This window comes from Streptomyces sp. MA5143a (genome assembly GCF_900290235.1).
Lineage (GTDB): Bacteria > Actinomycetota > Actinomycetes > Streptomycetales > Streptomycetaceae > Streptomyces.
The window spans coordinates 56,426-224,645 of record NZ_OLMK01000014.1; the positions used below are offsets into that span (position 1 = coordinate 56,426).

Sequence of the window (168,220 nt, forward strand, 5' to 3'; positions counted from 1 at the left end):
GGACTCCTGGACAACATCGGCGACTTGGCGCCGGGCCCCGCGCGGGACGTGCTCCGGGACGCCGTCGTACAGCTGAGCGACAGCGGCGGAGGCACCGGTGGGGTGCTGGCCGTCGTCGGCCTGCTGACGGCGGTGTGGTCGTCGTCCGGTTACGTGGCCGCGTTCATCCGTGCCTCCAACGCGGTGTACGACCTGCCTGAGGGGCGGCCGGTGTGGAAGCTGACGCCGCTGCGGATCGCGCTGACCCTCGTGCTGATGCTGATGATCGCCGTGAGCGCGGTGATCGTGGTGTTCACGGGGCCGCTGGCCGAGCGGGCGGGCACGATGGTGGGGCTCGGCGACGCCGCCATCGCGGTGTGGGGCGTCGCCAAGTGGCCGGTGTTGCTGGTGCTGGTGACCCTGATGATCGCGCTGCTGTACTGGGCGGCGCCCAACGTCCGCGGCCGGGGCCTGCGCTGGGTCAGTCCCGGCGGGGTGGTCGCCACCCTGATCTGGCTCGTCGTGTCGGCCGGGTTCGCCGTCTACGCGGCCAACTTCGGCTCGTACAACAAGACGTACGGCACCCTGGCCGGCGCCGTCGTCTTCCTGGTCTGGCTCTGGCTGACCAACATGGCGATCCTCCTCGGCCTGGAGTTCGACGCCGAGCTGTCCCGCGAACGCGGCATCGTCCAGGGCCGTCCGCCCTCGGAGGAGCCGTACGTCGAGCCCCGCGACACACGCGCCTGGCCGCCGCGGCTACGTGCCCTGCGGGAGGCGAGGGCCCGAACGACGACCTCGCGGGACGTCGAGCCGATCAACTGAGGGCGGTGCGGTGGGGTTCCCCCGGCTCAGGAAGCGGTGAAGTCCTGCGGCTCGAAGCGACCGACCTCGGCGCGAAGCCGGTCGGTGGACCAAGGCCAGCTGAAGCTGTTGCGGCCATTGGCGTCGAGGTAGTAGCTCCTGCACCCACCGGCGTTGTAGACGGTGCCGGCCAGCGCGGTCTGCAGCCGGGCGTTGTACGCGGCCTGCACGTCGTCGCGTACCTCCAGCACCGACCAACTCCGCTCCCGTGCGGCCTTGATGGCGCCCAGGACGAGGCCGAGCTGTGCCTCCAGAATGGCGAACGCCGACGAGTGCCCGGTGCCCAGGCCGGGGCCGAGGAGCAGGAAGGCGTTGGGGAAGCCCGCGACGACGGTGCCGAGGTACGCCTCGGGGGAGCCCTGCCAGCGGTCGGCGAGCGACTGGCCGGCGCCGTCTCGGACGAGGCCCGCGAGCGGCATGTCGAGGATGTGGAAGCCGGTGCCGAGGATGATCGCGTCCACCTCGGCGGCGCTGCCGTCGGCGCCGTGCACGGTGTTGCCCTTGACGGCGTGCACCTCGGCGGCGTGCACGTCGACATTCGGTCGCCGCAGCGCGGGGTAGTAGTGGTTGGAGAACAGGATGCGCTTGCAGCCGATGGTGTAGTCGGGGGTCAGCTTGCGGCGCAGTTCGGCGTCGCGGACCGTGGCCCGCAGGTGGGCCCGTGCGACGGCCTGGACGCCACGCATCAGCCCGGGGCGCCGGAATCCACGTCCGAGCGTCTCCATGGCCCGGTACTCCAGCCCCGCCACCGCGGCTCGCGCGCCCGGCAGGTGGCGCATCGCCCACCGTTCGGCCTTCGGTATGTGATGGTCCAGCTTGGGCAGCACCCACTGGGCGGTGCGCTGGAACAGATGCAGGCGGGCGACGTCGGGGGCGATCGCCGGGACGAACTGCACGGCCGAGGCGCCGGTGCCGATCACCGCGACGCGCTTGCCGCGCAGGTCGTAGTCGTGGTTCCAGCGCGCGGAGTGGAACACCTCGCCGGGGAAACCGTCGAGGCCGGGGACGTCCGGGACGTAAGGCTCGTTCCAGGGGCCGGCCCCGGCGATCAGGAACCGGGCGGTGAACTCACCGGCGTCGGTACGGACGAGCCAGCGGGCCTGGCCGGGCTGCCATCGCGCTTCGGTCATACGCACCCCGAACCGGGTGTGCTCGCGCAGCCGGTACGTGTCGGCGACCCGCCGCACGTACGTGAGGATCTCCGACTGGTGCGCGTACACCCGCGTCCAGTCCGGGTTCGGAGCGAAGGAGTAGCTGTAGAGGCGGGACGGTACGTCGCACTGGCAGCCGGGATAGGTGTTCGCCCGCCAGGTGCCGCCGAAGTCGTCGGCCGCCTCGATGATCAGGAAGTCCCGGACACCGGCGCCGCGGAGCCTGGCGCCGGCGCCGACCCCGGAGATACCGGCGCCGACGACGAGGACCTCTACGTGTGTGCTCATGCCGCGATGCTCCTGTCGATGGCTCGCTTGAGGCGGTCGGGCGCGGTGCGCAGGGAGACGTCGAGCGTGGCCGCGCGCCGTCGTGGGTCCATGAAGTTGGCCCCCATCACGGCCAGTTCCTCCACCCCGGGCTCGATCCGGACGACGCGGCATCCCGCCGCACGCAAGAGGCGTTCCTCGGCGTCGACGGTCCGGGTCATCCAGCGGCGCAGGAGCCGTTCGAGACGGCTCAGGCCGGTGGCGGGTGCGCCCCCGGAGGTCGACATGGGAGCGACGATCACCACCTCGTCCAGCCCCAGGGGTACGAGGAGGTCCGCCGAGGTCGGGGACACGGCGCCGCCGTCGAGGTAGGTCCGCCCGTCGATCCGCACCGGCGGGAACCAGCCCGGGATCGCCCAGGACGCGGCGATCGCGCTGCCCAGGTCCGTGGCCGGAGCTCCCGGCGCGCCGAACGCGACCCGCCGGCCCGAGCGCGCGTCGGCCGCGACCAGCCAGGTGCGCGTGGAATCCGGCCACGGGCGGCCCTCCGCCAGCGCGGCACCGAATCGGTGCAGCCAACGCGCATCACCACGGCCGCGCGGCAGCAGCCCCACCAGCCCCGACCCCGGCGAGACCCGGCCGCGTACGGCAGCGGTCGCCAGCCCCGACCCCGGCAGCCCGGGCCACGGGACGGGAGGCAGCGCACCCGGGTGGGCGTGGACGTGTGCGAGTAGCACCGGGTCCGCGCCGGTCTCTCCCCGTACCGCCGCGAGCAGGTCGGACACGGACCGCCCGGAGCCGAGAGCGGACACGACTTCCGCCCCGGCGGACGTCCCCACCGACACCTCGGCGGTCCGCACGTCCCAGTCCAGCTCCGCTTCCACGGCGGTGAGCGCGGCGACCGTCCAGGCGAAGCCGAGCGTGCCGCCGCACCCGACCACCAGTGCACGCCGTGGAGCCACAGATCCCCCTGGAATTCAGATATCAACGGTATCTGGAAGCTAGCGGTATTCTGCAGGCGTGGCAAGACTGACCCGGACCGAGAGCCAGGCCCGCACCCGCGAACACGTCCTCGACACCGCGCACGACCTCTTCCTGCGCGACGGCTTCACGAAGACGTCCATCGAGCGGGTCGCGGAGGCCGCCGGCTACTCGAAGGGCGCGGTGTACTCCAACTTCGCGACCAAGAACGAGCTTTGCCTGGCCGTCCTGGACCGCATCGCCCTGCAACAAGTGGCGTACATCGCCGCCGAGATGGGAGACGCGCCCCGCCTGGAGGACAGGCTCGCGGGATTCGCCCGGTGGGCCGAGCGGCACATAGGCGACAGCTCGTGGACCGCGCTGGAAGTCGAGTTCGCCACCGCCAACCGCCGCGACGCACACGTCTGCGAACAGCTCGCCCACCGACGGCGCGCCGTCACCGGGGCCCTCGCGGACCTCATCCGGGCTCAGATGCAGGAACTGGGCGTCACGCCCCACATGCCCGCGGACACCGCCGCCTTCGTCCTTCTCAGTCTCGGGATCGGCATCGGCGTCCAGCGCGCGTTCGACCCCACCGTCCCCGTACAGCCGCTCGTGGACCTGCTCCGTCAGGTCATGACCGGCTGACCCCGCCCCGGATCACGACGCCGAGCCCCACGGCGGCCGGCACCGGTTCCGTCGCCTCTCCGACCGGACCCGGGCGCCGCTCGTGATCAATGGTAGTAATGCCGCCACACGAAGACGCCGGTGGCGACGACGGCCACCCCCGCCCCGCCCACGATGACCGCTTCCCGGGGCACCCGCTCCCTCACGGAGTCCATGCGCGCGCGGGCGCGCGCCTTCACATCGGCCTTGGCGGCGAGTTCCTCGACCGTGTCGCCGAGCCGGGACCGGGTCAGCTCGATCTGCCGGCGGAGTTCGTCGGGGCCCTTCGCCCCGATGCTCTCCTTGGCTTCCGACCACCCCTTCGCACCACCGGACGCACCCATGGCCATCATCATCGCCGTGCCCTTCCCTTGATCTCGTCGACGTCCGCCTTGACGCTGTCGAGCGCCTGTTCGGGCTTGGGCGGGGTCGCCCGCCTGAGCTGGGCGCGTCCGACGGCGGCCAGGACGGCCGCGATCACGAACAGCACGCCCATCACGATGAGCGCGGCGGCCCACACGTCCACGATCAGGGAGAACGCCGCGACGGCGGCGCCGGCCATCGTCATGAACCCGACGTAGGCGACGGCTCCGGCCGCACCCAGCAGCCCGCCGCCGCGCCCCGCGCGCCGCCCCTTCTCGGCCAGCTCCTCCTTGGCGAGGGCCATCTCCTGGCGCACGAGCAGGGAGAGCTGTTCGGTGGCCTGTCCCACCAGCTCCCCCACGGAGTGGTGATCCTGCGCGCGTGCCCCGGAACGCGCGGCTCGGTCCGGCCTGGTTTCGAGGGTCCCGGTCACAGTTCCGCCTCCTCACCTCTCGGGAGACCCCGAGTACCCGGACGGACCCACGCTAGGCAGCCGACCTCCACGGCAATTCCTCGTAGCAGAGCTTCCGCATACCACGTAGAAGAATTAAGTGGAGCTTCACAATGCGCACGTCGAGACTACCCCCCATGACCACCACCTCGCACCGCCACCGCCCCGCCCCCTTCGGCCGCGCCCTCTGCGCGATGATCACCCCGTTCACCCCGAGCGGGGCGCTCGACCTCGACGGGGCCGAGCGGCTCGCCGACCGGCTGGTGGCGGAGGGCTGCGAGGGACTGGTCCTGTCCGGTACGACGGGTGAGGCGCCGACGACGACGGACGCGGAGAAGGCGGAGCTGATCCGCGCGGTCCGGGCGGCGGTCGGGGACCGGGCCACGATCGTGGCGGGCGTCGGCACCTATGACACCCGGCACACCGTGGAGCTGGCCCTGGCGGCCGAGAAGGCGGGCGCGGACGGCCTGTTGGCGGTCACTCCGTACTACAGCAGGCCCCCGCAGGACGCAGTCGAGGCCCACTTCCGTGAACTCGCCGACCGCTGCGGCCTCCCGCTCGCCCTGTATGACATCCCCGGCCGCACCGGCACCCGGATCGAACCGCCGACCATGATCCGTCTCGCGGCCCACCCCCGGATCGTGGCCGTGAAGGACTGCGCGTACGACCTCCTCGGGACCCAGAAGGTGCTGGCGGAGACGGACCTGGCGTACTACACGGGCTGCGACGAGTACGTCCTGGCGCTGTACGCGCTCGGCGGCGCGGGCTACATCGGCACCGTCGCCAACGCCGCGCCCCGTCACTTCCGGTCGATCGTGGACGCGTTCGACCGGGGCGACACCGCGGAGGCCGCACGGTTGCAGCGGGCGGCGGTCCCGCTCACGGAGGCGATGATGGCCTCCGGCCTGCCCGGCACCGTCACGGCGAAGGCCCTGCTCGGGCGGCTCGGCCTGCCCGCGGGCCCGGTCCGGGCACCGCTGCGGCCCGCCGGCCGAGAGGTGACCGACGGGCTGCTTCGGGCGTACGAAGCCCTGGTCGCCGCCTGAGGAGGCACGCCCCCGCGGTCGGCGGGGGCGGCGCACGTCCCGGCAGTCGGCGGAGGCGGCGCGGCCCCGCTGGTCAGCGGGTGGCGAAGACCGGGCTCCAGCGGCCGGCGGCGCCGTCGTTGCCCTTGCGGGCGCCGCTGAGCGGGAGCGTCGTGTCGCTGCCGATGGTGACGAGCACCAGGGCGTTGTGGAACTCGTTGTCCCCGGGAGTGATGTCCCAGGCGATGAGCCGCTTGTTGTCGACCCAGGAGAGCAGTCGCTGCCCGGGCACCTTGTGGAGGGGCTTGCCGGTGCGGGGGTCGAGGATCCAGGAGGCGGTCGTTTTGGCGCCGCCCGCGAAGCCGCCGGCCGCGAGCCTGCCGTCCGGGGAGAGCCGTGCGTCGACCATCCAGTGCAGATACATCTCGTCCGGCGGCGCGGGGACCCTGTTGCCCTTGAGGTCGTAGTACTGCTGATGCGGCTCCTCGGTCAGCCCGGTGTACACCGAAGTGGCCTCGCCGCTGAAGGAGAAGTCCTGGCGAGCGTTGAGGAGCCCCTCCCGGTCCTCGGTGACCTTGCTCCAGTCGGCCTTCCCGGAGTCGACGTCCACGACGTAGAACCCGGTCCGGTGGGACGCGTGGTCCGGTTCGTAGTCGTTGTTCTTGCCGTCGCCGTCGGAGTCGTAGTCCACCCTGGTGAGGAGGTCGGGGTTCTGGCTGTACGTGGTGGCGACGAGCTTGCCGCCGTCGGACGAGAACTCGACGCCCGCGACGCCCCGGTCGACCGGGATCCAGCGGTCCACCTCGCCGGTGAGGAGGTCGAGCAGGCCGATCCGCTTGACCGGCAGGTCCCGCTCCAGGACGGCGGCGGTCCGCATTCCGGGGGCGACCGAGACCACGGACCAGCGGTCGTCCTTCATGTACTTGTCGGTCCGCTGGTCGAGGATCCGATACGTACGCTGTCTGACCGCGGTGTCCTCGGACGCCTTGACCGTGGAGTACGTGTAGTACGCGGCCAGCGCCACGTCCCCGGCGGCGATCAGGTCGCGCGGAGGCGACTGGTCGGGGTGGGCGATGATGTCACTCTTGTTCATCTCGCTGGCGAGCCGCACCTCGTCCTTGCCGGACTCCAGCAGCGGCACGGCGACCGCGACGGCGACCACGGCGGCGGTCGCCGCGGCGACGGTGGCGATCCTGCGGGTACGGCGTCGGCGCCGCACGTTCAGCACGCGGTCGGCGAAGCCGGGCTCCAGCGGCGGTTGTTCGGCGGCCTGCTCCCGCAGGGAGTCGCGCACCAGTTCGTCGACGTTCATGGACGCACCTCCACGGGCGAGAAGTCACGGGAAGGCCGCTGCTCGACCGCGGCCCGGCCGAGACCGGCCAGTTCGGGCGCGAGTTCCCGCAGCCGGGCGAGGGAGCGGTGGGTGGTGGACCGGACGGTCCCGACGGAGCAGCCGAGGATGCGGGCCACGTCCGCCTCGGGCAGGTCCTCGAAGTAGCGCAGCACGAGCATGGTCCTCTGCCGTGCGGTCAGCCGGGCGAGCGCGCCGCGCATCACCAGGCGCAGTTCCACCCCGGCCACGCCGTCGGCGGCGCCGCTCTCGGGCAGCTCGGCGACGGTGACCTCCCTGCGACGCCATTTCAGCCGCCAGCGGCTGATCTGCTGCCGGTACAGGATCTGCCGTACGTACGCCTCGGGCTCGTCGATCCGCTGCCAGCGGCCGGCGGCCTTGATGAGCGCGTTCTGCAGCAGGTCCTCGGCGGCGTGCCGGTCGCCGCCGCTGAGCAGTACGGCGGTCTTCAGCAGCGCCGACGACCGCCCGGCCACGAACTCACGGAAACTCTCCTGACCTGCGGCATCCATCGTCACCTTCTCTTCCCCCGCGGGACTTGTGTCCCGCCCCTGTGCTCTGTGTGACGCGCGGATCCGCCCCCCGCTATGCCGGTACGCCGAAAAAAGTTCCCGGACAGGGGCCGGGGCCCGCACGACGCGCGAACGCGGTGCGGGCCCCGGCCCCTGCGCGGCTGGACTGGCTCAGCCCCAGCGGTACCCGTCACCGAACAGCAGGGTGTGCTCCAGCACGTCCTCCATCGGGTCGTCGACCTGGCCGACATTGACGAGCCCGATCCGGGGGCCGTTGTGCGAGCCCCGGTTGGTCTCGTCGGCATGCGCGACACCGGCGGGCAACCCACACACCACGGCCGCGCCCACCACCCCGCTCACCACTCGTGCCACGGTCCTCACCCGATCGCTCCTCATCCTGTCCGGCCCCTCATCTCGTCGGCTCGCCCTCTGATAGGACTGTGCGTCCCACGGGTTCATCTGCCGCCCCCACCGGAAGGTCACGCGGATCAACCCGTACGGGATCGCCGGGGGCTTCGACGAAGGACGATCAGCGCGGTGCACACCCGCCGCCCACACGCGCAGCGCCCTCCCCCGGCCCTGCTCGGGCCGTGGAAGGGCGCTCCGTGATACCGGCTCGCCGGTCGTCAGTTGTGGCTGTGCAGGATCTCGTTCAGGCCGCCCCAGACCGCGTTGTTCGGGCGGGCCTCGACCGTGCCGGTGACGGAATTGCGGCGGAAGAGGATGTTCGAGGCGCCGGAGAGCTCGCGGGCCTTGACGACCTGGCCGTCGGGCATCGTGACGCGGGTGCCCGCGGTGACGTACAGGCCCGCCTCCACCACGCACTCGTCGCCGAGGGCGATGCCGACGCCCGCCTCGGCGCCGACCAGGCAGCGCTCGCCGATGGAGATGATGACGTTGCCGCCACCGGACAGCGTGCCCATCGTGGAGGCGCCGCCGCCGATGTCGGAGCCGTCGCCGACGACGACACCGGCGGAGATACGACCCTCCACCATCGACGTGCCGAGGGTGCCCGCGTTGAAGTTGACGAAGCCCTCGTGCATGACCGTGGTGCCCTCGGCGAGGTGCGCGCCCAGCCGGACCCGGTCCGCGTCGGCGATACGGACGCCCTTGGGGGCCACGTAGTCCGTCATCCGCGGGAACTTGTCGACGGACGTCACCTGGAGGTGCAGCCCCTCGGCGCGCGCGTTGAGCCGGACCTTCTCCAGGTCGTCGACGGCGACCGGGCCGAGCGAGGTCCAGGCGACGTTGGCCAGGAGGCCGAAGATGCCGTCCAGGCTCTGGCCGTGCGGCTTCACCAGGCGGTGGGAGAGCAGGTGGAGGCGCAGGTAGGCGTCGTGCGTGTCGACCGGCTTCTCGTCGAGCGAGGAGATGACCGTGCGGACCGCGACGACCTCGACGCCCCGGCGGGTGTCCTGACCGATCGCCGCCGTCGCGCCGCCGCCCAGCAGCTGGGCCGCCCGCTCGGCGTCGAGCCGCTCGGTGCCGGACGGGCCCGGCTCGGCGGCGAGCTCGGGCGCGGGGTACCAGGTGTCGAGAACAGTGCCGTCGGCGGCGATCGTGGCGAGGCCGGCGGCCACGGCGCCGGTGGTGCGAGGAGCAGTCGTGTCGGTCATGAGGGAAACCTAACCGCCCGGAGGCGGCCCAGGCCAACCCACACCACGGCCGTCTCAGGAGCCGGGCATCCGGGGCGGCGCCCCTCCCGTCGCCGCCCCGCCGGGACCGGGCGAGCGCCCTCTCAGCCGATCACCCGCGCCAGCACCTCCCGCGCGTACCCCTCGTCGTACGGCGCCCCCGTCAGCAGCACCTGGAGGCAGATCCCGTCGATCAGGGCGACCAGGGCCCGCGCGGTCACCGGATCCGTGCGCAGGGCGAGGCAGTCGGCGAAGCCCTCCGCCCACTCCGCGGCGACCGGGCGGAGAGCCGGGCGGCGCAGGGCGGCCAGGTAGAGCTCGTACTCGACCTCCAGACCCGTTCGGTCACCGGCGAACCATTCGCTGCCGAGCGCGGCGAGTTCGGCGGCCAGGTCGGACTCCGGGTCCTGGAGGGCGCCGCGGGCCAGGACCGTGCGCGCGTACCCCTCGTTGGCCTGCCGCAGCGCCGCCACCATGAGGTCGTCGAGGGTCTTGAAGTGGTACGTCGTCGAGCCGAGCGGTACGTCCGCCTCGGCGGCCACGCTCCGGTGACTCAGCCCGGCGATACCCTTCTCCCCGACGACACGGATCGCCGCGTCGATGATCCGCTGCCGCCGCTCGGGGTCGTAACGCCGGGCCATCAGTGGGCGCCTCCCAGGTTGAGGACGACGACTCCCGCCACGATCAGCCCGATTCCGGCGGCCTTGGCGGGGCTCAGCCCCTCACCGAACAGTACGAGGCCGAGCGCGGCGACGCTGGCGGTGCCGACGCCGGACCAGATGGCGTAGGCCGTGCCGATCGACATCGACTTGAGCGCCTGGGCGAGCAGCCCGAAGGAGATCAGGTAGCCGATCCCGGTGATCAGCGACGGTCCCACCTTGCTGAAGCCCTCGCTGTACTTCATCGCGGTGGTGGCGACGACCTCGGCGGCTATGGCGAAGCCGAGCAGCAGATATCCCATGTGTACTAGCGTACACATGGATACGTACGGTCGTACACATCGAGGGCGGGAGTCGTATACGTCGAGGGCGGGACAAGAGGCGACGGCTCTCGCGGGTGCCCCCGTCCGTCCCCGATCGGGCGCACCCGCACGGAAATGTCTCCCCAAGAGGCCGCCGTTTCGGGGCCGTTCCGTTATGGAAGCGCTCTCGAAAGGGCTCCCCGCACACCCCTTGGTCCACTACTGTTTCAACGGTCAATCTCCCGATTGTGTGACGACCGCAAGGGTTCGCACACACCGGTGACACGTACCACCTCCCCTGACCCGCATGACGAATTCGCGTCCGCCTGTGCGACGCCGAGGGAACCGCGCATGCCGCCAACGAAGCCCGGACCTGATCCGGACCAGAACACCCCCAACCTCCCGGTGCTGCAATCCGCGAAGGTGTGGGAGACCGGTGTCGCCCCCGACGACACCCGAATACCGGGCACCCGCCGCCTCTGGCTGGCCGGAGCGCTCGCCCTGGCCGTCGTGTCGTCGTGCGTGACCGCGATCGTCCTTCAGGACTCCGGTGCTGACGGCACGTCACAGACCCGCACGGACCGCACCACGCTGGCCGACGACCCGATCGCCCCGCTCTCCCTTCCCCCGGCGTCGCCGACCACGGCCCCCGACGGGAAGAGCGGGCTGTCCGAGCCGCAGGACGCCAAGGGCGGCTCCAAGGGCGGGGGCAAGGAGAAGGACAAGGACAAGGGTTCCTCCGGCTCCGAGGACTCCGGCTCGGACGACAAGCAGCAGGGCGGCGCGAAGCCGGCCCCCAAGCCGTCCAAGTCGTCGTCGCCCGGGAAGAAGCCGTCGGCGTCCGTGAACCGGAAGTCCGTACAGGCCGTCAACTACCCCGACCGGTACTGGCACGAGAGCGGCGGTGTCGTCCGCCTCGACCCGGTGGGCACCTACAGCGGAAGCGAGACCCGCGAGGACTCCACCTTCAAGGTGGTCTCCGGCCTCGCCAGGTCCGACTGCTACTCCTTCCGCACGGCGGACGGACGGTACGTCAGGCACCAGAACTTCCGGCTCCGCGTCAGCGGCAACGACGGCTCGAACCTCTTCAAGCAGGACGCGACGTTCTGCGCGGTGCGGTCGCCGTACTCGGACGCGATGATGCTCCAGTCGGTGAACTACCCCGACCGCGTGGTGCGTCACCGGAACTTCGAGCTGGTCCTGGACCCGTACGGCTACAACACCAGCAACCGGCAGGACTTCTTCTTCCGCCTGGTGAAGGGCCTCGACTGACGGCACGGCACCCGGACATGACCCGGACATGACCCGGACATGAGTGTGGCCCCCGGCGACTTCCGCCGGGGGCCACACTCGTGTGGTCGGTCTCAGACGTTGAACCCGAGCGCCCGAAGCTGCTCGCGACCGTCGTCCGTGATCTTGTCCGGGCCCCACGGGGGCATCCAGACCCAGTTGATGCGCAGCTCGTTGACGAGGCCGTCCGTGGCGGACTTGGCCTGGTCCTCGATGACATCGGTCAGCGGACAGGCCGCCGAGGTCAGGGTCATGTCGATCGTCGCGATGTTCGCGTCGTCGATGTGGATGCCGTAGATCAGCCCCAGGTTGACGACGTCGATGCCCAGCTCGGGGTCGACGACGTCGTACAGGGCCTCGCGGATCTCCTCCTCGGAGGCCGGCTTCATCTCCACGGTGTCGCTCATGCCGTCTTCCTTTCGGCGTCGGCGCCCAGCGCCTGGGCCGTCGCGTCCTTCCACGCCATCCAGCTGAGGAGGGCGCACTTGACCCGGGCCGGGTACTTGGAGACCCCGGCGAACGCGACCGCGTCCTCCAGGACCTCCTCCATCGCGTCGTCCGGCTCGATCTTCCCCTTGGACTGCATCAGCTCCAGGAAGGTCTCCTGGATCCGCCGCGCGTCCGTCAGCTCCTTGCCGACGAGCAGTTCGTTCAGCACGGAGGCGCTGGCCTGGCTGATCGAGCAGCCCTGGCCCTCGTACGAGACGTCCTCGATGGTCGTACCGTCGTACTTCACGCGCAGGGTGATCTCGTCGCCGCACGTGGGGTTCACGTGGTGCACCTCGGCGTCGCCATCCCGCAAGCCCCGCCCGTGCGGGTTCTTGTAGTGGTCCAGGATGACTTCCTGGTACATCGAGTCCAGCTTCATGCGATCGCTCGTCCCATCAGCCGAAGAAGTTCCGTACGTGCTCCAGGCCGTCGACCAGCGCGTCGATCTCGGCCGGCGTGGAGTACAGGTAGAACGACGCTCGGGTGGTCGCGGGAATTCCGTACCGCAGGCAGACGGGGCGGGCGCAGTGGTGGCCGACCCGGACCGCGATGCCCTGCTCGTCGAGGACCTGGCCCACGTCGTGCGGGTGGATGTCGCCGAGCGTGAAGGAGATCGCCGCGCCCCGGTCCTCGGCCGTGGTCGGGCCGATGATGCGCAGGTCGGGGACCTCCGTGAGCCGCTTCACCGCGTACTCGGTGAGGGCGTGCTCATGGGCGAGGATCTTGTCCATGCCGATCGAGTCGAGGTAGTCGATCGCCGCGCCCAGACCGACCGCCTGCGCGATCGGCGGGGTGCCCGCCTCGAACTTGTGCGGGGCGGGGGCGTACGTCGACGAGTGCATCGACACCGTCTCGATCATCTCGCCGCCACCGAGGAACGGGGGCAGGTCCTCCAGGAGCTCCTGGCGGCCCCAGAGCACGCCGATACCGGTCGGGCCGCACATCTTGTGACCGGTGAAGGCCACGAAGTCGGCCTGGAGGGCCTGGACGTCCAGCGGCATGTGCGGAGCGGCCTGCGAGGCGTCGACGCAGACCAGGGCGCCGACCTCCTGCGCCCGGCGCACTATCGCCTCGACCGGGTTGACCGTGCCCAGGATGTTGGACACCAGCACGAAGGAGACGATCTTCGTCTTCTCCGTGATGATCTGGTCGATGTTCGACAGGTCGAGCCGGCCGTCGTCGGTGAGGCCGAACCACTTCAGCTTCGCGCCCGTGCGCTGCGCGAGCAGCTGCCACGGCACGATGTTGGAGTGGTGCTCCATCTCCGTGATGACGATCTCGGTCTCGGAGTCCACCCGGTAGGGCTCGTCGGCCCAGCCGAGCATGTTCGCCACGAGGTTCAGCGACTCGGAGGCGTTCTTGGTGAAGATCACCTCGTCGCGGCTGGGCGCGTTGATGAACGCGGCGACCTTGTCACGCGCACCCTCGTACAGCGCCGTGGCCTCCTCGGCGAGCACATGCACACCGCGGTGGACGTTGGCGTTGTAGCGCTCGTAGTACTCGCTCAGGGCGTCCAGGACCTGGCGCGGCTTCTGGGAGGTCGCCGCGTTGTCCAGGTACACGAGCTTCCGCTCGTCGTGGACCTGACGGTCCAGGATGGGGAAGTCCTTGCGGATCGCCTCTGTGTCGAGGAGGCCCGGCAGCTGTGTCACGCGGATGCGCCACCCTTCGTGTATGCCTCGTAGCCCTCGTTCTCCAGCTTGTCGGCGAGCTCGGGGCCACCGGACTCGACGATCCGGCCGCCCGCGAAGACGTGGACGTGGTCGGGCTTGATGTAGCGCAGGATGCGCGTGTAGTGCGTGATCAGCAGGGTGCCGACCTCGCCGGTCTCACGGACGCGGTTGACGCCCTCGGAGACGACCCGGAGCGCGTCGACGTCCAGACCGGAGTCCGTCTCGTCGAGGATCGCGACCTTCGGCCTGAGCAGTTCGAGCTGGAGGATCTCGTGGCGCTTCTTCTCACCGCCGGAGAAGCCCTCGTTGACGTTGCGCTCGGCGAAGGAGGGGTCCATGTTGAGGCGCTGCATGGCCTCCTTGACCTCCTTGACCCAGGTGCGCAGCTTGGGGGCCTCGCCGCGGATGGCGGTGGCGGAGGTCCGCAGGAAGTTGGAGACCGAGACGCCGGGGACCTCGACGGGGTACTGCATCGCCAGGAACAGGCCCGCGCGGGCGCGCTCGTCGACGGACATCTCCAGGACGTCCTCGCCGTCGAGCAGCACGGTGCCGCCGGTGATCGTGTACTTCGGGTGACCCGCGAGCGAGTAGGCGAGGGTCGACTTGCCGGAGCCGTTGGGGCCCATGATGGCGTGCGTCTCGCCCTGCTTCACGGTGAGGTCGACGCCCTTGAGGATCTCCTTCGTGGCGTTGTCGGCCTCGACGGTGACGTGCAGGTCTCGGATTTCAAGCGTTGCCATGGGTGCCTCAGGACTCCTGGGTGAGGGAGACGAGCACGTCGTCCCCTTCGATCTTTACGGGGTATACGGGGACGGGGCGCGTCGCGGGCAGGCCGGACGGCTTACCGGTGCGGAGGTCGAACGCGGAGCCGTGCAGCCAGCACTCGATCTGGCAGTCCTCCACCTCGCCCTCGGAGAGCGAGACGTTCGCGTGGGAGCAGATGTCGTGGATGGCGAACACCTCTCCCTCGGTCCGCACGACCGAGACCGGCGTGCCGTCGAGTTCCACCCGCTTCGGGGTGTCCTCCTCCAGCTCGCTCAGCCCGCAGGCGCGTACGAAGGTGGTCATCGGCCCGATCCAGTCACGGTCTCCAGCTCCTCGTCGAGCTTCTCCAGCAGGCGCTGCTCGATGTCGTCGACGCCGATCTGCTGGACCAGCTCGGCGAAGAAGCCGCGCACGACGAGGCGGCGGGCCTCCTCGGCGGGGATACCGCGGGCCATCAGGTAGAAGAGCTGCTCGTCGTCGAAGCGGCCGGTCGCCGAGGCGTGGCCGGCGCCGACGATCTCGCCGGTCTCGATCTCCAGGTTCGGCACGGAGTCGACGCGGGCGCCGTCCGTGAGGACGAGGTTCCGGTTCATCTCGTAGGTGTCGGTGCCCTCGGCCGCGGCCTCGATGAGGACGTCGCCGATCCACACCGCGTGGGCTCCGTCGCCCTGGAGGGCGCCCTTGTAGACCACGTTGGACTTGCAGTGCGGCACGTTGTGCGTGACCAGCAGGCGGTGCTCCTGGTGCTGGCCGGCGTCGGTGAAGTACAGACCGAACAGCTCGGCCTCGCCGCCGGGGCCGGCGTAGGTGACGCGCGGGTGAAGGCGGACGACGTCGCCGCCGAAGGTGACGACGACCGACTTGAAGGAGGCGTCCCGGCCGACGAGGGCGTTGTGCTGGGCGATGTGCACGGCCTTGTCGTCCCAGTCCTGCACGGAGACGACGGTCAGCTTGGCGCCGTCACCGAGGAGGTAGTCGACGTTGGCGGCGAGCACGGCGTCACCGGTGTGGTCGATGACGACGACGGCCTCGGCGAAGGCACCCAGTTCGATGACCTGGTGGGCGAAAGCGGTGCCGCCCTCGCCGTGCACGGCGATGCGGATCGGCTCGGTGAGGACCGTCTCCTTGGGGACGGTGATCACACCGGCCTTCTCGAACGCCGAGTAGGCCTGGGCGGCGACGCGGTCCACCGGGGTGCCGGCCCTGCCGAGGCGGGCGTCGTCACGGCCGACGGCCTCGACGATGACGCCCTCGGGGGCCTGCACGTCGACCTTCAGGCCGTCGCCGGTGCCGACGGCGGTGCCGTCGTGCAGCCCGCGCAGCCGCTCCAGCGGGGTGAACCGCCACTCCTCCTCGCGGCCGTGCGGCACGGGGAAGTCCGCCACGTCGAAGGACGGGGGCGCGCTCATGCGCGAGACGACGGTCGACTCGGCGGCCACCGCGATCGAGCCGGCGGTGGTGGAGCCCACCGGGATGTTCTGAGCCTCAGCCATGGCTGTCGGTCTGCTCTCTTCCTACGTTTACGATCTTCGGCCCGCCCCGGAGAGGCGGGCCGCCTGCTGCTGGACCGGAAGGTCTGGGGTCAGCCGACCGCGCCTTCCATCTGCAGCTCGATCAGCCGGTTGAGCTCCAGCGCGTACTCCATGGGCAGCTCCTTGGCGATCGGCTCGACGAAGCCGCGCACGATCATCGCCATGGCCTCGTCCTCCGACAGACCGCGGCTCATCAGGTAGAAGAGCTGGTCCTCGGAGACCTTGGAGACGGTCGCCTCGTGGCCCATGGACACGTCGTCCTCACGGACGTCGACGTACGGGTAGGTGTCCGAGCGGGAGATGGTGTCGACGAGCAGGGCGTCGCACAGCACGTTCGACTTGGAGCCGGGGGCGCCCTCGCCGATCTCGATCAGACCGCGGTAGGAGGTGCGGCCACCGCCGCGCGCCACGGACTTCGAGACGATGTTCGAGGACGTGTTCGGGGCCATGTGGACCATCTTGGCGCCGGCGTCCTGGTGCTGGCCCTCGCCCGCGAAGGCGATGGAGAGGGTCTCGCCCTTGGCGTGCTCGCCCATCAGGTAGACGGCCGGGTACTTCATCGTCACCTTGGAGCCGATGTTGCCGTCGATCCACTCCATGGTGGCGCCCTCGTAGGCGACGGCGCGCTTGGTGACCAGGTTGTAGACGTTGTTCGACCAGTTCTGGATGGTCGTGTAGCGGCAGCGGGCGTTCTTCTTGACGATGATCTCGACGACCGCGGAGTGCAGCGAGTCCGACTTGTAGATCGGGGCCGTACAACCCTCGACGTAGTGCACGTAGGCGCCCTCGTCGACGATGATCAGGGTCCGCTCGAACTGGCCCATGTTCTCCGTGTTGATGCGGAAGTAGGCCTGGAGCGGGATCTCGACGTGCACGCCCTTCGGCACGTAGATGAAGGAGCCGCCGGACCACACGGCGGTGTTCAGCGCGGCGAACTTGTTGTCGCCGGCCGGGATGACGGTGCCGAAGTACTCCTTGAAGAGCTCCGGGTGCTCCTTCAGCGCGGTGTCGGTGTCGAGGAAGATGACGCCCTGCTCCTCCAGGTCCTCGCGGATCTGGTGGTAGACGACCTCCGACTCGTACTGGGCGGCGACACCGGCGACGAGGCGCTGCTTCTCCGCCTCGGGGATGCCCAGCTTGTCGTAGGTGTTCTTGATGTCCTCGGGCAGGTCCTCCCAGGACTCCGCCTGCTTCTCCGTGGAGCGCACGAAGTACTTGATGTTGTCGAAGTCGATGCCCGAGAGGTCGGAGCCCCAGTTCGGCATGGGCTTCTTCTCGAACAGCTTCAGGCCCTTGAGACGCAGCTTCGTCATCCACTCCGGCTCGGACTTCTTGCCGGAGATGTCGAGGACGACGTCCTCGTTCAGACCGCGCTTCGCTGCGGCACCGGCCTCGTCGGAGTCCGCCCAGCCGTATTCGTACTTACCCAGGCCCTCGAGCTCAGGGTGGGCGGTCTCCTCGATGGGGAGAGTCATGCGGGGTTCCTCCCGGCCGTGCTTGCGGATGCGTTGGTGGCTGACTTGGAAACTCTGGGGATGAACGTCGTGCAGACGCCGTCGCCGTGGGCGATGGTGGCCAGCCGCTGGACGTGCGTACCGAGCAGTTCGGCGAAGAGCTCGGTCTCGGCCTCGCAGAGCTGCGGGAACTGCTCGGCCACATGGGCCACCGGGCAGTGGTGCTGACAGAGCTGCTCACCCTGGTGGGGGTGGGGGGCACTGCGTGCCGTAGCAGCGTACCCGTCCGCGCTCAAGGCCTTGGCCAGGGCTTCGGCCCTGTCCTCGGGGGCGGCCGCCTCGACCGCCTCGCGGTACTCGCCGGCCTGCGCGGCGACCCGGGCGCGGGCGAAGGCGGCGACTGCCTGCTCCCCGCCCTCCTGGTCCGCGATCCAGCGGAGCGCGTCCACGGCCAGCTTGTCGTACGACTGGTCGAAGGCGTCGCGGCCGCAGTCCGTCAGGGCGAACACCTTGGCCGGGCGCCCGCGCGTGCGCGCGCCGTAGACACGCTGCTCACGGGGCTGCACGACATCGTCGGCGACCAGGGCGTCCAGGTGTCGGCGGACGGCGGCCTGGGTCAGGCCGAGACGGCCTGCCAGGTCGGCCACGGTGGACGGCCCGTGATCCAGGATGGACCGCGCGACCCGGTTGCGAGTGGATCGCTCACCGGTCGCGAGTTCCTCCTGCGGAGCCGCGCCAACGTTTTTCACAACGCCATTGTTGCGTAATTCCGCGGAGGGGGGCAAGCCGCGCCCGGACGGCCCGGCGGTGCCGTGCGTCACTTAGGTAAGCCTCATCTGACCTGCGGGAATGATCTTTGATCGATCGAGGGAGCGGGGCGGCAGGGGGCGCGACGGGGTGCCTTCCCGGGGCGTGGGGCCCCGCGCGGGCGAGCCGCGGTCGCCCTCGGACGCCACCCCCCGAGCTCTCCGGCGCCCACCCGCCCTCCCTAGACTCGGGGCCATGCGAAGCGACCCCGTGGTGCAGGTCCGGGACCTGGTGAAGAGGTACGGCGAGAAGACCGCGGTGGACGGCCTCGACCTGGAGGCGTCGCCCGGCGTCACCGCGGTGCTCGGCCCGAACGGCGCCGGCAAGACCACCACCGTGGAGAGCTGCGAGGGCTACCGGAAGCCGGACTCCGGCACCGTGCGCGTCCTCGGTCTCGACCCGGTCCGCGAGGCCGCCGCGCTGCGCCCCCGCATCGGGGTGATGCTCCAGTCCGGCGGCGTCTACTCGGGCGCCCGTGCCGACGAGATGCTGCGCCATGTGGCGAAGCTGCACGCGCACCCGCTCGACGTGGACGCCCTCATCGAGCGTCTCGGCCTCGGCGGCTGCGGCCGTACGACGTACCGCCGTCTGTCCGGGGGACAGCAGCAGCGGCTCGCCCTGGCGATGGCCGTGGTCGGCCGCCCCGAGCTGGTCTTCCTCGACGAGCCGACCGCGGGCCTCGACCCGCAGGCCCGCCGCGCCACCTGGGACCTCGTCCGGGACCTGCGCGCCGACGGGGTCTCGGTCATCCTGACCACGCACTACATGGACGAGGCCGAGCAGCTCGCCGACGACGTCGCGATCATCGACGCCGGCCGGGTCATAGCCCAGGGCACCCCCGAGGAGCTGTGCCGCGGCGGCGCCGAGAACACCCTCCGCTTCACCGGGCGCCCCGCCCTCGACGTCGGCTCCCTGCTGAAGGCGCTGCCCGCCGACTCCACGGCCGTCGAGCTGACCCCGGGCGTCTACCGGGTCACCGGGAAGGTCGACCCGCAGCTCCTCGCGACCGTCACGTCCTGGTGCGCCCAGCACGGCGTGATGCCGGACGGGATCTCGGTGGAGCGCCACACCCTCGAAGACGTCTTTTTGGAACTGACCGGCAAGGAGCTGCGTTCGTGACGACCAGCGGTACCTACGCGCCCCGGCCCGGCGCCGCCCCGCTGCCCCGCATGATCGCGGCGCAGGCGGCCCTGGAGACGAAGATGCTGCTGCGCAACGGCGAGCAGCTGCTGCTGACGGTCGTGATCCCCACCCTGATGCTGGTGCTGTTCGGGTCGGTGGACATCGTCGACACCGGTGAGGGCAAGGCCGTCGACTTCCTGGCACCCGGTGTCCTCGCGCTCGCCGTGATGTCGACGGCGTTCACCGGGCAGGCCATCGCCACCGGCTTCGAACGCCGCTACGGCGTCCTCAAGCGGCTGGCGGTCTCCCCGCTCCCCCGCTGGGGCCTGATGACCGCGAAGACGCTGTCGGTGCTGGTCACCGAGGTCCTCCAGGTCGTCCTGCTCACAGTGATCGCCTTCGCGATGGGCTGGTCCCCGCACGGCAACCCGTTCGCCGTCCTGCTGCTCCTGGTCCTCGGCACGGCGGCCTTCTCGGGCCTCGGTCTGCTGATGGCGGGCACGCTGAAGGCGGAGGCGACGCTCGCCGCCGCGAACCTCGTCTTCCTGCTGCTGCTCGTGGGCGGCGGCGTCGTGGTGCCGCTCGACAAGTTCCCGGACGCGGCGCAGAGCGTGCTCGGGCTGCTGCCGATCGCGGCGCTCTCCGACGGGCTGCGCGACGTCCTCCAGCACGGCGCCGGGATGCCGTGGGCGGACCTCGGCATCCTCGCGGTGTGGGCGGTGCTCGGGCTCGGCGCGGCCGCCCGGTTCTTCCGCTGGGAGTAAGGGCAGGTCACAGCGGTGGTCCGGGAGCGGTGCGCCCCCTCGTGAACGCGTGCACAAGCGGCGGCCTACCATGGTGCGCGTGCCGAACGTGACCCGCGACGACCTCGTCTCCGCAGCGCGCAACCCGCTCGCCTTCATCGCCGAACGCTGGACCCCCGATCCCCGGACGGTCCGGCGCGCGGCCCTGGCCGCCCTCGTCATGGCGGTGGTCATCGTGGTGACCGGCGGCGCCGTGCGACTGACCGGGTCGGGCCTCGGCTGCCCGACCTGGCCCAAGTGCACCGACGACTCACTCACCGCGACGCGCGAGATGGGCGTCCACGGTGTCATCGAGTTCGGCAATCGCATGCTGACGTACGTGCTGTGCGCGGCGGTCGGCTGGGCGATCATCGCCGCCCGCTCCCAAAGGCCGTACCGGCGCGATCTGACCCGGCTGGGCTGGACGCAGTTCTGGGTGGTCATGGGCAACGCGGTCCTCGGCGGCATCGTCGTGCTGGTCGGCCTCAACCCGTACACGGTGGCCGCGCACTTCCTGCTGTCGACCGCGCTCATCGCCGTCGCCGCCGTGATGTGGCACCGCACCCGGGAGGGTGAGGGGGCCCCGCGTCCGCTGGTCGGCACGGCGGTGCGGCAGCTGGTGTGGATCCTGGTGGGAGTCACCGTGCTGCTGATCGCGGTCGGCACGGTCGTCACCGGCGCGGGGCCGCACGCCGGTGACTCCAGCGAGGTCGAGCGCATCCCGCTGAACTGGGAGACGGTCACCAAGCTGCACGCCGTGCTCGCCTGGATCGTGGTGACGCTGACCTTCGCCCTGTGGTTCGTCCTCAAGGCGGTCGACGCGCCCCGCGACCCGCTGCGCCGGACCCGGGACCTGTTCCTGGTCCTGCTCGCGCAGGGCGTCATCGGCTACGTCCAGTACTTCACCGACCTCCCCGAGGTCCTGGTGGGCGCCCATATGCTCGGCTCCTGCCTCGTGTGGATCGCCACCCTGAGGGTCCTGCTGTCCCTGCGGGAGCGCCCGGCGGACGAGACGGACGTGCCGCTGCTGGCCCAGGCGGAGCGCCCGGTCGCGGCCCACGGCTGAGTCAGCCGTACGTCCGGACCAGGTCGTCGATCGCCGGGCCGAGGAACGCCCTGGTCAGCTCGCCGCGACGCGGCACCACGGGGGCGGGCTCCCGGTAGCGGCGCCGCCTGACGTCCTCGACCACCTCGCCGGGCGCGCCCAGCTCCGGCAGCAGCTCCAGCGCCTCCCGCTTGGAGATCAGCCGGCCGTCCCGCAGGGTGGCGGTGGCCCGGGCGTGGGTGAGCAGACCCAGGTCGACCCAGACGTCCCGCCGCCACAGGTGGGCCTTGTCGACCGCCGGCCGCCAGAAGTCCCGCTGGTCTCGTACGACGAAGGCGGCCAGGTCGACGTCCTGGACCGGGGGGAGCAGGGCCTCGGGCGGCTCTCCGTGCAGGACCACACCGAAGGTGCGCAGTTCACGACGGGTGACCGGGGTGACCGTCCGCCGGAACAGCTGCCCGTGCGCCCAGGTGAGGTGTCTGCGGCCGGGGTCGGACACGGTGTCGGGGGTCAGATAGGTGCAGTGGAGCAGATCGGCGAGCGGCTCGTGGCGCAGCCGCGCGTGCGACCGGGCCAGCCGCCATACCGTCCCGGCGGTGATCGGCCCGTCCAGGACGGCGATCAGGTCCAGATCGCTGCGGCCCTCTTGGTAGTCGCCCCCGCCGAGCGAACCGTGGGCCCACACGGCGAGCGGGTCCGGGCCGCCGCGCAGCCCGTCGACGAAGCGGCGGAGGAGGGCGGCGGTCGCGCCGGCGGAGTCCGGCAGCGCGCGTAAGGCGGCGGTGGGGGTCGGGTCGCTGCGTGTCATACGGGCCAGTCTGTCCGGTCCGGGTCCGGCTCACTCCAGTCCGTACACCCGCCGCGCGTTGTCCGCCGCGATCAGTGCGGCCACGCGTTGGGCGTCCGTCAGGGACCAGGCGCCCTCCGCGACCCAGGTGCCCAGGACCCGGGCTAGGGCCTCGCGGAAGAGGCGGGCGCCGACGACGTGCAGCTCGGGCAGGCCGTGGGCGCCGCTGGAGAACAGGAGCTTGCCGAAGGGGGCGAGTTCGAGGACCTCGGCGAGCACGGCGGGGGCCCGCGCCCCGGTGCGGACGAGCTCGGCGCCGAGGTCGGCGTAGACGTGCGGGAAGACACCGGCGAGGTGGGCGGCGTGGCGGTGGTACGGGTAGCCGTGCAGCAGGACCAGGTCGGTGCCGAGGCCGGCCGTGGCGCGGACGAAGTCGGTGAGCAGGACGGGATCCGTGCGGTCGATGCGCAGGCCGGGCTCGCCGAGGCCGGCGTGGAGCTGGACGGGACGCCCGGAGGCGATGGCGATCCACAGCAGATGGCGCAGGAGCACCTGGTCGGTGAGGGTCCCGCCGACGGACCGGTGCCCGAGCCAGCGTCCGGCGGCTCCCCGCACCTCCCCGGGGCCGGGCGGCTCGGGTGCGAGCGCCAGACCGTGCCGTACGCCCGCCACCGACGCGAAGGCCACGGCGTGCGCGGCGGCCCCGTGCACCGACTCGGCGAGATTGGCGAGGAACGACTCCACGGTGCCGGAGGTGTCGGCCACCTGTTCGGCGAGGAGTTCGAGCCGGACGATCTCGTGTGCGTCCGCGTCGCCCGTGGTGGCCATCTCGCCGGGCCCGGTGAGGTCGCCGGGCAGCCCCGTGTCGACGAGGTAGGTGGTGATGCCGCTGCCCCGCAGCAGTCGGCGGCCCGCCTCCAGGACGCCCAGTTCACGGCGGCGGGCGAGATAGCGGGCCGGTGGGCAGTGCGGTTCGAGGCCCAGCAGGGGCGGGCACCAGCGGCGCACGGCGAAGCCGGTCTGGGTGTCGAAGTAGGTGGTGCCGGGCGCCGGTGGTCCCTCACCGCGGGAGAGGTGGGCCTCGAACGTGCCGAGGCCCAGCTCCGTTCTCAGTACGCCGTGGCAGTACTGGTCCACGAGGGACGGCGTTTCGATCATCCGGACTCCCCGTCGCTGGACCGGTGTGCTCCCACAGGTCCTAACGGGTGAGTCGGGCTCAGGTGTTGCTGTTGGCCGGTCCCCCGACCTGGATTCCGGCCATCCGTGACCACTCGTACGGGCCGGTGCGCACCTTGGCGGCGAACTCGCCGTCGAAGTCCTCGTGCACGGTGACGCCGGCCTTGCGCACGGCCTCCTCGGCGATGGCGTGGGTGGGGGCGACGAGGTCGCCCCAGCCGCCGTCCTCGCCCACGAGGACGATGCGGGAGCCGCGCTCGCCGATGTAGGCGACCTGGGCCTCGGCGCCGCGGTGCGCTGCCGCGAAGGAGCGGATCTGCTTGGCGAGCCGGGTCGCCTGGCGCTCGGCCTTGGCGGCCCGCTTGGCTTCCTTGGCCTCGTCTGCCTGCTTGGTGTCTGCCATGGACAGGATGTTACCGAGGGGTAGACCGGGCTGCGATGGTGGGGCCAGTGGGGTTGGCCACCCTCAGCGGAGGAAGGGGTCCACCGCCACGGCCACGAAGAGGAGGGAGACGTAGGTGATCGACCAGTGGAAGAGGCGCATCTCCTTGAGCTTGGCGCCGGTGACGCCGCTCTTCGCGCGGTTCTGGAGGGCGTGGGCCTCCCAGAGCCACCAGCCGCCGGTCACCAGGGCGACCGTCGTGTAGAACCAGCCGGTGTAGCCGAGGGGGGTCAGCAGGAGGGAGACGGCGACCATCACCCAGCTGTAGAGGACGATCTGGCGGGCGACGACCCTGTTGGAGGCGATCACCGGCAGCATGGGCACGCCGACGCGGGCGTAGTCGTCCTTCACCTTCATGGACAGCGGCCAGTAGTGCGGCGGGGTCCAGAAGAAGATGACCAGGAAGAGGATCATCGCGGCCCAGGACATCGAGTCGGTCACCGCGGACCAGCCGATGAGGACCGGCATGCAGCCGGCGATGCCGCCCCACACGATGTTCTGCGCCGTACGCCGTTTGAGGATCATCGTGTAGACGACGACGTAGAAGAGGAGCGCTCCGAGCGACAGCCAGGCGGACAGCCAGTTGACGAGGACGCCGAACCAGGCGGTGGAGACGACGGCGAGGGTGATGCCGAAGACCAGGCCCTCACGCGGGGTGACCATGCCGGTGACGAGGGGGCGCTGCGAGGTGCGCTCCATGAGGGCGTCGATGTCACGGTCGATGTACATGTTGAGCGCGTTGGCGCCGCCCGCGGAGAGGTAGCCGCCGATACAGGTGGCGAGCACCAGCCAGAGGTCGGGCACGCCCTGCTCCGCGAGGAACATCACCGGAACGGTGGTGATCAGCAGCAGTTCGATGATCCTCGGCTTGGTGAGGGCCACGAACGCCTTGACGCGGGCCCCGAACGGCCGCTGACCCCGGATGCTGCTCGTGCTGTTCGCGCCCAGCTCCCCCATGGCCTTAAGGGCATGGGCGGTGCCCCCACCCGGTGGACGGGATTCGACGGCCGTCACGCACACCCCTGACAGAGACTCCCAGCGAGCACCACGGATGTGAACTCCCCGTAACGGCTCGCGCGTACCACGCCACTGTAGACGTTGCCCAGAGCCAGCCTTTCAACGGGGTCGGGTCGTGTTGGACGGCGTGCCCGGACGAGCCGAACACACTTCGGTTGAGCAGTCGGATGAGCGGCTGCGTATTCAGATGTCGAGCGATCGAACCGGCTGGTCTCACCATGCGGAACGACCGGTCGGGAGGCGGATCCGGGACGGTCCCGGCAGTCTGGAATGACTCGAAAAAATGCGCGTTGTCACAGGGGTAGGCTCGACTGCGGCCGGCGCCCCGAGAACGCCGGCACCGGACATGTGAGAGGAGCCCTGACCCAGGGTGAGCACCAAGCCGACCACTACAGACCTCGCGTGGACCGAGTTGGACCAGCGGGCCGTCGACACCGCACGCGTCCTGGCCGCCGACGCCGTACAGAAGGTCGGCAACGGCCATCCCGGTACGGCCATGAGCCTCGCGCCCGCCGCGTACACCCTCTTCCAGAAGGTGATGCGCCACGACCCCGCCGACCCGGACTGGGTGGGCCGTGACCGGTTCGTCCTGTCCGCCGGCCACTCCTCCCTGACGCTGTACATCCAGCTGTACCTGGGCGGCTTCGGTCTGGAGCTGGAGGACCTGGAGTCCTTCCGCACCTGGGGCTCGAAGACGCCGGGCCACCCCGAGTACGGGCACACCAAGGGTGTGGAGACGACGACCGGGCCGCTCGGCCAGGGTGTCGCCAACGCCGTCGGCATGGCCATGGCCGCCCGCTACGAGCGCGGTCTGTTCGACCCGGAGGCCGCCACCGGCGAGTCGCCGTTCGACCACCACATCTTCGTGATCGCCGGTGACGGGTGCCTCCAGGAGGGCATCTCCGCCGAGGCGTCGTCGCTGGCCGGGCACCAGAAGCTCGGCAACCTGATCATGCTGTGGGACGACAACCACATCTCGATCGAGGGCGACACCGAGACTGCCGTCTCCGAGGACACCGCCAAGCGGTACGAGGCGTACGGCTGGCATGTGCAGCGGGTGGAGCCCAAGGAGGACGGCGACCTCGACCCGGCCGCGCTGTTCGAGGCGATCGAGACCGCGAAGGCCGTCACCGACAGGCCGTCGTTCATCGCGATGCGCTCCATCATCGCCTGGCCCGCCCCGAACGCGCAGAACACCGAGGCCGCGCACGGCTCGGCACTCGGCGAGGACGAGGTCGCGGCCACCAAGCGGGTCCTGGGCTTCGACCCGGAGAAGCACTTCGAGGTCACCGACGAGGTCATCGCGCACACGCGTGGCCTGGGCGACCGCGGCCAGGCGGCCCGCGCCGTGTGGGAGAAGTCGTACCAGCAGTGGCGGGACAACAACCCCGAGCGCGCCGCCGAGTACGAGCGCGTCGCGGCCGGTGAGCTGCCCGAGGGCTGGGAGTCGCACCTGCCGGTGTTCGAGGAGGGCAAGGGTGTCGCCACCCGTGCCGCGTCCGGCAAGGTGCTCCAGGCGCTCGGCGCGGTCATCCCCGAGCTGTGGGGCGGCTCCGCCGACCTCGCCGGCTCGAACAACACCACGATCGACAAGACGTCGTCGTTCCTCCCGGCGGACAACCCGCTGCCCGAGGCCAACCCCTACGGCCGCACCATCCACTTCGGCATCCGCGAGCACGCCATGGCCGCCGAGATGAACGGCATCGCGCTGCACGGCAACACCCGTATCTTCGGCGGCACCTTCCTGGTGTTCTCCGACTACATGCGCAACGCCGTCCGGCTCTCCGCGCTGATGCACCTGCCGGTGACGTACGTGTGGACGCACGACTCCATCGGTCTCGGCGAGGACGGCCCCACCCACCAGCCGGTCGAACACCTGGCCTCGCTGCGCGCCATCCCCGGTCTGAACGTCGTCCGTCCGGCCGACGCCAACGAGACGGCGATCGCCTGGCGCGAGATCCTCAAGCGCTGGACGAAGGAGTGGGGCAAGGGCGCTCCGCACGGCCTCGCGCTGACCCGTCAGGGCGTACCGACGTACGAGCCCAACGAGGGCGCGGCCAAGGGCGGTTACGTGCTCTTCGAGGCCGACGGCGGCGACGCCCAGGTCATTCTGATCGCGACCGGCTCCGAGGTGCACGTGGCCGTGGAGGCCCGCGAGCAGCTCCAGGCGCAGGGCGTGCCGACCCGTGTGGTGTCGATGCCCTCCGTCGAGTGGTTCGAGGAGCAGGACCAGGGGTACCGGGACAGCGTCCTGCCGCCGTCCGTCAAGGCACGTGTCGCCGTCGAGGCCGGGATCGGACTGACCTGGCACCGGTACGTCGGTGACGCCGGCCGCATCGTCTCGCTGGAGCACTTCGGCGCTTCGGCCGACGGCAAGGTGCTCTTCAAGGAGTTCGGCTTCACCGCGGAGAACGTGGCCGCCGCCGCGCGGGAATCGCTCGCGGCCGCCCAGCGCTGACGCTCACATACGACACGTAGGAGATGTAATTCCATGACAGACGCACTCAAGCGCCTCTCCGAGGAAGGCGTGGCGATCTGGCTGGACGACCTGTCGCGCAAGCGCATCACGTCCGGCAACCTCGCCGAGCTGATCGACCAGCAGCACGTCGTGGGCGTCACCACCAACCCTTCGATCTTCCAGAAGGCGATCTCCCAGGGTGACGGCTACGACCAGCAGCTGTCGGACCTCGCGGCCCGCAAGGTGACCGTCGAGGAGGCCATCCGCATGATCACGACGGCGGACGTCCGTGACGCCGCCGACATCCTGCGCCCCGTCTTCGACGCGACCGACGGCCAGGACGGCCGGGTCTCCATCGAGGTCGACCCCCGGCTGGCCCACAACACCAAGGCGACGGTCGCCGAGGCCAAGCAGCTCGCCTGGCTGGTGGACCGCCCCAACACCCTGATCAAGATCCCGGCGACGATGGGCGGCCTGCCGGCCATCACCGAGGTCATCGGCCTCGGCATCAGCGTCAACGTCACGCTGATCTTCTCGCTGGAGCGCTACCGCCAGGTGATGGACGCCTACCTGGCCGGACTGGAGAAGGCCAAGGAGCGCGGCCTCGACCTGTCGAAGATCCACTCGGTGGCGTCGTTCTTCGTGTCCCGCGTGGACACCGAGATCGACAAGCGCCTCGACGCGCAGGGCACGCCCGAGGCCAAGGCCGCGCGCGGCAAGGCCGGCGTCGCCAACGCGCGCCTCGCCTACCAGGCGTACGAGGAGGTCTTCAGCGGCGAGCGCTGGGCGGCCCTGGAGAGCGCGGGCGCGAACAAGCAGCGTCCGCTGTGGGCCTCGACCGGCGTCAAGGACCCGGCGTACAAGCCCACCCTGTACGTCGACGAGCTGGTGGCTCCGAACACGGTGAACACCATGCCGGAGGCCACCCTGGAGGCCACCGCGGACAGCGGTGAGATCCGCGGCGACGCGGTCGCCGGGACGTACGAGCAGGCCCGTGCCGAGCTGGACGCGGTCGAGAAGCTCGGCATCTCGTACGACGAGGTCGTCCAGCTGCTGGAGGACGAGGGCGTCGAGAAGTTCGAGGCGTCCTGGAACGACCTGCTCAAGTCGACCGAGGCGGAGCTGAAGCGCCTCGCACCCTCGGAGGGCTGAACACCTTGTCGAGCAGCAATCCGCTGCGTGACGCCGCGGACCGACGGCTCCCGCGTATCGCGGGGCCGTCGGGCCTGGTCATCTTCGGCGTCACAGGCGACTTGTCACGCAAGAAGCTGATGCCTGCCGTGTACGACCTCGCCAACCGCGGACTGCTGCCGCCGGGCTTCTCGCTCGTCGGTTTCGCGCGCCGTGAATGGGCGCACGAGGACTTCGCGCAGGAGGTCCACGACGCGGTCAAGGAGCATGCCCGCACCCCCTTCCGCGAGGAGGTCTGGCAGCAGCTCATCCAGGGCATGCGGTTCGTCCAGGGCACCTTCGACGACGACGTGTCGTTCGAGCGGCTGCGCGACACGATCCAGGAGCTGGACAAGGCGCAGGGCACCGGTGGCAACTTCGCCTTCTACCTCTCCGTACCGCCGTCCGCGTTCCCGGTCGTGATCCAGCAGCTGAAGAAGCACGGGCTGGCCGACCAGTCGAGCGGTTCCTGGCGGCGCGCGGTCATCGAGAAGCCCTTCGGCCACGACCTGAAGTCGGCCGAGGAGCTCAACGCGATCGTCCACGAGGTCTTCGCCCCGGACCAGGTCTTCCGCATCGACCACTACCTGGGCAAGGAGACGGTCCAGAACATCCTGGCGCTCCGGTTCGCCAACACGATGTTCGAGCCGATCTGGAACCGGTCCTTCGTGGACCATGTGCAGATCACCATGGCCGAGGACATCGGCATCGGTGGCCGCGCCGGCTACTACGACGGCATCGGCGCCGCCCGTGACGTCATCCAGAACCACCTGCTCCAGCTGATGGCGCTGACCGCGATGGAGGAGCCGGCCTCCTTCGACGCGGACGCGCTCGCGGCGGAGAAGACCAAGGTCCTCGGCGCGGTACGGCTGCCGCGGGACCTCGGCCGGGACACCGTGTTCGCGCAGTACGCGGCCGGCTGGCAGGGCGGCGAGAAGGTCATCGGCTACCTCGAAGAGGACGGCATCGACCGCAAGTCGAAGACCGACACGTACGCCGCGATCAAGGTGGAGGTCGACAACCGCCGCTGGGCGGGTGTGCCGTTCTATCTGCGGACCGGCAAGCGCCTCGGCCGCCGGGTGACCGAGATCGCCGTGGTCTTCCAGCGGGCGCCCCACTCCCCCTTCGACTCCACCGCCACCGAGGAACTCGGCCAGAACGCGATCGTCATCCGCGTCCAGCCCGACGAGGGCGTCACCGTCCGCTTCGGCTCCAAGGTGCCCGGCACCTCGATGGAGATCCGGGACGTGTCGATGGACTTCGCGTACGGCGAGTCGTTCACGGAGTCCAGCCCCGAGGCGTACGAGCGGCTGATCCTCGACGTCCTGCTCGGTGACTCGAACCTCTTCCCGCGCACAGAGGAGGTCGAGCTGTCCTGGAAGATCCTCGACCCGATCGAGGAGTACTGGGACAAGCACGGCAGGCCCGCCCAGTACCAGGCCGGTACCTGGGGCCCCGTCGAGGCGGACGAGATGCTCGAACGAGACGGACGGAGCTGGCGCCGGCCATGAAGACAGACCTCACGGACACCACCGCCAGCAAGATCAACAAGGCGCTCGTCAAGGCGCGCCGCGCGATCGGCACGCCGGCCGTGGGCATGGTGCTCACGCTGGTCATCGTCACGGACGAGGAGAACGCGTACGACGCGCTGAAGGCCGCGAACGACGCGTCCCGCGAGCATCCCTCGCGCACGCTCGTGGTCATCAAGCGGGTCTCGCGCGGTCCCCGGGACCGGACGAAGTCCCGCCTCGACGCCGAGGTGCGGGTGGGCGCCGACGCGGGCGCCGGCGAGACGGTCGTCCTCCGGCTGTACGGCGAGGTCGCGGACCACGCCCAGTCGGTGGTGCTGCCGCTGCTGCTGCCGGACGCGCCGGTCGTGGTGTGGTGGCCGGTCACCGCGCCGCTCGACCCGGCCCGTGATCCGCTGGGCGCGCTCGCCCAGCGGCGGGTCACCGACAGCTACTCCGCCGAGAAGCCGATCGACGAGCTGCGGGCCCGCGCCGACAACTACGAGCCCGGCGACACGGATCTCGCCTGGACGCGGATCACCCCGTGGCGTTCCATGCTGGCGGCCGCGCTCGACCAGGTGGACTGCGAGGTCATCTCCGCGGAGGTGCACGGCGAGCAGTACAACCCGAGCGTGGAGCTGCTGGCGATGTGGCTCGCGGACCGGCTGCACGTCCATGTGCGGCGCGGGGTGTCGGCGGGCCCCGGCCTGAACGAGGTGCGGATGCTGACCAGCACCGGCCCCATCCGGCTGTACCGGCCCTCCGGCGGTCTCGCCCTCCTCACGCTGGAGGACCAGCCGGACCGGGCGGTGGCGCTCAAGCGCCGCGAGACGTCCGAGCTGCTGGCGGAGGAACTGCGCCGACTGGACCCGGACGACACGTACGCCTCGGCGCTGCGGTTCGGGGTGGACCGGCTGGGCGGCTCCACGGGGAGCGCGCTGCCGGGCGGGACGACGTCCGAGACGACGCCTGCTTCGGCGTCGGCGTCGGCTTCGGCGTCGGCGTCGGCGTCGGCCGGGGGCGTGGCTTCTTCGGGAGGCGCAGGGTCGGCCCTGTCCTTGGGAGGCGGGTCGTCCTCGGTGGCGGACACCTCGCGTGCGGACACGGCTTCGACGGCCGCTTCCGGTTCGGCTTCTGCGTCCGCTTCGGCTTCTACGTCCGCTTCGGCTTCTGCGTCCGCTTCGCTGGCTCTGCCGGCGTTGGCGGCCGGTGGTGACGGCGACGGCGACGGCGAGCGGCCCACGCCGGCGCAGATGCCGCCCGTGAAGAAGGCGGCCTCGAGTTGAGTACTCCTCAGCTGGTCGTGCACCGCGACAAGGAGCTGATGGCGCAGGCGGCGGCCGCCCGGTTGATCACCAAGGTCGTGGACGCGCAGGCCTCGCGCGGCTACGCCTCGGTGGTCCTCACCGGTGGCCGCAACGGCAACGGTCTGCTCGCCGCGCTGGCGGCGGCGCCCGCGCGGGACGCCGTCGACTGGGGCCGGCTGGACCTGTGGTGGGGTGACGAGCGGTTCCTGCCCGAGGGCGACCCCGAGCGGAACGTCACCCAGGCGAGGGAGGCGCTGCTGGACTCGGTGCCGCTGGACCCGAAGCGGGTGCACGCGATGCCCGCGTCGGACGGGCCATGGGGCACCGATGTGGACTCGGCGGCCGCCGCGTACGCGGAGGAGCTCGCGCGGGCGGCCGGGCCGGAGAACCACGGCTCGGTGCCGACGTTCGACGTGCTGATGCTGGGCGTCGGCCCCGACACGCATGTGGCGTCGCTGTTCCCGGAACTGCCGGCCGTACGGGAGACCGAGCGGACGGTGGTCGGGGTGCGGGGAGCGCCGAAGCCCCCGCCCACCCGGGTCACCCTGACGTTGCCGGCGATCCGCTCGGCGCGCGAGGTGTGGCTGCTGGCGGCCGGCGAGGACAAGGCGAGGGCGGCTGCCATCGGTCTGTCCGGCGCCGGTGAGATCCAGGCGCCGGTCGCGGGCGCGTACGGAAGGTCCCGCACGCTGTGGCTCCTGGACGCGGCGGCGGCGTCCCAGCTTCCCCGCTCGCTGTACCCGCCGGCGTCTCCCTGAGGGACACGGTTCCCCGCGCCCCTGAAGGCGCACAGCACGGGGCGCGGCCCCTGCTGTGCGAGGGGCGCGGGGAACCGCGCGATCGACCACGAACCACCGTCAGACGGCGAAGTCCCCCTCCCGCGTCTCCGGCAGGGCCGCCACGCACGCCGAACTGACCAGGCACAACCCACCCGAGTAGAAGCCCAGCACCAGTGGCGACGACCACTGGCTGTTCAGCCACGTCGCGACGAGCGGCGCGAACCCGCCCCCGAGTGTGTTGGCGAGGATGAACGCCGCGGACGCCCCGGTGTACCGCAGCCGTGCCGGGAACAGCTCCGCGAGGAACGCCGCCATCGGCGAGAACATCAGCGCGAGCAGCATCAGCCCCACCCCGTACGCCCCGGTGATGAGCAGCGCGTTCCGTGAGCTGAGCGACGCGTACATCGGTACCGCCCACAGCACGGACCCGGTCGCGCCCGTGAGCATGAGGGGCCGCCGTCCGATCCGGTCGGCGAGGCGGGCGACGGGCAGGGTGATCGCGATTCCGGCCGCCGCCCCGACGCTCGCGGCCGTCAGCATCGTGTTCTGCGGGATGCCGAGCGTCCTGGGTCCGTAGGACAGGCTGTAGACGATCGTGAGGTAGTAGACGGCCGAGCCGCCGATCGCCGCGCCGGTGCCGAGCAGCAGCCGGCCGGGGTGCCGGGCGAGGAGCGTGCCGAGCGGGAAACGGGACGCCGGGGACGGGGCCGGCTGGGCGGGCCGGTCCGTGTACGCCCACGCCGGTGTGCGTGTGCCCCCGCCGGTCTCCTCCTTGAACACGGGTGACTCGGCGACCGTCGTACGCACCCACAGGCCCACCATGACGAGAACGGCGCTGAGCAGGAACGGGATCCGCCAGGCCCAGTCGGTGAAACCGTCCCGGCCGACGAGGTCGAGGGTGGGGACGATGACGGCGCTGGAGAGCAGGAAGCCGAGCGACGGCCCGATGTTGGGGACGGCCGCGTACAGCGCGCGGCGGCCGGGCGGGGCTTGCTCGGCGGCCAGCAGGACCGCTCCGCCCCATTCGCCGCCCATGCTGACGCCCTGCGACAGACGGAGCGTCACCAGGAGGACCGGGGCGAGGAGTCCGGCGGTCCCGTAGGTGGGCAGCAGGCCCACGCCGACCGTCGCGACGCCCATCAGCAGCAGGGAGGCGACCAGGGCGCGGCGCCTGCCGAGCCGGTCCCCGATCGTGCCGAAGAGGACGACGCCGAGGGGGCGGGAGACGAAGGCCGCGGCGAAGGTGAGGAACGCGGCGAGGGTGGAGACCGTGGCGTTGCCCGAGGGGAAGAAGGCCGGGCCGAGGACGAGCGCGGAGGCGGTGCCGTACACGGCGAAGTCGTAGTACTCGATCGTCGTGCCGATGAGGCTCGCGACGGCGACCTTCGGCGCCGTGGACCGCTGCGAGTCGGACGGTAAGGCGACTTGTTCACCACCCCCGGCCTCGGTGACGGGCTTTGCGGGGGATTCGGGCATGGGGGGCTCACTTCCGGTACGCCCGGACATGAATGGTCCGAGTCCATGGGGGACGGCCACGCATGTAACACGAATCGGAGTGCGACTGTCACCCTAGGTCGGGAAAATCGATTTCCACAAATGAGCGTCCTACTACTCAGCCAAAACCACCCAGAGCGTACGTCACCGACCAGCTCACCACTTGCCGCATAACAACGCACGAACACCACTCGATGGAGGCGTCAACCCAGGGGCTACTGTCGATTCCCTGTCAATACTCATACAAACATCCACATAAAAATTTGCCGACCGTCACGCCTTGCCAATGGCCGATCACGCGCGAAATGCTGACGCGGGCAGAACTTTAAAGTTCTACGACCATCGTTTTTCGGACATGGAGAAAGGCTCTACACCCATGCTGAAAACTGGCAAGCCATTACGTCTCAGAAGACTTTCCCTCGTCGGCGACGATCGACACTTGCTCATACCGCTCGACCACAGTGTTTCGGACGGCCCGGTCGCCCCTCCGGGGCAATGGGAAGATCTCTTGCGCGCACTTGTGGCCGGCGGGGCCGATGGAATCATCGTCCACAAAGGGCGGGTTCGAAATCTTTCATCGGACATCCTCAAGAGCTGCGCGCTGGTGGTGCATCTGAGCGCCAGTACGGCGTGTTCCGCCGATGTCGACGCGAAGGTGCTGGTCGGCGATGTCGAGGAGGCGGTGGCCCTCGGCGCGGACGCGGTCAGCGTCCATGTGAACGTCGGCTCCGACACCGAAGGACGGCAGCTGGCCGACCTGGGAGCGGTGGCGCGTTCCTGCGACACCTGGGGCATGCCGCTGATCGCCATGGTCTATCCGCGCGGGCCCCGGATCGACAACCCGCACGACCCGGCCCTCCTCGCGCACATCGTCAATGTGGCCGCCGACCTGGGCGCCGACCTGGTGAAGACGTCCGTCGCCCTGCCGCTCGACCGGATGGCCGAGGTGGTGGCCCACAGCCCCATCCCCGTCCTCGCGGCCGGCGGCCCCCCGGACGGCTCCGATCTGATCGCGTACGGCACCGCCCTGATGGCCGCCGGCTGCCGTGGGCTCGCCGTCGGCCGACGCGTCTTCTCCTCCCCCTCCCCCACCGCCCTGGTGTCCCGGCTGGCCGCCGTCGTGCACGCGCAGACCAGCCCACCGGGTGGCATGAGCATGACTGATTCCCATCCCACCCACTACTCGACGATCGTGGCAGGTGTCGCATGAGATTCGCGTGGATCGATCTCCGTGAAGTCCCCCGTCCTCAGCTCCAGGCGGTGGTGGACGCGGCCGTCCACGCCCGGATGGCCGGAGTGGTCTCCTCGGACGCCGAACTGCTCGCCACGCTGCCCCCCACCGTCACCCGGGTCCTGGCCGCCGCGGACGACGCCCCGGCCGCCGTGCGGAAGCCGGGCGACAGGACCTCCGACAAGGCCGCCGAGAAGGGCGGCAAGGACGCGAAGGACGCCGGGAGCAAGTCGTCCGGGGCCACCGCGACCGGGCCCACCGCTACCGGGGCCACCGCGTCCGCGACCGACGCGGACACCGGGATCGACGTCCTGCTGCGGAAGTTCACCACCCAGGAGGAGCTGGACGCCCTCGCCGCGGCCCACCGTGCCGCCGCCGGCGCGTCCGGCGCTCCCGTCGCCGGATTCGTCGACGTCCGCGACGACCGCACCCTGCGGCTGTCCTGCGCGGGCGCGATGGCCCTGCCGTACACCGTGATCCACTTCGCCGACCCCACGAAGATCCCGCTGGAGATCGTGCTCGCGGCGGCCGAGTCCGCCGAGGGCAAACTGGTGACCGTGGTCGGCGACCTGGAGGAGGCCGCCATCGTCTTCGACGTCCTCGAACGCGGCTCCGACGGCATCCTCTACGCACCGCGCTCCGCCGACGAGGTCTTCGCGCTGGCCCGGCTGCTCCAGGCGTCCACCCCGCAGCTGGAGCTGTCGACGCTGACCGTGGAGAGCATCCGGCACGTCGGCCTCGGCGACCGGGTCTGCGTGGACACCTGCTCGCACTTCGAGGAGGACGAGGGCATCCTCGTCGGCTCCTACTCCTCCGGGTTCGTGCTCTGCTGCAGCGAGACCCACCCGCTGCCCTACATGCCGACCAGGCCGTTCCGGGTCAACGCCGGCGCCCTGCACTCGTACACGCTGGGCCCCGACAACCGCACCAGCTACCTCAGCGAGGTCGGCTCCGGCAGCACCCTGCTGGCGGTCGGCGCCGACGGCCGCACCCGGCGGGTCGTGGTGGGCCGCGCCAAGCTGGAGTCCCGGCCCCTGCTGGAGATCCGCACCCACGCCGAGGACGGACGGCTGGTCAGCCTGACCGTGCAGGACGACTGGCACGTGCGGGTGCTCGGCCCCGGCGGCAAGGTCCTCAACGTCACCGAACTCCGGGCGGGCGACGAACTGCTCGGCTACCTCGCGCAGGACAAGCGCCATGTGGGCCTGCCCATCGGCGAGTTCTGCAAGGAGGTCTGAGCCCCCATGGGCGAGCTCGTCGACGACGAGGGGATGGGCGCCCTGGTCCAGCGGCTGTTCGACGCGCGGGACGACACCCTCCCCTATCTGACGCACCAGCGGGAGACCCTCCTCCGGGGCGAATTACGGGAACGGGTGGCCAAGCAGGCCGCCGTGTTCGCCGGGCACGGCATCGGACCGGGCAGCACCGTGGGCCTCCAGACCCCGCCCAGCTTCACCCAGGTCGAGGTGCTGCTCGCGCTGTGGCGGCTGGGCGCGCAGGTGCTGCTGTTCGACTTCCGGCTGAAGCCCGCCGAGGTGAGCGCGCTCGGCGAGGTCTGCCGCCCGCAGTTCATGGTCGGCGCCGGGTCGAACGTCCGGGCGACCTTCGGGTTCCGGCCCGAGTACGAGGTCACCACCGAGATCCGCAGGGGCGGGCGCCCCGCCGCCACCGCGCACCGGCTGGTCCAGTTCAGCTCGGGCTCCACCGGGCAGCCCAAGGTGATCGGCCGGACCGTGCGGTCGCTGGCCGCCGAGGTCGCGGCGTTCGGTGAGGTCCCCGGCATGCCCGGCCAGGGCGACCGGCTGCTGCTGCTCAGTTCGACCGCGCACAGCTTCGGCCTGATCGGCGGGCTGCTGCACGCCCTGGCCACCGGCGTCTCCGTGGTGTTCACCCCGCGTGTCTCGGCCCGTGACATCCTCCGGACCGCCGCGGAGCACCGCGTCACCACCCTGTTCGGGGTGCCGATGCACTACGAGCTGCTGGCCGCCGCCCTCGACGCCCCCGCCCTGCCCGACCTGCGGACCGCCGTGTCCGGCGGGGAGCTGATGCCGCCCGAGGTCGCCGCGGGGTTCGCCGAGCGGTACGGCGTGGAGGTCGGCGAGGCGTACGGCACGACCGAGACCGGGATCGTCGCCATCGACGTCGCCGGCCGGCTGCGGCCCTCCGTCGGGCGACCCGCGCCGGGCGTGGCGGTCCGCGTGCACAAGGGCGAACTGGACGTGGCGCTCGACGAGTCCCCGTACCTGTACGACACGGGCGGCACCCAGTACGCGGACGGCTGGCTGCACACCCGGGACCGGGCCACCGTCGCCGCCGACGGGACGGTCACCGTGGGCGGCCGCGCCGACTCCCTGGTCGTGATCGGCGGCCTCAAGGTCGACCTCACCGAGGTCGAGCACGTCCTGCGCCGCCACCCGGCGGTCGAACAGGCCGTCATCGTCCACGAGGACGTCACCGAGGCGTACGTGGCCCTCGCCGACGGGGCGGACAGCCCGTCGCCGGAGGAGCTGCTGCGCTGGTGCCGGGAACGGCTGGCCGACTACAAGCTGCCCCGCGTGATCCGGCTGCTCGACGACCTGCCCCGCACCTCCAACGGAAAGCTCGTCCGCCGGGCGGCCACGCTCCGCTCCGCGGGGTGAGCGGGCCACCGCGGTCGTCCGTTGTCCCTGCCATCGGTCACTGAAATCAGTCACTGGAGACCCTGATCATGACTACGTCCACTTTGGAAGACGAGATCCGCGAGTTCGTCCTGACCTCGGTCATCGACGAGATGAACATCCTGACGAGCCGCGACGGCATCACGGACGACAGCCCGGTGACGGTCGGCGGGCTGGAGGTGGACTCGCTGAGCCTGATCGAGTTGACGCTGCGGCTGGAGTCGCGGTTCGGCGTGGAGATCCCGGACACCGACATCGAACCGCTGGCCTCGCTGACCCTCGGCGGGCTCGTCGCCGAGGTCGTCCGACGCGGTGCCACGGCATGAGCGCGGAGACCTCCGCGCCGGCCGCCCTCACCACCGACACCGTCCGGGCCCTGCTCGCGGACCGGAAGATCTTCCCCGGTGTGCCCGAGGACCTCGACGAGGACGCCGAACTCGTCCTCGACTCCCTGGGGCTGGTGTGGCTGCTGCATGTGGTGGAGGAGCGGTACGGCCTGGTCGTGGAACCCGGCGACGACGACATCTCCCAGCTGACCTCGCTCCGCCGGCTCACCGAGTTCCTGCGGACGGCGGAACGCGCGGCGGAGCGGACGGCGGCGGACGGGGGTGAGCACCGTGACCGGTGAGGTGACGGTGACCGGGTTCGGTGTCCGTACGGCGTTCGGCACGGGCGCGGACGCGCTGCGGCGCGGGGTGTTCGCGGGCGTCCCCTCCTTCGCGCCGACCACCCGGTTCGACACCGGCCCGTACCGCACGCCGATGGCCGGCGCCGCCCCGGACGGACCCGACGCCGTCGAGGGCTGGGCCCTGCGCCACGCCCTCGCCCGCTGCGGGACCAAGGCCCTCGACATGGCGGGCCTGCCCCGGGGCACCGAGGCGGCGGTCCTGCTGGGCATCGCGGGTGACTGCACGAGCATCACCCGGCACTGGCGGGACGCGGCACGCCCGGGGGCCGGCTCCGACGGGCCCGACGGCTCCGAGGGCCTGGTGGACCCCCTCCGCGCACGGCTCGCCGACGCCGTCCCGGCGCTCCTCGCCGAGTCACTGGCCGGCGAGCTGGGCCTGACCGGGCCCCGGTTGACCTTCACCAACGCCTGTGTGGCGTCGGCGGCCGCGATCATCCACGGCTGCCGGCTGATCTCGTCCGGCCGGATCGACGCGGCGGTCTGCGCCGGCGGCTATCTGGTGGAGGAGGAGACGTTCGGGAAGTTCGACTCGGGCCGGGCGCTGTCCCGTGACGGCATGGTGCGCCCGTTCAGCGCGGACCGCACGGGCCTGCTGCTCGGCGACGGGGTCGCGGCCGTCGTACTGGAGTCGGCCGAGCACGCCCGGCGGCGCGGCGCCCGGCCGCTGGCGGGCGTGGTCGGCTGGGGCGCGGCCACCGACGCCCACCACATCGCGCAGCCGCACCCGGAGGGCGTGGGTCTCGCCCTCGCCGCCCGGCAGGCGCTGCGGCTGGCCGGCGACCCGGACGGCGCGGACCTCGGCTACGTCAACGCGCACGGCACCGGCACCAAGTACAACGACGGCGCCGAGACCCGGGGCCTGCGGGCCGCCCTGCCGAAGCGGGCCGAGTCGGTGCCGGTCAGCTCCACCAAGAGCACCACCGGGCATCTGCTGGAGGCCGCTGGGGTCGTGGAGTTCGTCATCACGATGCTGGCCCTGACGGACGGGATCATCCCGCCGACCGCGGGGTTCACCGCGCCGGACCCGGAGTGCGACCTCGACTACGTGCCGAACGAGCCCCGACCCGCCGACCTCCGCCGCGCCCTCACCATCAACGCCGCGTTCGGCGGCGCCAACACCGCGCTCGTCCTGGAGCGGCCGTGACGACCACAGAGAAGACGACGCTCCGCTCACCCCTCGCCGTGCTCACCACCGCCACCGCGACCCACGGCACCGGCCGTGACGGCGACATCGCGCTGCCGCGACTGCCCGGCTTCGTGGAGTCGGCGTTCAGTCCGCTGGCGTACGAGGTGGCGGCGCGCTGCCTGACCACGTGCCCGGGCGACGGTTCCCGTACGGCGGTGGCGCTGGCGAGTCTGATGGGGGACACCACCACCGCGGACCTAGCCAGTACCCGGATGGTGTCCGGGCGGGTGCACAACCCGCTGCTGTTCATGCAGGCCACGCCCAACTCCGTGCTGGGGCACCTGAGCCGGGAGTTCGGGATCACCGGGCAGATGTTCAGCCTCTCCACCCTGGACGACCCGGTCACCGAGCTGCTGGCCATGGCGGACCTGCTGCTGGAGGACCCGGAGCTGGACCGGGTCCTGGTACTGGGCGTGGAGCTGGGCGGCGGTGAACGGGTGGCCGCCGTGCACCGCGAGCTGACCGGCGACGACGGCCGCCCGGCCTGGGACCTGCCCGGGTCGGCCGGTCTGGCGGCGGCGCTGCTGCTGACCCGGCCCGGCCCCGAGGCCCCGGTGACGGTCCGCGCGACGGAGACGGACGACGCCGGGCCTGCCCTGGCGGTCCCGCATCACGGCAGCGTCCAGGGCCTGTTCGACCTGGCCGACGCCCACCGGCGGCTGCTGCGCGACGGCGGCAGCCAGGTCCTGGCGGCGGCGGGTCCGGCGGCAGCGGCGTTCCTCCTCAGTTCCGAACGGCTCCCGGAGAGAAACGAGACGGACACCCATGCTCATCAGTAGGCAGGAGCGGGCGCGGATCTGCTCCGACAGCGAACTCGGCGCCGGCAACGTCCTGTACCGGCTGAAGGAGTACGACCGCGCCCTCGACGAGCCCGTCCTACGGTTCGACGGCACCTGGCGGGCCCCCGACGGCAGCCACCCGGAGGTCCTGACGCTCGGGCAGTTGTACGAGGTGGTCGAGGCGTACGCGGGCTGGTACGCGGCCCGGGGGGTGCGGCCCCGTGACCCGGTGGCGATCCACTCGTACACGGCGGCCGAGTTCGCGGTGAACTTCCTGGCGCTCACGGCGCTCGGCGCGATCCCCTCGTTCGTCAACGGCAATCTGTCGCCGGAGATCGCCCGCGAGTACGTCCGCCGGCAGGGTGTGGTGGGCGCCTTCACCGACGAGGCGCACCACGAGGTGCTGGCGGGGGCGCCCGGCCTCGGCTTCTGTGCGACCGCCGCCGGGATCCGGCCGGAGGACCGGGAGTCGCTCCCGGCGTCGTACCCCTACCGGCACGACCCCGGCGACCCGGTGCTGATCTCCCACTCGTCGGGCACCACGGGCCTGCCCAAGGGGGTGCCGCACACGCACCGGACCCTGATGTACGCGCAGCTGCACCGGCTGCGCTACTCCACCGGCACCGACATGGAGCGCACGCTGGTCGGGCTGCCGGGCGCGCACAACGCGATGGTGGCGACGCTGATGTACTGCCTGCTGCTGCGCACCGACATCAAGCTGCTGTCCAGTCAGCGCGGCACGGACGTGCTGGACGCCATCGAGGAGTTCCGTCCGACGACGGTACTGGCGTTCGCCGGGACGTTCGGCGAGATGGCCGCCCAGGATCTGTCGGCGCGTGATCTGTCGAGCGTGCAGGTGTGGTTCAACACCGGGGACGCGGCGCACGAGGCGCACATCCGGGCGCTCGTGCGGCACGGCAGCCATGTCGAGATCCGCCGGGATCTCAGCCGTACGCGCGTCGACGGATCGGTGTTCGTGGACGGGCTCGGTTCGTCGGAGGCCGGCTACTCGGTCTTCCACAACCGGCACACCAAGGACACCTCGGCATACGCGCGCTGTGTGGGCAAGCCGATCAGCTTCGCGGAGGCCGCCGTGCTCGCCGAGGACGGCACCCCGCTGCCGCCCGGACAGATCGGCCGGCTGGGTCTCAAGTCGCCGACGCTGACGCCGGGTTACTGGAACGACTCGCTGACCTGGAACCGGATGCGGCTCGGCGGCTACTGGCTCACCGGCGACCTCGCCCACCAGGACGAGGAGGGCAACTTCTACCACCTGGACCGGTCCCCGGACGCCATCCGCACCGCCGCCGGCATCGTCTTCAGCACCCGCACCGAGGAGGTGCTGCTGGCGGAGGTCCCCGGGCTCGCCGACTGCACGGTGGTCGGGGTCGCCCCCGACGGCGTACGGGCGGACTGGGACGGCGACGGGGAGGCCGAGGCGTACGCGCTGCTCCAGCTCGCCGACGAGGGCGCGACCGGGGACGGCGGCGCGGGCGGCACGGGTGACGAGGAGTGGACCGCGCGCGTCAATTCGGTGCTGACGGCGGCGGGTCTTCCGCCGGTGACGCGGGCCCTGCGGATGAGGCCGGACGACGTGGCCAAGGGCGCCACCGGCAAGGTTCTGAAACGAGTGATGCGCGACAGGTTCGCCGCCGGTCCGGCCGACGCGGCCGGCGCCCCGGCCGACACCGTCGCCGAGGAGCACGCATGAGCACGCGTACGGATGACGGCACCGTCAACCACCGGGCCGCGACCGTGGAGGCGTACCGCCTGTGGTGGCAGCACGACGCCCACTGGTACCAGGGGGTGGCCGCCAGATTCGGTCAGGAGGCGGCGAACGAGATCAACGCCGAGGCGCTGCGCAAGGTCGCCCTGCACGTCGGACAGCGCGTCGCCCGCCTCGCCGGGCCGCTCCCCGACTCCGGTGACGTCCGCAAGGACCTGGAGGAGCTGCGCCGCCGCTACGACGACTGCGGCGACCGGATGTTCCCGCCCGAGCTGCGCAACGCCTCCACCGAGGTCGAGGACGACGATCTGATCGTCCTCACGCTGAGGCGGAACTTCGCGATCACCATGGTCCGCATGGCGGGTTCCCTGGAGGGATACCGCTGCCCCTGCACCGCCGTCCACGCGGGCTGGTCCGAGGGGCTCGGCGTGACCCTGGCCGAGAACCGCGCCGAGAGCTGTCTGCGCGAGGGCGACAAGGCGTGCCGACTGCTGATGCGGGTCTCCGCGCCCGCCCCGGCCGGAACGGAGGGCTGAGGCATGCGGATCCTTGTCGCAGGGGCCACCGGAGTGGTCGGGCATCCCCTGGTGGGCGCGCTGCGGGAGCGCGGCCACGAGGTGAGCGCACTCGTCCGGAAGGGGGCCCGCGACCGGGCTCCCGACGCGGACGAAATGGTGGTCGCCGACGCCCTCGACGGTGCGGCGCTGCTGTCGGCGGTGTCGGCCGCCCGGCCCGAGGTGATCGTCCATCAGATGTCGGCCCTGCGGCTGCTGCCCGACGACCCTCCGGCGGCGTTCGCGCAGACGGCGCGGCTGCGCATCGAGGGCACCGCGAACCTGATCGCGGCGGCCCGCGCCGCCGGTGCGCGCCGGCTGGTCGCCCAGTCCATCGCCTTCGCCGCCGCGCCCGCCGGGGAGCCGGTCCTCGACGAGGACGCCCCGCTGTACGTGGACGCCCCCGATCCCGGCTGGGCGGCGACCGTAGGTGCGGTCGCCGAGCTGGAACGGCAGGTGCTGGGCGCCGGCCTGGAGGGGGTGGTGCTGCGGTACGGCACCCTGTACGGCCCCCGCACCGCGTACGCCCGTACCGGCGGCGCCGCGCAGGCCGTGCTGGCCGGGCAGCTGCCGTTGCCCGGCGGTGGCTCCGGGATCATGTCGTTCCTGCATGTGGAGGACGCGGTGGGCGCGGCCGTGGCGGCCGTCGAGGCGGACGCGACCGGCGTGTTCCATGTGACGGACGACGACCCGGCCCCGGCCGCGCAGTGGCTCCCCCACTTCGCGCGGGCGCTCGCCGCGCCCTCCCCCCGTACGGTTCCCGCGGCCCTCGCGCCCCGGCTGCTCGGCTGGTTCATGGCGCACCAGCTGACCTCCGCCCACGGCGCGGCCAACGCCCGGGCGCGGGCCCGGCTGGGCTGGAAGCCGGCGCGGCCGAGCTGGCGCGACGCGCTGGGCCGGGAATGACCGGTCCCGACCGTGCCGTCACCGTCCGCGTGATCGGCGCCGCACCCGACGACAGCGTGGTCCGTACGACGACCGTGTGGCGCTGTCCGACGACGATCGGAACCAGCGAGCAGAGAGGGAGTGCACGATGACAGGGACGGCGGCCCGTTCGGTCCTCGTCACCGGGGGGAACCGGGGCATCGGTCTGGCCATAGCCCGGCGTTTCGTCACGGCCGGCGACCGGGTCACGGTCACCTACCGGGGCGAGGAGCCCCCCGCCGGTGAGAACGTCCTCGCCGTCCGGTGCGACGTCACGGACGGCGAGCAGGTCGATCAGGCGTTCAAGGAGGCGGAGGCGGCCCACGGTGAGGTGTCGGTGCTGGTCGCCAACGCGGGCTTCACCCTGGACCGGCTGCTGCTGCGGATGACCGAGGACGACTTCACCTCGGTCGTCGACACCAACCTCACGGGGGCCTTCCGGGTCGCCCGGCGGGCGGTGCGCGGGATGCTCCGCGCGGGCCACGGCCGTATCGTCCTGATCTCCTCCACAGCCGCCCTGCACGGCGCCCCCGGCCAGACCAACTACGCGGCGGCCAAGGCGGGCCTCGTCGGCTTCGCCCGCGCCCTCACCCAGGAGCTGGGCGCCCGCGACATCACCTGCAACGTCGTCGCCCCCGGCCTCACCGAGACCGACATGAGCCGCGCCCTCACCCCGGAGCAGCGCCGTGAGCTGCTGCGCACCACCCCGGCGGGCCGGCTGGGCCGGCCCGAGGAGGTCGCCGACGCGGTGGCGTTCCTGGCCGGCGCCGGCTATGTGCGCGGCGCCGTGATCCCGGTCGACGGAGGCGCCGGCCTCGGGCACTGAGACAGGGTGGGGAGGGGCTTGGAGTGCCTCCCCCCTCCCCACCCGATCCACTACCGGCGGCCGCGCAGCTCCCGGTACTTGGCGACCAGGGCCCGCGTGGACGCGTCCAGACCCGGCACCTCGGCGCCCTCGGTCAGGGCGGGTTCGACCCGCTTGGCGAGGACCTTGCCCAGCTCGACGCCCCACTGGTCGAAGGAGTCGATGTTCCAGACGGCGCCCTGGACGAACACCTTGTGCTCGTACAGCGCGATCAGCTGGCCGAGGACCGACGGGGTCAGTTCCTTCGCCAGGATCGTGGTCGTGGGGTGGTTGCCCTTGAACGTCTTGTGCGGCACCAGGTCCTCGGCCACGCCCTCGGCCCGCACCTCGTCCGGTGTCTTGCCGAAGGCCAGCGCCTGCGTCTGGGCGAAGAAGTTCGCCATCAGCAGGTCGTGCTGGGCCCTGAACCGCTCACCGAGATCGGCGACCGGCTCGGCGAAGCCGATGAAGTCCGCCGGGATCAGCTTCGTGCCCTGGTGGATCAGCTGGTAGTAGGCGTGCTGCCCGTTCGTGCCCGGCGTGCCCCAGACCACCGGCCCGGTCTGCCACTCGACCTCCTGGCCGTCACGTCCCACGTACTTGCCGTTGGACTCCATGTCGAGCTGCTGGAGGTACGCCGTGAACTTGGACAGGTAGTGGCTGTACGGCAGGACGGCGTGGGACTGGGCGTCGTGGAAGTTGCCGTACCAGATGCCGAGCAGGCCCAGCAGCAGCGGCACATTGGACTCGGCGGGCGCGGTGCGGAAGTGTTCGTCGACGATCCGAAAGCCGTCGAGCATCTCCCGGAAGCGGTCCGGGCCGATCGCGATCATCAGCGACAGACCGATCGCCGAGTCGTACGAGTAGCGGCCGCCGACCCAGTCCCAGAACTCGAACATGTTGGCGGTGTCGATACCGAAGTCCGACACCTTCCCGGCGTTCGTCGAGAGCGCCACGAAGTGCTTGGCGACGGCCTCGGGGCCCGCCTTCAGCTCGGTCAGCAGCCAGTCGCGGGCGGAGGTCGCGTTGGTGATCGTCTCGATCGTGGTGAACGTCTTCGAGGCGATGACGAACAGCGTCTCCGCCGCGTCCAGGTCCCGGACGGCCTCGTGCAGGTCGGCTCCGTCGACGTTCGACACGAAGCGGACGACCAGGTCGCGGTCGGTGTAGGAGCGCAGCACCTCGTACGCCATGGCCGGGCCCAGGTCCGAGCCGCCGATGCCGACGTTGACGATGTTCTTGATGCGCCTGCCGGTGTGTCCGGTCCACTCGCCGGAGCGGATCCGCTCGGCGAAGCCGGCCATCCTGTCGAGGACGGCGTGCACGGCCGGCACCACGTTCTCGCCGTCGACCTCGATCACCGCGTCACGCGGGGCGCGCAGCGCCGTGTGCAGGACGGCGCGGTCCTCGGTGGTGTTGATCTTCTCGCCGCGGAACATGGCGTCCCGCAGTCCGAACACATCGGTCGCGGCGGCCAGCTCCCGCAGCAGCCGCAGTGTCTCGTCGGTGACCAGGTGCTTGGAGTAGTCGACGTGCAGATCGCCGACCTCCAGCGTGTACCCGGTGCCGCGCCCGGGGTCGGCCGCGAACAACTCCCGCAGCTCCACGTCGCCCAGCTGCTCCCGGTGCTCGGCCAGCGCCGTCCACTCGGGCGTCTGGTTGAGCCTGGTACGGCTTTCTGCGTTCATCTCGGACTTCAGCCTTCTTTCCTACTGGTCCTGCGTACCTTGCCCCGCTGCCGGTCCCAACCTAATTGATCACGGGACGACACGAGCGGTCGTCCCTCCGTGGTCCGGCTCGACAACAGATACGTCGGCCGTGCGCACCGGTGTCAGCGTGTCGAGGGACAGGAGACGAACAGGAGGGAAAGCGGCGCCCGGCGAACGACTACGGCCGGACACCCCGAGGTGCCCGGCCGGCCGCACTTCCTAGATCTCGCCCCGCAGTTTGGCGAGCGCCTCGGCGAGGATCGCCTCGCCGTCCGCGTCGCTGCGTCGCTCCCGCACATAGGCGAGGTGCGTCTTGTAGGGCTCGGTGCGCGGTGGGTCCGGCGGGTTGTCCCGGTCCTGTCCGGCCGGGAAGCCGCAGCGCGGGCAGTCCCAGGTGTCGGGGACCTGCGCGTCGCTTGCGAAGCTCGGCTGGGTCTCGTGTCCGTTGGAGCACCAGAAGGAGATGCGAAGCCGGGGTGCGGACTCGCCGCGCTCGGCTTCGCCCATCGGCCCCGCCCCGACCCGGCTTCCTCGGATCGCGTTGCCACTTGCCACGGTCGTAACTCCCTGCGTGATGGTGCGGCGAAGCGAGTCGGCGTTTCGCTTCGCTGCGAGCGCCTCAGTCTACGTAAGGCCCAACGCGCGTCCAGTGGTTGGAGTTACCTCCCATCCCAGACGCGAGCCCCATGATAGGCCGCGCTCGAAGTCGCGTACCCAGCATGGGGCTTTACGTGCGGATTGGTGCGTCCGTGACGCGTTGTCCTACGCGGACCCGAGGGTCAGTTGTTGACCTTCATGAGGATGCCGAGTACGACAATGCACGCGAACCACAGCAGACCGACCACCACGGTGATCCGGTCGAGGTTGCGCTCGGCGACCGAGGAGCCGCCGACGGACGACTGCATGCCGCCACCGAACATGTCGGAGAGGCCGCCGCCCTTGCCCTTGTGCATCAGCACCAGCAGCATCAGCAACCCGCTGAAGACGATCAGGGCGATCGAGAACCCCATAACCACGGCTGGACCAACTTCCTCGGATCTGGATGGACGACAGGGGCATGGCGGCTGAGCCATGCCCCCGCAAGACTACGACGTTACGCCGCTACCGCCTACTCACCTTTTCCTGATCGCCGTCGGGACGCTCTGATCCGGTGTCGGGAGGCCGACGGCTCACTGGTCACGGAAGCGCACGATCTTGACGAACTCGTCCGCGTCCAGGGAGGCGCCGCCGACGAGGGCGCCGTCGATGTCGGCCTGGGCCATGATCTCGGCGACGTTGCCGGCCTTGACGGAGCCGCCGTACTGGATGCGGACCTGGTCGGCCAGCTCCTGGCTGTACAGCTCGGTCAGCTTGGCACGGATGGCCGCGCAGACCTCCTGGGCGTCGTCGGCGCCGCAGACCTTGCCGGTGCCGATGGCCCACACGGGCTCGTAGGCGATGACGACGGTCTCGGCGTGCTCGGCGGGGACGTCCTTCAGGCCGCCCTCGACCTGGGCGAGGGTGTGGGAGACGTGGTTGCCCGCCTCGCGGACCTCCAGCTCCTCACCGACGCAGAGGATCGGGGTGAGGCCGTGCTTGAAGGCGGCCTTGACCTTGGCGTTGACGATCTCGTCGGTCTCGTCGTGGTACTGGCGGCGCTCGGAGTGGCCGACCGCCACGAAGGTGCACTTGAGCTTGGCCAGCATCGGGCCGGAGATCTCGCCGGTGTAGGCGCCGGAGTCGTGGGCCGACAGGTCCTGGGCACCGTACTTGATCTTGAGCTTGTCGCCGTCGACGAGGGTCTGCACGGACCGCAGGTCGGTGAAGGGGGGCAGGACCGCGACCTCGCAGGCCTCGTAGTCCTTGTCGGCCAGGGCGAAGGCGAGCTTCTGGACGTGGGCGATGGCCTCGAGGTGGTTGAGGTTCATCTTCCAGTTGCCCGCCATCAGGGGCAGGCGGCCGTTTTCAACAGCAGTCATCGAGGGTCAGTCCTCCAGTGCGGCGAGTCCGGGGAGCGTCTTGCCCTCGAGGTATTCGAGGGAGGCGCCGCCACCGGTCGAGATGTGGCCGAATGCGTTCTCGTCGAAGCCCAGGATGCGCACGGCCGCGGCGGAGTCTCCGCCGCCGACGACCGTGAACGCCTCGGAGTCGAGGAGAGCCTGGGCGACCGCCTTGGTGCCCTCGGCGAAATCGGGGTGCTCGAAGACGCCCATCGGCCCGTTCCAGAAGACGGTGGCCGCGTCGGCGATCTTCGAGGCGTACAGCTTGCGGGATTCCGGACCGATGTCCAGACCCATCTGGTCGGCCGGGATGGCGTCCGCGGCGACGGCGGTGGGGTCGGCCGGGGCCTTGGCCTTCAGGTCCGGGAACGCGGACGCAACCAGGGCGTCGACGGGCAGGACCAGTTCGACACCGGTCTTCTCGGCGCGCTCCAGGTACTCCTCGACGGCCGGGAGCTGGTCCTCCTGGAGGAGGGAGCTGCCGATCTCGTACCCCTTGGCCTTGAGGAAGGTGTACGCCATGCCGCCGCCGATGAGGATGCGGTCGGCCTTGCCGAGCAGTTGGTCGATGACCGCGAGCTTGTCGGAGACCTTGGCGCCGCCGAGCGCGACCACATAGGGACGCTTGACGTCCTCGGTGAGCTTCTTGAGGACGCCGACCTCGGTGGCGATGAGGTGGCCGGCGTAGTGCGGCAGCCGGGCCGGAAGGTCGAAGACGGACGCGTGCCGCCGGTGAACCGCCCCGAAGCCGTCGCCCACGTAGACGTCGGCGAGGCCGGCGAGCCGGTCCGCGAAGGCGGCGCGCTCGGCGTCGTCCTTGGACGTCTCGCCGGCGTTGAAGCGCAGGTTCTCCAGCACGGCGACCTGGCCGTCGGCGAGGCCCGTGACGGTGGCCTCGGCGGACTCGCCGACCGTGTCCGTCGCGAACGCCACGTCGGCGCCGAGGAGTTCACCGAGGCGGGCGGCGGCCGGGGCGAGCGAGAAGGCGGGGTCCGGGGCGCCCTTGGGGCGGCCCAGGTGTGAGGCGACGACCACGCGGGCGCCCGCGTCGGCGAGGGCCTTCACGGTGGGCAGGACGGCGCGGATACGGCCGTCGTCGGTGATCGTGGTGCCGGAGAGCGGCACGTTCAGGTCGGCGCGGACGAAGACCCGCTTTCCGGCGACTCCGTCGGCGAGGAGTTCGTCGATCGTCTTCATTGAGGGGACTCCCGGAGAGGACTTGTGGTGCTCGTGATCGTAAGAGGGCCGTTTCGCACGTGAGTCAGGGCCCGGGCGGCGCGTCACTGCGCCGCCCGAGCCCTGCCGTCACCTCACGTGCCTGTTTCCGTCGATCAGAGCTGGTTGCCGACGAAGACCGTCAGGTCGACGAGGCGGTTGGAGTAGCCCCACTCGTTGTCGTACCAGCCGAGGATCTTCACCGACGTGCCTTCCTGGACCATGGTCAGGGAGGCGTCGAAGGTGCAGGAGGCCGGGTCGCTGACGATGTCCGAGGACACGATCTGGTCCTCGGTGTAGAACAGGATGCCCTTGAGGTCGCCGTCCTCGGAGGCCTTCTTGAAGGCGGCGTTGACCTCGTCCTTGGTGACCTCGCGCTGCAGCTGCACGACCAGGTCGGTGGCCGAGCCGGTCGGGACCGGGACGCGCATCGCGATGCCGTCGAGCTTGCCCTTGAGCTGCGGCAGGACCAGCGCGGTCGCCTTCGCGGCACCGGTGGTGGTCGGGATGATGTTCTCGGCGGCGGCGCGGGCGCGACGCAGGTCCGAGTGCGGGAAGTCCAGGATGCGCTGGTCGTTGGTGTACGCGTGGACCGTCGTCATCAGACCCTTGACGATGCCGAAGTTCTCGTCGAGGACCTTCGCCATCGGCGCCACACAGTTGGTGGTGCAGGAGGCGTTGGAGATGACGTGGTGGTTCGCCGGGTCGTACTTGTCCTGGTTGACGCCCATCACCACGGTGATGTCCTCGTCCTTGGCCGGAGCCGAGATGAGGACCTTCTTGGCGCCGCCGGCGAGGTGCTTCTCGGCGTCGGCCTTCTTCGTGAAGATGCCGGTGGACTCGATGACGATGTCGACGCCCAGCTCGCCCCACGGGATGTCGGCGGGGTTGCGCTCGGAGAGGACCTTGATGGTGTGGCCGTCCACGGTGATCGTGTCGGCGGTGTGCGACACCTCGGCCTTGAGACGGCCCAGGATGGTGTCGTACTTCAGCAGGTGAGCGGTGGTCGCGGTGTCACCCAGGTCGTTGACAGCCACGATCTCGATGTCCGCACCCTGCTCCAGCAGCGCGCGGAAGTAGTTACGACCGATGCGGCCAAAGCCGTTGATGCCTACGCGGATCGTCACGAACCGATCTCCTCGTTGGTACGCCGGCTCAGTGCCGGCGAGCTGTATGGGATGTCCCCGACCGCCTACGACCCTACCTCCCCGACACCCGTCGAGTGACATCGAGATGCCCTATACATGCCGGTGCGGTCCGTACTCGCCAGTAGGGGTACGGACCGCCCGGGTTTTGCAAGCTGATTACCTTTTGAGCGGCCCCCCGATCATCTGATTTCAGACGTTCGGGGTGGCCTCTCCAGGGCCTGCCATCAGCCCTTCGGCGCAGTCGGCGCTCACTTCCTGAGCGCCGCCAGCGCCTTGCCGAGCAGGGCCGTGCGGTCGGCCGCCGCGGGCACCTGCTCCAGGCCGAAGCCCAGCAGCACGGTGTCGTTCGTGGTGACCGCGCCGAACGTCTTGAACAGTTCGCCGGACAGGCCCCAGTCCCGGACGACCGCCGGGCTGCCCGCGGGCGGGCCGGGGGTCTTCCACGCGCCGAGCGACGTCTCGAAGCCCTCGGTCGCGCCGGCGGTGCCGCCGGTGACCACCGTGGTGTTGTCGAGCAGCACGCCACGGCCGCCGGAACCGGGGTCGGTGATGTAGCTGAAGGACACCTCGACCGACTTGCCGGCGTAGGCGGACAGATCGAACTCGACCTGCTTCCAGCCGTCGGAGGCCCCGGTGAAGCTGTTCCAGGCACCGCTGGTGCCGGTCGGCGTGCAGCCACCGGAGCCCAGGGTCAGGTACCGCTTCAGCGCCGGGTGGGCCTGGATGAAGTACCCGGCCTCGCACTCGGCGGGCACGGCGGTGGAGGTGGCGCCGCCCGCCTCGGGCAGCGTCGTCCAGTCGTCCGCCCCGGCGGTGTGCGCCTCCAGGACCGCGTGGTCGTAGCCCTCCTCGGTGTTCCACAGGATCCGGGTGCGCAGCGTGGGCTTGTCGGCCGCGGTCACCGAGGTGAGGTCGATGGTGCGGGTGAGCCGGTTCCAGGCGTAGTCGGAGTGCGTGACCGCCGCCATCGACGCGCCCTCGTACGGGCCGTAGGGGTTGACGGTGCCGGGGTACTGGCCGGCCCCGGAGCTCGCGAACTGCGGGAAGGCGCTCGCGGGCAGGGCGTCGGAGGTGAGGCCGAACGACCCGGCCGTGTTGAGCGGGTTGCCGGGCGCGTCACCGAGCGTTCCCGTGAAGCCCGCCAGCCTGCCGCCGCCCGCGAAGGACTTGGCGTCGGGCAGGGAGGTCCGGCTGTAGGCGCCCAGGTAGTACTGGCTGAAGTCGTTGGACAGGGTGCCGCCGCCGAGGTCGACGGAGCCGCCGGCGCTCTCGCCCGCCTCGATCAGCTTGCCGCCCTCGTTGAGGTAGGCGCGCAGGGCGAGCTGGGTGGCGACACCGGGGCGCACGGCGCCCGTGTAGTGGACGACCTGCTTGAAGTGCTTCAGTACGCCCAGCGCGTCGGGAGCACCCTGGGTGGCGACGTCCCAGACGAGCGCCTTCTTGCCGTTGGCCTTCAGCGCGTCGACATAGGTCTGGGTCTGGGTCGCGGTCGCGCCCTCCTCGGCGACGACGAGGGTGTCGGCCTTGGGCCGCTCGGCGATCGTGTAGGTGAAGCGCTCGCTGCGGGTGGGCTTGCCGCTCTTGGTCTCGCCGGTGAACCAGACCTCGACCTTGTCGCCGGGTTCGCCGTCCTGGACCTTCGCCCGGTACTCGTCGAACCAGAGGTTGTCCTCACCACCGAACGTCTCGCCGCCCTTCCAGGGCCTGAGCGTCTGGTCGTAGGTCCGGCCCCGGCCGTTGATCCGGTACTTCAGCTCCTTGTCGCGCACGGACTTGCGGGCGACGACGGAGATCTCCTGGTCGGCGCCGCGCGAGTACGACGTGGTGAAGGACGCCGGGGTGAAGTCGGGGGCGTCGAGGCCGACCGAGGACTTCGGCTGGTCGGGCTTGGCCGCGGACTCGGCGACGGAGAGCGCGAACGGGATGTTCTTCTCGAACTCCTGCTTGATCAGCTTCTCGTCGTCCGGGAACGTGAAGACGGAGGCGCAGTCCTCCGGCTTCCAGGCGTCGGCCGGGTCGATGTTCGACGCGGTCTGGCACGTCGACATCTCGGGGGTGAACATCGCCGTGCCGTTGACGTTGGCCGCGTGGCCGTCCGCCTCGCCGTTGGTGGTGTACAGCTCCGAGGAGAGCTGGGGGTGGTAGCCGGGGACCGCCGGGTTCTCCGGGGTGCCGGCCAGCGCCTTGTAGAGCACGTCGTCCGGGGTGGGGGTGGCCACCTGCCAGCCGACGCCGTAGAGGATCAGTTCGGCGGCGGAGTGGTAGTTGATGCCGTACTCGAAGCCGATGCGCTTCTCGAAGGCGTCCAGGGCCTTGGTCTCGGGCTCGGAGCCCGGGCTCGCGCCGCGATAGGTCTCGCTGGTGGGGAACGGGGACGAACCCTCGTTGTCGTAGCCCCACTTGTAGGCGAAGTTGCGGTTGAGGTCGACGCCGTCGCCGACGGTGATGGCCTTGTCGCCGTTGATGTCACGCAGATTCTTGCGCCACTGACGGTTGCCGTCGGCCTTGTGGGTGAAGTCGTAGCCGTCCGGGTTGGCGGAGATCAGGAACCACAGCTCGGTGGTGTCGACGATCTTCTTGATCCGCTTGTCCGTCTTGTAGTTGTCCAGGTAGTGGTGCATCAGCCGCCGGGTCATCTCCGGGGTGATCCACTCACGGGCGTGCTGGTTGGACATGTACAGGACGGAGGGCTTGGCGCCGTCCTTGGTCTTCTTCGCGTTCTTGGTCAGCTTGAGCGCGAGGATGTCCTGTCCCTGGAGGGACTTGCCTATGGAGACCACCTTGGTCAGGGACGGGTTCTCCTGACCGGTCCGGAGGATCTCCTCCTTGATGTTGCCGGCGCCGCTGTAGGGGCGGTAGACCCCGTCGCCCGCGGCGTCCACCCGGGCCTCCGCCTTGCGGGTGAGTCTGTGCTCCTTGAGGTCGACACCCTGTTCCTCCAGGGCCTTCGCCTGCTTGTCGGTGAGGTAGACCTCGACCGACGCGGTGCCCTTCTCCGGTGCCTGCTCGCTGAGTTCGTGACCGTCCTGCCCGGCCGCCAGAAGCAGGGGTATCTGCTTCTTCGTGACCTCGGCGCGGAAGACCTTGACCTCTTCCGTATCGCCGGAACCGTCGTTCTCGGCCGCCTGGGCGAACGGCGCGAGCCCCGCCCCGCCGCCCAGCAGGAGCACGCCGGCAGCGAGGATCGATCTCGCTCTTCGTCTCATGAGCCCCCCTTGCGTGGGTTCGCCACAGTGGCGAACAGACGACAGGCTCATGTCAGATCAGGGTCACGTCAAGGGTGCCGCACAAGCCACACAAGGCTTTCACCCCGTCGCCGAAAAGCCGGCGCCGACAGCCCAACAGGGCGCCGGCACCGGCGAGTTCATCGACACGGCGTTCGGGTGACGGATGGTCACCCGACGAGGTTTTCGGCCATCTCCTCGGTGAGGCTCGACTCGGTCCCCGGGATGCCCAGGTCCTGAGCGCGCTTGTCCGCCATGGCCAGCAGCCGACGGATACGGCCCGCGACGGCGTCCTTGGTGAGCGGCGGGTCGGCGAGCGCGCCCAGCTCCTCCAGCGAGGCCTGCTTGTGCTCCATGCGCAGCCGTCCGGCGGCAGCGAGGTGCTCGGGCACGTCGTCGCCGAGGATCTCCAGGGCACGGCCCACCCGGGCACCGGCGGCGACGGCGGCCCGGGCCGAGCGGCGCAGGTTGGCGTCGTCGAAGTTGGCGAGCCGGTTGGCCGTGGCCCGGACCTCGCGGCGCATCCGCCGCTCCTCCCAGGCCAGCACGGACTCATGGGCGCCGAGCCGGGTCAGCAGCGCGCCGATCGCGTCGCCGTCCCGTACGACGACCCGGTCGACGCTGCGCACCTCGCGGGCCTTCGCCGCGATCGACAGCCGGCGGGCCGCGCCGACCAGCGCGAGGGCGGCCTCCGGACCCGGGCAGGTCACCTCCAGGGAGGACGAACGGCCGGGCTCGGTGAGCGAGCCGTGCGCCAGGAACGCCCCGCGCCAGGCGGCCTCGGCATCGCAGGTGGCCCCCGAGACCACCTGCGGGGGCAGCCCCCGGATGGGCCGGCCGCGACCGTCGACCAGCCCCGTCTGACGGGCCAGCTGGTCGCCGCCCGCGACGACCCGCACCACATAGCGCGAGCCGCGGCGCAGTCCGCCGGGCGCCATCACGATCAGTTCGGAGCTGTGGCCGAAGATCTCCAGGATGTCCCGCTTGAGGCGGCGCGCCGCCATCGCGGTGTCCAGCTCCGCCTCGATCACGATGCGGCCGCTCACCAGGTGCAGCCCGCCCGCGAACCGCAGGATCGCCGAGACCTCCGCCTTTCTGCAGCAGGTCCGGGTGACGGGTAGCCGGGAGATCTCGTCCTTCACCGCTGCCGTCATCGCCATGGGCCGATCCTTCCATGCATCCGAAAAATACGGTCGTACGCGGCGGCCAGCAGCTCCGGATCATGCCGCGGAGATCCATCGGGCCGGGCCACCGGCGCCAGCTCGACCGCGGCGCCGAACCGCTTCGCGGCCTCGGTGAGCAAATCACGGTCGGGCACGGCGGCCTCGTCGGCCAGCACCACGTCCAGGGCGAGTTTAGGGGCGTGTCGTGCCAAAACCTCCAAATGACGCTGCGGGGAGAAGCCATCGGTTTCTCCCGGCTGCGGGGCGAGGTTCAGCGACAGCACGAGCCGGGCCTTGGTCTCGGTGAGGGCGTCGAGCAGCTCGGGCACGAGCAGGTGCGGGATGACCGACGAGAACCAGGAGCCGGGGCCGAGCACCACCCAGTCGGCGTCGAGGACGGCCTCCACCGCCTCGGGCACGGCGGGCGGGTCGTGCGGCACGACGTGCACCGACTGCACCTCACCGGGGGTGAGCGCGACGGTCGCCTGACCGCGGACGGTGTCGACGTCGTCGGGGCGCGCCGGGTCGTGCCCCTTGACCAGGGCCTGGAGCTCCAGGGGCACCGCGGACATGGGCAGCACGCGGCCCTGCGCGCCGAGCAGCCTGCCGACCAGGTCCAGCGCCTGGACGTGGTCGCCGAGCTGCTCCCACAGGGCGACGATCAGCAGGTTGCCGACGGCGTGGTCGTGCAGGTCGCCCTGGGAGGTGAAGCGGTGCTGGATGACACGGGCCCAGGTCTGGCCCCAGTCGTCGTCACCGCACAGCGCGGCCAGCGCCTTGCGCAGGTCGCCGGGCGGGAGCACGCCCAGCTCGTCGCGCAGGCGTCCGCTGGAGCCGCCGTCGTCGGCCACGGTGACGACGGCGGTGAGGTCGCCGGTGATCCGGCGCAGTGCGGCGAGCGAGGCGGACAGGCCCATGCCGCCGCCGAGCGCGACGACCTTGGGCTGGGCGCCACGACGGCGCGGCCGGCCGCCGCGGGCCTCGGCGGGGCCTGCGTTGCGTCCTTCCGGGGTGGTCCGGCGCAGTCTGCTCAGCCGCAGAGCAGCACGTCCGGTCATTCGCGGCCCATGTCGCGGTGCACGACGACGGTCTCGACGCCCTGGGAGGCGAGGCGGGCGGCGAGCTTCTCGGAGGTGGCGACCGAGCGGTGCTTGCCGCCGGTGCAGCCGACCGCGATGGTCACGTACCGCTTGCCCTCGCGGCGGTACCCGGCGGCGATCAGCTGGAGCAGCTCGGCGTAGCGGTCGAGGAACTCCTTGGCGCCGGGCTGGTTGAAGACGTACGCGGAGACCTCCTCGTTGAGGCCGGTGTACGGGCGCAGCTCCGGGACCCAGTGCGGGTTGGGCAGGAAGCGCATGTCCACGACGAGGTCGGCGTCGACGGGGAGGCCGTACTTGAAGCCGAAGGACATGACGGTGGCCCGCAGCTCGGGCTCCTCCTCGCCGGCGAACTGGGCGTCCATCTTGGCGCGCAGCTCGTGCACGTTCAGGCTGGAGGTGTCGATCACCAGGTCGGCGTCGCCGCGCAGCTCGCGCAGCAGCTCCCGCTCGGCGGCGATGCCGTCGACGATGCGGCCGTCGCCCTGGAGGGGGTGCGGGCGGCGCACCGACTCGAAGCGGCGCACCAGGGCGTCGTCGGAGGACTCCAGGAAGACGATCCTGCGGGTGACGTTCTTCGTCTCCAGGTCGGCGAGGGAGTCGCGGAGGTTGTCGAAGAAGCGGCGGCCGCGGACGTCGACGACGACCGCGATCCGCGCCACGTTGCCCTGGGAGCGGGCGCCGAGCTCCACCATGGTGGGGATCAGCGCGGGCGGCAGGTTGTCCACGACGAACCAGCCGAGGTCCTCCAGGCACTTGGCGGCCGTGGACCGGCCGGCGCCGGACATGCCGGAGATGATGACCAGTTCGGGGATGGCCGCCTCGGGGACCCCGGCTGTTTCGATGCCCGTACTCACGTGTGCTCCGTCTTCCTGTGGCGCTGGGTGCTGGGAGGCGTGGTCGCCCACCGCGCTGGGGGCCTGCCCGCGCTCCGCTGTGTGCTCTGGGTGCTGTTCTTCTGGACGCTCGGGGCGCTCGTGGGGTTCTGGGCGCTGCTGGTGCTCGGTCATGTCTCCTGCCCTCGTCGCCGGTCCGGTGGACCCGCGGTGAAAGCCGCCACGGGCTCCACGGAGGTGTCCGCCGTCGTGCCGGGCTCCTCGTCCTCCATGATCTCTCCCGTGGCGGTGTTCACGGCGGGTGCCGCCGGAGCGGCCTCCGCGAGGGCCACGGCGATGGTCTCGGCCGTCTTGCGGCCTATGCCGGGGACCTCGCAGATCTGGTCGATCGTCGCGGCGCGCAGTTTCTTCAGCGAGCCGAAGTGCTTGAGCAGGGCCTGCTTGCGGGTGTCGCCGAGGCCGGGCACGTCGTCCAGGGGGCTCGCCCGGAACCGCTTGGCCCGCTTGGTGCGCTGGTAGGTGATGGCGAAGCGGTGGGCCTCGTCGCGGACCCGCTGGAGGAGGTACAGGCCCTCGCTGGTGCGGGGCAGGACCACCGGGTCGTCCTCGCCGGGCAGCCAGACCTCCTCCAGGCGCTTGGCGAGGCCGCACACGGCGATGTCGTCGATGCCCAGCTCGTCCAGGGCGCGGCGGGCGGCGGCGACCTGCGGCTGTCCGCCGTCGACGACGACGAGCTGCGGCGGGTAGGCGAAGCGCTTGGGGCGGCCGTCCTCCTCGGTGAAGGCGTCCTCGCCCTCGGCCCACTCCCCGGTCTTCTCCTTCTCCGCGAGGTAGCGCCGGAAGCGGCGGGCGATGACCTCGTGCATGGACCGGACGTCGTCCTGGCCCTCGCCGTGCCAGACCTGGGTGTCCCCGACACGGCCCTTGATCTGGAAGCGGCGGTACTCGCTCTTGCGGGCCAGCCCGTCCTCGAAGACGACCATGGAGGCCACGACGTCGTCGCCCTGGAGGTGGGAGATGTCGTAGCACTCGATCCTGAGCGGGGCGCTGTCGAGGTCGAGGGCCTCGGCGATCTCCTCCAGGGCCCGGGAGCGGGTGGTGAGGTCGGAGGCCCGCTTGGTCTTGTGCAGCACCAGCGACTGCTGGGCGTTGCGCTGCACGGTCTCCATGAGGGCCTTCTTGTCGCCCCGCTGCGGGATGCGCAGGGAGACGTTCGAGCCGCGGCGCCCGGTGAGCCACTCCTGGACGGGCTCGACGGGGTCGGGCAGCGCCGGGACGAGGACCTCCTTGGGCACCGAGTCGCCGGTCTCCTCGCCGTAGAGCTGCTGGAGGGCGTGCTCGACGAGGTCACCGGTGGTGACGGCCTCGACCTTGTCGGTGACCCAGCCGCGCTGGCCGCGTACCCGTCCGCCGCGGACGTGGAAGATCTGGACGGCGGCCTCCAGCTCGTCCTCGGCGACCGCGATCAGGTCGGCGTCGGTCGCGTCGGCGAGCACGACCGCGTTCTTCTCCATGGCCTTCTTCAGGGCCTCGATGTCGTCGCGCAGCCGGGCGGCCCGCTCGTACTCCATCTCCTCGGCCGCGTCCATCATCTGCCGCTCCAGGCGGCGGAGGTAGGTGCCGGTGCGGCCGGCCATGAAGTCGCTGAACTCCTCGGCCAGTTCCCGGTGCTCCTCGGCGGTGACGCGTTCGACGCAGGGGGCGGAGCACTTGCCGATGTAGCCGAGCAGACAGGGGCGGCCGGTGCGGGCCGCGTTCTTGAAGACGCCGGCCGAGCAGGTGCGGACGGGGAAGACGCGCAGCAGCAGGTCCACGGTGTCGCGGATCGCCCACGCGTGCGCGTACGGGCCGAAGTACTTGACGCCCTTCTTCTTGTGACCGCGCATCACCTGCACGCGGGGGTACTGCTCGTTCATCGTGACCGCGAGGTACGGGTAGCTCTTGTCGTCGCGGTACTTGACGTTGAACCGGGGGTCGAACTCCTTGATCCAGGAGTACTCCAGCTGGAGCGCCTCCACCTCCGTGGACACCACCGTCCACTCCACGGAGGCGGCCGTGGTGACCATGGAGCGGGTGCGCGGGTGGAGGCCGGCCAGGTCCTGGAAGTAGTTGGCCAGGCGCTGGCGCAGGCTCTTCGCCTTCCCGACGTAGATCACCCGGAGGTGCTCGTCACGGAACTTGTACACCCCGGGTGAGTCCGGGATCTGTCCCGGACTGGGGCGGTAGCTGGAGGGATCGGCCATGCTCCACACCCTACTGGCGGGGAGTGACAGCGAGGGGCGCCCGGGCAGCCGTGGGAGGGCGGCCGCCCGGCCTGTCGTCAAGGACCCTAACGGGTCTCCAGGAACGTCAGGACGGCCAGGACCCGGCGGTGGTCGTCCGGTTCCTCCGGCAGCCTCAGCTTGCCCAGGATGCTCCGTACATGCTTCTCGACGGTGCCCTCGGTGACCCACAGTCGCTTGCCGATGCCCGCGTTGGAGCGCCCCTCGGCCATGAGGCCGAGCACCTCGCGCTCACGGTTGCTGAGCATGGCCAGCGGATCGTCGCGGCGCTGTGCGGCGACCAGCTCCTGCACGAGTGAGGGATCCACCACACAGCCGCCCCGGTGGATGCGGTCGAGCGTCTCCAGGAACTCGTCGACGGCGGTGATCCGGCTCTTGAGCAGGTAGCCGATGCTGCGCCCGCCGGCCAGCAGCTCCAGCGCGTCCTCGACCTCCACGAACGCCGACAGGACGAGGATCCCGACCGAGGGGTACCGCTCACGGATGGCCCGGGCCGCCTTCAGGCCCTCGGTGGACTGGGTCGGCGGCATCCTGATGTCGATGATCGCGATGTCCGGCACCTGCGACTCGACGAGGTCCATGAGCCCGCTGCCGTCGCCGGCCTGGCCCACCACCTCGTATCCGACGCGCTCGCACAGACTGGCCACTCCCTCGCGCAGGAGCACGTCGTCGTCCGCGAGCACCACCCGTCCCAGCGCCGGATGCTGATCGGCGTGCATTGGTCTCGGCCTCCCCCTGCCCGACCTGTTCTCTTCTCCACGGCAGCCTGCCTGATCGCGGTCTTACGGCTAGCTGGAAGCCTAGTTGGGGGAGAGCCGGGGCGACACCGTGAGGGCGGCACGTCATGCTCGAAAGAGTGCAGTCGCGGGTGGCCGGTTGTCTCGGCGGAGACGGATCGGCCGTTCTCCCGCGTGCTGGGCCGGACGGCCGTCTTCACCGTCCGGCACGGCCGCCCGAACGTACGCCCGACCGAGTCCCGCACTCCCCCCTTGAGGGTCTCGCCGCGTACGCTTCGGGCGGTCATGAACGTGGCACGACGGCGTCCCCCGTCTCCGGGGGCGGTGTCAGCGGCAGGCGGACGCCCAGCGTCGTCCCGCTGCCCGGCGGGCTGGTCACGGTCAGCCGGCCGCCGATCGCCTCCACCCGGTCGATGAGCCCGATCAGCCCCGAGCCCCTGCCCGGCTCCGCTCCCCCGGCGCCGTCGTCGTGGATGACCACCTCCAGGAGGCCGCCGGTGTCCTCGGCCGTGACGGTCACCACGCTCGCGCGCGCGTGCTTGACGGCGTTGGTCAGGCACTCCGACGTCACGTAGTACGCGGCCACCTCGACCGGCTCGGGGAAGCGGGGCGTGGAGAGCCGCAGGTCGAGTTCGACGGGGATCGCGGAGCGGCGGGCGAGGGAGCGCAGGGCGGGGCCGAGGCCGCCCTTGGAGAGGATGGCCGGGTGGATGCCGCGGGCCACCTGGATCAGGTCCTGGAACGTGTCGTCGAGGCCCCTGCCGAGGTGGTCGAGTTGCCTGCCGAGTTCCGAGCCGCGCCGCTCGACGAGGGTCTGCGCCATCCGCAGCTCCAGCTGGAGGGAGATCAGGCGCTGCTGCACGCCGTCGTGCAGGTCGCGTTCGATACGGCGCCGGGAGGCGTCGCCCGCGGCGACGACACGCGCGCGTGAGGCGGTCAGCTGGGCGCGGCTGTCGGCGTTGGCGATCGCGGTGGCGATCAGTTCGGTGAAGTCGGCGAGCCGGGACTCGGTGCCCTCGGGCAGCGGGTCGATCAGCGAGGCCGCGACGACGACACCCCACAGCCGGCCCTCGACGACGATGGGGGCGCCCGCCGCGGTGCCCGACCGGGCGGCGCCGCGAGTGCGGGCCACCTCCCGCATCACCGTGCGCGCGGCCTGTCGCCGGGTCAGGCGCGGCGTTCCGACGTCGTCGTCGGCGTGTTCGCGCGCGATGCCGAGGACCGTGGCGTCGCCGTCGCTCTCGTAGCGCAGGACGGCCGCGGCCGTGCTCAGCAGGGCGCCCACCTCCTCCGCCACCTTCGCGAACACGTCGGACGGCGGCACCCCGCGGGCCACCTCGGTGGCGACGCGGCGCAGCGCGGCCTGTTCCCGGGCGGCGCGGCGGCTCTCGGTGACGTCGCGGGCGGCGGCGTAGATCATGCCCTCCTCGGGGACGGGCCGGGCGCTCCACTGGAGCCAGCACTCGGTGCCGTCCGCGCGGACGTAGCGGTTCTCGAACTCGGCGACGTCGGCGCCGCTCGCCAGCAGCGCGATCGCCTCGCGGGTGCTGTCGCGGTCCTCCTCGTGGACGAACTCGACGAGCGGCCTGGCGGTCAGGGTCTCGACGGGATAGCCGAGGGTGCGTTCGAAGGCCGGGTTGACGCGTTTGAAGTAGCCGTCGACTCCGCTGATGCAGAGCAGGTCGAGGGAGAGGTTGAAGATGCCTTCCAGTTCCTGTTCGGCGCGCCTGCGGCGGCCGTGCGCGGCGGCGAAGGACGCCATGGTGTCGTTCATGCCGCCCAGCAGCTGGGCCCAGGTGCCGTCGAAGCCGTCGACGTCGGCCCGGTGTTCGAGGCGGCCGGCGTCGATCGCCTTGTTCATGGCCCGGATCTGTCCGGCCAGCCGCTCCGTGGTCACCCGCAGCTCCCGGAACGTGTCCGCGACGTCGCCGAGTTCGTCGCGGCCCGCGTAGCGGATGTCGTACGACAGGTCGCCCTCCGACAGGGCCCGCGCGCCCGCGGCGACCTGGCCGAGGGGGCGGGTGATGGAGCGGCGCAGGGCCAGCGCGAGGACGGTGACGGCGCACAGGACGGCCAGGAAGAGGGCCAGTTCGCTGTAGGCGCGGGCGCGGGTGGCCCGCAGTTCGTCGTCGGCGGTGTCGGCGAGGTCCCGCCTGGCCCGGTCCTGGATGTCCCGGAGGCCGTCGACGTACTCCCCGGAGTCGGCGAGCCAGGCGTCGTACGAGGGCCAGTCGGCGGGCCGGGTGTCGGAGTCGTCGAGCATGTCGCGGACCTTGCGGACGGCTCGGCCGGGGGCCTGGAACATGGTGCTGTGCAGCTGGGCCCAGAGCTCCGCGGAGGTGTTCTGCTCGAAGGTGCGGAGCTGGGCCTTCTCCAGTTCGGTCCAGCGACCGGCGGCGGTGGGGCGTTGGCCGACGGGGACGCCGAACAGGATGGCGAGCTCGGCCCGTTCCCGTCCGGCGGCGGCGATGGCCTTCCGCAGCGCCACGTGGGCGTCGGCGGCGCGGCCCGCGGCCCGCGTGGGGCGGCCGGACTCCAGGGTGGCGACGGTGTCGAGCAGCACGTCCTCGATGGCGTCGTACCGCTGGGCGACGGTCTGCGCGTCCAGGGAGGTCGTGCCCGTCTCCACGCGCAGCGCGTGCAGTTGCCGGTGCACGGCGTCGAGGACACCGGCGACGTCGGGCACCGGCCGGCCGGTGGCCTGCCGGACGGCACGGCGCAGCGCGGCGTCGGTGGCCCGCTGGGCGGCGGCGCGCTCGCGGGCGGTGCCCGGCTCGACGTGCAGCCGGGCCTGCACGGCGGCCATCCGCTCCCGTGCGACGGCGTCGGAGACGTCGCCGGTCGCGAACGACACCGTGATCGCCGTGTCGAAGTCGCGCAGCGTCCGCGCCTTCTCCCAGTGCGACATGGCGGCGAACACGGTGAACACCAGCAGCACGGTCACCGGCAGCAGCACGAGCAGCATCAGCTTGGCGCCGACCCGCAGCCGGGCGAGGAAAGGCACCCCCGGCACGCCCCGGCCCCACCGCCGGCCCTCCCGGACGTGCCGGGACACCGACGTCCCGTCCCGGCCACCGGCGCCCTCCGGCGCCGGGTGGGGCGCGGGATCGGCCGGGCGCGCGGGCCGACGTGGACTGGGCACGCGCCCCTCGGGACGCCCGACCGAGGCACGCCCTGCTGGGGCAGGCCCCACCGAGGCAGACCCCACGGAGGCAGGCCCCGCCGAGGCAGACCCCACGGTGGCAGGCCCCACGGAGGCACGGGCCGTCGAGGGAAGGTCCGCCGGGGATCGGTCCGCCGGGGAGGTGGAGCGCGCGGCCGGTACGTGCGCCGCGAGGGACGCGCTGGGTGCGTCCGGTGCGCGGTCCGTGGACGGCGAGGTCGGCGAGGTCGGCCCGGGGGTGTCGGGGGACCGGTTCGGGGAGGGGGTGCGGCGCATGGTGGGGCTCACGGGTGCTGGGGGGTGGGGACGCTGTCCGGGTGGGCCGGCGCGGAGTCGTCGGTCGCGTGCATGTGGTCCGCCTTTGCCGGCTCGGCGGCGTCGTCCGTGCTTCGGGCCGCCCGCGACCAGGCGCGCCCCCGTCGGCCGCTCGACGGAGAAACGTTCGATCAGGTCGCCGCCCGCCACCGCGCGGCCCCCGGGAGGGGGCACGCGGTGTCCTCAGCATCCCGCTGATCCGGGCGACGGTCCAGGCACCCTCGGCGCCCCGGCGGTCACGGCTCGCTCTGCGGGTAACCGTCGTGCGCGGCCAGGTCCTTGTTGATGTCCTCGACCGCCGCGTCCAGCGTCTTCTCGACCGGGGCCCCCGCGAAGACGCTGTCGGCGACCGCGCCGGAGAACGCCCTGGTGATCGCCGGGTACGCGGGCGTCTGCGGCCTGGGCCGGGCCACACCGCCGCGCAGCTGCTCGATGAACAGCCGCTCCGGACCGTTCTCGTCGAACTTCTTGGAGAGGCCGACCGCCCGTTCCGTCCCCGGGATCGCCCCGTTGGCCTCGCTCATCCGCAACACCTGCTCCGGCCGCAGCAGATACTCCAGGAACCGCCACACCGCGTCGCCGTCCGCGCCGCCGGAGGGGATGCCCCACTGCCAGGAGCCCATCCCGGTGGCGGCGCCGGCGCCGAAGTCGGGCAGCGGCACGATCGCCACGTCCCCGGGGTGCGCCGCGCTGAACTCGCCGTACTTCCAGTGCCCCATCCAGGAGAGGGGGGTGCGTCCCTCCACGAACGCGTTCTTGTTCCTGTCCCGGTCGACGTATCCCTCCTTCACCCACTTCTGCAGGGTGGTGAGCGCCTTCACCGACTCGGGGCCGTTGAGGAAGCCGTCCGCCGTGCGGAACCCCGTGGGGTCGATGAGATCGCCGCCGGCCGACCACACGGCCGGCGCGAAGGCGTAGGTGTTCCACTCGTCGGGGCTCGACGAGTCGACGAAGTTGAGGTCGAGGGGCGCCTCGTACCCCTCGGCCCGCAGCGTGCGCAGGATTCCCGTCAGCTCGTCGGCGGTCCAGGCGTCCCCGGTGCCCTTCGGGATCCGGATCCCGGCCTTGCGGAGCACCGAGGGCCGTACGTACAGACCGAGCCCGGAGTCGAAGGTTCCGACCCCCCACAACCGGCCGTCGTAGGTGCCCTGCTGCCGGACCGAGGGCAGCAGGTCCTCGCGGACCCCGGCGGGCACACAGGAGTCGATCGGCTTCAGCTTGCCGGACCAGGCGTAGCTGTAGAGGTTCGGGCCGTCGAAGTCGAGGAGGTCCGGGAGGTCCCCGCTGGCCGCCGCGGAGAGGACGAGTTCGGTGTACGGGCGCTGTTCGGGCAGGGTCACCAGTTCGACCCGTACCTGCCGTTGGGCCTTGTTGAACTCCTTGACCTGGCTGCGCAGGGTGCTCTGCTCACCGCTCTGCCCGGCATGGAACCACAGGGTGATGTGAGCGGTGCCGTCGATCCTGCCGTCACAGGTCGTGTCACCCGCCGCCTTGCCGTCCGCGCCCTGCCGGTCCTCCTCGTCACCGGCGCTGCATCCGGCCAGCAGCAGTGCCACCGCCGACATTCCCGCCACCAGGGCACGACGGATCTGACGTCTCCCGACGCCGTAGTGCGACGCGTTCATCGCGTATTACTCCCATTCGACCGGGCCACTCGGCCCCAGGGCAGCGACATGCTACTCCCCGTGGCTTGTTCGAATCCCTCGGTGAGTGGGAACGGATCGAATCGGCAAGGGACATCAGCACATTCCACGTCACGGGGCACGTGCCGGGAGGACACTTTCCGGCTGACCGGGATGTGGTTCCGTCACCGGCCCGGGGAGGCTGTCAGCATGCCCACGCGCTGTCTCATCGTCGACGACAGTGCCCGATTCCTGGAGGCCGCCCGGACCCTCCTCGAACACGACGGCATCCTGGTCGTCGGGGTGGCGTCCACCGGCGCGCAGGCTCTGGCACGGACCGCGGAACTGGCGCCGGACGTCGTCCTGCTGGACCTCGACCTCGCCGGCGAGAGCGGACTGGACCTCGCGCCGGCGCTCGCGCGCACCTCCCCGTCGGCCGTGATCGTCCTGACGTCCGCGCATCCCCTGGAGGACGTCCGGGAACTGGTCGCGGCCGCTCCGGCGCGCGGATTCCTTCACAAGTCGAGGCTCTCGGGACAGGCGCTGCGCGACCTGCTGGGGCGCGGCCCGGGGTCACCGGAGCACTGAGGATCTTGCCGTCGGTGTCCGGCCATGTCCCGTCCCGGGTGTTGTCGGAGCTTTGTCAACACGCTTCAATGCGGGGGAACTCAGGGCGGGAACGCCGTCGTACGGATGTGAAGACGGACGGTCGCCGAGAGCCCCGCGCGTCCGCGGGGCGCCCCGACCGGCCCACGCGTGGTCCGACCAGCCGACGCGCACCTCACGGAAAGGCTCCTCCATGCGGCACGCCACAGAGCACGCCGACGTCGCGGCGATCGCGAACGCCGCCACCGCGGAGTTGGAGTCGGCCCTGCGGGGTGGTCCCTTCCATGTGGCGCTGCGCGCCGCGATCGCCGCGCGCGGACTGCCGTTGCAGCGGGTGCAGCACCATCTGTCGCGCCACGGTGTCAAGGTCGGGGTGACCAGCCTGAGTTACTGGCAGCAGGGCGCCCGGCGCCCGCAGCGCCCCGAGTCGCTGCGGGCGGTGCGGGCCCTGGAGGAGATCTTGCAGCTGCCGGACGAGTCGCTGATCCGTCTGCTGGCCCCGTCCGAGGAGCCCTCCGGGCCGGGCCGCGGCGCCGGCCGTTCCTATCGCTCCCTCGTCGAGGCGTCGGGTGTCCTGGAGCGGCTCCTCGGCGAGCTGGGATCGCCGCTCGACAGCGGGGTGCACACCGTCGGCCACCACGAGCGGGTGCGCGTCGGCGCGCACCGGGAGCTGCTGGGACGCGAGTCGCAGCACATCGTGCGGGCGCACCGGGACGGCGTGGACCGCTATGTGGCCGTCCACCACGGCGACCCGGGCTGCGCCCCGGAGCGGATGGCGGTCCGCGCCCTGGAGAACTGCCGCCGGGGCCGGGTGCGCTGGGACGACGACACGGGGGTGCTGGTCGCCGAGTTCCTCTTCGACACCCGGCTGCGCAGCGGCGACACGTTCCTGTTCCGCTACGGAGTCGACGACGGCACGGCCGGGGTGTGCACCGAGTACGTCCGCGGTTTCCGGTCGGGGGGCGGGCAGTACGCCCTCCAGGTGCGCTTCGACGAGCGGGCGCTGCCGGTGCGCTGCCACCGGTTCAGCCAGCACTCGGCGTCCTCCCCGCGCGGAGGACGACAGGCCCTCCCCCTGAGTGGACGGCACCGCTCGGTGCACCTGGTGGAGCCGCGGGTACGCACGGGCGTCCTCGGGATCGGCTGGGACTGGGAGTGAGGGGGGCGGGGCCGGGGCCTTCCGCCCCGGGGTGCCGTCCTCCGGGCCCCGGTCGGGGTCGCCCGTCGCGGGGCGAAAACCTCTGAGGTACCTTCCGGCGGAGACTTCCCAGAAAGGACCCCTTCGTGATCGTCGTCGCCGGTGAAGCCCTGATCGACCTGGTCCCCAGGGGTTCGGGTCCGCTCGCGGATCTGCGGCCGGCGCGCGGCGGTGGGCCGTACAACACGGCGGTCGCCCTCGGCCGTCTCGGCTCCCCCACGGCGTTCTGCTCCCGTGTGTCGTACGACGTCTACGGCGAGGCCCTGCTGACCGGGTTGCGCGAGGCCGGTGTGGACGTGACGTCGGTGCAGCGCGGCCCGGAGCCGACGACGCTGGCGCTCGCCTCGATCGGCGAGGACGGCTCCGCCCGCTACTCCTTCTACGTGGAGGGCAGCGCCGACCGAATGTTCGAGGCTCCCGAGCAGCTCCCCGCGGGCACCCGTGCCGTCTCCTTCGGTACCTGCTCACTGGTCCTGGAGCCGGGGGCGAGCGCGTACGAGGAGCTGCTGCACGGCGTGGCCGCGCGCGGGGTCTTCACCGCCCTCGACCCCAACATCCGGCCGGGTCTCGTCGCCGACCCGGCCGCCCATCGCGCCCGCTTCAAGAGCTGGCTGCCCTCGGTGGCGCTGCTGAAGCTGTCCGAGGAGGACGCCGAGTGGCTGGGTGGCACCCCGGAGCAGTGGCTGGCCTCCGGCCCGTCGGCCGTCGTGGTGACCCGGGGCGGGGAGGGAATGACCGCCTACACCCGCGACGGGGCCGTGCACCGTGTGCCGGGTGAGAAGGTCGATGTCGTCGACACCATCGGCGCCGGTGACACGGTGAACGCGGCCCTCCTGCACGGCCTGTCCGCGCGGGAGGCCCTGTCCGCGGCCTCGCTCGCGGCCCTGACCGCCGAGGACTGGGGCGGCCTGCTCCGCTTCGCCGCCCGCGCGGCCGCGGTCACCTGCTCCCGAGCGGGCGCGGAACCGCCGTACGCGTCCGAGGTGGACGGGGACTGATCCGCCCCGGTAGCGGTGGAACGAGCGGTGCCCCGCGGGGAGGTTCCCGCGGGGCACGCCGTTCTTCCGGGTCGAACAGGGTCAGGCCTTGCGGGCCCGCGTGGTCTTCTTCGCGGGAGCCGCCTTCTTCGTCGTGGCCGAGGCCGTCTTCTTCGTGGCCGAGGCCGTCTTCTTGGCCGCCGTGGCGCCGGTGGTCGTCGTGCGGGCGGTGGCGGTCTTCTTGGCCGTCGACCCGGCGGCGACCGCCTTCTTGGCCGAGGAACCGCGCGGCGCCTTCACCGGGGAGGCGTCGCTGATGCGGTCGGCGCCGAGGATCTCGCGCAGGAACTTGCCGGTGTGGCTGGCCGGGACCCCGGCGATCTGCTCGGGCGTGCCCTCGGCGACGACGAGACCACCGCCGGCGCCGCCCTCGGGACCCATGTCGACGACCCAGTCGGCGGTCTTGATCACGTCGAGGTTGTGCTCGATGACGATGACCGTGTTGCCCTTGTCGACCAGACCGGACAGCACCTTGAGGAGCTTGCTGATGTCCTCGAAGTGGAGACCGGTGGTCGGCTCGTCCAGGACGTAGACCGTGCGGCCGGTGGAGCGCTTCTGGAGCTCGCTGGCGAGCTTCACGCGCTGCGCCTCACCACCGGACAGGGTGGTCGCCGCCTGGCCGAGGCGGACGTAGCCGAGGCCGACGTCCTTCAGGGTGTTGAGGTGGCGGGCGATCGCGGGGACGGCCTCGAAGAAGTCCGTCGCCTCCTCGATCGGCATGTTCAGCACCTCGGCGATGGACTTGCCCTTGTAGTGGACCTCCAGGGTCTCCCGGTTGTACCGGGCGCCGTGGCAGACCTCGCACGGGACGTAGACGTCCGGGAGGAAGTTCATCTCGATCTTGATGGTGCCGTCGCCCGCGCAGTTCTCGCAGCGGCCGCCCTTGACGTTGAAGGAGAAGCGGCCGGGCAGATAGCCGCGGACCTTCGCCTCGGTGGTCTCGGCGAACAGCTTGCGGACGTGGTCGAAGACGCCGGTGTAGGTCGCCGGGTTGGAGCGGGGGGTGCGGCCGATGGGCGACTGGTCGACGTGGACGACCTTGTCGACGAGGTCGTCGCCGTCCACGCGCGTGTGCCGTCCCGGTACGTTCCTCGCGCCGTTCAGCTCGCGGGCGAGGTGGGTGTACAGGATGTCGTTGACCAGCGTGGACTTGCCGGAGCCCGAGACGCCCGTGACGGCCGTGAAGACCCCGAGCGGGAAGGACACGTCGATGTCCTGGAGGTTGTTCTCCCGGGCGCCGTGCACGGTGAGCCGGCGGGTCGGGTCGAGCGGGCGGCGGATGTCGGGCAGCGGGATGGCCTTCCGGCCCGAGAGGTACTGCCCGGTCTGCGACTCGGTGTTGGCCAGCAGCTCCTTCAGGGAGCCGCTGTGCACGACCTTGCCGCCGTGCTCACCGGCGCCGGGGCCGATGTCGACGACCCAGTCGGCCATCTTGATGGTGTCCTCGTCGTGCTCGACGACGATGAGCGTGTTGCCCATGTCGCGGAGCCGGACCAGGGTCTCGATGAGCCGGTGGTTGTCCCGCTGGTGCAGACCGATGGAGGGCTCGTCGAGGACGTAGAGCACGCCGACGAGTCCCGAGCCGATCTGGGTCGCGAGGCGGATGCGCTGGGCCTCACCGCCGGAGAGCGTGCCGGCCGCGCGGTTCAGCGAGAGGTAGTCCAGGCCGACGTCGACCAGGAACCGCAGCCGTTCGTTGACCTCCTTCAGCACGCGCTCGGCGATCTTCTTGTCGCGGGCGGTGAGCTTCAGCTCGCCCAGGAAGTCCGCGCAGTCGCTGATGGACATCGCGGAGACCTCCGCGATCGACTTCTCCATGATCGTGACCGCCAGGACGATCGGCTTCAGACGGGTGCCCTCACAGGTGGGGCAGGGCACCTCGCGCATATAGCCCTCGAAGCGCTCCCGGCTGGCGTCGCTCTCGGCCTCGCTGTGCCGCCGCTTCACGAAGGGGACGGCGCCCTCGAAGGCCGTGGTGTACACCCGCTCGCGGCCGTAGCGGTTGCGGTAGCGGACCTCGATCTGCGTCTTGTGGCCGTACAGCAGGGCCTTCTTCGCGCGCTGCGGGAGGCCGGCGAAGGGGATGTCGGTCCGGAAGCCCAGCGCGTCGGCGAGGGCGCCGATGAGGCGGCCGAAGTAGTCCTTGGTGTGGCCGTGCGACCAGGGGTGGATGGCTCCCTCGTCGAGCGACTTGTCCTCGTCCGGGACGATCAGCTCGGGGTCGACCTCCATGCGCGTACCGATGCCAGAGCAGTCGGGGCAGGCGCCGAACGGCGAGTTGAAGGAGAAGGAGCGGGGCTCCAGCTCCTCGAAGGACAGGTCGTCGTACGGGCAGTACAGGTGCTCCGAGAACATGCGCTCGCGCTCGGGGTCGTCCTCGGGGAGGTCGACGAAGTCGAGCACGACCATGCCGCCGGACAGGCCCAGGGCGGTCTCCACGGAGTCGGTGAGCCGGCGCTTGGCGGAGTCCTTCACCGTGAGGCGGTCCACGACCACCTCGATGGTGTGCTTCTCCTGCTTCTTCAGGGTGGGCGGGCTGGAGAGCTGGACGGTCTCGCCGTCCACCCGCGCGCGGCTGTAGCCCTTGGTCTGGAGGTCCGCGAAGAGGTCGACGAACTCGCCCTTGCGCTCCCGCACCAGCGGGGACAGCACCTGGAAGCGGCTGCCCTCGGGCAGCTCCAGCACCCGGTCGACGATGGCCTGCGGCGACTGGCGGGAGATCGGGCGGCGGCACTGGGGGCAGTGCGGCTTGCCGATGCGCGCGAAGAGCAGCCGGAGGTAGTCGTAGACCTCGGTGATCGTGCCGACCGTCGAGCGCGGGTTGCGCGAGGTCGACTTCTGGTCGATGGAGACCGCCGGGGACAGACCCTCGATGAAGTCGACGTCCGGCTTGTCCATCTGCCCGAGGAACTGCCGGGCGTAGGAGGACAGCGACTCGACATACCGGCGCTGGCCCTCCGCGAAGATCGTGTCGAAGGCCAGCGAGGACTTGCCCGACCCCGACAGGCCCGTGAAGACGATGAGCGAGTCGCGTGGGAGGTCGAGCGAGACGTTCTTCAGGTTGTGCTCGCGCGCGCCACGGACGATGAGACGGTCGGCCACGCCGGTCCGCACCTTTCTTGAGTGAAGTGACAGGAGCGGAGCCCCCGTCCTTCTCAGACTAGGGGGAGCCACTGACAGCGCCGGTCCTGTTTCCCCGTTCCACAACAATCCCGGGCCTTCCAGCATGCCCGACGCAGGACTCGACCATATAGCACGTGCATTCGATTTTGGCCCGGGGTCCACCGCCTTCACCCGAAGGAGTGGCGGGGCTAGGGTCGGCGTCATGACGTTTCACGCGCGTGACCTGGACTCTGTACGGGAAGCGACCGAGCGGCTCCTCACCGCAGTCGCCAAGATGGACAACGCGGCTGTGACCCAGCCGTCACGGCTGCCCGGCTGGACCCGCGGCCATGTCCTCGCCCACCTCGCCCGCAACGCCGACGCGATCGTGAACGTCCTGGAGGGACGTCCCATGTACGGGTCCGGCGAGGCCCGGGACGCCGACATCGAGCGGGACGCTCCCCGGCCCCTGGAAGACCAGCTCACGGACCTGCGGGAGAGCGCGAACCGCTTCGAGGAGGCCGCCTCCGTCCCCGCGGACTGGTCGCGCACGGTCGAGCTGCGCAACGGCGTCACGGACTCGGCGTCGCGGGTGCCGTTCCGGCGCTGGATCGAGGTGGAGCTGCACCACGTGGACCTCGGCATCGGGTACGAGCTGGAGGACCTGCCGGAGCAATTCACGCAACGCGAGATCGACTTCCTGACCGAGCGGTTCCGCGACCATCCCGCCGTCCCCGCGGTGACGATCAAGCAGGACGACGGGCGGCTGCTGTTCACCGGAGCCGTGCAGGGCCTCACCCCGGAGCAGCTGGAGAGCGGCAGCCACTCGATCATGGTCACCGGCCGCCGGGCCGACCTCCTCGGCTGGCTCGCCGGACGGCGCGACGGCACCGCCCTGCGCGCCGAGGGGGGCGCCCTGCCGTCCCTGCCGACGCTGTAGTGGGCGCGCCCGCGCCCCAGGGCGCGCCCTAGACTGACGGCCATGACGTACAGCGGAGCGGTGAAGGTCGGCGGCCCTGCGGATGTGCACGAGCTGCCGGACCTGATGATCTCCAAGGTCGCGGTGGGCCCGATGGACAACAACGCGTACCTGTTGCGCTGCCGGGCCACCGACGAGCAGTTGCTGATCGACGCCGCGAACGACGCCGGCACCCTGCTCACGCTGATCGGTGACGACGGCATCGCGTCCGTCGTCACCACGCATCAGCACGGCGACCACTGGCAGGCGCTCGCCGAGGTGGTGGCGGCCACGGGCGCCCGTACGTACGCGGGGCGGAACGACGCCGAGGGCATCCCGGTGCCGACCGATGTACTCGTCGACGACGGCGACACCATCCGGGTGGGGCGCGTGGAGCTGACCGCGCGCCACCTGGTGGGCCACACGCCGGGTTCGATCGCCCTGGTCTACGACGACCCGCACGGGCATCCCCATGTGTTCACCGGGGACTGCCTCTTCCCGGGCGGCCCCGGTCGGACAACTCGTCCCGAGGACTTCGAGTCGTTGATGTCGGGCCTGGAGGCGAAGGTCTTCGTCCTCCCGGACGAGACCTGGATCTACCCGGGCCACGGCAACGACACCACGCTCGGCGCCGAGCGTCCTCACCTCGGCGCGTGGCACGAGCGGGGCTGGTAGGTCTTCGCGACGGGGCCGGCAGGCCGGCGCGCCGACGCGACGACGTTGCCCACGCGACCTGTCGGCGCCGAGCGGGGGTCGGACTCAGGTGTGGGGGACGACAGCCACCGGGCAGCGTCCGTGGTGGAGGGCGGCGTGGGCGACATGGCTCAGCAGCGGTCCCGTGTGCGCGTGCCGGTGCACACGCCGGCCGACGACCAGCAGCCCGGCGTCCGAGGTGGCCTGCACGACGGCCTTGGCGGGGCTCGTGAGACGGACACTGTCGGACACGTCCACCCCCGGGTACTTCTCCTGCCAGGGTCGGAGCGCCGTGTCCAGTTCCTTCCGGCCCTTCCTCGTCATCTCCTCGGTGGCGTCGTGGTCCACTCCCCAGGGGGTGCGCGCGTGAAGCGGCACGCTGCGGCCGAGGACGGCCAGCAGGGGAGCCCCCCGCGCGGCGGCGGTGTGGAAGGCGAAGTCGAGCACCTCGTCACTGGACCCGCGCGGTTCCACGGCCACGACCACGCGTGTCGCGCTCGCCGGAGAGGGGTGCTCCTGCTCCGGGACCGTGCGGACCACGACGACGGGCCGGTCGGCGCGCGCCACCACCGGGAGGCTGACGTCGCCCAGGAGGTAGCTCGAGAAGGTCTCCAGCCTCCGGGAGCCGAGCACGAGCATCTCGGAATCCGATGCCGCCCGCAGCAGGGCCTCCCGGGCGTCCTCGGCGACCAGGCTGCCCACGACCGTCAGGCCAGGATGGCGGGTCTGAAGCTCCGACTGCGCGGTGTGGACCAGACGCTTCGCCCAGTAGTTCTGGTCGACTTCGGAGGGCCCGCGGGTCGGCTCCGGCACCAGCATCGGCCACGCGTGCAGCAGCCTCAGGGTGAGCTTGCGCTTCTCGGCCTCGTCGGCGGCCCAGCGGGCGGCGGTGAGGCTCTCCGGTGAGCCGTCGAGGCCCACGGTGACGACTGGTTGCATGGCGGCGGCCTCCGTCTCGTACGAAGCTGGACATGACGGTGAACGAGTCCGGGGGCGAGCCGTCCGGACGTCGCCGGCGGGCCGTTTCTCTCCCTTCGAGGAGTACACCAATCCCCTGCGGCGCGCATGTGGACCTAGTGCTGTGACCGGAAAGGTTCACGGGGGCGTGAGGCGCGCTCTCACGCGCCCCGTGTGAATCGAACACACACGCCGGTGTCACGCGCGCGCTCCCGGCGCACGCCTTGGCGTAGTCCACTGGAGGACAGGTCCGCACGGGATGACGGCTCCCGCGCGGATGGGCCGCCGGCCTCCCAATCCCCGCCCTCGGCCGGCGGCCCCGCCCGTATCCCGCGACGCACCGTCCGCACGCGCCCCGCGCAAGCGCTCTCCACCGTCCGGGCGCACACGCCGCCCCGGTCCCCTCGCGAGGGTTCACAGAATCGCAACACCCGTTCCCACTATGCGGACATTTGTCGGCGTGACCTCGACAAACGGGACGTGGCGCTGTCAGTCTCCCGCCATGCGTCCTGCCCTTCGAGCCCCGCGCCCGTCCCGTCGTGCCGTCTCCGCCGCCACCGTCGCCCTGTTCGCCGCGGTCGCCGTCGGGTGTGCCCCGCAGCCGGAGGAGGACCCGTCCGGCAGAGCCTCCGCCTCGGCGACGGGGGCGGCCTGCGCCAAGGGCGAGTTGCGCACCGAGGCGTCCGGGAAGCTGACCGTCGCCACCGACTCCCCCGCGTACGAGCCCTGGTTCAGGGACGACGACCCGAAGAACGGCGAGGGCTTCGAGTCGGCGGTCGCGTACGCCGTGGCGAAGCAGCTCGGCTACGACAAGGCGGACGTCGTCTGGCAGTCCGTTCCCTTCAACAAGGCGTTCGCGCCGGGTGAGAAGACCTTCGACTTCGACATCAACCAGGTGTCCGTCAGCGACGAGCGCAAGAAGGCCGTGGACTTCTCGTCCGGGTACTACGACGTGCGCCAGGCCGTCATCGCCCTCAAGGGCTCCAAGGCCGCGAAGGCGAAGAGCATCGCCGACCTCAAGGGCCTCCACCTGGGCGCCCAGGTCGGCACGACCAGCCTCGACTACATCGACGACGTGGTGAAGCCCGGCCGGGCCCCCGCCGCCTACGCCAAGAACGACCAGGCCAAGTCCGCGCTGAAGAACGGCCAGATCGACGCGATCGTCGTCGACCTGCCCACCGCCTTCTACATCACCGCGGCCGAGGTGACGGACGCGACGATCGTCGGCCAGTTCGAGAACAAGGGCGGCACCCCCGAGCAGTTCGGCCTGGTCCTCGACAAGGGCAGCGCCCTGACGCCGTGCGTCACGGCGGCCGTGGACGCCCTGCGCGAGGACGGCACCCTGGCGGGCATCGAGCAGAAGTGGCTCTCCGACGCCGTCGACGCCCCGGTGCTCAAGTGACCGTCGTGAAGGAGGAGTCGGGCCGGGACGGCGCGGACGACGACGGCGGCATGCCCGGCGGGGACGACGGCTACGTCCCCTCCGCGCGACGGCTCGACCGGGAGCGGTACAAGCGTGCCCGGTCCCGGCGCGCCACGGGCATCGCCGCCCTGTCGACCCTCGTCACGGCCGTCGTCCTCTATGTGGTCGTCGTCAACGCGCCCGGCTGGCCGCGCACCAAGGAGACGTTCTTCAGCGCCGAGTACGCGCGCGAGGCGCTGCCCAAGGTGCTCGAAGGACTCTGGCTCAACGTGCGGCTGCTGCTGGTGTGCGGTGCCGCCGTGCTCGTCCTCGGCATGCTCATCGCCGTCGCGCGGACCCTGCGCGGCCCGGTGTTCTTCCCGGTGCGGGCGCTGGCCGCCGCGTACACCGACTTCTTCCGCGGTCTCCCGCTGATCATCAACCTGATGATCGTCGTCCTGGGGGTCCCGGCGCTCCGCCTCCAGGGCGTGACCGTCGACCCGGTCCTGCTCGGCGGCACCGCGCTGACGCTGACGTACTCGGCGTACGTCGCCGAGGTGTTCCGCGCCGGCATCGAGTCCGTGCACCCCTCGCAGCGCGCGGCCGCACGCTCGCTGGGCCTCACCAACCGGCAGGCGCTGCGGCACGTCGTCCTGCCCCAGGCGGTGCGCCGTCAGGTTCCGCCGCTCCTCAACGACCTGGTGTCGCTCCAGAAGGACACCGGTCTGGTCTCGATCGGCGGCGCGATCGACGCGGTGCGCGCCGCCGACATCATCGTGGGCCGCAGCCTCAACTACACGCCGTACATCGTCGCGGGACTGGTCTTCGTCGCCCTGACCATCCCGATGACCCGCCTCACCGACTGGGTCACGGCCCGGATGGACCGGCGGCGGGCCCAGGGAGGGACGATATGAGCGACGCTCCGAAGGCGGCCGAGGTGTCGGAGGTGTCCGAGGCGTCGGACGCCCCCGTGCTGCGGATGGAGTCCGTCCGCAAGACCTTCGGCGGTTCGCCCGTCCTGCGCGACGTCGACCTGGAGGTCGCCCCGCACACCGTGACGGCGCTGATCGGCGCCTCCGGATCCGGCAAGTCGACGCTGCTGCGCTGCGCCAACCTGCTGGAGGAGATCGACGACGGGGCGATCTGGCTGGACGGCGAGGAGATCACCGACCCTCGGGTGGACCAGGACGCGGTACGGCGCCGTATCGGTGTGGTCTTCCAGTCGTACAACCTGTTCCCGCACCTGACCGTCCTGGAGAACATCACCCTCGCGCCGCGCCGGGTGCACGGCGTGGGCCGGGCGGAGGCGGAGGAGCGGGCCCGTGAACTGCTCGACCGGCTGGGGCTCGGCGCCAGGGCGGGCGAGTACCCCGACCGGCTGAGCGGCGGGCAGCAGCAACGGGTGGCGATCGTCCGCGCGTTGGCCGTACGGCCCCGGCTGCTGCTCCTCGACGAGATCACCGCGGCCCTCGACCCGGAACTCGTGGGCGAGGTGCTCACCGTCGTCCGGGATCTGAAGGACGAGGGCATGACCATGGTCCTCGCCACGCACGAGATGGGCTTCGCCCGCGATGTCGCCGACCAGGTCTGCTTCCTGGACGGCGGGGTGGTGCTGGAGCGCGGGACCGCCGAGGAGATCTTCGGCGACCCGCGGCAGGAGCGCACCCGGCGCTTCCTGCGACGGATCGTGGAGTCCGGCCGTCTGTGAGGCGGCGGATGCTGGTGTCGGGCCGCCGGTGAGGCGACCGACCGTGAAGTCGGGCCGCCGGTGGGCGACGGACCGTGGAGTCGGGCCGCCGGTGAGCGGCGGTCACTGTCCTCGACGGTCGCGCGGTCGTCAGGCGTCGGCCGTGCCCGCGCCCACCAGCGCGGCCACCCGCTCCACGCCGAACACATAGCCCTGCACCCCGCAGCCGGCGATGACACCGTCGGCGCGCAGCGAGACGTACGAGTGGTGCCGGAACGTCTCCCGCTGGTGGATGTTGGAGATGTGCACCTCCAGCACGGGCAGGCCGTCACAGGTGTTGAGGGCGTCCAGGATCGCCACGGAGGTGTGCGAGTAGGCGCCGGGGTTGATGACGATCCCGCAGTGGTTCAGCCGTGCCTCGTGGATCCAGTCGACCAGCTCGCCCTCGTGGTTGGACTGCCTGAGGTCGACCGTGCCGCCGTGCGCGGCCGCGGCCTTGGCGCACAGGGCCTCCACGTCGGCGAGCGTGTCGGAACCGTAGATCTCGGGCTGCCGCTGGCCCAGCAGGTTCAGGTTGGGCCCGTTGAGGATCATGATCGGGGCGTTGGCGAGGCTGCGGGGCACGGTTCCTCCGGTCCGTTCGGGTGGGCGGCCCACCGGGGCCGCTGCTCGGACCCGGTTTATCACGATGCGAGGCCCTGGTGAGAGGCCCTAACCTCCCGTCATGACCATGCCCATGTATCCCCCCAAGCCGTCGCCCGGCGACCGCGTGGCCGTCGTCTCACCCGGCGCCGGTCTGCCCGGACTGTTCCCCCGTCCCTTCGAACTCGGCCTGGAGCGGCTGCGCAAGGAGTACGGGCTCGAGCCGGTCGAGTACCCGGCGACGCGAACCATGGGTTCGACACCCCGGGAACGGGCCGACGACATCCACGCGGCCTTCGCCGACCCGGAGGTGAAGGCGGTGTTCACCTCCATCGGCGGCGACGACCAGATCACCGTCCTGCCGCTGCTGGACCGGGAGTTGATCCGGGCCAACCCCAAGCCGTTCTTCGGGGTCAGCGACAACACCAATCTGCTGGCCTTCCTGTACAACGCCGGGATCGTCGGTTACCACGGCGGGACCGTGATGACCTCGCTGGGCAGGCCCGGCGCCCTGAACCCGGTGACCGCCGAGTCGCTGCGCGCCGCGCTGTTCACCTCGGGGCCGTACGAACTGCGGCCCGCCGAGCGCTTCAACGACATCGAGCGCGACTGGGCGGACCCGGCGACCTTCGACGCGGAGCCGGAGAGCCGGCCCGGCGCCGGGTGGACCTGGGTGAACGCGGACCGCGTGGTGGACGGCCGCGCCTGGGGCGGCTGTCTGGAGATCCTGGGCTGGCTGCTGATGGCCGACCGCGAGGTGCCGCGCGACCTGTCCGCCTTCGACGGGGGCGTGCTCTTCCTGGAGACCTCGGAGGAACTGCCGAGCGGCGAGGAGGTCTTCCGGACGCTGCGGAACATGGGTGAGCGCGGGCTGCTCGGACGCTTCTCCGCGCTCCTGATGGGCCGCCCCAAGACCTGGTCCTTCGAGATGCCCAACAGCCCCGAGGACGCGGAGCGTTACGCCGCCGGTCAGCGGGAGGCGGTGCTGCGCGCGATGCGGGCGTACGCGCCGGACGCCACGATCGTCTTCGACGTGGACCTCGGGCACACCGATCCGCAGGTCGTCATGCCCTACGGCGGTGCGGTCAGGATCGACGGTCCCGCCCGGCGTATCACCGTGACCTACTGACCACGGTTGACGCCGCCCGGGACACAGCACGTGGAGCGGGCCTCCGCGCGCCCCCGTAACCAGCTGTCCCGGTGGGTGGTTGACGCTGTATGCATCGTGCACGCAACGGAGAACCACCCTCCATGCCTCGGCTCGCGGCCGCCTCGCTCGCCGGGACGGCCATCGAGTTCTACGACTTCTTCGTCTACGGGACGGCGGCGGCCCTCGTCCTGGGGCCGCTGTTCTTCCCGACGTTCTCGCCGCTGGCGGGCACCCTCGCGGCCTTCGCGACCTTCGGGGTCGGGTTCGTGGCCCGGCCGCTGGGCTCGGTGCTCTTCGGGCACGTCGGGGACCGGCACGGGCGGCGCCCGGTCCTCGTCGCGTCCCTACTGCTGACCGGCGGCGCGACCGTCGCCGTCGGCTGCGTCCCCACCTTCGACTCGATCGGTGTCACCGCCCCCTTCCTCCTGCTCGTCCTGCGCTTCCTGCAAGGGCTCGGGCTGGGCGGGGAGTGGGGCGGGGCCGTACTGCTGACGGCGGAGCACGCGCCGGCCGAGCGGCGCGGGCTGTGGTCGAGCTTCCCGCAGGTCGGCCCCGCAGTGGGCTTCCTGCTGGCCAACGGGGTGATGCTGGCACTGGCGGCGACACTGACAGACGCCCAGTTCGCCTCCTGGGGGTGGCGGGTGCCGTTCTGGGCGGCGGGCGTCCTGGCCGTGGCCGGGCTGTGGCTGCGGGCGTCGCTCGTGGAGAGCCCGCGGTTCCTGGAGATCGACGACCACGCGCGCGTGCCGCTCGCCGAGGTGGTGCGCGACCACTGGCGGCTCGTCCTGCTGACGGCCGGGGCGCTCTCCGTCGGGTACGCGGTGTTCTACACGGTGACGACGTGGTCCCTCGCCTACGGGACCGAGCGGCTCGGGGTGAGCCGTACCGTCATGCTGACGTGCGTCATGGGCGCCGTGGTCGTGAAGGGCGCCCTCACCCCGCTGGTCGCCGTGCTCGGCGACCGGTACGGTCGGCGCCCCCTGTGCCTGGCCGGGTGCACCGCCACCGCGCTGTGGATGTTCCCCCTGGTCGCGCTGCTGTCGACCGGCGAGCCCCTGCTCATGTTCCTCGGCTTCCTGGTGGCGATGCTCGCGTTCGTCACGATGTTCGCCGTCATCGCCGCGTATCTGCCGGAGCTGTACGAGCCCCGGGTGCGCTGCACGGGAGCCGCCGTGGGCTACAACCTCGGCGGGGTCGTCGGCGGTGCCCTCACCCCGATCGTGGCCACCGCCGTGTCCCAGGGCGGCCGGGTGCCCTGGGGGGTCGGCGCCTATCTGACGGGGATCGCCCTGCTGAGCCTCGGCTGCTTCGCGCTGCTGCCGGAGACCCGACCGGTCCCGAGGAGCACGACAGAGGCGGCGGAGGCCGCCACGGGGTGAGCGGGCGGGGGAGCTCCGCCACGGGCCGGGTGCGCCGCCGCTACGGGGTCACCGCGAGCTCCAGGTAGGCCGCGAATATCACGAGGTGCACCCCGCCCTGGAGCGGCGTCGCCCGCCCCGGCACCACCGTCAGCGAGGCCACCACGACAGTCAGGGCGAGCAGCACCATATGGGTCGCGCCGAGGCCGAGGACGAGGGGACCGGAGAGCCAGAGCGAGGCCAGGGCCACCGCCGGGATGGTGAGGCCGATGCTCGCCATCGCGGACCCGAGGGCGAGGTTCAGGCTGGTCTGGACGCGGTCGCGGCGGGCGGCGCGCAGAGCGGCGATGGTCTCGGGGAGCAGCACGAGCAGGGCGATGACCACACCGACGACGGCGTGCGGCAGTCCCGCGGCCTGCACACCGGACTCGATGGTCGGCGAGACACCCTTGGCGAGGCCCACCACACCGACGAGCGCCAGGGCGAGGAGTCCGAGGCTGACGGCGGCGGTGCGGGAGGTCGGCGCCTCGGCGTGGTCGTCGGCGGTGATCACCTCGCCCTGCCGGGTGATCGGCAGGAAGTAGTCCCGGTGGCGCATGGTCTGCGTCGTCACGAAGAGGCCGTAGAGCAGCAGTGACGCCAGTGCCGCGAAGGTGAGCTGGGCCGTGGAGAACTCCGGGCCCGGCTTGCTCGTGGTGAAGGTGGGCAGCACCAGGCTGAGCGTGGCCAGGGTCGCGACCGTGGCGAGGGCCGCGCCGGTGCCCTCCGGGTTGAAGACGGCGAGTCCATGACGCAGTGAGCCGACGAGCAGACACAGGCCCAGGATGCCGTTACAGGTGATCATCACCGCCGCGAAGACGGTGTCCCGGGCGAGGGTGGAACTCTTGGCGCCGCCGTCGGCCATGAGCGTGACGATCAGCGCGACCTCGATGATCGTCACCGCGACCGCGAGGACGAGCGATCCGAACGGTTCGCCGACCCGGTGGGCGACGACCTCGGCGTGGTGGACGGCCGAGAGGACCGCCCCCGCGAGCACCAGCGTGACCAGGGCGACGAGCAGCCCGGGCAGATCACGCCCCCAGGTGAGAACGAGCAGGACGACCGCGGCCACCGGGACGGCGGCGGTCCATCGCGCCGTGAGCGACCGGAGTCGAGCGAGCATGCGGTGATCCTTTCAGACGTGAAGGGGCCCCGCACTCCGGTCGACGCCGTGGATGCGCGTCTTCGGCGGGCGGGGCCCCTTCGATCGTTGCTGTGCTGTGCGGCGGCCGCGTCAGGCCTCGACGCTGTCCTTCTCGGCGCCTTCGGTCCTCTGCTGCTCCGCCTCGGCCGCCGCCTGCTTCTTGGAGGCACGGAGGCTGGTGATCGTGGTGACGATCAGGACCGAGCAGATCACCCCGAGGGAGACCGGGATGGAGATCTCGGGCACATGGACGCCGGACTCGTGCAGCGCGTGCAGGACCAGCTTCACGCCGATGAAGCCGAGGATGACCGACAGACCGTAGGACAGGTGGACCAGCTTCTTCAGCAGCCCGCCGATGAGGAAGTACAGCTGCCTCAGGCCCATCAGCGCGAACGCGTTGGCCGTGAAGACGATGTACGGGTCCTGGGTCAGGCCGAAGATGGCCGGGATCGAGTCCAGGGCGAACAGGACGTCGGTGGTGCCGATCGCGAGCATCACGACGAGCATCGGCGTCATGACGCGCTTGCCGTTCTGCTCGATCCACAGCTTGGTGCCGTGGTAGCGGTCGGCGACGCCGAAGCGCTTCTCGGCCGCCTTGAGGAGCTTGTTCTCCTCCCAGTCCTCGTCCTCCTCGTCGGCCCTGGCCTCCTGGATCAGCTTCCAGGCGGTGTAGATCAGGAACGCGCCGAAGATGTAGAAGACCCAGGCGAAGCTGGCGAGGATCGCCGCACCCGCGGCGATGAATATCGCGCGGAGCACCAGGGCGATCAGTACACCGATCAGGAGCACCCGCTGCTGGTACTGCGAGGGCACCGCGAACTTCGCCATGATCAGGACGAAGACGAAGAGGTTGTCGACGCTCAGCGACTTCTCGGTGATGAAGCCGGCGAAGAACTCTCCGGCCGGCTGGCCGCCGGCGAAGACGAACAGTCCGAGTCCGAAGAGGGCGGCCAGGACGATCCAGACGACCGTCCAGATTCCGGCTTCCTTGATGGACACGTCATGGGGCTTGCGGCCGATGAAGAAGTCGACCGCGATGAGGGCGGCAAGGCCCACCACTGTCAGGACCCACAGGGTCGTGGAAACATCCACTGCGCCTCCGGCAGTACGTAACGGCAAATTGCAGCGTCATCGCTACCGGAGGTCTCTTCCACCCGGTCCTCCAGGGCGTTCCACAACGCCTGGTGCCGCCGGGCCGACGCCCCGGGATCTGTCTGATCCGTATTGACGGGTACGCCGCAGCAAGTAGGGAGTACTCCCCTCCGCTCATAAGAGCATACCCAATCACCAAGAATAGGTAAAGGGGCAGGCAAAGGAAGTATCAAGAGCGCAGGTCAGAGCGGCTTTACTAGGTCTTGATGCAGGTGGGTGGCGGGTCGGTGCTCACCGGTTCCAGGAGCGGCGGGCGTCCGCGACCCGGGTGAGCACCTGGTGGAGGATCCCGCTGCCCGGCGGGACGAGCGACGGCTCGTACGTCCACGCGTGCCCGACCCAGGGGTCGGCCAGATGGTCGTCCGGAGTGGGTGTGAGTCGCAGCAGCGAACGCCACAGCGGGTCGAGCAACGGCCCGTAGGCGGCGGCGTCCTGACGGTCGGCGACCATCATCAGATGGACGCCGACGGCGGGGCCCTCGTCCGCGAGGTAGCGCAGCTGGGTCACGGCACGGTCGTCGAAGCCGTGCGGGAAGTCGTTGACGATCAGGAGCTGCTCGGCCGTGTCGAAGCCGGGCGGCAGCGCGTCGGGGGCTCCGCCGCGCACGGCCATCTGCACGAGGTCCACCCGCTGGGTGAGCCGCCCCAGAACGTCCGAGACGCCGGCGGCGCCGACGGCGGGCGGTCCGGCGAGGACGCCCGGCTGGGTCAGCGGTGCCAGCGTGTGCGCTCCGGCGCCGGCCGGGTCGACGACATGGACGCCGAACTCCCCCGGCGGGTACACCGCGAGGAGCCGCGCGGCGAGCGCCACGGCGGTGTCCAGGGCGAGACGGCGCAGTTCGTCGAAGTCCGCGAAGGAGTCACCGGAGCCGGAACGGCCGCTGTCGATCCACAGGCCCCGCTCCAGCGGCAGCCGGACCAGCATGGGGATGCGCAGTCCGTCGCTCTCCGGCAGACGCAGGTCGCCCAGGCGCACGGCCATGGGGACCTCCATCGGCACCCGGTAGCCGTGCCACACCGGGTTGTCCCAGCGGGCGTACGCCATGGGCAGCGCGGGCTCCACGACGTCGGCCTCGGCCCGCAGCTGGGCGAGGTCGCGGTCGAGGGCGGCGCGGGCCTGGTCGACGAGCTGGGCGTGCTTGGCGCGGGCGGCCTCGCGCGCGGCGTCGCCCTGCCCGCTGATGCGGCTGCGCGGGTCGGACAGGACCCGGTCCAGCTCCTGCTCCATGCGCGACTCGGCGAAGTCGACGGCGCTGCGGTACGCGGCGGTCGTGCGGGCCAGGTCCTCGAACATGCCCCACACCTGGTTGTAGAGCCGCTCGTCCATGGACCAGCCGGTCGCGTCCCCGGCGACGGGCTGCGCGGGCTGACCGGGCTGTGCCGGGGGCGCGGTCGGCGCCGGCGGTGGCGGTGCGGTGGTCTGCCGGCCGGGGTGGGTGTAGTTGACGGGCCCGCCGGCCATGGGGGCGGTGGGCTGGGTGTCGGCGGACGGGTCGTGGGGCGCGGTGCCGCCGTGCGAGCCGCCGACGGTCGGGGTCGGGGTTCCCTGGGGTGCCGTGCCGGGGCCGCCCTGGGTCTGGTCCGGGCCCAGCGCCGGGGCGGGGGTCTGCCGGGGGCGGTCGGCGTCCGGCACCCGGGGCGGGGGTGCCGCCACCGAGCGGGCGAGGCCACGGGCGACCGCCTCGTGGATACCGGCCGCGAGCTGCCGGGCCTCGGCCAGGTCCTGGTCGGCGAGCAGTTCCGCGAGGCCGCCCGCGTAGCCCTGTCCGACCGCGCGGACCTTCCAGGCGCCCTGCCTGCGGTAGAGCTCCAGGGCGACGACGGCGGTCTCCGTCTCCAGGCCGATGACGGTGTACGTGGCCACCTCGGTGCCGTCGAGGCCGGTGACCGCGAGGAACGGGGCGGCGACCGCGCCGAAGCGGGCCGGGCCGCCGGTTCCCGTCGGCAGGGCGAGCAGCACGGTCACCCGGTGCACGGACGGCGACAAGGCGTCGAGGTCCACCGCGAGGCGGTGGTCGGCCGCCGCCTGCTTGGAGACCTCCAGGCCGGGCAGGGTGGGCGCGCCCGGGTGGGCCACCCACTCCACGCCGTGCACCTTGCCGTGCTCGTCGCCGAGGGTGGCCCCGGCGACGATCGGCGTGCCGGCCGAGACGCGGATCTCCAGTCGGGCCTCGGGCAGTGGGTGGTTCTGCCCCCGGACCAGCTCGGCCGTCATCGACTTCGTCCCCCTGTGTCGCTTGCTGCGTGATGCGTCGGGCTGCCTACAGGACCGGCAGGATCGCCGGCATCAGGTCCTGGAAGGTGCGGCCGTTGGCGGGCGAGCCGATGGCCGTCATCTGCCAGCCGGCACCCGAACGGTGCACCTTGGCCATGATCTGGGCCGTGTACTGGCCGCCGCCCGCGAGCGTGTAGCGGGCCAGCTCCTGGCCGTTGGTCTCGTCCACCAGCCGGCAGAACGCGTTCTGCACTTCCTGGAAGGTCTGGCCGGTGAACGAGTTGACGGTGAAGACGATCTGGTCGATGTGGACCGGGACCCTGGCCAGGTCGACGAGGATCGCCTCGTCGTCGCCGCCCGCGCCGACACCGCCGACGAGGTTGTCACCGGTGTGACGGACGGAGCCGTCGTCGCTCACCAGGTGGCGGAAGAAGACGACGTCGACGGGCTGCTTGTCCGCGAACAGCACGGCGGAGGCGTCGAGGTCGATCTCACGGGTACGGGACCCGAACAGGCCGCGCCGGGGGGCAGCCTGCCAGCCGAGACCCATGCGGACCGCGGTCAGGCTGCCTCCGTCGTTCTTCTGCAGACTGATGGCCTGACCCTTGGTCATGTTGACGGTCACGCGCCGATTCCCCTCTCGAACTGTCCCCTGTTGCCGCGGGCTCCGCGGATGTGCAGCACCTTACGCAGCGGCGCTGACATTGCCGCAGCCCGTGTCGCACTTTGTGTCGGTCTTGCAACACAGTGCGCCGCGCCGGGGTCACCGCCTCTCCCCCGGCGCCCCTCGGGCCCGTCAGGCCAGCCCCGCCTCCTTCATCTGCCGGAGTTCCTTCTTCATCTCGGACACCTCGTCACGCAGCCGGGCGGCGATCTCGAACTGCAGGTCGGCGGCTGCCGCGCGCATCCGCTCCGTCATGTCCTCGATCTGCTGGGCGAGGTCGGCCGCCGGGCGGTCGGTCGGGACGGTCTCCTTGGCCTTGCCCTTGCTCTTGCTCGTGGTGGACTTGGCCGCCTTGCCGCCGAGGGACGGCACCGGGGCCTTGGCACCCTTGCCGTCCTTCCCGCCCTTGCGGTAGCCCGTGCCGAGCAGTTGTTCGGTGTCGACGTCCTCGCGGGCGATCTGCGCGACGATGTCGTTGATCTTCTTGCGGAGCGGCTGCGGGTCGATGCCGTTGGCCTTGTTGTACGCGACCTGCTTCTCCCGGCGGCGGTTGGTCTCGTCGATGGCCTTCTCCATCGCCGGGGTGATCTTGTCGGCGTACATATGGACCTGGCCGGACACGTTGCGCGCCGCGCGGCCGATGGTCTGGATGAGGGAGGTCCCCGACCGGAGGAAGCCCTCCTTGTCGGCGTCGAGGATCGCGACCAGGGAGACCTCGGGCAGGTCGAGGCCCTCCCGGAGGAGGTTGATGCCGACCAGGACGTCGTACTCGCCGGCGCGCAGTTCGCGCAGCAGCTCGACCCGGCGCAGGGTGTCGACGTCGCTGTGCAGGTAGCGGACCTGGATACCGAGTTCCAGGAAGTAGTCGGTGAGGTCCTCGGCCATCTTCTTGGTGAGCGTGGTGACGAGGACCCGCTCGTCCTTCTCGGTGCGCACCCGGATCTCGTGCACCAGGTCGTCGATCTGGCCCTCGGTGGGCTTGACGACCACCTCGGGGTCGACGAGGCCGGTGGGGCGGATGATCTGCTCGACCTGGCCGTCGGAGCGGGACAGCTCGTACTGGCCGGGGGTGGCCGAGAGGTAGACGGTCTGGCCGATGCGCTCCTGGAACTCCTCCCACTTCAGCGGGCGGTTGTCCAGGGCGGACGGCAGCCGGAAGCCGTGGTCGACGAGGGTGCGCTTGCGGGAGGCGTCGCCCTCGTACATCGCGCCGATCTGCGGGACGGTCACATGGGACTCGTCGATGACGAGGAGGAAGTCGTCCGGGAAGTAGTCGAGCAGGGTGTTCGGCGGGGAGCCGGGCTCGCGGCCGTCGAAGTGCATCGAGTAGTTCTCCACGCCGGAGCAGGAGCCGATCTGGCGGAGCATCTCGATGTCGTACGTGGTGCGCATGCGCAGGCGCTGGGCTTCCAGGAGCTTGCCCTGCTTCTCCAGCTCCGCGAGGCGCTCCCCCAGCTCCTTCTCGATGTCGTTGACGGCCCGCTCCATGCGTTCGGGTCCGGCGACGTAGTGGGAGGCGGGGAAGACGTACAGCTGCTCGTCGTCGCTGATGATCTCCCCGGTCAGGGGGTGCAGGGTGGAGAGGGCCTCGATCTCGTCGCCGAACATCTCGATGCGGACCGCGAGCTCCTCGTAGACCGGGAAGATCTCGATGGTGTCGCCCCGGACGCGGAAGGTGCCACGGGTGAACGCCAGGTCGTTGCGGGTGTACTGGATGTCGACGAAGCGGCGCAGCAGCTCGTCCCGGTCGATCTCCTCGCCGACCTTGAGGGGGACCATGCGGTCCACGTACTCCTGGGGGGTGCCGAGGCCGTAGATGCAGGAGACGGAGGCGACCACGACGACATCGCGGCGGGTGAGCAGCGAGTTGGTCGCGGAGTGACGAAGCCGCTCCACCTCCTCGTTGATCGAGGAGTCCTTCTCGATGTAGGTGTCCGACTGGGGGACGTACGCCTCGGGCTGGTAGTAGTCGTAGTACGAGACGAAGTACTCGACCGCGTTGTTCGGCAGGAGCTCACGGAACTCGTTGGCCAGCTGGGCGGCCAGCGTCTTGTTCGGCGCCATCACCAGGGTGGGGCGCTGGAGCTTCTCGATCATCCACGCGGTGGTGGCGGACTTGCCGGTGCCGGTCGCGCCGAGCAGGACGACGTCCTTCTCACCCGCTCCGACGCGCCGGGCCAGGTCGGCGATGGCCGTGGGCTGGTCGCCGCTCGGCTGGTAGGGGCTGACGACCTCGAAGGGCGCCACCGTGCGTTCGATCTTGGAAACGGGCCGCATGGAATCCACCGTACGACCCCGCACTGACAACGGGGTCGGGTCAGCGGTTCTGCGGGGTGCGGGAGCGGGGCACGCGGTGTTCGTGCTCGGCGCGGCGCAGGGGGCGGCCGGCGCCGGCGAGCGGTCGCCGGTCGGTGTGCGCGCAGGCGTGGGTGGGGACTCCGGGCCGCCGTTCGGCGGGGGTGCCGTGGAACTTGCCCATGATCATGAAGGGGTCGAACATCACCACGACGCCCGCCAGGAGCAGGAAGACCAGCGGGCCGATCATCAGCGGGGCGAGGAGGGCCGCGGACGACGAGCCGTCGGCCGGGGCGGCCCCGGCCGCGCCGTGCAGATGGACGCTGAGGGCGGCCATGCCCGTGTAGTGCATGCCGCTGACCGCGATGCCCATGACGAGGCTCGCGCCGACGCTCCACAGGAAGCCGCGGATCTGTCCGGCGGCCCACAGGGCGGCGATCGCGGCCACCACGGCGATGACGACGGAGGCGGCGACGGTCACGGTGTTGTACTCGAGTGTGCCGTTGAGGCGCATTCCGGCCATGCCGAGGTAGTGCATGGAGGCGATGCCGAGGCCGGTGATCGTGCCGCCGGTGAAGAGCGCGGCCCCGGTCGCTCCTTTGGAGCCCACCATGAAGATGCCGATGCCGACCATGACGATCGCGACGGCGAGGCTCGCGAACGTCATCAGCGGGTCGTAGTGGACCGGGGTGTGCAGGACCTTGAACCCCATCATGGCGACGAAGTGCATGGTCCATATGCCGGAGCCGATGGCGGCCGAGCCCAGCGCCAGCCAGCCGATCCGCAGGCGGCCGTCGACCAGCATCGATCTGGTGGTGCAGCGCAGGCCGAGCGCGCCACCCAGGCAGGCCATGAGGTAGGCCGCCACCGGTGTGACGAGTCCGTAGCTGAAGCCGTCGACGGTGCCCTGCATCCGCGGCTGCCTTTCCCGCCCTGTCGCGTCCCTGGATTCCCTGTACTGCCCCCGCCCCCGGGTCCGCCACGACGGTCAGGGTTGTCGCAGAGAGTATGACCCCCACCGGAATGGTCGAACGACTTTCCGGCAAAGAAACACGGCCTTGCCCCACTTGTGCGGCGCCCGTGTGCGGACTTGGGCAACTCCATTCAATTCATGGCCATCCTGTACCCCCTCTCCCGTTGACTCGCTGCTGTCACGCTTGAGCTCACCGTGACCGATCGACGCGAGGAGTACGCATGCATGTGCGCGCAGTTGCCGCCGCGGCCGCCGCGTTCATGGGGGCCGCCGGCCTCCTGCTCCCCACTTCGGCCGCCGAGGCGGCCTCGTACGCCGACAATCTGATGGTCGTGGCGCATCGCGGGGCTTCCGCCTATGCGCCCGAGAACACCTTGGCCGCCGTCGACAGGGCCGACGAGATGGGCTTCAGCTGGGTCGAGAACGACGTCCAGCGCACCAAGGACGGCGCGCTCGTCGTCGTCCACGACGCGACGCTGGCCCGTACGACCGATGTGGAGCAGGTCTTCCCGGACCGCGCGCCGTGGAACGTGCGCGACTTCACCGTCGCCGAGATCGCCCGTCTGGACGCGGGCAGCTGGTTCGACACGCGCTACGCGGGCGCGCGCGTGCCGACCTTGGAGCAGTACGTGAGGCGGCTGTCCCGCAATCATCAGAAGCTCGTCCTGGAGATCAAGAATCCCCAGCTCTACCCGGGCATCGAACAGCAGACCCTGAACGTGCTGGCCGACGAGGGCTGGCTGACGCCTCCGCACCTGCGGGACCGGCTGGTGGTGCAGAGCTTCAGCCCCGACACGGTGCGGCGGGTGCACGAGCTGAGCCCCGGCGTGAAGACCGGCTTCCTCGGCACCCCGGACATCGCCGACCTGCCCGAGTACGCGGCCTTCGCCGACCAGATCAACTCCTCGTACACGACGATCTCCCCCTCCTACGTCGCCACGATCCACGCCTTCGAGGGTCCGCACGGCAAGCCTTTGGAGATGCTCACCTGGACCGTCAATGACGCGGAGAACGCGCGCAAGGTCGTCCAGTACGGCGTGGACGGCATCATCACGAACAAGCCGGACGTGGTCGAGGAGGCCACACGGGACTGATCGCCGCGACCGCTCGCGACCGGGCGGGGTGACCTTCACATGGGCGTGCGTCCGGTGGCCCGGCGCCGGTCGGGCCGCGGTCGGCGTGGCGCACGCCGCGAGCGTTGTCAGTGGCGGGTCGTACGGTGGTCGCATGAACAGCAACGGGCAGTACGAGCGTCAGGTCGTGTGGGCCGTCGTGGGCACGGACATCGGCCCGCTGCTGCTGGCCGCGACGGACGACGGCCTGGTGAACGTCGTGTTCCACGCGACGGACTCGGTCCGCGACAAGGCGCTCGACCGCCTCGCGTCCCGGCTCGGCATCCAGCCCGTCGAGGCGCCCGGTGCTCCGCGGCTGGCCGAGGCGATACGCCAGGTCGACGCGTACTTCACGGGTGACCGACAGGTGTTCGAGCTGCCCCTGGACTGGTCGCTGATCTCCGGTTTCAACCGCCAGGTGCTGCGGGAGCTGGCGGTCGGTGTCCCCTTCGGCTCGGTCGTGGGGTACGGCGACCTGGCCCGCCGGGTCGGGCAGCCGGGCGCGGCCCAGGCGGTGGGCATGGCGATGGGGGCGAATCCGCTGCCGGTGGTCGTGCCGTGCCATCGGGTGGTGGAGAGCGACGGCGGCATCGGCGGGTTCGGCGGCGGGCTGGAGACCAAGCGGAAGCTGCTGGCCCTGGAAGGAGTGCTGCCCGAGCCGCTGTTCTGAGCCGCCGCTCCCCTCCCTGATCCGGGCGCCGACCCTGCGAGCGGCCGCCCGCGCTACTCGTAGTGCCGGGCCTCGACGATGTTGCCGTCCGGGTCCCGGAAGTAGAAGCTGCGCCGGGCCGCGCCTCGGGCACCGAAGGAGTCGTACGACAGGTCGGAGACCGGGACCGCTTGTTCCCGCAGCCGGGATCGCAGTCCCTCGAAGCGGTCACCGGGCAGGGCCAGGCACACATGGTTGACGGGGTGGCCGGCGCTGTCCTCGGCGCCGGGCAGCATCCTCATGCGCTCCGCCGAGCTGAGCGGCATGAGGTCGAGGATGGTCTCGTCATTGACGCGTACGGAGGGAAAGGGCACCGTTCCCTCGGAGTACTCGGCAAGGCGTACGGGTGCCAGGCCCACGGCCGTCTCGTAGAAGTCGGCCGCGGCGACAGGCTCCCGCACCCAGAGGACGACGTGGTCGAGACGTGTGGTGTTCTCCGTCATGCTCCCCAGGCTGGTGTCCCTCACCACAGGTCGCAAGGGTTTGACCGGGCGCGTCGGCCGCCAGTGATGAGGGAGGAACGACTGACAGGAGGCAAGCGCGTGCTGGTGGTGTCGGAAGAGGTGCGGGACGCGGTTGACGCGCGTCGACCCGTGGTGGCGCTCGAGTCCACGATCATCGCGCACGGCCTGCCCCGGCCGCGCAATCTCCAGGTGGCCCGGGAGCTGGAGGACGTCGTACGGCAGGAGGGCGCCGTACCGGCGACCATCGCCGTGCTCGACGGGCGGCCGCACATCGGCCTCGACAAGGACCAGTTGGAGCGGGTCGCGAACGAGGACGGCATCCGCAAGCTCGGCCATCGGGACCTGCCGCTCGCGGTGGCCTCCGGGGCGAGCGGCGCGACGACCGTGTCGGCGACCGCCCAGCTGGCGTCCCTGGCGGGCGTAAGGGTGTTCGCGACGGGCGGTCTCGGCGGGGTGCACCGGGAGTGGACGACGACGCAGGACGAGTCGGCCGATCTGGGGCTGCTGGCGCGCACCCGGATCACGGTGGTGTGCGCGGGCGTGAAGTCGATCCTGGATGTGCCGGCGACGTTGCAGCGCCTGGAGACGCTGGGGGTCGCGGTCGCCGGGTACGGCACGGACCGCTTCCCCGGCTTCTATCTCTCCGACTCCGGGCACCCCGTGGAGTGGACGCTCCGGTCGGCCGGCGAGGTCGCCGAGGTCATGCGGGCCCAGGACGCGCTCGACGGGCCGGAGTCGGCTTTGATCGTCGCGAACCCGGTGCCCGAGGAGGAGCAGCTCGATCCCGGTCTCCACGCGCGTGTGCTCGCCGAGGCGCTGCGGGCGGCCGAGGAGGAGGGGATCACGGGGCAGGCGGTCACACCGTTCCTGCTGAGCCATCTCGTACGGCACACGGACGGCGCCTCCCTGAGTGCCAATCTGGCGGCGGTCCGGGGCAACGTACGGCTCGCCGCGCGGATCGCGGCGGCCTGGACCGGGGCGTGAGATGACCGGTCGGGGCGGGCAGGGGCCCGGCGGTGCGACGACCCCGCCGGGCACCGACCGAACGGGCGCCGACCAGAAGACGGGTGGTGGGGCGCTGCTCGTCGTGGGTGACGTCGTCACGGATGTCGTCGCCCGGCATCGCGGGCCGCTCGCGTCGGGCACCGACACGGCGTCCGCGATCCGTACGCTGCCCGGCGGCGCGGGCGCCAATGTGGCCTGCTGGGCGGCCCATCAGGGCTGTGCGGACGTGCGGCTGCTCGGGCGCGTGGGCACGGACGCGGCGGGGTGGCACGAGCGGGAGCTGCGCGCCTCGGGGGTACGGCCCCACCTCGTCGTCGACCCGGAGGCCGCGACGGGCACGGTGATCTGCCTGGTGGACACGGGCGCCGCCGCCGAACGCACGTTCCTCACGGACAGCGGTGCCTCCCTGCGGCTGGACCCGGACGACTGGTCACCGGGTCTGCTCGACGGGGTGGCCCGGCTGCATCTGTCGGGCTACCTGTTCTTCTCGGAGCCGAGCCGGGCGCTGGTGTCGGTGGCCCTCGCGTCGGCACGCGCGCGTGGGGTGCCGGTGAGTGTGGATCCGGCCTCGGCGGGGTTCCTGACGGGGCTGGGCGTGGACCGTTTCCTCGCACTCGTCGAGGGGGTGGATGTGCTGCTGCCCAGCAGGGACGAGGCGTGTCTGCTCACCGGGCTGCCCGATCCGGCCGACGCGGCGGCCAAGTTGAGCCGTCTCTTCCCGCTGGTGGTGGCCAAGCAGGGGGCCGAGGGCGCCCTGGTCGCCCAGGGGGGCGGCGTGCGGTCCCGGGTTCCGGCGGCCCCCGCCGTGCCCCGGGACACGACCGGCGCGGGCGACGCGTTCACCGGGGCGTTCCTCGCCGCCCTGCTCGCGGGCGCGGAGCCACAGGACGCGGCGGCACAGGGGTGCCGGGCGGGCGCGCTGGCCGTGGGGAAGGTGGGCGGGCGGCCCCCGGTGGGCTGAGAGGGCGCGGGGCGCGTCGCGGCCCCGTACCCGTTCCGCGTGACGTCGGCCTCGTGGTGGCTGTCGCGCGCCACGCTACGGCCTCCTCCCCCACGCCGAGACGAGCGGTGTGGCGGCGATGTCCATCGCACCGGAGGACAGGTTGGCCAGGTGGCGGTCGATCTCCTCGTCCGTGGCGAGATGGGCGGTGACGAGGGCCGTGCGGAGCCGTTGGATCGTGGAGGACTCCAGAGCGGCGCAGGCGGGCAAGGCGATGGGGAAGTACACATCGGCCTCCACGCCGCGCAGTCCGGCCCCGCGCAGCAGACGCGGGAGCCTGCGGCCGTGTGCCGGGTCCACCCCGCGCTCGTCGAGGAGAGCGCGGATGGCCTGCCGCAGCCGGTTGGCCAGCTGCTGGTCGGGACCGGTCTCCTCGAGGCAGGCCAGGGGCTGGAGCGCGGGGTCGGCGTCCTCGATCAACAGGCGCCCGCCGGGCCGCAGGGCCTTGATCATCGACACCACGGCCCGCTCGCGGTCCGGGGCGTGGACCAGGGCCAGACGGGCGTGGACGAGGTCGAATCCGTCGCCCGGCGGCTGGTCGACGCCCACGTGGTGGACGAGGACCTCGACCGGTGGGCGGGTGACCGAGGGGACCGCCCAGGAGAGGTCGATTCCGGTGGCGATGACCTTCCCCGTGGGCCCGACCCTCTTGGCCAGCCAGGAGACGACCGAGGCCCCGCTCGCGCCGACCTCCCAGCAGCGCCAGCCGGATCCGAGGCCGAAGCCCTCCATGTGCCGGAACGTCGTGCGGTCGAAGAGGGTGGCGAAGGCGTCGGAGGGCTGCCCCGTCTCGCCCTGCCGGTGGTCGAGGAGATGTCCGTCGGTTCGCATCATGCCGAGATCATTCCATTTGCCTGACTTATCACTCTTCACGACGCTCCAACAGTCCCCCAGGACCGCTCCGGCGGCGGCCGAGGCGGCGCCGAGCGTCACCCCCGGACCACCCGGCACTGTCCGCACCGAGGTGTCTGGAGAGATCACAAACGAAGTGGAACGTTCCGTTCCCACAGCCTTACCCGCAGCTCAAAGTCGCCTGGCACACTGGCGCGACAAGGCACGAAGTGCGGTGCGAGAGGATCCACGCAAGGAGATCCAGATGTCCATGGCAGGGAATCTGCGGAAGGTCACCGGCCTCGACAGGGTCGGCGGCCTGCGCAAGGTGGCACGGCTGGCACGGCGTCGCGCCCGCGTCGACCTCAGCCACCCGGCCCGCTCCCCCCTGGGCACCTCCGTGGTGAACTGCGTGACGTACCACAAGGGAGTGCGTGCCCCCGGCGGCCGCGATGTCGTCGAGGCCCTCAGGCAGGTGCGCAGGGCCGACCACGGCTTCGTCTGGCTCGGGCTGCACGAGCCGACGGAGCGGGAGTTCGCCGGCATCGCCGAGCTCTTCGACCTGCACCCCCTGGCGGTCGAGGACGCGGTCGAGGCCCATCAGCGCCCGAAGCTGGAGCGGTACGGCGACACACTGTTCGCGGTGTTCAAGACCGTCTGCTACGTCGAGCACACGGAACTGACCGCGACGAGCGAGGTGGTGAACACCGGCGAGATCATGGTCTTCGTCGGCCCCGACTTCGTGATCTCCGTCAGGCACGGACGCCACGGCTCTCTCGGGCCGCTGCGCGAGGAACTGGAGGCGAGCCCGGAGCAGCTCGCCAAGGGCCCGGCCGCCGTCCTGCACGCGATCGCCGACCATGTCGTCGACGACTATCTGACGGTCACGGACTCGGTGCAGGCGGACATCGACCAGGTGGAGACGGATGTGTTCGCGGCGAACGGCGCGCGCGTGGACCCCGGTCGGATCTACCAGCTCAAGCGGGAACTGCTCGAACTGAAGCGAGCGGTGGCCCCGCTCGCCCGGCCGCTGCTGGAGCTCACCACACGGCCCATCCGGGTGGTGGAGCCGGAGATACAGGCCTACTTCCGTGATGTCTCCGACCACCTGCTGAGGGCGACCGAGCAGATCGCCGCGTTCGACGAACTGCTCAACTCGATCCTTCAGGCGCACCTGGCGCAGGTCAGCGTCGCGCAGAACGAGGACATGCGGAAGATCACCGCCTGGGCGGCGCTGATCGCCGTGCCGACCATGGTCTGCGGGGTGTACGGCATGAACTTCACATACATGCCGGAGCTGACCTGGAGATTCGGCTACCCCATGGTCCTGGGCGTCATAGCCGTGGCCTGCGTCGTCCTCTACCGGGGCTTCAAGCGCAACGGCTGGCTCTGAATCCGACGCCGGTCACCGGCACCGGCGGGGAAAGGGGCGGGAAGGAGGAGAGGGCTCGGCGGGGTCAGCGTGCCGTGGTCCGGGCGTAGACGCTCTCGGCCCAGTCGGCGATCTGGTCCTCCGGGAGATGCCGGGCGATGTCGGCCTCGCTGATCATGCCGACGAGGCGCTTGTTGTGGATCACCGGAAGCCGGCGGATCTGGTGTTCCTTCATCTCTTCGAGCACCTCGCTGATGTCGGCGTCGGCGTCGATCCAGCGCGGTGTGCCCTTCGCCAGGTCGCCGGCCGTGACGCGGGACGGGTCGTGTCCCATGGCGACACAGCCCACGACGATGTCGCGGTCGGTGAGGATGCCGCAGAGGCGTTCGTTCTCGTCGCTGATGGGGAGCGCCCCCACGTTCAGCTGGCGCATCAGCTGGGCGGCACGGTCCAGGGTCTCGTGCGCGGGGATCCACTGGGCGCCCCGGTGCATGATGTCTCCGGCGGTGGTCATGCGGTACCTCCTGAAGCCGGGCGGCCGGCGCGACGCGGGAGGCGCCGCTGGTACCGACGCGGCGCGGACGGCACCGCTGGTCCCGGCGCTGCTCATTCTCACCGCGCCCGGCGGCGGTCGCACCCGGAGGAAGACTCCGCAGGGGGGCAGTCGGCCCCCGGTTGACCGCTCTCCCAGTACCGCCTCGACGGAGAGGTGGGGCGGTCGGTCGAGCAGGCGGTCGGTCGAGCAGGCGGTCCGCCGTCAGCCGCCCCAGGCCGGATGCCGTGGGTCGTCGGCTCGGACCAGGATGTCGGCCGTCGTGGCCGGATCCACCTCGGTCTCGTAGCGCTGGTAGGCGGGCAGCGTCCAGTGCTCGCTCTGCGGGGTGCGGCGGCGCAGGGCGCCCGGGGAGAGGAGTACGTGGACGCTGAGGTCGAAGGGGAACCAGTCCTTCAGGAGGAGGGGACCGTGCAGCAACAGCGGGGCGTCGGACGGGAGTTGTACGTAGGGGCTGCGGGTCGCGCGGTCCGTGTCGGGGTCCCAGAGGTCGGGCAGGACACGACCCGTGCCGCCGGGTTCGAGCGGACCGAAGACTTCACGCCACAAGGCAGCCGTGTCGAACCAGCCGTTGTAGTACGCCTCCACGTCCTGGTGCCCGTACTCGAAGCGGAGCGACGCCGGCCGGAGGAAGCCCTCGGTTCCCACGACGAGCGAGGACCGGCCGCGTACGCGCAGCGCGTCCGACACCCGTGCCGCGAGATCGCCCGGGCGGGCGGCGGGGGCGCCGTCGAAGGCGATGCGCGGCCAGGGGGAACCGTCGTCCGGCTTCAGGTCGAGGAGACGGTCGGCGAGGAGATCGCCGAGCCGCTCCCAGGTGATCGCTTCGAGTCGCACACGCTCCATGATGCCGCGCCCCGCGCACCAGGCCCGAGCCGGCCGCGGGACCGGCGCACCCGTCACGTGACCATGCGGTCGGCAGGGGGAATGAACCGCGTATGGCAGCGCTCGCTACTCCCCCGCCCCGTACCGGACTTGTCGTCGTGCAGGCACTCAGGAAGAAGCGCTGCGCCGAGTGCCGGGGCGGGCCGGTGGCGCTGCTGGCGCCGGAGAACGGGGCGCCGCGCTGCCTCGACTGCGCTGACCTGGGGCATCTGGTGTTCCTGCCGCGTGGCGACACCGCGCTCACCCGACGGGCCAGGGAGGAGAGTTCGCTGTCGGCGGTGGTCGTGCGGTTCAACCGGCGCAGGAGCCGGTACGAGCGACAGGGCGTCCTCGTCGAGGAGGCGGCGCTCGCCCGCGCCGAGGAGCGGTGCCTGGCCGACGCCGAGGCACGAAGGCGCCGCCGGGCACGGGACGCACGGCGGCGGGCCGCGGAGGACGTACGGTTCACGGACGCGTTCGCGGCGGAGATACGGCGGCTGTTCCCCGCGTGTCCGGCCGAGCGGGCACGGGAGATCGCCGCCCACGCCTCCGTGCGCGGCAGCGGGCGCGTCGGTCGCAGCGCGGCGGGGCGGGCCCTGTCGGAGATGGCGGTGACCTCGGCGGTCATCGCGTCCGTACGACACGTGGACACGCCGTACGACCGCTTCCTGATGAGCGGGGTCGCACGCCACGAGGCCCGGCGCCGCATCGCGGGAGCCGTCGAGACGAGACTGCGGGAGTGGCGGGGTACGGGGTGAATGTCCCGTGCGGCCCCACCTTGGCGTTCGCTGATGGGAGTGCGCTTCTCGGCCATGGTGACGCTGTCCGTGCGGGCGTTCACTTGTGGTGACGGCGAGGGTCGGGGCAGGCTCTTCGCATTCGGGGGAACGAGGTGGGAGCGCAGATGATCGACGGGCCGTACTTCGTGTTGGTGGTGCTGGGGCTGCTCGGTACCGCGGTCGTGGCGGGCGTGTTCTGCGGCTTCTCCACCTTTGTGATGAAGGCACTGGCCTCGTTGCCGCCGGCGCAGGGGGCCGCCGCGATGCAGGCGATCAACATCAGTGCCGTGACACCGGCGTTCATGCTCGTCTTCGTCGGGACGGCGGTGCTGTGCGCCGTGCTGGCGGTGGTGACGTTCGTGCTGTGGCCGGACGAGGGCACGGTCGCGTTGCTGCTGGGCAGCGCGCTGTATCTGGTCGGCTGCTTCGGAGTGACGATGGTGGCGAACGTGCCGCGCAACGACACCCTGGCCACGCTGGACCCGGGCACGCGGGAGGCGGCCGCCTACTGGCAGCGGTATGTGAGCGAGTGGACGATGTGGAACCACGTGAGGACGGCCGCCTCGGTCGGCGCGGCGCTCTGCTATCTGCTCGCGCTCGCCTGAGGCGTACGCGCCGGGCGCGTCGTATCGTGGCGGGTGACGAGTGCCGCCCGAGGATGGACGACCTCACAACGCCCCGAGTCCGCCGCGCGTACGGCCGCGCCCGTACGCGCATGCGATACGTGAGGGAGACGGCGATGGCCGATCCCAAGGGTTTTCTGACCACCCCGCGCGAGGAGTGGCCCCGTCGGCCCGTGCCGGAACGGGTGCGGGACTGGAACGAGGTCTACGTTCCGGGTGCGCTGCTGCCGATCATCAGCAAGCAGGCCGACCGCTGTATGGACTGCGGGATCCCGTTCTGCCACGACGCCTGTCCGCTGGGGAATCTCATCCCGGAGTGGAACGACCTCGTCTCGCGGGAGGACTGGCGGGCGGCCGGCGACCGACTGCACGCGACGAACAACTTCCCCGAGTTCACGGGGCGGTTGTGCCCCGCCCCCTGTGAGGCGGGCTGCGTGCTGGCGATCAACCAGCCCGCGGTGACCATCAAGAACGTCGAGGTGGCGATCGCCGACCGCGCCTGGGAGGACGGTTTCACCCCGCCGCGGCCGCCGGACCGGCTGACCGGGAAGACGGTGGCCGTCATCGGGTCCGGGCCCACGGGTCTGGCGGCCGCTCAGCAACTGACCCGGGCGGGGCACACGGTCGCCGTGTACGAACGGGCGGACCGCGTCGGGGGTCTGCTGCGGTACGGGATCCCGGCGTTCAAGATGGAGAAACGGCATCTGGACCGGCGGCTGGACCAGATGCGGGCGGAGGGCACGAAGTTCCGGACGTCGACGAGCGTCGGCGAGGACATCGGGGCCGCCGAGCTGCGGGCCAGGTACGACGCCGTGGTGATCGCGACGGGTGCCACGGCCTGGCGTGAACTGGACGTACCGGGGCGCGAGTTGGCCGGCATCCATCAGGCGATGGAGTATCTGCCGTTGGCCGACCGGGTCTGCGAGGGGGATCTGGAGGTCTCGCCGCTGTCGGCGGCGGGCAAGCATGTGGTGATCGTCGGGGGCGGCGACACAGGGGCGGACTGTCTGGGGACGGCGGTGCGGGAGGGGGCCGCGTCGGTGACCCAGCTGGACATCTATCCGCTGCCGGAGGCGGAGCGGGACGAGGACGTCGAGCCATGGCCGACGTATCCGAAGATCTACCGGCTCTCGGCGGCGCACGAGGAGGCGCGCGATCTGCGCACCGCGCCGGCGGCGGACGCGGACGCGCGCCTGTTCGCGGCGTCCACGCTCCGCTTCACGGGGGACGAGGCAGGTCATGTGCGCGGGCTGCACCTGGTCGAGGTGGACGAGCGGCGCCGGCCACGGCCGGGCACCGGGCGGACCCTCCCCGCCGACCTCGTCCTGCTCGCCCTGGGCTTCTCCGGGCCCGACCGCCACGACGGGTTGATCGACCAGTTGGGGCTGGCGGTCGAACCGCGGGGCACGATCGCCCGCGGGCCGGACTTCGAGACCAACGTGCCCGGCGTGTACGCCGCCGGGGACGCCGCCCGGGGGCAGTCCCTCATCGTCTGGGCGATCGCCGAGGGCCGGGCCGTGGCCGCCGCGGTGGACCGCCGGCTCACCGGCACGGAGCGACTGCCGACGCCGATAGGCCCGTACGACCGCCCGATGACGGCGTGACGCGGGCGGCTCCGCACGGTCGCCGCCGGCTCCAGGCGTTGGTCGGTGCCCGCCGGCTCCAGGCGTTGGTCGGTGCCCGCCGGCTCCAGGCGTTGGTCGGTGCCCGCCGACTCTGGTGCTGGTCGGTGTCCGCCGGCTCTAGCGTTCGTCCGTGCCCGCCACCTTTCCCGTCGCCAGGGCGATCCGGTTCCACGTGTTGATGGTGAGGATCAGGGCCAGGACGCGGGCCAGTTCGGTCTCGTCGAAATGGGCGGCGGCCTCGGCGTAGACGTCGTCGGGGACGCCTCGGTCGGCGACGAGGGTGACCGCCTCGGTGAGGGCGAGGGCCGCTTGCTCGCGCGGGGTGAAGAAGTGCCGGGCCTCTCGCCACACCGGGACCATGTGGAGGCGGTCCTCGCTCTCGCCGGCCTTGCGGGCGTCGTTGGTGTGCATGTGCAGGCAGTAGGCGCAGTGGTTCAGGTGGGAGGCGCGGATCTGGATCAGTTCGACGAGGGCGGGGTCGAGGCCCTCGCGGGCCGCCGCGTCGAGGCCGATGAGCGCGCGGAATGCGGGCCGGGCCGCCTTGGCGAAGTCGACGCGGCGGGGCCGGGGCGCGGTGGTCGCCGTCGCGCCCGTGATGGCGTTCGGGTTCGTGTTCGTCGTCATGACCATGAATCTATGGGGCGGAAAGACCTGCCGTAGGGTGCATTTCCATGGAGGAATCATGGGTCAATTCCGCGGAGCGGATCGGTGCCGATCTGCATCTGGAGCTGTCCCCCGCCGGGGGCCGGCGCGCCGCGCTCATCCGGGCCCTGCGGGACGCGATGCGCGGCGGACGGCTGGCGCCCGGCACCCGGCTGCCGCCGTACCGCTCGCTCGCGGCGGATCTCGGGGTCGCGCGGAACACGGTCGCCGACGCGTACGCGGAGCTCGTCGCCGAGGGGTGGCTGACGGCGCGGCAGGGCTCGGGCACCCGGGTCGCGGAGCGGGCGGCACCGCTGGACGCGTCCGCGCGCGTCCCGAAGAAGGTGCCCGCACGCGCGCGTGGGCCACGGCACGATCTGCGGCAGGGCACTCCGGACGCGTCGTCGTTCCCGCGGGCGGCCTGGGCGGCGTCGTACCGCAGGGCGCTGGGGCGGGCACCCAACGACGCGTTCGGGCCCGGTGACCCGGCGGGCCGGATCGAGCTGCGCGAGGCGCTCGCCGAGTATCTGGCACGCGCGCGTGGCGTGCGCACCGAGCCCGCACGGATCGTGGTCTGTTCGGGCTTCGCCCACGCCCTGCGGCTGCTCTTCCACAGTGACCTCGGCGGCCCGGGTCACGGGCGGGTGCTGCGGGGCCCGCTGGCCGTCGAGTCGTACGGCCTCGGTTTCCACCGGGAACTGCTGACCGCGGCGTCCGTACGCACCGTTCCGCTGCCGCTGGACGAGGACGGGGCGCGGGTCGACGGACTGGACCGGGAGCGGGCGGTGCTGCTCACGCCCGCGCACCAGTTCCCGACCGGCGGGCCGCTGCATCCGTCCCGCAGGGCCGCCGTCGTCGACTGGGCACGCGCGCGTGGCGGGGTGGTGCTGGAGGACGACTACGACGGGGAGTTCCGCTACGACCGCAAGCCCGTCGGCGCCGTGCAGGGGCTGGATCCCGAGCGGGTCGTGCACATCGGTTCGGTCAGCAAGAGCCTGTCGCCGGCGTTGCGGCTGGGCTGGATGGTGCTGCCGGAGCGGTACGTCGTCGCCGTGCTGGAGGCGAAGGGCGAGCGGGAGGCGTGGGCGAGCGCCCCGGACCAGCTGGCACTGGCGGACTTCATCGTCTCGGGGTCGTACGACCGTCATGTGCGGCGGATGCGGCAGCGGTACCGGGCGCGGCGGGACCGGCTGGTGGCCGCCCTCGCCGCGCAGGCGCCGCACATCGAGGTCACCGGGATCGCGGCCGGGCTGCACGCGGTGCTGAGGCTGCCGCCGGGCACCGAGCGGTCCGTGGTGCGGGCGGCGACCTGGCAGGGCATCGCGCTCGACGGGCTGGCCGAGTTCCGGCATCCGCGGGCGACCGGCGGGGACGCGCCGGACGGCCTGGTCGTGGGGTACGCGACGCCCCCGGAGCATGCGTACGCGGCGGCGGTGGAGGCGCTGTGCGGGGTACTGCCACCGGAGTGAACGCTCCGGCCGCGCGCCCCGTAGCCCCCGCACCCGGCCCCTCTCAGACCTTGCGTGCCACCGCCCCGTACCCGGGAATGACCCCGTCGTCCTGGCCGGGTACCGGGTCGCCCAGTTCGGGGTGCCACTGGTGGGGGACCTCGACGCCTGGGTCGACCAGGTCGAAGCCGTCGAAGAAGCGGGTGAACTCCTCTCGGGAGCGCAGGGCGAGGGTGACGCCCGCGGCCCTGAGCTTCTCCGTGGCCGCCTTCGACTCCTCCGGGGTGAAGTCGGCGGTCGCGTGCGTGAGAACCAGGTAGCTGCCGGAGGACAGCTCGGCCGTCAGCCGCCGGACCAGATCGTGCGCGCCGTCCTCGTCGGGGACGAAGTGCAGCAGCGCGATCAGGGAGAGCGCGACGGGCCGGCCGAGGTCCAGCACCTTCCTGGCGCCCTCCATGACGGCGTCCGGGTCCCGCACATCGGCCTGGAGGTACTCGGTCCGCCCCTCGGGTGTGCCGCGCAGCAGGGCCGCCGCGTGGGCCAGCACGATGGGATCGTTGTCGCAGTAGACGACCCTCGCGTCGGGGGCGACCTCCTGGGCGATCTGGTGGAGGTTCGGCTCGGTGGGGATCCCGGTGCCGATGTCGAGGAACTGCCGTACTCCGTTCCGGGCCAGCCATCGCGTGGAACGGTGCATGAAGGCGCGGTTGACGCGTGCCATCACCGGCACACGCGGGTCGAGGGCCAGCATCTGCCGGCCCATCGCCTCGTCCACCGGGTAGTTGTCCTTGCCGCCGAGGTACCAGTCGTACATCCGCGCGGGGTGGGGTCTGCTCGTGTCGATCTCGACGGGGGGCCGCCCGCTCATGACGAACTCCATAAGGTTCCGCAGCAGTCAATGATCAATTCAGGGCCAACATAGGGGGATCGGCTGAACAACAGGGAGTGCGCAACAAGTCAGGAGAGCAGGAAGTCGGCCACCCCCGCCTTGGCCCCCTGGATGAAGGCGTTCATCTCGTCGGGCGTGTAGATGAGGGCCGGTCCGTCGGGGTCGGTGGACTGCCGTACGGCGATACGGCCGTCGGCGAGCTTCATCGCCTCCAGGCAGTTGCCGCCGTTGCCGCCGCTCCAGGGCTTGTGCCAGCCTTCGCTGCCCAGCTCCCGGGCGGGCATTCCGTTGTAGACGCGGATGTGCGACTGCGAGTGCGTGCGCGACTGCGGCTTGATGCGATCCATTCGGTGTCTTCAGAGCTCCTTGCGGAGATCCCGGAGGATCTCCTTCGTGCGTTGTGCCGTGGCGGCCTGCGCCGCCATGCGGTCCATGACCTCGAGGTGGGTCGCCACCTCGGAGCGGTCGTCCAGGTAGACGGCGCCGGTCAGGTACTCGCTGTAGACCATGTCCGGGAGTTCGGGCATGGCGAAACGGAACAGGACGAACGGCCCGTACGTACCGGGATGGGGTCCTGTGTCGAAGGTGGTGACCTGCACCGTCACATGGGACAGCTCCGCGACCTCCAGCAGTCGGTCGAGTTGGGCGCGCATGACGTCCGGTCCGCCGACGGGACGGCGCAGGGCGGTCTCGTCCATGACGAACCAGAGCCGGGGGGCGTCCTTGCGGGTGAGCAGTTCCTGCCGCTGCATGCGCAGGGCCACATGCCGTTCGATGTCGTCGGGTCTGGTCTGGCCGATGGCGCCCGAGACCATCACCGCGCGCGCGTAGCCCTCGGTCTGCAGCAGGCCGGGGACGAAGTGCGGGTCGTAGCCGCGAATGAGGGCGGCCGCGCCCTCCAGGCTGACGTACATGGAGAACCAGTTCGGCAGGATGTCGTGGAACCGCTGCCACCAGCCGGGTTTGTTGGCCTCCTCCGCGAGCCGGACGAAGGTCTCCGCCTCCTCGTCGCCGACGCCGTACGCCTTCAGCAGGAGCTGGAGGTAGGGGATCTTGAGGGCGACCTCGGCGGTCTCCATACGGCGGACCGTGGCCGGCGCGACATGCAGGATGCGCGCGGCGTCCTCCCGCCGGATGCCCGCGCGCTCGCGCAGATCCAGCAGACGCCGACCGAGCACCACCTGGCCGACCGTCGGCGCGGACCGCGGCTCGCTCATCTCGCAACTCCATCCGACCGTGAAAAGCCCGACACGAACCCGTACACCTGGTCCCCACAGCCCGGCGGCGCCATACGGAAGTCCGCGGGCTCACATGCGTTTCCGCATACATACGGACACTGTGCGTACATGTGAACGTTGTGCGAGGGATTTCCAACTGGCGCCGCTACACGTGCTGTTGCGTGCAGTGTGCCATGACCGTTCAGAGAGTCATACGGCACTCTGCAATTTTCAGAGTGACACTTGCCAAGTGTTCATGGCGCGGCGATAGTGGCAAGCGTGATTCCGCCCCCTGCGCCGTTAGGAACAGACGCCGCCGGTGACCGCCTCGGTCCCGGTCCGGCCGCCGGGGCGCGCCCCGATACCACCGCCGACCGCCGGTTCCGCTTCGAGCTGGCCGCGCACCCGGGTGCCGTGGCACAGGCCCGGCGCGTGACACGTACCCAGCTCACCGGCTGGGCCCTGTGCGAGGACACCTGCGACACGGCGGCCCTGGTCGTGTCCGAGCTGGTGACCAACGCGATCGTGCACACCGCGAGCGCCCAGATCGTCTGCGAGCTTCAGGACGGCGACGACCTGGTGCGGATAGCGGTACGCGACGAGGGCTGCGCTCCCGGCGAGCCGCACCCCTCGCCGCAACGGCCCGAGGAGGAACACGGCCGGGGACTGCTGCTCATAGAGTCCCTCTGCCGCTCCTGGGGCGCCCAGCCCGTCGGCATGGGCCTGCTGGTCTGGGCCGACGTCCCCCGTGGCGTGCTGGACGTGGCCACCGTGGCCCGCTCCGACCTGGGCTGGGGCGCGAAGAAGGCGCCGAACGACGACCGCGGCGGCGAGGCGGACGCCTGCCACCGTGCGGCGCCGCGGATCGAAGACCGTTCGATGATCGAAGACCGTTCGATGCCCGACCGGGGCGGTTCGATGCCCGAACGGGGCAGGACGGGGGCCGAATGGGTGTGAGCGCGTCGATCGGCCCCACCGGTGCCGCCGGTGGGGGCAGAGTGGCCCGCGTGGTGAGCCTCGACACCCTGACCCGCCTGCGCCGCGCCCAGCGGCCCGTCGCGACGCCCCGCCCCATCCCGTTGCCCGAGGGCATGACCACCCCCATGGGCTGCGACGCCGTCGCCGTCCCGGCGGACATCGGTCCTCTGGTGCTGCCCCGGCTGCCTCGTGTCGGCTGCGTCTACGCCGACCGGGACCACTGGTGGTGGCTCGTTCCGGCCGACTCCGACTACGCGCTGGAGTGGCCGGAGCCGGCGCGGTACACCACCGGAGCGTTGGTCTCCGACGGTTCGGCCGCGCTGATCCACCGGCCGGAGGGGACGATTCCCTATACGCCGCCGATACCGCTGTACCTGGCGGTGTGCCGGGTGACGGGGACGACACCGGCGTGGTCGCGGACCATGACGGCTTGAGGGCACCGCTTGCCAGGTGCGCCTTCCGGGTGGGGGTGTGCCGGCTCGTGGGCGGGTGCGGGTGCGGTGGGGCTGGACGCGCAGTTCCCCGCGCCCCCGGAGGGCCTCCGGCCCTCCTCGCGGCCTACCCCCTACCGTTCAAGCCGCCGTGGCGGCGCACTCTCCTCTGACTCCGAGCGCCCTGCGTGCTCCGGGGGGCGAGGGGGCGCTCCCGTGCGCCCTGGTTCGGGGCGGGGGCTGGAGGTCATAGTGGCCGTCGGCGACGACTCCGGGGAGGGCGCGGGTGCGGAAGGCGCGGGACAGGGTGAAACCGGAGACCTCGGAGTCGGAGCAGCTGCTGTTCGGGGGGCCGCTGCGCTACGACATGGGCTGGTCCCAGCACGCGGACGCGTTCCTGGAGCTGAACTTCCGCGGGATGGTGCGCCGGCTGCCGTCGCTGCTGGCGTCGAGTTTCCGGCTGGCCTGGCGCGCGGACCGACGCGCGGCCCGTATCGTGCTGGCCGCCGAGACGGGCCGCGGCCTCGCCCAGGCGGTGAGCCTCCTCGCCGTGAACACGATCCTCGCCCGGCTGATGGCGGACGGCACCGTCGAGGAGCGGTTACGGGGAGCCGCTCCCGCACTGGTCACCATCGCCGCCGTGACCCTCCTGGCCACGCTGCTGCGGGCCGCCTCGACGTATGCCACGGGCCGTCTGGAACCCAAGGTGGAGCGGGTCGCGACGGAGCTGTACCTGGAGCGGGCGGCGGCCGTGGAGCTGTCGGCGATCGAGGACGACGGCTTCCACAAACTGCTCGACACCGCCAAGTACGGCGCCCAGTCGGCCCGCCGCATGATCAGCTACTCCGCGCGCGTGGTGAACGCGCTGATCTCCCTGATCGCCGCGGCCGGTGTGCTGACCGTGCTGCATCCGGCCCTGCTGCCGCTGCTCGTGACGATGACGCTGCCGAGCGCGTGGAGCGCCCTGACGATCGCCCGCCGCCGCTACGCGTCGTTCCACGCCTGGGTGCAGCACGCGCGCGCGGGCTATCTGATCGGCTCCCTGCTGATCGAGCCGGAGGCCGCCCCGGAGATCCGGGTGCACGGAGTGGGCCCGTTCCTGCTGCGCCACTTCCGTTCCATGTCGGAGACCGCGGAGGCCGAGCAGGCGCGCCTGGCCCGGCTCGCGGCCCGGACGGGGCTGTTCGCGGCCGTGTGGACCGGGCTGGCCACCGTGGCGACGTACGCGACGCTGGGCGGTCTGCTGCTCGGCGGGGCGATGGCGCTGTCCGTGGCCGGTACGGCGGTCATCGCGATCCGCACCGGTTCCGCCAGCCTCGACACGCTCGTCCTTGAGGTGAACTCCCTGCACGAGGAGGCCCTCTTCGTCGGCGACATGGAACGCCTGTACGTCGAGGCCGCCAAGCGCGCGATCCCGGTGGGGGGCGACCCGCTGCCCGAGGACCCGCACGAGATCCGCGTGGAGAACGTGACGTTCACCTATCCGGGGAAGTCCACCCGGCCCGCGCTCGACGACGTGACGCTGACCGTGCCGCTCGGCAAGATCGTGGCGCTCGTCGGCGAGAACGGTTCGGGCAAGACGACGCTGGTCAAGCTGCTGGCCGGGCTGTACACCCCCGACCGGGGCAAGATCCTGTGGGACGGAGTGGACGCGGCGGCCGCCGACCGGCACCAGCTCGCCGAGCGCATCGCGATGGTCGCGCAGGACTTCAAACGGTGGCCGTTCACCGCCCGCGTCAACATGGCGATCGGCCGCCCCTCCGCACCACTCACCGAGGAACGGCTCGCCGCGTCGGTCGCCGAGGCGGGGGCACAGGACGTGGTGGAGGACCTCCCCCGCGGCCTCGACACCCTGCTGGCGCGCGGGTTCAGCGGCGGGCACGAGCTGTCGGGCGGCCAGTGGCAGCGCCTCGGGATCGCGCGGGCCGCGTACCGGCGGGGGCGCATCCTCATCGTGGACGAACCGACCGCCGCTCTGGACGCGCGGGCCGAGCTGGAGGTCTTCGAGAAGATCCGCGCCCTGGCCGGGACCGGGCAGACCGTCGTCCTCATCACGCACCGGCTGGCGTCCGTCCGCCACGCCGACCTGGTGCACGTCCTCGACCAGGGCCGACTCGTGGAGTCCGGCACGCCGCAGGAGCTGCTCGCCAGGGGCGGGGTGTACGCGGAGCTGTACGCCCTCCAGGCGGAGCAGTTCGCGGTCGAGGTCCCGGCGCCGCCGGCGGCGGCGAAGGTGCCCGCTCCGAAGGCGGGGTGACGCGGGCGGTACGACTCGGCCAGTACGTCTCAGGCGGTACGACTCAGGCGGGGGCGGCCGCGGCGGTGTCGGCGCCGCGCACGATGACCAGGAACATGTCCGTCGCTATGTCCATCACGACTTCCGCCTGCTGCCCCTCCTGACGGGCAGCGTGCGCCAACTCCTCCGCCGGCCACGAGCCGCGCGGCCCACCGGCGGGAAAGCGTCCCAGCACCGTTCGCACGTCCACCTTGCACCTCCGTGTAGCGCTGTCCTCGTAGAGTTAAACGCCAACCATGGCCTGAACGACTCTTCCAGTGACGCTACTGAGACGTAGTTGACACGCGGTCAACGCCGGAGCGAGAGATACCTCGCAGAAACCACACCTTCCGGTGACTTTCCGTGCCATCTCCCGTACTCCTGGTCAGCGCGTACGTCGGGTACCGGAACCGGCCCACCTCATGCGGCCTTTTCCGGGGGATTCGTGCGGGCGCTCACGCGGGAGGCGTGTCGTAGTCCTGGATGCGTCCGCCGTGGCTGCGGTCGGTGAGGGCGACCAGCCGGTCCTCCAGTTCGCGCACGGTCGCCGCCACGTCCACGGTGAGCAGCTCACGGTCCCGCATCAGGACGCGGCCGTCGACGACGGTGGTGCGGACGTCGGCGGAGCGGGCGCTGTGCACGAGGGTGGCGGCGAGGTCGTGCACGGGCTGGGTGTGCGGGCCGGTGAGGTCGACGAGGACGATGTCGGCGCGTCGGCCGGGCGCCAGGCTGCCGATCCGCTCCCCCAGTCCGACGGCCCGCGCGCTCTGCAGTGTGGCGTGGTGCAGCGCCTGCCGGGCGGTCAGCCAGCGAGGATCGCCCTCCGTCGACTTCTGCACGAGCGCGGTGAGCGCCATGGACTCCCACACGTCGAGGGAGTTGTTGGAGGCGGCGCCGTCCGTGGCGAGCCCGACGGGGACACCGATGCGCCGCAGCTCCCGCACCGGGGTGGTGGGCCAGGCGAACTTGAGGTATCCGCGGGGCGCGGTCGCGACGGCCACCGGCCCGGTCGCCCGCTCCAGTACCGGCAGGTCCCGCGCGACGATGCCGGTGCCGTGCGCGATCAGCACGCCCGCGTCGAGGCCGAGGAGCCCGGTGCGCTCCAGGACCTCGATGGGGGTGACGCCGTGCCGGGCGAGGCTGTTGTCGGTCTGGTCACGGCTCTCGGCGGCGTGCAGATGGACCGGGAGGCCGTGCGCGCGGGCCAGCTCGGCGGTGGCGGCGAGGTCGGCGTCGTCGACGGTGTAGGGGGCGTGCGGGGCGAGTGCGGTGGTGATACGGCCACCGGCCGCGCCCCGGTGCCGTAGCGCGAACTCCAGCGACCGCTCCCGCCCTTCGACGCCGAGCGAGGAGAAGAACGCCTCACCCAGATGGGCGCGCAGACCGGTCTCGGCGACGACACCGGCGACCGTGTCCATCGAGAAGTAGTGGTCGGCGAAGCAGGTCACGCCGCCCCGGATCATCTCCGCGCAGGCCAGCCGCGCCCCCAGTTCCACGTCCCGGGCCGTCAGATTGGACTCGACGGGCCAGATGACGTCGTTGAACCACTCCTCGGCCGGCATGTCCTCGGCGATGCCGCGCAACGCGACCATCGGTGTGTGCGTATGACAGTTGATCAGTCCGGACATCGCGACCTGACCCCGGGCGTCGATGCGTTCGGCCGTGGCGACGACGGCCGTCTCGGACTGCGGCCCGACGCTCTCGATCACCCCGTCCCGCACGACGATCGCGGCGTCCTCGACGAAGGCGACGCCCTCGTGCTCGTCGTGGACGAGGGCGGTGCAGCCGGTGATGACGAGATCGGCGGGCGAGGAGGACGGCGAGGGAGCAGGTGAGGGAGAGGGAGAGGGTGAGGGAGGTGACGGGGGCGGAGGCGGCGTCATGCGGTCACGGTACGACGGGGGCGGGTCCGGAAGGGCGGTATCCGGGCGGGCGAGGGCGGGCCCCGAAGGGGTGGTGTCCGGGCGGGCGGCAGCACCGGCTCAAGCCGTGAGCCGAGGCCCTGCTCCCGTTACTCCCCCTACGCCCCTGCACCCTTCCGCTCCCCCGTCCCCAGCCCCACCTGCGCCGGCTGCCGCCCCACCGACACACTTGCCCCACCCGGCGTCTCCAGCTCGTCCGGCGCGTCCAGCGTGTCCGGTGCATCCGGGAGGCTGATGCCGGTGTGCCGCTGATGGCGGGCGAGCTGGTCCAGGAGGGTGGTGAGCTGCTCGGTGTGGTGGCGGCCGAGTCGTCCGGTGTCGTCGAGGTGGACCGCGCAGGCGGTGGTGGTGTCGACGAGCTGTTCGAGGACGGCGGCGATCTCGTCTGTGCCCTCGCTGTGCCGGGCGAGGGCGGGGTGTTCGGCTCCGGCGAGGGCGATCGCGGTACGGGCCCCGGCGAGGGTGCGGTAGGCCTCGCGGCGCAGGGTCCAGCGGGCGGCGCGGTCGTCGGACTCCAGCACATGGGCGAGGTAGAGGTGGGCGGCCGCGGCGGCTTCGTCGAGGCGGGCGCGGACGCCTCCGCCGCGCTGGCCCTTCGGTATCGGCAGATGGCCGACGATCAGGACGATGGCGCAGGCCAGCAACGTCTCGCCGATCCGGCTCCAGGAGGCCTGGGGTTCGCCGCCGACCATGACGAGGGCGAGGACGAGCACGGTGACGACGGCGGTCTGGGCGGCGAAGTGCCGGGTGGCGACGGGGATGAGCGCGCCACTGACCGCGACGAGGGCGACGAGGCCCTCCGGGCTGGGCAGTACGGCGGCGCAGCCGGCGAAGAGCACGGCGCCCAGCACGGTGCCCGCGGCCCGGCACAGCACACGGGACACGAGCGGCCCGAGGTCGGGCTTGACCAGGAACACGGCGGTCGCGGGCAGCCAGTACCAGTGCTCGTGGTGCAGTGCCTGCGCCACGGCCGCGCTGGCGCCGAAGGAGAGGGCGACGCGGAGCCCGTACTCGCGGCCGCCGGTCCCGAGCGCGAGGCGGAGGAGTGATCCGACGGTGCGGCGCCGGGTGGGGAGGGTGCGCGCGTCGCCCCGGTCGAAGGCCTCGGCGGCGTGCAGGAGGGCGTCGTCGAGGGCGCGCAGCGCGGGCGCGGAGCGGGCGGGCGCGGGCAGCGGCCCGGTGGCGGTGTTGCCGCGGACGGCCTCGGCGAGGCGCCGGGGTCCCGCGGAGGCCCGGCCGTCGATGTCGTCGCCGGTCCAGGCGAGCGCGGTCGCGGCCTCGGCGAGCGGCAGGGCGGCCGTGTACTGGGCGTGCAGCCGCCGTTCGGTCGAGGAGCTGGCGTACCGCCGCAGCCGGGGTCCGGTGAGCGCGTCCTGGGCGTGGTCGAGGGCGGCGGTGAGCGCCGCGCGGCGGGCGGTCGCGTCCGGGGTGCCGACGGCGTCGAGCAGCGCGGCGATCGCGTCGTACACGGCGGCGACGGCGTCCCGTTCCCCGTCGAACCGGTAGTCGCCGCCGGTCAGCGCGCTCGGCGTGGGCAGGACGAGGCGCAGGGCGAGCAGCCATCCGGCCCCGGCGAGATAGCCGAGCGCCCGTTCCCACCCCGGCTCCGGCAACGGCATGCCGGCCCCGATGGCGGCGGCGACGAGCAGTTGGGTGCCGGCACCGGAGGCGACGGGTCCGACCGCGCTCATGCCCCCGGCGAGCAGTCCGAGCGAGGTGAGCAGCAGGGTGAGTGCCACGGCACCGGCGTACTGTCCGGGGCCGCCGGGGGCGTGGCGGTCCGCGTAGGCGGAGGCGTACTGCCCGGCGTACGTCCCGATGAGCAGCCCCAGGGCACCGGCGAGGGCGGGCACGCCGAGGCGCCGCACCGAGACACGGCGGCTGCCGGGCCGGTCGTTGATCCCGGCGAGCATGGCGCCGAGTGCGGCGACCACGCCGAGGGAGGGGTGTCCGGCGAGCAGGGCGAGGGTGAGCAGCGGTCCTCCGGCGAGCGCTCCGCGCACCACCGCGTTCCAGGGCACCGGCCCTCTTTGCGCACGCAGGGCATGAGCGAGCCAGGGCGGCAGGACGGTGCGGAGTGCGGGGCGGGACACGGGGCTCCTGTCGTCGGGGGAGGCGGAGGTGTGCCTTCGGGCGACGGTGGCCGGGGCGCGGGTGGGGCGTGGTACCGGTGGGCCGATCGACGGGGTGGTGCCGTTCGGCCGTGGTGTCCACGGTAGGTCCCGGATCAGGAGGTTGTGGAACGCTCGTATTACCGCGATGTGACGATACTTGGAAAGGCCATGTTCTTTATGAACGCAATTGCCGGCGGAACTCGTGTGGCCCGTGCATGGATCCGCGCCGAATGCGAGCGGGAACCTGTGGGAAAGGAAGCGGGCCCGGGGGCGTAGCCGGCCCCCGGGCCCTGTGATGCCGCCCGTTCGGCACGCCGCGACGGTTGAGAACCCAGGTCAGTCGTCATGTCGTCGCGTCCTGCCTTTGGACCACCGCACATCGAGCTGTGCGGGCCGGACTTGAACCGGCATTTCGACGTCCCGGGGCCTGGGTCCGGTCGTTGCGGCGATCGGCGGCGAATACTGAGTCTGGAGCAATAGTCTGAGATTGAGCGCGGCCCGTCCCTGAAATCTTCGGCGGGTACGGTCCGCTCCGTCACGACAAGCCTCAGCTTCAGCTTTGCGCTCCTCGCGCACCCCGCCCGAAACATCGGGCGGGGAGTCTGTGAGGCTACCCGAACAGGTAGCCGAACACCGCGTCACCGACGCGCTGGTCGACGACGTCCACGCCGTTCGCCTCCTCGCGCGCGAACTTCACGGCCTGCTGCAACTTCTCGACGCGGTCGAGGATCTCCCGGACCCGGCGGGCGGGCAGCGCACCGGAGAACTTCACGGTGGTCCAGTACCCGACGGGTATGTCCTCGTAGTACACCTCGACCTGTGCGGGGTGTTTGTCGGTCGCCTCGGCCTTCACATGGTTGCGGGGCACCTTCTTGGTCCGCACCGTCCGCACGTGCTCGGTCTTCCAGGCGTCGGTGGAGGGGTCCTGCACCCATGCCTCGGAGGCGTCGAGCACGGGCAGCTTCCGCACGAGCGCGTTGATCTCGCCGAGCTGCTTCTCCAGGAAGAGCAGATAGGCCACCGGCACCTCGGCGACGAGCACCCGCCCGTCGACCGTCACGTCCGCCCGCGCCGTGCAGTTGGCCCAGTCCTTCGTGGCGGTCACGTCGAACAGCCGCGTGAGGATCCCCGCCGTCTCCCGCAGCACGTCCTCCGCCCGCACCTGCACCCGGGTCGACTCGGGCGGCAACTGCTCGCCCTCCTCGTCCTTCGGCTGATACGTACGCGCGATTCCGGCCAGCAGGGCAGGCTTCTGCAGCCCATGATGAGCGGCCGTCAGGTCCTGCTGCGACTTGGCCTTGACGCCCTTCTCGACTGCGATGATCTGATTGAGTTTCGCCACGCCTGGAAGGTAGCAGCCGGGTACGGGCTTCTTCGAAGGGATATTTCCCCCGGGCTATCGCCTCTCCTGCCTCACGCTTCCCAGAGGTTGCGGTGGCGGTGGCGGGTCGGGGGATGGTCGAGGGTTTCGGCCGCGGTGACGAGGTCGCCGGGCGGGGCTGCGCGCAGGTGTGTGCGGGCGGTGGTGCGGAAGGTGCGCAGGGCGGCCCGCGCCCGGGATTCGTAGGGGTTCCAGAACCTCTGGTTCACGGCCCGGGGGTACCGGTACGACGTGAACGTACGGACGATTCGGGTCGGCCGGGGGCGACGGCCCTCCCGGCGGGCGCGACTCAGTTCGGCCCCGCTGTAGCGGAGTTCGATGAGGGTGTGCGCGGTCCAGGGGCCCGGCAGCCCGGCCGCCCAGTACGCCGGGATTCTCCGGTGCCGACTGCGGGTGTGGTGCACGGTGCGTGACATGGCTGACCTCCGGGGGCTCGCCGGAATCTCCGGCTCGGCCGCTGGAAGTCAGCCGCCGTGAAGCGGCCCAAGGTCTTCGCGCGCAGGCGTACGGACATGGACGGAGCATGGGGTGCCGGGCGCCGAGATGTCGAGCGATTATCGACAGGGGCTCGGTACTCGGCGGCAGACCGGGGGAGGCGGCGCGGCGACGGCCGGGAATTCGGATGCGTTCGCGTCCCGTACTTCGCATCATCGACAGGTTGCCCCAGCACTCCCGCCAACGCACCGGAGCCCTTCATGATCGAACGCGTCACCGTCCCCGGCCTCTTCCAGCCGCCGGTCTACTCGCACGCCTCGGTCGTCGAAGCCGGTGCGCGGCTCGCGTTCCTCGCCGGCTCCGTTCCGCTGGACGCCGACGGGAAGCTGGTGGGTGAGGGGGATCCGGTACGGCAGGCGCGGCAGGTGCTGGCGAATCTCGGGGAGCAACTGCGTGCGGTGGGCAGTGACTTCGCCCATGTGGTGGCGACCGATGTCTATGTGGTGAGCAGTGAGCCCCGGGTCCTCTCCTCGGTCTGGGACGTCGTCGAGGCCTCCGGTCTCAGCACCGGCCCCCACTCGTCGACCCTCCTCGGCGTGGCCTGCCTGGGCTACACCGGCCAGTTGGTGGAGATCACGGCGACCGCGGTGGTGCCGGAGTCGTAGCGGATCCGGGGCGGCGACGGCAGGGAGCCGGGACGACGGCCCGGTCCGCGGCAGGGCCAAAAGGACGGCCCGGTCCGCGGCAGGGCCAGGAGAACAGCCCGGCGTACGGCGGGGCAGCCGCGGAAACGGCGTCCGCCGGGCAGCCGCGGGGAAACCGCGTCCGCCGGGTCGGCCCCGGGGACCGGCGGCGCGCCCCTCACAGCGCTCCCCCGCCGCCCTTCCCCCACACCCGCCGCTTGGCCAGTGGCTTCGCGTACGTTCCCGCCCGGCTGGTCTCCAACCCCAGCCCCACCAACGCCTCCGCCAGCTTCACGGCCGCCCCCACCCCGTCCACCACGGGGACGCCCACCTTCTCCGCCACCACCTGCTGCAACCCGGTCATCCCGGCGCACCCGAGGACCAGCACCTCCGCACCGGCGTCCCGGACCCGCCGGGCCGCGTCGACGAAGGCCCGCACCGTGCGGTCGGTGTCGTGCAGGTCGAGGACGCCCAGCCCGGTGCCGACCACGCCCGCGCAGTTGCGCCCCACCCCGGCCGTCTCCAGGCTGTCCTCGATCTGCCCGCACGACCGTTCCAGCGTGGTGACCACCCCGTACCGCCGCCCGAGCAGACACGCGAGGTGCGCGGCGGCCTCGGTGATGTCGACGACGGGCACGTCCAGCAGTTCCCGTGCCCCCTCCCGTCCGTGTTCACCGAACCCGGCCATGACCACGGCGTCGTAGGGCTCGTCGTAGGCGCGCAGGGTGTCGAGCACCGCCGCGGCCGACAGATAGCTGTCGAGCCAGCCCTCCGCGGACTCGGGCCCCCACGCCGGGGTCAGCCCGGTCACGGTGGTGCCCGGGCCGGCCGCGGCCCGGGCACCTCGCACGATCTCCTCGGTCATCTCCTGCGTGGTGTTGCAGTTGGTGACGACGATCCGCACGTTTCTCAGACCTCCACGGTGACGGTCGGCTCGGCCTCGGCGGCCCCCTTCGCGGCCCGCTCGTCGCGGCACAGCACCGCGTACAGCCCGGCGGCCAGCGCCGTTCCGATGAACCACGAGTACGGCGCGACCGCGCCGAAGTCCTTCACCAGGGCGAGGACGGCGGAGACGGCGGCCGCGGGGAGGAACGCCCAGAGGGCCTTGGGGTTGACGCCCCTGCGGTAGTAGTACCGGGAGCCGGGCTGTGCGTTGAACAGTTCGTCGACGCAGATGCGTCCCCGCTTGACCCAGAAGTAGTCGAGCATGATCACACCGAACAGCGGGCCGAGGAACGCGCCGAGACCGCCGAGGAAGTAGTTGACGACGGTCGGGTTGGAGAAGAGGTTCCACGGGGTCACGACGAGCGCCGCGACCGTGCTGATCATGCCGCCGACCTTGAAGCTGATCTTCTGCGGCCAGACGTTGGCGAGGTCGTACGCGGGAGAGACGAAGTTGGCGACGATGTTGACGCCCATGGTGGCGATGGCGAACGTCAGGGCGCCCAGTACGAGGATCCAGGTGTTGCCGATCTCCGCGACGAGGTACGCCGGGTCGGTGATCGCCTTGCCGAACACCTCGATGGAACCGGCGGTGACGATGACCGACACCACCACGAACGCGGTGGAGTTGATCGGCAGTCCCCAGAAGTTGCCGCGCTTGACGGTCCGGTAGTCGGGGGCGAAGCGGGAGAAGTCGCAGAAGTTGAGCATCAGCGTGCCGTAGGTGGCGAGGACCAGGCCGATCGCGCCGAACCACTGCCGCCACTGCTCACCGACGGAGACCGGGTGCGGGGTGGAGGTGAGGGAGATGGTCCAGCCGGCCTTGGCGAGGATCCACACGGCGAGCGCGATCATGACCAGCCAGATCGCCGGCCCGCAGAAGTCCTGGAACTTCCGCACCGACTCCATGCCCTGGCTGATGATCACCGCCTGGATGAGCCAGAGGGCGACGAAGGTGACCCAGCCGAGCTGGTGCAGACCGAGGAACGAGCCATGGGTCCAGGACTCCAGGCCCGGCCAGGCGGCCAGCAGCATGATGTTGACGGCGACGGACGCGAGATAGGTCTGGATGCCGTACCACATGATGGCGATCACGGCCCGGATGATGGCGGGGATGTTGGCGCCCCAGACACCGAAGCTGATGCGGCTGACGACGGGGAACGGCACACCGTGGCGCTGACCGATCCTCCCCATCCAGTTCATGCCGATGTAGATGATCACGAAGCCGACGAGCAGCGACGTGAAGACCTGCCAGACGTTCATGCCGAGGACGAGCAGTCCGGCGGCGAAGGTGTAGTTGCCGAGGTTGTGGACGTCGGACATCCACAGGGCGAAGAGGTCGAAGACCTTCCAGGTGCGCTTGTCGGCGGGGGCCAGGTCTTCGTTGGTGAGGCGGGGGTCGGGCACGAACGCGGTGGTGCCGGTTGCTTCGGCGGGATCGACGAGGGACACGGGGCCTCCGGGAGCGAGAGGAGGAGACGGGGAGGGAGCGGACCGCGCGTGGGGGCTTTGGTATACCAAACTCCCGTCATAGTCCTCCCGTCAACCGTTCTGACCGATGTCGCTGTCGTTAACGACACGTAAAACACCTCCCGTGTCGGCGAGGATGGCCTCATGAGCTCCCTGGCTCCTGACGGAGCGAAGATCGAAACCCTCGGTCCCCTCGGCGCGGTGCGCGAGCGTGTGCTGGGGACCCTGCGGCAGGACATCATCGCGGGGCGGCTCCGTCCGGGCGACCGGCTGGTCGAGCGCGAACTGGCCGATCGCTTCGGGGTCTCACGGGTCCCGGTCCGCGAGGCGATCCGCGCGCTGGTCGCCGAGGGCTTCGTCCTCTTCGAGACCCCGCGCCGCACGGTGGTCCGCCGTCTCACCAGGGCGGATGTCGCGGAACTCTTCGAACTCCGCGAGGCGTTGGAGGTGTACGCCGCCGGGCTCGCCGCCACCCGCGCCACGCCGGAGAGCCTCACCGAGCTGTCGGCCCTGCTCGACCAGGCGGCGGCCGCCACCCGCGCCGGGGACGCCGAGGCGATCACCGACATCAACACCCGCTTCCACGACCGTGTCCTCGCCATGGCCGGCAACAGCCTGCTCATCTCCGTCATGGAGCCGGTCGACGGCCGTCTGCGCTGGCTGACCCGCCAGAACACGGAGTGGCCGCAGCTCCTCACCGAGCACCGCGAGCTGTACGAGGCGATCGCCTCCGGCGACCCCGACCGCGCCCGAACCCACGCCCTCGCCCACGTACGGACCAACTACCGCTCCACCGTGCGGCACCTCTTCGAGGAGGACGAGACGGGGGGCGAGGGCGGGGGCTGATGCGGGCCCCACGTGGTGGCAGAAGGCGGAATCACCCCTTGGCGTACTTGTCCGTGGCGTCCACCAGGGCCTGTGCCATGTCCGGCGCGCCCGCGTTGTGGCCCACGTCGTCGATGAGGACCAACTCGCTGCCGGGCCAGGCGTGGTGAAGGCGCCAGACGATGCCGAGGAGGTTGCCGGGGTCGAGGCTGCCCTGTACCAGGGTGCCGGGGACGCCCTTGAGCAGTCGCACGTCCCGCAGCACGACTCCGTCGTCGCCCGCACCGCCTTCGCCCACCGCGCCACCCCCGCTGCCCCCGCTGCCCCCGCTGCCCTCGTCGAGGAAGTGGCCGTTTCCCCAGAAGTGGGTGACGGTACGGGCGAAGCCGTAGCGGAACGCGGCGTCCTCGTAGCGCGGCACGGAGCGGGGCGGCTGTGCCGCGATGGCCGTCTCCCAGTCGGTCCAGGCCCTCGCCGCCCGCGCCCGTACCTCCGCGTCGGGCGATTCGAGCAGCCGGTTGTAGGCGGCGGCGAGGTTGCCGTCCCGCTCGCCCTCGGGAAGCTCCGCGAGGAACCGCTCGAACGCCTCCGGGAAGTACTGGCCGAGCCCCCGGGTCAGCAGGGCGACCTCGGCGTCGGAGCCCGACGCGACCCCCGTGAGCACCAGCTCGGACACGGCGCCCGGATGCTTCTGCGCGTACCGCAGCCCGAGCACCGAGCCCCACGACACACCCCACACCAGCCAGCGATCGATCCCGAGGTGCCGTCGCAGCAGCTCCAGATCGGCGAGGAGACGCGGCGTCGTGTTGACGCTCATGTCCGTCTCGTACGCGCTCGCCGGCGGCGTCGAACGCCCGCAGCCACGCTGGTCCAGCAGCACGATCCGATACGCGTCGGGGTCGAACAGGCGCCGGAACCAGGGGCCTGCCTGGGATCCGGGCCCGCCGTGCAGGACCAGCGCGGGCTTGCCCCGCGGGTTCCCGCAGACCTCCCAGTACACGTGGTTGCCGTCACCGACGTCGAGCATGCCGTGGTCGTACGGTTCGATCTCGGGATAGAGAGACATTGCGCGACCCTAGACGGCGGACGACACCCTCGGCAGCCGCTTTTCCGCCGCCCCGGAGAGTGGGCCGGTCGAGCCCGGTGGACCTTTCGCGCCCTTACGGGCGGACGCTCAGCCCGGCTGCTCCGGCAGCCGTGCGCAGGACGTCCCGGAGCATGTCCGGGGTCAGCCGGCCGGTGAACGTGTTGCGCTGGCTGACATGGAAGCAGCCGAAGAGATCGAGCCCGTCGAGCGGTACGCGGGCGCCGTGGCCGAAGACCGGTCGGGGCCGGGGCACCCGCCAGCCCGCCTCGGCGAGCGCGGGCAACGCGGCCTGCCAGCCGAACGCACCGAGGACGAGCACGGCACGCAGTGACGGCCGCAGCAGCTCCAGCTCACTGACCAGCCACGGTCGGCAGGTGTCGCGTTCCTCGGGGGTCGGCTTGTTGGCGGGCGGCGCGCAGTGCACGGGTGAGGTGATCCGTACGCCGTGGAGTTCGAGGCCGTCATCGACGCCGACCGCGGTGCGGCGCGAGGCGAGGCCCACGTCGTGCAGCGCCGCGTAGAGCACGTCGCCCGAGCGGTCGCCGGTGAACATCCGCCCCGTACGGTTCGCGCCGTGCGCGGCGGGAGCGAGCCCGACGATCAGCAGCGCCGCGTCGGACGATCCGAAACCGGGCACCGGACGGCCCCAGTACTCCTGATCGGCGAACGCGGCCCGCCTGGTCCGCGCCACCTCTTCCCGCCAGGCGACCAGCCGGGGGCAGGCCCGGCATCCGGTGATCCGGGCGTCGAGCGCGTCCAGCCCGCTCCCAGCGTCGAACCCGGAGCGCCCTCCGCCCACACCGCCGCCATCCCGGCCAACGCCGCCGCCGTCATCCCGGCCGCCGTCACCACCGCCGTCACCGCTGCGCATGTCTCCACGGTACGGCCGGTGATCTCCTCCCTCGTCGGCACCGGGGAGCTAAGGTCGATTCATGGCTTCTGAAGGTACGGGCGAGCGGACGGACGGCCCTGGCACCACGCACCGGGATCCCGGTGCCGCGGCGGCCGCCGCCGAGGCCGCGCGGCCCCCGAGCGGCGAGACCGTGCGCATCGACAGCTGGATCTGGTCCGTCCGCCTGGTCAAGACCCGCTCCATGGGGGCGACGGCCTGCCGGGGTGGGCACGTCCGCGTCAACGGCGAGCGGGTCAAGCCGGCGTACGCGGTGCGCGTCGGCGACGAGGTACGCCTCCGGCAGGCCGGTGGGCATGAGCGGATCGTCGTGGTCAAGCGTCTGATCCGTAAACGGGTCGGCGCGCCTGTCGCCGCCGAGTGCTACGTCGACAACTCCCCGCCGCCCCCGCCTCGCGAGGCCATCGCCCCCGCCGGTATCCGCGACCGGGGAGCGGGTCGCCCCACCAAGCGCGACCGCCGTGACCTCGAACGCCTCCGCGGCCTCACCGACTCCGCGAACGCCGCCCGCGCCCGCCGCGACGACTGACGGCGGCCGAGCGGCACCCGGCCCGACCGCAGCGCGCCGCGCCCCGTGCCTCCTGCCCCTGCCCCGTGCGCCGTTCCCGGTGCCCCGTGCCCCGTGCCCCGTCGATCAAGCCGTCCGTCCCAGCAGCCGCTTCAGTCCGGCCACGTCCTCCCGTCGTGCCCAGGCGATGACGAGCAGCGGCACCATCAGGATCAGCGGGGTCGCCGCGTACTCCCCGTCGAAGACGGCGACCTGGGTGATGAAGGCACCCACCATCAGCGCACTCAACGACACCCCCGCGACCGAGGCCAGCGCGGGGATCACCAGCCCGATCCCGCCCGCCAGTTCGAGCGCGCCGATGGTGTACATGCCCGCGCTGCCCCAGCCGAGCGTCTCGAAGGACTCGGCGGCCGACGGGTGCGCGATCAGCTTGGGCAGCGCGCTCGCGACCGCGAAGATCAGCGCGAGCACGATCTGCAGCGCGCCCAGCGAGATCCGGGCCCGCCGACCGCGCACCCCGCCCTTCGGGCCGGCGCCGGAAGCCGGGGCCGTGACCGCGGCAGTGGGGGTGGAGGTGGTGGCTCGGGAGGCGGGAGCGGTGGTCTCGGACATGAGGTCTCCTGTGGGAAGCGGTGCGTCGTGCCTGTCACGGAGACAGACCGGCGCCCTCCCCCGAACTCATCGGCCCCGAGCGGACTTTCGAGCGAAACCACGCGGACCCCACATGCCCTCTCTTCCGACGCGCCCTCTCACCCCACCGGCACCGCCCGCACCCACGTCCGGTCCTCCGTCAGATACCGGTCCACCCTCAGCCCCGACTCTCCCAGCGCCTCCTCGAACTCCTCCTTCGTCATCGGCCGCACCCGGAACGTCTGGGTCCACTCGCCGTCCGGGAAGTGGTACTCCGCGTGCACGGAGCGGACCCCGTCCCCCACCGGCTCGCTCGACGCGATACGGACCGTGAAGCCACGGGGGTCGACCCGCTCCCGGGGCACATCCGTGTGGTAGTTCTCCCCCTCGCGCTGGATCAGCACGATGCCGTCGTCCGCGACATGCCGCAGGCATGTGGCGAGCAGTCCGCGCCGCAGCTCGGGATCCCCGGTGTGGACGAGGAACGACGCGAGCAGCACCACGTCGAACCTCTCGCCCAGGTCCAGCTCCTCGATGGGGCTGCATATCGTCCGCGCCCCACGCACCCGATCCAGCATCTCCGCCGACTCGTCCACGGCCGTGACCGTGAAGCCCCGTTCGATCAGTGGGTGGGTCATACGCCCCACGCCGCTGCCCAGTTCGAGAATGCTCGCGCCCGCGGGCGCGGCGGCGGCGATCACCTGCGGCTCGTCCCCCACCGGCAGTCGTGTGTACACCTCGACCGCGCAGCCGTCCGGGGTGATCGCCCCCGGCCCCGTCCCCTGAAATCCCTCACGCGTCTGGATGCTCATATCCGTTCAACGGCCGCGCGGACGCGGGCCGTTCCGCTCACCCCTCACCCGATGGGGTGAACCTGAACCAGCCGTGCCCGCTGTACCAGTGCCCTCCGGCCCGCAGATGGTCTGCGACGGCTCGTTCGAGACGTGTCCGGCGCGGGAGTGTCTCCACCGGCAGGTCCGGGTCGCCGAACACGAAGCGGAGGGGCAGATCGTCCCCCGGTTCGCTGTTCCCGCAGGTGATGTGGAACCGCTCCTGGAAGCGGACGATGTTGGAGTCCGCCGGCAGATACCGCTTCAGCTGCGGGTCGAGCAGCCACGAGTGGCAGCAGGCGGCGGTGTGGCGCTCCGCCGGGAAGTGCCGCGGGAAGAACTCACGGGCGAGCGCGAGCGACCGGTCGCACGCCTCCGGGGTCAGAGGGCCGGCGTAGTCGGGTATGTGCAGGTCGAGGCAGTGCTCCCCGGGCCGCAGCGCCAGGCCGGCCGCCGCGAGCGCGACGCCCTCCCGGCCGCCCAGCCGGGTCCGCTGGAACTGCAGGCGCCCGAGCTGGAACAGCTCCCCGTGGAAGTGGAGCGAGAACCAGCCGGGCGCCACGAGCCCGCCCACCCCGAACCTCCGGCGGTGCAGCACGAGGCCCCGGCCCACGTCCGCGAGGGTGCGCCGGGAGACGTCCTCGGGGATGCCCCGCTCCCGGTGGTACGCGCGCACATACGGCAGGGCCGCGACCAGGACGTACACCGGGAAATAGCGGCCCAGCGGACCGGACTCCAGGGGCAACGGCCGCAGTCTCAGCCCTTTGCCGATCTTCCCCATGTCCCGGACGAGACCCCGTACGCACCGTCCGAGGAGCGCGGTCGCCTCCTCGTCTTCCGTCAGCGTCCGGCGCAGCGCGACCAGGTCGTTGACGTCCTCGTACGGGACGGCCAGCTCCTGCAGGACGTCCGGGAGCTCCTCGGCGTCCGGCAGCCGCGCCCGGGGCGCGTCCGGCGCCTCCTCGTCGCCCTCCTCCAGCTCCTTGAGCCACTCGGCGAGCCTCTCGTCCGCCCGCACCGCATCCCAGAGCACCTTCGGCCTCCCCCGTCACCGCACACCGTCTTCTGGAGAACGCACGAGCCGAAGAGTACGTTTCCGAGTAGGACCAACAACACGAGAAGCCCAAAAGGGACACATGGGAGCGGGAGGGCCGGAACGGCGCAAGGGTGGCCGGGCGAGTGGGAGGCGGTGGTTCTGATGCGTACGGGCAGTGAACCGAGGACGGCGCGCAGTCCGCTGCGGATGCGGCTCTGGCTGAGCGTGTGGGGCGTGATCTGGGCGGTCCTGGGGACCGTGGCCTTCGCACTCGTCGGCCGTCCCGGCTGGGCGGCCGTCTGCGGTGCGATCTTCCTGATCGCCGCCGTCGACGCCATGGTGATCGTGCGCCATATGCGCGAGGGCGCGCACTACCAGCCGGGCCGCGATGTCCCGCCGTACCAGCCGCCGGACCCGCGCCACCCGTAGGGGCGCGGCGTGTTCCGGGGCCGCGGCTGGGGCAGTCAGGTCTCCGCGCTGGAGGAGCCGCGTCGCTGGAGGGCGGCGGTCGTCAGGAGTCGAACCGCGCGGCTTCCAGGTACTGCGGGTTCGGATCGAGCGCCGCGGCCAGCCGGAAGTGGCGTTTGGCCTGGTCGGGGCGGGCCTGCCGCTGGTAGGTGCGGGCGAGCGCGTAGTGCGCGTACGCGTTGTCCGGCTCGCGCTCCAGGACGATCGTGAACTCCAGTTCGGCCGGCCGCAGTTGGGCGGCGGCGAAGAAGGCACGGGCGCGCAGCAGACGGGCCGCCGTGTTCTCGGGGTGTTCGGCGATGACCCGGTCGAGCAGCTTGACGGCGCCCTGCGGGTCGTTCGCCGTGAGGAGCCGCTCGGCCGCGCGGAAGTCGATGACGTGCGTCTCCGGGGTACGTCCGGTGGAACCGCTGGTCTCGGGCACGGCTGAGTCCTTCCCTTGCTGGGACGGTTCAACGCCCCCTGGGGGTGCGCTATTCCTGTGCGTGTTCGGACCGCTCCCGTGACTCGTGCGCCCTGCGCTCCAGGTCGGCCCAGACGTCCCGGACGCGGCGCCGCAGGTCCTCCAGGGGTACGTCGTTGTCGATGACGATGTCGGCGATCTCCCGGCGCTGGTCGCGCGTGGCCTGGGCGGCCATCCGCGCGCGGGCGTCCTCCTCCGTCATGCCGCGCAGCCGGACGAGTCGGTCGAGCTGGGTCTGCGTGGGCGCGTCCACGACGATGACCAGGTCGTACAGCGGGGCGAGGCCGTTCTCGGTGAGGAGCGGGACGTCGTGGACGACGACCGCGTCCGGCGCGGCGGCGTGCTCCAGCTCCTGCGAGCGGGCGCCGACCAGGGGGTGCACGATCGCGTTGAGCGTGGCGAGCTTGTCCGGGTCGGCGAACACCAGGGAGCCCAGCCTGGGGCGGTCCAGGCTGCCGTCCGGCGCGAGCACGTCCTCCCCGAAGGCGTGCACGACGGCCGCGAGCCCGGGTGTGCCGGGGGCGACGACCTCGCGTGCGATCCGGTCCGCGTCGATCAGCACGGCCCCGTGCTCCACGAGCAGCCGGGACACCTCGCTCTTGCCGGCGCCGATACCGCCGGTCAGACCCACTTTCAGCATGCCCGGCAGCTTAGGGGGTGGGCGAAAGCCCCGCACAGAGCCGTGGGAGGCCCGATCCGCGCGGGCCTCCCGGGCTGGGTGTCAGCCCTCGCCCTCCCGTTCCGCCAGGAACTTCTCGAACTCGAGGCCGATCTCGTCGGCGGAGGGGATCTCGACGGGCTCGGCGAGCATGTTGCCCCGCGTCTCGGCCCCCGCGGCGGCGTCGTACTGGTGCTCGAGGCCCTGGACGAGGGCGACCAGTTCGTCGTCGCCCTCGCGGATCTGCCGGTCGATCTCGGTCTGCGTGCGGTGGGCCTCGGTGCGCAGGGCGTGCGCGACGCTCGGCAGGACCAGGCCGGTGGCGGCGGTGACGGCCTCCAGGACGGTCAGGGCGGCGTCCGGGTACGGGGAGCGGGCGATGTAGTGCGGGACGTGCGCGGCGACGCCCAGCACGTCGTGGCCGGCCTCCATGAGGCGGTACTCCACGAGTGCCTCGGCGCTGCCGGGGACCTGGGCCTCCTCGAAGGGGCTGCGGTGCCCGGGGACCAGCTCGGCCCGGTTGCCGTGCGGGGTGAGGCCGACGGGGCGGGTGTGGGGCACGCCCATGGGAATGCCGTGGAAGTTCACCGAGAGGCGGACGCCGAGCCGCTCCACGATCTGCTGAACGGCCTTCGCGAAACGTTCCCACTCCACGTCGGGCTCGGGGCCGGACAGCAGCAGGAAGGGCGCCCCCGTGGCGTCCTGGACGAGGCGCACGTCCAGACTCGGCTCGTCGTAGTCGGTCCAGCGGTCGCGCTTGAACGTCATCAGCGGGCGCCGTGCCCGGTAATCCACGAGCCGGTCGTGGTCGAAGCGGGCGACGACCTGGTGGGGCAGCGAGCCGAGCAGCCGGTCGACGATCTGGTCGCCGGTCTCGCCCGCGTCGATGTATCCGTCGAAGTGGTAGAGCATGACAAGTCCCGCCGACTCCTGGGCCAGCGCCATGTCGACGACTGCCAGGCCCTTCGGCTCCCATGCGTACAAACCCTGCGGATCAAGCACTGTGACCGCTCCTCCTCGTGTTCGTACGTCCCAACGCCGTACGGGGGCCCGGCATTCCCGGAGCCGCTTCGAGAAGTGCGGTCCACGCACACCACCGACGTGTTGTTCGCCTGCGCGCCCACGTGTTGTTCGCGTGCGCTGGCGTGCGATTCGTGTGTGCGGAGCGTGGTTCGCACACACGTCGGGCCCGCACCCCCCGGAGGGGATGCGGGCCCGGCGTGTTATCGGCTGTGCCTCAGCGGCGAGCGGTCAGCTCTGGCCGCCGGCCAGCTTCTCGCGCAGTGCGGCGAGCGCCTCGTCCGAGGCCAGCGCACCGGAGGTGTCCGCACCCTCGGAGGAGTACGAACCGCCACCCGCGACCGGAGCGGCACCCGCGGCGTCGCCACCCTCGGCGGCGGCAGCGGCGTCGGCCTCGCGGCTCTTGATGACCTGCTGCTGGTGCTGCTCGAAGCGGGTCTGCGCCTCGGCGTACTGGCGCTCCCACTCCTCGCGCTGCTTCTCGTAGCCCTCGAGCCAGTCGTTGGTCTCGGGGTCGAAGCCCTCGGGGTAGATGTAGTTGCCCTGGTCGTCGTAGGACGCGGCCATGCCGTACAGGGTCGGGTCGAACTCGACCGAGGCCGGGTCGGCACCGAAGGACTCGTTGGCCTGCTTCAGCGAGAGGCTGATGCGACGACGCTCGAGGTCGATGTCGATGACCTTGACGAAGATCTCGTCGTTGACCTGGACGACCTGCTCCGGGATCTCCACGTGGCGCTCGGCCAGCTCGGAGATGTGGACCAGACCCTCGATGCCCTCGTCCACGCGGACGAACGCACCGAACGGAACCAGCTTCGTGACCTTGCCGGGCACGACCTGGCCGATCTGGTGGGTGCGGGCGAACTGCTGCCACGGGTCTTCCTGGGTCGCCTTCAGCGACAGGGAGACGCGCTCGCGGTCCATGTCGACGTCGAGGACCTCGACCGTGACCTCCTGGCCGACCTCGACGACCTCGGAGGGGTGGTCGATGTGCTTCCAGGACAGCTCGGAGACGTGGACCAGACCGTCGACGCCACCCAGGTCCACGAAGGCACCGAAGTTGACGATCGAGGAGACCACACCGGAACGGACCTGACCCTTCTGGAGGGTCGTGAGGAACGTCTGGCGGACCTCGGACTGGGTCTGCTCCAGCCAGGCACGGCGGGACAGGACCACGTTGTTGCGGTTCTTGTCCAGCTCGATGATCTTGGCCTCGAGCTCCTTGCCCACGTAGGGCTGGAGGTCGCGGACACGGCGCATCTCGACGAGAGAGGCCGGGAGGAAGCCGCGGAGGCCGATGTCGAGGATGAGACCACCCTTGACGACCTCGATGACGGTACCGGTGACGATCCCGTCCTCTTCCTTGATCTTCTCGATGGTGCCCCAGGCACGCTCGTACTGGGCGCGCTTCTTCGAGAGGATCAGGCGGCCTTCCTTGTCCTCCTTCTGGAGGACCAGGGCCTCGATCTCGTCACCGACGGCGACGACCTCGTTGGGGTCGACGTCGTGCTTGATCGAAAGCTCGCGGCTCGGGATAACGCCTTCGGTCTTGTAACCGATGTCGAGCAGGACCTCGTCCCGGTCGACCTTCACGATGACGCCGTCGACGATGTCGCCGTCGTTGAAGTACTTGATCGTCTCGTCGATCGCGGCGAGGAAGGCTTCCTCGTTACCGATGTCGTTGACCGCTACCTGCGGGGTGGTGGCGGTGGTCTCGGTGCTGCTCGTCATGTGGGAAAGGGCTCCGGTACGGACATTGAAGTCGTAGGTACTGCTACGCCGGGAGCCCGTATCGCTCTGAAGAAGCCGGACAGCCAAGGAAGCGCCACACAAAACCGCTGGTGGCGCCTCGACAACCGAGGGGACATACAACAGATGCGAGCGCAGCCTGCTACGTCTGAGGTGCGCAGGCCCGCAGCGCAACTTGTAGCATACGGGGGCAGCCGGGCAGGGTCAATGCGCGAAGGCGCACCACCCGGGGCGGAACGCCGCATACCCGGCACAAATCCCGTCCCGTGAGGCCACGCAGGCCTGGGACACACCTTCCGTGACGCGATTCTGAGGCCGTCGCGCCACTCGGGTTACGGAAGAGTACGACGAGGGAGCCGATCATCCAAGAGCGCGATGTCCACGAAATCTCCACCGCCCCCGCGACCGCCGGCTCCCCCGATGCCGACGAGCCCGAGGCCACCCGGCGCGAGGCCGGGGTGGCGGAGAGTTCCCGGGCCAACCGGGGCTGGTGGGACCGGAACGCGGACGACTACCAGGTCGAGCACGGCACGTTCCTCGGCGACGACCGGTTCGTCTGGGGTCCGGAGGGGCTCGACGAGATCGAGGCGGAGCTGCTCGGGCCGCCGGAGGAGCTGAAGGGCAAGGACGTCCTGGAGATCGGCGCGGGGGCCGCGCAGTGCTCCCGCTGGCTCGCCGCGCAGGGGGCCCGGCCCGTCGCCCTGGACCTCTCGCACCGTCAGCTCCAGCACGCGCTGCGGATCGGCGGATCGTTCCCCCTGGTCTGCGCCGACGCGGGCGACCTGCCCTTCGCGGACGCCTCCTTCGACCTGGCGTGCTCGGCCTACGGGGCGCTGCCCTTCGTCGCGGACCCCGTGCGGGTGCTGCGGGAGGTCCGTCGCGTCCTGCGGCCCGGGGGCCGTTTCGTGTTCTCGGTGACCCATCCGATCCGCTGGGCGTTCCCGGACGAGCCCGGCCCCGAGGGTCTGTCGGTCTCCGCGTCCTACTTCGACCGCACGCCCTACGTCGAGCAGGACGAGGAGGGGCGGGCCGTGTACGTGGAGCACCACAGGACGGTCGGCGACCGCGTCCGGGACATCGTCGCGGCGGACCTGCGTCTCGTCGACCTGGTCGAGCCGGAGTGGCCCGCCTGGAACAGCTCGGAGTGGGGTGGCTGGTCGCCGCTGCGCGGGAACCTGATCCCGGGCACCGCGATCTTCGTGTGCGCACGGGACTGAGGCGGCGTGATCCGTTACGACGTTCTGGACGCGCTGCCCGTGCGCGGTGCCCTGCCCGGTCTGAACGACGCCCTGGAGGGGCACGGCACCGCCGTTCTCGTCGCGCCGCCCGGCACCGGCAAGACGACGCTGGTGCCGCTGGCGCTGGCCGGACTGCTGGGCGGCGGACCGGCGCGGCGGGTGGTCGTGGCCGAGCCGCGGCGGATCGCCGCGCGGGCGGCGGCGCGGCGGATGGCGTGGCTGCTGGGCGAGAGGCCCGGCGAGAGCGTCGGCCACACGGTGCGCGGCGAGCGGGTCGTGGGGCGGCACACGCACGTGGAGGTCGTCACGACCGGTGTGCTGCTACAGCGGTTGCAGCGGGACCAGGAACTCGCCGGGGTCGACGTGGTGGTGCTCGACGAGTGCCACGAGCGGCATCTGGACGCGGACACGGTGGCGGCGTTCCTGCTGGACGTGCGGGAGGCGCTGCGGCCGGAGCTGCGGCTGGTGGCGGCGTCGGCGACGACGGACGCGGAGGGCTGGGCGCGGCTGCTGGGTGGTGCGCCGGTCGTGGCGGCGCGGGGGGTGTCGTATCCCGTCGAGGTCGTGTGGGCGCCGCCGTCGCGTCCGGTGCGGCCGCCGCACGGGACGCGGGTCGATCCGGCGCTGCTGGCGCATGTGGCCTCGGTGGTGCGGCGGGCGCTGGTCGAGCGGTCGGGGGACGTGCTGTGCTTCCTGCCGGGCGTGGGCGAGATCGCGCGGGTGGCGGGGCAGCTGGGCGACCTCGGCGGCGTCGACGTCCTCCAGGTGCACGGGCGGGCGTCGGCTGCCGTGCAGGACGCGGTGCTGGCCGGCGGGGAGCGGCGGCGGGTGGTGCTGGCGACGGCGGTGGCGGAGTCGTCGCTGACAGTTCCGGGGGTCCGGGTGGTCGTCGACTCCGGACTGGCCCGGGAGCCGCGGGTCGACCATGCGCGCGGGCTCAGCGCCCTGACGACGGTACGGGCGTCGCAGGCGGCCGGGCGGCAGCGGGCGGGGCGGGCCGGCCGGGAGGCTCCTGGGGCGGTGTACCGGTGCTGGGCGGAGGCCGAGGACGGCCGGCTGCCCCGGTTCCCGGCGCCGGAGATCAGGGTCGCCGACCTCACGGCGTTCGCCCTCCAGGCGGCCTGCTGGGGCGATCCGGAGGCTTCGGGTCTCGCGCTGCTGGACCCGCCGCCCGGCGGGGCGATGGCGGCGGCGCGGGGGGTGCTGACCGCGATCGGCGCGGTGGACGCCGCAGGGCGGGCCACCTCGCGCGGTGCGCGCATGGCACGGCTGGGTCTGCATCCCCGGCTGGGGCGGGCCCTGCTGGACGCGGCGCCCCTGGTGGGGGCGGACCGGGCCGCGGAGGTCGTGGCGCTGCTGAGCGAGGAGCCGCCGCGGGAGTACGGCGACGACCTCCTGCCGGCGCTGCGGGCGGCCCGGCGCGGGGGTGACGCCTACGCCGGCCGCTGGCGTGCGGAGGTACGACGTCTGCGCACGGCCGTGGCACCGCCCTCGAAGCGGGACGCGTCCGGCCCGTCCCGTCCGCCTTCCGACGCCCGCCTCGCGCTGTCCGCCCCCGACCGTGACGGGCCTGCCTCGGACGGCCGCCGCCCGCACCCGGCCGACTCCGACGAGGGGCTCGTGGGGACCGTGGCGGCCCTGGCCTTCCCCGAGCGGGTCGCCAAGGCGGTGCAGGGGGCCCATCTGATGGTCAACGGGACTCGGGCGCAGGTCGGGGAGGGCTCCGGGTTGCGGAACGCCCCGTGGCTCGCCGTGGCCGTGGCGGACCGGCCGGTGGGTGCCGGGCACGCGCGCGTGCGGCTCGGGGCCGTCGTCGACGAGGAGGTGGCGCGATCGGCGGCCGCCGCCCTGTACGACGAGGGCGAGGAGGTCCGCTGGAGCGACGGGGATGTCGTGGCGCGTCGGGTGGAGCGGCTGGGGGCCGTGGAGTTGGCGGTACGGCCGCTCCGGGACCCCGACCTCGGGCTCGTACGGGCGGCGTTGCTGGAGGGGTTGCGGACCGAGGGGCTGGGGCTGCTGCGGTGGTCGGAGGGCGCCGTGTCGTTGCGGCGGCGGCTCGCCTTCGTGCACGCGCGTCTCGGTGAGCCCTGGCCCGATGTCTCCGACGGTGCCCTGCACACGCGCGTGGACGACTGGCTGGAGCCGGAGTTGAGCCGTGCCCGACGGCGGGCCGATCTCGGGCGGATCGACGCAGGCCAGGCGCTGGGGCGGCTGCTGCCGTGGGCCACCGGGGACGCCGTACGGCTGGACGAGCTCGCGCCCGAGCGGATCGAGGTGCCGAGCGGGTCGCGGATACGCGTCGACTACACGCGGCCCGAGCAGCCGGTGCTGGCGGTGAAGTTGCAGGAGATGTTCGGGCTCCAGGAGTCGCCCGTGCTCGCCGGGGTGCCGGTGCTCGTGCATCTGCTGTCGCCCGCCGGGCGGCCCGCCGCCGTCACCGCCGACCTCGCCTCGTTCTGGAAGGACGGGTACCGGGCCGTGCGGGCGGAGCTGCGCGGCCGGTATCCCAAGCATCCCTGGCCGGAGGACCCGGCGGCGGCCGAGCCGACCCGGTTCACCAACGCGCGGCTCAGGCGGTGACCGGCTCGGAGGTGACGGGTTCCTCGGCCCCCGGCCCTCCCGCCCTGCGTCCGCGGGCCTCGACGTAGAGGGCGAGGGCCAGGAGCAGGAGGCCGAGGCCCAGGAAGCCCCAGGGCAGGTAGGAGGTCATGAGGAGGACGACGACGCGTTGGGACGTGACGAGGTCGACGGTGTGTTCGATGTAGTCCTCGCGCATCTTCACGTGGCCGGCGAACGCGGTCACCTTCTCCCGGTCGCCGAGGAGGGTGCCGCCGCGGAGTTCCTCCTTGTGGATCTCCTCGCCGTACACGGGGGCCCCGGTGACCGGCTCCACCCAGAACTTGCGGACCGTGGTGTACCAGCGGGTCGTGCCGGTCTTCGCGACCGTCTCACGGGTGATGCCCTCGACGGGCATGATCCGGGGGAAGGGGACCTCGGTCCAGGGGATGGTCTGCTCGAAGTAGTAGACCTCCACGCCGCGGAAGTCCCGGGTGCCCTTGTAGTGGATGGGGGCGGTGATACGGGCCTGGGCGTCGAAGTACTCGTAGTCGCGGGGTTCGGTGAGGAACGGCCACTTGAACTCCAGGCCCTCCCGGCGTACGGGGTCGCCGTCGACCATCTCACCCCTGGCGTGGACGGGTTCCTGGGTGTGGGCGTCGAAGATGTAGCGCTCGGGGATCTTGGAGACCATCTCGCCGTCGGGGCCCTGGACGTAGGACAGGCCGTCCCAGACGACCACGTCGCGGCCCGCTGTCCTCTCGATCCGCTCCGAGGCCTCCACATTGCCCTTGAGGGTCTGCACGATGGTGACCTGGGGGACCTTGCGTTCGGTCATGGTGCCGTAGTCGAGGAGGGTGGCGTCCTTCGCGACGAGGACCATGTCCTGGTACTGGTCGGCGGGGATCTTGGCCAGGCGTGGGAAGGCGTACCAGCGGGTCAGCGGGGACAGCGCGGCGAAGAACACGGCGAACGCGAGCAGGATCAAGCCGGCCCTGCGGTGCATCTCGGCCTCCCTCCCGGGCGGTTGTGGATGTGACGGCCTCCGACGGCCGTCCGACCGCGGTCGGAGCGGTCGGCGCGGTCGGCGTCGGCCGGTCGGCTACGGGTGCGGGGGCACCGTCGTCAGCAGGGGTTTGGGGGATGTCTCCCCCGTCGGTGTGCCCAGCTCGGTGAGTGCGAGGACCAGCGCGAACGCCAGGGCGAGACCGATCGCGGCGGCGATCAGGGCACGCATACGGAACCTCCCGACCCGTGGCCCCGCCGACAGCGGGAGCTGATACATCGTCAGGTCCGGCACCGTAGCAACGGCCGGGCGAGATGAGAACACGTTGCACACACAACGACGGCGCCCCTCCGGAAGAGGGACGCCGTCGGGGCGTGTGCGGTGGTTACTGCGGGGCGCCGGCGCTCGGCGAGGCGGACTCCGTGGGGGTCGCCTCCGCGGGGGCGGACTCCGTGGGGGTCGCCTCGGCGGGGGCGGCCTCCACCTTCAGTTCGACGGTGAGGGTCGCTCCGCCCTCGGTCTCGATGCGGAGGAGGTAGGTGCCGGGGGCGTCGTCCGCGTACAGCTTCGGCAGGGTGAGCAGGCCGTCCTTGTCGGTCTGCAGGCCCGTCAGGGTGCGGAGCGGCTTGCCGTCGGCGGGGTTCTTGAAGTACGGGCCCTTGTCGTTCTCGGTGGGGTCCAGGGGCGACTTGATGAGGGTCGCCGTGGCGGCGACCTTGCCTGCGACCGCACCCTTGTACGTGGCCTTCACCGCGACCTGTTCGGCGAACTCGCCGTTCGCCACGCAGGTCAGCTCGGTGGTCGTGGTGCGGGCGAGGGCGTCGGCCCGGCGGGCGGTGACGGTCGCCGTGTAGTCGAGGGCGGCCACGGTGCGGCCCACGACGGTGGCGCGCACGGTGACGGCGCCGGTCTTCTCGCCGGCCACGAGCCCGGGGGCGGTCGCCTTGCCGGTGCTGTCCGTGACGACCGTGGCGACCTTCTCGCCGCCGGTGAAGGTGGTGTCCGTGTCGCCGACGACGGTGAAGCGGACCCGGACCTTCGCGACGGCCTTGCCCGCCTTGGTCTCCGTGCGGGCGGCGATCCGGTCGGTGAATGTCGCGCCGGCGGTGGCGGTGAGCTTCGCCGGGCCCGCGGCCTCCAGGTGGTGCACCGTGTCGGTGTTGGTGGGCGGCTTGGTCGGCGGGGTGGGCGGGGTCGGCGGCTTGGGTGTGGAGCCACCGCCGGGCTTGCCGCCACCGGGCTTGTCCTTGTTCGGCGGGGTCGGGCCGGGGCTGGGCTTCGTGCTGCCCGAGCCGCCCTTGTTCCCGGTGTTGCCGTTCCCTGTGGTTCCGCCGCCGTTGTCGCTCGGGGTGTGGGGCAGCGAGCCGGTGCCGTCGGGGATCTCGTGGGTGCCCTTGCGGTAGTACTCAAGCCACGACATGACGGTGTTGTAGTAGGCCGTCGAGTTGTTGTAGCTGAGGATCGCGCTGCGCAGGTTCCCGGAGTCGGCGAGGTCCCAGTTGAACCGGCACAGGTAGTGGCCCGCGGCCAGGGCGGCGTCGTAGACGTTGTTGGGGTCCTTGGCGCCGTCGCTGTTGCCGTCGCGGCCCGCCCACTCCCAGGTGGAGGGGATGAACTGCATGGGGCCGACCGCCCGGTCGTGTGTGGCGTCCCCGTCGTACGCGCCGTTGTCCGTGTCGCTGATGTTCGCGAAGCCGTTGCCGTTGAGCTGCGGGCCGAGGATCTTGCCGATCGTCGTGCCGCTCGCGTCGACACGGCCGCCGCGGGCCTGCCCGGACTCGACCTTGCCGATCGCGGCGAGCAATTGCCAGGGCAGGTTGCAGCCGGGCTTGGAGTCGCGCAGCGACGCCTCGGCCTTCTTGTAGGCGTCGAGGACGGTCGCGGGGATGCCGCGCTCGCCGCCGCCGACCGTGGTCGAGCCGCCGCCCGTGCCGGGTGAGGGGGTGGGGCTGTCGAGGGGAGGGAGGTCCGTGTAGTAGCGCCCGTCTCCCGACGCGGTGTCCTCGGAGTAGGTGGTCGCTTCCGGTGAGGGCGACTCGGCGGCCTGTCTCCCGGCGCTGTCGGTGGTCACTCCCGGAGCCTGGGACGCGGCCAGTGCCGCTACCGTGGCCGCGGCCAGGGCGGTGGTGGCCGCCCCCTTGCGGAGCCTCAATCCGAACTGCGCCGCCATTGAGTGAACCCTCCCCGGTGGTCGATCGCCTTGGCGTTCTTCCCTTTTGACACTGTCTCGGGCGACTTCTCCGAAATTCTCTCCGGATCAGCTTTCCCGTTCTGCTACACCGACTCCGGAGTTCCGGATTTGGTTGCCCTGTTCCGGTGTTTCCTTCTCCGGATTTCCGGTGGCCCCCGCACGCATCGACGCGGCGGCCCAGGCGACCCTACGACAACTTCCGTCGCCCGGACACCCGTTCGTGCCCGATTTCCCCTGGTTGCCCCTGTCCATTCACTGTCGCGCGGGCGCACGCCGGAGCGGCGAGCGGTCGCGCATACTGACGCCGGTGATCGCCGGACCGGCCGGCAGAGACGAGAGGTCCGCCGCGCGGACACTTCACGCACAATGTCACAAAATCCGCCCCAGGGGGACGAATTGCCTTTCACGCTGAGCCATGCGGCCGCAGTGCTGCCCGCGTTGCGCGGGGACGGGAGCGCGCGAGGGCGACTCGTACCGTCGGCGCTCGTCGCAGGTTCGTTCGCGCCCGATCTGACCTATTACGCGGCGAGTGTGCTGCCCGGGGCGATGGAGTTCGGCGACGTCACGCACTCCTTCGCCGGGGTCTTCACCGTCGACGTGCTGTTCACCTGGGCGTTGGTGGGTGTGTGGCTGGTGCTCCGGGAACCGCTCGTCGCGCTGCTGCCGAGGGCGCGGCGGGCACGGGTGGCCTCGCTGCTGCGGTGCGGGGCGGGCATGCGGCGGGTGCGTCCGTCGCTGGTGCTGTGGTGGTACGTGTCCGCGGTGCTCGGTGCGCTCACCCATGTCGTGTGGGACGCGTTCACGCATCTCGACCGGTGGGGGATGCGGCTGCTGCCGGTGCTGGGCGAGGAGATCGCGGGCTCGCCGCTGTACTGGTACCTCCAGTACGGCGGCTCGGCGGTCGCGGCGGTCGTGATCGCCGTGTTCCTGGTGCTGGCGCTGCGCCGACAGCCGGTCGTCGAACCCGTGGGTGTGCCGGTGCTCTCGTCGGCCGACCGGTGGGTGGCGGGCGCGGTGATCGGGGGGTGCGCGCTGATCGCGACGGTGCAGCGGGTGGCCCGCTGGTGGGCCTACTGGGGTTCGGTCGCCAAGCCGTACGAGGTGATCCCGACGGTGTGCTTCGGGGCCGGGGCCGGGCTGATGCTGGGTGTGGTGCTGTACGGGGTGGGCGTCAGGATCTGGCGCCCGGCTTCCGCTGCGGTGATCGCAGCCGACGCGGAGGCGGACAGCTCGGTCCGCCGCTGAGCACCGGGCGGCGGCGCACGGGGGCTCCACGGGGGATACACGGTCTGGCCGCGCCGGGGGCGTACGGCGGGACGTGGCCCAGCAGGGCCGGGACGGGGTGGGTGAGCCGCCAGGGGACCAGTGTGTGCGCCCAGCGGCGGTGGGGCGCCCACGGGAAGTGGGGCTGCACCCTGGAGAGGCGGGTGAGCGCCTGTGGCAGGCGGCCGGCAGCTGTCGCGGTACGGCGGCGGAGCGTGCGTATGCCCATGCGGGCATCCTCACGCCCCGCCTCCCCGCCGGGCCCCTCGGCAGGGGCCAGCCGGGTGACACCGGGGAGGGGTTGCGGGGCGGATCAGGGCGGGCCGACGGCGCGTACGAGGGCCGGGGAGCACCGTCGAGGGGGCGGCAGGTGGCGCTGCGGCGGTGCAGAAGAGGGCGGCACCGGGAGGCCGGCCGCCGGCCGAGCACCGGAGGGACCGAGGGGACGACCGGTCCGCTCGACACCGCCGGACAGCACCGTCGTGGCGGAGCACCGTAGCGGCGGAGTACAGAGGGCTGCGGGAAAAGCAGCCCCTCGGAACAGGCACCGAAGCGCCGGCCAACCTGTCGGCACGGCACCGCCCGACAGCACCGTCGCGGCGGAGTACACAGAAGGCTGCGGGAAAAGCAGCCCCTCGAAGGGGCACGAGAGCGCAGCCAGCCTGTCGGCCTGGCACCGCGGGGCAGCGCCGTCGCGGCGGAGCGAGGGGACGGCAGGGAGAAGCAGCCGCACGACAGGGCACCGGAACGCCGGGCGGCCGGTCCGCTCGGCAGCGCCGGGCGGCGTTGCCGAGCGGAGTAAAGGGACAGTGCGTCGGCCTGGCGGGGCGTCGGCGCGGGGGAATAAGGGGACACGGCGGGGAAGCCGTCCCTCCCGGAGGGGCCCGGTGTCTGGTCGGGCCCCTTCTCGGGGGGGGGCGGGGGGCGGCCGCCCCCTCCTTGGGGTCAGTGGGCCGCTGATTCCCAGTCCGGGCCGTGGCCCACCGAGACGTCCAGGGGAGCTCGGAGGTGGACCGCGTTCGACATTTCGTGGCGGACCAGGTCCTCGACGCGGGCACCCTCGCCGGGGGCGATCTCCAGGACGATTTCGTCGTGGACCTGGAGCAGCATGCGGGACGTGAGGCCGGCGTCCTCCAGGGCACGGCCCACATTCAGCATGGCGATCTTGACGATGTCCGCGGCCGTGCCCTGGATGGGTGCGTTGAGCGCCATCCGCTCGGCGGCCTCGCGGCGCTGCCGGTTGTCGCTGTTGAGGTCGGGCAGATAGCGGCGCCGGCCGAAGAGCGTCGCCGTGTACCCCGTCGCCCGCGCCTCGTCGACCGCCCGGCGCAGATAGTCCCGGACCCCGCCGAAGCGCTCGAAGTACGCGTCCATCAGGGCGCGGGCCTCCCCCGCGTCGATGTTCAGCTGCTGGGACAGACCGAACGCCGACAGGCCGTACGCCAGGCCGTACGACATCGCCTTGATCTTGCGGCGCATCTCCGCGTCGACCGCGCCGGGCTCCACCCCGAACACCTGGGCGGCGGCCGTGGTGTGGAGGTCCTCACCGGAGGTGAAGGCCTCGATGAGGCCCGCGTCCTCGGAGAGGTGCGCCATCACCCGCAGCTCGATCTGGCTGTAGTCGGCCGTCATCAACGACTCGAAGCCCTCGCCGACGACGAAACCGCGACGGATCGCCCGGCCCTCGTCGGTGCGGACCGGGATGTTCTGCAGGTTCGGGTCGACCGAGGAGAGACGGCCCGTCGCGGCGACCGTCTGGTTGAAGGTGGTGTGGATGCGGCCGTCCGTCGCGATGGTCTTGATCAGGCCCTCGACGGTGACGCGGAGCTTCGCCTGCTCACGGTGGCGGAGCATGATGACCGGCAGTTCGTTGTCGGTCTGGGTGGCCAGCCAGGCCAGGGCGTCCGCGTCGGTGGTGTACCCCGTCTTGGTGCGCTTGGTCTTGGGCAGGGCCAGCTCGCCGAAGAGGACCTCCTGGAGCTGCTTGGGCGAGCCGAGGTTGAACTCGTGACCGGCCGCCGCGTGCGCCTCCTTCACCGCCTGCTGCACGGCACCGGCGAACATCTGCTCCATGGCTTCGAGGTGGGCGCGGTCCGCGGCGATGCCGTGGCGCTCCATGCGGGCCAGCAGCGCGGACGTCGGCAGTTCCACGTCCCGCAACAGCTCGACGGCGCCGACCTCCTCCAGGCGCTGCCCGAACGCCTCGCCCAGGTCGAGGACGGCGCGGGCCTGCACCATCAGGGCCTCGGCCTCGGCGCCGTCGTCCGCGCCGAAGGCCAGCTGGCCGTCGGCGGTGGCGGCGGGGGCCAGTTCCCGGCCGAGGTACTCCAGGGACAGCGCGTCCAGGTCGAAGGAGCGGCGGCCGGGCTTGACCAGGTACGCGGCGAGGGCGGTGTCCATGGTGACGCCCTCGATGGTCCAGCCGTGCTCGGCGAAGACCCGCATCGCGCCCTTGGCGTTGTGGAACACCTTGGGCTTGCCGGGGTCGGCGAGCCAGGCCGCCCACGTGGTCTCGTCCGTCCCGTCGAGCTGGGTCGGGTCGAACCAGGCGGCCGCTCCCCCGGCGGCGGCGAGCGCGATCTCGGTGACCGAGCCGGTGCCGAGCGCCCAGGTGTCGACGGTGGCGACGCCGAGGATCTCCGTGCCGTGCTCGCCGAGCCAGCCGGTCAGCTCTCCGGAGCCGAGGACCGTGCCGTCCACGGCGACGCCCTCGGCGGGCTGCTGGCCGGCGTCGGCCTCCTCCGCCCCCGGGTCGACGGCCAGCAGCCGCTCGCGCAGCGACGGGTTGCGGATCTCCAGGGTGTCGAGGACCATCGCGACGGCCTTGCGGTCGTACGGGGCGCGCTCCAGGTCGGTGACCGTCCTCGGCAGGTCGACCGTGCGCACCATCTCGGTGAGGCGGCGGTTGAGCTTGACGGCCTCCAAGTGGTCGCGGAGGTTCTGCCCGGCCTTGCCCTTGACCTCCTCGACGCGCTCGACCAGATCCGCGAACGAACCGAACTGGTTGATCCACTTCGCGGCGGTCTTCTCGCCGACGCCGGGGATGCCGGGCAGGTTGTCGGACGGGTCGCCGCGCAGGGCCGCGAAGTCCGGGTACTGCGCGGGCGTCAGGCCGTACTTCTCGAACACCTTCTCCGGGGTGAACCGGGTCAGCTCCGAGACGCCCTTGGTGGGGTAGAGCACGGTGGTGTGCTCGGAGACCAGCTGGAAGGAGTCGCGGTCGCCGGTGACGATGAGGACCTCGAAGCCCTCCGCCTCGGCCTGGGTGGCGAGGGTGGCGATGATGTCGTCGGCCTCGAAGCCGTCGACGGCGAAGCGCACGGCGTGCATGGCGTCGAGCAGCTCGCCGATCAGCTCGACCTGCCCCTTGAACTCGTCGGGGGTCTTCGAGCGGTTCGCCTTGTACTCGGTGAACTCCTCGGAGCGCCAGGTCTTGCGGGAGACGTCGAACGCCACCGCGAAGTGGGTGGGCGCCTCGTCGCGCAGCGTGTTCGCCAGCATCGACGCGAAGCCGTAGATCGCGTTCGTCGGCTGGCCCGTCGCGGTCGTGAAGTTCTCCGCGGGGAGCGCGAAGAACGCGCGGTAGGCCAGCGAATGCCCGTCCATGAGCATGAGCCGGGGACGGCTGCCGCCGGTGGTCGTGTCGGTCTTCTTCGATGCTGTCTCTGCCACGCACCCGATCCTGCCACGTGCCACTGACACTCGGACCACGCCCACCGCACCGGGCCCCCGTACCTGCCCCCCGCCCCGCCCCCGTCCGTGCGCGTCGGCACGCACGGGTCCCGCACCCGTCGCGGACCCCGGTCGCGGCGGATCGTCCCCGTGCACCGATCTCGATCGGGGCCGGTGACACGTGCGAGGATCGGACGCGTACCTCAGGCTCGACCGCACACGTACGCGAATGGGGAGCAGCGATGGCCGGCAAGGCGCCCAAGAGTGATCCGGTTCAGGACGCGCCGCAGGTCGCGCAGCCGAAGCATGCGGCGGCGGGGCTCCCCGCGATCGGGCACACCCTGCGGATCGCGCAGCAGCAGATGGGCGTGAAGCGGACCGCGCTGACGCTGCTGCGGGTCAATCAGAAGGACGGCTTCGACTGTCCCGGCTGCGCCTGGCCGGAGCCCGAGCACCGGCACACGGCGGAGTTCTGCGAGAACGGCGCGAAGGCGGTCGCCGAGGAGGCCACACTGCGCCGGGTCACCCCGGAGTTCTTCGCCGCGCACACCGTGGCGGACCTGGCCACCCGCAGCGGCTACTGGCTGGGCCAGCAGGGCCGGCTCACCCACCCCGTGTACCTGCCCGAGGGGGGCGACCGTTACGAGCCGGTGTCCTGGGAGCGGGCCTTCGACATCGTCGCCGAGGAGCTGAACGCCCTCGGCTCCCCCGACGAGGCCCTCTTCTACACCTCCGGGCGCACCAGCAACGAGGCCGCGTTCCTGTACCAGCTGTTCGCCCGCGAGTTCGGCACGAACAACCTGCCGGACTGCTCCAACATGTGCCACGAGTCGTCGGGCTCCGCGCTGTCCGAGACGATCGGCATCGGCAAGGGCAGCGTCCTGCTGGAGGACCTGTACAAGGCGGATCTGATCGTCGTCGCCGGGCAGAACCCGGGCACGAACCACCCGCGCATGCTCTCCGCCCTGGAGAAGGCCAAGGCCGGCGGGGCGAAGATCATCACGGTCAATCCGCTGCCCGAGGCGGGCCTGGAGCGGTTCAAGAACCCGCAGACCCCGCAGGGCATGCTCAAGGGCGCCGCCCTCACCGATCTGTTCCTGCAGATCCGCATCGGCGGCGACCAGGCCCTGTTCCGTCTCCTCAACAAGCTGGTCCTTCAGACCGAGGGCGCGGTCGACGAGGAGTTCGTGCGCGAGCACACGCACGGCTTCGAGGAGTTCGCGTCGGCGGCCCGCGCCGCCGACTGGGAGGAGACGCTCACCGCGACCGGTCTGACGCGCGAGCAGATCGACGAGGCGCTGCGCATGGTCCTCGCCTCGAAGCGGACGATCGTCTGCTGGGCCATGGGCCTGACCCAGCACAAGCACGCGGTGCCCACCATCCGCGAGGTCGTGAACTTCCTGCTGCTGCGCGGCAACATCGGCCGCCCCGGCGCGGGCGTGTGCCCGGTGCGCGGCCACTCCAACGTGCAGGGCGACCGCACGATGGGCATCTTCGAGCGGCCCGCACCGGCGTTCCTGGACGCCCTGGAGAAGGAGTTCGGCTTCGCGCCGCCCAGGGAGCACGGGTACGACGTCGTGCGGGCCATCAAGGCCATGCGCGACGACAAGGCGAAGGTGTTCTTCGCGATGGGCGGCAACTTCGTGTCGGCGTCCCCCGACACGGAGGTCACGGAGGCGGCGATGCGCCGCGCCCGGCTGACGGTGCACGTGTCGACGAAGCTGAACCGCTCGCACGCGGTGACGGGCGCGCGGGCGCTGATCCTGCCCACCCTGGGCCGCACCGAGCGTGATCTGCAGGGCGGCGGCGAGCAGTTCGTGACCGTGGAGGACTCCATGGGCATGGTCCATGCCTCCCGCGGCCGTCTGGAGCCCGCGAGCCGGCACCTGCTGTCCGAGCCGGCCATCGTGTGCCGTCTCGCCCGCCGGGTCCTCGGCGAGGAGAGCCGCACGCCGTGGGAGGAGTTCGAGAAGGACTACGCGACGATCCGTGACCGCATCGCGCGCGTGGTGCCCGGTTTCGAGGACTTCAACGCGCGCGTGGCCGACCCGAACGGCTTCGCGCTGCCGCACGCCCCGCGCGACGAGCGCCGCTTCCCCACGGCCACCGGCAAGGCCAACTTCACCGCCGCGCCGGTGGAGTTCCCTCAGCTGCCCGAGGGCCGCCTGCTGCTGCAGACCCTGCGCTCGCACGACCAGTACAACACCACGATCTACGGCCTGGACGACCGCTACCGGGGCATTACCAACGGCCGCCGCGTCGTCCTCGTCCACCCCGAGGACGCCGCGGAGCTGAAGGTCGCCGACGGCTCCTACGTGGACCTGGTGAGCGAGTGGAAGGACGGTGTCGAGCGCCGGGCCCCCGGTTTCCGGGTCGTGCACTACCCGACGGCCCGCGGCTGCGCGGCCGCCTACTACCCCGAGACCAATGTGCTGGTGCCGCTGGACGCCACCGCGGACACCAGCAACACCCCTGCCAGCAAGTCCGTCGTGGTCCGTCTGGAACAATCGGCCACCGACTGAGCGTTTGCTCAGGCAGTCAGGCCGGTATACGACCGCTGACGGCACGCGGCGGTCGACGACGAACGGAGCCCCATGGGCGAGCAGCACCACGCCACGTTCCCGCAAGAGGTCATCGACGAGTACGCGGCACTCGGCGTCGACCTGGTCGCGATGTTCTCCGCGGGGCACCTGGGCACCCGCATGGGCGTGCAGATCGTGGAGGCGTCCGCGGACCGCGTCGTCGGCACCATGCCGGTCGAGGGCAACACCCAGCCGTACGGGCTGCTGCACGGCGGCGCGTCCGCCGTGCTGGCGGAGACCCTCGGCTCGGTCGGCTCCATGCTGCACGCGGGCAGCTCCAAGATCGCGGTGGGCGTCGACCTGAACTGCACCCACCACCGCGGCGTACGGTCCGGGCTGGTCACCGGGGTGGCCACACCGGTGCACCGGGGACGCTCCACCGCCACGTACGAGATCGTCATCAGCGACGAGGCGGGCAAGCGGGTGTGCACGGCCCGGTTGACCTGTCTGCTGCGGGACGTCCTGCCGGCCGACGCCCAGCGGGCCACGGGCGGCTGACCGTCGACGAGCCCGCGGCCACCGGGCGCTGGCGGGCGGCGGCGGGCGGGTCTAGCTTTCGGGGCATGGGAACGGGAGGAGCCTTGAGGTGGGGAGCCGCCCTCGGGCCGGCGCTGCTGATCGTCGCCCTGGTCACCGGGTGCGGGACGTCGGGAGCGGACAGCGGACCGGCCGGACCGTCGGCCGGCGGCTCGGCGTCGCCGTCACCGGTGGCCACACCGCCCGAGCAACTGTGCGCACGGATCGTCTCCCACTGGTCGCGGGAGGCCCTGGACGGTGACGGCTACGGCGACTACCAGTCCATGGGGATGTCGAACGGCCAGTACGACATCCTGCGCGAGGTCGTCGACGCCGCCCGCGCCGAACAGGAGCGCGCCGGCCGGAAGGCGGCCGAGCGGCTCGTCGACGAGGAGGCGCGCACCCGCTGCGCGAAGCTGTACCGGAACGGCAACCCGACCGGGGGGCCGTGGAGTTGAGCGGCATCGGGCCCGTCGAACCGGGCGAGGGGACCCACGCCGGGGACGCCCCGTCGCCGCACGGACGCCTCGCCCCGCTGTACACCCGGCACCGCCGCGCCGTACTCGCGGCCGGCGCGGCCGCCGTCGTCCTCGCGGGCGGTCTGCTCCACGTGACCCGCCCCCGGCCGGAGCCCCCGGCCCCTCCCGCGTACCCGTCCCAGGCGGTGGAGTTCACCTACCTCGGGCCCGAGCCCCCGCAGGACGGGCTCCCGGCGGGGAGCTTCAGTTTCGGCGTCGGGGTCACCACGCGCGACGGGCCCCCGATCACCGTGACCCGGATCTCGCAGCCGTCCGCCGGACTCACCGTCTCCGCCAGGCCGCGGCCGCCCTTCGGCAGCCCGGTCGACGACGTCCGCACGGTCGTGATCACCCTGCGGGTGACAGATTGCGGGAAAGTCCCGAGGAACGCCGGGCTGCCTTTCCTGGACGTAACTCTGCGTAATAGGCGTGCAATAGAAGACCACAGTTTCATCCTCGGCGGACGCTATGCGCACGACCTCTCCGAAGCGATTGAGGTCGCCTGCAGCAACGACCGGGCGTCACTACCAAAACCCGAGAACACTCCTGAAAACGCCAGCGCACTTCCTGCGGCTTCTCACAATGCGGACAGGGCGAATCGGCCTTAATTCCTCGCATCCACCCACGGAGTACCGCTCTGCATTACGTCGTGTCATAACAAGAGCGTCACAGCCTCGGTCAGACCCTCCTCCACGTTCCCATCACACGCTTAGAGTCACGCCCAGTCACCGCGCCCTCGGATTCGAAGTCATTTTCGTCCCAGCGCTCGACTCGGCCCGCTCAACCAGGAGGGGCCGTGCCACGGAAAGGACCGATCGTGCGTCAACGCTCGCTCATCGCCATCACCGCCGCGCTGGCGGCGGGAGCTCTCACCCTCACCGCCTGCGGCTCGCGCGACGACAGCGCCGGCTCGGACTCCGAAGGAAGCGGCGGCGGCACCACCGTCGTCATCGGTGTCGACGCACCGCTGACCGGCGACCTGTCCGCGCTGGGTCTCGGCATCAAGAACTCCGTAGACCTCGCCGCCAAGACGGCCAACAAGGAGAAGACCGTCGAAGGCGTGACCTTCAAGGTCGAGGCCCTCGACGACCAGGCGCAGCCCTCCTCGGGCCAGCAGAACGCCACCAAGCTCGTCGCCGACAAGGACGTCCTCGGCGTGGTCGGCCCGCTGAACTCCTCGGTCGCCGAGTCCATGCAGAAGGTCTTCGACGACGCCAAGCTCGTCGAGGTCTCCCCGGCCAACACCAACCCGGCCCTGACCCAGGGCACGGACTGGCAGAAGACCAAGACCCGCCCGTACAAGTCGTACTTCCGCACCGCGACCACGGACGCCATCCAGGGCCCGTTCGCCGCCCAGTACGTCTACAACGACGCCAAGAAGAAGAAGGTCTTCGTCATCGACGACAAGAAGACCTACGGCGCCGGTCTGGCCGCCACCTTCACCGAGGAGTTCAAGAAGCTCGGCGGCAAGATCGCCGGCACCGAGCACATCAACCCCGACACCAAGGACTTCTCCGCGGTCGCCACCAAGGTGAAGAACTCCGGTGCGGACGTCGTCTACTACGGCGGCGAATACCCGCAGGCCGGCCCGCTGAGCAAGCAGATCAAGGCCGCCGGCGCCAAGATCCCCGTGGTCGGCGGTGACGGCATCTACAGCGCCGACTTCATCAAGCTGGCCGGCGCCAGCGGCAAGGGCGACCTGGCCACCTCGGTCGGCGCCCCGGTCGAGGAGCTCCCCTCCGCCAAGGAGTTCGTGGCGAACTACAAGGCCGCGGGCTACAAGGAGGCCTTCGAGGCCTACGGCGGCTACTCCTACGACTCGGCCTGGGCGATCATCGAGGCCGTGAAGAAGGTCGTCGAGGACAACAACGGCAAGCTCCCGAGCGACGCTCGCGCCAAGGTCACGGCCGCGATGCAGAACGTCTCGTTCGACGGGGTGACCGGCAAGGTCTCCTTCGACGAGTACGGTGACGCCACCAACAAGCAGCTCACCGTCTACGCCGTCGAGAACGGTGCCTGGAAGGCGGTCAAGTCCGGTACCTACACCGGCTGATCCACCACCGCACCACTCCTGAGCCGCGCGGGGCGCTGTTCCACTGGCGCCCCGCGCGGACTCGCATCCGGCCCCCCGTCGAAACATCCGAAACCCTCTCGGAGGACATGCGGTGAACGAACTGCCGCAGCAGCTGGTCAACGGCCTGCTACTGGGATCCATGTACGGGCTGGTCGCCATCGGCTACACAATGGTCTATGGCATCGTCCAGCTCATCAACTTCGCCCACGGCGAGATCTTCATGACCGGAGCGTTCGGCGCTCTGACGATCTACCTGTACGTGCTGCCCGACGGCACGTCCATGGCAATCGCCCTGCCGCTGATGCTCGTCGGCGCCGTTCTGGTCGCCGTCACCGTCGCTGTGGGAGCGGAACGATTCGCCTACCGCCCCCTCCGCAACGCCCCACGCCTCGCCCCGCTCATCACCGCGATCGGCCTCTCCCTCGCTCTGCAGCAGGCTGTGTGGGCCTGGTACCCGGGAGCCACGTCCGCCCTCGTCTTCCCGCAGATCGAAGGCGGCCCCTTCGAGATCGGCGGCGTCACCATCCAGACCGGTGACGTCTTCCTGCTCGTCGCCGCCCCCGTCAGCATGGCCTTCCTCGCCTACTTCGTCATGAAGACCCGCACCGGACGCGGCATGCAGGCCACCGCCCAGGACCCCGACACCGCGAAGCTCATGGGCGTCAACACCGACCGCATCATCGTGATCGCGTTCGCCCTCGGCGCCACCTTCGCCGCCGTCGGCGGTGTCGCCTACGGCCTGAAGTACGGCCAGATCGACTTCCGCATGGGCTTCCTCCTCGGTCTGAAGGCGTTCACCGCAGCCGTCCTCGGCGGCATCGGCAACATCTACGGAGCCATGATCGGCGGCGTGGTCCTCGGCGTGGCCGAGACCCTGGCCACCGCCTACATCGCCGACATCCCGGGCATGGACCAGTTCGGCAGCAACGCCTGGGCCGACGTCTGGGCCTTCGTACTCCTCATCCTCGTACTGCTGTTCAGGCCGCAGGGCCTGCTCGGCGAGCGCGTCGCGGACAGGGCGTGACACCGATGACCACACAGACCACCGCACCCGAAACCCCCACCCCTGCCTCCGGCAAGCCCGCCGGCCTCATCGGCCTCCCCGAGAAGACCGGCCTCGCGCTCGCCCTCGGCGGCAGCGTCCTCACCATCATCTCCACGTTCCTCGCCTGGACCTGGACCAACGCCTTCCCCGGCAAACTCACCATCTACGGTTACCCGGGCGGCCTACAGGTCCTCGTCCTCATCGGCGGCGCCCTGGCCACCCTCTTCTGCCTGGCCCGCTACGGCGTGAAGGGCCTCGGCTGGCTGGTGCCGGCCGGCGCCGACGCGGCGATCAAGTTCGCCACCCTCGCCACCTTCGCCACCAGCTGGTACACGGTCCTCGCCATCAGCGTCGACCTCGGCGGCCTCGTCAACCTCGAACCCGGCGGCTACCTCGTCGCCGTCGCCAGCCTCGCCGCCCTCCTCGGCGCCCTGGCACTGCCCTTCGAGCGCCCCGAGCCCGACCCGTTCGACCCCGACGACACCGGCTGGGAGCTGTTCAAGCACCAAGCCCGCTACAAGTGGGAAACGGTCAAGGCGGTCTTCGCCTCCGGAAGCCCGCGCCGCGTCGGCAAGCTCTCCTCCTTCGTCGAGATCCTGATCATCGTCGCCGTCATGGCGCTCGGCCTGACCGTCTTCACCTACGGCATCGGCACCGAGTACGACGAGCTGTTCATCGGATTCATGATCACGGCCGCCTTCGGCTTCGCCGCCCTCAACAAGTCCGGCCTCGTCGCCCAGGCCTCCCAGATCACCGCCCGGCACCAGAACATCACCATCTGCGGCGCCTTCGTCGCGGCCGCGATGTTCCCCTTCACCCAGACCGACGACCAGTACGCGACGATCGGCGTCTACATCCTGATCTTCGCCACCGTCGCCCTCGGCCTGAACATCGTCGTCGGCCTCGCCGGCCTCCTCGACCTCGGTTACGTCGCCTTCCTCGGTGTCGGCGCCTACGCCGCCGCCCTGGTCTCCGGCTCCCCCAGCTCGCCCTTCGACGTGCACTTCCCCTTCTGGGCCGCCGTCATCGTCGGCGCCCTCGCCTCGCTCGTCTTCGGCGTCCTCATCGGCGCCCCGACGCTGCGACTGCGCGGCGACTACCTGGCCATCGTGACCCTCGGCTTCGGTGAGATCTTCCGGATCACCGTCAACAACCTCGACGGCACCTCCGGACCCGACCTCACCAACGGCTCCAACGGCATCTCCTCGATCCCGAACCTCAACATCCTCGGATTCGACTTCGGCATCGAGCACACCATCGCCGGCTTCACCATCGGCCGCTTCGCCAACTACTTCTTCCTGATGCTGCTCATCACCGCCGTCGTCGTGCTGGTCTTCCGGCGCAGCGGTGACTCCCGCATCGGCCGCGCCTGGGTCGCCATCCGCGAGGACGAGACCGCCGCGCTCGCCATGGGCATCAACGGCTTCCGCGTCAAGCTCATCGCCTTCGCCGTCGGCGCCTCCCTGGCCGGCCTCGCCGGAACCGTCCAGGCCCACGTCACCTACACCGTGACGCCCGAGCAGTACCTCTTCGCCGGTGTGATCCCGCCCAACTCCGCCTTCCTGCTCGCCGCGGTCGTCCTCGGCGGCATGGGCACCATCAGCGGCCCCCTGGTCGGAGCGGCCCTGCTCTTCCTGATCCCCAACAAGCTCCAGTTCCTCGGCGACTACCAGCTCCTCGCCTTCGGTCTCGCACTCATCCTGCTGATGCGCTTCCGCCCGGAGGGAATGATCCCCAACCGGCGCCGCCAGCTCGAGTTCCACGAAGACGCGGAACCGCCCACAGTGCTCACCAAGACGGGGGCCTGACACCACCATGACGACTGACACCACCACCCCCGGCACCACGGGCGAGACCGTCCTCGACGCCCGCGGCGTCACCATGCGCTTCGGCGGCCTCACCGCCGTCCGCAACGTCGACTTCACCGTGAACGCGGGCGAAATCGTCGGCCTCATCGGCCCCAACGGCGCCGGCAAGACGACCTTCTTCAACTGCCTCACCGGCCTCTACATCCCCACCGAGGGCGAAGTCCGCTACAAGGGCAACGTCCTGCCGCCCAAGTCCTTCAAGGTCACCGCGGCCGGCATCGCCCGCACCTTCCAGAACATCCGCCTGTTCGCGAACATGACGGTCCTGGAGAACGTGCTCGTCGGCCGCCACACCCGGACCAAGGAAGGCTTCTGGTCGGCCGTCCTGCGGCTGCCCAGCTTCCACAAGGCCGAGGCCAAGTCCCGCGAACGCGCCATGGAACTCCTGGCGTTCGTGGGTCTGGAGAACAAGGCCGACCACCTCGCCCGCAACCTCCCCTACGGCGAACAGCGCAAGCTGGAGATCGCCCGGGCACTCGCCAGCGAACCCGGCCTCCTCCTCCTGGACGAGCCCACCGCCGGCATGAACCCGCAGGAGACACGAGCCACCGAGGAACTCGTCTTCGCCATCCGCGACAAGGGCATAGCCGTACTCGTCATCGAGCACGACATGCGGTTCATCTTCAACCTCTGCGACCGCGTCGCCGTCCTCGTCCAGGGCGAGAAGCTCGTCGAGGGCGACAGCGCCACCGTCCAGGGAGACGAACGCGTCGTCGCCGCCTACCTCGGCGAACCCTTCGAAGACGCTCCCGGCAAGGACGAGGTCGCGGAAGTCGAGGCCGCCGAAGCACACGCCGAGGCCGCCGCCGACGCCGCACCCGGCAAGGAGAACGACCGATGACCGCACTGCTCGAAGTCGAGGACCTCCGGGTCGCCTACGGCAAGATCGAAGCCGTCAAGGGCGTCTCCTTCAAGGTCAACGCGGGCGAAGTCGTCACCCTCGTCGGCACCAACGGCGCCGGCAAGACCACGACGCTCCGCACCCTCTCCGGGCTCCTCAAGCCCGTCGGCGGCCAGATCAAGTTCAACGGCAAGTCGCTGAAGAAGGTCCCCGCACACGACATCGTCTCGCTGGGACTCGCCCACTCCCCCGAGGGGCGGCACATCTTCCCCCGCATGAGCATCGAGGACAACCTCCGCCTCGGCGCCTTCCTGCGCAGCGACAAGCCCGGCATCGAGAAGGACATCCAGCGCGCCTACGACCTCTTCCCCATCCTGGGCGAACGTCGCAAGCAGGCCGCCGGCACCCTCTCCGGTGGCGAGCAGCAGATGCTGGCCATGGGCCGCGCGCTCATGTCCCAGCCGAAGCTGCTCATGCTCGACGAGCCCTCCATGGGCCTCTCCCCGATCATGATGCAGAAGATCATGGCGACGATCGCCGAGCTGAAGTCCCAGGGCACCACCATCCTGCTCGTCGAGCAGAACGCCCAGGCGGCGCTCTCCCTCGCCGACCAGGGACACGTCATGGAGATCGGCAAGATAGTGCTCTCCGGCACGGGCTCCGACCTGCTGCACGACGAATCGGTCCGCAAGGCGTACCTCGGCGAGGACTAGCCACCCGGCCCACACACGAGGAGGCCCGCACCCCCTTCCCAGGGGGTGCGGGCCTCCTCGCATGTACGACGCGGCCGAAGGGGCCGCCGTCAGCCCTTCGCGGACTTCTTCTCGTCGGCGTCCTGGATGACCGCCTCCGCGACCTGCTGCATCGACATCCTGCGGTCCATCGACGTCTTCTGGATCCAACGGAACGCCGCCGGCTCCGTCAGCCCGTACTCCGTCTGCAGGATCGACTTCGCCCGGTCCACCAGCTTGCGGGTCTCCAGCCGGAGCGTGAGGTCCGCGACCTCCTTCTCCAACTCCTTCAGCTCCGTGAACCGCGACACCGCCATCTCGATCGCCGGCACGACATCGCTCTTGCTGAACGGCTTCACCAGGTACGCCATCGCGCCCGCGTCCCGCGCCCGCTCCACCAGGTCGCGCTGCGAGAACGCGGTCAGCATCAGCACCGGGGCGATCCGCTCCTCGGCGATCTTCTCGGCGGCGGAGATACCGTCCATCTTCGGCATCTTCACGTCCAGGATCACCAGGTCGGGCTGGTGCTCCCGGGCCAGCTCGATGGCCTGCTCACCGTCGCCGGCCTCGCCCACGACGGAGTAGCCCTCCTCTTCGAGCATCTCCTTGAGGTCGAGGCGGATCAACGCCTCGTCCTCGGCGATGACGACACGGGTCGTGAGCGGAGGCACGTGCGACTTGTCGTCGTCGGGCGCGTCGAGGGGCTGGGGCGACTCGGGGGCGGTCACGTGGGCTCCTTGTTCAGGGCAGGGGTACTGCTGACAAGAGGGTACCTAGCTGCGGCGCAGCTCGGAGAACCGGTACACTCTCCGGAGCACCGGCCGGGTTGGTGGAACGGTATACACGGAGGTCTCAAACACCTCTGCCCGTGAGGGCTTGCGGGTTCGAATCCCGCACCCGGTACTTGACTGAAGCGGATGTCCACGTTCTCGTGAACATCCGCTTTTTGCTGCACGCGTTCACGATCAGTGACGCAGAGTAGCCACATGAACTTCCACGGCACAGAAGTACGACAGCGGGCACTCACGCTCCTCAGGGGCGGCTCGAAGAACGCGGACGTGGCCCGAACACTCAATGTCCCCCTGGGCACGATCGGTTACTGGAAGCACATGGACCGGGCCAAGCGGGGCGAGTGTCCCGGCGCTCATGATCCAGCCTGCCCACGCTGCGACGGACGCTCACTGGATCCGGCCGCGTACTCCTACCTGCTCGGCGAGTATCTGGGAGACGGCCATATCAGCCACTACTCGGGGCACCGAGTACCGAGTCTCGCGATCGCCTGTGCCGACGCATGGCCGGGGATCGCCGACGAGACCGAAGCCGCAATGCGAGCCGTCTTCCCGAACAACGGCGTGCATCGGCTCCAACGGACGGGCTGCCAGAACATCAAGGTCTACTCGAAGCACCTGCCCTGCCTCTTCCCCCAACACGGCCCCGGAAAGAAGCACGAGCGCCGCATCGCTCTCGAACCCTGGCAGCAGGCCATCGTCGACGCCCGCCCATGGGAGTTCGTCCGTGGACTGATCCACTCCGACGGCTGCCGTATCACGAACTGGACAGCCCGTGTCGTCGGCGGTGAGCGCAAGCGCTATGAGTACCCCCGGTACTTCTTCGCCAACAGGTCGGACGACATCCGGAAGCTCTTCACGGACACCCTCGACCAGGTGGGTGTCGACTGGACGACTCTGGCCCGCGGCAACGACCCCTTCAGCATCTCCATCGCCCGCAAGGCCTCAGTCGCCCTCATGGACGCCCACGTCGGCCCCAAGCACTGACCCCTACCCCTTCGGCGCGTCGTCCTCGGCGATGTGGTGGATGTGGACCAGGTTCGTGGTGCCCGCGACGCCCGGTGGGGAGCCGGCGGTGATGACGACCGTGTCGTCCTTGCGGCAGCGGGCGTACCGCAGGAGCAGTTCGTCGACCTGGCCGATCATCGCGTCCGTGGAGTCGACGCGTGGTCCGAGGAAGGTCTCCACGCCCCAGGTGAGGCTCAGCCGGGAGCGCGTGGCCGGGTCGGGGGTGAAGGCGAGGAGGGGGATCGGGGAGCGGTAGCGGGACAGGCGGCGGGCGGTGTCGCCGGACTGGCTGAACGCCACGAGGAACCGGGCGCCGACGAAGTCGCCGATCTCGGCGGCGGCGCGGGCGACGGCGCCGCCCTGGGTGCGGGGTTTGTTGTGCTCGGTGAGCGGCGGCAGCCCGTCGGCGAGCATGTGCTCCTCGGCGGCGGCGACGATGCGGCTCATCGTGCGGACCGTCTCGACGGGGTGTTTGCCGACGCTGGTCTCGCCGGACAGCATCACCGCGTCGGTGCCGTCGAGGACCGCGTTGGCGACGTCGCTGGCCTCGGCGCGGGTGGGCCGTGGGTGGTGGATCATCGAGTCGAGCATCTGGGTGGCGACGATGACCGGTTTGGCGTTGCGCCGGGCGAGGGCGATGGCTCGCTTCTGGACCAGGGGGACCTGTTCGAGGGGCATCTCCACGCCGAGGTCGCCGCGCGCGACCATGACGCCGTCGAAGGCGGCGACGATGTCGTCGAGGGCGTCGACCGCCTGGGGTTTCTCCACCTTGGCGATGACGGGGAGTCGGCGGCCCTCCTCGTCCATGATGCGGTGGACGGCGTCGATGTCCCGTCCCGATCGCACGAAGGACAGGGCGATGATGTCGAAGCCGGTGCGCAGGGCCCAGCGGAGGTCGTCCTCGTCCTTGGCGGAGAGGGTGGGGACGGAGACGGCGACGCCGGGGAGGTTGAGGCCCTTGTGGTCGGAGACGATGCCGCCTTCGACGACCTCGGTGTGGACACGGGGCCCGTCGACTGCGGTGACCTGGAGAGTCACTTTGCCGTCGTCGACGAGGATGCGTTCCCCGGTGGTGACGTCGGCGGCGAGGCCGTCGTAGGTCGTGCCGCAGATCTCGTGGGTGCCTTCGATGTCGGGTTCGACGGTGAGGGTGAAGGTGTCGCCGCGTTCGAGGAGTACGGGGCCTTCGGTGAAGCGGCCGAGGCGGATCTTCGGGCCTTGAAGGTCGGCGAGGAGGCCGACGCTGCGGCCGGTCTCGTCGGAGGCCTTGCGGACGTGGTGGTAGCGCTCCTCGTGTTCGGCGTGGTCGCCGTGGCTGAGGTTGAGGCGGGCGACGTCCATTCCGGCTTCGACCAGTGCCTTGATCTGGTCGTACGAGTCGGTGGCGGGCCCGAGGGTGCAGACGATCTTTGCTCGGCGCATGGTTCGAGCCTAGGGCTTACCCGCTGGTAGGGACTTGGAGGCACGTGACTACTCAACGGCCTTTGGGTGAAGGGTATTTGACAATCAGTCATCCGGAGTCGGCAAGGTGTCGTCAAGCCGTGAAGGCGTGCGCCCGTACGTGGCGGGGAGGGCGTTCACAGGGTGGGTGGGTGCAGGGTGAAGCGGGCGTTGACCTGGGCGTGGATGTACTGGCGTTCGGGTTCGAGGTCGAGGGGGGCCGGTGCGGCGTCCTGCATGGCGTAGTCCATGGTGCGGGCGTAGGCGGCGGGGTGCGGGTGTGCGGGGGTCTCGGCGCCGAGGTCGGCGAGTTCGACGAGGGCGGCGAGGGTGGTGCCGAGTGCCTCGGCGTATTCGCGGGCGCGTTGGACGGCTTCGCGGACGGCTTTCTGGCGGGCTTCTCGGTGGGCGGGTGAGTCGGGGCGGAGGGCCCATGAGGGGCCGTCGACGTGGGTGAGTTCGAGGTCGGCGAGGCGGGTGGTGAGTTCGCCGAGGGCGGTGAAGTCGGTGAGTTCGGCGGTGATGTGGACGCGGCCGTGGTAGGCGTGGACGCGTTCGCCGCGGCCTTTCTCCTTGAGTTGGGGGGTGAGGGAGAAGGTGCCGGTTTCGAGCCGTTCGACGGCGTCGCCGTAGCTTTTGACGAGGTCGAGGGCGGTGTGGTTGCGGCGGGTGAGGTCGTCGAGGGCGGTGCGGCGGTCCTTGCCGCGGGCGGTGACGGTGATGCCGATGCGGGCGATCTCGGGGTCGACCTCCAGGTGGGCTTCGCCGCGGACGGCGATGCGGGGGGCGTCGGGGGTGCCGTAGGGGAGGGCGGTGGGGTGGGGCTGAGCGGGGGTGTCGGTCATACGTCCCACTCTGTCACCACGGGTCCGGTTGGCGTGGGGGGTCGCGGGGTGCCGGTCATCAGATCGCAACCTGGAGGGTCTGTTGCTGTGTGGAATGTACGGGTCAGAATCTACGCGCGTTATCGCGTGTGGCCTCTTTTTTCTTCTTCGCTGGTCTACGCGCGTTGAGATCCCGTTCCTCCCGAGGAGTACCGATATGGCCTTGAACCGCCGGAAGTTTCTGAAGAAGTCAGCCGTGACCGGTGCCGGGGTGGCCATCGCCGGTTCGGCTGTGGCGCCGAACGCGCAGGCGGCCGAGGTGACCGGCGGCAAGGAGAAGGCCCCGAAGCGGTACCGGTTCACCGTGATGGGGACGACGGACCTGCACGGCAACGTCTTCAACTGGGACTACTTCACGGACAAGGAGTTCGACGACAAGGCGCACAACGACGTCGGCCTCGCGAAGATCTCGACGCTGGTGAACCAGGTCCGCAAGGAGAAGGGGCGCGGCAACACGCTCCTCATCGACGCCGGTGACACCATCCAGGGCACGCAGCTGTCGTACTACTACGCGAAGGTCGACCCGATCACGGCCAAGGGCGGTCCCGTCCACCCGATGGCGCAGGCGATGAACGCGATCGACTACGACGCGGCGGCGCTCGGGAACCACGAGTTCAATTACGGCATTCCGGTGCTGCGGAAGTTCCAGGAGCAGTGCCGCTTCCCGCTGCTGGGTGCGAACGCGCTGGACGCGAAGACGCTGCGCCCGGCGTTCCCGCCGTTCAGCATGCACCGGCTGCGGACGCCGTTCGGCCGTGATGTGAAGGTGGCGGTGCTGGGTCTGACGAACCCGGGCATCGCGATCTGGGACAAGGCGAACGTGCAGGGGAAGATGACGTTCCCGGGGCTGGAGGAGCAGGCGGCGAAGTGGGTGCCGAGGCTCAGGTCGATGGGCGCGGACGTCGTCATCGTGTCGGCGCACAGCGGTTCGTCGGGGACGTCGTCGTACGGTGACCAGCTGCCGTACATCGAGAACGCGGCCGGGCTGGTGGCGGAGCTGGTGCCGGGGATCGACGCGATCCTGGTGGGGCACGCGCACACGGAGATCCCGGAGTACTTCGTCACCAACAAGAAGACCGGCAAGCAGGTCGTGCTGTCGGAGCCGCTCAAGTGGGGTCAGCGGCTGACGCTGTTCGACTTCGAGATGGTGTGGGGCCGGGGCTGCTGGAACGTCGAGAAGGTCGGTTCGAAGGTCCTCAACTCCAACGCGGTGGAGGAGGACCCGAAGATCGTGAAGCTGCTGTCGGACGAGCACGCGAAGGTCGTGACGTACGTCAACCAGGTGATCGGTACGAACGCCGCGGAGATGAGGTCGGAGGAGGCGCCGTACAAGGACGTCCCGATCATCGACCTGATCAACCACATCCAGGCGGACACGGTGAAGCAGGCGCTCGCGTCCTCCGAGCACGCGTCGCTGCCGGTGCTGTCGCAGGCCGCCGCGTTCTCCCGTAGCGCGGTGATCCCGGCGGGGAACGTCACCATCCGTGATGTCGCCGGTCTGTACGTCTTCGAGAACACGCTGGAGGCGCGTCTGATGACGGGTGCGCAGATGAAGGCGTACCTGGAGTTCTCGGCGAACTACTTCACGCAGACGGCGCCGGACGCGGTGGTGGACCCGGCGAAGCTGACGAACGCGAACGGTACGCCGGACTACAACTACGACGCGGTGAGCGGGCTGTCGTACGAGATCGACATCGCGCAGCCGGCGGGTTCGCGGATCAAGAACGTGCGGTTCGAGGGTGCGCCGTTGGCGGACGACCAGAAGTTCGTGTTCGCGGTGAACAACTACCGGGCCAACGGTGGCGGCAACTTCCCGCATGTGGCGGCCGCGCCGATGTTGTGGTCGAACTCGGACGAGATCCGCAACACGATGATCGCGTGGGTGAAGGCGAAGGGGTCGATCGACCCGGCGGCGTTCGCGTCGGTGGACTGGAAGCTGACCCGGAACGGTACGCCGGTCTTCTAGGGTTCGGTTCGCGGTTCGCGGTTCGCGGTTCGCGGGAGTGGCAGGTCGACGGCGTCGGCGCCCGGTGGGTGCGCCGACGCCGTCGGTGTGTGCTGGGGGCGCGCCGGGGGCGGTCAGCGCACGTCGGCCAGGGGGGTCAGGGTGCCCGTGGTCCGCTCGTCCCTGGCGCGGGGGATGTGGGGCCGGGGTTCGAGGCCGAAGGTGGTGAAGGCGGTGCGGCTCGGCAGGGGGTAGGTCTCCTTGCCGGTGAGGGTGTTGAGGATGGTGGCGCTGCGCCAGGCGGCGAGACCCAGGTCGGGGGTGCCGACGCCGTGGGTGTGGAGTTCGGCGTTCTGGATGTGGAGGTGGCAGCCGGAGGCGGTGACCGACGGGTCGAGGACCATGCGGAAGTGTTCGTCGACCTTGGGGCGGTCGTGGCTGTCGCGGCGGATGTAGGGGTCGAGGCCGGCGAGGAGGCGGTCGAGGGGGCGTTCGCGGTAGCCGGTGGCGAGGACGACGGCGTCGGTGGTGAGGCGGGAGCGGGTGCCCTGCTCGGTGTGTTCGAGGTGGAGTTCGACCTTGGTGGTGGCGAGGCGGCCGGCGGTGCGGACGTGGACGCCGGGGGTGAGGACGGTGTCGGGCCAGCCTCCGTCGAGGGTGCGGCGGTAGAGCTCGTCGTGGATGGCGGCGATGGTGTCGGTGCCGATGCCCTTGTGGAGGCGCCATTGGGCGGTGACGAGCCGGTCGCGGGTGGTTTCGGCGAGGGCGTGGAAGTAGCGGGTGTAGTCGGGGGTGAAGTGTTCCAGGCCGAGTTTGGAGTACTCCATGGGGGCGAACGCCTCGGTGCGGCCCAGCCAGTGGAGTCCCTCGCGGCCGGCGGGCCGGTGGCGCAGCAGGTCGAGGAAGATCTCGGCGCCGGACTGGCCGGCGCCGATGACGGTGACGTGTCCGGCGGTGAGGAGGCGGTCGCGGGCGTCCAGGTAGTCGGCGGCGTGGAGGACGGGGACGCCGGGGGCTTCGACGAGGGGCTTGAGGGGTTCGGGCACGAAGGGTTCGGTGCCGACGCCGAGGACGACGTTGCGGGTGTAGGTGCGGCCGAGTGCCGCGTCGCCCTCGGTGTCGAGGCGGGTGAAGTCGACCTCGAACAGGTCGCGTTCGTGGTTCCACCGTACGGAGTCGACGTGGTGGCCGAAGTTCAGGCCGGGGAGGTTCTCGCTGACCCAGCGGCAGTAGGCGTCGTACTCGGCGCGCTGGATGTGGAAGCGCTCGGCGAAGTAGAAGGGGAAGAGCCGGTCGCGGGTCTTGAGGTAGTTGAGGAACGACCAGGGGCTGACGGGGTCGGCGAGGGTCACCAGGTCGGCGAGGAAGGGGACCTGGAGGGTGGTGCCCTCGATGAGCTGGCCGGGGTGCCAGTCGAAGCGGGGGCGTTGTTCGTAGAAGACGGCGTCGAGTTCGGTGAGGGGGTGGGCGAGGGCGGCGAGGGAGAGGTTGGCGGGGCCGATGCCCACGCCGACGACGTCGCGGGGGGCTTCGGGGGCGGGGTGCGGGGTGCTCGGGGTGGGTGGGGGCGTGCTCATGTCGGGGTGTGTCCTTCGGGGAGGTCCGCGGCAGCGGCGGGGTCGGCGCGTTCCACGAGTGCGAGGAGGGCGGTGAGGTCGCCGGGCCGGGTGTGGGGGTTGAGCAGGGTGGCCTTGAGCCAGAGCCGGCCGTCGAGGGCGGCGCGGCCGAGGACGGCGCGTCCGTCGTGCAGGAGTTTTCGCCGGATGGCGGCCACCGCGTCGTCGTCGGCGCGGGCGGGCCGGAACAGGACCGTGCTGATGGTGGGCCGGTCGTACAGCTCGAAGCCGGGGTGGGCGTCGATGAGTGCGGCGAACTCGTGGGCGAGGTCGCAGACCTGGTCGACGAGGGCGCCTAGTCCCGTGCGGCCGAGGGTCTTGAGGGTGGCCGCGATCTTGAGGATGTCGGGGCGGCGGGTGGTGCGCAGGGAGCGGCCGAGGAGGTCGGGGAGGCCGGCTTCGGTGTCGTCGTCGGCGTTGAGGTAGTCGGCGCGGTGGCCGAGTACGGCGAGGTCGGCTTCGTCGCGGACGGTGAGGAGTCCGGCGGCGACGGGCTGCCAGCCGAGTTTGTGCAGGTCGAGGGTGACGGTGTGGGCGCGGTCCAGGGCGGTGAGCCGGGGGCGGTGGCGGGCGCTGAGGAGGAGCCCTCCGCCGTAGGCGGCGTCGATGTGGAGGCGGGCGCCGTGGGCCGCGCACAGGTCGGCGATGTCGGGCAGCGGGTCGATGAGTCCGGCGTCGGTGGTGCCGGCGGTGGCGGCGACGAGGAGGGGCCCCTGGAGCCGGGTGAGTGTCTCGTCGAGGGCGGTGGGGTCGAGGGTGCCGGCCGGGGTGGGGACGATGACGGGTTCGGGCAGGCCGAGGAGCCAGGCGGCGCGGGGCAGGGAGTGGTGGGCGTTGGCTCCGCAGACGAGTCGTACGCCGCCGGTGTGGGTCTCGCGGGCGAGGAGGACGGCGAGTTGGTTGGACTCGGTGCCGCCGGTGGTGACGAGGGCGTCGGCGGCGCCGGTCTCGGCGGCGAGGGCCCGGGTGACGAGGGCTTCGAGGGCGGAGGCGGCGGGGGCCTGGTCCCAGGAGTCCAGCGACGGGTTCAGTACCGAGGCGGCGAGGTCGGCCGCGGTGGCGACGGCCAGGGGCGGGGTGTGCAGGTGGGCCGCGCACAGGGGGTCGGCGGGGTCGGCGGTGCCGGCGGCGAGGGCGAGGACCAGCCGCCGCAACGCCTGTGGGTCCCCCTCGGCGGGCAGCGGGTCACCGAGCGCGTCCCGCACGGCCGCGGCGACCGTCTCCGGCCCACCGGCGGGCAGCGGTCCGCCCCTCGCGTGTGCCCCGTCCCGCAGCGCGTCGAGCACGACCTCGACCAACGACCGCAGCGCGTCGGGACCTTGGGGGCCTGAGGCGAGGGGCGGGCTGGTGGTCATGGGTTCCTCCGGGGCGCGGGAGTCCCATCTTGTACGCCGATTGGGTGCTCGACCCCGAAACGGCCCCCGATTACCACCGAAAGAGCGTACGGCGCCGCCCTGGGCCGCAGCCGGGGCACGGAAAACCGGGCGCCGCGGCCCCGCACGGCCGGGGAGGGGACCACGACCGGCCGTGCGGCGTGCCGACGGGGACCCGGCGCCCGGTACCGCACGGGCCGCGCACCACGGCCGGCCCCACGCGACGTGAGGATCACGACCGGCCACGCGTGGGAACGCCGCCGGCCCGGTCGGACCGTCGGCGTTCTCCGGGAGCGGTTACGCGTTCCTGACCTTCAGGGCGCGGTTCAGGTCGTCGAGTTGGTCGACGAGCTTTCGGCGGAGGGCCGGGATGGGGGCGGCCTCGGTCAGGCAGCGTTCGCCGAGGCCGAGGGTGTCCGCGTCCACCGTGTGGACGGGGAACGCCCAGCGTCCGGCGGCCTCCGCGATGGCCGGGCCCCGTCGGGCGGCCAGTGCGACCGCGTCGTCCCAGTAGCGGTCGACGTACTCCTGGAGGAGTTCCGTCTGTTCCGGCTGCCAGAAGCCCTGGGCGGTGGCGGTGAAGAGGTAGTTGGAGAGGTCGTCGGTGGTGAACATCGCCTCCCAGGCGGCCTGCTTGGCCTCCGGGTCGGGGAGGGCGGCCCGGCAGCGGGCGGCGCCTTCCTGGCCGGTGGCGCTGGGGTCGCGGGCCAGTTCCTCGGCGATCGCGTCGGCGTCGACCGCGCCGAGGACGGCGAGCCGGCCGAGGACGCGCCAGCGCAGCTCGGGGTCGAGTTCGGGGCCGCCGGGGACCGTGCCGTCGGCGAGCCAGGCGGCGATGGTGTCGGGGTGGGCGGCGACGTCGATGAAGTGGCGTACAGCAGTCAGGCGCAGCCCGGGGTTGTCGCCGTCCTCGGTGCGGCGGATGAGGTCGCGGCACAGGGCGGTGAGGGTGGTCAGGCCGGCGGGGCGCTGCTCGGGGGTGAGGAAGCGGTCGGCGATCTGGGTGGTGGCGAAGGTGAGGACGCCCTGGACGATGGCGAGGTCGGTCTCGCGGGGCAGGTGGGTGCGGGCGGCGTCCAGGTAGGCGCTGGGCGGGAGTTCGGCGTCGCGTACGGCGTCGCGCAGGGCGTTCCAGACGACGGCGCGGGTGAGCGGGTCGGGGAGTCCGCTGAGGTGGCCGGTGACGGTGGTGAAGGAGTCGGGGTCGAAGCGGACCTTGGCGTAGGTGAGGTCGCCGTCGTTGAGGAGGAGCAGGGCGGGGCGTTTGCCGATGGGCTGGTCGCCGGTCTGCGGGATGTCGAGGGCGAGGCTCTCGCGGAGGGTGAGGTGGCCCTGGTCGTCGCCGGGGTCCTGGTCGTAGACGCCGACGGTGATGTGGTGGGGGCGGGTGCCGGCGTGGTCGACGGTGAGGGTGTAGGTGCTGTCGGTGCCGCGGGTGACCTTGGGGGTGAGGGTGTCGACGCCGGTGGTGCGCAGCCAGGCGTCGGCCCAGGCGTGGACGTCGCGTTCGGTGGCGCCGGCGAGGTTGTCGATGAAGTCGGCGAGGGTGGCGTTGCCGAAGCGGTGCCGGGTGAAGTGGGCGTTGATGCCGGCGAGGAAGTCCTTCTCGCCGAGCCAGGCGACGAGCTGGCGCAGGGCGGAGGCGCCCTTGGCGTAGGAGATGCCGTCGAAGTTGAGGAGGGCGGCGGCGGTGTCGTCGACGTTCTCGGGGGCGACGGGGTGGGTGGAGGGGCGCTGGTCGGCGTCGTAGCCCCAGGCCTTGCGGGCGACGCCGAAGTCGACCCAGGTGTCGGTGAAGCGGGTGGCCTCGGTGAGGGTCTGGTAGCCCATGTACTCGGCGAAGGACTCGTTGAGCCAGATGTCGTCCCACCAGCGCAGGGTGACGAGGTCGCCGAACCACATGTGGGCCATCTCGTGGGCGATGACCATGGCGCGGGTCTGGCGTTCGGTGTCGGTGACGGCGGAGCGGTAGACGAACTCGTCGCGGAAGGTGACGAGTCCGGGGTTCTCCATGGCGCCCGCGTTGAACTCGGGGACGAAGGCCTGGTCGTAGGAGTCGAAGGGGTACGGCTCCTCGAACTTCTCGTGGTAGCGGTCGAAGCAGGCGCGGGTGACGTCGAGGATCTCGTCGGCGTCGGTGTCGAGGTAGGGGGCCAGGGAGCGGCGGCAGTGGATGCCGAAGGGCAGGCCGCGGTGTTGGGTGCGCACGGAGTGCCAGGGGCCGGCCGCGACGGCGACGAGGTAGGTGGAGATGAGGGGGGTGGTGGCGGCGCGCCAGGTGCCGTCGTCCTGCTGGGCGGTGATGCCGTTGGCGAGGACGGTCCAGCCCTCGGGCGCGGTGACGGTCAGGTCGAAGACGGCCTTGAGGTCGGGTTGGTCGAACGCGGCGAAGACGCGTTGGACGTCGTCCATGAACAGCTGGGTGTAGACGTAGGTCTCGCCGTCGGTGGGGTCGGTGAAGCGGTGCATGCCCTCGCCGGTGCGGGAGTAGCGCATGGCGGCGTCGACGCGCAGTTCGTGTTCGCCCGGGGTGAGGCCGGTGAGCGGCAGGCGGTTGCCGTCGAGGGTCTCGGGGTCGAGGGGCTTGCCGTCGAGGGTGACGGAGCGCAGGTCGGCGGGCTTGAGCTCGACGAAGGTGTCCGCGGCCTTTTTCTTCCCCCGTACGGTGAAGCGGATGACGGTACGGGAGTCGAACGTCTCGTCGCCGCGCGTGAGGTCGAGGGTGATCTCGTAGCGGTGGACGTCGAGGAGTCGGGCACGGGCATGCGCTTCGTCGCGCGTCAGTACGGACATGAGGGACATGCTGCCTGATGCCCAGGGCACGGGACAGGGGCGGGCCGGGTACGCCACCTATGTCCGGTCGTATGCGCCGCGCGCCCGGTCGTATGCGGCCTATGCCCGGTCGTTCGCGCCGTCCCGCGTGTCGTCGTCCGTGCGCTCCCGTTGGGCGGGGACGCGGCCGCCGGTGTCGTCGTGTTTGCGGTCCGCGCGGTCGTCGCGGTCCTGGTGGTCCTTGAGGCGGGCGCGCAGTTCGCGGACCTCGCGTTCCAGGGCGTGGGAGCGTTCGTGGGCGTCGAAGAGGTAGCGGACCTTGGTGCGCAGCGCCCAGGGGTCGATGGGTTTCATGACGAGGTCGGCGACGCCGAGGCGGAACGCGGCGGCGGTCAGCTCGGCGTCGGGGCCGAAGCCGGTGAGGAGGATGACGGGGATGTGCTGGGTCTGTTCGACGCCGCGCATGTAGCGGACGACGTCGAGGCCGCTGACGCCGGGCATGCGCACGTCGAGGAGGAGCAGGCCGACCTGGCCGCGCAGGACCTCTTTGAGCGCCGCGTCGCCGCTGGTGGCGCGGGTCAGGTGGTAGCCCAGCGGGGCCAGGGCGCTCTCCAGGGCGTAGAGCGTGTCCTCGTGGTCGTCCACGATGAGGATCTTGGCTTCCGACGGCATGGCCCGTGTCCCCTCACTCGGCTCGGCGGCTCGCGGTCGGCGGCGCCTTGATCCGAGTTTCTCACCGCATGTAGTCGCGGTCTGACGAAGAGTGCTCACGCAGGATGCCCGCTGGGGGGCGGGATGTCACTCCGCCGTGGTCACCGCTGTCCCGCGGCGGCGCCGTTGGCGGTGGTGCCGTTGTCGCCGGTCGTGCCGTTCAGTGCGTCGTCCGCGATGCGTTCGTGGTGCCGGATGACCTCGGCGATGATGAAGTTGAGGAGCTTCTCCGCGAACGCCGGGTCCAGCTTGGCACTTTCGGCGAGCCCGCGCAGCCGGTTGATCTGCTGGGCCTCGCGGGCCGGGTCGGCGGCGGGCAGTTGGTGCGCGGCCTTGAGGTGGCCGACCCGCTGGGTGCACTTGAAGCGTTCGGCGAGCATGTGGACGACGGCGGCGTCGATGTTGTCGATGCTGTCCCGGAGCCGGGTCAGCTCGGCCCGCACCTCGGCGTCGACCTCGCCGGCCGCCGTGCCGCTGTTCGCCTCGTTGGTGTCGCTGGTGGTCATGGTCGTCACCCTACGTCGGCCGGTCCGCCGTCCCACGTCGCGGGCGGCGGCCCCGAGGGCGCCGGGCCGCCCCTGCGGACACCGGTCGGCGTCGGCGGGCACCGGCTTAGGGGTCCTTTCACTATGAGCGTCCGATCAGGTCGCGTGGTCTGGTGCCGTGCATCGCAAGGCGCCGGAGAGTCCTGGTAGCGGAGCCACCTGGACTTTTCGGCAACGCGGCGAGGTGCGGTGCCAGGCCGCGCGACCCGGGCGGGCATAGTGAAAGGACCCCTTAGAGTGGAACGTGTCGAGGCGTCTTTGGGGGTGCGGACGTGGCGAACGGCGGACCGGTCGAGCACGGGTACCCGCACCTGGAGGTCGTGCGGACGTCGATCACCGCGCTGTACAAGCGGCTGTCGTACGACACGATCCAGGCGTTCGACACGAGTGTCTCCCCCGTCGAGGTGGCGTTCTGCGACACCGACGATCTCCATCTGGGTGCCCAGCGGGTCGCCCGTGAGCTGGTGCGGCACTATCGGCTGCCGGACGCCCGGCTGATCGTCGGCTTCCGGGAGATGACGCATGCGGCGAACGTCGAACTGGCCGCCGGTCCCGAGTACTTCGTCGAGCTGAACGACCGCTTCCGCACCCACCGGCGGGACATCGGGGCGGCCCTCGCGCACGAGGTGGCGCATGTCTATCTGCATCGGCTGGGGCTGTCGTTCCCCGGTGTCCGCGAGAACGAGATCCTCACGGACACGGCGGCGACGTATCTGGGGGCGGGCTGGCTGCTGCTCGACGCGTACCGGGAGGACGGGGCGTCGTCGCAGAAGCTGGGGTATCTGACGCCGGAGGAGTTCGGGTACGTGCTGGCCAAGCGGGCGCGGGTGTTCGGGGAGGACCCGTCGGTGTGGTTCACCAGCGCGCAGGCGTACACGGCGTACGTGGAGGGGCGGGGGCGGGCACGGCAGGACGCGGAGCAGCCGCCGTTGACCGCGGCGGGGTGGGCGGGGCGACGACGGTACGCGCGGGACCGGCGCCGGGCGCGGGAGCCGCGGGCGGGGGCGGGTGGGGTGGAGCGGGGGGTGCCGTACGTCTTCTCGGCGGAGGGGGCGCCGGGGGCGGGTGCGGGGGCGCGTGCCGCGGGTGCCGGTGGTCGGGGCGTGGGTGGGGGTGGGGGCTTGCGGGTGTCGTTTCCCTGTCCGACGTGCCATCAGCGGATCCGGGTGCCGGTTCGGGGGCGGGTGCGGGCGCGGTGCGGGTTGTGCCGGACGGTGCTGGACTGCGACACGTAGGTTCTGTGGCCGGGCGCGGTAGGGGGTGGGGGCCGCCGGGTGCTTGGGCCGGTGCGGGTGCGTGGGGGTTGCGCGCGCGGTTCCCCGCGCCCCTGGGGGGTGGAGTGCGGGGAGGGTTAGAAGGGTGCCGGTTGTCGGGGCTGGGCGCGTTCTCTGCCGGTGCGTGGGGGTTGGGCGCGCAGTTCCCCGCGCCCCTAGGGGGTGGGGTGCCGGGAGGGTTGGAAGGGTGCGGTTCCCAGCGCCCCCGTGAACCCCCGGGGGGCTACGTGCCGTAGGTGCGGCCGGGCTGTTGGGCTTCTGCCAGGAGTTTCAGGGTGGTCTCTCCTGCCTCACCGGGGGTCCAGCGGGACGGGCGGGTGGCTGTGGGGCCGGGGTGCCAGCCCTCCATGACCGTGATGCGGCCGCCCTCCGTCTCGAAGACGCGGCCGGTGACCGCGGTGCACGCGGCGGAGCCCAGCCAGACCACCAGTGGGGAGACGTTCTCCGGGGCCATCGCGTCGAAGCCGGTGCCGGGCGCGGCCATCGTCTCGGCGAAGACCCGCTCGGTCATCCTCGTGCGGGCCGCGGGGGCGATCGCGTTGACGAGGACGCCGTAGCGGCCCAGTTCCGCCGCCGCGACCAGCGTGAGGCCGATGACGCCCGCCTTGGCCGCGCTGTAGTTGCCCTGACCGACGGAGCCCAGGAGGCCGGCGCCACTGCTCGTGTTGATGACGCGCGCCTCGGGGCGGCGGCCCTTCTTCGCCTCGGCGCGCCAGTGCAGGGCGGCGTGCTTCAGCGGGAGGAAGTGGCCCTTGAGGTGGACGCGGAGGACGGCGTCCCAGTCGTCCTCGTCGAGGTTGACGAGCATGCGGTCGCGCAGGAACCCGGCGTTGTTGACCAGGGCGTCGAGGCGTCCGTACGTGTCGAGCGCGGCGCGGACGAGGGACGCGGCCCCGTCGGTCGTGGCGACGTCCCCGCCGTGGGCGACCGCGTCCCCTCCGGCGGCGCGGATCTCGTCGACGACCCGGGCGGCGGGGCTGTCGGGGTCCGGGGTGCCGTCCAGCCCCACGCCGAGGTCGTTGACGACGACACAGGCGCCCTCAGCGGCGTACGCGAGGGCGTGTGCGCGCCCCAGTCCGCGCCCCGCGCCGGTCACGATCACCACGCGCCCCTCGCAGAGTCGTTGTCCGCTCATCATCCGCCTCCTCGGGTTCCGTCACTGTCGTCGGGCCTCGCCGCCCTGCGTGAGTCGCGCACCGCGTCCCGACCGGTGTCGTCAGGCGCGCCTCGGTGGGGGACGCCCGTCGTGTACCGGACGGAATCAGCGTCGGCCCCGCCCCCGACGCCCTGACCGACCCCGCCCCCGACGCCCTGACCGGTCCCGCCTCCGACGCCCTGACCGGTCCCGCCTCCGGCGCCCCGACGGGTCCCGCCCCCGGCGTCCCGGTCAGCGTCGCCGCCGGCCGCCCCGCCGATACCACCCCGAGCACGCCGGTCCGCTTCGCCTCCGGCCGCCCGACGGGTGTCGCCCCCAGCGCCCCGGTCAGCGTCCCCACCGGTGGGCCGGCCGGTGTCGCCGCCGGTGGCCCGGCCGCCGACGCCCCGGTCAGCATCGCCGCCGGTGGCCCGGCCGGCGCCGCCCCCGGCGCACCGAACAGCGTCGCCCCCACCGTCCCGCCCCGGCGTGGCCGCCGCCAGGAACGCCGGGCGTTCCCCGCCTCCGTGGACGAGCAGGGACGCCCCGGTGATGTACGCCGCAGCGTCGGACGCGAGGAAGACGGCTGCCCCTCCGACGTCGGAGGGGGCGGCGAGGCGGCCGAGGGGGACCGTGCGGGCGACGGCCGCGACGCCGTGATCGTCGCCGTAGTGGAGGTGGGACAGCTCCGTGCGGACCATGCCGAGGACGAGGGTGTTGACGCGGATGTCGGGGGCCCACTCCACGGCCATGGAGCGGGCGAGGTGTTCCAGGCCGGCCTTGGCGGCGCCGTACGCGGCGGAGCCGGGCGAGGGGCGGCTGCCGCTGACGCTGCCGATCATCACGATCGAGCCCCGCGACCGCCTCAGATGCGCGTGGGCGGCGAGGGACACCGTCAGGGGCGCGGTGAGGTTGAGGTCGATGACGCGGGCGTGGCGGCGGGCGTCGGTGGCGGGGTCGGAGCCGGTGCCGCCACCGGCGCCAGTGCCGGTGCCGGTGCCGGTGAGTGGCCGGTAGGGCGTGCCGCCCGCGTTGTTGACGAGGACGTCGACGCGGGGCAGGCCGTCGAAGAGGGCCTGGACGGCGTCCGGGTCACGGACGTCCAGCGGCAGGAACTCGGCGCCCTTGAGCGGTGCGTCGGGTGGGCGGCGGGCGCAGATCACGACGTCGGCGCCCGCCTCGGCGAAGGCGTGGGCGATGCCGGCGCCGACGCCGCGTGTGCCGCCGGTGACGACGGCGAGCTTCCCGTTGAGCTCCATCCGCTGCTACCTTCCACCAAACAAACGTTAGGTGGAAGGTAGCTGATGCTCCCATGGGTGTCTCCACCTCGTCCCCGGAAAAGGGGACGGTTCTCGTCACGGTCGATTTCCCTCCGGTGAACGCCCTGCCGGTACGGGGGTGGTTCGAGCTGGCCGACGCGGTGCGTGCGGCGGGGCGTGATCCCGCGGTCGGGTGTGTGGTGCTCGCGGCGGAGGGACGCGGGTTCAACGCGGGCGTCGACATCAAGGAGATCCAGGCGGCGGGGCAGCGCGCGCTGATCGGCGCCAACGAGGGCTGCGCGGAGGCCTTCGCGGCGGTGTACGAGTGCGAGGTGCCCGTGGTGGCGGCGGTGCAGGGGTTCTGCCTGGGCGGCGGGATCGGTCTGGTCGGGAACGCGGACGCGATCGTGGCGAGCGAGGACGCGACGTTCGGCCTGCCCGAGCTGGACCGGGGGGCGCTCGGGGCGGCGACGCATCTGGCGCGGCTGGTGCCGCAGCACCTGATGCGGGCGCTGTACTACACCTCGCGTACCGCGACCGCGGGCGAACTGCGGGCGCACGGCTCGGTGTGGCGGGTGGTGCCGCGGGACGGACTGCGGTCGGCCGCGCTGGAGTTGGCGGCGGAGATCGCCGCGAAGGACCGGCGGCTGATCCGGCTGGCCAAGGCCGCCATCAACGGCATCGACCCCGTCGACGTACGGCGCAGCTACCGCTTCGAACAGGGCTTCACCTTCGAGGCGAACCTCAGCGGGGTCGCCGACGAGGTCCGCGGCACATTCGGCAGGGCGGGCAGGGACCGCGGCACATTCGGCAGGGCGGGCAGGGAGGAGGGCGCGGATGAGTGACAAGGCCATGACCGCCGAGGAGGCCGTGGCGCGGCTGGAGAGCGGGATGACCCTGGGCATCGGCGGCTGGGGGTCCCGGCGCAAGCCGATGGCCCTGGTGAGAGCACTGCTCCGTACGGAGATCACCGATCTCACGGTCGTCTCGTACGGAGGCCCGGACGTGGGGATGCTCGCCGCCGCCGGACGGATCCGGAAGCTGGTCGCCGCGTTCGCCACGCTCGACTCGATCCCCCTGGAGCCGCACTTCCGCGCGGCACGCGAACGCGGCGCGTTCGAGCTGATGGAGGTCGACGAGGCGATGTTCATGTGGGGCCTGCACGCCGCCGCGAACCGGCTGCCCTTCCTGCCGGTGCGGGCGGGCATCGGCTCGGACGTGATGCGGGTCAATCCCTCCCTGCGGACCGTCACCTCGCCCTACGCCGACGGGGAGACGTTCGTCGCGATGCCCGCCCTGCGCATGGACGCCGCGTTCGTGCACGTCAACCGGGCCGACCGGCTCGGCAACGGCCAGTACCTCGGCCCGGACCCCTACTTCGACGACCTGTTCTGCGAGGCCGCCGACGCCGCGTACGTCTCCTGCGAGCGGATCGTGGATACGGCCGAGCTGACCAAGGAGGCGCCGCCGCAGTCGCTGCTGATCAAGCGCCAAGTGGTGACAGGCGTGGTGGAGGCGCCGAACGGGGCGCACTTCACGTCCTGCGCGCCGGACTACGGGCGGGACGAGCCCTTCCAGAAGCGGTACGCGGGCACGGCGTGGCCGGAGTTCGCCGAACGGTTCCTCACCGGCGACGAGCACGCCTACCAGGAGGCCGTGCGGGCCTGGCGCGAGGAGGAGGCATGAGCGGAGGCGGAATGGGCCGGGAGGGTATGGGTGGGGACGGCCTGGGCGGAGCGACCCGCGCCGAGTACTGCGTGGTCGCGTGCGCCGAGGCGTGGCGTGGGGCCGGGGAGATCCTCGCCAGCCCGATGGGGCTCGTCCCGTCGCTGGGCGCACGTCTCGCCCGGCGGACGTTCGCCCCGGATCTGCTGCTCACCGACGGCGAGGCGCTGCTCGTCGGCCCGGACGGCACCGTCGAGGGGTGGCTGCCCTACCGGCAGCACCTGGCCCTGGTCACCGGTGGCCGACGGCACGTGATGATGGGTGCGAGCCAGATCGACCGGTACGGCAACCAGAACATCTCCTGCGTCGGCGACTGGGCCCGCCCCCGGCGCCAGCTCCTCGGGGTGCGGGGCGCGCCGGTCAACACGCTGAACAACGCGACGAGTTACTGGGTTCCCCGGCACTCCCGGCGGGTGTTCGTGGAGCAGGTCGACATGGTGTGCGGGGTGGGGTACGACCGGGCCGCGGCGCATCCCGCGACGGCTCGCTTCCACCGGCTCCCCCGCGTCGTGTCCGACCTCGGGGTGTTCGACTTCGCCACCCCGGACCGCTCGATGCGGCTGGCGTCGCTGCACCCGGGGGTCACCGTCGAGCAGGTCGAGGAGGCCACCGGGTTCGCGCTGGCCGTACCGGAGGAGGTGCCGTACACCCGGGAGCCGTCGGCCGATGAGCTGCGGTTGATCCGCGAGGTGCTCGATCCGGAGAACGCCCGCGCACGGGAGGTCCAGGGGTGATGGACACCGCCCTCACCCGGCTCGTGGGCGTCCGCCACCCGATCGTGCAGACCGGGATGGGCTGGGTCGCGGGCCCACGCCTGGTGTCCGCCACGGCCGAGGCGGGCGCCCTCGGCATCCTGGCGTCCGCGACGATGAGCCCGGAGCGGCTGCGGGACGCCGTACGGGAGGTGAGGTCCCGCACGGACGCGCCGTTCGGGGTGAATCTGCGGGCCGACGCCGGGGACGCCCGGGAACGGGTGCGGATCATCGTCGAGGAGGGCGTCCGGGTGGCGTCGTTCGCGCTCGCGCCGTCGAGGGAGCTGATCGCCGAGCTGAAGGACGCGGGGGTGGTCGTCATCCCGTCCGTGGGGGCCCGGCGGCACGCCGAGAAGGTGGCGGAGTGGGGAGCGGACGCGGTGGTCGTGCAGGGCGGGGAGGGCGGCGGGCACACCGGGGACGTGGCGACGACCGTGCTGCTGCCGCAGGTCGTGGACGCGGTGGACATCCCCGTCGTCGCCGCCGGCGGCTTCCACGACGGGCGGGGGCTGGTCGCCGCGCTCGCGTACGGGGCGGCCGGCGTCGCGATGGGCACACGGTTCCTGCTGACGTCGGACTCGACGGTGCCGGACACGGTCAAGGCCCGTTATCTCGCGGCGACCGTCAAGGACGTCACCGTCACCAGGGCCGTGGACGGGCTGCCGCACCGCATGCTCCGCACGGAGTTCGTGGACGCCCTGGAGAGGTCCGGCCGCGCCCGCGCCCTGCTGCACGCGGTGCGCCACGCGGCCGGCTTCCGCCGGATCTCGGAGCTCACCTGGCGCGGCATGATCCGCGACGGGCTCGCGATGAGGCACGGCAAGGACCTCACCTGGAGCCAGGTCCTGCTCGCCGCCAACACCCCGATGCTCCTGAGGTCCGCGATGGTCGACGGCCGCACGGACCTCGGCGTCATGGCCTCCGGCCAGGTCACCGGAGTCATCGACGACCTGCCGTCCTGCGAGGAACTGGTGGACCGGATCATGAAGGAAGCGCAGGAGACACTGACGAGGCTGACGACACCGGGGCGACTCGGCCCCGAGGACTGACGGGGCCCCGGCCCACCCGACCACCCCCGGCGCCAGGCGGCTGGCAACCGCCCCCTCACCCACCGGCACACCCACGCCTCGGCACCCCTTTGCCACCAGACCAACGGACCACCGGGCCACAGGGCCAACGGGCCGCCAGGCCGCCAGGCCGCAGAGCCGCACGGCCGCCAGGCCGCAGGGCCACCGGGCCGCAGGGCCACCGGGCCGCCAGGCCGCCAGGCCGCAGGGCCACCGGGCCACCGGGCCGCCAGGCCGCAGAGCCGCACGGCC

150 protein-coding genes, 1 tRNA gene and 1 pseudogene (1 of these 152 only partly in view) are annotated in these 168,220 nt (G+C 71.4%); 68 read left to right on the top strand and 84 right to left on the bottom strand.

Annotated features, from left to right (window positions below; all coding sequences use genetic code 11):
• Positions 1–801: the 3' portion of a YihY/virulence factor BrkB family protein gene (locus SMA5143A_RS07045; protein ID WP_107462054.1), read on the top strand. It extends 294 nt beyond the left edge of the window; only the last 801 of its 1,095 coding nucleotides appear in the window; the start codon falls outside the window, past its left edge; its stop codon occupies positions 799–801.
• Between the two features lie 26 nt (positions 802–827).
• Here the strand turns inward: SMA5143A_RS07045 and SMA5143A_RS07050 are convergent, their stop codons facing one another.
• Both SMA5143A_RS07050 and SMA5143A_RS07055 read right to left on the bottom strand, forming a co-directional pair.
• Entirely contained in the window at positions 828–2,279 is a 1,452-nt protein-coding gene (locus SMA5143A_RS07050) for a flavin-containing monooxygenase (RefSeq protein ID WP_107462055.1), read from the bottom strand.
• Positions 2,276–3,220, bottom strand: coding sequence for a patatin-like phospholipase family protein (locus SMA5143A_RS07055; RefSeq protein ID WP_219923578.1), 945 nt, complete (start codon positions 3,218–3,220; stop codon positions 2,276–2,278). The genes SMA5143A_RS07050 and SMA5143A_RS07055 overlap by 4 nt, the downstream gene beginning before the upstream one ends.
• 58 nt (positions 3,221–3,278) lie before the next feature.
• Here SMA5143A_RS07055 and SMA5143A_RS07060 point away from each other — a divergent pair, with 58 nt between their 5' ends.
• Positions 3,279–3,866, top strand: coding sequence for a TetR/AcrR family transcriptional regulator (locus tag SMA5143A_RS07060; RefSeq protein ID WP_107462057.1), 588 nt, complete (start codon positions 3,279–3,281; stop codon positions 3,864–3,866).
• Between the two features lie 86 nt (positions 3,867–3,952).
• On the opposite strand, the gene SMA5143A_RS07065 is transcribed toward SMA5143A_RS07060, so the two are convergent.
• Entirely contained in the window at positions 3,953–4,228 is a 276-nt protein-coding gene (locus SMA5143A_RS07065) for a DUF3618 domain-containing protein (protein WP_055519513.1), read from the bottom strand.
• 8 nt (positions 4,229–4,236) lie between these two features.
• On the bottom strand, positions 4,237–4,680 hold the full coding sequence (locus tag SMA5143A_RS07070) for a phage holin family protein (RefSeq protein ID WP_107462058.1): 444 nt from the start codon (positions 4,678–4,680) through the stop codon (positions 4,237–4,239).
• Positions 4,681–4,835: 155 nt separating this feature from the next.
• Between SMA5143A_RS07070 and dapA the strand changes: the two genes are divergently transcribed.
• On the top strand, positions 4,836–5,744 hold the full coding sequence (gene dapA, locus SMA5143A_RS07075) for a 4-hydroxy-tetrahydrodipicolinate synthase (RefSeq protein WP_107462059.1): 909 nt from the start codon (positions 4,836–4,838) through the stop codon (positions 5,742–5,744).
• Between the two features lie 73 nt (positions 5,745–5,817).
• Here the strand turns inward: dapA and SMA5143A_RS07080 are convergent, their stop codons facing one another.
• The 6 genes from SMA5143A_RS07080 to SMA5143A_RS07105 all read right to left on the bottom strand — a co-directional run bounded on the left by SMA5143A_RS07080 (position 5,818) and on the right by SMA5143A_RS07105 (position 10,181).
• Positions 5,818–7,035: a hypothetical protein gene (locus SMA5143A_RS07080; RefSeq protein ID WP_107462060.1), complete on the bottom strand. Its 1,218-nt coding sequence runs from the start codon at positions 7,033–7,035 to the stop codon at positions 5,818–5,820.
• Entirely contained in the window at positions 7,032–7,586 is a 555-nt protein-coding gene (locus tag SMA5143A_RS07085) for a SigE family RNA polymerase sigma factor (RefSeq protein ID WP_107462170.1), read from the bottom strand. Before SMA5143A_RS07085 ends, SMA5143A_RS07080 begins: the two co-directional genes overlap by 4 nt.
• A 171-nt stretch (positions 7,587–7,757) precedes the next feature.
• The gene (locus SMA5143A_RS07090; RefSeq protein WP_107462061.1) at positions 7,758–7,982 is read right to left on the bottom strand and encodes a hypothetical protein; all 225 of its coding nucleotides are present in this window, start codon (positions 7,980–7,982) and stop codon (positions 7,758–7,760) included.
• A 230-nt stretch (positions 7,983–8,212) separates the two neighbouring features.
• Positions 8,213–9,202 (bottom strand): 2,3,4,5-tetrahydropyridine-2,6-dicarboxylate N-succinyltransferase, encoded by a 990-nt coding sequence (gene dapD, locus SMA5143A_RS07095; protein ID WP_055519512.1) that lies wholly within the window; start codon positions 9,200–9,202, stop codon positions 8,213–8,215.
• A 122-nt stretch (positions 9,203–9,324) separates the two neighbouring features.
• On the bottom strand, positions 9,325–9,861 hold the full coding sequence (locus SMA5143A_RS07100; protein WP_055524428.1) for a TetR/AcrR family transcriptional regulator: 537 nt from the start codon (positions 9,859–9,861) through the stop codon (positions 9,325–9,327).
• Complete coding sequence (locus SMA5143A_RS07105; protein WP_107462062.1) at positions 9,861–10,181, bottom strand: DMT family transporter; 321 nt, start codon at positions 10,179–10,181, stop codon at positions 9,861–9,863. Before SMA5143A_RS07105 ends, SMA5143A_RS07100 begins: the two co-directional genes overlap by 1 nt.
• 351 nt (positions 10,182–10,532) lie before the next feature.
• Between SMA5143A_RS07105 and SMA5143A_RS07110 the strand changes: the two genes are divergently transcribed.
• The gene (locus SMA5143A_RS07110) at positions 10,533–11,453 is read left to right on the top strand and encodes an AbfB domain-containing protein (protein WP_258193440.1); all 921 of its coding nucleotides are present in this window, start codon (positions 10,533–10,535) and stop codon (positions 11,451–11,453) included.
• Positions 11,454–11,545: 92 nt separating this feature from the next.
• On the opposite strand, the gene SMA5143A_RS07115 is transcribed toward SMA5143A_RS07110, so the two are convergent.
• The 8 genes from SMA5143A_RS07115 to SMA5143A_RS07150 all read right to left on the bottom strand — a co-directional run bounded on the left by SMA5143A_RS07115 (position 11,546) and on the right by SMA5143A_RS07150 (position 18,133).
• Entirely contained in the window at positions 11,546–11,878 is a 333-nt protein-coding gene (locus SMA5143A_RS07115) for a metal-sulfur cluster assembly factor (RefSeq protein WP_055514975.1), read from the bottom strand.
• Entirely contained in the window at positions 11,875–12,339 is a 465-nt protein-coding gene (gene sufU, locus SMA5143A_RS07120; protein WP_055514972.1) for a Fe-S cluster assembly sulfur transfer protein SufU, read from the bottom strand. Before sufU ends, SMA5143A_RS07115 begins: the two co-directional genes overlap by 4 nt.
• Positions 12,340–12,355: 16 nt before the next feature.
• A complete protein-coding gene (locus SMA5143A_RS07125) occupies positions 12,356–13,612 on the bottom strand; it encodes a cysteine desulfurase (RefSeq protein WP_107462063.1) in 1,257 nt (418 codons plus the stop codon).
• Positions 13,609–14,373: a Fe-S cluster assembly ATPase SufC gene (gene sufC, locus SMA5143A_RS07130; RefSeq protein WP_055514967.1), complete on the bottom strand. Its 765-nt coding sequence runs from the start codon at positions 14,371–14,373 to the stop codon at positions 13,609–13,611. The genes SMA5143A_RS07125 and sufC overlap by 4 nt, the downstream gene beginning before the upstream one ends.
• Before the next feature lie 7 nt (positions 14,374–14,380).
• The gene (locus SMA5143A_RS07135; RefSeq protein WP_055514965.1) at positions 14,381–14,701 is read right to left on the bottom strand and encodes a non-heme iron oxygenase ferredoxin subunit; all 321 of its coding nucleotides are present in this window, start codon (positions 14,699–14,701) and stop codon (positions 14,381–14,383) included.
• A complete protein-coding gene (gene sufD / locus SMA5143A_RS07140) occupies positions 14,698–15,891 on the bottom strand; it encodes a Fe-S cluster assembly protein SufD (protein ID WP_107462064.1) in 1,194 nt (397 codons plus the stop codon). Before sufD ends, SMA5143A_RS07135 begins: the two co-directional genes overlap by 4 nt.
• Positions 15,892–15,980: 89 nt before the next feature.
• Entirely contained in the window at positions 15,981–17,405 is a 1,425-nt protein-coding gene (gene sufB, locus SMA5143A_RS07145) for a Fe-S cluster assembly protein SufB (protein ID WP_055537499.1), read from the bottom strand.
• Positions 17,402–18,133 carry a helix-turn-helix transcriptional regulator gene (locus SMA5143A_RS07150; RefSeq protein WP_099968760.1) on the bottom strand — a complete coding sequence of 244 codons (732 nt, stop codon included), beginning with the start codon at positions 18,131–18,133 and terminating at the stop codon, positions 17,402–17,404. The genes sufB and SMA5143A_RS07150 overlap by 4 nt, the downstream gene beginning before the upstream one ends.
• Before the next feature lie 253 nt (positions 18,134–18,386).
• On the opposite strand from SMA5143A_RS07150, the gene SMA5143A_RS07155 reads away from it, so the two are divergent.
• The 3 genes from SMA5143A_RS07155 to SMA5143A_RS07165 all read left to right on the top strand — a co-directional run bounded on the left by SMA5143A_RS07155 (position 18,387) and on the right by SMA5143A_RS07165 (position 21,161).
• On the top strand, positions 18,387–19,310 hold the full coding sequence (locus SMA5143A_RS07155) for an ABC transporter ATP-binding protein (protein WP_107462065.1): 924 nt from the start codon (positions 18,387–18,389) through the stop codon (positions 19,308–19,310).
• 50 nt (positions 19,311–19,360) lie between these two features.
• Positions 19,361–20,077, top strand: coding sequence for an ABC transporter permease (locus SMA5143A_RS07160; protein ID WP_258193443.1), 717 nt, complete (start codon positions 19,361–19,363; stop codon positions 20,075–20,077).
• Between the two features lie 70 nt (positions 20,078–20,147).
• Positions 20,148–21,161 (top strand): COX15/CtaA family protein, encoded by a 1,014-nt coding sequence (locus SMA5143A_RS07165; RefSeq protein WP_107462067.1) that lies wholly within the window; start codon positions 20,148–20,150, stop codon positions 21,159–21,161.
• Between the two features lies 1 nt (position 21,162).
• Here SMA5143A_RS07165 and SMA5143A_RS07170 read toward each other — a convergent pair whose 3' ends face one another.
• The 4 genes from SMA5143A_RS07170 to SMA5143A_RS07185 form a co-directional block, all read right to left on the bottom strand.
• A complete protein-coding gene (locus SMA5143A_RS07170; protein WP_107462068.1) occupies positions 21,163–21,948 on the bottom strand; it encodes a nucleotidyltransferase in 786 nt (261 codons plus the stop codon).
• A gap of 30 nt (positions 21,949–21,978) precedes the next feature.
• Entirely contained in the window at positions 21,979–23,085 is a 1,107-nt protein-coding gene (locus tag SMA5143A_RS07175; protein WP_107462069.1) for an amidohydrolase family protein, read from the bottom strand.
• Positions 23,086–23,143: 58 nt separating this feature from the next.
• Entirely contained in the window at positions 23,144–23,506 is a 363-nt protein-coding gene (locus SMA5143A_RS07180) for a hypothetical protein (RefSeq protein WP_055514941.1), read from the bottom strand.
• A gap of 63 nt (positions 23,507–23,569) precedes the next feature.
• Positions 23,570–24,559 (bottom strand): heme o synthase, encoded by a 990-nt coding sequence (locus tag SMA5143A_RS07185; RefSeq protein WP_375136465.1) that lies wholly within the window; start codon positions 24,557–24,559, stop codon positions 23,570–23,572.
• Between the two features lie 373 nt (positions 24,560–24,932).
• On the opposite strand from SMA5143A_RS07185, the gene tkt reads away from it, so the two are divergent.
• From tkt to pgl, 5 genes are read left to right on the top strand one after another with little or no spacing between them, the layout of a single operon-like run.
• On the top strand, positions 24,933–27,020 hold the full coding sequence (gene tkt / locus SMA5143A_RS07190) for a transketolase (RefSeq protein ID WP_107462071.1): 2,088 nt from the start codon (positions 24,933–24,935) through the stop codon (positions 27,018–27,020).
• Positions 27,021–27,053: 33 nt separating this feature from the next.
• The gene (gene tal, locus SMA5143A_RS07195; protein WP_055710868.1) at positions 27,054–28,172 is read left to right on the top strand and encodes a transaldolase; all 1,119 of its coding nucleotides are present in this window, start codon (positions 27,054–27,056) and stop codon (positions 28,170–28,172) included.
• Entirely contained in the window at positions 28,169–29,701 is a 1,533-nt protein-coding gene (zwf, locus tag SMA5143A_RS07200; protein ID WP_308812029.1) for a glucose-6-phosphate dehydrogenase, read from the top strand. Before tal ends, zwf begins: the two co-directional genes overlap by 4 nt.
• Positions 29,698–30,984: a glucose-6-phosphate dehydrogenase assembly protein OpcA gene (opcA, locus tag SMA5143A_RS07205; RefSeq protein ID WP_107462072.1), complete on the top strand. Its 1,287-nt coding sequence runs from the start codon at positions 29,698–29,700 to the stop codon at positions 30,982–30,984. Before zwf ends, opcA begins: the two co-directional genes overlap by 4 nt.
• Positions 30,981–31,763, top strand: a complete 783-nt coding sequence (gene pgl, locus SMA5143A_RS07210; RefSeq protein ID WP_107462073.1) for a 6-phosphogluconolactonase — start codon at positions 30,981–30,983, stop codon at positions 31,761–31,763. The genes opcA and pgl overlap by 4 nt, the downstream gene beginning before the upstream one ends.
• A gap of 99 nt (positions 31,764–31,862) precedes the next feature.
• Here the strand turns inward: pgl and SMA5143A_RS07215 are convergent, their stop codons facing one another.
• Positions 31,863–33,260: an MFS transporter gene (locus SMA5143A_RS07215; RefSeq protein ID WP_107462074.1), complete on the bottom strand. Its 1,398-nt coding sequence runs from the start codon at positions 33,258–33,260 to the stop codon at positions 31,863–31,865.
• Between the two features lie 394 nt (positions 33,261–33,654).
• Between SMA5143A_RS07215 and SMA5143A_RS07220 the strand changes: the two genes are divergently transcribed.
• From SMA5143A_RS07220 to fabG, 11 genes are all read left to right on the top strand, one after another.
• Positions 33,655–34,488, top strand: a complete 834-nt coding sequence (locus SMA5143A_RS07220) for a 2-amino-3,7-dideoxy-D-threo-hept-6-ulosonate synthase (protein WP_107462075.1) — start codon at positions 33,655–33,657, stop codon at positions 34,486–34,488.
• Positions 34,485–35,747: a 3-dehydroquinate synthase II family protein gene (locus tag SMA5143A_RS07225; RefSeq protein WP_107462076.1), complete on the top strand. Its 1,263-nt coding sequence runs from the start codon at positions 34,485–34,487 to the stop codon at positions 35,745–35,747. The genes SMA5143A_RS07220 and SMA5143A_RS07225 overlap by 4 nt, the downstream gene beginning before the upstream one ends.
• Before the next feature lie 6 nt (positions 35,748–35,753).
• Positions 35,754–37,148: a class I adenylate-forming enzyme family protein gene (locus SMA5143A_RS07230; protein ID WP_107462077.1), complete on the top strand. Its 1,395-nt coding sequence runs from the start codon at positions 35,754–35,756 to the stop codon at positions 37,146–37,148.
• A 68-nt stretch (positions 37,149–37,216) separates the two neighbouring features.
• Complete coding sequence (locus SMA5143A_RS07235; RefSeq protein ID WP_181361768.1) at positions 37,217–37,492, top strand: acyl carrier protein; 276 nt, start codon at positions 37,217–37,219, stop codon at positions 37,490–37,492.
• Positions 37,489–37,794 (top strand): hypothetical protein, encoded by a 306-nt coding sequence (locus SMA5143A_RS07240; RefSeq protein ID WP_107462079.1) that lies wholly within the window; start codon positions 37,489–37,491, stop codon positions 37,792–37,794. Before SMA5143A_RS07235 ends, SMA5143A_RS07240 begins: the two co-directional genes overlap by 4 nt.
• On the top strand, positions 37,784–38,998 hold the full coding sequence (locus SMA5143A_RS07245; protein ID WP_107462172.1) for a beta-ketoacyl-[acyl-carrier-protein] synthase family protein: 1,215 nt from the start codon (positions 37,784–37,786) through the stop codon (positions 38,996–38,998). The genes SMA5143A_RS07240 and SMA5143A_RS07245 overlap by 11 nt, the downstream gene beginning before the upstream one ends.
• Complete coding sequence (locus SMA5143A_RS07250) at positions 38,995–39,819, top strand: hypothetical protein (RefSeq protein WP_107462080.1); 825 nt, start codon at positions 38,995–38,997, stop codon at positions 39,817–39,819. Before SMA5143A_RS07245 ends, SMA5143A_RS07250 begins: the two co-directional genes overlap by 4 nt.
• Positions 39,806–41,530 carry a class I adenylate-forming enzyme family protein gene (locus SMA5143A_RS07255; RefSeq protein ID WP_107462081.1) on the top strand — a complete coding sequence of 575 codons (1,725 nt, stop codon included), beginning with the start codon at positions 39,806–39,808 and terminating at the stop codon, positions 41,528–41,530. Before SMA5143A_RS07250 ends, SMA5143A_RS07255 begins: the two co-directional genes overlap by 14 nt.
• Positions 41,527–42,081 (top strand): hypothetical protein, encoded by a 555-nt coding sequence (locus SMA5143A_RS07260; protein WP_107462082.1) that lies wholly within the window; start codon positions 41,527–41,529, stop codon positions 42,079–42,081. The genes SMA5143A_RS07255 and SMA5143A_RS07260 overlap by 4 nt, the downstream gene beginning before the upstream one ends.
• A 3-nt stretch (positions 42,082–42,084) precedes the next feature.
• Positions 42,085–43,005, top strand: coding sequence for an NAD-dependent epimerase/dehydratase family protein (locus SMA5143A_RS07265; RefSeq protein ID WP_107462083.1), 921 nt, complete (start codon positions 42,085–42,087; stop codon positions 43,003–43,005).
• Between the two features lie 127 nt (positions 43,006–43,132).
• Complete coding sequence (fabG, locus tag SMA5143A_RS07270) at positions 43,133–43,849, top strand: 3-oxoacyl-ACP reductase FabG (protein WP_107462084.1); 717 nt, start codon at positions 43,133–43,135, stop codon at positions 43,847–43,849.
• Positions 43,850–43,899: 50 nt separating this feature from the next.
• Here the strand turns inward: fabG and pgi are convergent, their stop codons facing one another.
• The 14 genes from pgi to SMA5143A_RS07340 all read right to left on the bottom strand — a co-directional run bounded on the left by pgi (position 43,900) and on the right by SMA5143A_RS07340 (position 64,360).
• Entirely contained in the window at positions 43,900–45,555 is a 1,656-nt protein-coding gene (pgi, locus tag SMA5143A_RS07275; RefSeq protein WP_107462085.1) for a glucose-6-phosphate isomerase, read from the bottom strand.
• Positions 45,556–45,795: 240 nt separating this feature from the next.
• Complete coding sequence (locus SMA5143A_RS07280; RefSeq protein ID WP_003957010.1) at positions 45,796–46,131, bottom strand: RNA polymerase-binding protein RbpA; 336 nt, start codon at positions 46,129–46,131, stop codon at positions 45,796–45,798.
• A 224-nt stretch (positions 46,132–46,355) separates the two neighbouring features.
• Positions 46,356–46,586: a preprotein translocase subunit SecG gene (secG, locus tag SMA5143A_RS07285; protein WP_055514354.1), complete on the bottom strand. Its 231-nt coding sequence runs from the start codon at positions 46,584–46,586 to the stop codon at positions 46,356–46,358.
• Positions 46,587–46,745: 159 nt separating this feature from the next.
• A complete protein-coding gene (tpiA, locus tag SMA5143A_RS07290; RefSeq protein WP_107462086.1) occupies positions 46,746–47,501 on the bottom strand; it encodes a triose-phosphate isomerase in 756 nt (251 codons plus the stop codon).
• Between the two features lie 39 nt (positions 47,502–47,540).
• Positions 47,541–48,752, bottom strand: coding sequence for a phosphoglycerate kinase (locus tag SMA5143A_RS07295; RefSeq protein WP_107462087.1), 1,212 nt, complete (start codon positions 48,750–48,752; stop codon positions 47,541–47,543).
• A gap of 134 nt (positions 48,753–48,886) precedes the next feature.
• Positions 48,887–49,897, bottom strand: coding sequence for a type I glyceraldehyde-3-phosphate dehydrogenase (gene gap / locus SMA5143A_RS07300; protein ID WP_055538514.1), 1,011 nt, complete (start codon positions 49,895–49,897; stop codon positions 48,887–48,889).
• A gap of 269 nt (positions 49,898–50,166) precedes the next feature.
• Positions 50,167–53,124: a M14 family metallopeptidase gene (locus tag SMA5143A_RS07305; protein ID WP_107462088.1), complete on the bottom strand. Its 2,958-nt coding sequence runs from the start codon at positions 53,122–53,124 to the stop codon at positions 50,167–50,169.
• Positions 53,125–53,312: 188 nt separating this feature from the next.
• Positions 53,313–54,302, bottom strand: coding sequence for a DNA-binding protein WhiA (whiA, locus tag SMA5143A_RS07310; RefSeq protein ID WP_055514344.1), 990 nt, complete (start codon positions 54,300–54,302; stop codon positions 53,313–53,315).
• Positions 54,293–55,363: a gluconeogenesis factor YvcK family protein gene (locus SMA5143A_RS07315; protein ID WP_107462089.1), complete on the bottom strand. Its 1,071-nt coding sequence runs from the start codon at positions 55,361–55,363 to the stop codon at positions 54,293–54,295. The genes whiA and SMA5143A_RS07315 overlap by 10 nt, the downstream gene beginning before the upstream one ends.
• A complete protein-coding gene (rapZ, locus tag SMA5143A_RS07320) occupies positions 55,360–56,412 on the bottom strand; it encodes an RNase adapter RapZ (RefSeq protein ID WP_107462090.1) in 1,053 nt (350 codons plus the stop codon). The genes SMA5143A_RS07315 and rapZ overlap by 4 nt, the downstream gene beginning before the upstream one ends.
• Positions 56,409–58,481 carry an excinuclease ABC subunit UvrC gene (gene uvrC, locus SMA5143A_RS07325; protein WP_107462091.1) on the bottom strand — a complete coding sequence of 691 codons (2,073 nt, stop codon included), beginning with the start codon at positions 58,479–58,481 and terminating at the stop codon, positions 56,409–56,411. Before uvrC ends, rapZ begins: the two co-directional genes overlap by 4 nt.
• A gap of 86 nt (positions 58,482–58,567) precedes the next feature.
• Positions 58,568–59,239, bottom strand: a complete 672-nt coding sequence (locus SMA5143A_RS07330) for a response regulator transcription factor (RefSeq protein ID WP_099968787.1) — start codon at positions 59,237–59,239, stop codon at positions 58,568–58,570.
• A 301-nt stretch (positions 59,240–59,540) separates the two neighbouring features.
• On the bottom strand, positions 59,541–62,222 hold the full coding sequence (locus SMA5143A_RS07335) for a nitrate- and nitrite sensing domain-containing protein (RefSeq protein WP_107462173.1): 2,682 nt from the start codon (positions 62,220–62,222) through the stop codon (positions 59,541–59,543).
• A 749-nt stretch (positions 62,223–62,971) separates the two neighbouring features.
• Complete coding sequence (locus SMA5143A_RS07340) at positions 62,972–64,360, bottom strand: ABC transporter substrate-binding protein (protein ID WP_107462092.1); 1,389 nt, start codon at positions 64,358–64,360, stop codon at positions 62,972–62,974.
• A gap of 207 nt (positions 64,361–64,567) precedes the next feature.
• On the opposite strand from SMA5143A_RS07340, the gene SMA5143A_RS07345 reads away from it, so the two are divergent.
• The 3 genes from SMA5143A_RS07345 to SMA5143A_RS07355 all read left to right on the top strand — a co-directional run bounded on the left by SMA5143A_RS07345 (position 64,568) and on the right by SMA5143A_RS07355 (position 67,159).
• Complete coding sequence (locus tag SMA5143A_RS07345) at positions 64,568–64,945, top strand: response regulator (RefSeq protein ID WP_107462174.1); 378 nt, start codon at positions 64,568–64,570, stop codon at positions 64,943–64,945.
• A 211-nt stretch (positions 64,946–65,156) separates the two neighbouring features.
• A complete protein-coding gene (locus SMA5143A_RS07350) occupies positions 65,157–66,122 on the top strand; it encodes a hypothetical protein (protein WP_107462093.1) in 966 nt (321 codons plus the stop codon).
• A 125-nt stretch (positions 66,123–66,247) separates the two neighbouring features.
• Positions 66,248–67,159 (top strand): carbohydrate kinase family protein, encoded by a 912-nt coding sequence (locus SMA5143A_RS07355; RefSeq protein WP_107462094.1) that lies wholly within the window; start codon positions 66,248–66,250, stop codon positions 67,157–67,159.
• 81 nt (positions 67,160–67,240) lie between these two features.
• Here the strand turns inward: SMA5143A_RS07355 and uvrA are convergent, their stop codons facing one another.
• Positions 67,241–70,300 carry an excinuclease ABC subunit UvrA gene (gene uvrA, locus SMA5143A_RS07360; protein ID WP_107462175.1) on the bottom strand — a complete coding sequence of 1,020 codons (3,060 nt, stop codon included), beginning with the start codon at positions 70,298–70,300 and terminating at the stop codon, positions 67,241–67,243.
• Positions 70,301–70,523: 223 nt separating this feature from the next.
• On the opposite strand from uvrA, the gene SMA5143A_RS07365 reads away from it, so the two are divergent.
• Positions 70,524–71,240, top strand: a complete 717-nt coding sequence (locus SMA5143A_RS07365) for a maleylpyruvate isomerase family mycothiol-dependent enzyme (protein ID WP_107462095.1) — start codon at positions 70,524–70,526, stop codon at positions 71,238–71,240.
• 42 nt (positions 71,241–71,282) lie between these two features.
• Positions 71,283–71,933, top strand: a complete 651-nt coding sequence (locus tag SMA5143A_RS07370; RefSeq protein WP_107462096.1) for an MBL fold metallo-hydrolase — start codon at positions 71,283–71,285, stop codon at positions 71,931–71,933.
• An 84-nt stretch (positions 71,934–72,017) separates the two neighbouring features.
• Here the strand turns inward: SMA5143A_RS07370 and SMA5143A_RS07375 are convergent, their stop codons facing one another.
• Positions 72,018–72,890, bottom strand: a complete 873-nt coding sequence (locus SMA5143A_RS07375) for a universal stress protein (RefSeq protein WP_107462097.1) — start codon at positions 72,888–72,890, stop codon at positions 72,018–72,020.
• Between the two features lie 520 nt (positions 72,891–73,410).
• Here SMA5143A_RS07375 and SMA5143A_RS07380 point away from each other — a divergent pair.
• From SMA5143A_RS07380 to SMA5143A_RS07390, 3 genes are read left to right on the top strand one after another with little or no spacing between them, the layout of a single operon-like run.
• Positions 73,411–74,310 carry an ABC transporter substrate-binding protein gene (locus tag SMA5143A_RS07380; protein WP_107462098.1) on the top strand — a complete coding sequence of 300 codons (900 nt, stop codon included), beginning with the start codon at positions 73,411–73,413 and terminating at the stop codon, positions 74,308–74,310.
• Positions 74,307–75,224 (top strand): amino acid ABC transporter permease, encoded by a 918-nt coding sequence (locus SMA5143A_RS07385; RefSeq protein ID WP_099968796.1) that lies wholly within the window; start codon positions 74,307–74,309, stop codon positions 75,222–75,224. Before SMA5143A_RS07380 ends, SMA5143A_RS07385 begins: the two co-directional genes overlap by 4 nt.
• Complete coding sequence (locus SMA5143A_RS07390) at positions 75,221–76,018, top strand: amino acid ABC transporter ATP-binding protein (RefSeq protein WP_107462099.1); 798 nt, start codon at positions 75,221–75,223, stop codon at positions 76,016–76,018. The genes SMA5143A_RS07385 and SMA5143A_RS07390 overlap by 4 nt, the downstream gene beginning before the upstream one ends.
• A gap of 129 nt (positions 76,019–76,147) precedes the next feature.
• Here SMA5143A_RS07390 and aroQ read toward each other — a convergent pair whose 3' ends face one another.
• Complete coding sequence (gene aroQ / locus SMA5143A_RS07395; protein ID WP_099968798.1) at positions 76,148–76,621, bottom strand: type II 3-dehydroquinate dehydratase; 474 nt, start codon at positions 76,619–76,621, stop codon at positions 76,148–76,150.
• A 100-nt stretch (positions 76,622–76,721) separates the two neighbouring features.
• Here aroQ and SMA5143A_RS07400 point away from each other — a divergent pair, with 100 nt between their 5' ends.
• A complete protein-coding gene (locus SMA5143A_RS07400; protein ID WP_107462100.1) occupies positions 76,722–77,768 on the top strand; it encodes a S66 family peptidase in 1,047 nt (348 codons plus the stop codon).
• Between the two features lie 122 nt (positions 77,769–77,890).
• A complete protein-coding gene (locus tag SMA5143A_RS07405; protein WP_107462101.1) occupies positions 77,891–79,168 on the top strand; it encodes an MFS transporter in 1,278 nt (425 codons plus the stop codon).
• A 40-nt stretch (positions 79,169–79,208) separates the two neighbouring features.
• On the opposite strand, the gene SMA5143A_RS07410 is transcribed toward SMA5143A_RS07405, so the two are convergent.
• From SMA5143A_RS07410 to SMA5143A_RS07435, 6 genes are all read right to left on the bottom strand, one after another.
• The gene (locus SMA5143A_RS07410; RefSeq protein WP_107462102.1) at positions 79,209–80,309 is read right to left on the bottom strand and encodes a calcium:proton antiporter; all 1,101 of its coding nucleotides are present in this window, start codon (positions 80,307–80,309) and stop codon (positions 79,209–79,211) included.
• 111 nt (positions 80,310–80,420) lie between these two features.
• Complete coding sequence (locus SMA5143A_RS07415; RefSeq protein WP_107462103.1) at positions 80,421–81,422, bottom strand: TerC family protein; 1,002 nt, start codon at positions 81,420–81,422, stop codon at positions 80,421–80,423.
• Positions 81,423–81,713: 291 nt separating this feature from the next.
• Positions 81,714–83,696: a TerD family protein gene (locus SMA5143A_RS07420; protein ID WP_107462104.1), complete on the bottom strand. Its 1,983-nt coding sequence runs from the start codon at positions 83,694–83,696 to the stop codon at positions 81,714–81,716.
• A 46-nt stretch (positions 83,697–83,742) separates the two neighbouring features.
• On the bottom strand, positions 83,743–84,321 hold the full coding sequence (locus tag SMA5143A_RS07425; protein ID WP_055539083.1) for a TerD family protein: 579 nt from the start codon (positions 84,319–84,321) through the stop codon (positions 83,743–83,745).
• 171 nt (positions 84,322–84,492) lie between these two features.
• Positions 84,493–86,637 (bottom strand): excinuclease ABC subunit UvrB, encoded by a 2,145-nt coding sequence (uvrB, locus tag SMA5143A_RS07430; protein ID WP_107462105.1) that lies wholly within the window; start codon positions 86,635–86,637, stop codon positions 84,493–84,495.
• Positions 86,638–86,677: 40 nt separating this feature from the next.
• Positions 86,678–87,568 carry an MHYT domain-containing protein gene (locus SMA5143A_RS07435; RefSeq protein WP_107462106.1) on the bottom strand — a complete coding sequence of 297 codons (891 nt, stop codon included), beginning with the start codon at positions 87,566–87,568 and terminating at the stop codon, positions 86,678–86,680.
• A 281-nt stretch (positions 87,569–87,849) separates the two neighbouring features.
• Here SMA5143A_RS07435 and SMA5143A_RS07440 point away from each other — a divergent pair, with 281 nt between their 5' ends.
• Positions 87,850–88,722, top strand: coding sequence for a glycerophosphodiester phosphodiesterase (locus SMA5143A_RS07440; protein ID WP_107462107.1), 873 nt, complete (start codon positions 87,850–87,852; stop codon positions 88,720–88,722).
• A 133-nt stretch (positions 88,723–88,855) separates the two neighbouring features.
• Positions 88,856–89,410 carry a methylated-DNA--[protein]-cysteine S-methyltransferase gene (locus tag SMA5143A_RS07445; protein ID WP_107462108.1) on the top strand — a complete coding sequence of 185 codons (555 nt, stop codon included), beginning with the start codon at positions 88,856–88,858 and terminating at the stop codon, positions 89,408–89,410.
• A 53-nt stretch (positions 89,411–89,463) separates the two neighbouring features.
• Here the strand turns inward: SMA5143A_RS07445 and SMA5143A_RS07450 are convergent, their stop codons facing one another.
• Positions 89,464–89,892, bottom strand: a complete 429-nt coding sequence (locus tag SMA5143A_RS07450; protein WP_181361769.1) for a VOC family protein — start codon at positions 89,890–89,892, stop codon at positions 89,464–89,466.
• A gap of 99 nt (positions 89,893–89,991) precedes the next feature.
• Between SMA5143A_RS07450 and SMA5143A_RS07455 the strand changes: the two genes are divergently transcribed.
• Positions 89,992–90,897, top strand: coding sequence for a pseudouridine-5'-phosphate glycosidase (locus tag SMA5143A_RS07455; protein ID WP_107462110.1), 906 nt, complete (start codon positions 89,992–89,994; stop codon positions 90,895–90,897).
• Position 90,898: 1 nt separating this feature from the next.
• Positions 90,899–91,879 (top strand): carbohydrate kinase family protein, encoded by a 981-nt coding sequence (locus SMA5143A_RS07460; RefSeq protein ID WP_107462111.1) that lies wholly within the window; start codon positions 90,899–90,901, stop codon positions 91,877–91,879.
• 75 nt (positions 91,880–91,954) lie between these two features.
• Here SMA5143A_RS07460 and SMA5143A_RS07465 read toward each other — a convergent pair whose 3' ends face one another.
• Positions 91,955–92,752 (bottom strand): methyltransferase domain-containing protein, encoded by a 798-nt coding sequence (locus SMA5143A_RS07465; protein WP_107462112.1) that lies wholly within the window; start codon positions 92,750–92,752, stop codon positions 91,955–91,957.
• Positions 92,753–93,014: 262 nt separating this feature from the next.
• On the opposite strand from SMA5143A_RS07465, the gene SMA5143A_RS07470 reads away from it, so the two are divergent.
• Positions 93,015–94,142, top strand: a complete 1,128-nt coding sequence (locus SMA5143A_RS07470) for a magnesium and cobalt transport protein CorA (protein WP_107462113.1) — start codon at positions 93,015–93,017, stop codon at positions 94,140–94,142.
• A gap of 64 nt (positions 94,143–94,206) precedes the next feature.
• On the opposite strand, the gene SMA5143A_RS07475 is transcribed toward SMA5143A_RS07470, so the two are convergent.
• Positions 94,207–94,635, bottom strand: a complete 429-nt coding sequence (locus tag SMA5143A_RS07475; protein WP_099968812.1) for a CBS domain-containing protein — start codon at positions 94,633–94,635, stop codon at positions 94,207–94,209.
• Between the two features lie 243 nt (positions 94,636–94,878).
• Complete coding sequence (locus tag SMA5143A_RS07480; RefSeq protein ID WP_181361770.1) at positions 94,879–95,520, bottom strand: uridine kinase; 642 nt, start codon at positions 95,518–95,520, stop codon at positions 94,879–94,881.
• Between the two features lie 92 nt (positions 95,521–95,612).
• On the opposite strand from SMA5143A_RS07480, the gene SMA5143A_RS07485 reads away from it, so the two are divergent.
• The 3 genes from SMA5143A_RS07485 (at position 95,613) to SMA5143A_RS07495 (ending at position 98,544) form a co-directional block, all read left to right on the top strand.
• Positions 95,613–96,296 carry a DUF2293 domain-containing protein gene (locus tag SMA5143A_RS07485; protein ID WP_107462115.1) on the top strand — a complete coding sequence of 228 codons (684 nt, stop codon included), beginning with the start codon at positions 95,613–95,615 and terminating at the stop codon, positions 96,294–96,296.
• Between the two features lie 146 nt (positions 96,297–96,442).
• Complete coding sequence (locus SMA5143A_RS07490; RefSeq protein WP_107462116.1) at positions 96,443–96,922, top strand: anthrone oxygenase family protein; 480 nt, start codon at positions 96,443–96,445, stop codon at positions 96,920–96,922.
• A gap of 134 nt (positions 96,923–97,056) precedes the next feature.
• Positions 97,057–98,544, top strand: a complete 1,488-nt coding sequence (locus SMA5143A_RS07495; RefSeq protein ID WP_107462117.1) for a glutamate synthase subunit beta — start codon at positions 97,057–97,059, stop codon at positions 98,542–98,544.
• Positions 98,545–98,682: 138 nt separating this feature from the next.
• Here SMA5143A_RS07495 and SMA5143A_RS07500 read toward each other — a convergent pair whose 3' ends face one another.
• Entirely contained in the window at positions 98,683–99,195 is a 513-nt protein-coding gene (locus tag SMA5143A_RS07500; protein WP_107462118.1) for a carboxymuconolactone decarboxylase family protein, read from the bottom strand.
• A 41-nt stretch (positions 99,196–99,236) separates the two neighbouring features.
• On the opposite strand from SMA5143A_RS07500, the gene pdxR reads away from it, so the two are divergent.
• On the top strand, positions 99,237–100,676 hold the full coding sequence (pdxR, locus tag SMA5143A_RS07505) for a MocR-like pyridoxine biosynthesis transcription factor PdxR (RefSeq protein WP_107462119.1): 1,440 nt from the start codon (positions 99,237–99,239) through the stop codon (positions 100,674–100,676).
• 43 nt (positions 100,677–100,719) lie between these two features.
• Here pdxR and SMA5143A_RS07510 read toward each other — a convergent pair whose 3' ends face one another.
• The 3 genes from SMA5143A_RS07510 to SMA5143A_RS07520 all read right to left on the bottom strand — a co-directional run bounded on the left by SMA5143A_RS07510 (position 100,720) and on the right by SMA5143A_RS07520 (position 102,761).
• Positions 100,720–101,535 carry an SAM-dependent methyltransferase gene (locus SMA5143A_RS07510; RefSeq protein WP_375136466.1) on the bottom strand — a complete coding sequence of 272 codons (816 nt, stop codon included), beginning with the start codon at positions 101,533–101,535 and terminating at the stop codon, positions 100,720–100,722.
• 77 nt (positions 101,536–101,612) lie between these two features.
• Positions 101,613–101,891, bottom strand: a complete 279-nt coding sequence (locus SMA5143A_RS07515) for a DUF397 domain-containing protein (protein ID WP_055715270.1) — start codon at positions 101,889–101,891, stop codon at positions 101,613–101,615.
• A 9-nt stretch (positions 101,892–101,900) separates the two neighbouring features.
• Positions 101,901–102,761 carry a helix-turn-helix domain-containing protein gene (locus SMA5143A_RS07520; RefSeq protein WP_107462120.1) on the bottom strand — a complete coding sequence of 287 codons (861 nt, stop codon included), beginning with the start codon at positions 102,759–102,761 and terminating at the stop codon, positions 101,901–101,903.
• Positions 102,762–103,193: 432 nt separating this feature from the next.
• Here SMA5143A_RS07520 and SMA5143A_RS07525 point away from each other — a divergent pair, with 432 nt between their 5' ends.
• The 3 genes from SMA5143A_RS07525 (at position 103,194) to SMA5143A_RS07535 (ending at position 106,427) form a co-directional block, all read left to right on the top strand.
• Positions 103,194–103,718, top strand: coding sequence for an ATP-binding protein (locus tag SMA5143A_RS07525; RefSeq protein WP_375136467.1), 525 nt, complete (start codon positions 103,194–103,196; stop codon positions 103,716–103,718).
• Complete coding sequence (locus SMA5143A_RS07530) at positions 103,709–104,173, top strand: hypothetical protein (RefSeq protein WP_181361772.1); 465 nt, start codon at positions 103,709–103,711, stop codon at positions 104,171–104,173. The genes SMA5143A_RS07525 and SMA5143A_RS07530 overlap by 10 nt, the downstream gene beginning before the upstream one ends.
• Positions 104,174–104,456: 283 nt before the next feature.
• Positions 104,457–106,427: an ABC transporter ATP-binding protein gene (locus SMA5143A_RS07535; protein ID WP_107462122.1), complete on the top strand. Its 1,971-nt coding sequence runs from the start codon at positions 104,457–104,459 to the stop codon at positions 106,425–106,427.
• A 43-nt stretch (positions 106,428–106,470) separates the two neighbouring features.
• Here SMA5143A_RS07535 and SMA5143A_RS07540 read toward each other — a convergent pair whose 3' ends face one another.
• From SMA5143A_RS07540 to SMA5143A_RS07565, 5 genes are all read right to left on the bottom strand, one after another.
• A complete protein-coding gene (locus SMA5143A_RS07540; RefSeq protein ID WP_055523163.1) occupies positions 106,471–106,656 on the bottom strand; it encodes a hypothetical protein in 186 nt (61 codons plus the stop codon).
• Positions 106,657–106,900: 244 nt separating this feature from the next.
• Positions 106,901–108,328, bottom strand: a complete 1,428-nt coding sequence (locus SMA5143A_RS07545) for an amidohydrolase (RefSeq protein ID WP_258193441.1) — start codon at positions 108,326–108,328, stop codon at positions 106,901–106,903.
• Positions 108,329–108,465: 137 nt separating this feature from the next.
• Positions 108,466–110,460 (bottom strand): FUSC family protein, encoded by a 1,995-nt coding sequence (locus tag SMA5143A_RS07550; protein ID WP_107462123.1) that lies wholly within the window; start codon positions 110,458–110,460, stop codon positions 108,466–108,468.
• A 631-nt stretch (positions 110,461–111,091) separates the two neighbouring features.
• On the bottom strand, positions 111,092–111,823 hold the full coding sequence (locus tag SMA5143A_RS07560) for a DUF7873 family protein (protein ID WP_107462124.1): 732 nt from the start codon (positions 111,821–111,823) through the stop codon (positions 111,092–111,094).
• Positions 111,824–111,894: 71 nt separating this feature from the next.
• On the bottom strand, positions 111,895–112,278 hold the full coding sequence (locus SMA5143A_RS07565; protein WP_107462125.1) for a hypothetical protein: 384 nt from the start codon (positions 112,276–112,278) through the stop codon (positions 111,895–111,897).
• A 279-nt stretch (positions 112,279–112,557) separates the two neighbouring features.
• On the opposite strand from SMA5143A_RS07565, the gene SMA5143A_RS07570 reads away from it, so the two are divergent.
• On the top strand, positions 112,558–112,962 hold the full coding sequence (locus SMA5143A_RS07570; protein ID WP_107462126.1) for a RidA family protein: 405 nt from the start codon (positions 112,558–112,560) through the stop codon (positions 112,960–112,962).
• Between the two features lie 196 nt (positions 112,963–113,158).
• Here the strand turns inward: SMA5143A_RS07570 and SMA5143A_RS07575 are convergent, their stop codons facing one another.
• Complete coding sequence (locus SMA5143A_RS07575; protein ID WP_107462127.1) at positions 113,159–113,884, bottom strand: aspartate/glutamate racemase family protein; 726 nt, start codon at positions 113,882–113,884, stop codon at positions 113,159–113,161.
• Positions 113,885–113,889: 5 nt separating this feature from the next.
• The gene (locus SMA5143A_RS07580) at positions 113,890–115,374 is read right to left on the bottom strand and encodes an NCS1 family nucleobase:cation symporter-1 (protein ID WP_107462128.1); all 1,485 of its coding nucleotides are present in this window, start codon (positions 115,372–115,374) and stop codon (positions 113,890–113,892) included.
• Positions 115,375–115,536: 162 nt separating this feature from the next.
• Here SMA5143A_RS07580 and SMA5143A_RS07585 point away from each other — a divergent pair, with 162 nt between their 5' ends.
• Positions 115,537–116,238 carry a GntR family transcriptional regulator gene (locus tag SMA5143A_RS07585; protein ID WP_107462129.1) on the top strand — a complete coding sequence of 234 codons (702 nt, stop codon included), beginning with the start codon at positions 115,537–115,539 and terminating at the stop codon, positions 116,236–116,238.
• A gap of 31 nt (positions 116,239–116,269) precedes the next feature.
• Here SMA5143A_RS07585 and SMA5143A_RS07590 read toward each other — a convergent pair whose 3' ends face one another.
• Together SMA5143A_RS07590 and SMA5143A_RS07595 are read right to left on the bottom strand one after the other, a co-directional pair.
• Complete coding sequence (locus tag SMA5143A_RS07590) at positions 116,270–117,283, bottom strand: alpha/beta fold hydrolase (protein WP_107462130.1); 1,014 nt, start codon at positions 117,281–117,283, stop codon at positions 116,270–116,272.
• A 94-nt stretch (positions 117,284–117,377) separates the two neighbouring features.
• Complete coding sequence (locus SMA5143A_RS07595) at positions 117,378–118,175, bottom strand: uracil-DNA glycosylase (protein ID WP_375136468.1); 798 nt, start codon at positions 118,173–118,175, stop codon at positions 117,378–117,380.
• Positions 118,176–118,236: 61 nt separating this feature from the next.
• Between SMA5143A_RS07595 and SMA5143A_RS07600 the strand changes: the two genes are divergently transcribed.
• Positions 118,237–118,743: an RNA-binding S4 domain-containing protein gene (locus tag SMA5143A_RS07600; protein WP_107462131.1), complete on the top strand. Its 507-nt coding sequence runs from the start codon at positions 118,237–118,239 to the stop codon at positions 118,741–118,743.
• A 105-nt stretch (positions 118,744–118,848) separates the two neighbouring features.
• Here SMA5143A_RS07600 and SMA5143A_RS07605 read toward each other — a convergent pair whose 3' ends face one another.
• The 3 genes from SMA5143A_RS07605 to SMA5143A_RS07615 all read right to left on the bottom strand — a co-directional run bounded on the left by SMA5143A_RS07605 (position 118,849) and on the right by SMA5143A_RS07615 (position 121,215).
• The gene (locus SMA5143A_RS07605) at positions 118,849–119,334 is read right to left on the bottom strand and encodes a DoxX family protein (RefSeq protein WP_107462132.1); all 486 of its coding nucleotides are present in this window, start codon (positions 119,332–119,334) and stop codon (positions 118,849–118,851) included.
• A gap of 137 nt (positions 119,335–119,471) precedes the next feature.
• Positions 119,472–120,164, bottom strand: a complete 693-nt coding sequence (locus SMA5143A_RS07610) for a class I SAM-dependent methyltransferase (protein ID WP_107462133.1) — start codon at positions 120,162–120,164, stop codon at positions 119,472–119,474.
• Between the two features lie 37 nt (positions 120,165–120,201).
• Entirely contained in the window at positions 120,202–121,215 is a 1,014-nt protein-coding gene (locus SMA5143A_RS07615) for an acyltransferase domain-containing protein (protein ID WP_107462134.1), read from the bottom strand.
• A gap of 165 nt (positions 121,216–121,380) precedes the next feature.
• Here SMA5143A_RS07615 and SMA5143A_RS07620 point away from each other — a divergent pair, with 165 nt between their 5' ends.
• Complete coding sequence (locus SMA5143A_RS07620) at positions 121,381–121,647, top strand: DUF6343 family protein (RefSeq protein WP_107462180.1); 267 nt, start codon at positions 121,381–121,383, stop codon at positions 121,645–121,647.
• Positions 121,648–121,729: 82 nt separating this feature from the next.
• Here SMA5143A_RS07620 and SMA5143A_RS07625 read toward each other — a convergent pair whose 3' ends face one another.
• The 4 genes from SMA5143A_RS07625 to rpsA form a co-directional block, all read right to left on the bottom strand.
• Entirely contained in the window at positions 121,730–122,110 is a 381-nt protein-coding gene (locus tag SMA5143A_RS07625) for a tetratricopeptide repeat protein (RefSeq protein WP_055539514.1), read from the bottom strand.
• A 49-nt stretch (positions 122,111–122,159) separates the two neighbouring features.
• Entirely contained in the window at positions 122,160–122,789 is a 630-nt protein-coding gene (gene coaE, locus SMA5143A_RS07630; protein WP_107462135.1) for a dephospho-CoA kinase, read from the bottom strand.
• 81 nt (positions 122,790–122,870) lie between these two features.
• Positions 122,871–123,809, bottom strand: coding sequence for a PAC2 family protein (locus SMA5143A_RS07635; protein ID WP_107462136.1), 939 nt, complete (start codon positions 123,807–123,809; stop codon positions 122,871–122,873).
• Positions 123,810–124,058: 249 nt separating this feature from the next.
• Complete coding sequence (gene rpsA, locus SMA5143A_RS07640) at positions 124,059–125,555, bottom strand: 30S ribosomal protein S1 (RefSeq protein WP_079312486.1); 1,497 nt, start codon at positions 125,553–125,555, stop codon at positions 124,059–124,061.
• A gap of 377 nt (positions 125,556–125,932) precedes the next feature.
• Between rpsA and SMA5143A_RS07645 the strand changes: the two genes are divergently transcribed.
• Together SMA5143A_RS07645 and hrpB are read left to right on the top strand one after the other, a co-directional pair.
• Positions 125,933–126,790 carry a class I SAM-dependent methyltransferase gene (locus SMA5143A_RS07645; protein ID WP_181361777.1) on the top strand — a complete coding sequence of 286 codons (858 nt, stop codon included), beginning with the start codon at positions 125,933–125,935 and terminating at the stop codon, positions 126,788–126,790.
• Between the two features lie 6 nt (positions 126,791–126,796).
• Positions 126,797–129,391 (top strand): ATP-dependent helicase HrpB, encoded by a 2,595-nt coding sequence (hrpB, locus tag SMA5143A_RS07650; protein WP_107462138.1) that lies wholly within the window; start codon positions 126,797–126,799, stop codon positions 129,389–129,391.
• Here the strand turns inward: hrpB and SMA5143A_RS07655 are convergent.
• The 3 genes from SMA5143A_RS07655 to SMA5143A_RS07665 all read right to left on the bottom strand — a co-directional run bounded on the left by SMA5143A_RS07655 (position 129,381) and on the right by SMA5143A_RS07665 (position 132,543).
• On the bottom strand, positions 129,381–130,373 hold the full coding sequence (locus SMA5143A_RS07655; RefSeq protein ID WP_107462139.1) for a DUF3068 domain-containing protein: 993 nt from the start codon (positions 130,371–130,373) through the stop codon (positions 129,381–129,383). The genes hrpB and SMA5143A_RS07655 overlap by 11 nt on opposite strands.
• Positions 130,374–130,469: 96 nt before the next feature.
• Positions 130,470–130,604 carry an SPW_0924 family protein gene (locus SMA5143A_RS07660; RefSeq protein ID WP_107462140.1) on the bottom strand — a complete coding sequence of 45 codons (135 nt, stop codon included), beginning with the start codon at positions 130,602–130,604 and terminating at the stop codon, positions 130,470–130,472.
• A 154-nt stretch (positions 130,605–130,758) separates the two neighbouring features.
• Positions 130,759–132,543, bottom strand: a complete 1,785-nt coding sequence (locus tag SMA5143A_RS07665) for a lytic murein transglycosylase (RefSeq protein ID WP_107462141.1) — start codon at positions 132,541–132,543, stop codon at positions 130,759–130,761.
• Between the two features lie 417 nt (positions 132,544–132,960).
• Between SMA5143A_RS07665 and SMA5143A_RS07670 the strand changes: the two genes are divergently transcribed.
• Complete coding sequence (locus tag SMA5143A_RS07670; RefSeq protein WP_107462142.1) at positions 132,961–133,809, top strand: DUF4184 family protein; 849 nt, start codon at positions 132,961–132,963, stop codon at positions 133,807–133,809.
• A gap of 963 nt (positions 133,810–134,772) precedes the next feature.
• Here the strand turns inward: SMA5143A_RS07670 and polA are convergent.
• A complete protein-coding gene (gene polA / locus SMA5143A_RS07675; protein ID WP_107462143.1) occupies positions 134,773–137,499 on the bottom strand; it encodes a DNA polymerase I in 2,727 nt (908 codons plus the stop codon).
• Between the two features lie 242 nt (positions 137,500–137,741).
• Between polA and SMA5143A_RS07680 the strand changes: the two genes are divergently transcribed.
• The 8 genes from SMA5143A_RS07680 to SMA5143A_RS07720 all read left to right on the top strand — a co-directional run bounded on the left by SMA5143A_RS07680 (position 137,742) and on the right by SMA5143A_RS07720 (position 147,656).
• A complete protein-coding gene (locus tag SMA5143A_RS07680; protein ID WP_107462144.1) occupies positions 137,742–140,021 on the top strand; it encodes an FdhF/YdeP family oxidoreductase in 2,280 nt (759 codons plus the stop codon).
• 72 nt (positions 140,022–140,093) lie between these two features.
• Positions 140,094–140,579 carry a hotdog fold thioesterase gene (locus tag SMA5143A_RS07685; RefSeq protein ID WP_107462145.1) on the top strand — a complete coding sequence of 162 codons (486 nt, stop codon included), beginning with the start codon at positions 140,094–140,096 and terminating at the stop codon, positions 140,577–140,579.
• 83 nt (positions 140,580–140,662) lie between these two features.
• Positions 140,663–141,055, top strand: coding sequence for a hypothetical protein (locus SMA5143A_RS07690; protein ID WP_308812028.1), 393 nt, complete (start codon positions 140,663–140,665; stop codon positions 141,053–141,055).
• A gap of 877 nt (positions 141,056–141,932) precedes the next feature.
• Positions 141,933–143,168, top strand: coding sequence for a branched-chain amino acid ABC transporter substrate-binding protein (locus SMA5143A_RS07700; RefSeq protein ID WP_181361773.1), 1,236 nt, complete (start codon positions 141,933–141,935; stop codon positions 143,166–143,168).
• A 112-nt stretch (positions 143,169–143,280) separates the two neighbouring features.
• The gene (locus SMA5143A_RS07705) at positions 143,281–144,213 is read left to right on the top strand and encodes a branched-chain amino acid ABC transporter permease (RefSeq protein ID WP_107462148.1); all 933 of its coding nucleotides are present in this window, start codon (positions 143,281–143,283) and stop codon (positions 144,211–144,213) included.
• A gap of 5 nt (positions 144,214–144,218) precedes the next feature.
• Positions 144,219–146,042, top strand: a complete 1,824-nt coding sequence (locus SMA5143A_RS07710; protein WP_107462149.1) for a branched-chain amino acid ABC transporter permease — start codon at positions 144,219–144,221, stop codon at positions 146,040–146,042.
• A 7-nt stretch (positions 146,043–146,049) separates the two neighbouring features.
• The gene (locus SMA5143A_RS07715; RefSeq protein ID WP_107462150.1) at positions 146,050–146,943 is read left to right on the top strand and encodes an ABC transporter ATP-binding protein; all 894 of its coding nucleotides are present in this window, start codon (positions 146,050–146,052) and stop codon (positions 146,941–146,943) included.
• A complete protein-coding gene (locus tag SMA5143A_RS07720) occupies positions 146,940–147,656 on the top strand; it encodes an ABC transporter ATP-binding protein (RefSeq protein WP_055539395.1) in 717 nt (238 codons plus the stop codon). Before SMA5143A_RS07715 ends, SMA5143A_RS07720 begins: the two co-directional genes overlap by 4 nt.
• A gap of 89 nt (positions 147,657–147,745) precedes the next feature.
• Here SMA5143A_RS07720 and SMA5143A_RS07725 read toward each other — a convergent pair whose 3' ends face one another.
• Entirely contained in the window at positions 147,746–148,402 is a 657-nt protein-coding gene (locus tag SMA5143A_RS07725) for an ANTAR domain-containing response regulator (RefSeq protein ID WP_107462151.1), read from the bottom strand.
• A 92-nt stretch (positions 148,403–148,494) separates the two neighbouring features.
• On the opposite strand from SMA5143A_RS07725, the gene SMA5143A_RS07730 reads away from it, so the two are divergent.
• Positions 148,495–148,577, top strand: a tRNA-Leu gene (locus SMA5143A_RS07730).
• Between the two features lie 83 nt (positions 148,578–148,660).
• Entirely contained in the window at positions 148,661–149,449 is a 789-nt protein-coding gene (locus tag SMA5143A_RS07735; RefSeq protein WP_107462152.1) for a hypothetical protein, read from the top strand.
• Between the two features lie 3 nt (positions 149,450–149,452).
• On the opposite strand, the gene pyk is transcribed toward SMA5143A_RS07735, so the two are convergent.
• Together pyk and SMA5143A_RS07745 are read right to left on the bottom strand one after the other, a co-directional pair.
• Positions 149,453–150,892 (bottom strand): pyruvate kinase, encoded by a 1,440-nt coding sequence (gene pyk / locus SMA5143A_RS07740; protein WP_107462153.1) that lies wholly within the window; start codon positions 150,890–150,892, stop codon positions 149,453–149,455.
• A 155-nt stretch (positions 150,893–151,047) separates the two neighbouring features.
• Positions 151,048–151,755 (bottom strand): SIMPL domain-containing protein, encoded by a 708-nt coding sequence (locus SMA5143A_RS07745; RefSeq protein ID WP_107462154.1) that lies wholly within the window; start codon positions 151,753–151,755, stop codon positions 151,048–151,050.
• A gap of 196 nt (positions 151,756–151,951) precedes the next feature.
• Here SMA5143A_RS07745 and SMA5143A_RS07750 point away from each other — a divergent pair, with 196 nt between their 5' ends.
• Positions 151,952–153,760 carry a 5'-nucleotidase C-terminal domain-containing protein gene (locus SMA5143A_RS07750; RefSeq protein WP_107462155.1) on the top strand — a complete coding sequence of 603 codons (1,809 nt, stop codon included), beginning with the start codon at positions 151,952–151,954 and terminating at the stop codon, positions 153,758–153,760.
• Positions 153,761–153,873: 113 nt separating this feature from the next.
• Here the strand turns inward: SMA5143A_RS07750 and SMA5143A_RS07755 are convergent, their stop codons facing one another.
• The 5 genes from SMA5143A_RS07755 to SMA5143A_RS07775 all read right to left on the bottom strand — a co-directional run bounded on the left by SMA5143A_RS07755 (position 153,874) and on the right by SMA5143A_RS07775 (position 160,717).
• Entirely contained in the window at positions 153,874–155,316 is a 1,443-nt protein-coding gene (locus tag SMA5143A_RS07755; RefSeq protein ID WP_107462156.1) for a lysine N(6)-hydroxylase/L-ornithine N(5)-oxygenase family protein, read from the bottom strand.
• A complete protein-coding gene (locus SMA5143A_RS07760; protein ID WP_107462157.1) occupies positions 155,313–156,710 on the bottom strand; it encodes a pyridoxal phosphate-dependent decarboxylase family protein in 1,398 nt (465 codons plus the stop codon). The genes SMA5143A_RS07755 and SMA5143A_RS07760 overlap by 4 nt, the downstream gene beginning before the upstream one ends.
• Before the next feature lie 315 nt (positions 156,711–157,025).
• Positions 157,026–159,530 (bottom strand): aminopeptidase N, encoded by a 2,505-nt coding sequence (gene pepN, locus SMA5143A_RS07765; protein WP_107462158.1) that lies wholly within the window; start codon positions 159,528–159,530, stop codon positions 157,026–157,028.
• Positions 159,531–159,620: 90 nt separating this feature from the next.
• A complete protein-coding gene (locus SMA5143A_RS07770) occupies positions 159,621–160,172 on the bottom strand; it encodes a response regulator (RefSeq protein ID WP_107462159.1) in 552 nt (183 codons plus the stop codon).
• Positions 160,173–160,312: 140 nt separating this feature from the next.
• Positions 160,313–160,717: a chorismate mutase gene (locus tag SMA5143A_RS07775; RefSeq protein ID WP_107462181.1), complete on the bottom strand. Its 405-nt coding sequence runs from the start codon at positions 160,715–160,717 to the stop codon at positions 160,313–160,315.
• A gap of 311 nt (positions 160,718–161,028) precedes the next feature.
• On the opposite strand from SMA5143A_RS07775, the gene SMA5143A_RS07780 reads away from it, so the two are divergent.
• The gene (locus tag SMA5143A_RS07780; RefSeq protein ID WP_107462160.1) at positions 161,029–161,991 is read left to right on the top strand and encodes a hypothetical protein; all 963 of its coding nucleotides are present in this window, start codon (positions 161,029–161,031) and stop codon (positions 161,989–161,991) included.
• Positions 161,992–162,253: 262 nt separating this feature from the next.
• Here the strand turns inward: SMA5143A_RS07780 and SMA5143A_RS07785 are convergent, their stop codons facing one another.
• Positions 162,254–163,165 (bottom strand): SDR family oxidoreductase, encoded by a 912-nt coding sequence (locus SMA5143A_RS07785; protein WP_107462161.1) that lies wholly within the window; start codon positions 163,163–163,165, stop codon positions 162,254–162,256.
• A gap of 476 nt (positions 163,166–163,641) precedes the next feature.
• Positions 163,642–164,424: pseudogene (locus tag SMA5143A_RS07790) on the bottom strand (SDR family oxidoreductase); the annotation flags it as partial.
• A 53-nt stretch (positions 164,425–164,477) separates the two neighbouring features.
• Between SMA5143A_RS07790 and SMA5143A_RS07795 the strand changes: the two are divergent.
• Genes SMA5143A_RS07795 through SMA5143A_RS07810 form a run of 4 tightly spaced genes read left to right on the top strand, consistent with a single transcriptional unit; the run spans position 164,478 to position 167,950 of the window.
• A complete protein-coding gene (locus tag SMA5143A_RS07795) occupies positions 164,478–165,269 on the top strand; it encodes an enoyl-CoA hydratase family protein (protein ID WP_107462162.1) in 792 nt (263 codons plus the stop codon).
• The gene (locus SMA5143A_RS07800) at positions 165,262–166,110 is read left to right on the top strand and encodes a CoA transferase subunit A (RefSeq protein WP_107462163.1); all 849 of its coding nucleotides are present in this window, start codon (positions 165,262–165,264) and stop codon (positions 166,108–166,110) included. Before SMA5143A_RS07795 ends, SMA5143A_RS07800 begins: the two co-directional genes overlap by 8 nt.
• Positions 166,107–166,883 carry a CoA-transferase subunit beta gene (locus SMA5143A_RS07805; RefSeq protein ID WP_258193442.1) on the top strand — a complete coding sequence of 259 codons (777 nt, stop codon included), beginning with the start codon at positions 166,107–166,109 and terminating at the stop codon, positions 166,881–166,883. Before SMA5143A_RS07800 ends, SMA5143A_RS07805 begins: the two co-directional genes overlap by 4 nt.
• Positions 166,883–167,950 carry an NAD(P)H-dependent flavin oxidoreductase gene (locus SMA5143A_RS07810; protein ID WP_107462165.1) on the top strand — a complete coding sequence of 356 codons (1,068 nt, stop codon included), beginning with the start codon at positions 166,883–166,885 and terminating at the stop codon, positions 167,948–167,950. The genes SMA5143A_RS07805 and SMA5143A_RS07810 overlap by 1 nt, the downstream gene beginning before the upstream one ends.
• The last annotated feature ends 270 nt before the right edge of the window (positions 167,951–168,220 follow it).

Bases quoted from the DNA above. Each gene is read 5' to 3' on its own strand.
- SMA5143A_RS07050 (WP_107462055.1), bottom strand. From the start codon at position 2,279: ATGAGCACACACGTAGAGGTCCTCGTCGTCGGCGCCGGTATCTCCGGG.
- SMA5143A_RS07065 (WP_055519513.1), bottom strand. From the start codon at position 4,228: ATGGGTGCGTCCGGTGGTGCGAAGGGGTGGTCGGAAGCCAAGGAGAGC.
- dapA (WP_107462059.1), top strand. From the start codon at position 4,836: ATGACCACCACCTCGCACCGCCACCGCCCCGCCCCCTTCGGCCGCGCC.
- SMA5143A_RS07080 (WP_107462060.1), bottom strand. From the start codon at position 7,035: ATGAACGTCGACGAACTGGTGCGCGACTCCCTGCGGGAGCAGGCCGCC.
- SMA5143A_RS07085 (WP_107462170.1), bottom strand. From the start codon at position 7,586: ATGGATGCCGCAGGTCAGGAGAGTTTCCGTGAGTTCGTGGCCGGGCGG.
- SMA5143A_RS07090 (WP_107462061.1), bottom strand. From the start codon at position 7,982: ATGAGGAGCGATCGGGTGAGGACCGTGGCACGAGTGGTGAGCGGGGTG.
- dapD (WP_055519512.1), bottom strand. From the start codon at position 9,202: ATGACCGACACGACTGCTCCTCGCACCACCGGCGCCGTGGCCGCCGGC.
- SMA5143A_RS07100 (WP_055524428.1), bottom strand. From the start codon at position 9,861: ATGGCCCGGCGTTACGACCCCGAGCGGCGGCAGCGGATCATCGACGCG.
- SMA5143A_RS07105 (WP_107462062.1), bottom strand. From the start codon at position 10,181: ATGGGATATCTGCTGCTCGGCTTCGCCATAGCCGCCGAGGTCGTCGCC.
- SMA5143A_RS07110 (WP_258193440.1), top strand. From the start codon at position 10,533: ATGCCGCCAACGAAGCCCGGACCTGATCCGGACCAGAACACCCCCAAC.
- SMA5143A_RS07115 (WP_055514975.1), bottom strand. From the start codon at position 11,878: ATGAGCGACACCGTGGAGATGAAGCCGGCCTCCGAGGAGGAGATCCGC.
- sufU (WP_055514972.1), bottom strand. From the start codon at position 12,339: ATGAAGCTGGACTCGATGTACCAGGAAGTCATCCTGGACCACTACAAG.
- sufC (WP_055514967.1), bottom strand. From the start codon at position 14,373: ATGGCAACGCTTGAAATCCGAGACCTGCACGTCACCGTCGAGGCCGAC.
- SMA5143A_RS07135 (WP_055514965.1), bottom strand. From the start codon at position 14,701: ATGACCACCTTCGTACGCGCCTGCGGGCTGAGCGAGCTGGAGGAGGAC.
- sufD (WP_107462064.1), bottom strand. From the start codon at position 15,891: ATGGCTGAGGCTCAGAACATCCCGGTGGGCTCCACCACCGCCGGCTCG.
- sufB (WP_055537499.1), bottom strand. From the start codon at position 17,405: ATGACTCTCCCCATCGAGGAGACCGCCCACCCTGAGCTCGAGGGCCTG.
- SMA5143A_RS07155 (WP_107462065.1), top strand. From the start codon at position 18,387: ATGCGAAGCGACCCCGTGGTGCAGGTCCGGGACCTGGTGAAGAGGTAC.
- SMA5143A_RS07160 (WP_258193443.1), top strand. From the start codon at position 19,361: ATGATCGCGGCGCAGGCGGCCCTGGAGACGAAGATGCTGCTGCGCAAC.
- SMA5143A_RS07165 (WP_107462067.1), top strand. From the start codon at position 20,148: ATGGTGCGCGTGCCGAACGTGACCCGCGACGACCTCGTCTCCGCAGCG.
- SMA5143A_RS07170 (WP_107462068.1), bottom strand. From the start codon at position 21,948: ATGACACGCAGCGACCCGACCCCCACCGCCGCCTTACGCGCGCTGCCG.
- SMA5143A_RS07175 (WP_107462069.1), bottom strand. From the start codon at position 23,085: ATGATCGAAACGCCGTCCCTCGTGGACCAGTACTGCCACGGCGTACTG.
- SMA5143A_RS07180 (WP_055514941.1), bottom strand. From the start codon at position 23,506: ATGGCAGACACCAAGCAGGCAGACGAGGCCAAGGAAGCCAAGCGGGCC.
- tal (WP_055710868.1), top strand. From the start codon at position 27,054: ATGACAGACGCACTCAAGCGCCTCTCCGAGGAAGGCGTGGCGATCTGG.
- opcA (WP_107462072.1), top strand. From the start codon at position 29,698: ATGAAGACAGACCTCACGGACACCACCGCCAGCAAGATCAACAAGGCG.
- SMA5143A_RS07215 (WP_107462074.1), bottom strand. From the start codon at position 33,260: ATGCCCGAATCCCCCGCAAAGCCCGTCACCGAGGCCGGGGGTGGTGAA.
- SMA5143A_RS07220 (WP_107462075.1), top strand. From the start codon at position 33,655: ATGCTGAAAACTGGCAAGCCATTACGTCTCAGAAGACTTTCCCTCGTC.
- SMA5143A_RS07225 (WP_107462076.1), top strand. From the start codon at position 34,485: ATGAGATTCGCGTGGATCGATCTCCGTGAAGTCCCCCGTCCTCAGCTC.
- SMA5143A_RS07230 (WP_107462077.1), top strand. From the start codon at position 35,754: ATGGGCGAGCTCGTCGACGACGAGGGGATGGGCGCCCTGGTCCAGCGG.
- SMA5143A_RS07235 (WP_181361768.1), top strand. From the start codon at position 37,217: ATGACTACGTCCACTTTGGAAGACGAGATCCGCGAGTTCGTCCTGACC.
- SMA5143A_RS07240 (WP_107462079.1), top strand. From the start codon at position 37,489: ATGAGCGCGGAGACCTCCGCGCCGGCCGCCCTCACCACCGACACCGTC.
- SMA5143A_RS07255 (WP_107462081.1), top strand. From the start codon at position 39,806: ATGCTCATCAGTAGGCAGGAGCGGGCGCGGATCTGCTCCGACAGCGAA.
- SMA5143A_RS07260 (WP_107462082.1), top strand. From the start codon at position 41,527: ATGAGCACGCGTACGGATGACGGCACCGTCAACCACCGGGCCGCGACC.
- SMA5143A_RS07265 (WP_107462083.1), top strand. From the start codon at position 42,085: ATGCGGATCCTTGTCGCAGGGGCCACCGGAGTGGTCGGGCATCCCCTG.
- fabG (WP_107462084.1), top strand. From the start codon at position 43,133: ATGACAGGGACGGCGGCCCGTTCGGTCCTCGTCACCGGGGGGAACCGG.
- pgi (WP_107462085.1), bottom strand. From the start codon at position 45,555: ATGAACGCAGAAAGCCGTACCAGGCTCAACCAGACGCCCGAGTGGACG.
- secG (WP_055514354.1), bottom strand. From the start codon at position 46,586: ATGGGGTTCTCGATCGCCCTGATCGTCTTCAGCGGGTTGCTGATGCTG.
- tpiA (WP_107462086.1), bottom strand. From the start codon at position 47,501: ATGGCGGGCAACTGGAAGATGAACCTCAACCACCTCGAGGCCATCGCC.
- SMA5143A_RS07295 (WP_107462087.1), bottom strand. From the start codon at position 48,752: ATGAAGACGATCGACGAACTCCTCGCCGACGGAGTCGCCGGAAAGCGG.
- SMA5143A_RS07305 (WP_107462088.1), bottom strand. From the start codon at position 53,124: ATGAGACGAAGAGCGAGATCGATCCTCGCTGCCGGCGTGCTCCTGCTG.
- whiA (WP_055514344.1), bottom strand. From the start codon at position 54,302: ATGGCGATGACGGCAGCGGTGAAGGACGAGATCTCCCGGCTACCCGTC.
- SMA5143A_RS07315 (WP_107462089.1), bottom strand. From the start codon at position 55,363: ATGACCGGACGTGCTGCTCTGCGGCTGAGCAGACTGCGCCGGACCACC.
- rapZ (WP_107462090.1), bottom strand. From the start codon at position 56,412: ATGACCGAGCACCAGCAGCGCCCAGAACCCCACGAGCGCCCCGAGCGT.
- uvrC (WP_107462091.1), bottom strand. From the start codon at position 58,481: ATGGCCGATCCCTCCAGCTACCGCCCCAGTCCGGGACAGATCCCGGAC.
- SMA5143A_RS07330 (WP_099968787.1), bottom strand. From the start codon at position 59,239: ATGCACGCCGATCAGCATCCGGCGCTGGGACGGGTGGTGCTCGCGGAC.
- SMA5143A_RS07335 (WP_107462173.1), bottom strand. From the start codon at position 62,222: ATGCTGCTCGTGCTGCTGCCGGTGACCGTGCTGCTGGTGTTCACCGTG.
- SMA5143A_RS07340 (WP_107462092.1), bottom strand. From the start codon at position 64,360: ATGAACGCGTCGCACTACGGCGTCGGGAGACGTCAGATCCGTCGTGCC.
- SMA5143A_RS07345 (WP_107462174.1), top strand. From the start codon at position 64,568: ATGCCCACGCGCTGTCTCATCGTCGACGACAGTGCCCGATTCCTGGAG.
- SMA5143A_RS07350 (WP_107462093.1), top strand. From the start codon at position 65,157: ATGCGGCACGCCACAGAGCACGCCGACGTCGCGGCGATCGCGAACGCC.
- SMA5143A_RS07365 (WP_107462095.1), top strand. From the start codon at position 70,524: ATGACGTTTCACGCGCGTGACCTGGACTCTGTACGGGAAGCGACCGAG.
- SMA5143A_RS07370 (WP_107462096.1), top strand. From the start codon at position 71,283: ATGACGTACAGCGGAGCGGTGAAGGTCGGCGGCCCTGCGGATGTGCAC.
- SMA5143A_RS07375 (WP_107462097.1), bottom strand. From the start codon at position 72,890: ATGCAACCAGTCGTCACCGTGGGCCTCGACGGCTCACCGGAGAGCCTC.
- SMA5143A_RS07380 (WP_107462098.1), top strand. From the start codon at position 73,411: ATGCGTCCTGCCCTTCGAGCCCCGCGCCCGTCCCGTCGTGCCGTCTCC.
- SMA5143A_RS07390 (WP_107462099.1), top strand. From the start codon at position 75,221: ATGAGCGACGCTCCGAAGGCGGCCGAGGTGTCGGAGGTGTCCGAGGCG.
- SMA5143A_RS07400 (WP_107462100.1), top strand. From the start codon at position 76,722: ATGACCATGCCCATGTATCCCCCCAAGCCGTCGCCCGGCGACCGCGTG.
- SMA5143A_RS07405 (WP_107462101.1), top strand. From the start codon at position 77,891: ATGCCTCGGCTCGCGGCCGCCTCGCTCGCCGGGACGGCCATCGAGTTC.
- SMA5143A_RS07410 (WP_107462102.1), bottom strand. From the start codon at position 80,309: ATGCTCGCTCGACTCCGGTCGCTCACGGCGCGATGGACCGCCGCCGTC.
- SMA5143A_RS07420 (WP_107462104.1), bottom strand. From the start codon at position 83,696: ATGACGGCCGAGCTGGTCCGGGGGCAGAACCACCCACTGCCCGAGGCC.
- uvrB (WP_107462105.1), bottom strand. From the start codon at position 86,637: ATGCGGCCCGTTTCCAAGATCGAACGCACGGTGGCGCCCTTCGAGGTC.
- SMA5143A_RS07435 (WP_107462106.1), bottom strand. From the start codon at position 87,568: ATGCAGGGCACCGTCGACGGCTTCAGCTACGGACTCGTCACACCGGTG.
- SMA5143A_RS07440 (WP_107462107.1), top strand. From the start codon at position 87,850: ATGCATGTGCGCGCAGTTGCCGCCGCGGCCGCCGCGTTCATGGGGGCC.
- SMA5143A_RS07445 (WP_107462108.1), top strand. From the start codon at position 88,856: ATGAACAGCAACGGGCAGTACGAGCGTCAGGTCGTGTGGGCCGTCGTG.
- SMA5143A_RS07450 (WP_181361769.1), bottom strand. From the start codon at position 89,892: ATGACGGAGAACACCACACGTCTCGACCACGTCGTCCTCTGGGTGCGG.
- SMA5143A_RS07460 (WP_107462111.1), top strand. From the start codon at position 90,899: ATGACCGGTCGGGGCGGGCAGGGGCCCGGCGGTGCGACGACCCCGCCG.
- SMA5143A_RS07465 (WP_107462112.1), bottom strand. From the start codon at position 92,752: ATGATGCGAACCGACGGACATCTCCTCGACCACCGGCAGGGCGAGACG.
- SMA5143A_RS07470 (WP_107462113.1), top strand. From the start codon at position 93,015: ATGTCCATGGCAGGGAATCTGCGGAAGGTCACCGGCCTCGACAGGGTC.
- SMA5143A_RS07475 (WP_099968812.1), bottom strand. From the start codon at position 94,635: ATGACCACCGCCGGAGACATCATGCACCGGGGCGCCCAGTGGATCCCC.
- SMA5143A_RS07480 (WP_181361770.1), bottom strand. From the start codon at position 95,520: ATGGAGCGTGTGCGACTCGAAGCGATCACCTGGGAGCGGCTCGGCGAT.
- SMA5143A_RS07485 (WP_107462115.1), top strand. From the start codon at position 95,613: ATGGCAGCGCTCGCTACTCCCCCGCCCCGTACCGGACTTGTCGTCGTG.
- SMA5143A_RS07490 (WP_107462116.1), top strand. From the start codon at position 96,443: ATGATCGACGGGCCGTACTTCGTGTTGGTGGTGCTGGGGCTGCTCGGT.
- SMA5143A_RS07495 (WP_107462117.1), top strand. From the start codon at position 97,057: ATGGCCGATCCCAAGGGTTTTCTGACCACCCCGCGCGAGGAGTGGCCC.
- SMA5143A_RS07500 (WP_107462118.1), bottom strand. From the start codon at position 99,195: ATGGTCATGACGACGAACACGAACCCGAACGCCATCACGGGCGCGACG.
- pdxR (WP_107462119.1), top strand. From the start codon at position 99,237: ATGGAGGAATCATGGGTCAATTCCGCGGAGCGGATCGGTGCCGATCTG.
- SMA5143A_RS07510 (WP_375136466.1), bottom strand. From the start codon at position 101,535: ATGGAGTTCGTCATGAGCGGGCGGCCCCCCGTCGAGATCGACACGAGC.
- SMA5143A_RS07515 (WP_055715270.1), bottom strand. From the start codon at position 101,891: ATGGATCGCATCAAGCCGCAGTCGCGCACGCACTCGCAGTCGCACATC.
- SMA5143A_RS07520 (WP_107462120.1), bottom strand. From the start codon at position 102,761: ATGAGCGAGCCGCGGTCCGCGCCGACGGTCGGCCAGGTGGTGCTCGGT.
- SMA5143A_RS07530 (WP_181361772.1), top strand. From the start codon at position 103,709: ATGGGTGTGAGCGCGTCGATCGGCCCCACCGGTGCCGCCGGTGGGGGC.
- SMA5143A_RS07545 (WP_258193441.1), bottom strand. From the start codon at position 108,328: ATGACGCCGCCTCCGCCCCCGTCACCTCCCTCACCCTCTCCCTCTCCC.
- SMA5143A_RS07565 (WP_107462125.1), bottom strand. From the start codon at position 112,278: ATGTCACGCACCGTGCACCACACCCGCAGTCGGCACCGGAGAATCCCG.
- SMA5143A_RS07570 (WP_107462126.1), top strand. From the start codon at position 112,558: ATGATCGAACGCGTCACCGTCCCCGGCCTCTTCCAGCCGCCGGTCTAC.
- SMA5143A_RS07585 (WP_107462129.1), top strand. From the start codon at position 115,537: ATGAGCTCCCTGGCTCCTGACGGAGCGAAGATCGAAACCCTCGGTCCC.
- SMA5143A_RS07590 (WP_107462130.1), bottom strand. From the start codon at position 117,283: ATGTCTCTCTATCCCGAGATCGAACCGTACGACCACGGCATGCTCGAC.
- SMA5143A_RS07595 (WP_375136468.1), bottom strand. From the start codon at position 118,175: ATGCGCAGCGGTGACGGCGGTGGTGACGGCGGCCGGGATGACGGCGGC.
- SMA5143A_RS07600 (WP_107462131.1), top strand. From the start codon at position 118,237: ATGGCTTCTGAAGGTACGGGCGAGCGGACGGACGGCCCTGGCACCACG.
- SMA5143A_RS07605 (WP_107462132.1), bottom strand. From the start codon at position 119,334: ATGTCCGAGACCACCGCTCCCGCCTCCCGAGCCACCACCTCCACCCCC.
- SMA5143A_RS07610 (WP_107462133.1), bottom strand. From the start codon at position 120,164: ATGAGCATCCAGACGCGTGAGGGATTTCAGGGGACGGGGCCGGGGGCG.
- SMA5143A_RS07620 (WP_107462180.1), top strand. From the start codon at position 121,381: ATGCGTACGGGCAGTGAACCGAGGACGGCGCGCAGTCCGCTGCGGATG.
- coaE (WP_107462135.1), bottom strand. From the start codon at position 122,789: ATGCTGAAAGTGGGTCTGACCGGCGGTATCGGCGCCGGCAAGAGCGAG.
- rpsA (WP_079312486.1), bottom strand. From the start codon at position 125,555: ATGACGAGCAGCACCGAGACCACCGCCACCACCCCGCAGGTAGCGGTC.
- SMA5143A_RS07655 (WP_107462139.1), bottom strand. From the start codon at position 130,373: ATGCACCGCAGGGCCGGCTTGATCCTGCTCGCGTTCGCCGTGTTCTTC.
- SMA5143A_RS07660 (WP_107462140.1), bottom strand. From the start codon at position 130,604: ATGCGTGCCCTGATCGCCGCCGCGATCGGTCTCGCCCTGGCGTTCGCG.
- SMA5143A_RS07665 (WP_107462141.1), bottom strand. From the start codon at position 132,543: ATGGCGGCGCAGTTCGGATTGAGGCTCCGCAAGGGGGCGGCCACCACC.
- SMA5143A_RS07680 (WP_107462144.1), top strand. From the start codon at position 137,742: ATGGCCGGCAAGGCGCCCAAGAGTGATCCGGTTCAGGACGCGCCGCAG.
- SMA5143A_RS07685 (WP_107462145.1), top strand. From the start codon at position 140,094: ATGGGCGAGCAGCACCACGCCACGTTCCCGCAAGAGGTCATCGACGAG.
- SMA5143A_RS07710 (WP_107462149.1), top strand. From the start codon at position 144,219: ATGACCACACAGACCACCGCACCCGAAACCCCCACCCCTGCCTCCGGC.
- SMA5143A_RS07715 (WP_107462150.1), top strand. From the start codon at position 146,050: ATGACGACTGACACCACCACCCCCGGCACCACGGGCGAGACCGTCCTC.
- SMA5143A_RS07720 (WP_055539395.1), top strand. From the start codon at position 146,940: ATGACCGCACTGCTCGAAGTCGAGGACCTCCGGGTCGCCTACGGCAAG.
- SMA5143A_RS07735 (WP_107462152.1), top strand. From the start codon at position 148,661: ATGAACTTCCACGGCACAGAAGTACGACAGCGGGCACTCACGCTCCTC.
- pyk (WP_107462153.1), bottom strand. From the start codon at position 150,892: ATGCGCCGAGCAAAGATCGTCTGCACCCTCGGGCCCGCCACCGACTCG.
- SMA5143A_RS07745 (WP_107462154.1), bottom strand. From the start codon at position 151,755: ATGACCGACACCCCCGCTCAGCCCCACCCCACCGCCCTCCCCTACGGC.
- SMA5143A_RS07750 (WP_107462155.1), top strand. From the start codon at position 151,952: ATGGCCTTGAACCGCCGGAAGTTTCTGAAGAAGTCAGCCGTGACCGGT.
- SMA5143A_RS07755 (WP_107462156.1), bottom strand. From the start codon at position 155,316: ATGAGCACGCCCCCACCCACCCCGAGCACCCCGCACCCCGCCCCCGAA.
- SMA5143A_RS07760 (WP_107462157.1), bottom strand. From the start codon at position 156,710: ATGACCACCAGCCCGCCCCTCGCCTCAGGCCCCCAAGGTCCCGACGCG.
- pepN (WP_107462158.1), bottom strand. From the start codon at position 159,530: ATGTCCCTCATGTCCGTACTGACGCGCGACGAAGCGCATGCCCGTGCC.
- SMA5143A_RS07770 (WP_107462159.1), bottom strand. From the start codon at position 160,172: ATGCCGTCGGAAGCCAAGATCCTCATCGTGGACGACCACGAGGACACG.
- SMA5143A_RS07775 (WP_107462181.1), bottom strand. From the start codon at position 160,717: ATGACCACCAGCGACACCAACGAGGCGAACAGCGGCACGGCGGCCGGC.
- SMA5143A_RS07785 (WP_107462161.1), bottom strand. From the start codon at position 163,165: ATGAGCGGACAACGACTCTGCGAGGGGCGCGTGGTGATCGTGACCGGC.
- SMA5143A_RS07795 (WP_107462162.1), top strand. From the start codon at position 164,478: ATGGGTGTCTCCACCTCGTCCCCGGAAAAGGGGACGGTTCTCGTCACG.
- SMA5143A_RS07800 (WP_107462163.1), top strand. From the start codon at position 165,262: ATGAGTGACAAGGCCATGACCGCCGAGGAGGCCGTGGCGCGGCTGGAG.
- SMA5143A_RS07805 (WP_258193442.1), top strand. From the start codon at position 166,107: ATGAGCGGAGGCGGAATGGGCCGGGAGGGTATGGGTGGGGACGGCCTG.
- SMA5143A_RS07810 (WP_107462165.1), top strand. From the start codon at position 166,883: ATGGACACCGCCCTCACCCGGCTCGTGGGCGTCCGCCACCCGATCGTG.